This window comes from Arundinibacter roseus, assembly GCF_004348825.1.
GTDB lineage: Bacteria > Bacteroidota > Bacteroidia > Cytophagales > Spirosomataceae > Arundinibacter > Arundinibacter roseus.
On sequence record NZ_SMJU01000007.1, the window covers coordinates 1 to 230686 of the forward strand.

Consider the following 230686-nt stretch of genomic DNA (forward strand, 5'->3'; position numbering starts at 1 on the left):
ACCGGAAACGAAACGGCAGTAGAATCAACAATAGCCCCGAAAAAAAGTACTACGGATTTTAATTTTTAACTACTAGCTATGAAAAAAATGTTGTGGGGGCTACTGCTCCTGTTGGGCCCTGTGGCCGCTCAGTCCCAAACTACGCTGACTTTCCCAAGCGGCAAAATTGCCAGTCAGGACTGGGTGAAAACCTACGTTGATTCCATCCTGAATCGTCCGGGCTTACCGCCCACTATTCCCGTAACGCCTCCTGTGAATACGGATCCATCCTTACTGCCCTGTGACGCCGGTCCCGAAATCAGAAGTATTTTTGAAATCAGCCAAACCGGAGCACGGATCCAGTTTCACGGAAAGAATGTGTTCGGCCTGAACTTCCAGATTAGCAAGGCCGGCCAGCTCGTCCGCTCCGGACAGATCAGGCCCAGCTCGAGCGTGATTCAGGTCCAGTACTCCCGACTTGAACCGGGTATCTACACCCTTACCCTATCGGGCAGTACCTGCACTGGATCTGATCAGAAAGAATTTCTGATTCCGGGCAAAGAAACCGGCGTAGTGATTCCTGACAGAGTGGTTCCACCAGTCTCTGCGGAGCGTGGAACCTACGAATTATTCATGAACCTCACCGGCTTTGGCTACGAGCCTTATGCTCAAAATGGCCTTCATCACGACTGGCCCGAGCGCATCGAAGCCTTTCAGTACGAGTGGGGCTATGGTATTACCGGCATCAGGCTTAACATCCGGTGGAATGAGTGGGAACCAGCTCCGGGCAATTTCACCAGGCAGGGCTTGCAAAAAGTGATTGCCTACTGCCGCGCGCGCGGGCTGAAACTATCCGTCCTGTTTTGGCCGTGGCGAAAAGAAGGAGACAATTTTATTCCGGAAGGTCACTACGTCACCGGACATCGCGGGAAACAACACGAGATCGAGACAGATAAGCGCATGGGCTCGCTGGCTTCCGAGCTGATGAATGAAAAAATTTATACCGCCGTTCGGGAGCTATCAGCTGAACTAAATACCTACGAAGGAGCCTACTACCTGAGCATTGGCACGGCAAGTGCCGAAGAATTTACGAATCCGGTTGTTGGTGAAGGCTATGGCGGGGCCAAAGAAATCACTGGTTTTGAACCCGTATTTCAGGAAGGATTCCAAAAATTCAGGCAAGCAAAAAATTTGCCCTACGCCCGGCCCTACATTGTGGAATGGGAAAATGGTGCTGCCCTGGACATGGGAACCGACCTTGGAAAAGACTTTGCCAGGTTCATTTCCCTGACGCTCACCCGGTATTTTGAGAACTTCACAAAGGCCGTTAAAGATGGATCCTCAGGGAGAATCCTTTCGGTGTATTCGTATCCCGACGCCGGATCACCTCAGAACGCCTGGTACCTGCATGCCAATTTTGCCAGTCAGGCCGCAAGTGCTGATGGGATGTTTGGCACGGATGGAAATGACCGGTGGGATAACTCGCGCAAGCAGCTTGTAAACGCCATCAATTTGGGCATGGGGAAAATCAGCATGAATGAGTACGACCCATTCGATTTGAGTTCAAATGGCTACTGCACCGGTATCAATTTGGGACAACTTGAACGGGAGTTTGAGAAAAGCTACGCGGCCGGCGTTCAGGTCATTCACCTGAGCATGTCCTACTGCCCGGCGGAAATACGGGGGATGGAGCCGCACCTGCGCTATTTGTCTGAAAAGTATATCGGTAAACCCTACGTCCGTCCCGAACGGCCCGTTACGGAAGTTTCCATCACTCCCGCCTACTGGCAGGGAAAAGACATTTTTGCCCCCGCCTGGACGGGTAGTAATTACCTGCAGCCGGTGGATGATGAATTTTGGGGAGAAGCCCGTAAAGACTGAGCGTATGAACACAGCTCGAATTGCCGCCTTTCTGCTAACCGTCCTGACTATAGCTATGGGCATAGTCCTTTACAAGGCGTGCAGGAAAACCACCTCCAAAACCCTGCTTGAACAATCGGCCGATAGCCTGACCCATTATTCCAATAAAGCACGTATTGCACATGATTCCGTCAACTATTATGATCAGAAGTATGCGGCTGCCAGGATTTCTCATGATAGTCTGGCGCAGCTTATTTTTCGTGGCAGTCCTGCTTTGGCTTTCAAACGGGACAGCCTGCGGGCAGTTATCGAAGCCCGTATCCGGGCAGCAGATTCAGGACGCGCTTCTGGACAGCCTGATCCTGTACGAAAGTCTGAAACCCATGCATCGCATTCAAACACAGGCCAATGAGAACCTTAGAGAAGAAAACCGTAGCCTGCGAAACGAGCTGCGATTTACAAACCTGTTGCGACTGCTGGAAAAACGCTCCTTTGAAGGTGCCTTTGAAAATGAAAAAAAGAAACGAAAATGGATACTATGGCGGGGCAGAGCGGAAGGATTTGCGGCAGGCCTATTGGTCCCCTTTCCTTAACCGCAATTTTTTTATGAAAAACTACCTTGAAAGTATCGCCCTGGCGGGTAAGAATTACTGCATTTTTTTGATCGATAATCCCTGGACAACCTTTGCTGCGCTGTTTTTAGGCCTAGGAATTTGGCTGGTGGAATTTGTGGAGATCTACATCTTCGCCGATTTCCGGTATTTGACCTCCCTGTTTTTGATGATTGCCTACGATACCATGGCAGGAATTAAGCGGGTGAAGTATCTGCATAATCTGAATCCGGGAGTGAATCCCGCGCCAAATTCCAAAGTATTCAAGGATAAGACGTTCTCAAAAATCACGTACTACCTGATCATGCTTGGATCCCTACACGGCCTGGCTCACTTCCAGGTCAAAGATCAGGAGGTGACCGTCTTTCACGCATTTGAATATGCCGCGCTGGTGGCCATGATGGCGGCAGAATTCTGGTCGGTGCAGGAAAACTACGCGGCCATTGGCAAAAAGACCATCTTTCTTCTGGCCTGGCAGAAACTTGCAGAGTACCTGCCCAGCGGCACCAAAAAGCCGGAAGTGTAAGAATTTTTCCATGTATCGTATTTTATTTTCCAAAAGTGTATGGAAATTTTCCAAAAACGAATTATAAAAAAAGAGAACAGTACCCTTTCCAAATACTGGGTGGATGGTGTTTGGAAAGGGTATATTCTGGAAGACAAGGACCGGGGACTAAAGTCCACCATGACACTGGCTGAACTCCTGAAAATCAAGGTCCATAGTCAAACGGCCATTCCGACCGGACGGTTTGAAGTGAAGCTAAGAGTATCACCGGCCTTCAAAAGAAAACTGCCCTGGCTACAGAATGTGCCGGCCTTCGAGTACATCTATGCCCACAAGGGAAACTGGATTCGGGACACCCGGGGATGTTTGATTGTAGGTTTGTCCTACGGGCAGGAAGATGGGGAGTACTGCGTTCGGGAAAGCAAAAAAGCCTTTGACCCGCTATTTGCTGAAATAGTGGCGGCCCTGGATCGGAAAGAAAAAATATGGTGGGAAATCGTTGAAGCCTATGAAGATGAGAAAAATCCTGCCGAAATGCTGGTCTGATTGCAGCCGGAATCAGATTTTAAAAGCCTTGCCAATAGTGCTGACGATCAAAGCCAATGAAGATCCTGCGGCTACCTTGCCCCTGATGGATCATTTGGCAGAAATTCTAAGCGGCATTTCAAAAGTGAGCTCGCTCCCCCTATTGGCCCGGCAGGATTTGTATTCTAGTCTTGCCTGGTCTATTTCCGAGCCGCTCAAAGAAAAGCCTTTTGACTATCTAAGGGTCAGTCATCGCCGGTACTATTTGCCTGAGCCCACCTATGCCGACAGCTCGACGATTGAAGTGGCCATGGCCAATATTCAGTATCTGGCTTTCAGTAATCCGAAGGCTCCAAATCCACAAGCACTCTTTGAATTTTTGGGCACCATCCTTCGCCCAAGACGAATTGGTTGGCGGATCCGGCAATGGCTTCCCTCCTACAACGGCGAAAATCGGGAGGTCTTCAACTCTTTGCGAGCGCAGCAGCGCGCCAAACGGTTCAGGAAGCTAAATTTTCAGCAGATCATACCGGTACTGCTGTACTGGCAGGAAATGAACAATGCCTTTATCCGGCGCTATGAAAAGCTTTACGAATCGGATGAAAGCACCCGGCAGCTCTTTAAAAATGGCGAAGGCTGGCTTTCAACCATTGAAGATGTGGCCGAAAACCGCGTTCATGGCAATTTTGACGCCGTTTGTGAAACCAATATTCATACCATTTGGCTCTTTTTATCCCACAAGAAGGTAAAAATGGATGAAGCAAACCGCCTGATGCAGGCAGAATAGGTTTAACTTTTCTGTCCTACTCCAACTCCTTTCTACTCCCTACGTTTGTAGCCTACCAAATCCCATGGAGGTATGCTACGCAGTGCCGATTTTGAATCCTATATCAATTACTTCAAGCAGTTTGCCCAGCTCAGCCCGGATATAGAGTACTTTCTATATGGAGGTGTAGAGCTTGGTATACAGTACGCCACCGGAGCGGACGGCTTCAACTACCCGTTTATGTGGCTCGAACAACCCGAAATCATTTCGGATGACAACGACGCCAGTCAGCTGACCGAGATTTACTACGGCGGAGTAAGTATCATCTTTGCTCCACCGCTTGACCGGCCACAGGAGCAAATTCAGGCTGAAATTGATTCCATCCGGATCATTTACAAACTCCAAAAACAAATGCGGGCCGACAACCGGTCCAAAGGCTTTGTGCACTGCAACCTTGCCAAAATGCGCAAATCGGCCGTAGATCGTGCCTGGGCAAATAACCACCATGGGTGGAGACTTGAATTTGAACTTCACCTGAACGCAAATGGATTACTTAGCTAGTATTACTCCCAAAGATCTGGCGCTCTCGAAAAACCCGATCATTGTCAATGTGGATCCGGTCAACCCGGCAACCTTTCCCGTTCGCGCCGGCCTTCGCTATTTGCTGGATGTCTACACGCCGAAGTTTTTTCAGGCATCAGAATATGCCCTGCTCACCACGCTGGAAGCCTCGGAAGAACCGCCTAAAAGCTTTGCCGACGTGGTCACTTACGCAGGTGCCTACTTTGATCTGTCGGAGCTGCTTCACTCTCAGCTGATGAGCTGCCCTCCCGCATTTGGTCAGCAGGTGATTTCGGTCTGCGATACACTGACTTCCTCGTTTTATACAAAGGCCCGAAGGTTTGAGGGTGAAACGCTGATTGATGAGTCTCTTTTCCCAATCGGCACCGTTTTTAGGGCCGGTATCGGCCCTGCGGACTATGCCGATTTTCAGGCTACCTTTTTCACCCGCTACACCCAGGGGCGAAAATTCCTGACGTATAAACCTAATGGCCTGAGTATCCGTCCGGATCAACCCGAATTCCTGACCTTCCTGACCAATTTCAGCCCGACCCCGGCTGAACTGCACCTTCGGGTTCAGCTACAATTTGATGATTTTACCCGGCAGACCTTTACAGCCAAAACTTTGGCAGGCATTACAGCCATGACGGCCTACTGCATTCCCGTTGGTGTACAGGCACTGGGGCTCATGAGTCTGGCCAAACCCGTGCTGAGATATGAGGTTTGGCTTTCCAATGAAAATGAAGAACGGCTTTCAGAAACCCGGACTTATATAATGGATACCACCCAGCATCGACAGGTACGGTACCTGATCTTTGAAAATAGCTTAGGAGCATTTGACACGATCGCCTTTACCGGCAGCGGTAGTGAGAGTCTGCTTGTGGCACGACAACTGGCCGACCGCTTTACAGGCTTTGACTTTCTGCCCACATCGAGCGAGCAGGTGATCAACCGGGTTACGGGGGAACGGCAGCTGTCGGTGGCCTTTGGTTATCCGGCCCATCAGGCCAAGGCTCAACGGGAGTGGTGGCAGGAGCTTTATTTTTCCGAGCAGTTTTATCTGATCACCGATCGGGAAATGATTCCGCTACTGCCCATGACAGAATCCTATCTGCCGCTGGATGATGCCGAGACGCTGATCAACCGGTCCATGACCTTCCGCTACACCAATGCTGAGCGTTCGTACAGCAAATTGCCGATACTGCCTCCGGTCCCGGCTCGGCCAACCTCATGGCGTGGGGATGCCCCGGCTTGTGAAACGAACGCAGTTTCTGGCCTACGAACCAATTTGAAAAGGTATGGTTTGCTGGTAAAATACTACCTCGATACGGGCGAAGATGTAAAGCCCTATACCCAAAAGCCCAACAATCCCGGCACAGAAGGCTACATTGGATCCTGGATCAGTGCCGATTGTGCGCCAGGCTTAACTACTTTTCTAAGCGAGGAAATTACAGGGATGTCTTCCTTTATGAAGATTGGATGTCCAGACGGTTACGTAGGTACCCGCTGGATGATCACCATTCCGGCTGGTGTATACGGCTCGGAAAGTAGCCAAACAGACGCTAATGCCAGAGCTCAGGTAGCCTGGGCTGCATTGGACACGCAAAGCAGCGCCAATCAGAATGGAAGCTGTATATTGGCGAGCCCAATTCCGCTTGGACTCCGGAATAATTGCCCCGGCGATGGAATTGGCTTTACGGGTGCAGCCTATAATCCGATTGCGGCTGTCCGCAAAAATGAGGTGGAAGTCATTGCCAATACTGCGTATAGTGTTGATGTGCGTTATGCGGCCGCTGGTCTTGTAGCAGGTACCTACACGCTGGACATCAAGGCCTCTTTTGCTTCAGCTCCTACCCTGCCCTACAAGATCAGGATCCCGACTAAAAACCTTTCCAGTCCGGTCCTGAATGGAAATCAGACGTTTCGCTTTGCCAATGTACCGGTAGCCTGGGGCGATGATGAACTGATCCTAGTGATTGAACAAGCCTGAGCATGATTTCAGATGATTTAAATCAGGAGATCATTGACCTGGCCACGGAAATCACCCGTGATGCCGTAGGCTATTTTGAAAAAGCTATTGAGCGGAGTGGGCTATTGCTTACCTCCGAGCTCAGAAATAGCTTTGAGTATCAAATCAACCATCAGGCCGGGCAGCTGGCCGTCTCCGGAGACATTTACTTCAAAGGCTATGGCCGGATGAAGGATATGCGCTCACTTACGTACCTCAATATGCCTTCCATAGATGTACTAGAAGAGTATGTTGATAAGGTAGGGCTGGACAAATTTACCTTTGTGAACCGGTTTGGGCAACGAAAGATCCCGACCAAACAATCAGACGCCCGGCATATTGCCTGGGCCATTGCCATGCATAAGAAACGAGTTGGCACCGTCCGGAGAAAGCGCAGCTCAAACTGGTACAACCGTACGAAAGTAGATTTTCTGAATGTGATGCGGCGGCGGATGATGGAACGGACGCAGGTATTGATAACAAAGGCGTTGAAAGAGCAGACTGAAGGCAAGTAAAAGTGGGGAGTATCTTCCTTAGACTGATTCTAAATTTCTACAATAGTATTTGTATACGAGTGGGTTGTGCTATCTTGTCACCGTTATAAAATCAAATTAAACGTTTTTTACCTTAGGGGGTATTGGCGATAGAAAATGCAATGGTATAATGGAACAGAACCAAATGCTTACTCAAATACCATTATATTACAATTCGGGAGTATAACCATAATTAAGTTTTAAATATATAGATTTTGGGGATAATTGTGGGAGGACAGTATAGAGTCAAAAAGGGTAATTCGGAAAAACCAAACAAGCTAATTAAAAAATATGATTTTAGCATCTGTAAAACTTCAAGGATTTAGAAACTTCAAAAATAGTGAAATAAATCTTGCTAAAAAATCTTTAATCATTGGCGCTAACGATGTTGGGAAAACCAATTTACTTTGGGCAATTAGACTTTTATTAGACAGAAGTTTATCTGACTACGACATTGAACCCAAAGACTCGGATTTTTATGCTTTTGAAGAAACAAATACGTTTACGATTCAACTACATTTTGACGATGTAATTGAAGATTGTGTTGTTTCAAAACTAAAAGGGAAGATAGGAGACGACAATAAACTTATTTTAGTATATAAAGCATTTCGTGATAAAATCACTAAAGTCAAAACATTTCAATTTTTTGCTGGACCTAGTAATGACTTAATTGAAGAAATTGAAGATAGATACTATAGAAAAGTATTAAATGTGAAGTATATTAGTAGCAGAAGAGATCTACACAATTACATAAACAGAGAAAAAGCATATTTATTTCAAATTGCTAAAGAAAATAGGGAGGAAGACGAAGTTACTCAAGACGAAAAACTATATTCTGAAATTCAATTACAACTAAAAAATGTTGATGAAAATATTCCCAAACTAAATTTCATATCTTCCGCAACAAATACAATCAATGAAGAACTTTCCAAATTGTCACTACATCATACTAAGCAAAAAATTGTATTTGATGCAAGTTCATCTAATGTAGATAAATTTATAAATAGTGTTTCGATAGCTTCTAAAAGTAAGGATCAAAGTGTTTTAATTGGCGGTGATGGACGATTAAATCAAATTTATCTTGCGCTATGGTCTTCAAGAAATGAACTGACAAAAGATAGTCTAAAAGAAATTACAATCTTTTGTATTGAAGAACCCGAAGCACATTTACATCCACATCAGCAACGTAAACTTGCAGAATATTTAAACTCATCAATAAAAGGACAAGTATTATTGACATCTCATTCGCCTCAAATTGCATCAGAATTTAGTCCTAATTCAATAGTCCGATTATTCAATAAAAAAGGGGAAACTAAAGCTGCTTCAAATGGTTGTTCAGAAATAATTGGTAACACTTTTAAAGATTTTGGGTATAGGCTAAGTATAATTCCTGCTGAAGCATTTTTTTCTGATGTAGTTTTTCTTGTAGAAGGCGTTTCCGAAGAATTATTCTATAAAACACTATCAATTCAGCTAAGTATAGACTTGGATAGACTAAACATAAGTATTTTAATGGTTGACGGAATTGGATTTTCAACATTTATTAAAATCCTAAATAGTTTAGACATTGATTGGGTATTAAGAACTGATAATGACATTTTTAAAATCCCCAAGAAAGAAGAGTATCGTTTTGCTGGTATCCAGCGATGTATTAGTATTTGTAAAAATTATTTTCAGAAGGACGAAACAACAGAAAAATTACTAAAAGAAAATGAAAGCCATCTAAAAGGATTTAATAATCCTAATGCTTCTGAAATTAATATTAAATCAGCTTCAATAATTATTAAAGACCTTGAACGATATAAAATTTATTTATCTAATAGGGATTTAGAAAATGACTTATTCAACACTAAAATTAAAGAAGATTTAAAAAATTATTTTAGCGATATTGGTGAACATGAAATCATTAATGAAATGCAAAAAAGAAAAGCCTCGTTTATGTTTAAATTTTTACGAAACAATAAAGAAAGTCTAAAAAAATTATCCGAAGATCCAATTGCCAAGCCTTTGCTAAAATGTAAAGAGATTATTGAAGAAATGCAGAAAGAATGAAACCAACTGAACAACAAAAACTAATTCTTGATTACGATGGCAATTCGGTTATTATAGCTGCACCTGGTAGCGGTAAAACATTTGTCATTTCCGAAAAAATAAAATGCCATTTAAGAAGTCTGCCTGAACATCAAGGTGTAATAGCAATTTCATATACAAACAAAGCAAGTATAGAACTAAAAAATAGAAGTCTTTCCAATGGCGATAACCCAAAAAGTTCTTTTTTTGGAACTATTGACAAATTCAATCTTTCAGAAATAATTATCCCATTTGCAAAATATCTTTTTGGTGTTCCAAGTACTGATGTGAAAATAACTAAAATAACATCTTTATCTCATGACGAAATTGAAAATTTTAATTGGTTTAATAGAAAACTAACTTTAGAAAAAATTTCCGACTCAAATATTGATTTGTTAAAGTCATATTTTCTAAAAGGGCTAATATTCATTGAATCCATTGGTGTTTTAGCAAACTACGTATATACTAATTCTGTCGCCTGTCGAAATTACATAAGAGCAAGATATAAATTCATTTATATTGATGAGTACCAAGATTCAGGATTTGAGCAGCATCAAATTTTTCAAAAAATTAAACTTTTAAATATTAAAGCATTTGCAGTTGGCGACTTAAATCAATCTATCTATGCTTTTTCAGGGAAAGATGCAAAATACTTAGAAGAATTGACTAAGGATGAAACTTTTAAATATTTTAAATTGGACAAAAATCATCGCTGTCACCCTTCAATAATAAATTATTCAAACTATCTACTCAATCCAAAAACCGAATTAATTTCTACAGAAAATAATTTAATATTTTTTTCCAGAGTTAAGGGCAATGAGCAAGCGATTGCACAATGGTTAGACCAAAATATAAAAATTACCCAGGAAGCCTTCAAAATTGAAAAACGCAACCAAATTGCAATATTAACACGGACAACTAGAACAGGTGAAATTATAAACAACGAGCTTAAAGAACCTCATAAACTATCAGTCAGTAATGAATTAGACACGAACCTTAATGTGTGGTCATCAATATTCTCAAATTTACTAAGTTTTGGGTATGATAAAAACTATAAATTTAATGATGTTATTGAATTATTTACATCATATGACAATTTCAGCAATAGTGATTTACAAAAGCTTAAAAGTTCAAAAGAAAAAATTGTAAATTTTTTTTCATCAAATACATTAAATAAAGAAGAACTAATTATCGAGTTCATAAATGTTGCTAAAATTATTGCCCCTAATTCAAAAGGACAAGAATCAATAGATCTATTGAAATCTGTATTAGAAAATGCTATAGAACTAAAATCATACGAACCAGCAAATGAAAACGAAGTCAATATATTGACTTTACATAAATCAAAAGGACTAGAATATGATTTTGTTTTTCATTTAGACCTATATGAATGGGTGTTTCCAAATAAACAACCTGGAAATAATAACGATTTCAATAATCCTATTTATGGTGATTGGACACAAGATCTGAACTTGCATTATGTTGGAATTACAAGAGCCAGAAAAGGATGTTGGCTAGTTTCAAGTACGCAAAGGACAAATAGTGAAGGTATATCGAAGAAAGGAAATGATTCTGAATTTATTTGGAAAGATAAAATTGAAGATTTGAGATTCCCTATTACATAGCTCTTTAACTAACTGAAAAAACCTAAATTTGGAAGAGTCAAATGAGAAAATTATTGTATCTAAGTACTCTTTTCAATTTAAATTGACGACCTATATTGCCAATCATCAGGCTAAAGTCAGGTCAAAATGCTCTTTCAGGAAACTAAGCAACAAAGCCGATTTGAAAGATAAAGAATAAAGAAGCTAAAACAGAAAAAGGACGACTAAAAAAACAACTAACCGCAAATAGCGGTTTTGAAAAAGCTTAGGTTTTGTGCTTCAAAGTAGGTAAAGTGCTTTATTGAAATTCTATAATTCTAATAAAGTTTAATTCTGAAAACCAACGTCTTTGCAAAGCAAAAAAAATATTTGGATTGATAACCGACCCATTTGAACAGTAGTACTAACTCGAAAAATTTATCAAGATATAAATAGATCGTGGATATATCAGCAATAGATAAAAAAATTTCTGAACTAACTACCAAGTTGAATAGTAAAGTTCCGAAAATGAAAAAGGATAAAGTAAAAATGGGTTCAATACCTGTTCACCTGAAGAAATATTATGCCGAAGAAATTGCGAAACTTGAAAAACAAAAAACTTACTTACAAAGCCTAGAAGAAGTTCATACAACAATCGATTGGAGCAATGTCAAATTTGAAAACTTTCAGATAAGAGTAATAATTAACGGGCAGTATTCAGAACCGTTTCAACTTTTGGAATCTCGTAGTTCCTATGAGTTTTTAAAACCTTATTTTTTAAAATCTGACTTGAATCCATTATCAGTTTCAATGCTGGGAAATAAAATTTCTTCAATAAGTGATTTATCTGAACTGAATTGTGTATTAAACATACTTTCAATTCAAGACGAAATCAATAACTATTTCAACGACTTCGAATCTACTACCATTGAAAAAATCTTATTAAAGCTGAAAAACATTTTGAACCAACATCTTTTTTACTTTTTCAAAATAAAGGAACGAAGTTTATACCTTAATTTTTTATGCGAGATTCAAAGCAATGATTTCAAAATTATCCCAACGACAGAAATTTTATTGAGTAACGATAAAGTTATTTCGCACGAGGAAACTTTTCTTTTCACAGTAAAGAATCCAAAGTACGTTTATATCATTTGGGAAAGCACTCTTATAAACAGAGCAACTTACATTTTTCAAACAAGCGACAACTCCTACACAGAAGATGTGCAAAGATTATTTGACTTCATTGCATCAGGAGAAAATAGTAAGAGGAGAAAACTTAGATATTCAATTAAAACAACGGAAAATCCTTTTAAAAGTATTGGAATAATTCAACATTCAAACATTGACGGATGGAAAATGAAAATAAAAAGTTTGGTGCAGAAATGATACCATGCGATCCTTCATCAATCAACTAAAAGATCGTTGTGCTTACTTGTTTGGCTGCTTCGGAAAGACAGCAGCACATTCACAAAACAATACTGATGCAAAAGCGTGGGTTTTGTGTTAAAGCTCAGTTCTTCAATTGAACATTAGTACCAAAATCCCTCCAAAGCAAAATCCAGACTCTCAGCCGAAACAGCCAGTCTTCCCCCTCACCCATCATAAATTTCTCCTTGGAAGCTGAAAAATTGACCGTGGTAAACTATCTTGTGACCCCTACAAGATTTTTAACTAATTCCACGATATGCCTACCCTTCATTGGATCGGAAAAGATAAGGTGGTTAACCATCATCTGGATGTTCCCTACCGAGTACTGAATCACGAATATGGTTTTTCTGGCGATTCCGGTAAGACAAGAACGCCTACCCAGAGCGGTAACAAGATTATCCACGGCGACAATCTTGAAGCCCTCAAAGCCCTCTTGCCAGAGTACGAAGGCAAAGTCAATTGCATCTACATTGACCCACCATATAACACCGGAAACGAGGGATGGGTCTACAATGATAACGTCAATGACCCCAAAATAAAGAAATGGCTGGCCACTGTTGTCGGCAAGGAAGGCGAAGATTTGACAAGGCATGATAAGTGGCTTTGCATGATGTATCCTAGATTGATGCTTCTAAGTAAATTACTGTCTCAAGATGGTAGAATGGTCATTAGTATCGGATATCAAGAGGTTTTTAACCTAATCCAAATTTGTAATGAGATTTTTGCTAAAAAGCAAATAGTCTGCATAACAATTCAGACTTCTGGTGGAAAGCCTGCTGGTGGGTTTAATTTTCAACATGAGTATTTAATTTTCATTGTACCATATGACTTTAAACCAAATCCATTGCTATTTACAGGTGGCAAGTTAAGGACACCTTTTGAAGGATTGACATTAGCCACTTTTGATAAGACTCAAAGGCCTAATCAAACTTATCCTATATTTATCAATACTGATAACGGCACTCTTGCTGGAATCGGAGAATCTCTTCATGAAAGAATAAAAACAGGAGAGTATATCGACAAACCAGAAAATTTTCCATTTGATTACAATGAGGCGCCAGAAGGTACAGTCGCGATTTGGCCAACCACCTCAAAAGGGAAAGACTGTGTATGGCGTTTAAGCCCAGCAAGATTGCTTAAAGATTGGGAAAAAGGCTATATCAAAATAAGTAAAAATAGATCTAAGAAAAGTCAGAATAAATATAGTATTCAATATTTACCTGATGGGGTAATAAAAAAAATTGAATCTGGAAAACTTGAAGTAAATGGAAAAGAACCTGCAGCTCCCACTTTAACATTTGGTAGTAATCTTACTGTGGGAAGTGAAATACCAACTCTATGGCAGGAAAAAGATTTCTATACTGTAAAAGGGACTACACAGTTAAGTCAAATTTTCAGTAAGAAGCTATTTAATTATCCAAAGCCACTAGAACTAATAACTGAAATTTTGAGATCAATCAGTTCTCTGGATGATATTATCTTGGATTCCTTTGCTGGTTCTGGCACAACAGGTAATGCCACACTGAAATTAAATTTGGAAGATTCTGGTACGCGAAACTTTATACTAATTGAAATGGAAGAATATGCCGAAACTACAACTGCTGAGCGGGTCAAGCGGGTCATTAATGGCTATGGAGAAGGCGAAAAAGCCGTGGAAGGTACCGGAGGGATCTTTGACTACTACACGCTTGGGGAGCCGCTATTTGATGAATACGATAATCTAAATGAAAGTGTTGGCACGGAACGGATCCGGCAGTATGTGTGGTATTCTGAAACCCGTACAGCCTATGAATCTCAGGCAGCGGGCGAATACCTACTGGGAAAAAAGGATGAATGCGCCTACTATTTTTTCTATGAACCCGATGCTATGACTGAGCTGAATTTTGATTTTCTGGCTCTCGTCAAAGTCAAGGCAGATCAGTATGTAATTTATGCTGATAACTGCCTGCTTTCAGAGGAATTCATGTTAGCCAAAAATATAATTTTTAAGAAAATTCCACGCGATATAACCCGCTTCTAAACCATATGGAGTTAAAAAGCTACCAACAGGATGTCCTGAACGACCTTCGCACCTATTTTGATTACCTTACTACCATGCAGGATCCGGCGAAAGCCTTTGATACGTATTGGGAGGAGCGGTTGGGTCCATACAATCCGATTACCCGCAAAGGCATGCGGCCCTACTTGAAAACGATTCCAAAAGCCGTGCATTTGTGCGTGAAAGTTCCTACTGCTGGCGGGAAAACGTTTATTGCCTGCAATGCGCTAAAAGTGATTTTTGATCGAATGCCGAAGGAGGATCCAAAGGTTGTGGTATGGCTTGTACCCTGGAGCAACCTGCTGGATCAAACTGTTAATAGTCTAAGTGACCCTAACCATCCCTACCGGCAGAAGATCAATACACTATTCAACCATCGGGTAGACGTTTACGATAAGAATAAACTATTGCAAGGGGCAAGTTTTAACCCCGGGGTTGTTAGAGAACAGCTCAGTATCATTGTTATGAGCTTTGCCAGCCTGCGGGCTCGAAACAAAGATGATCGGAAAGTGTATCAGGAAAATGGTCAATTGGCTTCTTTTGTCGATCAATTGACTGATAAGGAGCACGTTTTAGAAAATACGGACGAGTCTGCCTTGATCAATATAATTCGCAGTTTTAATCCCGTAGTAGTAGTTGACGAAAGCCATAACGCCGAAAGTGATCTAAGCGTGGAAATGCTTAAAGCTCTGAATCCAAGCTATATTCTTGATCTTACAGCGACTCCCAAAGAAAATTCAAATATTGTAAGTATGGTGTCGGCCATGAAGCTCAAAAAAGAGCACATGGTCAAGTTGCCAATTATTGCCTACAACCATAGGGAGAAAACGGAAGTGATTGACAGTGCCCTGCACTTACGGCAGAGTCTGGAACAAATGGCAATTGCCGAACAGAAAGCAGGCGGTAAGTATATCAGGCCTATCGTTCTATTCCAGGCACAGCCCAAAACTGGTGAGGAAAATACGACTTTTGAGAAGTTAAAAGCACTATTGATTAAAGCAAAAATTCCGGAAGAACAGATCAAGATCAAAACTGCCACGATCAATGAACTGAAAGGCGTTGACCTGCTTTCCCCTGATTGCCAGGTTCGCTACATCATTACAGTGAATGCTTTGAAAGAAGGCTGGGATTGTCCCTTTGCCTATATTTTAGCTTCTTTGGCTGATCGATCATCGGCAGTAGATGTGGAACAAATTGTTGGCCGGGTTCTTCGCCAACCCTATGTTACTGCCCATAAGCAGACACTCCTCAATATGTCGTATGTATTGACTGCCTCCCTGAAATTTGAAAACACTTTACAAAATATCATTCAGGGTTTGCAGGCCGCAGGGTTTAGTGAGAAAGATTATAGGGCCGAGAACAAAGTGACGCCGGAGGATATAGCTCAGGCAAAGGAAAAAGAAATTCAAAAGGAGTTATTTGCAGAAAGTACAGAAACCACTGCTGATGATATTGACCCTGAAAAAATAACGTTTGATCCAGAGGAAATTAGTGAACAGCCCGCACCTGGGGTAAGTACTACAATAGAAGAAATAATTGGCCTTGCTCATGAGGAATCGGAAAAGACGGAGGAGCAAATGAAGAATTTACGCGCAAATCCAACCGATCCTATATTCACTGAAATGGCTGACAAAGTAGTATTTTACCCTATGCGAGCAGATGTTGAAGCTCACGCTAAAGCCGTAATTCTCCCCAAATTTTACCTGAAAATTCCTTCGGGCGGCTTGCTGGAGGGTATGAATGAGAACATAGAAGTGAATAAAAATGCGCTTCTGGAAGGATTCCGCTTGGTGAAGAAAGATACAGAGATCAATTTTGAAGCTTTGGCGACGGAAGTGTATAAAATTGATATTGAATCAGGAGCCACAACCGAAAGTTATCGACCTACTGCATCGAAAATCAAAAAAGGTGATGCGCGAAACTTGTTGATGGAGCATATCCTATCAAGGCCTAAAAGTAATCAGGTAAAAGACATTGCCCATATGCTCCGGAAGCACCTGGGAGATTTGAGCCCGGTATCAGAACAGGATGTGACCAAATATCTTACGAAAGTTTTGGAGGATATGTCAACCGAAGAGTTTACTGAAATTCTTAATCGTGAATTACTCTTTGGCCGGATACTTAAGCAGAAAATCCAGGGCTTTATGGATGAGTATGCAGAAAAGCAATTTGGTGATTATCTAGAAACAGGTAAAATTTTCATGAAACCAGTTTGGAAATTTCCAGAGCAAATTGTCCCAGGAATGGTAGGGCCCAGTATCGTGCGGTCGCTGTATGAGAAGGAAGGGAGCGTCAATAACTTCGAGCACAAAATCATACTTGAAGTGGCCAGCATGGATAATGTAGCTTTTTGGCACCGGAACCTCGGCCGTGGAAAAGGCTTCGCAATCAACGGATTTAAATCCAACCATTACCCTGACTTTATTATACTGACACAATCGGGAAACCTGATTGTACTGGAAACCAAAGGGGATGACCGCGACAACTCGGACAGTCAGGCCAAGGTACGGCTCGGGAACACCTGGGCTATTCGTGCCGGTCAAAAGTTCAAATACTACATGGTGTTTGAAAAAAACAGCATCGACGGAGCCTACACCTGGGATAGGTTTAAGGAGCTGATGGAGGGATTGTGAGAAAAGCAATAATGTAAATCCATTCACATATGAACAAAGTTACTTATTTAATCGGAGCGGGTGCCAGTGCCAATGCTTTGCCGGTGGTTAATGGCATTCCTGAAAAAATGGCAGAAATGCGAAATAAATTTGACGGAATTAGTTTTAGCAATAGAGAGTTTTTTTCATTCGATACTCTGAAAGAATGTAATAAACAAGAATGTAAAAATATATTTCTTGCTGATTTAGATAAAATTAGGCTTGCCATTGAAGATCATGCAAGTGCTGACACCTACGCAAAAAAGCTTTTTTTACAGAATGATACGGAAGGACTTGTGCGTTTAAAATTGATGCTATCCATTTTGTTTAGTATAGCTCAATCAAGACATGCTGGTGTTGATAAAAGGTATGATGCCTTTTTTGCTTCTATACTTAATCGCCTAGATGAATTTCCGACTAACTTACGAATACTTTCATGGAATTATGACCAACAGTTTGAAATGGGGTATGCACGTTTTAGCAAAAGAGGTTTAGAAGATGCACATCAAACTTTACGTGTTCAATTTAAACATCTTGGAAAAAGTCTTCATAATAACTATAATGCTGACAAGTTTTCAATTATTAAGCTAAATGGCTCAACCGGCCTTGTTGGTGATAATAGAAATTATCGGTCGCTACTAAGTGATTACAGAGTTTCCAAAGAACAGAATAATGAAATTGATCCTAATGAGGGGTTCAGATATAATAGTAACCAAGCTGAATACTTATTATGTAAATATCATGAAATGCTATATCCCTTCCGAAAGAATCAAAATCCTGATATGGAACCTCTAATGTCTTTTGCCTGGGAAGATGAATTTTTTGATTCAAACCATATAAAGACAAAGGCTGTAGAATCATGTATAAAAGCAAATACACTTGTGGTAATTGGCTATTCTTTCCCTTACTTCAATCGAGAAACTGATAAGATGTTGTTCGACAATATGAGGAGTTTGAAGAAGATCTATATTCAAGATAAATATCCACAAGATGTAAAAGATCGAATTTTGACACTTATGCCTACTGAGAAATCTCCGGAAAATCAAAAAATCTCTCCACTTCCAGAATTTGTTTTCATTACAAACTTAGATCAATTTGTGATTCCACACGAGTTGTGATAATAATCCTAACGGATGTTTTAAATCATCTTAATTTTCTGACTGTACCCTCAAAAAACCACTAAAATGAAAAAAATCCTAACTATCCTACTTGCATTCTTTATTTTCTCCTGCCAATCGAAAAAGGAAGAATCTCCTGAAATGGTTTTGCTGCGAGAACAAAACGAACTACTCAAAAAGCAACTTGAAGAAGCTGAAAAATCTAAAACTGAGATTAAACAGAAAGTTGTAGAACAAGCCAAAATCCAGAAAGTAAAAAAGGTCGTTATTGACGATGATAGAATAAAGCAAGACTTACTAGGGCGGAGATTCGAGTATTTACAACCTGGCTTAGTTAGGATTAGGAAAACCTGGGAATTTGCCTCCCTATCTGAATTCATTACGTTCAGTGTAGAGAATGAAATAACAAAGGAAGATTATATTGAAAAAACTATCTCCATGACTTTGGAAGATAACCGAAGTGGTCAAAAGCATTATTGCAAAATGCTTGTTAGCTATTCAAAATCAGGTAATGAATGGATTATGGTCAGAAATGATGTATTGAAGTTTAATAACATTGATTGATTTTACGGAATAGAAATTAATAATTTTATGCAAAAAAATAATGAATCTTCCGATAAGCTAGAATACTGGATAAAATTATTATTTTGGATGAGTTGTAATACCATACTTGGCTGGATGGCTAGCAAAGTTAGTTGGGTTTTAGGTTTCACTTGGTTAGATGAAGATGGATTTATTTTTGAATTCCTACATGGAACTATTATTCTAGGATTACTTTATCCGATTGTCTTAACAGTAGGACCCATAATGGATGCAGCCGTTAAACTCGAAAAAATTTACTTTACTGAGGATAAGAATTTATAATCCTTGGCCTTTGTCTCACAGGCCTATTTTGTATGGTCCAAAAACCCATACCTTTCTGAACCCTGCCCACCGGCAGGGTTCTTTGCTTTTGTGGCCTGCCAAAGTAGGGTTCAAAAAGTAGGTTCAGTTCAAAAACATGCGCTATCTTTATGGACCTAACTTTATGACCGCTTCTACAGACCTACTCTATGAATCAAATATTCGGATACGCTCGTGTGTCGACAGCTGACCAAATTACAGACACCCAAATTGATGCTTTACAGAAATTCGGCTGTGATCGCATTTTTAAAGAGAAAATTTCCGGACTTTCCGTTCAACGTCCAGCCCTGGACGAAATGCTATCTCTCCTGCGGGAAGGTGATACTGTCGTGGTTTCCCGCTTTAACCGATTAGGCCGAAGCCGGGATCACTTGATTAGTCTGATTGGTGAGTTCTCTAAACGCGGCATCATCTTCAAAGCCCTGGACCTGGGAATTGATTCTTCTACACCTTCGGGAAAACTGGTCATCGGCATCTTTGCCGCCTTAGCTGAATATGATCGGGAGATGATTCTTGAAAAGACCCGCGCCGGCCAAATACTGGCAAAGGCAAAAGGAAAGCACATTGGCCGGCCATCCGGAGCAAATCAGGAGAATTATACAAAAGTGAAGAAAGCTATAGATAAGGGTTTATCTGTGATCGAAATTGTACAACTGACCGGCATCAGCATTTCCAGCGTAAAGAGGTACCGAAAGGAAATTTCCAGATCGTAAGTTTTTGAATTTTACTTTACAAAGAAGCTGCCCAGAGCTGTACCGTACTTTGCACGCGCTTCTTCCTAATCTTATGGGTGAAAGAATAAGGTATGGGATTACCTAAAAAGCAAGGTAAAATCATACATTGTTTTAGATCCAACTCCAACTGGACAACATACCCCTCCTACCTTTATTCCGTTTTCGTAATAAATAAAATCTTTATACTTTGTAGGAAAGTCCAAGTTATGAGAAAATGAGATATCAACAGATACTGCATCATAGCCCTTTGGTACATCTACTACAAATTCATAATTACCTTCTTCATTAGTATATGTCTTTCCCAGTGGAATGCCCGACTTATTCAATCCAGCGGAATTCAAGTGGATCAACACGCTATCGACCGGCTGTTGCGCCTCGTCGATCACCCGACCCGTGACGGTGGTGACGCGCTTGCCGGGACCACCAAGTTGGCAATCAGTCAAGCATAATATAATCAGTAAAATATAGAAAGTAAGCAAAAAGCCCTGGGTCTGTTTCAATTTCATACTGGGTGGATTTTAGAAACTTTGTAAATGTAAAAAATTGGTAACTTATAAAGGGTAACCTTATCAAAAAATTTGGCGCCAGATTTTTCTGATTCCTGAGCTCAGTTTTTCTGTCCTTCCCTCCCCCGTTTCCTACATTGATATTCGTACACTACCTAGTGTACGATAGCCATGAATTTAGAGGAAGTAGCCCGCCTGAGGCTCGAAATCCTGGGTGACGAAGCCCAAAAGACCGTTCAGAACCTGGAATCAGGCCTTAGAGATGTTAACTCCGAGCTCCGTCTTATGGAGCTCAATGGGGAGAAGGGCTCCGATGCCTGGAAAGAGCTCAAAAAGGTTCAGGCAGATGTAAAGGATGAAATAAAAGACCTCACCAAAGCCCTTGACATCAATGATGCCTCCTGGCGGGAGCTTTCCAGCCTTAGTAAACAGCTTGGGCGAGATCTTGCCAACCTGAAAATCGGCTCGGAAGAATGGGTCGATAAGCTTAAAGAGATCGCTCAGGTTGAAGACCGCATGAAAGACGTGCGGTCTGAAATGCGGAAGATCAAGGACGAAGGAGAAGATCAAAAAGGCTTCTGGGATACTTTCAAGGGCACCTTTTTCGGAGCCTTTGCCGCAGACATGCTCATGCAGGCGGGTCAGGCTATCTGGGATTTTGGTAAAAAAGCCATTCAAACTGCCGCCGAATACTCCGACTCTTTTGCGGATATTCAAAAAACTACCGGTCAAACCAACGCCGAAGTACGAGAGCTCAACGAACAACTTCAAGGCATCAATACCCGAACCGCTCAGCTCGACCTTTTGAATATTGCTCAGGTAGGTGGTCAAATAGGCATTGCCAAAGAAGAAATGTTCGGCTTCGTCGATGCGATCGACAAAGCGGTGGTTGCCCTGGGCGATGAATTCAGCGGGGGCGCTGAGCAGGTAGCCAAAGAAATGGGTGTGCTGGCTAACCTGTTCAAAGAAACCAAAGATTTGGAAGCCGGTGAAGCCATTCTTCGGATCGGCTCCGCAGTCAACGAACTTGGCGCGGCTGGCCTGGCCACCGGTCCCTATCTATCAGATTTTACGGCTCGACTTGGGGCGTTGGGTGATTTGGCGCCCAAAGTTACCGAGTCGCTTGCCTTCGGATCCATCTTCGAGGAGCTGGGCTTAACCTCCGAAATCGCCGCGTCCGGATTAACCAAGGTGCTGACTGTCGGAGCTACCGAATCGGAGAAATTTGCCCGGGGTATGAACCTGGCCAAAAGTGAGGTGGAGAACCTGATCAATACCAATCCGAATGAATTTATCCTAAAACTTGCCGAAAGCTTTGAGGGGCTATCGACTACCGAGGTAGCCGCTAAGATGAAAGATCTTGGGCTGAACTCTCAGGAAGCTATCAAAGTGATGGGCGTTTTGGCTGAAAACACGGATCTGGTCCGGGAAAAGCAGGAGCTTTCAAGCAAAGCCTTTCAGGAAGCTACCTCGCTGACTAACGAATTCAACATCAAGAATGAAACATTTGCCGCGACCTTAGATAAGGCCGGGAAAGCGGTTGAAGAGCTTGAAGTTAGTCTGGGTCAGGTTCTCATCCCGATCGTCACGACACTAGTTACCAGTTTCGTTGCCCTGTTAAAAGGAATTGGTGCCATTCCAGAATTTGTCCGCGAAAATAAGGAAATGTTTATCGCCTTGGGTGTCGCATTAGTAGGCCTCAATACGGCAAATATTGCGGCAACCGCTTCATCTCTCGCCCATGCAGCCGCAGAAAAAGGCAGATTGATCTGGACAGAAGCAGCGACCGTTGCTCAATGGGCGATGAACATCGCATTAAATGCAAACCCAATAGGAGCGGTAGTTGCTGCAATTTCTGTTCTGGTCGGTGGTTTCATTACGCTATATCAGAATTCAGAGACGCTCCGGAACATTATTGACGGTGTATGGGCTGCGATGAAGGAAGGTGTCGAAATTATTCAGGATGTAGCTCAGGCCATTGGACGAGGGTTTGATCAAATGCTTGAAAAACTTCCTTTTTTGACAGAAGGTTTGGAGTGGATTGGCGATGTTTCTGATACCATATTAACCGCTTTGGGCGACTCTCTTTCCTGGGTAGGTAGCAAGATTGGCCAGGTTATTGACTTTTTCGGCGGGCTATACAGTAAAATCTTTGAGGTAGGAAACTCGATTGGTGGAGCCTTGAGTCCAGCTTTTGATTTCATTCTTAATGGGTTCGATTTTGTCAAAAAATCAATTACTGACTTCCTGAATTTCATACAAGGCGGAGTTGAAAAGGTATCGGGTTTTCTCAAATCAATCACACCGGAAGGATTTACAGAAGCCGGTAAGCTATTTTCTGATGCAGGAAAACGCATTTCTAAATCATTTAATGATGCATTTGCCTCTGAACAGGAAGAAGGTCACAAGCAACAAAGCGCCCTGAATAAAAAGCAGCTCGACAAAAAGGTTGAAGATGAAAAAAAAGCGTCGGGTATCATCACCGAGAATGACAAACAAACCCATCAAAAAGGACTTTCGGAAAAAGGAAATGCCAACAAAAAAGCCAATGACGAAAGGATAAAGGCCAATGAGGATGCCTTGAAAAGCATTGCCAAGCTGGAAGTAACGGCTATTGCTGATGATTTGAAAAGGAATATAGCCAATGAAAATGCAAAGTATGCCGAAGAGAAAAAGCGGATCGAGAAGTCAAAGGCGGACGCCGTTCTGAAAGCCAAATGGCTGGAAGCGCTCGAAAAAGAGCATACCGCCAAAATTGAGAAAATCAATGGCGATTTTCGGACAAAGAAAGAAAAGGCTGATCAGCAAACGGCTCAGAAAATTGACGCCATGGAAGCTAAATATCAGGCCGATGATCTGAAAAGAAAGATTGCCTCCATTGAAGCTTCGGCCAAAAAAGATCTGGAAGAAGCCCAAAAGCTGGTGAAGGATAAGGATCAGCTGGCCAAACTCGAAGTTGCCATCAATACAAAAAAGGAACAGGATATTGCCGCTACCCGCGACAAGTTCCGGAAGGAAACGGAAGTCAAAGAAAAAGCGGCCCGTGATCTTAAACTGAAAGAAGAAAAATCGCTTTTTGATTCGGAATTTAAAGCATTTCAGGCCAAGACCGAAGCACAGCTGGCCAATACCAGGGAAGGATCCAACGCGCAATTGCAGGTCAAAATCAACTCCCTGACGCAGGAGTACGAGTATCGAAAGCGGAAGCTGTTGATGGAAGCTGCGGACGAAAAGGCTCGACTGGCAGAAAGCATTAAAGATTCGGATGCTAGGGCGGCGGCCATCAAGAATATTGATGATCGGCTGACTTCGCAGCTAAAAACCAATGATGCCAATCTGCAGGCCGAAAAGACCAGGCTCCTGGCTGAACAGCACCAGAACCGACTAACCAATACCACGCAGTTCTTTAATGCTTTGGAAGGTTTGGCCAAAGGGGACTTTAATTCCTTCACAAATTTCCTGTTACAAAAAGTCTCGAACGAGCAGGCAGCCAATCAAACAAGGCTAAGAGACTTTGCCACTAAAGGAGCTGAAACGCTGGAAATAGCCGGCCAGGTGGTGCAGGGTATGCAGCAGCTGAACCAGGCATTTCTTGAATCGCAGCTGAGAAAGATCGAGCGTGAAAAAAACTCTCAATTGGCGAGCTGGGAGGAGCAGTACAAATCAGGCAAAATATCCAAAATTGAATACCAGGTAGGCGTTGACCGGATCAATGCTCAGGCAGCTGAAAAAGAACGGGCGGAGAAACTGAAAGCCTGGAAGCGCGATCAGGCCATGCAAATTGGGATGGCGATTATTAATGCGGCAGCAGCTGCACTCAAATCCCTGGCTACCATGGGCTGGCCATTGGGGCTTATCGGCGTGGCCGCTTCGGCCGTGACTGCGGGGATCCAGATTGCCATGATCAAAAAACAGCAGCCGCCCAGTTTTGCAGATGGTGGTACGCTCCCTGGAAAAAAATATGTTCGTAATGCCGGTGTTCCGGAAGGGCCGGGACATGGATCCAGTTACGGAAAATCGGGTATTGCTTTGGTCAGACGTGATACCCAACAGGAAGTAGGTGAAATGGAAGGGGATGAACCCATCATGATCCTTTCCCGAAATACCTATAAGAACAACCGAGGGACAATTGACAAATTATTGCACAGCTCGTTGCACCGAAATGGCGCTCCCATCTTTGCCCGGAATGGGGCGTGGCTGGGTGATGCACCAATTGAGCCGCTGGGCTATGGACAGAGTTACCTGTTTGGGAGCAAGAAAAAGAAGAAAGCCTACGATGCCCAGATGCAGGCCCAATATGATGCGGATCAGGCCGCCAAGAATGGTACAACTGCGGGAGGGTATGAAGATTATGCCTACGAGGACTATAATTATGACGATGGCGGCGCTGGTGGAGATTACGGGGATTATGGAGACTATGGTGGTAGCGCTGACTATGGAGATGCCAGTGCCACCAATGCGACCACGAGCGCCCAAATCAGGGAAAGTCAGCTGATGATGGAGAATATTGCCAAAAACACCGCTCAAACGGTTGGTGCAATCAAGGAGCTGGCCGGTAAAATTGATCAATCAAATTCCCTTTTGAACGACATACGAAACAAGCCGATCGGCCCGAGCCTGCATGAAATTCAGGGTGCCGTGGCGTCGGCCACCGCAAATTCTGCTAAATCTGACCTCTAATCGAATTTTATCAATGCTTCAAATACGAATAAATGGCCACCGGCTGGATCTGAATCCACAGCAAACCATTGTGCTGGAACGTTACAATCCGATTTTTGATTTTGATGTAGTGCGTGGATCCAAGGTTCTGGACTTCATGGTCCCTTTTAGTACGGTGAATGACAGGATCTTTGGCTACGCCCGGTTGCCTCAGGTACGATTTACAAATGAGGTTTTTTTCTGCGAAAAGTATGAAGGATCCGAGCTTCTGGAACGTGGCTACGTTTATCTTTTGGGAGTTTCCGAAACTGGATACTCCATTTCATACAGTCAGAATCTGGGTGAAATATTCGGAGATTACCAGCGAACACCACTCAATCAAATTGATTTGGGGGAAGAATCCATTCCGGAAGAATTCACAGCGGCTGCAAATCACCTTACTGATGCTTACTGTTTGCCAGTCATCTCTAATCCGGCATTTTATGGTACCACCCTCCCACCCGATTTTACGGGCACCATGAACACCTACGAATCCGGCTCGTACCTGGCCAATACTCCCAAAGTCCCAATGCTGTTTTTGCGGTGGGTCTTCAAGCAGATTGAGATTCTATGCAATTTCAAGATCAAGGGTCAGTTCGTGGATGACCCGATCATGCAACGCCTGATTCTGGTCAATACTTTCTCATTGGATTCTGCCACGGTCATCAATTACAGCAATCACCTTCCGGAGCTGACGATTCCTGACCTTTTGAAAGAGCTGCGGAAGCTCTTTAACCTGGCCTTGTTTTTCGATGTACGAAACAGGATCCTGACGATACAGTATGTTGACAATTTGATTCAGCAGGAGCCAATATTAGACTGGTCCCGAAAATTTGCACCGGTGGCCACGCGCGCACCAGAAAGCGCCCGGCGCTTGGAACTTGACTGGGAAGTCGATAGCAATGACGGACGAATGAAAGTGCGGCCAGAAGATTTTCAGCTGTACCAATCGCCTGGGGACTCAGCACTATTTGCCATTAAATCCAAATTCAGTACCCTCGACACCGACCCGATCAGCGGCCGGCCGACGATGGAACAGCCCGGGATCAGCACGATCAACAACCAAATGAACAACAAATTTGCGCCAAGGCTCCTATTCTGGAAGGGAGTAATTGAAAGTGAGCCATCTGCCGGAAATGCAGAAGGTGAGTATCGACTTGCCTGGCACGGATCTTCAAATTTGGCAACTAACTTTTGGTCGGAATATGAAAGTTTTCGAGCCCGGACAGACCGGCGACTGCTCTTCGGTGATCTGACGTCATCAGACGTGGCCAGGATCGATCTACATCGAACGGCCGGAGAACCCATGAAAGTCTATATTCAAGGCAGAAATTATCTCATCGGGGCGCAGCGGATTGGTCTGCCCCTGCGGGGGCTTTCGGAGGTGGAGCTTTGGGGGGTGTAAGTAATTGATTTTGAAACTTGGAAAGAGAGTCTAATGCTAATTTTTGTTGGCTTACAACTTGCTTTAATGAATCAATTCGAATTTCTACATTTTTTTGGGAGTTGCTATTTGCTGATGTCTGCCATAGGGCAATTATAGATACGAATACAGCTAAGGCACTAATGAGTGGATTTATCCACCAGAGTTTTTTTGATCTAAATTCAGCCTCAATTGCTTGGCTTTCCAATAACGATTTTGCCTTTTTCTCATTTTGTCGCCGCGTAATTTCACTTTTGATAGTTACCCAGCCGTCAACTTTTATTCTTTCACCCAAAGTTGTGTATCTGAAAGAGTTATCAAGGCGATGTTCCAAGATTTCATATTGAATTAGCCAGTCAATTACAGATCTTGCTTCCGCCTTGGTAATTGAAAAGTTATGAGCAAAGAGGTAATAAAACTGTTCTTCTGTAGTTTTACCTCCACCATTAAAATCTTCAAAAAAGGCAATATACTTTTGAAGTGATTCATCCTCAGCTGGTAAATCCATTTCAAATTTTTCGTTTTGCTTCTTCATTTTTTTCTTCCGTTCCATAAACTTTATCAGCAAATGCATCATTTTCCTCTCTTTTGGCCGCAGCAAAATAGTTTTCCGTAACTGAGATCGATGAGTGATCCAATGCTTCCGATACAGCATAAATGTCGCCGGTTTCTTTTCTGGCAATCTCAGCGAAGCTATGCCTGGCCACATGCATTGAAAAATGTTGTATGCCAGCCTGAGAAGCTATTTTTTTGAGATTTTTCCCAACGATTGAGTTGGTGGATGATATGATTTTAAACCATTCATCTTGCGTAAATCGGCCTTTCTCTTTCCCTTTAAGGAAAGGAAAGACATAATCATGGGGCTTGACGCCAGGTATAGAATAAAATTCAAGTATTTGAGAAGCCCGCTTGTGCAGTCGTATCGAACGTACTTTACCTGTCTTGTTGGCAACGTACTCATATCTGTTTTCTCGAATCTGTGACCAGGTAAGTTGTACCACGTCAGCGAAGCGGATCCCCTGCATGTAAAAGGAAAAGAGAAAGATATTTTTCGCATGAAAGGCATTGATATCTTTCCGGATGTCAAGATTGTAGATTTTCTCTATTTCTTCAATACTCAGCTTTACCCGGCTCGACTTCTGTTTTTTGAGCTTGATCATGTCAAAAGGATTTCCTCCCTCCGGAGTAAAATGACCAGACTCAACAGCTTCATTATAGATCCCTCGTAATTTCGAGAAGTTAGATTGAATGGTATTTGCGCTATTCCCTTTTCCCTTTAAGTGTTGTCGGTAGCGATTCAACAGCTTGTGATCTATTTCACCAAAGGGCAACTCCTGATTTTTAAGGTAATCTTCCAGTTTTTTAACAACGGACGTCTGGCCAGCTCTCGACGCTGGGCTATCCAATGCGGCTATATGTGCCTTCGCAAATGTAAAGAAATTGTCACCAAGCAGATTAAATTTGACGGCCTTGATCAAGGTTTGAACGGTGGTTACCCTACCCTTAACAGTATTCTTTAGATAGGCTTGTTCCAGTTCAATCCTTTTGGCCTTTAAGATGCTGTTCTTCTGCCGATATTGCGGATCGCTCTTTCGTATTTCTTCTTTTTCAGGATTCCAATCTTTGGAAAGTACAGAGAATCCTGCACCTACTCTTTTGAGTTTTTTGTTTTGAGTGATCCTAATTTGGACAGTTTGGGTACCATCCTTTTTAACGTAATTATCCAGTTCGATGTGAAATGTGATGTTGCTCATTGAAAGTAAAAAATTCTGAAACTTTTTCTGAAACTTTTCTGAGTACTGGGCACTTTCAGAAAACACCTAAAAAAGAAAAAACCGCTCAGAAATGAATTCTGAGCGGTTATCAGTCTTGTCACGTAGTGCCTGATGGCAATAAAGTGACCCATAGGGAGTTATAGCCAATCCAAGGTTATATACTGTATTTCAGGACATTAAAGAACTTTCAAAATAATTCCATGAAACTTCCATGAAATCAAAGCTATTTCACAATTCCAGAATGAACAGTCACTAACCATTGGGAATCTGTACATGGAAAACATCTTTCAAATAACTTGCGATTGAGGCGATATTTGCACCAAGTGAGATTAAATCTATCAAGGTTTTAGCATATATTTTGCCTGTTTTCTCTACCTCGCTCTTGGCTGTTCGAAGGGTTTCTACAGCTTCACTTTTTTGCGAAGGGTTGAGTTGAGAATCATTCTGTACTTCAATCAAAACCTTTTCCAGATTATTGACTATATGGGTTGTAATATTGATCTGGGATCCGGTGGATCCTGAGATAATATTGGGGGAGCTGGCATTGCCGAAAAAATTAACTTGGTTACTTTGGCTAGTCTTATTTTCCTTCATCTCTGTTAACCATTGTTGGAATCCTTTCTCATGAGCACGATGCCCTTCCATTGTTAATTTCCACTGGTACCTATTTACTTCTGTTATTAAACCAAGCGTCTTTAGGTTATTGTGGGCATCGCTGAGATCTGGTCGATTAGCATAAGTTAGAAGGTAAAAGCCTTCATCAATAATTTTTTGCATTAAGTGATTTTCTGAACCCATGATATTTTATAATCAAATTAACTTGTGACCAAAAAAAAGTAACTTCACCTCTCTACATTTTGAATCTCACTATCAGATGAGCACAGCTCCTTGCCCGCTTCGAGCAGGAAGCTGACATCTTTGCCTACGGTTTGTACATCGCCGATCGGGCGCCAGTCGAAGTTGTTGGAACGACCGTAGGAATTTGCCCAGCCGTTAAGAGCATAAACCTGGCCACCTTGATCTGCACGAAAAACGATTGCTTTTTCGACACAGTAAACCTCTCCGGACTCAATGCCGATCAAAGGCCAGGCGTGTCCAAAATCAGCGGCGAAAAATTTTCGTTTGGTTGGTTTTTGTTCTTTGACCTGGCTCTCTTTTTCAGTGGGTATTGCAGCAGCTTCACTGACCACAGGGTTATCAATTTGATCTTTTGGTTTGTCGCTAAATCTGCCAATCAGGTAAAGGATCACAAGTACCCCTAGTAGATAATAAGGCCATCGTCTTGATTTTTTCATCTTAAATAGGCAAATAGTTATATAGATAGGAAGGGTTACTAATTTTAAATAATACGGTTACATTGGCACCTTTTGTGTATATGTATCCGCGCTAGTTAGGCTTGAAAATTAATCCACTAAGAATTTTTGAGCTGTTCAATTTGCTTTTGCTGCGATTTTACTTTTTCCTCCAACATGTTTTTTGCTATGCGTTGAAGATCAAGTAGTTCATTGATCGGTATGGTCACATAACCAGCTTCTGGCTCAGCACTCACAGTTGGTTTTGGTAGCTCTACTCCCCGAAATAGCCAATCCATAGAAACGTTGTATTTCTCACAGATTTTCATTGCCAAATCTACCGATGGGGTTGAATTCCCTGTCTCGATCTTGGAGATCTGCTGTCCTGACACGCCCAATTCTGCCCCAAATTCTGTAAGGTTTTTTTCGCCTCTCAGTTGACGAATTCGCTTTGAAATAGACATCTGATTTTATTTAGATTTAGTCTTAATACAAATTAGTTGTGTTTTTAAAATATCAGTTGTAATATTCAACCACTATTTTATAAATTTGAATCGTGGTTGTATTTAACAACTATCATTCATATTTATGAATGCAAAATAACACAATAGGACAAGTGTCACAACACGTAGAATTACTTGATATGGCTGAACGGACAGATCCAATGCTAATCGGCATTGAGGGTAAACGAGCGAGACGTCAAAGGATTAAGGAGCTAATTTCCACGGTTAAAGGCAATCGTGGTTGGCGGAAAGGTTTCACCGATCGCTATCCGGCCTTTGACAGTTTGTCCGGGAGTAGCTTACTAACTCTTGCTCAGCAAGGACGGACAGATGATCCAGAACTTCTGAAAGCAATAGAAGAGTGGATACCCTTCGTGATTGAAACGCAACCTGACTGGTTCATCAAGCAAAATCACCTCAGAAACCCTCCAATCGTATGACCACTATTTCAATTTCCCTTCCGGAAGAGCAGCTCGAAAAGCAAGATATGCTTTTGGATGCGACGCAGGCACTTTTGGCCGAAATGCGTTCGCAGGTATGGTTGACCGAAGAAGAAGCAGCTGCACACTTCAAGGTAAGCAAAAGCACCTTTCGCCGGTGGCTTGTCGATGGGTGGATTCGGCACTACAAGTACGACGGTGTGTTGCGGTTCAACCGTCGTGAGTTGGATGAAGATTTCAGCCGGAAAGCACTTGTGCGGGCTGCCAATGAGCCACTCCTACGAAAAATGCCTTTGCCTAACGCTCGTAAACAAGCTGCCCAATGATATATATCGCTCTCTACATCGCTGCCTACCTGGGCGTGCTGGCCTTTGGCCGGTGGATCGTGCTTGACATGGCGAAAAACAACAATAAGTCAATCAATTAATTCACCTATACCTATCAATTAAGCACATGATAGAATTATTCACCCCTGTTACAATACCCCCGAGCGCCAGAGGAGTAGGCGCAGGTCTGCCAGCCTCGATCACGATCAGGACCACTGGTAAAATCAGTTTCAACCGCGACGCCATAAATACCTTTTTCCAGACAGGAGCTAAAACGGCGATCTTCGGAAAACTGGAAGAAGACATGCTCTTCATCCCGTCTTTGGAAAATGGCTACACGCTTCGGGCGAATAAGAGTGGTATTCTGGAATTCTCAAATATCACCCTGGCCGAAAAGCTGATCGCCGCTATTCCGAAACGGTTGCAAAATCAGGATGCCAACTGCTATCGCATCAGGATCGCTGCGCAGCCGATGGACATTGAGGAACCGTCGCTGCCGAAAGGCACCAAAATATTTTCGATTCTGACCAGCAGCGCCGTGGCTTTACTGCCTCCCGCCAAAAAAACGGCAAAGTCATGAGCAGAATCGCACAACGTCAAAAAAGCCTGTCCGAGAATATCGAAAGATTTCGGACGTCAGGCGGGAACGAAACAGCCGAGCGGGCTTCGCTTAGCTCCATTCTTAGGGATATGCACTTTCTCGCAATCCCGCCGAGCTCACTGATTACGGTGCAGGATCGTAAAGCTAACCTACTGAATTTGTTGGATGATGCGGGTAGTGGCCGCACGGTTGAGAGCATCGAGAGTGATAGGAAAGTTTCCTATCCCTGCGCCAGCTGCGGGAAACCGCACCCTACGCCTCAGGCCCGCGCCGCCCATGGACGTTTTTGCAAGAAAGGAGGGCGTGATGGACAATGAGAATCAGGGCATTGTACGTGGGCTGCATACTCAGTTGCTTTTGTTGGCCGGAGCGAAGGCGCTGTTTCCAGAGATCTGCGAGAAGCTCACCCCAAACGACGAGAATGGGAAGCCGTTTATCAATATCTATACGATGAAGGAGCTGATAGATGCAGCCTTTGAAGCGATGGAAAATCAGGTACACAATGCACCAAATTACTTAGAGCGATGGGAAAATCTGTAAGTAAATCTGTCGAAGTGTGGATTCCTTCGGAGAACATCCGGGAAACGGAATATCTGTATGAGGTGACAGAAACGATTAGTGCCGATGGTATGCCTCGCATGGAGCAGGTGCATTTGGGGACGGTGTATCAGGATCCGAATACGCAGCACTACATGGCCTATGTGGCGCGTCCTACTCCGGGTAAACATCTGGTAGCATTTTGGAACCTTGAAAGTGCCAAATGTGCATTGACATTCGAACTATGTAAGGGTCAAGACGATGGAAAATTACTATGAACGAAGAGCCAGGAACAACGCCCGGACGAGCCTGGGCAAACGAGCTCTGCGCAAGGCTCGAACAGCGCTCGAAGCAATTTTCGTTTTGGGAAGCAGCCTACGAGGACTCCTTGGGTCGAACGTGGTGGGTCGTGTGGGACCGATGGGGCTGCACCCGAAACGGGATCAAGAAGAAAATGCAAAGCGCACTTAATTATTATCTCGAAACGCCCATTCCTGGGCAAGAGGAAAGTCAATAGATAGAGGGTTTAGGATTTGGGGGGTGGGCTGCCTATCAGGCCACGGGGCATTCGGGAAAAGGCCCAGGTCCGGTTCGAGTCCGGGAATGCCACGAGTTTTTGATTATTGGTTAAAAGGAGGTTTGAAACGTGGGGGGTGGGCTGCCTAACAGGCCACGGTTGGGGGTGTCGGGACTATGGGCCCGCTGGCGATTCGCGATCGCCCATTCCGCAGGGTAGGACAGACCTACATGAGTGCCCAGGAACCCGAAGTGGAGTAACGTCCGCTTCGGGGAAAGGGGAAGTTTTTGTTGATTGTAATTACCGAAGCACCTAAATGAGTAGACTAATCCGCATTGAAACCTCGGATGCGTATTCGAGGTTTCTGAACGCCTTTCGCCAGTACAATGCTAATTGCCCAGTGGAGACCCACGAGCGCAAACGTACCACGAAAGATGGAGACGCTTTCACGCAGACGGTTCCGAGGAAAGTTGGGATATTAAAAGAAAGCCTGAAAGTCACCTTTTACAACGTCCTGACGGAGTACATCTATGCCTACAATACGTCGATGAAGAATATGCCGGAAGGCATGTACACGCAAGCCGACCCGCCGGGCGTGCTGACGAACTGCGTTCACCTGGCCTGGCTGTGCGATTGCAGCGACCGAACCGTTCGGAATCACCTGGATCGTTTGAGAGAATTGGGCTTCATAAGGACGAAATTTCGTGGCCGGAAACACGATTTTCAGCTGTGGATAAGTAGCGAAATCCTGTTTGGCGGAGAGGGCGAAAATTTTGAAAAAATGCCCCAAAACGGCCTTCCTGAGGGGGTTTCTAAAAATTTTCCGCCTAATAATACTCACAGAGAGTATATAGAAAAAGAAAAAGGGAATGCGGATTTGTTGATTAAACACGGAGAGAACATTTACGGAGAGAGGGGTCGGACTGACCAGGGGGACACAGCCCCATCAAACGCTTCGGAGAATGCCGAGCTGGAAGTACAGAGAGGGAGAGGTTCCGGCGGGGGGCGCGGCGAGATCGTGGCCGCAAACGCCGAAATGCGCCAAAGCCGGGCCAATGAAATGCTTTCGAAGCGAAATCCACGAACTCCACGCAATTTGCACCCGCGGCTCCGGGAAATGCTCGTCGAATTTTGGCTTTATGCCTGGAAAGTAGTCTACACTGGACGGGATTTCAGCCACGAACAACAGGAAAAGGCCATGCTTGCGATCATGGCCGGCGTTTACAACAACTTCTCCCCGGCCCGATCAGAGGCCGAATGGGTCGATTTTCAGACTTACCAACTGGGCAAGCTCGACAAGGCTGCCCGCTACTACGACCACCATCCGGATGCTTACAAACCTGATCCCTATGCGGTGCAGGTAGCTGGAAAGGGCTATTTCGATGCCGAAAACGTGAAAGGTTTTATCGGGATTGATGCCTGGGTGAAGAAAGATGCCCTGAAAGATCTGAATAACAAAGCTGCCTATGCCGAACGGAAAGAAGCGAAGATCCGCCGGTGCGAAGGTCTGCTCCGGACTGCCCGGCGTGATTTTGAAAAGCTGCATGCTGGTATTAAGCCCAGGAAAGAAGTGGCCGAGAAGACCGAAATCGGGCTGTTTCAGTACTGGAAGGTGATCATGGAAGCGCAGGGAGACGCCTGGCTTCGGAAGTTTGCGAGCCAGTACATCGAGCAGAAAGGAAAGAATTTTGAACCGCCTAAGTATCTCAAAAGCAAACGTCTGCGCTACAAAGCTGGCGAAATGAAGCAGGAAGTCGTGGTGTATGTCGAAGACTACATGAATGATGGAGAAGGCTACTATACCGAGTAATTACCAGTCAATTTATACAACTCAATTAAGCAAAAAAACAATGAAAGGACGTCAAAAATTCGGGAACAATCCTCGCCCGCCGCTGAGCGAAAACGACCGGGCAGAGCTGATCGACACAAGCATGGCCTGTATGGTAGTGCAGTTTCACAACAATGCCAGCCAGGTGAAGCGCTGGTCGAAATGTAAGCAGCGCAAGCACCGCCACATTGGTGATGCGGTGAATTACCTGATGTGGCTCGTGAATGAGTATGAACCGTGGTCGGGCTGCGTGGCCAGTGCAGCGATTTTCGACACGCAGCACACAAAAACCACCGGTGCAGGTAATAAGGTGTATCAGTACGAAAAAGGCAGTTGGAAACTAGTTAACCCGATCAGCTGGTAATGAAAAAACCCTTCCTACGCCACGGCTGTGATTTTTTGGTTGTTACCAACCCCGATCGAAGAATCCCTGCGGATGATGTTTTCCAGATCGTTGATCTGCCCATTGAAAAAGTAGAGCCGGACCTTCATTGGATACCGTCCGTAGCATTTATTGTTCTTTCACTCAATTAAGCAAATAGCATGGAACCAATTAAAATAAAAATTAACTCCTGGCATGTGCAGCATGTGCTGCACTTCTGTGAAAATGCAGCTGCTATGGCCAACAACCCCAATGCCGCTGACGACCTGATTGTGCTGGCCGAATACAGCCCGAAAATGAGGACAGTGTATTACAGCAAGGGCCTGAAAGGTAAAAAATTGAGCACGGTTTCAATACCGGTATCCATTGCCCGGATTATCCACCGGCGCTGGCAGCAAGGCAAGGTCACGCAGGAAATGCAGGAAATACTATCGGCGATTGATTACGAGCTCACGGCCCGGAACCTGAAACCCGATCCATCGAAATGTCGAATTGATTTTTAACTAACTAACCGATTAAGCAAGATGAAAGTACACATTAATGAAGCGCAGGCGGTGTGGGTGGTGTCGGAGGAAGAGTTGATTGAACGGGGCTTTGTGCTTGCCCCCGATGAATATAAGCGCTACCGGGACGAGCGCGTGTGGATCCACCCAGGGTGGAAGAGTCCGGAGGGATTTTTCCCAACACTCTCCCACGTAGGGAGCTACTACCACGCCACGATCGGCTGCCTGCAATGGAAGATCCGGACGCGGCAGGATCTGAAACGTTTTCTGTCTCGTAACGTGCATCCGTTTTGTAATTTGAGGTTGAAACAGGTTCGGGTATTGCAGGAAGGAGGTGTGGCATGCTGATTGAACTATGCTATCCGCAGATTTCATTCGGAATTAAGGCCTTAGAAGTCACCGAAGAAAAATGGGAAGAAATCCAGAACATGACCGAAGCCAAAAAGGCTGAGTACATCAACGAAAATCTTAATGAGAGTGAGCAGGATTGGTCATTTGGTGTACGGAATATCCGTGACGCTCTCAATGCCGAGTATGCATGGATTAAACCAAAAGTAGCCCCTGACCTAACACCCTAAAACCAAACATTCTTCGGTCGGTTTTCCGGGAATTCTGAAAAACCCCTCCGGAGCCTGGTCAGATTGGCCCAGATCAGCCCCCGCAGCACCAGGTGCAGCAGCTGGGCAACCAAATAATGTTCTGTTTTCCAAATAATCAATTTTTAGTTATGACTTACACAATTATTGCCGAAAGAGGTGACACCAAATTAGCTTTAATAGGTCCTAGCCCTGTAACAACATTAAACCGAATTCCCCTTTTCGAAATACAGATTGATGGTGACGAGTCTTTTATGAACCTCACAAAAGATGAAGCCAAAATGCTAGTAGATGTGCTATTGCCATGGATTGACGAAGGTAATTCAGGGAAATTGAGAGGTCCAATAAAAAGACACGCCCTAAAAACTGATAAAGGTTACTTTGATAGAGTTTGGGCAGGCCAAAAAAACTTTGAATTGCGAAAAAATGACCGAGCCTTTCAGGTTGGTGATACATTACTTTTAAGAGAATATGATCCGGAAAATAGTAGCTATTCCGGTAGGGAAATTCTTGCTGGGGTCGATTTTATTTTTTCATCGCTGCCAGGTCTACAAGATGGGTACTGTATAATGAAGATTTTTATCGAAAAACAATACAAAGTTACTCCGGTAGAGATAGAAGGTAGGTTAACCAATTGAGCACTATGGCGAATAAAACTACCCTATCCGAACAAATCGCTGAAATAAAGCGTGAGCTGGCGATGCGGAAGAAAGTCTACCCGGATTGGAAACGGACTGGCAGGATTCACCCTAAGGAGGCTGACCACCGGATACAGGTATTGGAAGATCTGCTCGAACGGTTGGAAGGGTTGCCTGGCAAACAGGGCGGATTGTTCTAAGTCCTTTGTCACCAGGTAGAGAGTAAGTAAATTAGAGACATAAGAAAGCCCCCTGTTGTGCGGCAGGGGGCATGTGTCTTTTCACCGGGCAAGGTGGGGCGACGGAAACAGGAAATTGTTAGCAATGCTAATGTACTAAATAGTAACTGATTTTTCCTGCATGAAATTGTTGATTCCCGTCGAAGAACATGTGTACGAATTTTTGACGAGTAGCGAGATGCATGGGCCGCCGCCGCTCGAACTTCGCCGCGATAGCCTGATCGGGCTGTTCGTGATTATGCTCGCCTCCAAAGGACCTACCGAGCTAAGCCATTTTTACCAGGGGCGGATATGCCCCACGGAAATCTCCTGTCCGAAATTGTTGGAGTGCCTGACGGAATTTCCGCTCCGGGCGGAGTTCCTGAAAGAAGATAACCTGATGTATGTCGGCAATGCGCTGTCGATGCTCTTTGAACACTCGGCACAGTTCTACACGCTCGGCTACATGCGTAGAAACGGGAGTGAGCGTGGTGGGTTGGCGGAGTTCTACCGGGAGTTTCGGATGCAGGACGACCCGATTAAGCAGGAAGCCCTTCGGGCGAAGTCGAAACGTTTCCGTGCAAGGAATCGCTTACGTGCAACTTAAAAATCGTCCCATTTCACTCAAAAATCGTCCCAAAGGGCAAAAATATTGTCCCAAAAACTCAAAAATCGTCCCAGGCCAAAATGATCGTACAAGAAGCAGTTTTAGGGGGCTATTCGGCCCCAAATGTCGGGTTTGTACAGTTGATTTTACTCGTACAACGGGAGTATGTTATGACGGTAGACCACCCCTACCGATACCGGCTCGATCGGCAAGAGATACAGCTTCCGACCGACACCGGCTGCATCAGCTTTTATTCAGATGCGGTTTCTTACAAAATGGTATTCCCGCCCAAAGCCTGTACGTTCGCAATACTGCCGCTTGGTGGTGGAGCGTATCAAACGACGATCAACTACGACCTGCCGGGTACGGATGTCGGTTTGGTTTCGTTTGTTGAAGCCTCCAAGAACAAACAGTGGGTGGTGATCATGCTCGACAACAATGGGCGCACCTATATAATAGGTACGGAGGAGCAGGGCATGCGGCTGGACTGCAAGCAGGGAATATCGGCTATCTCCATCACGAACCTAACCCTCCGAAGTAAGTTGAATCAGCCGGCCATGCAGGTGGCATCTATGTCAGGCTTCACCTTGCCCCTTTTGGAAATCGGCGGTTATCGTACCCCAAATATTGGCTGGGTACGCAAGCTGTACCTGCTGGATCACCGCGAGGTGGTGTCGGTGTTGGACCCGATCAGGCACCGCTACCCGAATGCACAGCCCGGTATGGTGCCGGTCGGTGGCCTGGCCACGTTGGTGGGTGCGAAGCTTACGCGGCTGATATTCCCACCAAGGGCTTGCACGGTGGCGGTGGAGTATCGAGGGCCATACAACTCCTACACGATTAACTGTCAGCTGCCGGGCACGAGCGCCGAGCTGGCGCATTTCTACGAAATGGCCCGGCAGAAGCAGCACGTATGCCTGCTGGAAGACAGCAATGGCAACGGCTTTATCCTGGGCAACGAGGAACGTGGCCTACGGCTCGAACTGTCACAAGCTGTAACGAATACTGCAATGACCGACCTGCGGCTAGGCGGAATACAGAACGTACCGCCCTTTGCGCTCCTAGGCGGTCTCGTCCTTGCAGATTTGTTCGAGTCTACCGACTTTTCGGTCGAATTCTCGCTAGATTTTAACGCTTAACAGTACGACAATGCCCTATTTTGAAAGCCTCGAACAGTTTATTGCCTCGGTGACTGCCAGGTTGAACAAGCCCCGGCGTGGCGTGTCCGGCTCGGAAGGCGTAACGGCTGCGGACTTTCGGGAAGCCATGATTGACACGGCTAAGCGTGCGGAAGATTTGATTCTGTTTGGACAGGAGAATATTGCACCGGCGATGGCCCTTATTACTCAACTGTATTCCTCATTCCCGAAAATTACGCTGGCAGCGCTCCGGGCCCTTGAATACGATCCGGACGCAAGCGATGCGCAACCGGCCTATCTGATTACGGATCTGGATGAGTTTTTCCGGTACGATGTAAGCGAAGCCGGAGCCGACAATGGCACCACGATTGTGGTGGATGCGGCAGATGGTCGATGGGTGCGTACCTCCCTTTTTCAGGCGGCATTTTCGGCCAAAAGCGTCTATGAACAATGGCTCGATGAAGGCAATATTGGTTCGTTTTCCGACATGATGGAGACACTTGTTGGGGAGCCTGGCTCGAATGGAGCAAGTGCTTATGCCTTATGGTTGGCGGATAATCCTGGCGGAACGCTCGAAGATTTTTTTCTGAGCTTAAAAGGAGATCCGGGCGAAGATGCTGATATAAGTTTCATTGATGGCGGTACCACCGGGCAGGTTTTGGCCAAGGCTTCGGCAGTGGATAAAGATGTGGAATGGATAGATCCACCTGTTCCAGATGCGAACCTTGGGCTAATTCAGGCAGTTCAGGGCGGAAGCTCGGTCACAATGACATCGGCAGATGTACAATATACAGGATGCAGTCTCACTTTAACACCTGGAACGTGGCTTGTTTCCGGAAGGATCGTATTTACCCGAAATTCCACCGGAATTTCGCAGTATCGAGCAGACATTAGCGGTGTTGGTGTTGCCGTTCCTACATGCTTTCAATCTTCTGTCAGCGTAAACCCTCACCAGGTTTCGATGCCGCTTATTGGAATAATTACAGTAGCAAGCAGCACATCAATTAGCATCAAAGGCATGTCTAGCACGACTGGATGTTTGATTGTGTATAGTAATATTCAAGCCGTTAAAATAGCCCCATGATTTTTTACCCCGCCCCGATCGCTGACCCCGTAAGCATTTTCGTTATGAAAATGGTACATGAAGCGCTTGTAATTGAACACGATCTGGAACTTTCACAGACCGTGCGCATCGAATATTGGACAGACGACAACGGCGCCTTTGGTGTGCCTATCGCTGAGTATTTCGATGCGAACGAAACGCTATCGACTGAGCAGAAAGCCCGCTCGAAAGCGCAGTATTCGCCTTTTACTCGCACCGCAAGCACCCGCGGCTACATGATCAACCCGGCCACCGGCGACATCGTGCAGCCTGACGAAGCGGGTAACTACCCCGAAGGATCGGTTCCTGAGCGCATGGCCTGGCTGAGCGTACTCGCCGAAAATGTACCGGGCGATGCCCTTTCCGATAAAGTAATTGCGCTGATCGTGCAGAGTATGGGCACGATGGCGGCTAACAAGCGCCTGTAATATGACTCACTACCCCGACATCCGTTTCCGAAAGGACATCGACAATAGCAAGCTCGACATGTTTGTGGTAGTAGAGCCGTGCCGGGTCGAGATCGTCGGTCCGCGGCTAAGTTTGGTGATTCCCTATGGGTATAAAACCGATTTTGCCAGTGTTCCGCAATGGCTATGGAGCATTGTACCGCCGCATGGCCGCATGACCAACGCGGCAGTGGTCCACGACTTTATGTACGACAACCGGGTTTTTGAAACCTACCTCGGTCCGGAGCTGGCACGAGCTTTTGCCGATCGCATTTTTCTGCGAAACATGCTGGCATCTGGCGTGAAGCCTGCACAGGCTCGCATGTTCTACTGGGCGGTGCGGATGTTTGGTGCCCGGTGGTGGCGCGAGTGAGATAGAAGAAAAATACATTTGGAACTACGGATTTACAGCCCGGTCGCTATGCGGTCGGGCTGTTTTGTGTCCTACCTTAATTTCTAAGGCCCCTGCATATTCGTAGACATAATTCAGTACTACGATGCTTCACCGTTTTTTTTCTGGCCCCTGGGCAATGGAACCCCGCCTGCACGACCGCCTGGCACCCTTGGTGCTGAGTGGCCGGGTGGATTTGAATGCCGCCAAACTTGCGCGCGATCGCCGCTCTCCCCGCTTTGAAATTGTTGCGCTCGATGCGCCAACGAAAAATGCGGTCGGGAGTGGATCTGCCTATCGGTACCTGCCTAAGTTGGGCACGAAAGAAGGGGTGGTTCCAATCATCCCGGTGATTGGTACCATGACCCGCTATGGCGATATGTGCAGCTACGGCACCGAGGATATTTCGGCGTGGATTCTGGAAGCAGAAAACGACCGCTCGGTGGTTGGAATGGTGCTCGAAATCGACTCGGGGGGTGGTGAAGTGAATGGCACCGAACTGCTGGCCGAAGTGGTGCGACAGAGTTCCAAACCCGTAGTGGCCTATGTCACAGGAATGGCGGCAAGCGCTGCCTATTGGGTGGCAAGTGCTACGCAGTGGATTGTGATGGAAAGTGCCACGGCTTCGGAAGTGGGCTCCATTGGCGTGCTGAGCATGCACGTGGACATGACCAAGGCTCTGGAAAAACAGGGAATGGCCGTGACGATCATCCGGGCGGAAGGCTCGGAAAACAAGGCCTTGTACAATTCTGTCGAGCCGATCGACGCTGCGATGATTGCCGCCGTGCGCGCAGAGATGAAGCCGATTCGGGAAGCCTTCGAGGATTCGGTGCGAGCTGGCCGGCCAAACATTTCGGACAAGGTATTTGAGAGCAAGGGCGGGATGTTTCCTGCCTCCAAGGCCGTTGGGCTGGGCATGGCCGACGAGATTGGATTTCTTGGAAATGCAGTGGCGAAGGTGCTCGAACTGGCTCAAAAAGGAGAATGAGTATTCACTTAATTAATTAATAACAATGGATTTAGGACGAAAAACACTTGGTCAGCTGATGGCGCAGACCTTTGGTTTTGGCGGTAAAACTGCTGACGTCAGTGCGGATGTGGACACCGGCGAAACGGACGAAACCTCCGACGATACCGACGAAGACGAATCGGAAAACGAGACCGATGAAACCACCGAAACTGAGACGAAGCCTGCTGCCAAAACTGGGAAGAAAAAAGCTGCACAGGCAGACTCGAAAAAGGAAACGGTAGCATCGACCGTGACCCTTAGCCTGGACGATTACAATGCTTTGAAGGCGGATGCTGATCAGGCCAAAAGCCTAAAAGCTGCTCAGGCCGATTTGAAAAAAAAGGCTGCGGCCTGGGATGCTCATCAAAAGGCCGTGGGTGGCACGAACGCTGCGGAAGACAGCACCAACGAAACGAAATCGACCGACGCGGCTGACGATGCAGAAGCTAAGGAGATCAAGCGGCTGGAAGCTCGGTACAAGGGTCTGATGTAAGGATCTGAGGTACGGGGCACGGATTATTTTTTCACTATTTTTTTTCTATTAGCTATGGCAGCAAGTAATGTAGTTGATGTTTCGGCGCTGTCGGAACAATTGACCAAAGACAAAAAGGATTACGGTAAGATTTTTGGCCTGAAAATGGCCTCCGGATGGGACGCAAAGCCTGACTTTGTGCGCCTGGGGATTAATGAAGAAGTGATTCTGGTTCGTGACGAACTGGATAACCTCACGCAGCCTGGCCGGACAGGAGCAACGAACTTTTCAACCACGTTCATCAAGCAGAAGGAGCGTATCGGAAAGTTGAAACCTGCAAAGGTTGACTTGAAATTGACCGAGGAAGAATTGTACAAGTTGCGCGTGTCGTACATCGGCAAGCGGGAGCCTGGCAACCCTCGTGATATTAACTCGCTGCCCGGTCGGAATTACATCATGGGCCGAGTAATGGCGGGTATTGGCAAGGAGATCAACAAGGCGATTTTTAAGGGAGTTGAAAACCGGGCGACCGGGGTTCAGGGTGGCCTGAACCTGTTTGACGGGTTGAGCTTCAAATTTACCGAGGGCTACACGGCTGTGGAAGACGACGGAGTTGAAGATATTCCGGAAGGGAACAAAGTGACCGGTGCAGCTCTCGCAGTAACGGAAGCGAATATCCTGGGCGAGTTGAAGAAGATCGTGAATTTGATCTACGGCTCAGAGACGCTGATTGAGTACAAGGACGAAGCGGCATCGCTGTTTATCCCGCCAATGTGGTATCAGTACATGGTGAATGCCCTGGACAGTGCATTGAGCAACGGCAGTCAGGTGGTGTCAAAACGTGGAAATGAGTATGTGTTCAACTTGTTGCCCAACACGGTGATCAAGCCACGTACCTACATGATCGGCGTGGATAACATGGTTTGGACGGTGGATGGCAATCTGTTTTGGTTGCATCAGGATGTGGAGACTGATATTCCTCGTATCAAATTCCAGGAGTCGGACCGCGACCTAAAAATCCTGATCGACTTTGAGGTGAACGTTGAATATGCAGATGGCCGCCTGGTTGTACTGTATAAGTAAGCGATCGATTTAAAATAATTATTCACAGGGGTTGGGGAAGCCCACCCCCTATTTTTTCTCTACATAAAAAATGGCAGGAGTATTCAAAAATCTGGGATACGTAGCCCGTGGGGCTAGTAATTTAGGAGGCATCAGCCGCATGGTTGGTTTTGCCGAGAGCGATTTTGAGGGAGGTACTGGTTGGCCGCTGCGCAAGGACATTGTGGCCGGCGAAACATCCGTAGTGCCCCCATTGAAAGATGGTGTGGTTGGTGCGGAGTTCACGTTCGACCATGGCAGCTGCCGGGCGAAGTCGGGAAAGAAAGGAAAACTCGGCTATCAGAACCACGACCACGAGGTAGAAGCAAAATTCGCCGGTGTGTCGAAAGGGCAAGCTGCGGCTGTGGATGCGTTTTTTAACGAAGGTGGCGTGATTGTATGCTACTACAAGGATGGCAGTCGCCGGGTGTATGGTGCAAGCTGGAACCCGCTGGTGATTGAGGAATCGGACGATTCGGGTGCGAAGGGTGGTGATGCGAACAGCATTACGTTTAAGGCTAAGGCCGAAGATTTAGATTTTCACGCGCCTTTCCTTGCTCCTGCGGTTGTGCTACCTACCGACGCTACGGCTGTGAAGGCGATGCCTTTCGAGGTGTAATTCCTTAGGCAATGGCTAAGAAGAAAATGAAAATATGGCAAGTCCGGCCCGGTGTGGGCCGGATTGCCTTAGAAAAACAGGGTTCACGCATTGTGCTCAGCAATGATCTGCCGCAGGAGCTGCTTGCCGAACTGGCAAAGGAGAAACTTGCCGCAGGATTTTTGGAGCAGGTGTCTGTACCCATAACCGAATCTACCGATGTCGAAAGCGAAAGTTAATGCGGCGCTTACCGCCCTGGACAAAGCCGCCAAAGGTGCCTATAAGGTGCTGAACGAAGTGGCTGATAATACCTACGAAGGCTCCCCCGCCGAAGCCGAACCTACGAAGCATGCGTATGAGATCAGTTTGCGGCTTCGCAAGCAGCTTGAAATCTACGAAGCCAATGCCCAATACGACGGCATGTCTCCGGAAGAAATCGAGCTAAAAAAAGCGACCGACCTGGCCGAAGCTCGCGCGAAACTGAAAGCCGAAGCAGCTGCAAAGCTGGCCGAATTGAAGCCGAAGGCGGTGAAAGAAGTGGTGATGGAGGAAGATCCTGACCATGATGCGATGCCAGTGCCGATTAGTGATCCGGAGCCGGTGCAAGATCCTGAACCGGTGCAAGAACCTGAACCGGTTGGTGATCCTGAACCGGTGCAAGATCCAGAACCTTCGGCCTAGTATGAAAAGCTATCTATGAAAAACAGCCTTACGAGCGTAGGGCTGTTTTTTTGTGTCCTGTTGTATAGGGAAGGCTAGTGTGTATATTTGTAACGCTAACGATTGATAATTTTCTGGGGTACAAGTGTGGACATGCAATGGAATCAGGGCATGGCCGGTAAGCGTGCGGTTGTAAGTACCGCACCACTTGTACTCCGTTATTGGATTATCGGTCGTTAGCAGCGACTTACCGGCTTATATTTCTCCCCGATGATTCCTGCTCCTGTTGGTTTTGAAAGCCTGAATGAATTTCTCCATCGAAAAAAAATTGATGCAGAATATATCCGCAGCTCTTTGGAATCGTACCTCGGTAGCTATGATCACCGGCAGTGTGACTCGGACGATCTCGAACTTGATCATCAGGTATGGGCCTATCGACAGATCATTCATGAATTTGTTTTGATTCTCTACAATGACAGCAGCACAGCAGATACAGAAGCAGAAGGCAGCGCTGAGCCTGATGGAAATGAAAGTAAAGGCAGGCCGAGCACGCCCGGAGCAGCTCGACGCCCTGCGCAGCCAACTGGCCACCCTGCAAAAAAACGCTGAGCAAAAACCCCCATCGCCCGATCGGGCAGCCCCCACTACCCCAACTCCCGAAAAAACCGCAGCTGAGCGCCCGAAGGGTGAAGCCTATGCCGAAAAGCAGGCCGAACTAAGCACGGAAGCCAACGAGCTACGAAAGGAACAGGCGAAACTTAGCAACTTGCTGCACAAGGTGTCGCCCCACGTGGATTGCTACGAGTTGACGTCGCGTATCTACGAGTTGCAGGTACAGATTGAAGGACTGTGGGATGAAAAAAAGTACATCGAGCGAAACGGCCTGGATACGGGTGGCACGTTTCGTGATAGGCCAGAAAAAGTAGTGCCTGCCAAATCGCTGGACGATGTGCAGCACAAGGCCGTGCTGACCGTTGAGCTGCAACGGCTCCGGGAAAAGCGCTCGAAAGTGACAAGAAAGTTGGAAAACCCGAAATCGGCAGAATCGAAACGGGCAGAATGGAGCATCGAGCTCGCGCAGACGAATGCACGCATCGAGGAGCTGACGGCTCAGCGGTATGTACTTTAAGGCTTGCCCCGCATTTTTCGCCACTCTTTCCATTCTCTATTGGTGGTGAAGGTCGGGAGCGGGAGCAGTAATTGAAACATTGCCCAAAAGTACCATTTGAGTATTCGCCAGGTGCGATTTTGTTTTTTTACATTTTTACTGTTAGCCATGATTAATGAATTGTTTGTAACACAGAGGGTTGCTATTTCGGAATTGGTGCCCCACGTTAAGAATCCGCGGAAGATCAAAGCTACTGAAAAACAGAAACTTTGGGAGCGGATCCAAAAATTTGGCATGATCGGTATTCCCGTCCGGGATGCTGATAATACACTGCTAAGCGGGAATCAGCGATGTGAAGTGCTCGCATCGCATGGCCTGGGTGATTATGTCATCGACGTGCGCACGGCAGTGCGTAAACTCACCGAGCAAGAATTGCGGGAGGTGATGATGATCGAGAACAGCCACGCCGGAGAGTTTGATATGGAGGTGCTGAAAGCGGAGTTTGACGAATACATCGACCTCGATAGCTTTGGCCTAAGCCTGGACGAGCTGGCAAAGGACCTGACCGAAGCGGGCTCGGAACTCGCACCAAGCGAACCGGAGCTGCCTATTGTTGCGAAATTCAGCGAAAAGTACGACTCCGTGGTGATCATCTGCCGAAACGAAATTGACTATAATCACCTGGCTGAAAAGCTGGGACTTGATCGCTCGCAGTGCTATAAGAGCAGCAAGGTAGGTACCACGCACGTGCTTGATGCGAAACAGGTGATTGAGGTTTTGACGAAATAATCTACTGAATACCTGGCGAGGCCTGCGAAGTACTCCCAAACAAAATTTTGGCAAATGAAAGAAGTTAAGATAATAATTCCCTCGCACAAACGGGCGACCCGCGTCCGGACTACGAGTGCGGTCTATGGTGCTGCACTATGCGTCGAAGAAAGTCAGGCGGATCTGTACCGAAAGTGCAATCCCGGGATTGAGATCATAACGCACCCTGACAACGTGATCGGGCTGACCCGGAAACGGGACTGGATGATCAGGAACATTGGTGATGTGTTTATGCTCGATGATGACATTGAGCACCTGAGCAGGATCTATACCGAACCGGGTGAAGAAACGGTGGTAGATCCGGAAGTGGCGCACGATATAATCCAGATGACTGCCCACGCTGCCTGGCAGGCGGGCGCTTATTTGTTTGGGTTCAGCTCGTCACCCACCCCAATTTCCTTTAACAGCCTGAACCCCGTACAGCTGAGCGGCTACGTGACCGGCTGCGCCCATGGCGTTCTGACTGGCTCGAAGCTTTGGTACAATGGTGATATTCACTGTAACGAAGATTATTGGATATCGCTTCTTAATGCGCACCATCACCGCCTGATCTGGAAGGACACACGGTTCTATTGGGCACAAAAGGACACTTTCGTGAACCGTGGTGGCCTGGCTGAATTTCGTAACGTGGAAAATGAGGAGAAAGATTTTCTGCTACTCCGAAAGGTGTTTGGTGACGTGGTTGAGTTGCGAAAGTCGAACGGAAAGTCTAAATTGGCACATGCGTTTCAGAAAAGTTTGAGACTGCCGTTTTAAAATCCATAGAACCAAAGTGCTGCCCCTGGACAATTGTTCAGGGGCTTTTTTTGTGTGGTCCTACATTTCCTGCTACTTTTTTCGCCCCTATTCCCTACCACGCAGCGCCATTCTCACGGGCGATTTTCAGCCCAAAAAACCTCAAAAAAACTTCATTTTTCAGGAAAAATAAATGGTTCGTGGTGTTGTTAATCCGTTCTGTCGGGAGATCTTTATATCAGTTAACAATCACATATTTAACCTTTTAACTCCAATTAAGCAATGGAAAACGTAAGCACAATTTCGCAAAATGAAGTAGTAGTAGCCACTCGCCGGAACAAAGATCGTTTCCTGGAAGCGACCGGAAAATCAGAACAAGAGTATTACGCCTGGGCTACCTTAGTCGGGCAGCGTATGCACATTAACAAACTAGATGGGCTATTGTGTGCGAAAATCGGAATCTATACGGTTGCCCACCTAATTCACAAGCAAACGCAACTGCCACAGGGCATTGAGCAAAGCGAGGTGCAGGCGTACCTGATCGAAAACAGCAACAACCCCTATGAGCTCGCGCAGATTTGGTTGAGCCTAAAATCCGACGTCGAGAATTGGGTAAGCAAAGAAAGCATCCTGAATGAGTGGTTGACCGGCATCCGGAAAGAAGATTTTGAGGCGCACGGTGATCCCAATCATGCTGCGGATGTAAGCCGGGCGTGGTGGAAAAAGGACGCTGACGGTTTGGATGGTATTTTGCAAGAAATAAACAGTATGGAATTTTTGAATACGGAAATCAGCCTGAGCGATGCCATCGAGTTCATTCGGGCCAACCGCCCAGGGCGGTGGATTTGCCCCGCACTTACCGCGCAGAAATTAGTCGAGAGCCGGTTCAAGACCTTGACCACGTTCAACATCAAGGACTACTACGTAGAGCACCTGTTGAAAATGTGCCGAATCGAAACGGAACTGATTGCAGACGAAGATCTGCCGTTTTAATCACCTACCAGGCCCCGAGCGATCGGGGCCTTTTTTGTTTCACCGAAAATCAAAATACTTATGAGCAATATGCAAGACGCCCCGCGGCAAGTGAGGCCGATGGTGGATGTACTGAAAGAGTTTGGGGAGTACCGTTTCGACCCGGCAGACGTTTTCCGGGATTTTATAGATTATGGCATTGGCTGCCTGCTGGTCCACGGTGATCTGGACATGGGCAAACGCCTGCTGGATAAGTATGGAGCCGATTATGCGAAGTTCGGCACGATGCTCCGGGCGTGGATTGGGATTCTGGATAAGGAAGTGGCAGGCGATGGACAATGGTTTGATGCTTTGGGCTCGCTGTATGAATATTTGGCCAGCCAAAACAAACGCAGTTGGTTGGGGCAGTTTTTCACCCCTGCCTCAGTCTGCGACCTGATGACCATGCTAACGATCCAAAACATAGAAGGGACTGGCAAGCGGGTGAATGATCCTGCCGTGGGAAGCGGCCGCACGCTGCTCTCCATCAATAGTCGGTGGCCAGGCAATTATATGTTTGGCGAAGACATCGACCCGATTTGTGCCAAGATGGCGGCGCTGAATTTGGCCTTTCATGGTGCCCAGGGACAGATTAGCTGTTTGGATTCGCTGCGCCTTAACAGCTGGAAATTTGGTTACGAGCTTAACCCCTACCACCGTCACGGAGCGCCGCCGATTCCGCACCTGCTGCCGATTACGGAAGAAGGCAGCGTGGTGATGCAACACTGGCGGCAGCGAGTGCCCGACGTGGTTCAACAGCCGGTTGAAAAAGTGGCCAAACCTGCCCCGATACCAGAACCCAAACCTGTGTTTACGAGCCAATTGAGCTTGTTTTAGGAGAAAAATGGCTATCGGATTGATAGCCATTTTTTTAAAAAATAAATGGACTGCGGAGTTGTATATCCGTTCTGTCGGGAGATATTTATATCAGTTAAGTATCACATAATTAATCAATTAACTCAATTAAGCAATGAGGAATTTTAGCGAAAAAATCAGGTCCAAGCTTCGGCTAATCATGCAGCGTGCCTGGGGGTTATTCAGAAAAGGCGTTGTCAGTTTTTCGATGAGTCTCCGGCTCTCCTGGTCCATCCAGAAAGGCAAAATGAATGAAGGTCAACTCGCAAAACTGCTGAAACGATGAAAAGAAAGGATTTCAAAAAGCTGACACCGGTGGAGCAGGCAGCGCTCCGGGAGCTGATCGCCAACCAACCAAACGCCCTGGGCGGCGTACATCGGGAAAAGAAAAAAGGATATACCGATCTCCCGTTGTTTTTCAAGGACGATCAGACTAAACTGTTCTGAAATAACAAAAGCCCGCCTTGGGAGCGGGCTTTCAGTCAATCAGTAATTAAACTAACTAACCTCAATTAAGCATGTCAAAGGTAGCGCAAAAAATCACAAAAAGGAAGGTCGGCTCGAAATACTGCCGCAGAATTAGAAACAGAGCGGTATGGGCCCCATCGCTAAATCTTGCCGGGATCTGGATGCGGGATGCAGGGTTCAAGATCGGTGAGCGAGTAGATGTAATAGTAGTTAAGGGCAAGATAATCATTCAGAACTAATGGGAAAGTACGACATAACGACACAAAACGAATACGATTTCTTTGAGGTCAGCTCGGCAATGCAAAAGTGCATCCGCAGGGGAATGGAGGAAGAAGCTCTCTATTGGGCGGTGGAGCTCTACAATTCTGGATACAGCGAATATGTATGGAAGCGGCTCCGGATCATGAGCAGTGAGGATGTTGGGTTGGCGCATCCATCCATTTCATCAGAGATTTGGGCGCTTTACTGCATGTTTAAGGAACAGGCAAAGAAGAAGGAGGATAAGAACGAGCCGCAGCGCCTGTTTCTCACGCATGCGGTTTTCATCCTTGCCCGATCGCGCAAGAGCCGGCTAATTGATTGGGCGCTGCTCTGGGCATGGATCACGCATAAGTTTCGTAGGCTCGAAATCCCTGATTTTGCCTACGACAAGCACAACGAACGTGGTCGGCAGCAAAAACGTGGATGGGGTCACTTCTTTCGGGAAGGCACTCAATTGGAAAACCCGGCAGACGTCTGGAAGGAAGATGAGTATCGACGTCGGGCGATGAAGGCGATTGAAGATCCGGAGGGGATGGGTTTGTTTTAACTAAAAGTGTCCTATTGTGAGTGAAAGTCACGGTGCATTTTGCATCGTGACTTTTTTGCTATTAGCTATGAATGAATTAGAAAAAATGCCTCCTGGGGACTTCCTGCCCGAAAAAGGCAAACACAAGCTCGACAAGTTCAAGGACCATCTTGTTGCTCAGGTGCCACTATCTGCCAGGGATCAGGAGTATTTTGAAAAAATGAAAAAAGCCTGGTCGTGGGCGACAAAGATGTTCTCGCCACAAAAAGTAGTCGAGATGCTGCACAACGAGTATGGCCACGAGAAAACCCACGCCTATCAGATTCTTCGGGATAGTTATGCGCTGTGGGGTGATGCCTATGACCTGGACAAAAAAGGAGCGGCAAAGGTACTCGTCGAGTCTGCGTATGTTGCCCTGCAAATTGCAGTACGTGACAAAAACGGTGAACTGATCCTAAAAGCGGTCAAGGAGCTGCGCGAGCTCCAACAAATTGATAAGCTCGAAACAGCGATTTCTCCTGAGCAGGCCATGCCGCCAGGTACGCGAGTGTATGTCTTTACTGCCCCCACGCAAAATGAGGGTACTGGTTCTGGAAAGGAGGTGGAAGATGGGGAATATAGTGTTGAATAGTCGAGAGATACAGATCAACGTCAATCCTGCGCAGGGTCGGTTTCTTCATGCTTTGATGGAGAATGAAGCCGATTTTGAGAAAAACGGCAAAATGTATCAGACTGGTTTTCGAGCAACTTTCAACGGTGGGCGTGGATCCGGAAAAACCAATGTGCTAATGAAATTGCTGGCGGAAGTGGCATTTGCCCTGCCTCGATCTAAGGTTGGGCTTGCCTCCATGACCTATCGACACGTGCAAGACGTTGTACTTTCACAGAGCCGAAAGGTTTTCGAGGACTATGGCTTGTACGAATATGACCCCAAGGTTCGCCCATGGGGTCACTACACACTCAACCGCCGACCGCCCGAAACTTGGTGGCATCCCTACGAAGGGATTAATACGTACGAAAACTGTATCTGCTTCAAGAACGGATGTACGATCGTATTTCTTTCCGCCGATCGCCCGGACACAGCACGTGGATTGAACCTCGATGTGCTGCTAATGGACGAGAGCTTTAAGTTGAAAGAGGACTTCTATAATACCGTATTGCGTAAAACGGTACGAGCTAACAAGTATTTGTATGCGGATCCACGTCCGCACAGGAAAGGTTTCAACCATCCACTTCATTGGCTCATTGCCGATTTCACGTCCGCAGCATGGACCCCTGAACAGCAGTGGATCTACCGCACCGAGGAGCTCATGAAGAAAGACCCGAAGCGCTACTATTTTCAGGAAGCGACTGCCTACGATAACCTCGATAATTTACCAGGGAACTTCATCGAAACAGAACGTGAATCCTGCGCAGACGAAATGACCTTTGAGGTCGAGATCCTGAACCGGCGCGTGATCAGGCTGAACAACGCCTATTATCCATCGCTAAGTACGAGCCGTCACACTTACAATGAAATGTACGACTATCAGTTCGATGACAAGTCTCGACTGTATGTTCACAAGCGTATCGACTATGATGAAAACAAGCCCCTCGAAATCAGCTGCGATTTTAACGCACGGTTTACCTGTATGGTTATTGCTCAGGAGTTTCCGAGCGAGCTGCGTTTCATAGATAATATCTTTGTCAAGCGTGCCAATACTACCCTGGTTGAAGAAATGGCTACTATATTCTGTACCAGGTACAAGGCCCACAAAAAGAGGGTGCTGTTTTTATACGGTGATAGTTCTGGAAAGAAGGGTGATCCTGGTAGAACTACTACCCACTATCAACAACTAATCCAAGTACTTAGAAATAATGGGTGGTCGATTAAGGACTGCGTACAACAATCCTACCCTCCTTACAAAATACGCTACCGTGTAGTGAATACTATCCTATCTGAATCTAAGCCCTCTATACCTCGTATACGTATCAACGAGATAGAGTGTAAGTCACTACTCATTAGCCTCCAGCATGCACCAATCATTAGTGACAACTTCGAGAAAGACAAACGTTCAGAGAACAATGAAAAGCTTGATCAGCAATATGCAACACACTTAAGCGATGCATTCGATTACATTGTATTCAAGAAGTTCTCACGTATTGTCCCAATCACAAGCTCAGGATCAAGGCGCATGAGAACATCCAATGCCGCTTAACAAACTAAAAGTTTCTCATCAAGGCGCATGAAGACATCCAACGCCTCTTGACTTCACATTTAGAAATCCGAAACGATCCATTGTTTCGGATTTCAATTTAAATCCGAAAATTTCAATTTTTTGAATTTTTTGAATTTTGATCGACACGACTATTGCCACAAACCACGAATCGAATAAGTCATTGACGATCAAGCCGAAAACGAGCCTGCATATATTCACAAAAACGATTTGGCAATTGCCTTTTCGATATAGGGCGGGCAACCCCTTTAAAGGGAAGCGGAATGTTAAAGCCGTTTTTCGGAGCTAACTGCCTGAAAGTCAAAATTGAGAGTCTTGGAAACAGCGGAATGGCGTTTCTGTGAAAAATCGTCCTACTGGATTAGGGTTGATTGAGCGAATTTTCAGCATGGGAACAATATACATACGTGACGTTCGGCGGCAGGTAGACCTGTTGACGAAGTTTGGAGACCAGACCTTTTCGATCACCTACCGGAAAAAGGACGGGAGCTACGGTGAGAAGAAAAATTGCAGAAACAGGTCCGCAGATGTGAAGCACCAAAAGTCGGATCTGCTTAGCATTCGGCAGGCGAGCCGTCGCGCTGGATACTTGCGTTTTGAGTTTCGCGACCAGGGCGGGCGGTGGCTGAAACGGGAGATCCTGTTTTGCCTACTGGTAAGTTTTAACGGCCACATAATTGACCACAATTTCTAATTCTATATGGCGATCGAAAAAATTAAAGTTGGTACGCGCAGAATCGCAATGACGAAGCATGCCGACGCTGGGCAACGTGACACGACCGGTGTGAAACCCGGCACGGAGCGCACCGTGAATGTTGACAAGAAAAGCTACATCTATTACCCGTGGGGTGACAATAATATATTGCCCAACGAACGGGTAAAGTTGCTCCGGAGCAATGGCGATGCGCAGAACCTGGTACAAGCTCGAATCGATTTTTTGTACGGTGGTGGTTTTGGTTTCTTCAAGCACGTGAAAAAGGATAACATCATTATCCGGGAGCCATTCACAAACGATGCAATTGAAGAATACATTGATGCCTACAATGTGCCTGATTTGAGTGAGGTAATTGATCGGGCGTTAACCTCCATTGTCGAAACGGGTAATGCATTTATCCGGAGAAATGTAGTTGAAGATTTGCCGATATATTCCGTGAAAGATTCTCTTATCATGCGGGCAACCCTTGCTGATCCGATCGTGAAAACGTATTTGCTCTGTCCGGATTGGACGGATCAGGATGCGATGGATAAGCATACCTCGGTTATGCCTGCCTACAATCCTGAAAGTACGGACGTTATGGACTCCATTGTTCACCTACGCCCATACCAAAGCGGCCAACCCTACTACGGGTATGCGCAGTATTGGGGTGATCAATCCGTTCACTGGATTGAGGTCATGAACTACATTGCCAGCTCGATGATTGGCACGGTGAAGCACAACAAGAACCTTGCCCACGTGGTCCGGGTAGCGAGCAGGTACTTCGATGAAATGGCGGCAAGTGCTTCGCTGGATGATACGACCTCCGACGAACCGGAAGATTTCGAGAAGCAGAAAGACAAGGCCCGCGACGAATTTTACAAGTCAATTGAAAATATCTTTTCTGAGAAAAACGACACCGGCCCCCGATTGATTTTCGACGAATGCGACCTCACGCCTGACGGCAAACTTTCCGGATTCATCCAATTTGAAGAAATTAAGCGATCGCTTAATGCGAAGGAGCTGAATGAAGCCTATCAGCTTGCGTTACTTGCGTTTTCAAACGCCTCCCGAATGCTGCCAAGTTTGGCCGGCGTCTCAGACGGCAAGATGCTCGGCGGCTCCGGATCAGAACTGAAAGTGGCTGCCAACTTCCAGCAACACTTCCGCACCGCACGGGAAAGAAAGCTGATCACCGGGTTATTCAACAGCGATGTGAAGAAAGCATTGAAGCTCCCGAAAGATGTGTATGCTGGTTTTCATGACATTCTCTTGGTCTCCGACGACAAAAACCCCGCTGGCGTTGAGCAGAAAAAAACATCTGGACTGAAACAGGAAACAGGCGACAAAGCCGAAGAAACCGACACAGAAAAATGATACTGAAAGGCGTACAAGATCTTACGAAATACTTAGGCCGGGCCGTGATGAATGCCACGACCGACGAATTCCTTGCCCCCTACATTCAGATGGCGCAGGATGGAGAACTGACGCGTGCGGTAGGAGCTGAGCTCGTGGCCGAAATTGATACGCAGTACAACGCAGAAAATCTTTCTGACGAAAATGAGGGACTGCTTATATACATGCAGAAGGTAGTTGCCTGGTATGCGTACCTGCACTATCTACCGTTTTCGATCGGTAATGACGGTGACAACGGTTTGCAGGAAATGAGCACCGAAAGCACGGCCCCCGTCCGAATTGGCGTGTTGGATAAGCGACTACGGGAAACGGAACGCAATGCCATTGAAGCATTGGAAAATCTGCTGGTTTACCTGGAAAGTTTTGATTCCGATACGTACAAAGATTCGCCGACCGCAAAGGCATCCCGTACCATGTTTGTTCCTTCGGCTACGGCTATGAGTGAATTTCTTCCGCAGATTGACCGGAACTACCGGCTGTACGTGAACATTCGCCCGTATATCGTTTTGGCCGAGTTGGATTATATCCTACCGCGTTTGGGACAGGAGCAATACGACCAACTGAAAGAAGCTTTGCTTGAATCAACAGCCACAGATCCTGAAAAAAAACTACTTCGGCTCATTGCCCGTGCCCTGGCTCATACCGCCTACTGGATGGCGCTGCCTAATCTGCAATTTGCGCTGTTATCGTCTGGTAGCATACGGGTGCTGTCTGATTTTGATGGCATCTATAACCGCAAAAATGCTCCGGAACAAACTGTTGCATACCTGATCGAACAGGCCGAAACCGACTCCAAGAAGCATCTGAACGCCCTGGTTAATTTTCTCCGGAAAAACCTAACCACCTACCCGCTTTATGCGGCAAGTAGTGCCGCTGGCAAGGAACAAACTAACCGGCTGCCAGACAATTCCAAGTACAACAAAGTTTTCCGGATGAAATGATATGGACTATCTAGCAACCATTACCCACCAAAAATTAGTACTTGCCCGAAACCCGGTCGTGATTGGCATGGAGCCGGTTGTATTGGCAGAAGGTCTCAGCCGGGTAGATCTGCTGTACATCTGTGAGCTATTCATGCAGGAAGGCTTTCAGGCTGCCGGGTTCGGCTCCACTTCGGTCCACGAAGCTAATGAAGAACCTCCTACGGACGATTCTCCTTTTTCTGCCGGTGCCTATTTCGAGATTCAAACCCGTCTCGACGACATGCTTTCGGCAGAGCCGCCGCCTTTCGATGCCAGCAAAATCCTTGTGTGTGCAGGCAATACCCGTCAGTTTTTTGTACGGAAAAGCCGGTTCAATGGCGACGATCTGCTAGACACCGAAGACGAAACCTCCGAGTGGGCGATCAAGGCCGGAATCTCCGAGCGTGATTATGATACCTACGGCGGTCTGTTTTTCACGCGCCACATTGCCGAAGGCCGGCGCTTCCTGACTTGGCAGCCGAACAATAAGCTTGTCCGGACGGATCAGCCGGAATGGCTTTACTTCCTCACGAACTTTTCACCCGCACCGGAGCAGCTGCATGTTCGGGTAGATTGCCTTTACGAGGACAGTACCCGTGAAACCTACACGGCCCTGACAATGGAGGATATTTCGTACATGACCGTCTACGGTATTCCGGTTTCTATGCAGGCACTTGGTTTGCTCGACCGGGAGAAAACCGTGGTACGCTATGACGTGTGGTTATCGAACGAAAACACGGAACGCATTTCCGAAATCCGCAGCTACCAGGTATGGACCGAATACTTCGAGACCGTCCGGTACTTGCTCTTTCAAAACGGCCTCGGTGGTTACGACACCCTGCCGTTTGTTGGTTTGTCGGTCGAGAGCATGAAAGTTTCCCGTCAGATCCTGTCACGTTTTGTGGGGCATGATTACCTGCCAACCGTGAGCGAAGAAATAATTAACGAGGTCACCGGCGATCGGCAGATCACGCTATCAACGGGCAACCGGCTACGAGCTGAGCACCGAACGTATTTTGAGGATATGTTGCTGTCGCAGGAATTCCGGATTGCCGACAACGGCGAGTGGATTCCGGTTGTGCCGGCTTTCGATACGCTCACCACCGAGAACATTGCCGAATGGCCGATCGACCGGACGCTAACGTTCCGATACACCAACCCTTTCAGCCGATTTAGCAAGCTTCCCAAAATCGCAAAAGACGATCGGCCTACGGGTTGGCGCGACTGGATCACCTCCTGTGAGCTGGGCGCGAATGGTCTGCGTACAGGCCGACGTATTGTGAATGCTCTCGTAAAATACTATTTGGATAGTGGCGAAAATGTACGCCCTCTCGTTACTTCGGTTAATGCTCCCGGAGCCGATGGATACATTCCGCCCTGGGAAACGGAAGATTGCGATTTGGAAACAACGCCTTTCTTTTCGGAGGAAGTGGTGTATGTATCGCAAAAGAAAAAGTCTGGTTGTTCGGTTGGATTCATCGGAGGTTCCTGGAATATAACCATTGCAGCCGAAAGTTACGGTTCTGAAATCAGTCAGGCAGATGCAAACGCTAAGGCGCTTGCTGCCGCATTGGCTATGGATACTCAGGCAAATGCAGATACGAACGCCGTTTGTATTTCTACTACACCTATTCCCCTTTCTTTGGTACAGGTCGTTTCCGGACCGGTTAGTTATATCTATTACCCTTCCATCCAGGTACTGGCAAATTCTGTTTCTAAAATACCTGCACGAGACCCCTTTACAGCAAAGGTTTTTGCTGCTAGTCCGATGGACGCCGGTGTTTATAATATCGACCTGAAACTAACCTACATCATATTTATTTCGCGCCGGCCGGTGATTATCACGATCCCTTCCAAGGGCCTGACTTCGCCGGTACTGAACAAACCCCAAACCTACCGATTTGCCAACGTAGCCATAAATTGGGAAGATCCTGAAATAGAAATTATCGTAACCGAAGCACCATGAACCTGATTCGATACAGAAACAAAACCTACAAAGCGCCTGAGCGCTGGGAAGAATGCTCCCTCGAACAGTGGGGCGCACTCGTTGCCTTTGGCCGGGTGCCCGCCGAAGACCGAACGCCCGACATGCAGGTACTTGCTGCGCAAATGTGGCTCCAAGTTCCTGCCGACGAATGGGAAAAGTGGCAGCTGGATCTGTTACAATGGGAAGCTTTGCAAAAAGCCTTTGATTGGATATGGACACCTCCTACGGCCCGGCCTTGTGAGCATTTCTTACACATGGACGAGAAATATTACGTTTTTGGCCCCAACTTCGAGGACACCAAGGCGCTGGAACTTAGCCTGGCGCTGATGGACTACGTTGCTTTCTCTGACCCCGACGAACCGGACCTGACCGCCTACGAGCGTATATTGGCCACGCTTTGCCGCCCGGAGCGGAAAGATTTGTTTCACTTTCGTGAGTCGGACGAGTGGGACGGTGACCTGCGGGAGCTGTACAACGAAGCCCGCACTGCCGACCGCGCAATCGCTCTCAGCTCGCTTAGCGAAATGTCGAAGCTCGCTCTGTTCGATTATTTCGAGCGATCGGCAAAAGCCTTCCTGACACAATACGAGCAGGTTTTTGGCGGCTCCGGCACACTCGAACCCCGCTACCCGGACGGGCGTGGCTGGATCATGCTACTGAAAAATATCGCGAAGGAAGGGCACTTCGGAAACTTCGATATGGTCTGCAAACAGCCCGCGCACCTGGTTTGGGCTAGTATGCTCGACGATGTGCTTCACAATCAGGAACTAATTAACGACTCTGAAAATGCCTAATCTACCCGCTCCCTTACATATTACCGACCTGCTCACGCTGAATGACTTTTACGACGCCGTGGCCACGAAGGTCGTTTTTTCTTCCTATCACCTGGTCTCGTCGGGTGAAGAAGGGGTGCAGGAGGTGCAGCACATTTTTGAAAAGTCTGTTCTTCCCGGCGATATGATCATGACCGCCCAAATTGCCGAAACGCCCCTGACCGACAACGATACCGGCCTTACCCGTGCCACCTTTGCCTGCACCCTAATGGTGCTCGAAAAAATGGGAGGTGGTGCCCGCACAGCCGCCGTAAAGCTCGCAGTCCGCAACCGCACCTGGCTGAAAATGCTGGCCGTGATTGGCTTCATCCGCAGCTGTGCCGAGTACGCCGCTGCCAATAGCACCGCAAGCGACGAGCTCGAAATCTCCCTCCATCAGGACCGCCTATTGCCCATTGGCAGCATTGCCAACGCAACCGTGCAAGGCTGGCTTATCGACATCGACGTCACGATTCCAATCAATCACTATTTGTTTCTTGAGTAATGGCCATTGAAGAAGAAATCCTGCGGAAGTTCGAAAACGAAGTCGTTGAAGTCTGCGACCACATTTTCACAGAGGGGGTGCGGCAGATGCGTACCTCGATGGAAAACGCTGGCCTGATCCTGACCGAGGAACTGAAACGCTCCATCTATTCCGAGCGAACCTTTGTGGCCGGACAACTGGAAGTACATTTCCGTATGGGCATGCGGGGTTATGGTCGATTTAAGGACATGCGAAAACTTTCCTTCGCCAACTTCCCGAAGGTCGATGCCCTGGTAGAGTTCGTGGAAGCGGTCGGTGTAGAGAAATTCATCAACAATGAGTCTGTCACGATTAGTGGCAAGGATGTGACACTATTCGTGCCAGGCTATTACATCAACACGAAACGGCGTGCTGTGCCTACCGCTGAGCGTGCCAAAACCCGCATTGCCTACGCGATCGGGCGCAGCATGCAGCAAATGAATACCCTGAAACGCTCGAAAAACCCTTTCTATAATCTGAATAAGGCCGATATCTACAATGATATTGCGAAATATCTGATGGAGAAACTGCCTCCTGAAATGATGCAGGCCTTGAAAGACTACTACGAAAAACCATTTTATGAGAAAGATGAATGGTGGGGCTGAGTAATTGAAAGATACGGTAGGCTTTAATTCACGATCATGACCTATATTGCAGTTCATCTGTAATAGTAGCATTAATCTTAAAATTTTCGAGTTCACCAGACCATGGCTAACATCAATTTAAGCAAAGCAAAAAATGCAAAAAACGACGAGTTCTACACACAATACCACGACATCGAAAAAGAAATCAACGCCTATCTTGATTTCGACCCCGATGTCTTTCGTGGCAAAACCATCCTACTGCCCTGCGACGATCCGGAATGGAGCAACTTCACCAAGTTCTTTGCCCAAAACTTCGAGCGCTTTGGCATAAAGAAACTCATCAGTACCAGCTACGCCGTTGAAAGCAGGCATTACAAAACAGGGTATCAAATCACGATGTTTGAGCAAAACGCCCCTCAATACGACAAAACCAAAGCCACAAAAAACGGAAAGATATTCACCCTTACCCGTGACCAATCAGGTGATAGTAAAGTGGATGTAAATGATCTGGTATGGCAATACCTGGATGGCGACGGCGATTTCAATAGTGAGGAGGTTAAGAAACTCCGCGATGAAGCCGATATCATCATTACCAATCCTCCCTTTTCTCTCTTTCGCGATTTTTTATCCTGGATTGTTAGGGCTGGAAAGCAGTTTGTGATTATCGGCAATATGAATGCCATTACCTACAAGGAAGTCTTTCCGCTGATTAAAAAGAATAAGATGTGGCTTGGTGCAACCGGTAATGGTAATGATATGGTTTTTGCAGTTCCAAAAGGGACAGAGGTTGATGAGAAGGATAAACAAAAGGCTGCTCGCTTGGGCTATGTAGGTGATTATACAAGACTTGGAAATTCCTGCTGGTTTACAACAATTGATCACGGCAGGCGTCACCAGCCGTTGCAACTAATGACCATGGCAGATAACCTGAGGTTTAACAAGAAGTTAAAGGGAAAAGAAAAGTATGATCAGTACGACAACTACGATGCTATTGATGTACCCTTTACAGACGCTATTCCAAATGACTTTGATGGAGTAATGGGTGTGCCGATAAGTTTCCTGGATAAATATTCCCCTGAGCAGTTTGAAATTGTAGGAATTACAGATAGAGAAGCTGACAATGCTTTTAGAACTAAGATTTATACTCGTAAGGATAGCTCAAAATTTAGTGATTTAAACAGACGGGCTACCATAAAAACTAACGATGAAATTGTACCTGTATACGCACGCCTTTTAATCAAGAGTAAAAAGTTAACAGAATAAAATGAAAACCACCCTCAAAACCGATATCACCATATTTAATTCACGATCATGCCTATATTGCAGTTCATCTGTAATAGTAGCATTAATCTTAAAATTTTCGAGTTCACCAGACCATGGCTAACATCAATTTAAGCAAAGCAAAAAATGCAAAAAACGACGAGTTCTACACACAATACCACGACATCGAAAAAGAAATCAACGCCTATCTTGATTTCGACCCTGATGTCTTCCGTGGCAAAACCATCCTACTGCCTTGCGACGACCCCGAATGGAGCAACTTCACCAAGTTCTTTGCCCAAAACTTCGAGAGTATTGGCTTAAAGAAACTCATCAGTACCAGCTACGCCGTTGAAAGCAAGCATTACAAAACAGGCTATCAGGTTACCATGTTCGAAGAAAGCGCTCCGCAATTTGACAAAAGCAAGACTACCAAAAATGGTAAGATTTTTTCTCTTACTCATGATCTATTGGGTGATGGAAAAATTGATGTGAATGATCTGGAATGGCAGTATTTGAAAGGCGACGGCGATTTCAATAGTAAGGAGGTCAAAAAACTGCGCGATGAAGCCGATTTTATCATTACCAATCCACCTTTCTCTCTATTTCGAGATTTTTTATCCTGGATTGTAGAAGGTGATAAACAATTCGTAATTATTGGGAATATGAATGCCATTAAGTACAAAGAGGTATTTCCGCTAATAATGGAGAATAAAATGTGGCTTGGAAACGGGTTTCAAGCGGGTAATGCTTTCTTTTCCACACCATTTGCAGAAGAATACGGTGAGGGCGTTTATAATCAAGAAACCGGATTAGTAAAATTCAGAAATGTTTGTTGGTTCACTAACCTTGATCATGGCAGGCGCCATCAGCCTATGCAGTTAATGACATTAGCGGATAACCTGAGATTTAATAAGAAGGTTAAAAATAGTAGCGATGTCTATGAGCGTTACGAGAATTATGATGCTATTGAAGTTCCATTTACTGACGCCATACCAAGTGATTACACTGGTTTAATGGGAGTTCCAATTAGTTTTCTGGATAAATATTCTCCTGAACAATTTGAAATAGTTTGGCAAGCAAGTGGTAACACCCGAGCGTCAGCTCCAAAAAAAGTTTTACAACAACTCGGGTATATTGTTCACCCGGATGATAGAGGGGGATGCTCCATCGTCAATGGTAGAAGGACTTATGACAGGATCTTCATTAGACATAAAATTGCAAATAAATGAAAACCACCCTCAAAACTGATATCACTGTTAAAGAAATCTGCGAAGGCTTTGTCTACAACGAATTGGAAGGCAAGGGCCTTTTTGGACTATCCGGCAAGCTCACCATCCAGCCCGAATACCAGCGCAACTACATCTATGCTGATGGCAAAAGGGATGTAGCCGTGATCCAATCCATTCTCAAAGGCTACCCTTTGGGGTTGATCTACTTCAACAAAATTGATGATGAAAATCTTGAAGTACTCGATGGGCAACAGCGTATTACCAGTATCGGCCGGTATGTTACCAATAAATTTGCGGTAAAGGATGAACACGGCATGGAGCAGTATTTTAGCAGTATCGCCGCCGAGAAGCGCCAGAAGATACTTGACGCCAAACTACTAATCTACGAGTGTGAAGGAGAAGAATTTGAGATAAAGGAATGGTTTCGCACCATCAACATTGCTGGCGTTCCGCTGAACGAACAGGAGCTGAACAACGCGGTTTTTTCTGGCCCCTTTGTGACACTTTGCAAAGAGGAGTTCAGTAATTCACAAAACGCCATGAACCAAAAACGTGCGGCCTACATCAAGGGCACTGTCAATCGGCAAGACTATCTGGAATGTGCTCTTAACTGGGTAAGCAAAGGCAATATTGTAGATTACATGAGTCGTCATCGCTTTGACAATGATATCAGGGAGTTGAAAAATTATTTCAACAGTGTAATTGATTGGGCTTCCACATTATTTATTGACGTAGAACGGGAAATGTGCGGGTTGGAGTGGGGCCGGTTATACGAAACCTACCACAAAAAAGCCTATGACCCCAAAAAGGTTTCTGCCGAAGTAAAAAAGCTTTATGGAGATCCATCGGTCAAAAGCCGTAAAGGAGTTTTTGAATATATCCTTGGTGGCTCGATTGATGCAAAATTACTTGACATTCGAATCTTTGAAGATTCGACAAAAAAAGCTGTCTACGCTCAGCAGAAAGCCAAAGCTGAAAAGAATGGCGTTTCCAACTGCCCCCTTTGCGCCATTGGCCATGATGCCAACAAGACCAAGATTTGGAGCTTGGGCGATATGGATGCCGACCACGTGACCGCATGGAGCAAAGGTGGTTCTACTGATGCAAAAAACTGTGAAATGCTGTGTAAAACTCATAACCGGGCAAAAGGCAACAGATAAGCCACCATTTTTCTCGTCCTACTCCATACAAAAGGTACGCTGCAACTTAGTAGCGTACCTTTTTCTGTATAAGATGCAACAAGTTGAAAACTCGGTCTGGAATCTCGACATAAACGGGAAACCCGCCCTGAACGCACTCGGTGAACTCGAAAAGAAGCTCTACGAAACCAAGGAAGCCCAAAAGGAGCTAACCCGTGGTACCAAAGAATGGGCTGAATCGAAACAAGACATTAAGGCTCTCGAAGAAGAAATCAAGCAGGTCCGGGAGACGATGGGTCAGGCAGGCATGACCGTCCGACAATTGGAAGGCTATGCCCGACAGCTGGGCAAGGAAATTAAGGACCTTACGCCAGGTACCGACGACTACATCAAAAAAACCGAGGAGCTCCAACAGGTCAATACCCGACTCGCATCGGTTAGAAGTGACGTCCGGGCCGTGGCCGAAGAAGGCGAGAAAACCCAGGGCACCTGGGGCCGGATTAAGGAGTGGATCATTGGGGCGTTCGTGGTAACTGCTATTTACGAAGCCGGCCAAATGATCATGCGGTTTGTGGGTGAAGCCGTCGAGAATTTCACGAAGTACGACGCTGCCGCCAAAGAACTTTCTGCCAATACGAATATAATCGGCTCGGAACTTGAACTCCTGAAAACCAAGGCCAAAGAGTTGGGCCCGGAGGTAGGCAAAACCGCCGACGAAATGTTGGCCGCGTACCAGATGATGGGCTCCGCAAAATCGGACCTGACCGAAAACGCCGAAGCGCTGGCAGCTGTCACTAAAGAAGCCATTATCCTGAGTCAGGCCGGTAAGATCGAGCTCGCGCCGGCTACGGAACTGATGGCCGGAGCACTCAACCAATTCAACGCGCCGGCCTCGGATGCCGGTCGATTCATCAATGCCATCGCCGCAGGTGCGCAGGTTGGTTCTGCCGAAATTGTCGATATGACCGGAGCGCTTAAAGCCTCCGGTACCGTAGCCAATGCGGCGAATGTCTCTTTCGAGGAAACAAACGGTGCCCTGCAATCGCTCTCGACCATAAACATTAAAGGAGAGCAGGCCGGTACCATGTTCCGGAACATGCTTATCAAATTGATGTCATCGACCGAGGACCTGAACCCCCAGGTGGTGGGTTTGGAAAAATCGCTGGATAACCTGGCTGCCCAAAACTTAACTACCGCCGAGCTGGCAAAGATGTTCGGCACCGAAAACGTGGTGGCCGCTCAACACCTGATGACGCACCGGGGGCAGGTCGTAGAATTTACCGAAGCGCTCACCGGTACTGACGCCGCCTACAAAATGGCCGCTGTCAACAACGAAACGCTTGAATTTAAGCAAAAGCAACTGGACGTAGCTTTCGGAAACAGCGCCTTGAAACTAGGCGAGATCCTTGCTCCTGCCCTGAATCTGTTTTACGATACCATGCTGGAAACAGGAATTCCGGCACTGGAAGCCGTGATTCAGGCCGTGGTGGCATTCGGGAAGGCGCTTATTGCCATTCCTGAATTCATTTCCGAAAACCGGGCTGCCTTCATTGCCCTGGGCGTTGCCCTGGTATCGCTCAATACCGCCAACATAGCAGCAGCCGCATCGACGATCGCCCTCGCAGCCGCCGAAAAAGGCCGGTTGATCTGGACCGAAGCGGGCACTGTGGCGCAATGGGCATTGAATACCGCCATGAGCGCCAACCCGATCGGCGCAGTGGTGGCCGCCGTAGCCTTACTGGTTGGTGGTTTTATTACCCTATACAATAACTCGGAAACCGTTCGTGGTGTAATTACCGGCGTATGGGAAGCGCTCAAAACCGGGATTCAGGTCATTGTGGATGTTGCTCAGGCAGTAGGCAAAGGATTCAGCGAATTGCTCGACAAGCTGCCGTTTGTGTCGGCAGGCTTTACGCTCGTTGGTGAAATTGGGAAACTCGTTTTCAATGGACTAATCGAATTGTTGGGATGGGTCGGTGAAAAAGTCGTAGCAGCAACCGAATTTTTCGGCGGATTGTACACACGAGTTTCCAGCGTAGGGCAATCCATTGGCCAGGCCATGCAACCGGCCTTCGATTTCATCACGGGCGGGTTTGGCATCGTGAAGCAATCCATCAATAACTTTTTCGACTGGATCCAGACGAACGTTTCCAAAGTTACGAGCTTTCTGAAATCCATCACGCCTGACGGCTTCATCGAAGCGGGCAAGGTTTTTAGCGATGCAGGAAAGAAAATTTCCAAGTCCTTTCAGGATGCGTTTGTGTCGGAGCAGGTCGAAGGACAGAAAAAGCAGACCACTCTCAACACGCAAAAACACGCCGAAGACGCCGCCAGGGTGAAGAAAGCTGCCGAAGATGAATCTAAAACGCAGACCGGCGAAAACCTGAAAGCGATCAACTCCAAGGCGGCAGACAATGCCAAAATGCGTGCGGAAGACATCGCCCGGGCCAAAGCCGCTGCCGAGAAAGCAGCTGCCGAAAAGACCGCTGCCAACGCTACCGCCAACAAGGCCATTGAGCAGATGCTTATTGCCGCCATTACCGACGAAACCGCGCGCAAAAAAGCCCAGTTGGCTTTCGAACTAAACGAAAAGCTGGCGGCCAATGCCAAATCCAAGGCCGACGACCTCACGAAAGTAAACTACGAAATTGCCCTGCGCGCAAAGTTCAAGGCCGATACAGAAAAGCTTGAAGAAGATGCCCGCACCAAAAAGGCACTCGAAGAGCAGAAGAAGCTGACCGAAATGGCGAAGCTCGAAGAGCAGCTGCGCACCGAGCGGCTCACGCGCGAATATGCCACTACGAAGGCCGTGCTGGAATATGCCCTGACCAACGAAAAATTAACAATACTTGATCGGCAGAAGCTAAAACTGGACCTGATCGAACTCGAAAGGCAGCATACGTTCGACCGCATTGATCAGACCGCCGCCAAGGAGCGGGCAAAGGCCATCGAAACGAGCACGCAGCTGATGAAGCTTGCGGGCGATGACGATGTAAAAAAACGGCAGATTGCCGCCGATCTCGATGCTACTACCCGCAGCATTGACGCCAAATTGTTGGCCGACAAAAACCTTGCGAACGAAAAGTACAACGCCGAGTCGATGGCTTCGACCGAGAAAGTCTTGAAGCACGCTCTTGAAAATGAAACGCTGACGACCGCCCAAAAGCAGAAGTTGAAACTTGATTTGATTGAACTCGTCCGGACGAACGAGATTAATCGAATTGAGCTAACGGCCAAAAATGAACGGGATACGGCCATTGCTACCAGCCTGCAACTGATGAAAATGGCGGGTGATGACGATGTAAAAAAACGGCAAATTGCTGCGGATCTGGATGCCACCACCCGGCAGATTGACGCCAAGCTTCTGGCCGACAAAAACGCCGCGAACGAAAAATACAACGCCGAGTCGAAAGCAGCTACCAAGGCCGTATTGGAACAGGCTTTGAAAGACGAAACCCTTACTACCAATCAGCGCCAGAAACTAAAATTGGACCTCATTGCCCTCGAACACCAAATGGAGATCGAGCGCATTGAGCGTACCGCCGAACTCGAACGCCAACGAGCCCGCGAAACGAGTGCCCAGCTGATGGCTCTCGCCGGTGACGACGATGCCAAAAAACGCGAGATCAAAAACAACCTTGATGCGACTATCCGGCAGATTGACGCCAAGCTGATCACCGACACCGAAGCCGCCAACAACGCCCACCTGGCCCGCACCACCGACGCCATGCGCAAGGCTACTGCCGAACGTCTAGAAAATCAGAACAGCTTTTTCGATGCGATCAAGAGCTTGTTGAAAGGTGATTTCGATCTTTTCAGCAACTACGTGACCCAGAAGCTGAAAAACGAAAAGGCGATGAATGACGAGCGCCTTCAAAACTGGACCGGCAAGGCGCAGGAAATCCTGAATATCGTGAAAGGCTCCCTAGAAATAATGATGGGGCTTAATGAAGCCTACCTTACTTCGCAGATCAACCGGAACAATAAGGAGCGGGACGATAAAATCAAAAAGCTCCAACAGCAGTATCAAAAGGGCTTGATTGATAAGGCCACCTACGAGTCGGGTGTGGAAGGCATCAACCAACAGGCCGATGCCAAGGAAAAAGATTTGAAGATGAAAGCGTGGAAGCGCGACCAGGCTGGGCAAATTGCGATGGCTATCGTGAACGCCGCCGCCGCTGCCCTAAAATCGTTGGCTACTATGGGCTGGCCACTCGGTCTTGTGGGCGTGGCCGGTGCAGCGGCAGCAGCTGCTATCCAAATCGGGATGATCAAGCGGCAACAACCGCCGAGCTTTGCCCAGGGTGGAAAAATCCAGAATGCCGGTGTGCCTGACGGTCCACGGCATGGCAGCTCCTATGGGCGGTCGGGTATTGCGCTCGTTGATCGGGAAACCGGTGAAGAAAAGGGAGAAATGGAAGGTGGTGAGCCGATCATGATCCTGAGCCGAAACACGTACAAGAACAACGGCAAGGTGATTGACAAGCTCTTGTACAGTTCCCTGCACCGCAATGGTGCCCCGGTCTTTGCCGAAAATGGCACGATGATGGGCGACTATCAGGACTTTATCGAACCTATTCAGGCCGGGCAGATGTACCTTTTTGGCTCCAAAAAACGAAAGGCATACGACAAAAAAATGCAGGAGCAGTACGACGCCGACCAGGCCGCCAAAGCTGAACTCGAATCCTACATGAACTACGATTACAGCGATATGGGGGGTAGCGATGGTGGTGATTATGGTGGTGACTATGGCGGTGAGTACGACACCAACCTTGATTTTGGCGAGGGTAGCTACGATGAAAGCGGCTACAATGGCAACGACTACCCGGACGGATCGGAGGGAGCAAGCATTGATGGTGTTACCAATGCCCAGATCCAGAAAAGTCAGTCGATGATGGACAGTATTGCCAAAAATACCCATCTGACCGTTCAGGCTATTACGGCTCTCAACAATACCACCAAAGACATGGCCGGGAAAATTGATCAGCTGATCAACGCTACCAACCGTGCAGCAAATGGTTCCGAGTCTGCCGCGCAGGCAGGTTGGCAAGCGGCAGCTGCGGGCAACCGGGCAGCAGACGCAGCGTCGATGGGTGGAAAAAATAACTTATAAGCAGAATGAAAAAACGAATTGAAATCAAGCTCGACGGCAGGTCACTGGATCTCTCGCCGGGCATGGCCTTTACGCTCGAACGCTACAATCCCATGTTCGAGTTTGGCAGCATTACGGGCTCGAAGGTGTACCGGTTCACGGTGCCTTTCTCGCCAACCAACAACCGCATTTTTCAATATGCTGCGGATCCGCAGGCACTCTGGGAACCGCGAAAATATTCGGCACAGCAATATGCCGATGGCGACATGATCGAGCAAGGCGTGGTATTTCTGGAAAGCGTAAAGGCTACCGGCTACGAAATCACCTTTGGCAGCAACCTGGGCGATTTCTTTGGCGATTTGCGTGATGTACCCCTTACTGACATCGACTTTGGTACCGAAGCTCTGCCAGCTGATCACAAGGATATTTCTCCGGAGAAAATCGTGGCCGGCCAAACGGTCTATACCTTGCCCACGATCCTGAACGCGCAGTTCTACGGCACCAACGTCGTGGCCGGTTTTTCTGGAAAAGTAAACGAATATCTGGCAGGTACCGGTTATGTGGCCGGTTCGCCGAAAGTACCCATGCTGAACCTCCATTGGGTACTTCGCAAGCTGGGTGAGCTATGCGGTTTCTCACTTCGTGGGCAATTCATGGACGATCCCGACGCGCAGCGCCTATTGATCTACAACACCTTTGCCCTGGAAGGAGCTACCGTCCTGGACTATCGCAACCACCTGCCCGCCGAGCTCACGCCGCGCACGCTCCTGCTATCGCTCACGCTGCCGCCGTTTGGGCTATCCGCTTTTTTCGATGTACACAAGCGCACCGTTACGCTCGACTATACCGAAAACAAGCTGGCCACTCCTACCAGGCTAAACCTAACAACGGCCACCCAACCGAGCATCTACCCCGGCAATCTGAATAACCGCCGACTGGAACTGGATTGGGAACTCGACACGGACGACGGTTTGATGAAAACCATACCGGCTGCCGTGGCCAAATACACCGCTCCCGGATACTCGACCGCTACCCTTTTCCCATTAAAGGGAAAGTTTTCTACACTCGTAATGGACGGCGCTACTGGCCTACCCAAAGCGGAGCAGCTGGGCATCACGCCGCTGACGGCCCAAATGGATAAGAAGTTTCGGCCACGCCTATTGTTTTGGGAAGGCATGATAGACAATGTGCCCAGGGCAAGTAGCAGCTACGGCAGCACAAGCCTGAGCTTTGCGGGCCCCAACAATCTGCGCGAAAAGTATTGGAAACGCTACGAGGAATTTCGCCTCCGGACATTCCCCGTCACGCTGCTGGTAGCGCTTACGGCCAACCAACTGGCCCGGCTCGACTTTCACCGCACCGCAGGGCAGGAAGTGGCCGTGCACGTACGCGGGCTCGACTACTTCATTTCGGCCATTAAGGCCAGGCTCCCGCTGTCGGGATACAGCACGCTTGATGTCTGGCGCCGTTAAAATATCGTCCTACTGAAAAGCCTGGCTACTAGCGATTTTTGAACCGAACAAATTCAAAAAAATCTAGTAGCCATGAAACAATTTCTTTTCCTGTTGATAGGGTTTCTCACCCTACTTTTTGAGCCGCCCGGACTGGCGCAAAGTACCATCACCTTTCCCCGATCGGGCAAGGTGGCGACGGAAGCCTATGTGGATTCGGTCGTTAAAGCCAACCGTACGAGTATCGGGAATATTCCCGTAACTACCCCGCCGATCGTCGTTACTCCTCCGGTAGTTGTTGACCAGGTACCGATCCTGAAACCCTGCGATGCGGGACCGGAAATACGTACTATAACCAATATCACGACTTCCAGCCTTAGCGCAGTCTTTCACGGCCAAAATGTGTTCGGCATTACGTTCCAGATCCTTAGTGGATCCACTGTGCAGCGGTCTGGTACCATCGAGCCAAAATCCAACACCCTACCCCTAACTTTCGACGCCTTACCGCCCGGCTCCTACACACTCAGGCTGTTTGGAAGTACGTGTCAGGGCATGTCGAGCAGGGAATTCACGATACCGATTAAAGAAACCGGGGCGGTGACGCCTGCCCCGGTTTTAACTCCCAACCAACAATCGAAGGGCAATTACGAGCTATTCATGAACCTGACCGGTTTCGGCTACGAACCCACCGCGCCTAATGGTCTGCATCACGACTGGCCCGAGCGAATTGAAGCTTTTCGATACGAATGGGGCTATGGCATTACCGGCATTCGGCTAAACATCCGCTGGAACGAGTGGGAACCAACGCCGGATAACTTCACCAGGCAAGGGCTGCAAAAAATAATTGTCTACTGCCGAGAGCGAGGATTGAAGCTCTCGGTGTTGTTTTGGCCGTGGCGCAAACAAGGCGACAATTTTATTCCGGAAGGTCACTACGTAACCGGGCACCGGGGCAAGCAGCATCAGTTCGATGGGAACACCCGAATGGGTTCGCTGGCATCGGATGTCGTGAACGCCAAAATCTATAACGCAGTCCAGGAGCTATCGCGAGAGTTGAACACCTACGAAGGAGCCTATTACCTAAGCATAGGCACGGCTACTGCCGAAGAATTTACAAACCCGGTGATCGGCGAGGGCTTGGGTGGACCAAAAGAAATTACGGGCTTTGAGCCTGTTTTTCAAGACGGTTTCCGGGCATTTCGGCAAGCCAAAAACCGACCCTACGAGCGTCCCATTATTTCAGAATGGGACGGTGGAGCTGGTCTGGAAATGGGCAATGAGGCGGGGAAGGATTTCGCCCGTTTCATTTCACTCACGCTCACCCGCTATTTCGATAATTTCACCAGGGCAGTTAAAGATGGTTCCGGAGGGAAAGTGCTGTCTGTGTATTCCTATCCAGACGCCGGATCACCCCAAAACGCCTGGTACCTGCACGCAAATTTTGCTAGTCAGGCCAGGACTGCCGATGGAATGTTTGGCACGGACGGGAACGACCGCTGGGACAATAGCCGAAAGCTGCTCGTGAATGCGGTGAATCTTGGCATGGGAAAGATAAGCATGAACGAGTATGACCCCTTCGATCTGTCGAGTGATGGGTATTGCACCGGTATAAATTTGGGACAGTTGGAGCGTGAGTTTGAGAAGAGCTACTCGAATGGCGTACAGGTGATTCACCTGAGTATGTCGTACTGTCCGGCAGAAATACGGGGCATGGAGCCGCACTTGCGCTACTTGTCTGAAAAGTACATCGGCAAGCCCTATGTTCGGCCCAATCGACCGGTGACGGAGGTCTCCATCACCCCCGCCTACTGGCAAGGACAGGAGATATTTGCCCCGCACTGGACAGGCAACAACTTTCTGAAACCTGTCGATGATGAGTTTTGGGGAGCATCGGGCCGGAACTGATATGAGTAAAACTTCAAGAAGTTTCGATTGGTCCGGGCTTTTTTTTGGGGCTTTTGCCTTAACGGCACTCCTAGGGGCGATACTCATTCACCTACTGAAACCAAGCCCCGCTACCCCTACTACCACCGCCGACAGCCTGTTGATTGAAGCAGAAAACGCACGTATTGCACATGAAAAAGCTACCTACTACTATGCAGAATATACGAAAGCGACGGCCCGGCGCGACAGCCTGGCTGAGCGCATTTGGGGGGCTGATCCTTCTGTGGCTCGTGAGCGGGACAGCCTGCGCGCAGCCGTACAGCAAGACGTTCTCGACAGCCTACGAAGCCGCGCTGCTCGACAGCCTCCTGTTGTACCAAAGCCTGAAACCGATTCACCGTAAGCTACAATTTGCCTATGAACACCTTAGCGAAGAAAATACGGCGCTCCGAAATAGTCTTCGACTCGAACGCCTACAACGATACGTCGAAGCGCAGCGGCATGATACTGCCCTTGCAGCCGAAAGAAAAAAACGAAAAAAAGCACGCTGGCTTGGCCGACTCGAAGGGTTCGTGCTTGGCTTCCTGGTACCGCTCTAACATTAATGCTGACATGAGAAATTACTTTGAAAACATTTTTCTGGCAGGAAAGCACTACTGCATTTTCCTCGTAGAAAATCCTTGGACCACCACCCTCGCGCTCCTGATCGGGCTGGGTGGCTGGATGATTGAGTTCGTCGAAATCTATATTTTCTCGGACTTCAAATACCTGATCTACCTGGTACTGATGATTGCCTACGACGGCTATTCGGGCATTAAGAAGGTGCGGTTTCTACATGAGCTGGACCCTGCTAAAAATCCGGCTCCGAGTGCTAAGGTCTTCAAGGATAAGACTTTCAGCAAGATTGGCTACTACATCACTACCCTTGGCGCCCTGCACGGGCTCGCGCATTTTCAGGTACAGAATGTAGAAGTGACCGTTTTTCACGCCTTCGAGTATGCGGCCCTAGTGGCCATGATGGCCGCTGAGTACTGGTCGGTGCAGGAGAATTATGCCGCAATCGGCAAGAAAACGATTCTGCTGCTGGGCTGGGACTACCTAAAAGCCTACCTACCGGCTGGCACCAAAAAGCCGGAAGCCTGAGCAAAATTCCAAAAAGCGTACTAAAATTTCCAAAAAGCGTATGAAAATTGTTCATAACCGTATCCGGAAGGGGCCAAACAGCACCCTTTCGGAATTTTTTTTAGATGGCATCAAACAAGGTTTCATTGTCGAAGACACCGACCGAGATTTGACGGCCGACATGCCTTTGGGCAATTTACTGGCGACAAAAGTCCACTCGCACACGGCAATCCCGACCGGTCTATATAAGGTGCAGCTGCGCTATTCGCCCAAATTTCGGCGCGTACTACCCTGGATCATGGACGTGCCCGGCTTTCAGTACATCATGCTGCACCCCGGCAACTGGATCCACGACACCGAAGGCTGTCCGATCCCTGGGCTCAGCTGGCGGAAGGACAGCAAGGGTGAATTTATGGTCGTCCGCAGTAAACTGTGTTTTGATCCGGTACTGGACGCGATCGTTAAAGCGATTAAAGCCGGGGAAGATGTTTGGTGGGAGGTAGTAGCTGCGTACTGAAAAATAGACTACATTTGTTTCAGGCAATCGTACCCTATGGAATTGAAATTACGCGATGCGTTTTAAGCGGCTTTAATCGTACCTTATAGGACTACACACACAAACTGAGGGACATGCGTGTCCCTCAGTTTTTTTTAGGCTATTTTTCTTCATCCGTACCGTATACAAGTTTTGCGAACGCATCATTTTCGGCTCGCTCAGCAGCTGCAAAATAATTTTCCGTAACGCTTACGCTCGAATGGTCGAGTGCTTCGCTCACGGCATAAACATCGCGCGATTCTTGCCGGGCGATTTCAGCAAAACTATGCCTGGCCACGTGCATGGAAAAAGGTTTTAAGCCTGCATTCGTTGCGATTTTTTTTAGGTTTTTCGTAACAATGGAATTCAGCCTCGATGTGATCTTAAACCATTCGTCCTGGGTGTACCGATCTGGCGTCTTTCCTTTCAATAAAGGGAAAACATAGTCGGTGGGTTTTTGTCCTGGAATCCGGTAATAATCCAAAATTTCAGCAGCTCGTTTGTGCAGAAGAATACTCCTACCCTTACCCGTTTTGCGCGCAACATAGAAGAAACGGTCATTGCTGATCTGCGCCCAGGTAATTTGTATTACGTCCGCGAAACGAACTCCCTGCATATAGAAGGAGAAAAGAAATATGTTTTTGGCGTGAAAGGCATTAATCCCTTCCCGTACCTCGTGTTTGTAGAGAATTTCAATCTCCTCTTTGCTGAGCTTAACCCGGCTGGACCGCTGCTTTTTGAGCCGGATCATGTCAAATGGATTACCTGATTCAGGCTGAAACTGTCCGGACTCAACCGCTTCATTATATATACCCCGCAGTTTGGAAAAATTGGATTGAATCGTATTGGCACCATTGCCAAGTTTCACAAGATGTTGGCGGTACCGGTTCAAGAAAACGTGGTCGATTTCGCCAAAACGTAGATCTTCCTGTTTTAGGTAATCTTTTAGCTTCTTGATAACTGAGGTTTGCCCTGCTCTGGACGCAGCGCTGTCAAGCTCGGCAATATGGGCGTACGCAAAGTTAAAGAAGCTGTCGCCCAGGATCTGTTTCTTAACCTTTTTGAGGAGTTCGTGTGGTGTCGAAATACGGCCTGCAATCGTTGTTTTCATATATGCCTGCTCAAACTCCAATTTCTTAGCTTTGAGCACTGAATTTTTCTGCGCAGCCTGTTTATCGGTTCGCCTGACTTCCTCTTTTTCCGGATTCCAGTCGCGTTCTAAAACGCTTATTCCCGTTGATTCGCGTTTGAGTTTTTTGTTTTGTGTGATCCGGAGCATGACATTTTTTGTGCCATCCTTCCGGACATAGCTGTTCAGCTCGAAGTGGAAGGTAATATTCATAGGCTGGGTTTAGAGTCAAAAAAACATGAAACTTTTCATGAAACTTTTTTGAATATACATGAATATAGATGAACATGCCAAAAACACAAAAACCACCTAGAAACGTGTTCCAGATGGCTTTTTGTGTTTTTCACTCGTGATGTCTAGTCACAAAGTGACCCATAGGGGAATCGAACCCCTGTTTCAACCGTGAAAGGGTCGTGTCCTAACCGCTAGACGAATGGGCCGACTGGTCCCTTTTTTTTCGTGTATTGAGAACACTTTTCTTTCTTTTCCGTTTCCATTCCCTGAAAACGTGGTGCAAATATGCAGGGTTGAATTTTAATTTGCAACACCTTCCTGAAAAAAAAATGTAAATATTTTCAAATCATCTCATTTTCAACAACTTGGTTTTCTACAATTTTTGTTTTTTATTTTTCCCTCTGTCAATTCCAACCAAAACATCTTATTTTGGTATTTTAAAACAGCTTCACCTCAACCACGAAAACCGCAGAAATGAAAAAAATCTTATTTTACTTTTTTTGTGCGTGCCTGTCAACACCTGGTTTTGCCCAAAACCCAACACCGGATTCCTTCCTGGGTTATCCGCTCGGCAGTCGCTTCACTTTTCATGCCACTATTCTCGATTATGTAAAAACGCTGGCTGAGAAAAATCCTTCGAAGGTTAAACTTATCCCCTATGGCTCTACCTATGAAGGACGTCCTTTGATGGTAGCCGTCGTGGCGTCCCCGGAAAATCTTGCCCGCCTGGAAACCATCCGCACGGATAATTTGAAGAGCATTGGGCTGCTGGAAGGCTCACCTTCGGACAAGGTGCCTGCTTTGGCCTGGCTCAGCTACAATGTGCACGGCAACGAGGCGGTTTCGTCAGAAGCAGTAATGCGGGTGATGTATGAATTACTGAATACGGAAAACACCACGACGCAGGAAATTCTGAAAAACACGGTGGTTATTCTTGATCCCTGCATCAATCCTGATGGCCGCGAGCGCTATACGCAATGGTACACACGCGTAATGGCTCAAAGCACCCCGAATGCCACGCCCTGGGCCTGGGAACACAACGAACCCTGGCCAGGTGGTCGGTTTAATCACTACCTGTTTGATCTGAACAGAGACTGGGCCTGGCAGTTGCAGAAAGAATCGCAGGAGCGCATCCAGCTCTATAATCAGTGGATGCCACACTTACACGCAGATTTTCACGAAATGGGCTCCGCAAGTTCCTATTATTTTCCGCCTGCGTCGAAGCCCTTTCATAAAGACATTACCCCCTGGCAACGTGAATTTAACGGTATTTTGGGTGAGTACAGCCGAAAGTACTTCGACAAAAACAGCTGGCTCTATTTTACCAGAAACAATTATGATTTGTTTTATCCAAGCTACGGCGATACCTGGCCTACCTACAATGGCGCCATCGGCATGACCTACGAGCAAGGCGGCGGCGGTCGAGCAGGAGCAGCAATTGCCCGCGAAAATGAAAACGATACACTGACGCTCTACGCACGAATTGACCATCACTTTGCGACAAGCATGTCTACGCTGGAATCCATTTCTTCTCGGGCAGACAAAACAGTTCAGGAGTTTGTAAAGTATCACGTAAAAGCCCAAAACGACCCAATTGGCGCCTTCAAATCTTATTTGGTGAAATCTTCCGGCAACGAAGGACGGGTGCATGCCCTAATTGATTTGCTTAAAAAACAAGGCATCCAATACGGTTTGGCTGGAAAGACTTTTTCATCAAAAGCCACTAATCTGGGAACGCTTTCTGAGGAAAATGTAAAGTTTGAGGAAAATGATCTTTTGATTTCGGCCTTCCAAACTAAATCTACGCTTTTAAAAATTCTCTTTGAAGCTCAGCCTGACCTTGAAGACTCAGTAACGTATGACATCACAAGCTGGGGATTGGCCTATGCGTATGGTTTAACGGCTTACGGACTAAAAGATAAAATGACTCCCGCTGCTTATCGTGAAACGGTTGTTGACAATCCGATTCCAGCTCAGGCACCTTACGCCTACGTTGCCAACTGGAATTCGCTGGCAGACCTTCGTTTTTTGACCGATTTATTCGCCAAAAATATCCGCTTGCGTACGTCCAATGTAGCATTTGAAATGAATGGAAAAACATTTGCAGCAGGCACTCTGGTAATCACCCGAAAAGGAAATGAGGCGTTGAACCAAAATTTTGATCGGATTGTGACCGAAGCAGCAACAAAATATCAAATCCAACTCACACCTGCTGTGACAGGATTCGTGACCAAAGGCTCCGATTTTGGTTCGGGTGATGTAGTTCCTCTTACAGCGCCGAAAGTTGCTGTGGTGGGCGGAAATGGCGTTTCTCCGTTGGCTTTGGGAGAAGTTTGGCACTTCTTTGAGCAACAGATCAACTATCCACTCACGGTGGTGGAAGGTGATATGCTGGGCTATTTGCCCTGGGATGAGCTCGATGTACTGATTCTGCCCACAGGAAATTACGGTCGGATTTTGTCCGAAGGCACTATGAATCAATTGAAAACGTGGATTCGCGGGGGTGGGAAATTAATTGCCATGGAACAGTCCCTGAATGCGTTTGCTGATAAACCTGAATTTGCACTCAAACGTAAAAAATCGGACGATAAGAAGGACAAGGAAGCTCCATTCGCTTTGTTTGGAAACCGTGAACGCGAGGCCGCAAGCGACGATACACCCGGTAGTATTTATGAATTAAAACTTGACTCTACCCATCCGTTGGCCTTTGGCTATAATGGCAAATATTTTGGATTGATTCGTAGTGCCTACAATTTCGACTATTTATCCGACGGATGGAATGTTGGTTATCTTGAAAAAGATGGGTATCGGGCAGGTTTTGTTGGCCAAAACGCTAAGGAAAAATTGAAAAATACGCTTATTTACGGCGTTCAGGAAATGGGGCGTGGGCAGGTCATTTTTATGGCCGACAATCCGCTATTCCGGGGATTTTGGTATAATGGAAAAGTGATTTTTGGCAATGCCGTTTTCCGGTAAAATCAGATTTTTTCTATCATTATAATACACAAAATAGGTTCGGCACATAATGCCGAACCTATTTTGTATACAGCAATTTTGTATTGAAATTTATATAAATCCTTCTCTCTTCATGGCAGAAGTTAAGGCATTTGACAACTCTTCCGAAGCTTTAATAAGAGGCAAACGAACTTCTGAACCACAAATTCCCTTGATTTCCAGGCATTTCTTGATTCCTACCGGATTAGATTCCTGATATAGGAGTGTATCGAATTCAATAAAGGAGAATTGTAAAGCTGCCGCTTCGGAAAAACGACCTTCCAGGGCATGCCAGGTGAGATCCTGAAACTCTTTGGGGAAAGCGTTCGCAATAACCGAAATAACCCCATGCCAGCCCAAACTAATCATTGGAACTACCAGATTATCATCTCCGGCCAACAGCAAAAAGTCTTTGGGTGCTTTCCAGGCAATTTCCATGTATTGCTCCATTGTAGAACAAGCATCTTTCAAACCAATGATATTGGGGTGTTTGGCTAGTTCAAAAACCGTTTCAGGTTTAAGATTAACTACCGTCCGACCGGGAACATTGTAAAGAAGCACCGGTACCGGACTTGCATCGGCAATAGCGGTAAAATGGGCTAAAATACCAGCCTGAGTGGGCTTATTGTAGTACGGACAAACGGACAAAAGAGCATCTACACCAGTAAAATCAGTGGTAGAAATAGTTTCAAGGACTTGCCGGGTATTGTTTCCACCCAAGCCATACACAATCGGCAACTTGCGGCTGTTGTGTTGTTTGGTAAAATCCAGGAGAGTTTTTTTCTCCTCAGCCGTGGTAGTGGCAGATTCTCCGGTAGTACCCTGTACTACGAGATAATCTACACCACCCTCAGAAACAAAATCAATCAGATTTTTCAATCCGTCATAATCAATATTTTGATGTTCGTCAAAGGGTGTAACCAAAGCTACGCCCACACCTTTGAAACGTTCGTCCAACGCCATTTTATTTTTAATAAAGGTAAAATTATGTAAGGTTTGGCCCCTAAGAAAGGCCGTATTTTGTAAAGAATGCGCAAAGTTAAAAGCCTATTTGAATATTGACGGTTAGTTTTCCAACATATTCAGGAATTCTTCTTCTGAAAGTATAACAACGCCTAACTTTCTGGCTTTTTCGAGCTTGGAGGGTCCCATATTATCACCGGCCAACAGGTAATTCAGCTTGCCCGATACGCCGCTAAGTACCTTGCCCCCATTCGATTCAATCTTTGTTTTCAATTCATCGCGTTCAAAATTTTGAAAAACACCTGAAATCACGAATGTTTTACCTGTCAGCGCTTCGCCCTCCTTTTCAATGGGCAAATCGTCCGTTTGGAAGGTCAGTCCTGCCTGCTGTAAGCGGGAAATCAGCTGCTGATTTTCGGGTTCCGTAAAATAATCACGAACACTTTGGGCAATACGCCCGCCAATTTCAGGCACAGCCGTTAATTCCTCATAAGAAGCCGCCATCAGCGCATCCATGGTTCGGAAATACTGCGCCAGTTTTTCACCTACGGTTGTTCCTACATAGCGAATCCCGAGGCCAAATAGCACGTTTTTAAATGGAGCAGATTTCGACTTCTCAATTCCTTTCAGGATATTTTCTACGGTTTTTTCACGAAAACTGATTTTTTTGGATTTACCCGTCTGTTCATTATAAATGTCTTTTTCAAGACCCAGCAAATCATTGTAGCTTAAATCATACAAATCGGCCACGGTATGAATGAGTCCTTTATCAAAAAGTAACTCTATTTTACCTTCTCCCAAACTATCAATGTTCAGTGCTTTCCGCTGAATAAAATGTTCAATTTTACCTTTTAACTGCGGTGGGCAACCCCGTTCGTTTGGACAATAGAAAGCTACTTCACCTTCTTTTCTAATAAGCTCTGTGGCACATTCCGGGCATTGAGTTGGAAATAGAATGGGTTGCGTATCAAACAATCCGCGTTGTGAAGTATCCACACCCGTGATTTTTGGAATAATCTCACCGCTTTTTTCCACAAAAACCGTATCGCCGATTCTTAAATCCAATCTCTCTAATTCATTGGCGTTGTGCAGCGTGGCGCGTTTTACCTGCGAGCCTGAAAGATGCACTCCTTTTACCTGCTCGTACGGTTTGTGACGCTCGTGAAGTCCTGACAAATTGGCCACGGGCGTAACTGCCCCGGTACGCCCCACCTGAAACGTCACGAATCGAAGTAAAGCAGGTTTGTTTTCGGCTTTGTATTTGAACGAAATAGCCCAACGGGGACTTTTGGCCGTACTTCCCAGCTCACGCTGCTGTTCGTATGAATTGATTTTTATGACAATACCGTCGGTAGCAAGTGGTAATTCAAATCTTTTCTCTTCCCAGGTATGAATGTAGTCCAGTACTTCCTCAATCGTCTGACACTTTTTCCAACCTGGCGACACCGGGAATCCCCACTTTTTGAGACCAACCAAACTTTCTTCATGAGAGTTAAAAACCGGAATATCGCTCAAAAAGGAATACACGTAACAATCGAGTCCCCGGCGAGCGGCTTCGGCTGAATCCTGCAATTTGAACGAACCCGATGCCGCATTCCTTGGGTTGGCATAGGGCGTATCGCCGGTAGCCTCCACTTCCGCATTTAGACGTTCAAAAGAAGAGTACGGCATGAAGCCTTCGCCCCGGATTTCCAGAATTTCCGGCAAATCTTCTTCCAGAATTCTTAATGGTAACGAGCGAATTGTTTTTACATTGGCCGTAATGTCGTCGCCCCGGCTGCCATCGCCACGTGTGACGCCCCGCTGCAAAACTCCGTTTTCGTAGGTAAAGCTCAGAGAAATACCATCGAATTTTAGTTCACAAATATATTCGTAGGTTTCATTGGGCAAGGCTTTTCGTACACGTTCATCAAAGTCCCTCAGTTCCTGTTCGTTGTAGGTGTTGTCCAGCGACAGCATCGGAAATCGATGGTAGACAGCGGCAAAATCTTTGGTAATTGTGCCACCAACCCGCTGTGTGGGCGAATCGTCTTTTTTGAGTTCAGGGAATTCACTTTCCAGCCCTATCAATTCTTTCATCAGGAAGTCAAACTCCTGATCAGGGATTTCGGAAATATTGTCCCGGTAGTAGCGATTGTTGTAGAAATTCAACTTTTCTGTCAGCCAGGAGATACGTTCGTTGGGATTCATCGACTAATTACTTTTTAATTCAAAGTTTAAGAAAACAGACAAATGTTTTACTTTACCTGCTTCTGCCATTTTCGTTTTATTATTGATTAATTTCGTTCAAAAATACACAGAAAAAAATTCGAATGACTTTCATTGCACCCTCAATCCTGGCAGCCGATTTTGCCAACCTCCAGCGCGACATCGAAATGATTAACCAAAGTGAAGCCGACTACATACACGTCGACATCATGGATGGTGTTTTTGTGCCCAATATTTCCTTTGGCATTCCGGTGTGTCAGGCGGCTCAGCGTCATGCGAAAAAACCGCTTGACGTACATTTGATGATCGTTGAACCGGATCGATACCTGGAAGATTTTCGTAAGGCAGGTGCCGAAATCCTGACCGTACATTATGAAGCCTGCCCGCACCTGCATCGAACGATACAACGAATTAAGGAGTTAGGCGCAAAACCGGGCGTTGCCATTAATCCTCATACTCCCGTAGAATTGCTATCAGAGGTTCTCGGAGACCTTTCATTGGTATTAATTATGTCGGTGAATCCGGGTTTTGGCGGACAAACCTTTATTGAAAACACCTACCGAAAAGTGGCTCGTCTATCCCAAATGCGCGCAGACTCCATGGTTGACTTTCAGATTGAAATCGACGGTGGAGTTCAGTTACACAATGCTTCACAGCTAGCCAAAGCAGGCGCAGATGTGTTAGTAGCAGGTAGCTTTGTTTTTAATTCTGAAAATCCATTGAAAACCATTGCTGATTTGAAAAGATCAACAGAAATTGCCTGAAAAATTTCCCTCAACCGTCTATCGCTATATATTCTTATGAAAAAAGTCTACCCTTTTCTCTGCTTATTTTTTACTTATCAAGCGGTATTTGCCCAAAATGATTACTACTTTCCAGGGCGAAAATTCAATCCATCAATTCTTTCACCCGATGCTTTTTTAGGTTATTCTATTGGCTCACATCATACGCGTTATGACCAAATGGTATCCTATTTTGAGTATTTAAGCCGGGAATCGGATCGGGTAAAATTTCAGACAATCGGGAAGACCTACGAATATCGTCCACAATTAATGGTCGTTTTCAGCAGCCCCCAAAACCTGACACGGCTGGAAAACATCCGGACAGAACACCTTCGCCTGACCGACCCAACAGTTGCTGCACCTGATATTCGTACCATGCCCGTCATAATGCAACTTGGCCATAATGTACACGGCAATGAAGCATCCGGAGGTGAATCTTCACTCCTGACGGCCTATTTTCTGGCAGCCTGTACAGATCCGGACGTCATTCATACGCTCAACCAATCCGTTATTTTTATCGAACCTGTCATCAATCCTGACGGGCGCGATCGCTTTGTCAATTGGGTAAACATGCACAAAGGCATGCCGCCGGTGGCTGACCCAAACGACCGCGAGCATAATGAAGTTTGGCCTAGCGGGCGGGTCAATCATTATTGGTTTGACCTCAATCGCGATTGGTACCTTGCAGTGCATCGGGAAAGCAAAAACCGTTTGAACTTCTATCATCAGTGGTATCCTAATGTCGTTACAGATCATCACGAAATGGGTACAAATTCAACTCACTTTTTTGAACCATCCAAAGTAAGCGCCGAAAACCCTCTCGTTCCGCCCTATGTCTATCGTACGCTCAACGATACCTACGCCAGGTATTTTGAGCAAGCCATGAATCAGATTGGTTCTTTATATTATACCAAAGAATCTTTTGACAATTTATATCCCGGTTATGGATCAAGCTACCCGGACATAGAGGGTGGTATTGGCTTTTTGTTTGAACAGGGAAGCTCACGCGGGCACGTGCAGGATAGCCAAAATGGACCTTTGACCTATGCATTTGCGGTTCGAAATCAACTGGTAAACGCACTTGCTACCATTCGAGCCTCCGTAGATCAGCGAGAAAACCTGCTGAAATTTCAGCGTGAATTTTTTGAAACAGCCATTTCATCTGCACAAAAAAGCAGTGTAAAAGGATACGTAGTTAGCACTCAAAACGATCAGAGCCGCGCACAAGCCTTCTTACAAACGTTACTCTATCACAAAATTCAAGTCTACGATCTACCTGAGGACCTCAAAATTGGGGAAGTCACTTACCAAAGTGGGAAAGCGTATTATGTACCTACGGCTCAGCCACAATATCGTATGGTTCAATCTGTTTTTGAAAAACCTACAACCTTTGCTGACAGTCTGTTTTATGATGCTTCGGCCTGGAATTTGCCGCTTGCTTACGGACTACCTTTTTCGGAAATCAAGTCTGCCTCAATTCGTCCCGGCAACGCCCTAACCACCGACGCATTAACAATCAAGCCAAAAACTTTTGCAAAAAGCTCTTACGCTTACTTGCTTCCACTCAACGACTTCAATGTCTACAAAGCCCTGCATCAGCTCACGCAAAATCGAATGCTTGTAAAAGCCGGACAGAAACCATTTAGTATTCAGACCGATCGGGGATTGCAGGTATTTGCTGCCGGTACTTTACTTATTCCGGTACAGCCACAAATGATTTCGGCAGATTCGCTGCATGGCTTACTTTCCCAAATTGCCAGTTATACGGGCGTACATTTTTATGCCGTCGAAACGGGGTACAGCCAAACAGGTGTTGACCTGGGCAGTAATACATTTGAAACAATCACTCTGCCACGGGTGGTGATGCCAATTGGAAAAGGAACGAGCCAATATGAAGCGGGTGAAGTATGGTTTATGACGGATCAATACCTGGGAATGCCCATTACAAAAGTAGATTTGAGTCAATGGAATTCCCTCAATCTCAACGCTTATAATGTACTTGTCATGGTCAACGGGCAATATCCGTCCGAAGGACGGTTTGTAGAAAAAATTAAAAATTGGGTAGCAGCTGGCGGGACGCTCATTACGTTCAAAAGTGCTTCACATTGGGCAATTAAAAACAATATTATTTCAGAAAAAATCCGAGAACTAACAGATAGCTTACCCAAAACTGGCCGAATGAACTATGAAAATGCCGAAGCCAACGAAGGATCCAAATATACTGGTGGAGCTATATTTTCTGCCGATCTGGATCTAACCCACCCGTTGGGATTTGGCTTTTCACAGCGCAGGATTTCACTGTACAGAAACAGCAACACCTTGTTGGAAATATCAGAGAATCCGTATCAGACCGTGGTACAATATGATAAAAAACCTTTGCTGAACGGATATGTACATCCAGCTACATTGAGTAAAATTTCCTCCTCAGCGGGTTTAATAGCAAGTACACACGGTGCAGGAAAAGTAATATTGTTTGCTGATAACCCGAATTTTCGAGGTACATGGTTGAGCACCTCCCGATTATTTTTCAATAGTATTTTTTTTAGTAAATTGATTCAGAATACCACGATCGAGGGACAGGAAGAATAATCCACCATTTGATGATCAACCGTTGAATCAATTATTAATTTAATTCAAGAAGAATGGTGATTTTTGGCCTGATTTTGGCTGTAAAAAGTGTTGATTTTATTGTACTTTCTGTATTATTATGTACATTTAGAATCGACCCTTCACAAAAAGCTCAACAAAAATCATTTCCACAATTTAAGCACGCTGTGGTTGCACGAGGAAGTGAGATTGATTCGTTAATTCGTTACACGATTCCTGAATTACAGGAGTGTCTATTGTCGAGATAATTACAAATGAAGGTACTATATCTATCTTTTTTCATATTTCTATTTTCTTATTCTACCAACGCCCAGGACGTTCAATGGGCTTCCAGAGTTTTGGGATATTCCTCTGAATATCGGCCCGGACCTTACGGTACCGAATATCGTGCCATTCAGATATTAGGCCGCCCTGACAAGCTTCCGGATGTAGGGAGTAGCCCGTGTGCCTGGTCGCCGGCTCAACCAAATACTATTGGCGAGGAATGGATCAAGGTCGGTTTTGAAAAAACAATCCCGCTTCGGCAAGTAGCAATCGCTGAGAACTTTAATGCCGGTGCAATTGCCCGGGTATTTGCGTATACGGCTGATGGACAGGAGATTTTATTAATTGAAAATTCGATTACACCTACAAAGGAAATTGGAAAAATGACTTATATTTTTCCATCGGATTCGAGCTTACAAACCAATGCAATCAAAATAGTTTTGCAGCCGTCGCGGGTAGTTGGTTACAATCAAATTGATGCCATTGGTATTTCATCATCAACTGTTCCCATAAAACCAACCATTTTTGTCTCTGCGGATGCTCCCAAGAATTTACAAAAAGAGAATTTAGGAAAAACAGTCAATTCCAAAGGTCAGGAGGTAGCTCCGGTAATCTCACCGGACGGCAAGCTTCTATTTTTTACCCGAAGCAAATTTGAAGGCAATATCGGCTCTCCCAATCGTCAGGATGTATGGGTTTCAAGCCTGGACAATTCCAATGTGTGGTCAGAAGCAATCAATTTGAAAGCACCAATTAATAACGATGGAGACAACGCCATTACCGGGATTTCTCCGGACGGGAAAACGATTTACCTCATAAACGTCTATAAGCCAGACGGAAGCATGATTAATGGCTTATCAAAGTCGGTGCGTACACGAAACGGATGGTCGTTTCCGAAGGAGTGTAAAATTAAAAATCACTACAACGATCACCCAAAAAACTTTACCGAATTTGCCATTTCTCCCAAAGGGAAAGTGCTCGTGTTATCCGTTCAACGCAAGGATACAGAAGGAAATAAAGATTTGTATGTATCTTTTCTACAACCTGATGACACATGGTCAGAACCTAAACACATGGGAAATGCCATTAACACACCCGATTATGAGGGCTCGCCGTTTATAGCTTCCGACGACAAATCGCTTTATTTCACATCCGCTGGGTTTAGTGGTTTTGGTAATGGCGATATTTTTGTTTCCCGGCGCCTGGACGACACCTGGACCAACTGGACAGAGCCCGAAAATTTGGGTCCGAGCATCAATACCGCTCAATGGGATGGCTATTTCAATATTCCGGCATCAGCAGATTATGCTTACCTGAGTTCCATGGAGAATTCAATGGGTGAGGAAGATATTTTTCGGGTTCGACTTTTTCCATCGATCAAACCAGATCCGGTTGCCATTATTTCTGGTAATGTGCTTGATGCAGAAACAAATCAGATGATTGACGCAGAAATCAGCGCTGATATTAAAAATACCAATGAAGAATTTGCAAAGGCTAATTTTGAACCCGAAACAGGCGAATTCAAGATGATCCTGCCTTTAAAGGAATTGTACCGGATAACGGCCAGTCATCCAGGTTATTTCCCCGTAACCGAAGAAGTAGACCTCAGTCGCGAAACGAATTTCCGGCTCATCCGTAAAAACATACTCATGCTGCCCATAAAAGAGGGGCAGAAAATACGGTTGAATCAAATTATGTTTGAGCAAAGCAGTGCAGAAGTTATTTCATCCTCACTGCCGGAAATGGGGCGAATTATTCAGATGATGAAAGAATATCCGGCCATGGAAATTTTGCTGGAAGGACATACAGACAATGTTGGAGACTGGCAAAAAAATCTTAAACTTTCCGAAGATCGGGTCGTGGAAGTGAGGCGCTATCTGGCTACGCAAGGCATCGAAAACAGCAGAATTCAAACCAAAGCGTGGGGGCCGGCCAAGCCAATTTCAAGCAATCTTACCGAACAAACCCGCAAATGGAACCGCCGGGTAGAATTTACGATTTTGAAATTGTAAAAAATTTCAGGCTTGTAAGTTACCTGCCGATTGTCTCTCAAATGGCTTCTTGTCAAGATAAAAAACGCACCTATCGACTTCTACCCGATGCAGCAAAAGTCCCTTAACTCACCTCGTCAGTTGGCGCCTGTTGTAGGCGCCAAAAAATAAGATTCGTATCTTGCCGCCGATTTAAGCAAAAAACAATCTTATTTTTGCTTCATTATTGCCCATAGAAAACAAGCTATGACTTTATCAACCGACCATATTCTTGCGCATGCTACCCACATCAGCGGCGAGTTAAGGCTAAAAACACTCTCGCTTTACAATCAGGCTCACGCCGGTCATATTGGCTGCTCTCTAAGCTGCATTGATCTGATGATCGGAGTTTTGTTGCTACATAAAGCCGAAAAAGATACGTTTATATTGTCCAAAGGACACGCTGCCGCAGCTTTATATGCCTCCCTAAATTGGTTGGGTGAAATAAGCGATGATGTATTGGCAACGTACTATTTGGACGGAACAACGCTCCCGGCGCATCCCGCTCCCGGGCAATTTAAAGGCATACCCTTTGCCACCGGTTCTTTGGGGCACGGCCTGCCAATCGCAACGGGCATAGCTCACGCCGCCCGCATCATGGACGAAGATAGCTACGCCTATGTGCTGCTGTCTGATGGTGAAACCAACGAGGGAACTACCTGGGAAGCCGCTCACTTTGCTATGCAGCATAAGCTTGACAATCTGATCATGATTATTGATAAAAATGGATTACAGGGTTTTGGGACAACCAACGAGGTACTTGGAGATACCGCCGATCCGGCGAAGTGGACTGCCATTGGTTTTGAAACTGTTGAGGTAAATGGACATGACATTGAGGAGATTTATTCTACTGTCAAAACCTTGAAAACACACAAAAATGGCCTTCCAAAAGCCATCATTGCTCATACGGTCAAAGGTAAAGGCGTCAGTTATATGGAAAATAAACTGGAATGGCATTACCTGCCGATGAATCCCGAACAGTACGAAGCAGCAACCCACGAAATCCAGGAACGATACTTTAATATTGCAGCGAATGCCTGAGTCAACACTTCCCTTTCACGATAAGATTTTAAAACTCAAGGGACCCATTTTTGTATTTGGCGCAAGTGGATTTATTGGGGTCAATCTCTTCAATGAAATTTTCAAGATACGTAAAGATTGCTACGCACTTACGCACGATGCGACCAAAGCGTGGCGTCTAAAACTGCTGAATGTACCCTACGAAAATGTCGTACACTGCGATATTCTTTCCTTGAACTCGGTGAAGGAGGTTTTTGAAAAATATGCTCCAAAAACCATCTTCAATTTGGCAGCTTACGGTGCTTACAGTAAACAGAGCAATATTAACCTTACGTACGAAACCAACGTAAATGGTACGCTTAACATCCTCGAAAACTGTTCAAAAGACACCGTTTATATTCACGCGGGGAGTAGCTCAGAATATGGTTTTAACTGTACAGCACCCAAAGAGGAAGATCGTGTAGAACCAAACAGCCACTATGCTGTTTCCAAAGTTTCTGCCGCTTACCTTTTGGAGTATTACGCCCGAATGCATCAGTTAAATACGCTCAACCTACGTTTGTACTCCATTTATGGGTATTGGGAAGAGCCCGATCGACTCATTCCTAGGCTTATTGAAAAGTCAAGATTCGGAGAATTGCCTTCGTTTGTATCTCCGGACATTAGCCGTGATTTTGTATTTATTGATGATTGTCTCGATGCATTCATTACCTGCGCGCTGGGTGTGAGTGAAACTACACGGGGGAAATCGTATAATATAGCTACCGGTCGAAAATCTACTATCGGTGATTTGGTGGAAATCAGCCGGAGTCAGTTCAACATTCAGGCAGAACCCCAATGGGGCAGTATGACGAATCGGAAATGGGATTTGGCCGATTGGTATGGCGATCCAACCGCAATTGAACGGGATTTTGGCTGGGCAGCATACACACCGCTGGAAGTTGGTCTTACCAAAACAAGAGAGTGGCAACGCGCCGTAGGGTACGAATCCAATGTGGTTCCGGCTTTTGAAAATCCAAAACTTAATCCGGTCATTACCGCAATTATTGCCTGCTATAAGGACGCTCAGGCAATTCCTTATATGTACGAGCGTTTGGTGAAGACGTTCAATGAAATGAAAGTACGGTACGAAATCATTTTCGTCAACGACAATTCACCCGACAATCAGGAAGAAGTAATTGATGCCCTTTGTGAAAAAGATCCCAACGTGGTCGGAATCAGTCATTCACGGAATTTTGGTTCGCAAGCTGCCTTTTTGAGCGGTATGGAAATAGCCACCGGCGACGCTATGGTACTTATGGATGGCGATTTACAGGATCCGCCGGAGGTTATTCCCGATTTTTTTGCCAAGTGGAGCGAAGGCTACGACGTAGTATATGGTGTACGGGTACAGCGTGAAATGAAGCCGCATATTCACTTTTTTTATAAGTCATTTTATAAAGTATTTCAAAACCTTAGCTATATCCCGATCCCAAGAGATGCGGGCGATTTCTCTATGATTGATCGAAAAGTAGTTAAGGAATTGGTAGAACTACCTGAAACTGAGCAATTTTTGCGCGGACTTAGAGCATGGGTTGGTTTCAAACAAACGGGCGTACCCTACATTCGACCCGAACGTATGTTTGGCGTATCGACAAACAATTGGCGGAAAAACATCTGGTGGGCCAAGAAAGCCATTTTCTCGTTTAGTTTTGCACCACTCGAACTGATGAGTTACGCAGGTTTCATTCTGACAGGCATTTCATTCATTGGAATTATGTGGCAGATCATCGCCAAAATTTTCTTTTTTCCAGAAACTCCACGAGGATTTTCAACCGTAATTGTTTTGGTAATTTTCTTTGGAGGCCTCACCATCCTGGGCATCTCTTTTCTTGGTGAATACATTGCCAAGATTTTCGAGGAGACCAAGAAAAGGCCTAAATTTATAAGAACCAGGATTCGCCGCGGCAGCAAAGCCTATACTTCTGCCGATGAAATCCGAACGCTGGTAAAACACTTAAACAAATGAGAGTAGAATTTTCACAATCCATAGAAAAACTGGCCACCGAAGACGATTCCATTGTGTTCATTACGGGGGATTTAGGCTATAATGCATTTGAAAATCTGAGAGAAAAACTCGGCAAGCGGTTCATCAATGCCGGAGTTGCCGAACAAAATATGGTAGGTGTAGCCGCCGGAATGGCCTACAAAGGATATAAAGTCTTTTGTTATAGCATTGCTCCATTTGTGGTATATCGTTGCCTCGAACAGTTTCGAAATGACGTTTGCTTTCATGAACTTCCGGTTTTTCTGGTCGCCAACGGCGGTGGCTATGGGTACGGAATCATGGGCAGCAGTCATCATACCCTTGAAGATTTGGCCTGTCTGAGCAGTATGCAGAACGTTACGACTTATGTTCCCGCTTTTTCTGACGAAATCGAATCTACCGTATATCAGATCGCTGAAACGGCCGGGCCTGCTTACCTTCGCCTGGGAGCCGGAAAAAAAACACCGGAAGATGCGTTTCAAACCGGCACATTTCAGGTAGTGCATCAGGCCGAGCAGTCTGATGTAACATTGGTCTGTCTGGGCCCGATCACTAATAATGCACTTGCCGCAATTTCGGGTCAGGATGAACTACAAAAGTCTGTTACGGTCGTATCAGCCAATCGTTTTCCGCTGGAAATACCTGCTGATTTGCACTCCATTCTTGGAAAATCAACGCATATACTGGTTGCCGAAGAGCACGTTTCAACGGGCGGTCTCGCACAGCAACTGTCGGTCCAATTACTGGAAAACCAAATTGCTCCTACTTCTTTTCAAAGCATCCGGGCTCAAGGATACCCCAACCGCCGATACGGTAGTCAGCAATATCACCAACAATTGGCCGGCCTTGACACAGAAAGTATCAGGAATTCCCTTCTTAATGTATTACAGCGCGTATGAATAAGCGGGCTCTACCCTTCTTTATTAGCCTGACCTTGCTGCTTCCCATCGGAATTTTTTTCTATGTGTGGAATTATTACGCCATCAACATCCCAAAATGGGACGATCACGCACTGAAAGCTTTTTTGGTTGAATATATTCAGGCTTCGACTTTTTCGGAAAAATTGCAGGCTTTGCTCAGGCAACATAACGAACACCGAATTTCGCTTACAAGGGTATTTACACTTCTGGATTATATTCTTTTTGACGGCTTGAGCTTCAAAAGACTGATGCTTTACGGCAACCTTCTATTGATTGGGATTCTGGGGTTGTGGGGGCTGCTTTTACATAAAAATGCCAAACCGTACTATACGCTTCTGCCTGTGCCGTTCATTTGGCTAACTCTCGCACACTATGAAAACATGTACTGGGGAATGGCTGCCATCCAGAATTTTGGAGTAGTTGTACTGGCCGCATGGACACTCTTTTGCTGTATTTCCCGATCAAGAAATTTATTCCTGCTATCTCTTGCTCTGGCTGTAATTACCTGCCTGACGAGTGGAAATGGCTTACTTGTCTTACCTATTGGTGCGGTCACCCTGTTTTTAGCTCCCCGCTGGCGACGACTTCTGGCATGGCTTGTCATGAGCGGCGTTCTACTTTTTGGCTATTTCAATTGGTACACTCGCTCACCTGCCAATCCTGAAGCTACGTTTGGAGTCGGAAAATACATAAAAGGTTTTCTTTATTTTCTTGGTTCATTCGCCGAGTCACTCCCGGTAAACGATCATTTTTTTGTTTGTCTTCTTTTTGGCGGCATACTTTTCCTGGTCGCCATGTCGATCATTTCTACTACCCTTTTTCGCATCATTCGCAACCGTTATGAGTATGACTTTGCAAAAATTACCGATTTATTTTGTCTAGGCGTCTTACTTTTTATTCTCGGCACCACGGCCCTTGTAGTGTATTCCCGGGTTGGGTTTGGGCTGGAAGGTTTGCTCACAAGTCGATATAAGATTTATTCATTTTTACTTTTGCTGGTTGCCTATTTGTACATAGTTATTCCCATTCGGGGAAGTTTTCTTTCTCCCTATGTTTCCGGAATCATATTTCTTAATGTACTCTATTCGCTGTTCAGCAATCACTATCATCTGGTAGATGCCAGCAATTTGCGTAAATTTCAAACCACGCAACGCTTCAACTGGACGTATACCGATCGAAGTTTGAAACCATTTAAGGACCAACGTCTGGCTGGAAAACTCGTCGAAGATTCTCCCGTTTTTTATCAATCCTGGCTCCCTCTTCTGCCGCAGGCAAGCCAATCGCAAACCGCCGGAGATACGGCCGGAATCAAAACGATGTTTGCAGCCACGGCTATCCGGCAAGGAACACAATCTATTGATATTCAAAATAATACGTATATAAGCAATCGATTACAGGACAGCGGTGTGTATATCCTTTTAAGCTCTGCGGAGCGCTATTACCTGTTTCCAACCAATCGCAGTCGCAATACCAACCGCAAACAATTGCTTTTGCATCAACAGTATTTTGCGCCTGGTTTTTCTTCTTCAATTCCCTTTGCCGAGATCAAACCCGGCACCTATGCATTGGGCATGGTGTGGCAACAGGGCGAAAAAACCGGAATAGTCATGGGGAAAGATTCCATCGATTCAAAACAAGTACTTACAAAAACGATTCGAACAAACTGGTAGACTATGCGCACGACGAATCATGGATATCTCATTCAGCTCGATGGACTGCGGTTTATTGCCGTGGCGCTTGTTCTGGTAGATCACTGGCTTGCCGAAATTAATGTCATTCCATTTGGACCGCTGGGCGTTACGCTGTTTTTTGTGTTGAGTGGCTTTCTGATAACCCGCATTTTGCTGGTAAGTAAAGAAAAAAACTTTGGACAGGAAGGCGGTTTGGGCCGTTATCTGAGAAAATTTTACTTCCGCCGAACCGTCCGGATTTTCCCGATTTATTACCTCACTATTGCCGTACTGTTCGTCATGAACGTACCACCCGTCCGGGAAACCCTGGCCTGGTGCCTGCTTTATGCCACTAATATCTACATCGCCATCAACCAACATTGGCTCGGAGTTATTGATCATTTCTGGTCTTTGGCGGTGGAAGAACAGTTTTATATCTTTTTCCCCTTTGTCATCTTTTTTATTCCTGGCAAATGGCTCGTTCAGTTTTTGGTAGGTATGAGTATTTTCAGCATTCTGTTGCGGGTATATTTTTTTACAGCAGGATATGAATGGATGGTCAATTACGTATCGATGCCCACCTGCCTCGACTCTTTCGGTCTTGGTGGACTCATGGCGTGGCTCCAACTGAACCGGCCCACTCTTTTTGTTAAAGTTTTTGAGAAAACCCGCTGGATTTGGCTTACGTTGCTTGGCTGGATTTTGGTTGTATATTGGTCCAAATCATTTGACGAAATCCACAACTTTGCCAACGATGTCGTGGATCGATTGATTAGTTCAGTCTTTTGTTTTTTCCTGATAGGAAAAGCTGTTTTGGGATATGGTGGCGTAATGAAATGGTTTTTGGAAAATTCAGTGAGCAACTATTTAGGAAAAATCAGTTATGGGATGTACGTCTACCATAACTTCGTATATAATCATTTTCATAGCTCACCGAGCCACCCAACTATCCGGCTTTTGAATAAAATTGAGAGCTGGTTTCCCGTTTTAAATGATTCACTGATTTTTCAACTGATGCTATTTTTTGCGCTAACAACCTTACTTGCTGCGCTTTCCTGGCACATTGTGGAAAAACCAATCAATTCTCTGAAAGATAAATACGCTCGCTAAATTGTTGAGGTTCATAAACCTAATTCCTTAATTTTGTATAATAATTCATTTAAACTCCATTTGCCTTGCTACTAAGTATTGTAATGCCTGCCTACAACGAAGAAGAATGCATTGAAAAAGTTGTAGAAAGTTGGACTGGCTATCTAAAAACGAAGTTTCCTGAAAACGAAACCACATTGATTGTAATTAATGATGGTTCAAAAGATAAAACGGGTGAAATACTCAATAAACTGAGCCTCAGCAACCCTCATTTGACCGTAGTAAATCAGGTCAATGGTGGGCACGGAAATGCCGTGGTAAATGGATACCGAAAAGCAGTTGCCCTGAAATCTGAATACGTGTTTCAAACCGACAGCGATGATCAGTTTATTGCTGATGATTTTGACAAATTGTGGAGCAAACGCAGCCAGTCAAAATTCATTTTGGGCTATCGTGAAATACGGCATGATGCATCCGTACGTTTATTTATTACCCGGGTTTTACGAGGAACTATCTCAGCCGTTTACGGAACATATATCCTGGACAGCAATATCCCGTTTCGTCTGATTGAAGGTAATTTTTTACGAAAGCTCTTAGAACAACTACCTGATCCCGAACCATTTGCACCAAACATTTTCCTGGCCGTCATGGCAAAAAAATCTGGTCAGGAGCTCTTTGATATTCCGATTACACACAAAGACCGAGAAACCGGCACGGTGTCAATCGTTAAATGGAATTTGTGGAAAGTGAGTATCCGTAGTTTTCAGGAGCTGCTTAAATTCCGCATTGAACTTAACAAAAAAGTAAAAGCTTTACGCACCAACACTTGACAATTGCGCTAAAAAAGTATGCGGTTCCACTATTGATCACCGCTGTACTTACCATTTCTGTTTTTTTGCTTTTTCAAGGCTGGGGCCGTTCTCAGGCAGCCTGGAAGTACATTCCGACCAATGCAAGTGCGGTCATTACAAGCGACCGCATGCAGGATTCTGTTTTTTCAATTTCTGAATCAGGAATTGACCTGAAACAATTTCCGTTGGTGGGGCAGGCTGCCCAAAGTTTGTCGTTGCTTTCCTGGATTACGCGCGATCAGCCCATTATTGACCGCACTTTACAAAAAAAGACGATCAGCTATTCCTTTCACAAGCGAACATCCAGAAATTTTGGGGTAATCCTTTATGTTCCTCTGGATGGAGATACGGAGGCTTCCTGGTGGAAAAAGCCAAATCGTCAGGATATTCGGGTTTTGCATCACACGTTTCAAAGTAGCGTAATCACTGATGTAAACGATGCGCAGTCCAAACCTGTTTGTTCCTACATAATTCTTGACAATTACCTCATTATCAGCAAATACGGCGATTTAATCGAAGACGTAGTTCGCTCGTTTGATCAAACGCTGGCAAAATCTCCGCTGCAAAGTCAGTTTGAAAACTCAAGCGATTCAAAGTATAATCTCAATATTTACCTCAAAAAAAGTGTTTGGGAAGCTTTACTCACACCGGGCACCCGAACCACCAATTCAATTGCGCAATTTCTGGCCCTTTTTCCGGCTACGCAGGATTACCACCTTTCCGAACCAGACAATCACCGGATTTCGTTTGAATCAATCGGCAGCGAAAAGGAGGAAAATTATGTGACAGATTGGCTAACAGGACAAAAGGGCAAAGAATTTACTCATCATTCCTTTATTTCTCAGCAAACAGCAGTACTTTTCCGAATTGCCAGCGCTGACAGTATTGCCTTCAAAAAACGCTTTCAAAACTGGCATTCATCCTACAAAACGACTGCATGGGATAAGCTCGGCTATCACATTGGCAATCAACGCAACGAATTGATTACCAACGTTGGATCAGAATTAATTCTGTGTCAACTCGAAGAAAGTAACAGCATTTCGGATGGTAAGTTGGCATTGATCGAATATTCCAATTACGAAAAACTTCGCCCGATTCTCACCAAACTTGCCCGCCTTGCGGCCAATGAAACGAACGTTTCTCTGGATAAATATCAGGGATATGATTTGTTTGCCATTGCCATTCCAGAATTGCCGGCAAGTTTGTACGGTCCGCTTTTCAGCAATTTTGCAAAATCTTATATTTCGTATGTAGGCCCTTATTTGGTTGTGACCAATAGTTCGCAGGCTTTGAGAAACTATATTTCAGATTATGAAAACCGGATTAGCTGGCAGCAATCACCTGAATTGGACAGTATTTTAATTTCTGACTCCGAGCCATCTCAACTTTCTATGGTAGCGAGCCCGCGTAAAGTTCTGCCCGGCACGGATGCTGAATTATTGCCATCCAAAATCGAAAGTATTGTTTTTGAATGTCAGTTTAATCTAAAAAAAGCCTATCCAAAAATCAGTATCATTTCGCGAAAAAGACGCACCTCCGGCAAAGTACTCAATCGTACGTTCCTGGCTGGTGAGATTGTCTGGACAGAAGGAAACACGGGATTAATTACGGTATCGGACAACCAAACGGATGGTTCGGCGCAATTGATTTTAACGGATCAAAAAAATACCCTGCTCCGTCCCGATGCCAGTTATCAAAAGTTTGCAACACTGACAACCCTCGACGGACCTTTGGTTGCGTCTCCTTTGAAGGTAGATTTTTTGAATATTGGACGCATGCAGTTGATCCTTGCTACTTCAAAAATGGTGTACGCAATCGACGAAGATGAACAGGGCATAACTACGGTTTTTTCAAAAACACTTCCCTCGGGAACGGCAATTCGTTCGCTGTTTCGCATTGAAGGCGGCAGCGAAGGCAGCAGTCGTTTTGTAGTTGTTGATGAGCAGGATAATCTTTTTTTGTGGGAAAACGCCATGGAAGAACTGATCAGAATAAATCGATTCAAAAACTTTGTCGAGGTTCAGGCGCCTGTTCAATCGCTCAATCAATTGGGTTCGCGCTCGCTGTTGATTACCCAAAAAAATGGCCTGATTTATTTGATCAAAGAAGAAGGTACTGTACGTTCCGGCTTTCCGGTCGATATGCTTACCCGCATCGAAAGTGCGTTTGCCTGGACTCAAAATGCAGAAACTGCGCAACCGGAACTCGTCGGTGTCAGCGCCCTCGGGGAATTGTTACGGGTTGATGTTTATGGTAAAATTAGAGAGCGTACCCAATTGTACCGTCCGTCGGCCTCGTCACGATTCAAAACGCTTTTTGATAAAAATTCGCTTGATTGGCTACTCGTTCGTTCCTCAGATACAAAAATGGCGATTTTGGATAAATCCGGAAAGGAGCTGTTTGAAATTGGCAACGTAGTCCCAAATGCTACTATTCAATATCATTATTTTGGGGTTGATAATCGGTTTATTTCCATAAATTCAGGAAAGTATACATCTCTATTTGACATGACCGGCCGGCGCCTGGGCGACAAGCCCATTCCGTCAGATCTTCCCGTTCGGGTGGCGTATCAATCGGCTTACTACAAGTTGGTTATTTTTGGTCGGTCAGCAGATAAATTTCAGACCTGGACTATCAAAATCCGTTGACGCATGAAGATTTTTAGAAGTTTAATTCTGCTCGTCTTTGGCCTGATTTGGATCGTCGGGTGCAGTACCTCACTCCTGAATGAACTGTATCGTGCCGAAGTTATTCCAGACGATTACCGTTTTGGCGATTTATACCGTTTGTCTAATCTTCCACAATTTAAAGATCCTAAACAAACCTGTCCTCCTTCTGTTGATCAGTCTACTTTTGATAAAAAAAACAAAGTAGCCTTTTACATTATCGGTGATAGTTTTGCCGAGGCACAGCGTATGGATTCGTCCGATTTTGTGTCGGCTCGCTACCAATACGCACATTGGGGAACTTTGCTTCATCTTAAATTGGATACTACTTACACAAATATTGTGTTGCTGGAATCGGTGGAGCGAACGTTTCGTGAGCATTTTACGGCACCAATTTCTAACGTAATTCCTGATACAGAAACCTATGTTGCCCTTCCGGCAGAGTCCAGGCTTGTGCATCGACTGGACCGTACATTTGCCGCGGAACCTACCGAAGACCGCTTGTCTTCCTTACTTTTTCAATTTGATAGTATGTTGAAAATAAAGGAATTAAAGAGCTGGATTACCTATAATTGGTTTGAGCGTACAGACCCAAAAGTTACAGTTTCGCCCGATGGCAGCTCAATTGCCTACTATGTAGACACCGATTCGTCACTTGCGGCATCATCGTTTATCACAATTTCTAATGGCGCTGTCGATACGCTCGTAAATTTTGTAAACACCGACAAAGAGTATTTATTAAGCCTTGGTTTTGATGACGTTTGGCTATCAGTAATTCCCAATAAAGCAACGATACTGATGCCCGACTACGGCACGTATAATCATCTAATTGAGCGTATTGAAAAACATCCTGCCCTTTCGGTTCCGGTCGTTTCGGTTATTCAGGAATTTTCTTATTTAAAAGATCAGGCGTATCTAAAAGGAGATTCGCATTGGTCGTGCGTGGGTCAGGAGCTTTGGCTCAAAAAAGTGAACGCAAAACTTTTGGAAGTAATCAGGACGGCAATTTGACGTCTGTTTGGTTAGGTTTTCCTTACTTCACAAAAAACGGCCTGTAAATCAGTGATTTACAGGCCGTTTTTTTTCATAATCTTTTGGTAGGACGTAGCGGGCTCGAACCGCTGACCTCCGCCCTGTCAAGGCGGCGCTCTGAACCAACTGAGCTAACATCCTGAATCGGGCCACAAATATACTAATTTCCCGAACCGTCCAATCGATATCGATATACTTTTTGTGAAGGAATACGTGACAAAAGCATTAATCCGGCAATAAAAATAAACATCAGGGCCAAAACGCTATTTCGCATACTACCTGTCATTTGCTCCACCAACCCATATACCAAAGTACCGATGACGACCGAAGATTTTTCAGTAACATCATAAAAACTAAAATACGAAGCGGTATCGCGTGTGTCATCCGGAATCAATTTGGAGTACGTTGCTCTTGATAGCGACTGCACCCCGCCCATGACCATCCCGACAACTCCCGCAAGTACATAAAACTCATTTTCCTGCGTAGTATAATACGCCCCGGCACATATTCCGATCCAAATGGCCACCCCAATCATAAGCGCATAGATATTTCCCAGCTTAGACGACAAATACGCAAAGGTATATGACCCCACAATTCCCACCAATTGAATCAATAAAACGGTGGTAATCAAGCTTTGGGAGGGCAATTTTAATTCATTCGCCCCAAATATAGTCGCCACGTACATGACCGTCTGAACGCCCATATTGAAGATAAAAAAAGCAGTCAGATATTTGTAAAGATTGGGTTGCAAACGCAACTGTCCGAACACTTTCTTCAACTCCCGAAATCCGTTGAAAAGCCAATTTCCAGAGGGTTTTTTACCAAAAGAATTATCAGGAAGGTAATGAAAAGGGATTTGAGCAAATAGCACCCACCACACGCCAACGGTCAGAAAAGAGATTCGGGCCGGAAGAGATTTATCAGTTATACCATATACATCGGGAAAAAGAACCATTGTCAGGTTAAACACCAAAAGTATTACGCTACCTACATAACCAAGTGAAAAACCACGCGCACTGTATCGGTCAAAATTTTCTTCGGTGGCGATTTCAGGTAAAAATGAATTATAAAAAACGATGCTTCCACTCCATCCGATCAAGCTAAATATGAAAGCAAAAACCGAAAGCGTGGTAGTTTCACGGGTAAAGAAAAATAGCAGGCCGCAACAGGTTGCGCCGGTGTAACAAAAGATTTTCATGAACAGTTTTTTCTTCCCCGTATAGTCTGCAATTGCTGTGCAAAAAGGAATGAGCGCCGCAACGACTAGAAAAGAAAAAGATACAGAATACGAAAAAAGTACCGTGTTTTTGACCGAAAAACCAAGGAATTGAATAACGTCTCCGCCTTGCTCGGTGAGGGCCGTAGCACTAAAATAAACCGGAAAAATACTGGAAACTATGACAAGCGCGTGCACGGAATTAGCCCAATCGTACATGCACCAGGCATTGATGATGCGTCGGTCGTTTTTTTTCATGGAGAGTCTTTTCAAATTCAGAATAATGCTTGATCGAAGTGAGCCGGTTGGTGGCTCAAAACTAAAATGACCCGCCAAACTTCTTTTGATAGATAATTTGGCGGGTCAAAAATATTTCCTACAACTCTCTAATCCAGACGTTGCGGAAGCTAATTGCTTCGCTTGGATCGCCATGATCCTGCAATTTAATCGGCGATTTTCCGTGTGCCTGCGAGTAGGAAGGCAAGCCGATGTACTGCGTGGGTCCACGCAATTCGGTATTGTTCTGTACAATTACGCCATTGTGTAGTACCGTCACGCGTGCAGGAGAAAAGAGTGAACCGTCCTCTTTGAAACGAGGCGCGGTGAAAATTACGTCATATACATTCCATTCGCCGGGCTTACGAGTGACGTTGCGTAGCGGTGGCGTTTGCTTATAAATGCTACCGGCCTGTCCGTTGGCGTAGGTGCGGTTGTTGTAAGAATCCAGAATCTGTAATTCGTAACCTGCATCACCTTTTCCGGTAGAAGCCAAAAACAAGCCGCTATTGCCACGCCCCTGCCCTTTTCCGGTAATCGTCGCCGGAACTTTCCATTCGATGTGTAGCTGATAATCCAAAAATGAATCTTTGGTCTGAATGTTACCGGTACCTTTTTTTACTGTAAAAACGCCATCGGCTACCGTCCATCCTGCGGGATTTTGGGGGTTATTGACAGACACCCATTGATCCAGATTTTTTCCATCAAATAGAACTTTGGCATCCGACGGGGCTACATTGCCCGCATCAGCAGTAATCGCTTTTACTTCGGGCTCCCAAAACTCGGTCATGTCGGGCGTCATTTTTGGGGGTGTGGGGACATTTTGTGCGCAAAGGGGGTTTGTTAATCCACCTACAACACAGGCAAAAAGGGAAAGTTTAGCTAAGGGTTTCATGTGATTGGATTTAAAGTATTTTTCAAAAATAAAGTGCAAATACCGTAATTCCGTCAATACTTACGCAGCATTGAACCATTTTTTCACAAAAAAAGCGACGAAGAAAATCCATCGCTTTCAAAAAATACTTTTGAAGTTTATCGAATTACAGGCTCAAATACCAGATTTGCAAGCTGATTGGTTCCGTTAACCGGAACGTTATTTGATAAAGTCATCTTTGAACGGCTCAATTCTTTAATACCGAATTTACCTTTAAACTGACTCACCTCAATATCAAGCGTTTGCTCATTTTCAATTAGATACCACGTGCCACCATTAACAACTTGCTTAGAAACACGATCAAGCGCTTTGGTAACGTTATTATCAAAAAATTGAATATCAAAAAGATAAATCGCAAGCGTTTCAAAGGAAAGTTGATTTTGCGGAATTGATTTCCCGGAAGCATCCGTAATATCCACAAGACGCCACGGGTTGGTGATCAGCATTTTATCTTTGGTGCTTACCGTATCAGGATCGGGTGTGTCTTTTTCAGTACAGGATAGTGTAAAGAGTACAACAAAAGCTAGCAGAAGAATGTTGGTAATTCGTTTCATGGAATCTATCAATTGGATTAGGGAATGCTGGATTTGGTACGGTTATTTGCAAAAGTAACGAAAATGTCCATAAAATTTATACTTGACTACATGGGTTTATTTATAAAAAATAGGCTGACAATACTTAGTATACTTCTGATTATCAGTCGTGTAAATACTTTTTCGCAACCATGCGAAACCAATTTTACTCTGCAACCTGTACAGGGAAACAATTCGATTGAATGGGACAAATTTCCACAATTTACTCTTCCGTTTACGATTATATATAATGGACCTCGATTTGGCGACCAAAATTCCCGTCCCTTGCAGCACGGGTTTAGTCACATAGCCTATTTCAGTGGACCGGAAAACAGTACTTTACCCGTCAAAAACCGGGCGTTACTCTGGAATAGCGTCGCAAGTGTTGAGGTGTTTCAACCGTGGTCGGTCGTAGGGCTGGAAAGTCCGTGGGGTAACGATACGGCGATTTACCGCCGGCATTGGGATCGATACATTACGGACATGGCAAATCTTTTTGACGATTCCAGACTGAGCGGAATTCCGAGGGCTGACATTATTTGCCTCGACGTTGAACGGATGCAGGAGCTGGATCGCGATATTCTTAACCTCAAACGCGACAACCGGATTCCGGAAGGATACCGTTCGCTAGCGGATAATACATTTATGACTACCTACAAAAAAGATATTCGTTGGTGGTATACTGCACCGGTCAATTACCTGAAAAACAAGGGATTGCCTGAAACTACAAAATTAAGCAGTTATAGCGATGTACCTGTCCGCGGTACGTGGCTCAATGTAACAACCAATAGCTGGGCCGACTGGACAAGTAATACACAGCGCACGCACTACCTGATGCAGGATGATGCCGGCAAAATCGGTGGTTCGTTTTATAATGCCATGGATATTTTGATGCCTTCGGCCTACTATTATTATCCTTATGAAAATCCCTTAGGCAAGGACTATTTGTCCTATCTGCTCTTTCAAATTGAGGTAAATAAGGCGTGGAGTTCCAAGGATATTATTCCGTTTGTGTGGCTGCGCTACCATGATAGTTTCGTACCGGGAGCCCCGCAAATTCCGAAATTCATGGCCGAGGCCACCGCCATTTTTCCATTTTTTTCAGGAGCAAAAGGTCTGTGGCTATGGGATAACAATATGTTTGAAAATACGCAACAACAAAATTACAGTACGTACGAGCACTTTATCTACGGCCTTTATCGACTTTCGCAGTTTTCGGACATGTTTCAGGGCAACTACGAGCTCGTAATTCCACAGTCGGCGCGTGATCACATGCAACAGCGCAATCCGATTTGGCGGGGAGTGGTCAAGGATGGCAAAATTGTTATCGCGGCTCAGAATACCTACGCTGCCGAAAATCAGAATACGGAATTGACCGTCACTTACAAGCAATGGACAAAGACGATTACCCTAACTGGACGGGATGTGTTTTTATGCAAGTTTGACCTTTCCGACGTAGTTTCTGCCCTTGATTCTTCCTTGCAGGTAGCCAATGTGTATCCAAATCCAACAGATCAGAAATCGGTTTTCGTCAATTTATCTAGCCGAAGTACCCATAGTAACCTGACTTTTGAGTTACTGGATTTGAAGGGCGTGGTTCTGCGAACCACCCAAATGCCAACCCAAATTGGCGACATTCGCTATCAGTTTGACCTCCCTATTGTCCCCGAAGGGCTTTACATGCTTCGGATTAGTTCAGAAAACTCATCTACCAGCCATTCTATTTTTATAAAGAATTAACTCCAAATTCCATGAATAAACTAGCCAAAGAAACCAGCCCTTATTTACTACAACACGCGCACAATCCGGTTGATTGGTTTCCGTGGGGCGAAGAAGCCCTTGAAATGGCCCGAACCGAAAACAAACCGATTTTAGTAAGTATTGGCTATTCAGCATGCCATTGGTGTCACGTCATGGAGCGGGAATGTTTTGAGAAAGAATCAGTTGCGGCAGTCATGAATGAACATTTGGTTTGCATTAAGGTAGATCGTGAAGAGCGTCCTGACATCGATGCTATTTATATGGATGCCGTGCATCTCATGGGTGTTCGCGGTGGTTGGCCGCTGAATGTTTTTTTGTTGCCCGATGCCAAACCTTTTTATGGCGTAACCTACCTGCCTCCTCAAAATTGGGTGCAACTTGTCAAAAGTATTCGCAATGCATTTGAAAACCATCATACCGAACTGGTAGAATCTGCCGAAGGATTTGCTGCAAGTTTGCAAACGGGCGAAGCCGAAAAATATGGCCTTTCGGTAACTTCTACGCACGTGTCGGTAAATGATCTGGATGCAATGTTTGAAAAGTTAAAGCGGAATTTTGATACCGAAAAAGGAGGAATGGATCGCGCGCCAAAATTTCCGATGCCGTCGATTTATAAATTTTTGCTCCGGTACTATGACCTTACCCAAAATCCCGAAGCGCTCGTTCAGGTAGAACTCACGCTGAACCGCATGGCAATGGGCGGGATTTATGATCACGTTGGTGGAGGCTGGGCTCGCTACTCAGTTGATGATGAATGGTTTATACCGCATTTTGAAAAAATGCTTTATGACAATGCGCAGTTGATAAGCTTGTATTCAGAAACATATTCTTTAACCCAAAACCCACTGTATGCGGCTCGTATTCGACATACCTACGACTGGTTAATGAGTGAAATGCGGAGTGCCGAGGGAGGTTTTTTCTCCGCTTTGGATGCCGACAGCGAAGGCGTTGAAGGGAAGTTTTATGTCTGGACCGCGGACGAACTTCGGGCGGTTTTGGGTGAAAATTATTCCTGGTTTGCTACCTTGTATGGTATAACTGATCATGGAAATTGGGAGCATGGCCTCAATCACCTGCACCTGACACAGGATGTACAGAGAGCAGCAATTAGTAAAGGAATCTTTGATGAAAGTTTCCTGGTCAACTACGAAACTGCCCTTCAAACATTAGCCCGTCATCGGACACCACGAGTTCGTCCCGGACTTGACGACAAGATCCTGGCATCGTGGAACGGCCTTCTGCTGAAAGGATTAACGGATGCTTACCGCGCTTTGGGTGATGAAGAAATTAGAACTACGGCCATCGAATTGGGACACTTTCTGAAAGAAAAAATGGTTGAGAATTCCCAACTCTGGCATAGTTATAAAGAAGGGAAAGCGAGCGTCAATGGGTTCTTGGAAGATTATGCTGCGGTCAGCGAGGGCTTGTTGGGCTTATACCAAATCACGTTTGATGAGTACTGGCTATCGCTTGTGCAGGAACTTCTGGATTATTCACTCGATCATTTTTATGATCCCGAAGACGGTTTCTTTTTCTTTACCCATAAAGAAGCAGAGAATTTGATTGCGCGTAAAAAAGAGCTTTTTGATAACGTTATCCCCGGTTCAAATTCAATTCTGGCGCACGCTCTTTTTCAGGCTGGCAGCCTGCTCGACCATCCCACGTACATCGAACTTGCGGACGGAATGCTCAATCGAATGGATAAAATACTGAAAGGTGAAATTCAGGTAGCAACAAATTGGGCGGCTTTTTATGCGCAACGCGTGCAGTCTACTGCCGAAATTGTGATCGTTGGGCCAGAATTTGATGAATTTAGAAAAGACCTGGACCGTTTCTTCATCCCAACAAAACTCATGGCTGGCGGCCCTGACACGTCTGATTTACCACTCCTTGCTGGTCGAACGGCAATTAACGGCCAAACAGCCATTTATGTCTGCTACGATAAAACCTGTCAGTTGCCCGTTTTGACTGTTGAAGAGGCATTGAAGTTGATCCAATAACTTATTTAAGGCGGTCGGGGTTTTCGCTTACAAAAGCACCCCATCCGCCTTTCTTGTCTTTTTTGGTTTTTCCTGTACCCAACGAAGCCGGAGAATTAGCATGGTATTGATGACAAATCGCAATGGCGATACCGTCCGTAGCATCCATAAACTCACGATTTAATGGCATTTTCAATATATTTTCCAACATATAGGCCACCTGCTCTTTGGACGCATTTCCGTTACCCGTCACCGATTGTTTGACCTTTTTGGGAGAATACTCCACAATTGGAATATTTCGTGACAAAGCGGCTGCCATAGCCACTCCCTGCGCCCGACCTAATTTGAGCATGGATTGGGCATTTTTGCCATAAAAAGGATCTTCTATCGCCATTTCATCCGGCAGATATTCATCAATCAGCTGGCACATGCGCTCGAAAATTTTCTTTAATTTGAGTTCATGGGTCGTATATTTGTTCAATTTAATCACCCCATACTGAATCAGGCTAATCTCCTGATTTCGGACTAAAATGACTCCGTAGCCCATCACCTGCGTACCGGGATCAACCCCCAAAATAATTTTTTCGGGTGCCACTAGTTCATTCATTTGTTTTACCATGCCGCAAGTTAGTCAAGTCCGGTCAAGTCAAAAAAGAAAAAGCACGTACGACCTGTGGTTTTGGCTAAAACTACTCGTTACCGGACTCGTAATCAGTTATTTATACCATGTATTTTCTACTTATAACAAAGATTTATCCTCCATTCTTACTACGTATACAACCTTAAAAGAACCTGAACAGAGGCTTTGGCTTTTTGTAGCGCTACTGTTGGTTCCGGCAAACTGGGCGCTGGAAAGTCGAAAATGGCAACTTTTGGCCAACAAAGCCCTTCAGTTGCGGTTCTCAGAAGCATTCAAAAGCACACTCATCGGGCTCGCCGTTGGCGTGGCGGTACCTGCTCAACTGGGCGATACCCTAGGGCGGGTGGGCTCACTTGCCTCTGACAATCGTATTCGGGCCGTCGGTGCGGCAGTGGTATCCAATGGTATACAATTTTACGTTTCACTGCTTGCTGCCTGCCTTGGATGGTGGTTTATGGCACCCGTACTTTTGATGCTAACCCCATTAAAATGGTCCGTTTTGGGCTTTGGAATTGCCTTGTTGAGTCTTGGTTTTATACTTGCGCTGCTTCGAAAAAGGCTTCATCCACAGCGAAAACCCCTCCGATATTTAGGGAAGTATGCCGAAAGTCTGGATGTAATCCGACTGTATCGGGGTCGCGAACTACTTACTGCACTTTGTCTTGGAATAGCGCGGTATGCATTATTCAGTTGTCAGTACGTGCTGGTTTTGTACCAATTTTCTCTTGGACTTTCACTCTCCGAACTGCTCGGTGGCGTTGTATTTGTATTATCCGTCAAAACATTTTTACCCGCCCTCACCGTTTTCAGCGATTTGGGAGTTCGTGAAGTAAGCGCCGTGTACTACTTTACGAAACTGGGAGCAACACCTGATAAAATTATGGCCGCCACGCTGTTAATCTGGTGCATCAATATTCTACTTCCACTTGTGGTGGGGGCCTGGTTTTTGTGGCAAAAAAAGTGGCGATTTAATTAAGTTTTTTTTGAAAAATGCTTTTTAACGGATGTCTTTTACTGGGAATGGCCTACGGGCTTTTTACGCTTTTTCTGTGGAGATCATGGAAAAAAATACCTGATTATAAACTATCTGGGAATCAAATATCTTCTGAATCCACCAAGGTTTCAATCCTGATTCCAGTTCGGAATGAGGCCGAAAATATTTTGGCATTATTGCAGGACTTAAACAACCAAAGTTACCCTTTTCATCTTTTTGAGGTTTGGGTAATCAATGATGCATCTACTGACCAAACGGCGCAGCTCGTTCAGGATTTTATCTCACAGGCCCGATTCAGTCTTCATCTTGAAAATTTGATTGAAGAACCTACCCTTTCTCCTAAAAAAAGAGCGATTACCCACACAATCCCAAAAACAATAGGAACCCTGATCCTCTGTACCGATGGCGATTGTCGCGTCGGCGCGGAGTGGGTAGCCACCATTGTATCCTTTTATGAACAAACAAACGCTCGGTTTATTAGCGCACCTGTTACTTTTTTAGCAGTTGAAACATTTAAAGATAACCTTTTCACAATTGAGTTTGGCAGTCTTGTAGGTGCAGGCGGAGCTACCCTTGCCCATAACCGGCCCACGATGTGTAACGGCGCCAATATTGCTTATCAAAAAACCGCCTTTGAAGCCGTTGGTGGCTATGCAGCTACGCCAAAAATCGCCTCCGGTGACGACGAATTTCTCATGCATAAAATCCATGAAAAGCTAGGAGGTGTTCACTTTTTGAAATCTCAGGCTGCAACCGTAGAAACAGCTGCTCCTGCCAGTTGGAAATTCTTCGTTCAGCAACGAAAACGCTGGGCGAGCAAATGGAAGCATTACAGCCAATGGCCTCCCAAACTAATCGCCATTTTTGTATTTTTAGCCAATGCAATGCTTTTGCTCAGTCTGCTTTTGTGGGGATTTGGCGTGTTTGACCGCTATCAGGTTCAGCTGCTGTGGTTACTCAAATGCCTGCCGGAATGGCTATATTTGGGAAATTTACTTCATTTTTTTAAACGGAAAAACCTTTACTGGTACATTCCTTTGCTGCAACTTGTCTATCCGTTTTACGTATGCTTTTTTGGCTTATTGGCTCAAAAACCTCAGTATCAATGGAAAAATCGTTCGTTAGAGTAACTCTAAAAATACTTATTCACTCCCGAGATGTCTTTCTTTCTGCACTATACGCCCCGTCTGCTCCATCAACTAGCACCCAGGTTTACCTGGCATATTCCTACAAATGAAAAAACTATTTTTCTGACCTTTGACGATGGCCCAATTCCAGAGGTAACCGAGTTTGTGCTGGATCAATTAAACCAATTTGACGCAAAAGCGACTTTTTTTTGTATTGGTGATAACGTCCGAAAATATACGAACATCTTTAATCGAATTTTGCAGGATGGGCATAGTGCCGGAAACCACACCTTTAACCACCTGAAAGGTTGGTCAACTCCTGATGAAGTATATTTGAAAAATTGGCAGGAATGTCAGTCGATATTGCCGGAGACACGCTTGTTTCGCCCCCCGTATGGGCGCATTACACTTTCTCAGGCAAGAAGTTTGCCAGCTGAAACACAAATCATTATGTGGGATGTACTTTCAGGTGATTTTTCAAAAGAAATAACTCCCGAAAATTGCCTTCACCAAAGTATTCGACATACGAAAGCGGGAAGTATTGTGGTTTTTCATGATAGCCATAAAGCTTCGGAAAATATGACCTACGCATTACCCCGTTATTTGGAGCATTTTAAAAGGCAAGGCTTTCGGTTTGAAGCCTTGCCTATGTAAGGTTGATTGATTTCAAAATACGTAAGATACCGACAAACTCAACAATCGCGGCAGAATCGGTCGAACCATGTAGGGTCTACCCTGCTGTTTCATGGCGTTCAAATCCGTCGGAGCAATAACCGAAAGGCTTGGAGATGCAGAGTTAATGGCCACTCCTTTGAGGTTCGGTCCAAAATTGGTGGGATTTTGACTTATCACCCCTCCCTCAGCCATATCTTCGATAGATCCGCCCGGTACCCCTACTCCATCAAAACTAACTAAACCACTACCATTCAGCAGGTTATTAGCCATCGCAGTGATCAGTACGCTACCAAATTTGGCACTGATGCCGGCATTTAACACACTATAAGAAGGTAAAGAAACGGTATTTCGACGATTGGCATAACGCTCGCCAACATAGGTCCAATTGAGATATGGCTTTAGCTTTCCGAGTTGGTACCCAATACTGAAATTTCCATGAAAATTGGGAATGTCATTCACTTTATTGTTATCAAAAGATTCATAAAAATCATCGGCAAGTGGATTTGCCAGAGGCAGTTGCGTCTCCGTTGGTGCCTGTGGGGTGGTAGTTCCGTTAGAATTGTAATAAGTAAACTTCGTAAAGCGGGCATTCTGTAAAGTAGAAGTAAATTTCAAATACAGTTTTTGAACCGGGATATACACCCACTCAAACTCCAAACCATACGTTCGGGATGAATTAAATGTGGGTGGTGTAAAAACTGTTGAGGTACCCGACGGAATAAATACCTGAAAAAGAATATTTTGCAGAGACGAATAGAAACCGGTCAACGAGTAAGTAAGGTTATTTTCGTCAAACCTGTACCCAAACTCCAATTGTTTAATTTGCTCAACAGTTCCTTTTTCGATGGGCTGATTCACAAAATTCTGAATATAATAATCCATTTCAGGAGCTTTGTTACCCAGCGTTGCCCGGCCATAGACAGCGGCGGTATTGTACCTAAACCGATAATTGAAACCTACGGAGGCATTCAGGTATTGATAGGAATGATCAAAATTGTATCGCACCGAATTATCCTTACGAAACCTGAAATCATAGGCGGTCAGTGGATTTCCATCCAATCCACCATTATTGGCCAGACCATTGCCCAACCCCAAGCCACCTGCAATAGCATCCGATTCATTGGGTACATCCCAACCTTTTTTGTGGCCGGAATGCTTTACAAATTCATACCGAAGCCCTGCATCGAGCGTAAAATAATCGTTTGTTTTCCACGAATCGTTGAGGTAAAATGAGGCCGTGCGGGCATTTCCTTTCATATTTACATAGCCCCCGTTGTTGTATCCCACATACCCTTGCGCATCCGAACCTGCATAGACAGTCAGCGGAGCGTAGGGACTGGCAAAGCGAACCTGAACCGGGCGGGGATTTGGTTCAAAACGGCTTACAATGAAATCGACATTCCAGAGCGCATCCAGGGAAGCTGCCGAAGTGAAAAGTCCGGCGGTAAACTGATGATTTGAAATGGTCTTACTCATGGAAAAATCATTCATGAGATCAGTAAGAGCATTATTCATAGCTAATCCACCAAAGCCATATAGATAATTGCCCAGGGCATTCGGTACACCGGGCACCGCATTAAATCCTTGAAAACGCCCCAAAATATCGCCTGTTTGTGGGTCATAATAAGTAGGAAAAGCAGGTGCAGGCGCAGCGGGCAGTTCGGGCAATGGTCCGGCAGAGGCAAACGGAAACAAGGCGACCGGATTAAAGATCGTCATGGCAAGTCCCGTAGGCATGATGAAGCTATTCTGAAATTGCTGATAATCCTGTTTGATTAATGAAATCTTCGCCATTTCATTAACTTTCCAACCCTTTGCAGTTGTCGTTTGCAGACTCAAACCGGCGACGTAATTTTTGGCACGAATCCCATTTTTTGAATCAAACGTTCGGGTCGCCGACGGGTTTTCCATCAGCTCTTTGGAATCAGGAATTGTATTTGAAAGCAGCGGAAAGGTAGAACTCGTCTGTAAATCAAATCCAGGATAGGCTTCTCCACTCGTAAGCGAAAGTACCGGAATGTGTTTGTAGAACGTAACGCGGTCATTCAGAATTTTACCATAAAGTTTAATCTGCCCGCCTTTGGACCATTCTTTACTAACATTAAATTTAAATTGGCCACCCTGATTGGCAATAAACGGCAACGTACGGGCACCCGCATCCTGACGATAAAAGCCCCCGGCATGGTACCTCCACCCGCGCGAATTCAATGCACCGCCTGTTTCAGCTTCCAGGCGAAAAAGTCCTGAATTATTGGCATTTAAACCAGCTGTAAACTTTACAGTACCATTCGATTCGGCAGAACCTGTACGGGAAATAAAATTAAAAATACCTCCCGGTGCATTGGCAGCGGTCACACTTGCAGCCCCGCCCCGAATAGCTTCGAGTCGTCCGGTTGTAACATCTACCCGGTGAAACATGTCTACCACACCAAAGCCAAGTTGAGTGCTCATGACCGGAAGCCCTTCCTCCTGCAAGGATACATAACGAAAACCCAGTTGATTGTTTTGACCGGTAGACAAGCCACGGGTAAATACCTGCGCCCCTACTTCGCCCGCTGAATTATCTACAAAACTACCCGGGATCGCAGTAAGTAAATCACCTGTACCACGAGCCGCCCGCTCTTCGATACTTGCATAGTTTAGGGTTGTAATTCCGGCGGTAGATTCGAGCTTGCTGGTAGGAAGGAAGTTTCCGGTAACAACCACCTCCTCCATTTCCAGCGCATTTTCGTTTAACAAAAAACTAAGCGTAATATCTTGCTGGATTTCGTCAATTATGGCCAGGCGTGTTACACTGCGTAGTCCCTGAAAAGAAGCAATGACTTTGTAGGTACCAAATGACAAACGCTGAAATTCATACTGACCCTGAGAATTTGTGATAATGCCGCGAGTTGTACCTAAAATTACGACATTTGCACCCGGTAAGGGTCGTTGCTGAGCATCCAGCACAACTCCTGTAATTGTTCCGAGTCGAGCAGGAGGAAGTTGTTGAGATAGAACAGAGAAAGAGAACAATAGGTGTAAAGCTACACTTAGGGAAGTGAGGTTGGAGGGTTTCATACGTTAGGTTAAGGTTTACCCCCAAATCTATTGTGTGAAAAACAAAATAAAAAGGATTTTGTACTTTTTGAATGAAAATAGTCCAAAAAATGTCAACAGACGCTAAAAATGACTATCCGAATATCACCATTTTGGTAGCAGCCCGAAACGAAGAAAAAAATATCCTGCGTTGTCTTCAATCACTTGACGAGTTGAATTACCCAACTCAGTACCTTGATATTCGTATTGGTGACGATCAATCCACAGATCAGACAGCGGCTGTAATCAAAGATTTCATAAAGAATAAACCACACTTTCATTACCAGTTCATTGCGCACAAGTATCCAAATCTTAAAGGGAAAGCCAACGTACTTGCCGTTTTGTCGCAGGAAGTAAACAGTGACTTTTTGTTCTATTGTGATGCCGATATTGCCGTTTCATCGGAATGGATTAACGCAATGCTCACACTTTTTTTACCCCAAGTTGGAGTCGTGGTAGGCGTCACGCGCATGACTTCCGGTTCCATATTTGCCAATTTCCAATCATTAGAATGGACCTTGGCCTTGGCTGCCATGCGTTTGTTTTCGATGGTACACATTCCTTTTACGGGCATGGGAAATAACATGGCGGTACGGACGCAAGCCTACAAAGCAGTGGGCGGTTATGAAACCATCGGTTTTTCTATTGTTGAAGATTTTGCGCTTTTTCAGGCCATAATTGAAGCCAATCATTCATTTGCGCAGGGATTTTCCCCAAAACTTCTGTCTGTTTCTCAACCTGCTCAAACGCTGGCAGAATTGCTTAGGCAACGAAAACGCTGGGTAAAAGGAGCTATGTCTGCCGTATGGCCTATAAAACTAAGCTTTTTTGTCTCTGCCTTGTGGTTACCTCTGCTAGTAATAGGGCTAATCCTTTGGCCTGCCGTATTTTTGGCTCTTGGTGTAATTCACTACCTATTGGTTACGATTTCATGCTTTATAGCTGTACGTCTGTTAAAACAACATGATTTGCTCGCCACAATCCCGCTATTCTGGGTGTATTTTAACCTTAACAATACCTGTATGCTGATCAATTACCTTTGGCCATCACCCACAGTCTGGAAAGGCAGAACATATAATTAAACAAAAAATGATTGAAACTCACGCACATATATACGATCAACAATTCGAGAATGATCGTCAGAGTATGCTGGAAAAAGCCTGGAAAAGTGGTATTCAACAAATTTGGATGCCCAATTGCGATCAGTACACAATTCCGGGCATGATGCAATTGGCTAAGGATTTTCCCGGCAAGTGCCTGCCAATGATCGGCTTACATCCATGCTATATAAAGGAAGATTTTGAAACTGAATTGCAAATTGTAGAGCAATGGCTCGCTCGCTACCCGTTTTTGGCAATTGGCGAAATCGGAATGGATCTGTTTTGGGATACTACCTTCCGCGCACAACAGGAAGAAGCCTTTTTGACCCAATGCCAATGGGCGATTCAATACGACCTTTGGATTGACATTCACAGCCGCAATGCCTTTTGGGAAACCGTATCACTACTAGAAAAAATAGCAAATCCCGCACTTACAGGAGTTTTCCACTGCTTCACCGGTACACTTAACGAAGCACGCCGGGCCGTTGACCTTGGATTTATGCTTGGCATCGGTGGGGTTGTGACCTTCAAAAATGGTGGATTGGATCAGGTGCTCCCGCACATTGCGCTCGAACATCTTTTGTTGGAAACGGACAGCCCCTACCTCGCCCCGGTACCATACCGTGGCAAACGCAATGAACCAGGCTACTTACTTTTGATTGCACAGCGGATTGCGGATATAAAACAGATTTCAGTAGAAGAGGTACTTACAATTACTACCCAAAATGCTTTAAAACTGAGTCAGAAAACGTTGAAAATTTAAAGTAGCTGTACCATTAAGATTCATCTTACTTAACTAATGACTTACAAAACAGTTCGAATTAATCCCGTTTCTCCCGCAGCCTCCCGAGGGTCAGTTCTTGTGATTTATACTGGCGGAACGCTGGGAATGGTATATGAGGCAACCGGAAATCAACTGATTCCATTTGAGTTTGAGCAAATTATTGAAAAGCTACCTGAAATCCAGCGACTGGACTTTGAAATAACCTTTGTCACCCTCTACGAACCCATAGATTCATCCAATATGTCGCCCGAACTTTGGATTGAAATTGCCGGGATTATTGCCAAAAAATACGAGCAGTACGACAGCTTTGTCATTTTACATGGAACTGATACTATGGCCTACACGGCCTCGGCGCTGAGTTTTTTGCTGGAAGGAATTCAAAAACCGGTGATCCTGACGGGTGCACAACTGCCAATCGGTATTGCGCGATCGGATGCTCGCGAAAATTTTCTTACCGCCCTGGAAATTGCCGCCGCTACAAATGATCTGGCGCAGCCGCTTGTGACGGAGGTATGCATTTTTTTCAACTCAGTGTTGCTCCGTGGAAATCGTGCCAAAAAGAAAGAGAGCTCCGATTTTAACGCTTTCCATTCCGAGAATTATCCAATTTTGGCCAAAGCCGGAGTTCATATAGAGTATAATCTCCCCTATTTGGCACCGCAATCAAAGCACAAAAAGCTCTTTGTCCATCAAAAAATGGATGCTCGGGTTACGTTTCTTAAAATTTTCCCCGGAATTTCGCGGGATGTTGTTCGTGCAATTTTAAATATTCCCGGACTGAAAGGAGTAGTTCTGGAAACCTTTGGGGCTGGCAATGCGCCCACTTCGTCCTGGTTTTTGAATGAAATTGAACTTGCCATTGGTAGAAATTTACTTCTTTTCAATGTTTCTCAATGCGATGGCGGACGAGTGACACAGGGGCATTATCAGACCAGTAAATTTTTGCAACAGGTTGGCGTTCTGAGTGGTTCGGACATAACAGCCGAGGCAGCTATCACCAAAATGATGTTTGTGTTGGGACAAACGGATGATTTGAATAAGCAGAAAAAATTGATGGAAACGCCGCTACGCGGTGAAATGAGTATTTAATTACGAAAATTCCAGAAAATTAGTACCTTTACACCCGCTCCAACATATAGAGAGGTGCCCGAGTGGTTGAAGGGGCACGCCTGGAAAGCGTGTATGCGGGTAACCGTATCGAGAGTTCGAATCTCTTCCTCTCTGCTATATTTCTCCAAAACCGCCTTCGGACTCTCCGGAGGCGGTTTTTCTTATTAATCCTGAAAATTAACAATTTGTACCTTAGTATTCAGGCTTAATTTTATTCAACACTTAAATTTGGCCCACAAATCAATAAGAAACCTACAATATAGCGTTGGATACAATTCTTGCCAAAAGTTGATATAGATAGATTACGACTCTAAGCAGTTTTATATCCCTTAATTGTTGGTAATAATAGAGCAACTATCTAATTAAATAAATCAGCAACCACATTTTCCATAGCCTTCGGGTTAACATAAATTAAAATCCCCCTTCAAGGCACGACAACCGCATGTTTTTTATATATTGTTAAAAAAACTACATTTTTACTTCATTCTAAATTCAACAATTGTATGACACGCAAATTACTCTATGCGCTCATGATTGGGCTTCTTCCTTTTCTGTATTCCTGCGAAGGCCCTCAGGGCGAGATTGGCCCGCAAGGACCCGCTGGTCCACAAGGCGTTGCGGGAGAAAAAGGGGAACCTGGCGAATCCAGCGGAAGTGGTGCCTTCCAGTTTTCAACGGGCGAAATCTCTACGGACGAAGAGGGCGACGTTTCCTTCTCACTTGAATTGAATGAGGATGTTGCGGCTAGTGTAGAAAAAGGTGTGGTACTGGTGTATGCCAAAAGCGGTAACCTGTGGTTTCCTTTGCCTGGAATTGTATTCTTTGGTGAAGAAATCGCCAACTTTACATTTGTCTATGGGTTAGATGGTGTAGATTTGACCTTTTTCCTTCTTCAAACTACTGGCGCTGATGCCCGTACGTTTCAGGATATTCGGATTGTGCTCGTACCTGCAATCAATGGTCGCTTAAATGCAGAAATTGATTATAAAGATTACAATGCCGTTAAGAAAGCTTTTAATCTTGCCGACTAATCGGCTAATGCCATAAAGAGCCGAAGCGCAATTGCTTCGGCTCTTTATTTTTTCAGGAAAGCCACTCAATTACATTTCGATGTAGAGAAATCCAGCATTTTTCTTGAAATTTCTCCCGGACGACTCAGACAGAAATCAGCAAAAGTTGCAGCTCTGTCTTGACTTATTCCCGGTTGGCAACGAATTCAAGGGGGCACGCATTATTTTTATACCTTTGCCTATCATTAACCAAACCTTTTTGTGGCACTTAATACAGAAAATGTCAAATTAGTTTTTGGCTTAAAGCTAAAACAACTACGTCTTGACCGTGGCCTGTCGCTCAATGAAGTTTCACAAAAGTCAGGACTATCAATTTCCTACATAAATGAAATTGAGAAAGGGAAAAAATATCCAAAATCGGATAAGATTATTGCACTGGCAACAGCATTGGAAGTAGAGTACGATTCGTTGGTTTCGCTTAAACTCAGCAAACGTCTGGAACCCATTTCTGAATTACTGAGCTCCAACATTCTGACCGAACTTCCGCTGGATTTGTTTGGAATTGATCCTTCTTCGCTCCTGGAAATGCTCTCCGATGCGCCTACCAAAGTGAGTGCATTTATCGGTACACTCATCGAAATTTCCCGGAATTACAACATGTCCGTTGAGCAGTTTTACTTTTCTGCTTTGCGAACCTACCAGGAAATGCACGACAATTATTTTGAAGAAATTGAACATTCGGCGGAGCAGTTTCTGGCAGAAAAAAACTGTGCTGACGAGTTTATCCCGGACGAAAATTACCTTTCTGAGTTATTGAAACATGATTTTTCGTACACAATCGAATCAATAAATCTTGATACGCATCCGGAGTTAAAGGCGGTTCGCTCTTTGCTCATTCCTCAGAATTCCGGCAATAAACTGCTTATTAACAAGAATTTAAGTAGTGTTCAAAAATCCTTTATTTATGGCCGGGAGTTGGGGTATCAATATCTAAAACTAAAAAACAGGTTATATACCACGGCACTTGTTGAAGCTGATTCCTTTGAACAATTGCTCAACAATTTCAAAGCTTCCTATTTTGCAAGTGCCATCATTATCCGGCGAAATTTGCTCGTTCCCCGCTTAAAGTCATTCTTTTCCCTGCCATCCTGGCAACCGGGGCAACTGCTGGAAATGATTGAGGAATTCAATACTACTCCCGAATCGTTTTGTTACCGATTGAGTAATATTTTACCAAAACACTTTGGGATTAATCAAATTTTCTTTTTAAGATTCCACAACTTCGCTGGGCAAAATCAGTTTGACCTAACCAAGGAAATGCACATTGCCCGAAAGCACATACCGCATACGGTCAAGGACGAGTATTATTGCCGGAGGTGGCTCGCTCTCACCATTTTGCAGGATTTGGAGGCACTTATGAAACCAAAACCTTTTTTGGGAACGCTGTGCAAAGGTCAAATTTCGACTTATGTAGATAGCAGCGAAAAGTACCTGATGATTAGTTTTGCTAAGTCGATGTCTACCTCGCAAAACCTAAATGTGAGCGTCACAATGGGGATTTTTCTAAATGAAGACACCCGAAAAATCATTCATTTTCTCGACGATTCCGCCCTTAAACACAAGGAAGTTAACGAGACCTGCGAACGCTGTATGCTCTTTGATTGCCGCGAACGCATGGCAGCTCCAATTGTCCTGCAAAAAAGACGCAACCATGATGAATTAAAGAAGACGATTGCCAAAATGATCGGGAATGCAGCAAAATAGTTGAGCCTGAATTGATTAATAAATAAGTACTTACAATTTATTTGAACGCCTGAATTCCGGTGATTTCAGCTCCCAAAATCAGCAAATGAATGTCGTGTGTTCCTTCATAGGTCACTACCGATTCGAGGTTCATCAGGTGTCTCATAATCGGAAATTCGCCCGTAATACCCATTCCGCCCAGGATTTGACGCGATTCGCGGGCTACTTGTAGGGCCATCGCCACATTATTTCTTTTGGCAAGTGAGATTTGTGCAGTTGTCGCACGTTTTTCATTCATGAGCACTCCCAGCCGCCAGGCAACTAATTGTGCTTTGGTAATTTCCGTCAACATTTCTGCCAGCTTTTTTTGAGTCAATTGAAACCCTGCGATTGGTTTGCCAAATTGAATGCGCTCAGATGCATATTGAACGGCAGTTTCGTAGCAGTCAATGGCAGCACCAATGGCGCCCCAGGCAATTCCGTAGCGCGCCTGATCCAGGCATTTTAATGGCGCCGACAAACCAAGGCCTTCCGGCAATAAATTTTCTTTGGGAATGCGGACGTCCGCAAAAATCAGTTCGCCCGTAGCACTTGCCCGCAGCGACCATTTCCCTTTTATTTCGGGTGTTGTAAAGCCTTCCATTCCCCTTTCGACGATCAGGCCCTGAATTCGTCCGTTCGGATTTCTCGCCCATACAACAGCGAGATCGGCAAGCGGGGCATTGGAAATCCAGGTTTTGGCTCCATTCAGGACATAATAATCTTCCTTTTCAATAAAATGTGTGGTCATGCCCGCAGGATTTGAGCCGTGGTCAGGCTCTGTCAGTCCAAAACAACCTAACAAATCGCCGGAGGCGAGACCGGGAAGGAATTTGTTCTTTTGTTCGGAGGTTCCGAAGTGTAGAATGGGCCACATTACTAGAGAATGCTGCACCGATAAGGTAGAGCGCATCCCAGAATCGCCGCGTTCGATTTCCTGACAAACCAGTCCGTAACTTATATAATCTGCCTGAGTACCACCATATTCGACAGGCATGGTTATTCCTAACAATCCCAAATCACCGAATCTACGAATCAGATGCTGGGGAAACTCTGCTTTTTGGGCAAAGGATTCTATAATTGGTTTTATTTCTTTGGCAGTAAATTCAGCCACCGTTTGACGAATCAGTCGGTTTTCTTCCGAAAGCAAGTCATCTATGGAATAAAAATCAGTCATTTTTTAGTACTATTTATTGAAAATCCTCACCTTACATGTCAAACATTCCTAACTAACGACACAACTATGGTTTACATTATGGCACTCCTCTACATTGCCGCGGGCAGCATGCACTTTATTCAACCAAAGTTTTTCCTGAAAATTGTTCCGCCAATACTCCCATTTCCAGAGGGTATAGTGATCATATCAGGAATTGCAGAAATCCTTCTCGGGCTACTATTGCTGGTTCCTTTTACTCGTGCACTCGCAGCATGGGGAGTTATTTTACTTTTGATTGCTGTTTTTCCTGCCAATTTGTATATGGCATACGCTCCTAAATTTCACCAAATTTCTCCCTGGATACGCTGGGGACGGCTGCCATTGCAATTTGTACTCATGTACTGGGCCTACCAATATACCCGCTGACATGATTTTTTCCTACATTTGTGGCTGTTAAAGGCTAAATCCCTTTCCTTATGCCCCTTACCAAACAGTTTATATTATCGCCGGAAGTGGCGCTGAACGAGATCGCTTTCCGTGAGTTTATCCTTTCCGAACTACGTCTGCCTGATTCGCCCGAGGTAGTGATCCGAAAAACCCGGCAATCCATTGATGCGCGTGGTCGTCAGATTCGGGTAAATGTTCAGGCAGATATTTTTGTTAAAGAAATTCCCACAAATTTTATTGATTACAAAATCCCTAAAAATGACGTCAGTCAGTGCCCGCAGGCGATCATTGTTGGCTGCGGTCCCGCTGGAATGTACGCAGCGCTTCGCCTTATTGAAGCAGGGATAAAACCCGTCATTTTGGAACGCGGAAAAGATGTACGTTCCCGCAGGCGTGATTTAGCCGCTATTAACAAACACCACATCGTCGATCCTGATTCCAATTACTGTTTTGGAGAAGGCGGCGCAGGTACCTATTCAGACGGGAAATTATATACCCGATCTACCAAACGAGGAAATATCCGGCGAATTCTGGAAATATTTGTGGCTCATGGTGCAAGTGAGGACATTCTCGTGGAAGCGCATCCGCATATTGGTACAAACAAGTTGCCGAAAATTGTGGCCGATATGCGCACGACAATTATGGATGCCGGGGGTGAAATTCATTTTGAAACAAAAGTTACTGATTTCATCATCACAGGCAACGAACTGCGGGGCGTTGTAACAGCCGATGGAAATGAACATGTGGGCATTGGTGTTATTTTGGCCACCGGACATTCGGCCCGGGACATTTTTGAACTATTGCAGAAACGGGATGTCGCTATTGAAGAGAAGCCTTTTGCTTTGGGCGTTCGGATTGAACATCCACAACTTACGATAGATAAGATTCAGTATAATTGTGCCGCAGATCGAGGCCCCTATTTACCCGCAGCTTCTTATAGCCTTGTTACCCAAACGTACCACAAAGGTATACAGCGAGGCGTATTTTCCTTTTGCATGTGTCCGGGAGGGTTTATAGTTCCGGCAGCAACTGCACCCGGCGAACTAGTCGTTAACGGCATGTCGCCTTCGCGTCGTGATTCGCGCTTTGCAAATTCGGGACTTGTAGTGTCGGTACAGGGTAGTGATACACAACGATACAAGTCATTTGGAGCACTATCCGGCCTTCACTTCCAAAAAGAAATTGAACAAAAAGCCTGTGCTATGGCTGGCGGCGGACAACATGCTCCGGCACAGCGGGTTCCTGATTTTCTCTCGCGCAGGGTTTCAGCAAACTTACGGGAAACCTCCTATCAGCCCGGGTTGATTTCGATGGATTTATTTGATGTTTTGCCAGAGTCAATTTCCTATCCGTTGCAGGAAGGTCTCAGGCATTTTGGCACAAAAATGAAAGGGTATACGGGTCAGGAAGCGCAATTGATAGGTATTGAAAGCCGGACATCCTCTCCGGTAAAAATTCCGAGAGATGCAGCCACCTGCGAGCACCCGCAGCTCAAACGGCTTTTTCCCTGTGGAGAAGGCGCCGGATATGCGGGCGGAATAATGTCGGCTGCGATGGATGGCGAACGATGCGCCGAACAACTCATCCTTCGGTATCAATAGTTACTTTGCAAGTTGACAGTATGGCTTTAATTTAGTAAAATTGAAGATTGTTGATTGCGTAAACGCTAAACCCTTAATGCCAAATCATTTTTTTGATACGTTCGTTGAAGAATTAGAAGTCAGGTTTCAGACGCCCCTGCCCGGTGAAAAAGCGCATGCCCGTATGCTTGCGCAATCAGACATACGGCGGATGATTAAGCCCAATGAACGAACCCGAAAAAGTGCAGTACTTATTTTATTCTATCCTCATCGGGAAGAAATATTCCTTCCTTTGATTTTACGGCCTGCCTATGACGGTGTGCATTCTGGACAAATGGCTTTTCCCGGTGGCCGTTTTGAACTTAGCGATGAAGATTTGATTCGCACCGCCAAGCGTGAAGCACAGGAAGAAATCGGACTACGGCTGACCGACGTTCGTATTGTAGGCCAACTAAGTGAGCTCTTTATTCCGCCCAGCAATTTCTTTGTGTTACCCGTGGTAGCCTATATTCCCTACCGGCCAGAATTTTATCCGGATCCGCGCGAAGTAGAGAAAGTTCTGGAAGTACCGCTCAATGAGGTTCGCGACAAAACGATTATCGGTACAAGCGAATTGGTTGTTCGGGGAATACCGATTCAGGCTCCACACTATCTTATTCAAAATCATAAAGTATGGGGAGCAACTGCCATGATGATCAGTGAATTGCTGACAATACTGGAAGACTAAATTTGCAGGTGCTTCTATTGAAATAATCCCATAAATGTTCCAAAATGGCCATTTAAGAAAGGAATTCTCTTAATAAATTTGTATTTTTACTGAACACTAAACCAACTTTTGCCTCCTCCCTCTATGGAAGAAAGCCAAGAATTAAATCCAATTGAAGACGGAGAACTCCACGAAAAAGTACCCATTTCTGGATTATATGAAAACTGGTTTCTGGAATACGCTTCTTACGTAATTCTGGAAAGAGCCGTTCCCGCTGTTGAAGATGGGCTAAAACCCGTGCAGCGACGCATCATGCACGCCCTTAACGAGATGGACGACGGGCGGTTCAACAAAGTAGCCAACGTGATCGGATCAACGATGCAGTACCACCCGCACGGTGATGCTTCCATCAATGACGCTATTGTGAATCTGGGTCAAAAAGAACTCCTGCTCGATACGCAGGGCAACTGGGGCGATGTACGCACAGGTGACAGCGCTGCGGCTCCGCGTTATATTGAAGTAAGGTTATCAAAATTTGCCCGTGAGGTCGTATTTAACGGCGATACCACGCTTTGGCAACTTTCTTACGATGGTCGCAAGCGGGAACCAATTACCCTACCGGTCAAGTTTCCGCTTTTGCTCGCTCAGGGCGTCGAGGGAATCGCCGTGGGGCTTTCAACAAAGATCCTGCCGCATAATTTTTGTGAATTAATCGAAGCATCCATCGATTATCTCAAAGGGAAAAGCTTTGAGCTCTACCCGGATTTCCAAAACGGAGGCTTTGTTGATGTTACCAATTATAACGACGGACACCGTGGCGGCAAAGTCAGGGTGCGTGCCCGCATTGAAGAAGAAGACAAAAAAATGCTGGTGATCAGGGATATTCCCTACGGTGCCACAACTTCGTCTATCATCGACTCTATAATAAAAGCGAATGATAGCGGGAAAATAAAGATTAAGAAAGTTGTCGACAACACGGCTGCGGAAGTCGAAATTCAGATTCATCTGGCACCGGGCGTTTCTCCTGACATTACGATGGACGCCCTGTATGCATTCACGGAATGTGAGGTCTCCTATTCGCCAAATGCCTGTATTATTATGGAGGAAAAGCCTCACTTTTTGGGCGTCTCTGAAATTTTACGATACAATACAGACAAAACCGTAGATCTGCTTCGTCAGGAATTAACGATTCAGAAGAATAATCTGCTCGAAAAAATCCTGTATGGTTCTCTTGAAAAGATATTTATTGAGAACCGTATCTACCGCAATATTGAGGAATGTGAAACATTTGATGCGGTAATTGACACGATAGATAAAGGGCTTGAACCATTCAAAGAACAGTTTTACCGAGAAATAACAAAAGACGATATTCTGGCTTTAACCGAAATCCGGATCAAACGTATATCAAAATACGACGGATTTAAGGCCGATGAATTGATGAAAAAATGGAATGAGGAACTGCTTGCCACCGAAGACAACCTTGCCAATATTATCCGTTATACCGTCGATTATTTCCGCGATTTGCTGAAAAAATATGGTAAAGGCCGGGAGCGGAAAACCATTATCAGAACATTCAATCAAATTTCGGCCACGATTGTAGCAGCCAATAATCAAAAACTCTACGTCAACCGGACGGATGGTTTCATCGGCTACGGTCTCAAAAAAGACGAGTATGTCATGGATTGCTCGGACATTGATGACATCATAGTCTTTAAACGGGATGGAACCTGCGTGGTTACCAAAATTCAGGAGAAAGTTTTTGTAGGAAAAGATATTATTTACTGCGCTGTTTTTCTGAAAAATGATGAGCGCAAAGTTTATAATATGGTGTATTTGGATGGCAAATCAGGAGCCTCTTTTGTGAAAAGGTTTCAGATTACAGCCGTTACCCGCGACCGCGAGTACGATCTTACGCAGGGTACTCCCCGCTCCAAAGTCACCTATTTTACCGCCAATGATAATGGTGAGGCGGAAGTCATTACGGTTAATCTGACGGCTCAATGTAAGGCTAAGGTTAAGCAGTTTGACTTCAATTTTGCCGATTTACTTATAAAGAACCGGAATGCGAATGGCAACATTCTGACCCGGTATCCGGTTCGGAAAATCAGCTTTAAACAAGCGGGTGGTTCTACCCTGGGAGGCGTTGATATTTGGTATGACCCGACAATTGGCCGATTAAACCGCGACGAACGCGGGAATTATCTTGGAAATTTTGATTCTCAGGATTCGATACTTGTCATTTATAAAGAAGGGTCTTATGAGCTGACAAACTTTGATTTGACCAATCATTTCGAGCCGAACGACATTTTACTGCTGCATAAATTTGAACCGCACAGGATAATTACCGCGGTTTATTTTGACAACGGTCAAAAAATCTATTACATCAAACGGTTTCAGATCGAAACCACCACGTTGGAGAAAAAATTTCTCTTTATCAGTGATATAAAAGGCAGCAAATTGCTCCTCGCTTCGCTCGATAAACACCCACGTCTGGAAATTTCTACCCAGAAAAATGCAAAATCTGACGTTGAAAAAACCGAATATCTGGCCGAGGAAGTAGTTGACGTTCGTGGCTGGAAGGCGATGGGAAATAAACTTTCAATGGATAAAATAAAAGAGTTTCATTGGTTGAGTCCGCTTCCTGAGGAAGAATCGGAGACAGACTCTGCTCAATCAATCACTGAACAAACCACTGACAAAACGGAAGAAGTCGTTGAGAATTTGCCCAACACAATAGAAGTACCTGCAAAAAAAGAAGAACAGGAATGGATTGCACCAGAAAAAAACCAACTGGGTTTATTTGAATAGTATGCGGCATTCGATAGAAACATTGCGTATTTTACGGGTAGAGTATGTAAAAACTCTACCCAAATGGATCGTACCTGTGAAACGAATGCTCAAACTTTTCATCTTCCTGACTTTTTTCAGTACTCTGTTTATCCTGCTTTGCAATGCCTGGATTGTGGTAACTACCCGGTCGAACACCTACTTTAAAGTACCGCTTTTGCCCGCAAATGAGACCGCACTTGTGTTAGGGACGAGTAAAAACACAATTGGTGGAAAAGAAAATCTGTACTTCAAATACCGTATGGAAGCAGCTGCTCGCCTCTACAAAGAAGGAAAGGTAAAGCAGCTGATTCTGAGCGGAAATAATGATTCCAAATATTACAATGAGCCGCTCGACATGCAGAATGCACTGCTAAAACTGGGTGTTCCACCATTTGCGATACAGCTTGATTATGCCGGTTATCGGACGTTTGACTCGGTGGTTCGGTGTAAGAAGGTATTTAATGAAAAAAATATTACCATCATTTCTCAGGATTTTCACACCGCCCGTGCTTTGTATATTGCCCGAAAAGAAGGTATAGATGCCATTGCTTTTGCAGCGCAGGATGTGCCGGTTGGATATTCCTTCCGCACGCTCATCCGGGAATATCTCGCCCGTCCCAAAGCCGTCATCGACGTCTTTGTCTACCGTCCTGCTACTAATCTTCAAAACAAATCCTTTGAATAGAATTTATTCTAAAATCTACGTATTTGTCTGACTATGAGGCCACGTATTAGAATTTTTGCAAATCCTCAAAAAACTATTTACACCTGATTTGAATTTCAAATAGGCTTTTAAACTTATAAACTTCCTGTATCTATTAAAAAATCGCAAAAGTCATTACCCCGTTGGAAGTTCCCTACTATGCTTGTCAGCGTATGTCAACAGTACCTCATCCCCTATCTTTTTTACCTTTCTGGCACTACTGAATATAATAAAACGCCCTATTGAATCTTGGCAGTGGTATTCGTAGTACGCTCCTTTGAACCGAATATTTCTGACCACGGCAACCACCTTACTTCGTTCGGCATTGCGGGTTAGTTTTACATAATTAGGGCGAATTATTTTCCGCTGATCCTGATTCACGGTTTCCAGATCATTTACCATACCCGTAAGCTCAGCTACATACACAGAATTTGGATTGCTATAAACCTCATGTGGCGTTCCTTTTTGAACCAATTCGCCCTCTTTCAGGATAAGTAGTTGATCTGCCAGTGCTAATGCTTCATTGGCGTCATGCGTAACAAAAATACACGTCAGATTTTCCGACTTTTTTAGCTCTTCAATTGCCTCGATCAAAACATTTTTATTTTTCTGATCCAAATGAGCAAAAGGTTCGTCCAAAAGCAACAATTCAGGCACTTCTGCCAATGCCTGCGCAAGCGCTGTGCGTTGTTTTTCGCCACCTGAAAGCAGCTTGGCTTTGCGATCTTTCACTTCGGTGAGGCGAGTAAGTTCCAGCAATTCTGCTACCCGCTGCGCCTGATAACCACGTTCGTAGAAGCGCAGGGCATAGGCAATATTTTCCTGAACGGTCTGATTTGGAAAGAGCTCATATTCCTGATGAACCAGCTTTATTTGCTCGTGTCCTTTTAGAAGCTGCGAAAGAACAGATGGCAATTCTGTTCCATTGAGATGTACCTCCCCTTTATCTGCATCGACAAAACGGCCAATGATTTTGAGCAAGGTACTTTTTCCCGAACCACTTTCCCCCACAACACCTACCCATTCGCCCCGACCGACCTGGAAATCAATGGACGAAAGAACAGTTTGTTCGTGATAGGTTTTTGAAATAGATTTTACAGAAAGAACGGTCATATGGAATTGTGCTCGTGGGACACCTGAACTGATATTTTCCAACAAAACTACCAGCCTATGCCATAGTCTTCGCCATGATTACTTGATCCGCCCCACATGCTTCCCCGTATCCAGTCAAAATAAATGGCATTAATGGGGCCGCTTGTGCGAGGTTGATACGAGAGTTTATAGCCCTTTTGCGCTAATTCTTTACGTGTCCAGGCGGGCATTGCCTCATTCAAAATAAGTCCTCCGGGTGCTTTGCTATGATCTCCGAAACTCCCATACATCTGAAGCGTTTTGAAACTAGGTGCTTCGGTTGCTTCCTGTACCGTCATCCCAAATTCTACCATATTCAGAAAAAATTGAACCAGCAATTGATCCTGTTCATCACCGGCCTGTTTGGCAAATGACAGAAAGGGCTTCCCATCTTTCAATGCCATTGAAGGAGTAAGTGTGACCCGAGGCCGCTTTCCGGGCTCAACAACGTTAAACGGATTTTCGCGCTCATCCAGTACAAAGGACTGCATCCGTTGACTCAGTCCCACACCAGTATTTCCGGCAATACAGGCAGGCACCCACCCGCCGCTTGGTGTAATGGAAACCACCCAACCTTCGGCGTCCGCAGCTTCAACTGAGGTAGTTCCGGCTGTAAAATCTTCCAGAAATTTCTCCTCCTTATCTTTCTCCCAATTCAATAGTGACGCCTGTGAATTACCCCAGTTTTGAAGTAAATTTTGGTACGGATTTATCTTATTTTCAAAAGGATACGGATCACCCGGACGAACGTCGGCGTCGTTCATTTCCGGGTTAATAAGTTTAATTCTTTCCTTGGCATATTCCTTTGAGAGTAACCCTTTCATCGGTTCCTCCGGCCCAAAAGCAGGATCTCCATAGTAAAAATCCCGATCAGCAAAGGCTAGATTCATGACCTGATAGAGCGTATGCACATATCGAGACGAATTATACCCCATACTTTTCAGGTCAAAATTTTCAAGCATATTCAAGGTTTGCAGCATCACGGGCCCCTGCGTCCATTGTTGCATTTTATACACCTCTATACCTTTATAGGTAGTCATGAGAGGCTCTTCTATTTTCACTTTCCAGATAGCCATATCCTGCTCGGTGATGAGCCCACCCTGTTCCTGGCAACCTCTCGCAATTTCTTTGGCAATATCGCCCTTATAAAAGCGATCATAGGCCGCATAAATCGCTTCTTTACGCGTTTTTCCTTTTTTTAGTGCATCAGTTTCAGCATCTACCATCTTTTGCAGAGTACCATGCAGATCTTTCTGAACAAAAATCTCACCTGCATCAGGAGCTTCCCTTTTTTGTCCTGAATGCGTCAAAAATACTTTCTTTGAATAGGGCCATTGCTTAATCATTGCCTTTCCATTTTCAATGGAATTAGCTGTCTGCGCTTCAATCGGGTAGCCCTCTGCCAGCTGCATAGCTGGTGCCAGAACTTCTTTCAGGCTCATGGTACCGTATTCGGCAAGCATTGTCAGTAACCCGCCGGGTGTTCCCGGAGTAGTGGCGGCCAAAGGACCATATTCTGGCGGGTATTTCATGCCTTTACTTTTAAAAAAATCCGCAGTTGCGCCTGTAGGTGCCACACCCATCGCATTAATTGCAATGACTTTCTTTGTTTTGGGGTTATAAATCAGCGCCTGCGTTTCTCCTCCCCAGCTCAGCACATCCCACATAGTGGATGTTGCGGCCAGCATCGCACAGGCAGCATCCACGGCATTTCCTCCTTTGGTAAACACCATTGCTCCTGCCGTTGCGGCAAGAGGTTTTCCGGTAATTGCCATCCAATGCTTGGCGTGAAGCGGTGGTTTTTGAGTTGTTACCGGAAAATTATTGAATGACTGGGCAAAAACCGACATGCGCAGCGACATACCAACGAAAGTAAGGAGCAGTAGTTTTGTTCTCATATATCAGGAAAGGTTTATAGGTGGTTCAATCAAGTGTCAAATACCGGAAGAAATGCGTTTCACCTAAAAGTAGGGAATTTTGGAACAGTTTTTCCACTCCGTAGCCGGGGTTTGATTTAACCAAAGGTGTTTTTTGAGTTTTTTCATAAAAAAAGCTCCCAGACTTACGTCAGGGAGCTTATGTACCCGGAGCCGGAGTCGAACCGGCACGAGTGTAACCTCATTGGTGTTTGAGACCAACGCGTCTACCAATTCCGCCATCCGGGCATCTTGTTTCTGCTTTGGGTCTGCAAAATTAGACAGATTACATTATTTCGCAAGTCTCTTTTGAAAAAATATTTATCTATTCATAGCGTAAAGCCTCAATAGGGTCTAAGCGTGAGGCTTTTATTGCCGGATAAATTCCTGAAATTACTCCAACAAAAACACATACAAGTATACCCATGAACATCCAAAGCCAGGGCACAATGAAACTACTGTCGCTGCTGATTGACTTCGATATAACATTTCCGATGGCAATACCAAGAACTAACCCAGCCAATCCGCCCAGGATACAGATGACAATTGCCTCAATCAAAAATTGCAGACGAATGACCCGGGGCGTAGCACCCAATGACTTTCGGATACCAATTTCACGTGTCCGTTCAGTAACCGAAACCATCATGATGTTCATTAGAGCAATGGAAGCACCTAGTAGTGTAATGATCCCAATGCCGAAACCTCCAATTCGCAAATAGCTTGATATTTCCTCAAAGTTTTTGGCAAGAGCATCGGCACGCTCAATTTCAAAAGAATCTTGTCGGCCCAACGCGTCATTTCGGATGCGACGCATGAGTCCGCGGGCTTCTTCCATGATGTAGTCGCTATCGTCGGCTTGTGGTGCGGAGGCCGTAATGTCAAACGTCAAAGCCCGATTCGCTGCCAAAGCCCTGCCGGTTTCCAGGGGAACGAAAATAATACGATCCGCTCCGGTTCCACCGCCCAAAGAGCCTTTCTTTTCGAGTACGCCAATAATTTTGAACTGCGAACCCATAAAGTTAATTACCTGATTGATTGGATCTTCCCGCGTGAACAGCGTTTTAATAACTTCCTGCCCAACAATGACAACATTCATTGAATTTTCCAGATCATTTTTGGAAAAATTTCGTCCAATATCAATTTTATATCCCTGAATTGCCAGATAGTCCTCGTCAATTCCAGTGACGCTCACGTTAGGATTGGTTTTTTTTGATAAACGTTTCACCTGAATTGCCCCACCGATTCCCGACGAAAGCGAAACATTGGCATTATAGTCATTCCGAAAATGTGTGGCAAAAAGTGTAGCTTCCCGGTAATTAATATCCTTAAACTGTTTCTGTTGCCTGCCCCCTGACCGCCGGTTGCCATTTTCATAGTTCCGGATACTGAACGTATTTGCCCCTAAATCTGCAAAACTACTATTGACCGAACTCTGAATGCCGTCTATCGCAGTTAAGATACCCACGAGCGATGTAATTCCGATAGCGATAATCAGGGCCGTTAGCACCGTCCGAAGCATATTGGATTGGATAGAACGCAGGCCTTCATTCACATTTTCTTTCAGATTCATAGGCTTAGGCGTGCTTTTTGCACAATATTTGTATAAATTTCGTTAAAGAAAAGTTAAGTTTTTTTAATCAGGTAAAGCTGCATAGGATGCGTGAAAGAATCAAACCAATGGTACGGCTGTTTATTCCGCTTATCATTTTTTTAGGAATAACGACTCATTCCATGGCCAATCGACTATTGGTTCCGATGGATAATTCTCAAAAAAACCATTTGAAAGCCTACGGCATTGCGTATTGGGTGCTCAAACTGTACGATAGCGAAATTGATTGGCTCCTCAACTATCGCGGTGGTAGTTTTTTGATTCCGTATAATCAGAAATTTGCTACCGAGATGACCATTCGAGGGGTTAGCTATGAAGTCATATCTGAGGGCGATGCAGCCTCAATTCTTTCGGATATTGGCTCCCAAAATGCAAATATGGATGCCGTAAAACTACAAAAACCTCCCCGAATTGCAGTCTATTCACCCAAATCAAAACAACCCTGGGACGATGCAGTGACGTTGGTATTGACCTATGCCGAGATTCCTTACGATGTAGTGTTCGATGAGGAGGTGCTAAATGGTAAATTGCCCGAATATGATTGGCTACACCTACACCACGAAGACTTTACGGGTCAATACGGCAAGTTTTTTCAGTTTAAAGATTATCCCTGGTATCGGGATCAAAAAAGGGAAGCAGAGCAAATTGCCGAAAAATTTAATTTCCCCAAAGTATCGCTCATGAAGCTTGCCGTCGCTAAAAGCATTCGGGAATTTGTGGCAGGCGGAGGATTCATGTTTGCAATGTGCAACGCCACGGATACCTATGAATTGGCATTAGCAGCCGAAGGTGTCGATATTGTAGAGTCGCCATACGACGGTGATCCGGCTGATCCAAATGTTAACGAAAAACTGGATTACGGCAAAACGCTGGCCTTCAAAGATTTCAAGGCTATTACAGATCCCTATCAGATTGAATTTTCGACGATTGACAACCAACCGCAGGAACGGGGACTGTTGGAGCCAAACGATTTTTTTACATTATTTGAGTTTTCTGCTAAGTGGGATCCGATTCCGACCATGCTTACCCAAAATCATAAGTCGTTGATAAAAGGATTTTTAGGTCAAACTACGGCTTTTAAGAAACAGTATATCAAGCCGGAGGTAGTTATTTTGGCGGAAACAAAATCGGTGGGTGAAGCCCGGTACATTCATAGCCCTTTTGGCAAAGGTTTCTTTACCTTTTATGGTGGACACGATCCGGAAGACTACCAACACCGCATTGGGGAAGAACCTACTGATTTGAATCTTCACCCAAATTCAGCAGGTTATCGGTTGATTCTCAACAACATTCTGTTTCCGGCAGCCAAGAAGAAGAAACTCAAAACCTGATTTTTACATTATTTTCATTTTAACCTAAACCACTCGCCGGGTTTACTTTTTGCTTCAATTTTTGATTCGATGGCATCAGGCAATCGAGGGAAAAAGTCAATTCCGGTAAGTTTTTCAATCTGATCAATAGACACAACGAAGGTGCTTAATTCTTGCTGTGAAGGTTCATTTTTCATCAGGAAAGCTATTCCTTTTACGTACGGAGGATTTACATAAAGTATGACTTTATAAAACTGCTCAGGCACCGCCACCTTATTAATTCTCCCGATGGTCGGCAGGCCATTTTTAAGAACCGGACCTGTCACCACGTAGACCTTTTTGTATTTAACAGCCCAAATTCGCACCATTTTTTCAAGTTCCAGCCAAATACCTCGATTGAATTGCGGATGTTGCGGGGAAATGTTACTCATGTAAAAAGTCTCTTTCATCACCTGATACGAATTCTTAAAATCAGCCGCAGGTGCCAAATGTCCCCGATCAAAGCCGCTTTTTGTGTAGTCTGTCGTAATTGCGGTACCTGATTTAACAACCGGATCAGGCATGAATTCATTTTCACGTTCTTCTCCACCCACGATTTGCTCGTCCTGCAACACATAGGCTACCCATGCGGCCTGTTCATATTTTTCGACATATTTTAGCGTGTATCCTACCCGTCGGACAAGCTGATCGTTTGAGCCGATTGCTGGCAGGAAAAAATCTCTTTGGTTAGCGATTCGGGTGAGTTCTTCTATGGAAACAGGTTCTTCTGTCTTTAACTGAGGCTTTTTCTGTTCTGTTGGAAGAGGAATTTGTTCCTTATTTGGAGCAGCTGCCGTTCCATCATCAACCGCAAGTGTGTCTTCAAATGGTTCAGGAACTTTGTATGGATTAGGAACCGTAGTATTTTCGCCCAGAATTGAATCTTTCAGATTTCCCCAAAATGTAAGTACGGGTTTTGTTTTGCCTCCATAATGCAAAAAAAGACCAACTGTAAAAAAAACAATCAGAAGTAAGAGGGTATTATTGGGCAATCTGAATCCACGGCGTTTGTAGTGAGTCATTCGGTTTTTTGTACGTTTGATTGATTGAGTAATTATATATAATAAAAGTCAAAGATAGTTGAAAATTAGCGAAGGCTTAACGCTGAAAGTTACTTCCTGAGCGATCATTTTTTTAGTGTATTGACCCTGAATACTATATGCAAATAGTAATAATCGGTGGAGGAGCTGCGGGCTTTATGGCCGCCCTCACTGCCGCTGAATTTGACCCAAAAGCTGAAATACTGGTTCTGGAAAAAAACCGAACGGTGTTAAATAAAGTCCGTATTTCGGGTGGCGGACGATGCAACGTAACACATGCGTGCTTCGATAATCGACTGATTGTCAAGAATTATCCTCGGGGAGAAAAATTATTGAGGAAACTTTTCAAACAATTTGATGCTCAAAGTACTATCCATTGGTTTGAGGCCCGTGGTGTGGTGCTCAAAACCGAAGAAGATGGGCGAATGTTTCCAGTTAGCAATTCCTCCGAGACAATCATTGAGTGCCTTCAACGCCAAGCTCAACAGGCCGGAATTCGGATTCGCACACAGGTAAATGTCTCTAACTTTACCTGGATTGAAGACACATTCGGTAATATTCGTTTCCGTTTGCAGTGCGGAGAAGAAGAATTTCTGGAAGCAGATCGAGTCATTGTTGCTACTGGCGGACACCCTAAGACTCAGGGCTATGAGTGGCTGACGCAGCACAATCATGAAATAGAGTTGCCTGTGCCTTCACTTTTTACCTTCAATGCCCCCAACAGTTACCTGTTACCCCTGATGGGAATTTCAGTTCCTGATGTACTGGTCAAAATTCCCGGTACTTCGCTGGAATGGCGTGGGCCGCTATTGCTTACGCATTGGGGGTTTAGCGGACCGGTTATTTTAAAATTGTCTGCCTGGGGTGCGCGAATTCTGGCCGAAAAAAATTACCACTTTACCTGCCGTATTCATTGGCTGCCCGCTCAAAGCGAATCTCAGGTCAGGGAGTTCCTACTAAGTCAGAAGGTAAACTCCCCCCGGCAATTGGTTGCAACACAAGCTCGATTTGGATTTTCTTCGCGACTTTGGCGGGCATTCTTGCAACAGGCAGAGATTTCGGAAACCATAAAATGGTCTGAACTACCTCAGAAAAATCTGAATCGTTTGGTGGATATTTTAACCAATAGTCTTTTTGAGATTAGAGGAAAAAGTACATTTAAGGAAGAATTCGTTACCGCTGGCGGAATCGACCTTTCAGAACTTAATCCTGAAACCATGGAAAGCAAGCGCGTGCAAGGTCTTTTTTTTGCCGGTGAAGTGATTGATGTCGATGGTATAACGGGAGGTTTTAACTTCCAAAATGCCTGGACAACCGGATTTGTGGCGGGTAAAAACTGTGTTGTTCCGTAACTTCCTTTTGCCTAACTATTTGTTTTTTATCCATAAGTAATCAATAATTCTGTCATTTATGACTTATCTGCAAATGGTGGAAGCCACCAATTTTCTTAACCAGCAAACGGCTACTTTTCAACCCGAAATTGGTATTATTCTTGGTACCGGACTGGGTTCGCTCGTGCATGATATTAACGTGGAATATACGATCTCATACACTGAAATTCCTCATTTTCCTATTTCTACGGTAGAGTTCCATTCGGGTAAATTATTCTTTGGCACCCTCGCTGGTAAACGAGTGATTTGTATGCAGGGACGTTTTCATTTTTATGAGGGGTACCACATGCAGCAGGTGACCTTTCCGGTACGGGTCATGAAACTTCTTGGTGTACATACTTTATTGGTTTCCAATGCGGCAGGTGGAATGAATCCCGACTTTGCAATTAGTGACTTGATGGTTATTCAGGACCATATCAGTTTTTTTCTACCGGGAAATCCGTTGATCGGTAAAAATTTCGATGAATTTGGTGATCGCTTCCCCGATATGTGCGATCCGTATGACTTGGAATTGGTGGAAAGCGCACGAAAAATTGCAGTTAAACATGGCATTAAACTACACACAGGTGTGTATGTGAGCGTTCCCGGACCGCAACTCGAAACCCGGGCTGAGTACCGCTTGCTGCGGATGATGGGTGGCGATGCGGTTGGAATGAGCACCGTACCGGAAGTTATTGCCGCCCGACAAATGAACATCCGCTGCTTTGGACTATCTGTTATTACAGACATGGGAATTCCTGAAACCCTCGAAAAAGCAGATATTGTCAAGATAATTGATGCCGCAATGAAAGCTGAACCCCACATGACACAACTGATTAAAGATCTCATTGAAAACATGGATTAGATTAGAAGCATGGCCTGTTTCCCTTTGTAAATGAATAGCGTTTTTCCAGATTTAATCCTGCAATATTCTATGAATCGACGAAACTTTATTCAGCAGTCCACGCTTGCGACAGCGGCATTTTCTTCACTTCCCCTTTTTTCTGCTTTAAAACGAGCAGCACCTTACCGTACTGCGCTGATCGGTAGCGGGTGGTGGGGCATGAATATCCTAAGATGTGCTGTTCAATCGGGAGAGTCAAAAGTTGTGGCCCTGTGTGATGTTGACCAAAATCAATTGGCCAAAGCGAAAACTGCCCTAAATGGACTGACGGCTGACCAACCCAAATTATACCATGATTACCGGGAACTACTTGCGAAGGAGAAACCCGAAATTGTAATTGTGGCCACACCGGATCATTGGCATGCGCTCTGCTGTATAGAAGCCATCAAATCTGGTGCGCACGTCTATGTTGAAAAGCCGATTTGTCACACCATAGGTGAAGGACGGGCTATGGTAAATGCAGCCAGAAAATACGGAAAAACCGTACAAGTTGGCACACACCGCCGGATTTCGCCACACAACATTTCCGGAATGGAGTTTTTAAAATCTGGAAAAGCCGGAAAAATCGGAATGGCGAGAGCGTTCGTAAATTACGGCGGAGGTGCTGGCACAAAAGTAGCGAACGAAGAACCGCCAAAGGGTCTCGACTGGGATTTCTGGTGCGGCCCCGCTCCGCTTGTACCTTACAACAAAACGATTCATCCACGCGGGTTCCGCCAATATCTTGACTTTGCGAATGGTCAATTGGGTGATTGGGGAATTCATTGGCTGGATCAGGTGCTGTGGTGGACGGAGGAAAAGTATCCCAAAAAGATTTATTCCACCGGTGGTCGGGCGATTCGACAAGACAACACCGATGCGCCTGATCATCAGATCGCAATTTATGATTTTGAAGGCTTTACGCTTGAATGGCAGCACCGATTATTTGCTGGAAATAATGCTGAAAAAACACATCCTAATCAGGCAGTTGGGGTGTATTTTTATGGTACAGAAGGCACCTTTCATATGGGTTGGCTCGATGGCTGGACGTTCTACCCTACTGATTCCAAAAAGCCAATCATTCATCAGGATGCTCAATTGAATGAACCTGACCAACAAAACATTCAGGAATTATGGGCAAATTTTCTTTCTTCTATCAAAACCAATCAGTTGCCGGTTTGTGATATAGAAATCGGGCAACGATCAACTAATCTGGCATTGCTGGGAATGCTTTCCTATAAATTGGGCCGTAGCATCGAATGGGATGGTGACAAGGAGATTATCCCAAACGACCCGGAAGCGTCCAAATTATTGCATAGAAATTATCGGGGAGAATGGGAATACCCAAAAGTATAAAAAACAAAAAAAGAGTTGCAATTTTTGTAAGAGGTCCTTACCAAGATTGCAACTCTTTTTTGTCGAAAAACGAACCCTGTTTAATCTGAAAGCACTTTTATACGTATTGTTTTTTCAGAACTTTTGGGGTTTATTTTAGCTGATTTTAATTACCTCAGCAGGAATGTTATGTTGGGTAATTACATCCCGGGTAAAGCGAACATGTCCGCGCGGGGCCATCAAATACAGCTTGCCGCCCTTCATGCTGGCTAATTCGCTCAAAAGTTTCCACTTGGAAATGTCTTTCATGAGCTTGTCAGTTTTCATGGAGACTTCCAAATAGTGCTTGTTAAACATGTTTACGCCCGTTACATCAGGTGTAAAAACCTGCTTATCCTGTGTCCGCTCGTAGGATTTAGGAGTTTCGTAGCCTTCTATGTTGGCGCAAATATCCTTAAAACCGTGAGACTGAGCCCATTTTACTACGCTGACAATGATTGGATCTTTTTCCATGAATGCAAATATATTTGTACTTTCTTTTGACGAAAGAAAGGAGGTTGATACGTTAGATTTAGCGGGATGGGTTGGTTAGAAAAATAAATTGAGGGATTTCCCAATAGATTTATTACCTCACAATGTTTTGCAAGGTACGAACTTTTCCGTAAACTTCCAATCAGACCTCACCAATCGGATTTGCTATCTATCTCTTCGGGGCGTGGGTTTATCTACTTCCGATTCTTGTTTGATGATCATTACAGCATGACCGGAAGGTACAATTACCTCTCCATCCGAATTGGCATATACCTTGGTAAACTCAGCGCCAAAATACAGTATTATAGAGGAATAGTAAACCCATGAAAGAAGAATAATAATGGAAGCAGACGCTCCGTAAGTTGCTCCAAGATCGGAGTTACCGATGTAAAAACTAATCAGAAACTTCCCAATTGCAAACAAAATTGCGGTGAAGCCCGCCCCAACAAAACATTCCTTCCACCGTAAATCACCATCCGGCAAAACTTTAAAAATTACCGCAAACAATGTCGTGATAATAGTAAGCACAAGAGCTACATTGAGTATGTAGAAGACAACTACCGAAACTTCGGAAAAATATACTTCAAGTTCTGCACTTAGTAAATCTACCAGGGTATTTACACCAAGTGTAACTATCAACAAGAAACCCAGGGCAATAATAAGAGAAAACGAAATGAGACGGGTTTTCAAATAGCGCAGCCAACCTTTTTCAGGTTTTGCTTTGATAGACCATATGTAGTTAATAGAACTTTGGATCTCGGCAAAAACCCCGGTAGCACCAATCAGCAAAGTGCCGATTCCGATGGCAGCAGCAACTCCTGATTTATTGGAATTCTCCGCATTTTGTAGAATTTCCTGCAATTGAGTAGCCGCCTGCGCACCAACAAGTCCCTGAATTTGGTCAAAAACCTGCGATTGAATGCCTTCACGACCAAAAAACACGCTTAACACGGTAATCATGACCAACAGCATCGGAGCCAATGCAAATATGGTGTAGTACGAAAGCGCAGCACTGAGCTTTAATCCCTCGTCATCAATAAAATCAGTGGCTGCATTTTTAAGTAACTCAAAATATAATTTTATTTTCATGACCCAGTTTTATTTGCTAGAATTTTATTCCTAAACATCATCCTCTAAGGCGCGCAGGGCTCGTTTCAGTTCTTCAAGCGTTTTACTATTTCGTTGCTTATCCGCCAGGTCAATACCCTTTTGGTACACATCCCGAGCGGTTTCAATTTCTTCGAGGTCATAAAAAAACTGTGCCGCATGATAGTATGTCGGGAGATATTCCGGAAAATCTTTCAGCAACAGTTCAAAATAGCTTTTTGCCTGTGTGGTACTATATTTTGAATATTCCAAAGCCAGCGCATAGGCATTGAATGGGTCTTGGGGATCTTCCTGATAAAAATTCAGAAGGTGGTCTAAGCGGCTTGTATTCATGAGATATTATTATGCTTGCATACTATTATTTTTATTATGTATATTCGCAACAACAAACAAAAAATTAGAAAAGTTAACGTTTATCATTAAATACAGTCTTATGAAAATCCTTGTTTGTATTAGCAATGTGCCGGATACAACGGCCAAAATATCGTTCACGGATAATGATACAAAGTTTAACAAAACTGGTGTTCAGTTCATTATAGGCCCATATGATGACTACGCCCTGGCCCGCGCAGTAGAATTGAAAGAACAGCATGGCGGCACCGTTACGGTGCTAAATGTAGGAGAAAGTGAAAGCGATCCTCAGCTACGCAAAGCGCTTGCCATTGGGGCTGATGACGCCATCCGGGTAAATACCGAACCCACTGACTCGTATTTTGTAGCCGCACAGATTGCTCATATTGCGAGTCAAAACAGCTACGATTTAATCCTTATGGGTCGAGAATCCATTGATTTCAATAGCGGTGTAGTACACGGACTCGTAGGTGAAATGCTGGGAATTGCGTCCTATTCTCCTGTGATGAAACTGGACATTACGGGTAATGAAGCAAAATTTGCCCGGGAAATTGACGGTGGGAAAGAGCATCTAAGTGCAGCGCTACCGCTTGTTTTGGGTTGTCAGGAACCGATAGCCGAATGGAAAATTCCGAACATGCGGGGGATTATGACCGCACGTACTAAAAGCCTGGCGGTGGTTGAACCGGTTTCGGTGGATGACAGCACCGTGCTTGAAAAGTATGCTCTGCCTGCACCCAAGGGTAGTTGCCGGATGATTCCGGCGGAAGAAGCTGAGCAGTTAATTGCACTCTTAAAAACGGAAGCAAAAGTGCTTTAAGCAGGTAGTTAAAAAGGATTTATATTAAAAACTCAAAAAACAACATACATTATGTCGGTACTGGTTTTTGTAGAAATAGACAACGGCTCCATCAAGAAAACCTCCCGGGAGGCGATTTATTTTGGCGCCCGGCTGGCTGAGCAGTTAAGTGGTGAGGCTGTCGTTTTGGCCATTGGAGAAGCCACAGAAGCAGAGCTCGAACAAGCTGGAAAATGGGGAGCGACCCGGGTTTTACACGTTTCTGAGGAAAAACTTGCGCACGAAAATAGCCTTGCCTATGCGGATGTGTTGGCGCAGGCAGTTGGTGCTACTGATTCAAAAATAATCGTTTTGGCCAAATCCGGTCTTGGCGATGCAGTGGCCGCACGAGCTGCTGCCAAACTAAAAGCAAGTGTAGTATCTGGTGTGACCGAGCTACCTGATACCCAAAATGGTTTTAAGGTAGTACGTAGCATCTATACTGGAAAAGCATTTGCCACGGTGGAAATAAAATCTGCAATTAAGATTTTAGGGATCAGAAAAAATGCATTAGAGGTGGTGGAAAGCGAAAAATCTGCTCCCGTCGAAGGCTTTACTCCTACCCTGCGTGAGTCAGACTTTGCGGCCAAAGTACTTGAAGTTGAAAAAGCTTCTACCGAACTTTCCCTAACCGACGCTGACATCATTGTTTCAGGTGGTCGAGGAATGAAAGGGCCGGACAATTGGCAGCCACTTCTTGACCTTGCCGGAGCGCTTGGAGCAGCAACAGGCTGCTCCAAGCCGGTTTCTGACCTTGATTGGCGGCCCCACCACGAACACATCGGCCAAACGGGAATTAAAGTTGCCCCCAATATTTATATCGCGTGCGGGATTTCCGGTGCTATTCAGCACCTTGCGGGTGTGAATGGTTCCAAATGTATTGTGGTAATAAATAAAGACCCAGAGGCACCGTTTTTTAAAGCGGCCGATTATGGCATCGTGGGTGATGTATTCGACATTTTACCCCGTTTGACCAGGGCAGTTGAAGAAGCTCGATAACAAAATGCTATTTATTAACCCGTCGCGTATTTTTTTATACACGGCGGGTTTTTTATTTTTGCATTTTTGTAATGATAAAAGTTCAGCTTAACATCGTCAGCTCGGCTTTAATTAACATAAGTACATCAGGTGAAAAAAATTATGTTAGAAATATTAGGATTGTCCCCAAGTCAGTCTCAAACGGGATCTTTCGCGCTTGTTCTGGGCGAAGAACTTGGCAATAGAAGACTTCCAATAATAATCGGAGTGTTTGAGGCTCAGGCAATTGCAGTACAGATAGAAAATATTGTACCGAATAGACCAATGACTCACGACTTATTTAAGTCATTTGCAGATGGTTTTAACTATACGTTGAAAGAAATTGTAATTTCAGATTTACGTGAGGGCATTTTTTACGCCAAAATAGTCTGTGGGGATAATTTGCGCGAAGTTGAAATTGACTCGCGGCCTTCGGATGCCATTGCCATTGGGTTGCGGTTTGATGTCCCGATTTACACCTATGAAACCATACTTTCAGAAGCAGGTATAGTTTCAAACTCACTTACTGACGATGAGGATGAATCGGACGAATCGTTGATTCATGAAACAATCCGCCCAAAGGGCTCCTTCACCGAGCAGTTGCGCGATATGCATAACGAGGAGCTTTTGAAGATGCTTGATGAAGCGCTGGCTCGTGAGGAATACGAAAAGGCAGCCCAAATTCGAGATGAGCTCGGAAAACGAAATTAATCATTTGAGAGCGTTCCTGACCGGACGCTTTTTTCGTTAAAAATCGTTAAGGAGGCTCCACGACATCCTTGCTTTGGGTTTAAATCACTATTTTTGCGACATCAAGTTTCCTGAATTGCAGCTATGGCCAAGAAAAAAAAGATAGGCAGCTATCCAAACACCATGATCATCATTAGCCTTACGGCCGCATTATTCCTGATCGGTTTTTGTGGAATGCTTGTCGTTCAGTCTAAAAAATTGGTGTCGATTATTCGTCAAAATATTGAAGTACGCATCTTTATCGACAAAGAAACGACCGAAGCTGGCAAAGATTCGATCCTGACTAATATTCAAAGTCGCCCTTACGTACAGCAGATTGGTGATACGGCTTCCATTCAATTTGTCTCCAAAGAGGAAGCTGCCATAGAATTTATGGAAGGCACGAAAGAAGATTTCACCGCATTTTTGGGAGAGAATCCTTTGCGTGACAGCTATCGTGTCAAGATTCAGGAAGATTACTTTGAGGAAAGTAAACTCAAAGAAATCAAAACCGACATTGAACAAATTGATAATATATATGAGGTAGTTTATCAGGAAAACCTGGCAGATGACATCAACAAAAACATCACCAAGGTATACATCATCCTCGCTACTTTTGCACTCATCATGCTGATTATCATTATCTTACTGATAAACAACACAATCAAACTAGCCATTTATTCGCAGCGTTTTTTAATTCGAAGCATGCAGCTTGTAGGTGCAACCAATGGCTTTATACAACGTCCATTTCTGGTTCGCGGAGCGACTCAGGGAATTATCAGCGCTGTATTTGCAAGCATTTTCCTGGTAATCCTGCAACAAGTTGCCATACGAAACGTAGAAGGCCTTGCACAGTTGCAGGAATACAATAAACTGGCTTTTATCTTGCTTGCCTTGTTGATCCTGGGAATTCTGATCGGAGTGGTCAGCACAACACAATCCATGATTCGGTATCTTCGAATGTCACTGGATGATCTATATTAAAAAATTCACCTTCTAACTTTTTTACACCATGAGTTCAACGAACAAAGAAATGCCCTTTTCCCGGGCTAATTACCGTCTAATGCTGATAGGCTTAGCCATTATTCTTCTGGGTTTTTTTATAATGAGTTTGGATACCGAAGAATTTGGATTCGGGCTGCTTGGCCTGACTATCGGACCTTTGGTTACGGTGACAGGTTTCATTATTGAATTTTGGGCTATTTTACGCAAACCTTCCAATTCATGACCATTTGGCAAGCAGTAATACTGGCAATTATTGAAGGCATTACCGAATTTCTACCCGTTTCTTCTACGGGCCACATGATTATCGCATCCTCCCTGATGGGAATCAGTCATTTGGAATTCACCAAGATGTTTACGGTTAACATACAGTTTGGAGCAATTCTCTCTGTGTTAGTGTTGTATTCTCGACGTTTTTTACAGACGAAAGACTTCTATTTTAAGCTCTTTGTAGCTTTTTTACCCGCCGCTTTTTTTGGATTACTACTAAATGACTACATCGACGCCCTGCTCGAAAATGTTGTCGTCGTTGCTATTTCGCTACTTGTTGGCGGGATCATTTTGGTCTTTATTGACAAAATCGCCAATGACTACCCAAAAGACCGGGAGGTAACGTATACGGAGGCATTGAAAATTGGATTCTACCAGTGCATCGCTATGGTTCCGGGAGTTTCACGTTCGGCGGCCACAATTATTGGCGGCATGTTTCAGGGCCTTACCCGCAAGCAGGCTGCTGAATTTTCTTTCTTTTTGGCGGTGCCTACTATGGCCGCAGCGGCAGGTTACAAATTCCTAAAAACCTACGAGAGCATTCAGGCAAGTGATATCAAAATACTTTTACTTGGAAACGTGGTAGCCTTCATTGTAGCAATGTTGGCAATTCGTTTTTTTATTAATTTTTTAACCCGTTATGGGTTCAAACTTTTCGGCTATTACCGAATCGCCCTGGGTATTATTCTGCTTACACTACTTGCCCTGGGCTATAAAATTGAAATTGTTTAGTTATGCGTCAATCTACTGACAATCAAGAAGCTGCTGACGAAGGAGAGCTACTATTGATTGACAAACCCTATACCTGGACCTCTTTTGATGTTGTCAAAAAGTTAAAATGGGGGTGCAAGTTTAAAAAAATTGGTCATGCAGGAACTCTTGACCCGCTTGCAACCGGTTTACTAATTTTATGTACAGGTAAAAGAACCAAACAAATCGACTCTTATCAGGCGCAGGAAAAAGAATATGAAGGGAGTTTAGTGTTAGGAAAAACGACTCCTTCCGTTGATTTGGAAACAGAATTCGATGCTGAATACCCAACTGACCACATAACCGATGAAGCATTACAGGCTGCTGCACAACAGCTTACCGGACCGCTTCAACAGCTTCCTCCTATTTATTCTGCTGTTCGCCTCAATGGCGAACGTCTGTACAAAAAGGCCCGTCGAGGTGAATCCGTAGAAATACAGCCGCGGGCAGTGACCGTAACGCTTTTTGAAATACAAACGCACGATTTCCCAACGATTCATTTCCGAATTATTTGCTCAAAAGGCACTTATATCCGAAGTCTCGTCCGGGATTTTGGCGTACAACTAGAATCAGGCGCTTACCTCTCAGCATTACGTCGAACGCGTATTGGTAAATATCATGTCACGGAGGCTAGTGAGCTTATGTCGTTTATACAAAAAAGACGCGAAGAATTGTCCCTTAATCAGGATATATGAAGGTATATCATTCTCTGGAAGCATTCCAAAAACTTCCGAATGCCGTGGTCACAAGCGGTACTTTTGATGGAGTACATAAAGGTCATCAACAAATACTGAGTCGCTTAATAGAAATCAGTCAAAAAAGACAAGGCCAAACCGTAGTTTTGACTTTTTGGCCTCATCCCCGCCTCATTGTTTCTGAAGACAGTCAGGGATTACAATTGCTCAGCACAATTGAAGAGAAAATTGAGCTATTTTCTTCACTCGGCATTGATCACCTGATTATTACACCATTTACGAGAGCGTTTTCTGAACTTTCCTCCATAGACTTTATTCAGCAAGTGCTTGTGGATCGGATTGGAACAAAAAAAATTGTCATTGGCTATGACCATCGATTCGGTCGAAACCGGGAAGGCAGCTTTGACTTTCTGCAAAGGAAAGCACCTTCTTTTGGCTTTGAAGTTGAAGAAATACCGCGGCAAGACATTGACGCCCTTGCCATCAGTTCCACTCGAATTCGTGCCGCTTTACTACATGGAGAAGTCGAAATTGCTCAGGAATTACTGGGTAGACCTTACTCGTTTTCCGGCGTTGTGGTAAAAGGAAAGCAGCTTGGCCGTACCTTAGGATTTCCGACAGCAAACATCGAAATCAGAGAAATGTATAAGCTGATTCCTGCCAATGGAGCCTATGTTATCGAAACAAGTCTGCGTGGAAAACGATATGGAGGTATGCTTAATATTGGCGTTCGGCCAACCGTAGATGGACTTTCACGCACGATTGAGGCGCATCTATTTGATTTTTCGGGAGATATTTATGGGGAGAAACTCTCGATTCGTTTATTGCATTACCTACGGCCCGAGCAAAAATTTGAAAATATTCAGGGATTGATTCAACAATTAGCGGAAGATAAACAATCCGCAATTGACTATTTATCTTCCGTTAACTAATCTTTTTTTGTGCGTTATGTGTGTATTTCCTTAGGAAATACGCACATAACTGCCAAGGACTTTCAGATTATTTCCATGTTTGTCCAAAATTTCCTTCACAGGTACATCTTCGTAATGCCCTTCAAATTCAACCAAAAACCAATATCGGAAGGAAGACCCCTGCCGCAGCGGACGGCTTTCAATTTTGGTAAGGTTGATACCCCGGTCGTAAAAATCTTTCAGGAAATCAAATAAAACTCCGGGGCGATGCGTATTTGGCAAATTGGCAATCAGAGTAGTTTTATCTGAATGACTTTTCTGATTTTGGAAGTTTTTTGAAATAATCAAAAATCGGGTTCGGTTCTGATCGCTGTCATTAATATTGTCAAACAAAACGGGCACTGCATACAGGCGCGCGGCAATATGCGAACAAATTGCCGCTGAATCAGGCTCTTGAAAAGCTAGTTTGGCAGCTTTTGAGGTAGATTCCACTGGGATAAGTTCAATATTCTGATCCTCAAAATATTCTCTCAAAAACTTGCTACACTGCCTGAAGGCAATATCCTTGGAATAAATCCGGCGGATTTGAGATAGCGAGTCCGACTGCGAAACAAACGCAAAGTGAATAGGAAGGAGCAATTCTGCCGCAATATGAAGTTCTTTTTCCCGAAGTAAATCCACGGTTTCGCCCACCACACCTTCCTGATTATTCTCAATTGGCACTACCCCAAATCGGGCTCTTTCGGTTTCTACACTTTCAAAAATCGAATGAATTGTAGGCAAAACGAGGTATTCACTCATTCCGCCAAACCGACTTTCGGCAGCCTGATGCGTAAAGCTACCTTCGGGTCCCAAATAGGCAATTCGCTCTGGTAATTCAAGGTTTCGGGCTACGGCAAAAATTTCCAGAAATATTGCATCGATCGCATTGCGGCTAAGCAACCCCTTGTTTTGCCTGTCCAAGCGGTCAAGAATCTGCTTTTCCCGTTCGGGGCGATAAATAATTGTTTGTTGAGAGCGTTTCAGTTCTCCAACCTGTTTGACATACGTCATGCGCTCGCTGAGCAATTCTAGCAGCTGATCGTCGATGCTATCAATTCGTTTTCTTAATTCTTGTAATTCCACGCTAAAAAAGGAAAGTAATGCCGGGCTTGTCCCGTTCAGGAAATAGCCACCAAATCTTCTATATTTTTTTCTATTTTCAAATTATCAATAATAAACTTCTGCCGATCAGGAGAATTTTTACCCATAAAATAGGTCAGCAACTTCTGAATAGACATTTCTTTTTGCAAAATGATCGGTTCTAGATGCATATTTTCACCGATGAAAGTTCCAAATTCCTCGGGGGAGATTTCACCTAACCCCTTGAAACGGGTAATTTCTGGCTTATTTCCCAGTTTCTGAACCGCCGCTTTTTTTTCTTCTTCGGAGTAACAATAAATGGTTTCTTTTTTGTTGCGAACCCGAAACAGGGGTGTTTCAAGGATGTAAAGATGGCCATTCCGAACCAAATCCGGGAAAAATTGCAGGAAAAATGTCATGATCAGTAATCGGATGTGCATGCCGTCTACGTCAGCATCCGTCGCAATAACAATTCGGTTGAAACGTAAATTTTCGATACCATTTTCAATATCTAGTGCATGTTGCAACAAATTAAATTCCTCGTTTTCATACACTACTTTCTTTGTTAATCCAAAGCAATTCAAGGGTTTACCTCGCAAACTAAAAACGGCCTGAGTCTGCACGTTTCTTGATTTCGTGATGGAACCACTTGCCGAATCGCCTTCGGTAATAAATAAGGTAGTTTCAAATCGGTCATCATTTTTTGCATCAGTTAAGTGCTGCCGACAGTCCCGTAGTTTTTTGTTATGGAGATTGGCTTTTTTTGCCCGTTCGTTGGCAAGTTTCTTAATTCCTGCCAATTCCTTACGTTCCCGTTCTGATTGTTCAATCCTTTTCTTGATGGCATCCCTTGATTCAGGATGCATGTGCAGGTAATTATCAAGATTAGCTTTTACAAAATCATTGATAAATGTCCGCACTGTCTGACTTGTCGGATCGGGAGAAATCGTGTTAGAGCCTAGTTTCGTCTTGGTTTGCGACTCAAAAATGGGTTCCTGTACCCGTATCGCAATCGCCGCCACAATGGAACTCCGCACATCTTCCGGCGCATAATCCTTCCCGAAGTGCTCCCGAATGACCCGAACCACGGATTCGCGAAAAGCTGCCAAATGAGTACCACCCTGCGTAGTATATTGTCCATTCACAAATGAATAATATTCTTCACCATATTGGTTACTATGAGTCATTGCCAACTCAATATCATCCCCTTTTAGATGAATAATCGGATAACGGATAGTGTCCACATCCGTTTTGTCTCGCAATAAATCGAGAAGTCCATTTTGTGAAAAATATTTTTGACCATTAAAATTGATCGTCAGACCCGCATTTAAATAGCAATAATTCCAGATCATGCTATCCAAATACTGCGGAATGTACTTGAAGTTTTTAAAGATCAGGTTGTCAGGTTCAAAGGCGATAAACGTACCGTTGCGGCCCGAAGCCGTTTCTTCGGACGATTCCTGCATTAACTCGCCTTGTGCAAATTCGGCCCATTTGGTTTTACCATCCCGGTAGGACTGTACTTTGAAATAGTTGGACAGAGCGTTTACTGCCTTTGTACCTACACCGTTAAGCCCGACTGATTTTTGAAAAGCCCCACTGTCGTATTTTCCTCCCGTGTTGATCTTGGAGACACAATCTATGACTTTTCCAAGTGGTATACCCCGTCCGTAATCTCTGACTTCAACCCGATGCTCCGAAATTTTTATTTCGATAGTTTTTCCATTGCCCATCATATGTTCATCAATGGAATTATCAACTATTTCTTTGACCAGTACATAAATCCCATCATCCACCGAAGCACCGTCGCCCAATTTTCCGATATACATTCCTGGTCTCAGACGTATATGTTCTTTCCAATCAAGTGACCGAATGCTATTTTCGTCGTACTGAATGTTGTTCAAATCTGCCATTAACTTATACTTAGAATATTAATAAATTGAGAATAGATATGATACCCCTTTTCCTATTCGTTTCCTATGAAGGGAGTATTATTTATTTTCCGAAAAATAGAAATTCTTTAAAAAAAGGAAAAATCTGATTTACTTTGCCCTTTCAAATCTGTCAGTAAAGATTTGTACTTTTAAAAGACAAACTCAAAAAACGGAAGGGTACGATACGATTTTTGGCGACTTATTCACATTGTACATTTCACAATTTTCATCCTATGAACTTGAATACCATTGCAAGGTATCAGAAAAATTTTCTGTTTATACCAATCCTTTTGTTCTTTTCAATATCCACCGTTTTCTCACAGGTAAATGCTCCTGCTCCCGCCGGAACCCCCAGTGCACCAGCTCCCACCAATACCGGAACAACCCAAGGAACTACAAACCAGGGAACTAACGCACCAGCAAATGCTCCCAGAAGTGCCGCCAATCCAACTGCCCCAACAGTTCAGGGTGCCTCAGGAAATGATGCGACTGACCTTATCAATAAATCAAAAACGGAAGAAGCCTTAAAAAGCGCCCAGCAAAATGCAGATGCCGCCCAGAATGAAGCAGTATCTGCCGCAGAACAGGCAAAAATTGCACTTAGAGAAAAAATCTTTGGGTATTCAATTTTTGCCAATAAGAGTTTTGACCTCATTCCCGATCAGATGATTGCTACTCCCCGCGACTACACGATTGGACCGGGAGATAATCTGAACCTTTATATATATGGATATGCTCAGATTCCAGACCTTGAATTATTAGTAAACAGGGATGGCTTTGTTTCCATTCCAAAAGTGGGGAACGTAAACTTAGGAGGAAAGTCAATTGAAGAAGCACAAAAAATTCTATTAGCTCGATTTTCAAGATTCATTCCCAGTCTGTTAGGTTCTGGTGGGCAGCCTGCTCCTACCAAATTAATGCTCAGCCTTGGTCAAATCCGATCCATAAAAGTTTTCGTAACAGGAGAAGTTATTAACCCCGGAGTATATGAACTAACGTCTCTATCTTCTGCCTTCAACGCGCTCTATCAGGCAGGGGGCCCAAACGAAATCGGTTCTTTCCGTGAAGTACGGGTAATCAGAAACAATAAGGTAGTGTCGAAATTTGACATCTATGATTATCTGATTGAAGGCACGCTTGATGGCGATATTCGGGTACAAGACAATGATAATATTAATGTAGGATACTACAAAAAGAGGATCGAAGTAACAGGGAACGTCAAGCGTCCTGGCATTTTTGAAGCAAAAGCCTCCGAAAAACTTAGTGATATCCTTAGATATGCGGGCGGATTTACGGATAATGCTTATCAAGGTTTGGTAAAAGTGTATCGTATAACCAATCGGGAACGTAAGATTTTGGATGTTTCAAGCGACAAATTTGACACATTTGAGCTTTCTACGGGCGATGAGGTGATTGTGGAAACTGTACTTGACCGTTTTGAGAATATTGTTACGATTGAAGGCGCAGTGATGCGCCCCGGTGAATATTCCGTTGATAATAACCCAACACTCAAAACACTTCTGAAAAATGCACAGGGATTGCGCGAAGATGCTTTCACTGGACGCGTAACAGTTACCCGCACCCGCGAAGACCAATCGGTTGTCAGTATTCCACTAAATTTGACTGACCTATTCAATAATACGGTACCTGATCTGGAACTGACCCGATTGGATCTGGTAACAGTTCCCTCAAAATTTGACATGGCAGAGCAATCTACCGTACATATTCAAGGGGAAGTAAACAACACCCAAATTGGTGATAATGGAGGAAACTTTCCCTACATGGCCAATATGACGCTGGAAGATCTGCTGGTGAAAGCTGGCGGATTCAAGGAATCAGCAGCTTCACAAGTAGAGGTTGTGCGCAGGGTTCGGGACTCTAATGCACAGGCTGCCGATGCAGCGATTTCCAAAATCTATCGCTTTGATGTTAGCCGTGATTTATCATTAAATGGACAGGCAAGTGGCTTCACACTTATGCCATTTGATGAGGTAATTGTACGGAAATCACCAAATTATCAGGAGCAACAATTCGTAGCACTGGAAGGTGAAATCCTGAATCCCGGACAGTATGGCATTATGAGTAAAAATGAAAAAATCACGGATCTTTTACAACGTGCAGGTGGACTTACAGACCTTGCCTATATAAAAGGCGCCACTTTAATTCGGACAACTCCCGTGTCAGAATTTGAATCCCAACAAACAGCAACTGCTATTGGACAGATCTCTAATGATGTCAAAAACGGAGCCTTCAATATTGGAGGTGGCGGCGAAGTTCGTCAGGAATTTATTGGAATTCAATTGGAGAAAATCCTTAAAAATCCGGAATCAAACGATAACCTAATTATTCAGGAAGGAGACATTATTCGTATTCCAAAACGGTTGGAAACGGTGCAGGTAAAAGGCGAACTTCTGTATCCAACCACTGTAAAATACAATGACAACATGGCGTTTTTGGATTACGTCTCACAATCAGGTGGTTTTACGAGGACCTCTTTGAGAAGAAGCGCCTATGTAAAATACCCCAATGGTTCGGTGGATCGTACCCGGAAATTCCTGTTTTTTAATGTGTATCCAAAAGTAGAACCCGGCTCAGAAATTTATGTACCGGTTAAAGCAGGCAGTGAATTAACTGCCCAACAGGTACTGCAACAAGGTGTAGCTGTTACTTCCACCCTTATGACCCTCATTCTTTCTGTTCTTGCCTTCCGCAATATCCGATAACATAAACCTATTATGCCACAAGTAGTAAATCAATCAATACCCGAAGATCAGATTTCACCGAAGCTGGTTCTTCTCAAAATAGTTTCAGTAAAGGACTCGCTCGTAAAAAATTGGAAACTGATTCTGCTTTTTTGTGTCATTGGATATGGAATTGGGTTTGCACTGGATTTGTATCTAAAAAAACGGGATCAATACCAGGCAACCGTACTTTTCAATCTGGGTTCAGGCGGTGGATCTACTGGCGGAATTGGCGATGTAGCCGGCCTTTTGGGATTGGGCTCTACGCCTGACGCCAATATATTTACCGGCGAAAACTTCTTCTATTTTGTTAAATCCCGACCAGTAGTGGAACGGGCACTTATGAAAGAAGTTGAGGTTGGTTCAAAGAAGATGTTACTTGCCAACTTTTACATCGATTCAAGTGCGATTTTGGAAAATGAATGGAAAGAAAATGAAAAACTTCAAAATTTTCATTTTACAAAAAACGACCCCAAAGAGTTCAACATGCAGGAACGCCTGGCTCTCAATGATGTTTTAGAGCGTATTCGGGTAGGTACTGATGTTTATCAACCTGATCGTAAATCTTCCTTTATAATGATTCAGGTGACCATCGAAAATCCACTTCTTTCAGAAACCTGGGCAAATATCTTACTTGAAACCGTGGAAGAGGTTTATACAGAAAATCAAACATCCAAAACCCGGCGGACGCTCAATTTGCTACAAAACCGTGCTGATTCGCTTTCCCGAATCCTTGGCGGAACCGAAAACAGATTGGCCCGTCAAATTGATTATAGTACCAATATCGTCGATCCCGTTGGTAAAGTTCAGGTAAATCGTCTGCAAAGAAGCTCGGAATTTGTGCAGCAGCTGTATATGGAAGCCATGCGGAATGTAGAAGCCATGAAGGTATCTTTGGTTCGCGAAGCTCCACTTTTCACGATTATTGAGCCGGTAAAGAATCCCGTGGATCGTAAATCGGACGAAGGTAAAAGAGCTCAGATTGGTTTACTGCTAGGTTTGCTTTTAGCCTTAGTTTTTATCTATTTTAAAAGTGTCTACGCTGCGATCATGAGTGATCCAAGGGCCTAAATTCTATGAGTTATCGTATTACTATAAAAGCGGGCGGGTCAGAAAAAGACTATTGGAAGGATCTATGGAGAAACCGTCAGTTGCTCTGGATTCTTGCCAAACGGGACATTTCGGTTCGGTATAAACAAACATTGCTTGGCATTGCATGGAGCGTCATTCGCCCCTTGATGACTATGCTCGTAATGGCCGTAGTGTTTAGTTTTATTGCCCGGCTACCCGGCGATCCCGGAATCCCCTATCCACTCATGATTTTGGGCGGATTGACCATTTGGACATTTTTTTCCAATGCGTTTGGACAGGTCAGCAATAGCGTACTCATTAATTCAAATCTGGTATCCAAAGTTTACTTTCCCCGGCTTTTCATGCCGCTAAGCGCTGTCTCGGTGAGTTTCATCGATTTCCTGATTTCGCTTGTACTCTTTATTTGCCTAAGTTTTTACTACAACTATCCGCCAAGTATAAATATAATTTTCCTGCCCTTTTTCATCGTTTTGACTTTCATTACGTCCATGGGCTTTGGACTATTCTTTGCGGTGATCAACGTTCGTTTTCGCGACATTGCTCAGTTGGTTCCCTTCATAATTCAGGTCGGCATGTACATTTGCCCAATCGCATACAGCAGCCGACTTGTTGAGGGGAAATGGTTCTATAAATTTTATATCATGAACCCGGTCGTTGGAATTGTGGATGGTTTTAAATGGTGCCTTTTGGGAGACAATGCCTACTTTGATCCCAATAGCCTCTATTCCACATTAATCATTTCAATACTAGCATTGTTGCTGTCCGTTATGTACTTTCGTAAGAAAGAAAACACCTTTGTCGACAATATCTGATAGAGTTTCTATTGCCTATGCACGTCATATCAGCTGAGAATATCAGCAAAAAATATATTATTGATCACCAACGTTCGCGTAAATCGTCGAGTTTAAAGGACGCGTTTTCAAATACGTTTGAACAACTATTTTCCAGGGAAAAGAAAGATTCGGACTTTAAGGAAAAGGAAGAATTCTGGGCGTTAAAAGATGTCAGCTTTACAATTGATCAGGGCGACCGCATCGGGATTGTAGGACATAATGGCGCCGGGAAATCGACACTGCTAAAAATCCTCAGCCGGATTACCGATCCAACAACCGGTCAGGTAACAATTGATGGACGAGTCGCAAGTCTTCTGGAAGTAGGTACAGGCTTTCATCCAGAACTTACCGGACGAGAAAATATTTTCCTTAACGGCGCAATCCTTGGAATGGACAAAAGTGAAATCAAAAGATCGTTTGATGCGATCGTTGATTTTGCCGGAGTAGAAAAATTTCTTGATACGCCCGTGAAACGCTATTCGTCCGGGATGTACGTGCGTTTGGGATTTGCCATTGCTGCTCATTTGGAACCTGAAATTATGATTATCGATGAGGTATTGGCCGTTGGTGATGCTGAATTTCAGAAAAAATGCCTGGGGAAAATGAGGGACGTCTCCGAAAGTGGCCGTACGCTACTTTTTGTGAGTCATAATCTCACGGCAATTCAGGCCTTATGTAACAAATCATTCTTTTTTGAAAAAGGGCAACTGATAGATCAGGGAGAAACTACGCACATTGTAACGACTTATCTGAGCAGGGTATCACAAAAAAGGCTCGAAAGAAGCTGGGAAGATGTGAACTCAGCTCCCGGAAATGATCAGGTTCGTGTAAAGAGTTTCCGGATTCTTCCTGAATACGTCGACAATCTCATACATATAGATGTTCGAACACCAATGCAGGTACAGTTTGAATTCTGGAATATGGTAGATCAGGCTCGCCTGAATTTAAGCCTGCATTTATATTCATACACCGGCGAATGTATCTTCAACGTTGGAACTTCTTCGCAACCTTTTGACAAAGGGCTCATCACGGGTGCTCTCGAAATTCCGGGACATTTTTTGAACGATGGTTCCTATGTGATTTCAATCATGGTAGTGAAAGATACAAGTTCCGTCATTTACAATATGGAAGAAGCCCTCACTTTTGACGTCGAAGATTATCGTGAAAACGTAAGTTGGTACGGAAAATGGCCGGGCTATATTCGCCCTCAATTAAATTTTTCACTGAGACAAACCGAAAACGTAGTGAATGATTAATGTCACTAAAACCTTCCTGCCTGACAAGGAAGAATATATAAAGTACATCAGCGAAATCTGGGACAGAGTACAGCTGACCAACAACGGCCCTCTTCTCCAAAAGCTCGAAGCCGAGCTAAAAAAGTATCTGGGGGTTGATGATCTCTACTTTTGCAGTAATGGTACAGTTGTTCTCCAAATCGCGCTCAAAGCATTAGGCGTAAAAAAAGAGGTCATTACCACACCATTTTCGTACTGCGCAACAACCAATTCCATTCTTTGGGAAAATTGTACTCCCGTTTTTGTCGATATTGATGCAAATACCTTCAATATTGATCCAACATTAATTGAGGCGGCTATTACTCCTGATACAGAGGCTATTATGGCTACTCACGTATACGGAAATCCCTGTGAGGTGGAAGCAATTGAAGAAATTGCCAAAAAACATTCGCTCAAAGTAATTTATGATAGTGCGCATGCATTTGGAGTTACTTACAAAGGCAAATCCTTACTTTCCTTTGGCGATATAAGTACATGCAGTTTTCATGCAACCAAGGTATTTCATACAATTGAAGGCGGTGCCATCATTTCCAACCATCCCGAATTACACGAAAAATTGCACTTGCTGCGGGCTTTTGGTCACAGAGGAGATGAGGATTATTTGTTTGCAGGCATTAATGGAAAAAATTCGGAGTTTCATGCCGCTATGGGTTTGTGTAATTTGCCGCATGTTGGCGAAATAATTGCCGCCCGAAAAGCTATTTTTGATATTTACGATGAAACGTTAATCTGGGATACACTGAAAAAACCAGTTCAATCGCCCGACATTTCGTACAACTATTCCTATTATCCGGTAGTCTTTTCTTCCGAATCTGTGATGCGAAGAGTTCAAAAGGCTTTGCTTGAAAATGAAATTGCCCCTCGTCGGTATTTTTATCCTTCCCTGAATACTCTTCCTTTCATGCCCAACTATTTTTCATGCCCTGTTTCGGAGGATATATCTTCCCGGGTTTTATGTTTGCCGCTATATGTTGGTTTGCTTCCCGAAGAAATTCAGAAAATAAGCGTGATTATCAATCAAAACTGTTGCATGTAATTCATGGAGTTTGTCTATTGGATATTCTTTTTTCTTTTTCTCGGATCGGTCGGGCTTGTGGCCAAACGTATCAGCCAACCCTCTCTAATTGAATGGATTCTGTGTAGCTTTCTCCTTTTTACAGGCTCAATTATTCCCACGGGCTTTGTGCTGTCTGCTCTTTATCTGACAGCACATACACCCAGCTGGATTATTGGAAATTTTATAGCCTTAGGTATACATTGGTTTTTTTGGACAAGATTGTCAGGCTCAAAAGTCAATTTTTCAATAAGAGAACTGATAGCCAATAGAATAAGTACATTCGGGCATTGGTTTCAGGAATTGGCCCCTTTCCTAAAATTGCTTTTGATACTGATGTTTGGCACATTGACTATCATTGGAATTACCAATTTGCTGCTTGTACTATTTACGGTTCCAAATGAATGGGACAGTATGACCGGTCACCTCAACCGGGTGGTCAGATATATACAGCATGGAACAATGGCGCACTTTGGGGGTACAAACTGGAATATGGACACTTATCCCAAGAGTGTATGTACCATTCAGATTTACAGCTATTTAATTTCCGGTAAAATTGAGAATGCTTTCAAACTCATTCATCATGCTTCCTATTGGATTACCCTCGTAGCTGTTTTTGGGATTGCGCAACGAATCGGTCGAAACCTTTCAGCCAGCTTTTTTTGTGCCCTTGCCTACGGATTGTTTTTGGATTTTTTGATGCAGGCCGTTACAACTGAAACCGATAGCGTGCTGACGGCCTACCTGAGTTGTCTGTTATATTTTTTATTTACTTATCAGGCTACTCGAAATACACATTACCTGTATCTCTCTGGTTTTGTATTCGGCATTGCCCTTGGGCATAAGGTAACCTTTGTGTTGCTGCTGCCCTCGGTATTTGTCCTGATGATCTATACTGTTTTTCTTTCACCTTCCTTGAAAGTCACTATTCAACGCGTCTTTTCATTAGGTATTGCCATCCTTTTGGCAGTTTTAATTTACACGCTTCCTTCGGGCTATATTCGTAATATTCAGGAATTTGGGCACCCAATTGGTCCACCCACTGCCTTGCAGCACCAATCCGTAGAACGTGCCGGAAGTTTACGAAATCTGTTGGAACAAGGGAGCCGTAATGTGGTTCGGTATAGCTATGATTTCTTTAATCTGGATGGAATTCGGAATGCTCAATGGGGCTACGATCTAAATACGCAGTTACGGAAACCGCTCGTAGTTCTGGAAGACAAGCTAGGCATGCGTCTCGACGAAGAAACAGATTTTTCCATCGTACCCTTTTCCTTTCAGCGCAGATTTGAATATTACAACGCCAATCCTTACTGGGGTATTTTGGGTTTTGCCTTGCTGCTGCCGTTGGTTTTACTGGTCTTTTTCCGTGTATTTCGTTCACGTCCGCATTGGTTTCTGGCAGCGGCCATCATTCTTCACTTTCTGGCTCTCTCCTACTCTGCCCCATACGACCCATTCAAAGGAAGGTATTTTATTGAAACCGGGCTATTTGCTGTTTTCTTTTTGTTGCTGCTCTTTTCAAACCACCGCTTATCCATTTTGAAACCCCGGCGCTGGGTGTGGAAAAGCTACGTAGCACTCATTATAGGTTTAGCCTGTATTTCGGCGGTTATGGCTGTTTATCTGAACATCCGGTGTCTGCCGATTTCGGCTTATGGATATGAATCAGCTTTCACAACGGAGCGAATAAAATTCCAGACTTTTGCCCGGCCCGACACCTATCTTGCCTACAAAAGGTTTGATTCTATCGTACCTCCGCAGGCTACTGTGGCCTTGGGGACAATCAATGATGACTTTGAATATCCCTTGTATGGAGAAGATTTGACCCGCAAATTAATTTCAATAAATCCTTTTGAACAGGGTGTTCAACCGATTCCCAAAGAGGCTGACTATTTATTTTTTGCGAAAAGCGTAATTTCTCCACAACCCGGAGACCTTCGTCTGAGCTCGGATGAACAGCTCGAAAACCTATTGGTAAAAGGTGAAGAGTACTACTTACGGAAATTAACCGAATTAGAATGACCATAGCCATCATGCAGCCCTATTTCCTGCCCTACATTGGGTATTTTCAATTGCTTTATGCAGTTGACAGGTTTGTGCTTTATGATGACGTCAATTATATTAATCGAGGTTGGGTCAATCGAAATAATATTTTACTTGCGGGAAAACCTCATTTGTTTACTGTTCCGCTGCAAAATGCCAGTCAGAACAAAAAAATCTATGAAGTTACTCTTTCTGAGGATCAGGCCTGGCGAAAAAAATTATTGAAGACCATTCAGCAGGCTTATCAGAAAGCACCACATTTTGAGATCGTTTTTCAGATGCTTGAATCTATCCTCAATACACATTCCGAATCAATCGCCGATCTTTGTTACGTATCCATTAGTACCATTGCGACTTACCTGGGCCTGGAAACAGAAATTATTTCTTCATCCCGAAAATATGAGAACGATTTACTGAAAGGGCAGGAACGTATTTTGTCAATTTGTAAATTAGAGGAAGCAAATCGTTATATCAATCCTATTGGTGGACAGGAACTTTACGATAAAGATACATTTGCTAAGCAGGATATTGACCTATATTTCATAAAAACCAAACCGGTATCGTACCCTCAGCTAAAAAACTCATTTGTCCCGTGGTTGTCCATTCTTGACGTCCTGATGTTCAACAACAAAGACGAGACACGGACACTTCTAAACGAATTTGAACTCATTTAACTATGGCAAAAGTAATCATTTTTGGTATTTTAGATACCGCTGAGCTAGCCCACTACTACCTGGAACATGACTCAGAACATGAAGTTGTTGCCTTTACGGTTAATCGTGAATATGTATCAGAACCTACCTTTCGGGGGCTGCCCGTGGTAGCTTTTGAAGATGTAGAAACGCTTTTCCCGCCACAGGAGTTTTCCTTTTTTGCCCCTATGACCGGTCGAAATATGAATCGTAACCGCGAAGCTATTTATAACTCCATCAAAGAAAAAGGGTATTCATTGATTTCCTATATCAGTAGCCACGCTACTATTTTTGATCGAAGCGTAATTGGTGATAACTGTTTTATACTTGAAGATAATACCATCCAACCTTTTACAACCGTCGGTAACAACGTGGTTTTGTGGAGTGGAAATCACATTGGTCATCACGGAAAAATTCAGGACCACGTATTTTTTACCTCTCACGTGGTTTTGTCCGGGCATTGCATTGTAGAGCCTTACTGCTTTTTTGGGGTCAATAGCACGATTCGCGACTATACTCACCTGGCTCAGGGCACGCTTGTCGGAATGGCAGCGGCCATAACCAAAGCCACTGACGAATGGGGTATTTACGTCGGAAATCCTGCAAAAAAAGTCCCCGGAAAGAAAAGTTTTGAAGCTTACTAATGCCCCTTCCTACCTGTGGGAAAAGGTTTATTATCCATTTTGAATGAATTCGCAAAAAGTTCTTTTTATATCTCATGATGCCAATCGGGCCGGAAGTCAGCTTTTGTTGCTTCAATTGATAAGCCTGCTGAAACAAAAAGGTCTGTCGACCCATTTGCTGTTAGGCTATGGCGGAGATTTGGAATCGGAATTTCGACAAGTCACTGATGTTACAGTTCTTGAAAAGTCATATCAGCCCGTTTCACGGTTTAGTCGGGGACTTTCGAGGTTATCTATTTTTTCCCGTCAAACCAGAAAGTCAACTCAAAAAGATTATTTACAGGTAAAAAAAGAGCTTATACAGGCCAATATCGGGCTTGTATTTGTAAACTCTGTGGCCAATGCCGAATTCTACGAAAAGCATCTGACCTATCTTCACGAGCTTCCGGTAGTCCTGTTTGCTCACGAATTAGAGATGTCAGTTGGCATGTATACCAACGAAATTAGCCTGAATTTTTTGCTTCAAAAATGTTGCCACCTGATCACCGTTTCCAAAGCTGTTTCCAGCTATTATATTGGCAAACATAATTTTCCAGAGCAACAAATCAGTACGTTTACGTTAATCAATACTCAGGAAATTTCGGAGAAATTAGCCGTTGTGGATCCTGACTATTTAAAAAAAGAACTAGGAATACCCCAACATGCTCTCGTCGTCGGCGGCTGTGGGAATGCTGAATGGCGAAAAGGAAATGATATTTTTAACCTCGTGGCGCATGAGGTTATTTTTCGTAAACCGGAACTTCCCGTTTACTTTGTTTGGATTGGTGCAGGGCCTTCTCAACCATTTTTTGAACAGATTAAGTTTGATATTGAGCGATTTGAACTGCAAAATCGAATTTTATTGATCCCGCCAACGCCCAAAGCGCTGGATTGCATGACACGATTTGACGTTTTTCTTCTCAGTTCCCGAGAAGATCCGTATCCCCTTGTTGTACTGGAAGCAGCTCTGCTTCAAAAACCCATCGTTTGCTTTGATAAAGCGGGCGGCGCACCCGAACTCGTTGAGCAGGATGCCGGTATGGTCGTTGACTATCTGGATATTCAGGCTACGGCCGATGCCGTTCTTTCTCTTTTGGAACAACCGGAAATTAGACGGTCCAAGGGACAAAGGGCCTATCAAAAGGTGTTACAAAGGCACAATACCGAACAAAGTATTCAAAATGTGTTAAATATCATCAGAGCTAATCTGCCGCAGGTGGCTTCCATAACCACTTCCACAGAATGACCATTGCATTTACCATTTGCTCTATCAATTACCTGGCGCAGGCCCGTACGCTTGGTACCTCACTAAAAAAGACTAATCCCGATGTTCGGTATTTTGTGGGGTTGGTGGATCGACTTGATGACGTTCAGTTTGAGCCTGGTTTTTTGCCCGATTTTTCTTTGATTGAAGTTCATACCATTGGCATTGGGCGATTTGAGGAAATGTGTGATCGGTATAATATTACCGAATTAAATACTGCGGTTAAACCTTTCTACTTTACTTACTTCTTTTCACAGTTCCCGGAGGCGCAGCAGGTTATTTATTTCGACCCTGATATAATTGTATATCAACCACTTACAGAACTAATCAATCAATTAAAAAAGCATGAGGCGGTAGTAACGCCCCATATTTGCACACCCATAGAAGACACCAAAACTCCAAACGAACTTCATCATCTCAATACGGGAGTGTATAATCTGGGTTTTTGCGCATTTCGCAGAAGTATCGAATCGTTGAATTTCATACGTTGGTGGGAAGAAAAACTTCGGTACGAATGCCTCATTTCGCTTTGCGACGGGTTATTTGTGGACCAAAACTGGATGAATTTTCTGCCCCTTTTCATTGAAAATACCTGTATTGAAAAAAATCCGGGCTATAACATGGCCTACTGGAATCTTCACGAACGGCAGGCGTCACAAATTGAAAATGAGTGGATTATAAATGACTTGTACCCATTACTATTTTTCCATTACAGCGGCTATGATCCCAAAAATCCTGATGATATTTCTAAATATCAGGATCGATTTACATTCCAAATGCGTCCTGACTTAAAACCGCTTTTTGAAATTTATCACAATCAATTACTGGAAAACGGCAATTCCTACTACCGCACATTTCCATGTAGATATATCAAACCAAACAAAATTTATAAATATGCCCGCGTAAGAAAAGCCTTAACTGATCCATTAAAAAAACTGGTGAAAGCCCTTGAATCCTACACATGAAAGAATTAGTAACTATACTTATTCCTCTTTCTGATAAAGATTTAACACCTTTCCAGAAAAAAAATCTGGCAAGCTGTCAAGCCCACTTAGGCGATTTTCAGATTACATTCATTAAGGCAGATTGTAATGAATGTGTGGCAGAAGTTCTTGAAATTTGTCCAAAAGCTGATTTTTTTTCGGTGGATGATCGATATTTCACTGCTTCACAAGGGTTGGCCAAATTTCTGCTAAGTGAGGAGTTATACGATATGTTTAGTTGGAGTCGTTTTTTACTTTGGTTTGATATGAATTCGTACGTGCATCGAAACGAACTTGCGTATTGGTGCCGGCAGGGTTATGACCTCATTCAGTTGTACCCAGCGTTTGATACAAACCTTACGCAAATGGATCAGTGGCGAAGAATAATTAATCCTGGGAAATCGATACTACTGGAAAAAGAAATATACCGGAGTTTTCAGCACAGCGCCGGATTTTCTTTACGTCGGGTAGATGTCTTTCAGAAGCTCGTTCGTAAGAAAAAATCCTTGATTTTCTCTTTTTTTCAAGAAATGTCCGGTATTGATTCTGCCAATGACTCCCTTTTTCTGGAATACTATCTAAACCGTTGGCGAACAGATCTGGCAATTCCGAACCAAATTTCCCGGAATCGTTTTGTTCACCTTGATCATTTACTTATGCAGGAAGAAATGCCTTTTGCCAGCATTTCACCCATAATTTGAATTGCATGAAAATTGTCTATACAGTTTGTAATCGTGATCAGCTGGCTCAGGCCCTTTGTCTGGGCAAATCTGTTCAGGAACACGCACCTGAGCATCAATTTGTTATTGGTTGGGCAGATTCGGCTGCACTTCCAAACTTGCCAACCTGGGCAATCGGAATAGACCTTTTGTCTTCTTCATTTGATCGCATTCGGGGGCAAGCTTCTACTTATCTTGATTTTGAGTTTGTTACAGCCACGCGCTCATTCTTTGCAAAGGAAATTTTACAGCGTTTTCCGGCATGTCAGGAACTTGTATTTCTTGCGCCAAGTGTCCTCCTTTTTCGATCATTTACTGAAATTTCCCTTTCAAATTACTTTTTGCAGCTAACTCCCCACCGGCTTTCTCCCATTCAAAAAACTGGGACGGTAGATGACAAACGCATATTAAATATGGGCATGTTTCATCACGGAAGCTGGATCTTACATCCCGATGGTCAGGAAGAAAAGTGGCTGAATTGGTGGAATGATCGACTGCTAAACCGAGCTCATTTAAACCTATGCGAGGGCATGTGCCTGGACCAATTATGGCTAAATTATGCGCCACTTTATCATGCTAATGTTACAACGGTTCGGAATGGCGGCTGGCATGTTGGAATACATTCGTTGATTGATTGCACTTTAACAAAAGATTCAACGGGTTACTTTCTGCAAAATTCTCCCATAATCAGCGTTGATTTTGCAGGATTAGAAAGTTTTCATCCGCTATGGTCAGATCATCACATCGAGAATTCGGCTGCTTTAATTGAGCTCCGCTCGATGTATAAGTCCGTACTACTGAGCAATAAATCAGATAACACTTTTGAAGTTCAACGCTTTGGCCTGGCAAGTCGAAATACCAACGCCCGACCGTTTCGGAAAAGAATTTCAGGATCTGTAAAAAATATTATTCACGCGATCGAGCATTTCGATTGGACACACAACTAAGTAAGTCGTTGATGAAATCCCTGGAACAATACACGTCGGATCTCCGCAAGAGCCTTCTAAAATCTCCGAAAAAAGCGATGATGGATCCTTCTTTTCCCCGACTGACGGTCATTACACCTTCCTATAATCAGGGTATTTACCTGGAAAGAACAATTTTGAGTGTCCTGAATCAAGGATATCCAAATCTTGAATACATAATCATAGATGGGGGCTCAACGGATAGTAGTGTTGAAGTTATAAAGAAGTACGAAAACTATTTGTCCTATTGGGTTAGCGAAAAAGACAATGGACAAGTGCATGCACTTAACAAGGGACTTAGTCGTGCCACTGGCGAATGGTTAAGTTTCCAAAACTCGGATGATGTTTATTTTCCAGAAACTTTTTCACGGTTTGGAGCGGTGATCAACAAATATCCGAACGTGTCCATTTTCTATGGAGATTTATTCATGATTACACCGGACGATACCGTAACTGAACTATTGAAAACATTGCCCTTCAATTTTAAAAGTCAATATTTTGAAGGAATGCAGATTCATAATCAATCCTTATTTTTTAAGAAGAAACTCGTAGAAAAATTTGGACTATTCGATGAAAGCTATCGATTTGCTTTTGACTATGAATTCATCACAAGATTTACCGCTCAGCCGGGCACGTACACGAAGCGCATAGAAGGCCTTGCCGGAGCCCTTCGTGTTCACGAGGATGCCAAGTCTTCTACTATTGCAGAGGTTGGCAAACAAGAGCATGCCCGTGTACAGGCCGATTTCAGGAAATACATTTCGGGCGGTTTACCTCATAAATTGCAGTATCTTTACTGCCGAATACGAAAAATAGCCTATTTAGTGGCTCAAATGGACTGGAAATATATTGCCCATCGAAAGAGTCTCCAACAAAAATGAATTTAAGTTCTCTATTTCATCTATTCAATAATCTCCGATACTCGGCGGGTATAGCCATGATGTTTAATGGCTTTCCAATCGTGTTTTTTATTCGGGACACTTTGCATATCGGACCAGCGAGTAATGTTTTTACGGCATTTTTCTTTGCTTTGGCACTTATATTGATGACGCCAACGCACCTCTTTATCCGATTATATAAGCCCAATGTAGTGCTGCTCAAATACGCAGTTCTGTTTCTTGCATTGGCACTTTACCATTTTTTTATCTTCAACAATACTGGGTTTGATTGGTTTGTAGAACTTGGAAACTTTGGCTTTACGTTTGCCTTCCTTTTCATGCTTATTCACGTTCCCAATCATGTCAAAGATACGCTCGTTCCTATCTTGTTCATTTTCGCTTTTTTCTCAAACCTAACCCTTATTTATTCTCTTTTAACTGATCCAAACTGGAAATTGGGAATGCGTGCGGCTGTAACTTTTGAGAATGCAGGCGCTCAGGAAGGTGGAAACCCTCACATTGCCGCCCGAAATGGTTTGGTGTGTCTCTTAACGGCTTTCGTGCTCATGTGGACCTATAAGAATGTTCTTATTCGTCTCTTTTTGATATGTTCAATCCTGATAAGTATTGGAGTTTTGGTGCTAGCTCAGGTAAAATCAAGCCTGCTCGCCTTGGGTTTGATTGCCGGTTTTTTCCTCGTTTTCAACGTAACGCTTGTCAAGACAATTCAGGCTGCAAAGGCCCTATTCAGTCTTCGGAACATTTTAGTTGTGGTAGTAATGGTAGTCCTTCTTAATTTCTTACTAAACAGATTCAGCGACTTTTATAGTGTTTTAGTAGGCTATTGGGCAGGATTTGAAAATAAGATCATGGACATAGTTTTCACTGCCTTTGGTTTAAAAATTTCTGAAACTGCCAGTGTTGATGCCTCTGCTATGGGCCGGGTAACTAGTTTTATTTATTTCCAAAAAGCATTTTTATCACCCGAAATTCTATTTGTTGGTCGTGGATACAAGGATTATTTTATGGATGTCCCGCTCGTAGAGGCCATTATTAATCATGGTATTTTTGGCTTTATCTTTTTTGGCGGTTTTAATTTATATCTGCTGATTTACACCATTCGTGAGATACGAAATCCGACCAATCCGCTTACTTTATTTCTGGCGTACTTTTTCGTTTATTTCACAATTCTGCTTATTTCCAATGGTCGTCCTTACGATGTTTCCTTTTGGTTTCCATACGCAGTTATGATTCGTTTCCTTGGCATTCATTATTTGGATGCTAGTAATAAGCCACTTGAAAATCAAGAACTTGTTACTTCTAGTTCGTAGAAATTGGAATTTCTGCTTTGTAACAATAATAAGGCGCGTGTAAATCGTTGGTAAAAACCTGAATTGGCTCTCGATCGTCCAGGCGAATATCCGTTATAAAATAGTCGTACTTTCCTTGCTTAAAGTCTTCGATTGCGGGTATCGTAGGCACACTGTGACTCGCAAGTTCAGTGTTATCAAGGTATACATCAATATCAAATGCTTTTTTCAGTTTTGGCTCGTCGTAATATTTCAGTAAAATCTGATACTGAATTTCGTACAAACGTTCATCTTCAAAAGCAAACGAACGGGTAACATATGGTAATTGATCCGCTGCAATTTTAGAATTGCCCTTATTCCCCAGCAAATAATTTAGTTTATCAGCCATCTTTAAAGAATCGCGATTTTGCAAAAATTCCCTTTGCAAACACTCTTTTGTTTTGGGGACAAAAAGTTCAAGGTCAGGATGAATCAACAATCGGGATTGATCGGGTAAACTCAAAATATAGGTATAAGCCGCCTCAACGGTAGAGGGCGTATGACTCCTCTGCTGGAATTTTACATATTCAGTAAGATTGGAGCCAATAATTATTGTGGTTAGTACAAGAGCAAGGTATTTTCCGTAAACACCAATACTATTTGCAACAAATCCAATTCCGAGGGCAATCACAATGATTGTTAGCACACCGGCAGGCAGTACGTGTGTATCGTATATTTTGGCTGAACGAAGTACCAAGAATAGGAATACCAGCCAATTGCCGAGTAAAATCAGATAAAAGAATTTACGTCTTTTAAACAGAACCCAAGCCCCGGGCAGACACAGAAAAATGACGAGATAGTTTACAGGGTTCATAAAGTAAATCCTGATAAACTCCATGTTGAAAAGAGTTGCCATTGGCTTATCCTGCATTTTGGCTAGAATTCCGCCAATAAAGGACTTTAAAACCACCAAAGGATCTGTAATTAGAAATGGACATAATAAAATAAAAATGCCAATTACCAGCAAAAAAGCCTGAAACGTTGTTTTCCAGCGCGCTTGTGGTAAAGCGAAAAAGATTCCTGCCAAAAGAATTGGCGCCACAAAAACAAATAGTAGCCTTTCTGCTAAGATCACGGCGAACATTGCTGCAAAGCCAAAAGCCTGTTGGCGCGTAATGCGCTCAGTAAATACCAGTTGTGCCAGCAAATACATAAATAAACTTCCTGATATTGCCTCAGGTCGCAACACGGGTGCATTAAACCAAATTACGTAGGAAGTTATGGATATGAATACGAGCACATGACGGGTAGTTCCTTCCAATAAATCATGACGGCTTTGGTAAATGAATCGGATAAATAAAATCAGGATTATACCGACGACCACCAATTGTATCGTTCTTCCTGCAAGCAAGAATTCTTTTCTGGATAGAAAGTAGTGATAGGCTTGCCAGTCAAATTGTTCAAATATTCCCATCATGCCGTTTACCTCGCCTATGTTAGTGCCGATTTGATACACGACACTTACGCCAAACAGTACAAAGAAGGTGAGTAAGCTTGGGGTCGCCGGCCAATCCAGGCACCGTGGCGTATTGCCATACCACAAAAACACTCCTGAATCGGCTATGTAGTTTTCATCAACGGTAAAATATCCAAAAAAAGGAGAAGCCAGAACGCTTTGATAAAAGGTATATAACCAAATCAAAGCTAAGGTTACACAAGCAAAAAGGAATGGTAAATTGAACCTTTTAGGATAAGTCATTTCGTAAGAAGTGAGGTCTTAATGGAAAGTAGTTCTAAATTTGCAATGCAATTTTTCACAAATTTAGGAAAGCTTAATGCTGAAATTCACCGTACGGATCATTATTTTTCTGATCCTGCTTCTGATCTCAGGGGAATTGGTCCTCCGCTATGTCTATGGTTTTTGCAGTGCACCACTCTATATTTCAGATCCTGATTTTGAATACATATATGCTCCAAATCAGGATGTTGTGCGGTTTGGAAATCGGATAAAGACCAATGAATTTTCGATGCGCAATGAGCCCATTCAGGAATCAGATACTACCGTTATTTTATTGGTAGGTGACTCGGTCGTGCTTGGCGGAAGCCTTACAGACAACGATAGCCTGGCTTCTACAATGCTCGAAAAACGGCTTTCTCAAACATTGGACCGACGAGTACGTGTTCTAAATATTGCAGCCGGCTCGTGGGGACCTGATAATGTCGCTGCCTATTTAAAGAAATATGGCTTGTTTAATGCCGACCTGATTTGCCTCGTAGCGAGTAGTCATGATGCACATGACAACATGGATCATGCCTATCAATTGGTAGGTGTAGATCCAAACTTGCCTGACAAACAGTTTGATTGGGCATGGCATGAGCTTTGGGTTCGTTATTTGTATCCAAGATATATAAAAGAATACACCGAAGGTGATATCTACTTTGCCCCCAAAGCAGCCCCTGCGCAGGAGCCGGGTATTCATAAAAATGGAATTGGTTTTAATCCCGGTTTTGGACAATTGGCGCAGATGGCCCGCGAGGCAGGAATCCCGTTTTTTATTTTCCTGCACCCCGAAATTTCAGAAATTGAGTTTGGAAATTACAATGGGGAAGGAAGAGAAATTATCCAATTTGCCGAACGCGACAGTATCCGACTCATCAAAGAGCTTGATTTGGGTACTTCCGTGAACTTCTATCGGGAAAATGATGTGGTTCACTATAATAAGGATGGGCAGTTGTTTTTGGCTAATAAACTATATCCACTTTTTCTCGAATACCTTAAACCTCAGCCTTGATGCGAATTTTGGTCATTCATAACCAACTTTGGGCGCACTATAAATCTGTTCTGTTTGAAGAGATTCATCAGGAAATTCGAAGCGAACACCCCATAAGTGAATTTTTAGTTGCACAAATTGCCCTTTATGAAAGTAGCCGGGCGGGTATGGGCAACGCTACCGAACAAATACCTTATAAGTACCCTTACGTAGTTTTATTTAACAAAAGCTTAGATTCGGTAACATTTTTTGAGCGAACCCGCAGCATTTTTAAGGCTTTCAATTCCTTCAAACCTGATGTATTGAACATTACCGGCTACTTTGATTGGGCACAGGTTCTTTTGCTTTTTTATGCCCGACTGTGTGGAGTTAAGGTTGTTTTATCCTCGGAATCATCGCAGGTTGACAAAACGAGATCTTTTCTTAAAGAAACCATCAAAAAAATAATTGTACACCGGGCAAATGCATTTTTTTGCTTTGGCAACACATCTGTCAGCTATTTGAAATCATTAGGAATTTCAGACCAGAAAATTGCGGTGCGAAAAGCTGCCGTGGTTGATAATGAACGGATCAAGAAGCGGTATTTAAGCGTTAAGGCACAAGAAAAGTCAGACTGTGAAACCCATTATTTTGTTTTTGTTGGCCGACTCGCTCCTGAAAAAAACCTGTTAATTTTACTAAAAGCCTATCAAACTTTTTTGAATCAAATCGGAAATACGGTTCCCTGGGGCTTACTTTTCGTTGGTGATGGCCCGGATCGAAAGCCGATGGAAGATTTTGCCAAAGCCAATTCATTATCCAAAGTAAAATTTACTGGTGCTGTTGGCTGGCAGGAAGTCCCCGAATGGCTCGCCAAAGCGGATGTACTCATTCTCCCTAGTCATTCAGAGCCTTGGGGCCTTGTGGTCAATGAAGCAATGATTTGCGGCATGCCGGTCCTGGTTTCCAAAAATTGCGGGTGCGCCGAAGACCTTGTCCAACATGGCCAAAATGGATTTTTGTTTGACCCGGCTGATCAACAAGCGTTGGTACAGGCCATGCTTTTTTATCAAAAATATCCTGAAAAAATAGAAAGTCATGGCCTACAATCCATGGACATAATTGCTGGCTTTTCTCCTGAAAAAGTAGCAAAAGAAATGGTGGCATGTTACCACTCCCTAAGTTAATTCCCTGATTATGAAAATTTTAAATATCTGTGCATATACCTGGGCGATTGGAGGACCGGCACGAATTATATATGACCACACCGCCGAAGCACTAAAAAATGGACATGAGGTGACAATCCTAAGCCCGATGTCGCCCGGTGATAAAATGTATGAAGCACCCGAAGGAGCAAAGTTGGTTCCCTGCCGAAGAACTACCCCGATAAGTTCAATATATCGGGAATTTTCGCTTGATCTTTATAAATATCTCAAAAATCACATGCACGAATATGACTTGATCCATATTCATGGCATCTGGCATTTTGGAAGTCTAGCTCCTTTTCTCATCAGGCACAATCTACCGATTGTCATCACAATTCACGGATTGTTGGATCAATGGGCAGTCAGGCATAGCAAATGGAAAAAAGATTTGGTTACTTTTTTATACCAAAAAAAGATCTTGGCAAAAGCGGATGTTATCCATGTTAATAATACGGACGAAGTAAATGACGTGGTTCGGTACCTCGGATTTAAGCCCAAAAACCTGGTCATTATTCCAAACGGAATGAAGTTTGATGAATTTTGGCAAATGCCTGAACAGGGAACTTTTCGTGCCCGTTTCTCGCTGCCAACTCAGCAGAAAATGATTCTGTTTATGGGGAGGCTAAACATAAAAAAAGGGTTGGATTTACTACTACCGGCTTTTGCTGCCTATCATAAGGCACACCCGGATTCCTTCTTGGTATTGGCCGGACCGGACGACGGTTATCTTGCGGAGACCCAAAAGTTCATTGTCGAGAATGCTCTCGAACAATCAATTCATCTGGTAGGAATGCTCACAGGCTCGCTAAAAAAAGCGGCTCTTGGCGATGCAGACTTGTTTGTGTTACCGTCTTACTCCGAAGGTTTCTCAATTGCCGTCATGGAAGCGATGGCTGCCCGTGTACCAGCTCTCGTCTCGGATCGCGTTGGATTCGGAGAATATATTCAAAAGTACGATGCTGCTTATCTCACGCCCCTCACCGTTCAGGGAGTAACCGAAGGATTATTCACGGTTTTGCAAAATGAAGCCTTGCGCCTGTCTTATCCTCCGAAGGCCTATGCCATGCTGAAAGAAAACTTTGAAATATCAGTTGTCGCAAAAACAATGCTGACGGCCTACGAATCTGCTATGACCGGCAAGTCTTAGCCTTGTTTCAAGCCCGATTCATTACTTTTGCAACAGTCACAACTAGAACTCATGGTAGATATTTCGATAATTATTCTAACCCATAACGAATCAAAGCATATTGGACGGTGCATCGGAAGTCTGAAAACCCTGACCAACAAAATATTTATTGTTGATTCGTTTTCTACCGACAATACCGTTGAGATCGCTACCGGGCTAGGAGCAGTGGTTGTGCAAAATCCCTGGGTTTCCTATGCCTTTCAGTTTAACTTCGGGATTGAGCATTGCCCTTTTAAAACTACCTGGCTTATGCGAATGGATGCCGACGAATACCTGACTCCCGAACTCGTGGCAGAACTTACCGATAAGTTGCCGCAGACCGGCTCAGATATTGCCGGTTTCTATATTAAGCGGCGTGTCATGTTTATGAATAAATGGATCAAAAATGGAGGCTACTACCCAATTTGGCTACTCCGCATTTGGCGACAGGGACTCGGAACCTGTGAAGAGTTGTGGATGGACGAACACATAAAGCTCCCCAAAGAGGCCCAAACCATCCAACTCAGTCATGATTTGGTAGATCACAATTTGAATAATCTTACCTGGTGGACGCAAAAACACAACCTCTATGCTACTCGGGAAGTAATTGATTTACTGAATATTAAGTATAATTTTGAAGAGAAAATAACGGTTACTCCTTCGCTTTGGGGGACTCAGGAACAACGAAAAAGATTCCTGAAAGTCAAATATGCAGGTCTTCCTTTATTTACAAGACCCTTTCTTTACTTTCTCTTTCGTTACTTTATAAAACTGGGATTTCTGGATGGAACCAAAGGGCTCATCTGGCATTTTTTACAGGGATTTTGGTACCGCTTTTTGGTCGATGCCAAAATTTATGAAGTGTATCACACAGCCGGAAAAAACAAACAAAAAATTATTGATCATTTTTTGACTGACTATGGAAAAGACCTCCGCAACCCGAACCGATCTGTCAAAATATGACAATAGCTGGTACAAACCCGGAGGCTTGGTCAAACGCCTTGCCTGGTATTTGGTGGGTAGGCTGACTGTCAATACCTACCTGCCGTTTCCTGTATCTGTGAAAGTATTAGTTCTTCGAGTGTTTGGGGCAAAAATCGGTAAGTCGGTCATGATAAAGCCGAAGGTAAACATCAAATATCCCTGGTTCTTGACGATTGGCGAAAACGCCTGGATTGGTGAAAATGTGTGGATAGATAACCTCACGTATGTGACGATTGGGGCAAATTCCTGTCTATCTCAGGGAGCACTTTTATTAACCGGTAATCATAACTATAAAACCTCCACATTTGATTTAAGAGTTGATCCAATTGTTCTGGAAGATGGCGTATGGATTGGGGCAAAAGCGGTAGTGTGTCCGGGCGTGCATTGTGGGTCGCACGCCATGTTAACCGTGAACTCGGTGGCAACCAAAAATCTATCCGCCTACGGAATATACAGTGGGAATCCGGCTCAATTTAGCAGAAAAAGAAAGACAGGCCGTGAAAATTAGCATCATTACCGTCGTGTACAACGGCGAAAAAACTATTAGAGATACCATTAACTCTGTTCTGTCACAGGACTATTCTGATCTGGAATATATTGTGGTGGATGGCAAATCGGACGATAGTACCGTAGCAATTATCCAATCATTTGGCAATCAGATTACTAAATTCATTTCTGAAAAAGATCAGGGGATATATGATGCCATGAACAAAGGTATTTCCCTGGCTACCGGTGATGTTATCGGACTTTTAAATGCGGACGATTTTTATGCTTCCAACTCAATTCTTTCTGAGGTGGCACAGAAATTTAGAGAGAGTGATGCTGATGCCGTTTACGGTGATCTGGACTACATTAATGTAGAAAATCCTATGCAAATTACCCGAAGCTGGAAAGCTGGACCTTACAAACACAATTACTTTATGTGGGGATGGATGCCCCCTCACCCAACCTTTTTTATTAAAAAAGAATGGTATACCCGCTTTGGTGGATTTCGGCTGGATTTGAACACCGCAGCCGATTATGAGTTAATGCTCCGAATGATCCATAAGCTACATGCAAAACCTGTTTATATCCAAAAAGTACTGGTAAAAATGAGGGCAGGCGGTGCAAGTAATAATTCGTTACATAACAGGCTCTTAGCTAATCAAAGCGATGCAATGGCATGGAAAGTGAATGATATAAAACCTTATTTCTTCACAATTTGGTTAAAGCCGATTCGTAAAATATTACAATTTTTTGTCTAAATTGCGGCAAAGAATGACATATTCCAACCATTTACTAAGTTTTTGAGTCTAATTACATAATCAGTTAGCACACTAACAACAAAATTTATCATCTTTGAATCGTTGTTAATTACTTACCTGCTAATGACTTATGAAGATTTATCTTGAAGGCTAAAAATTAAACAAAACATTTTTGCCATGGAACAAGCTGTACTGAACGATATATTCGCAGGAGGGTATTTTAAAGATCTCGCCGATCAGGATGTTTACCAATGCGCTCTTTCTTTCTTAATCGCCTGTTTTCTGTCGATTATCTCCATTCCGATTATAATCAATTTATCCAATCTGCTTAACCTGACCGCAAAACCCGGGTTTAGAAGTTCACACGATACGGATACTCCCACACTTGGCGGAATAGCTCTTTTTGCTTCAACACTTATTGCTTTTTTCCTTTGGCCTCATTCCGAAGAAATCATTGATTCCAACCTAACTAATTTATCGATGGTTGGACTAACAATCCTGTTTTTTCTGGGCTTGAAAGATGATATTCTGGCTCTTGATTCAGCAAAAAAATTATTGGTTCAAATCATCGCTTCCCTCACACTTGTAGTTATGGGAGGATTTAAAGTTGATTACCTTTACGGGATCTTTGGGTGGTATTTTATTCCAGATTTTGTCAGTATTCCCCTCACTATATTCATTTTTATTTCCTTAATCAACGCCATTAATTTGATTGATGGAATTGACGGCCTTGCCGGTGGAATCAGCCTCATTGCCGGGCTTTGGTTTGGTGTTTGGTTCCTTCTGAATCAACACTTTACGTTTGCCTGTTTAGCCTTTTCACTATCCGGTTCTTTGCTAGGTTTTCTTCGATTCAATTTTTCAAATACCAGCAAAATATTCATGGGTGACACCGGTTCGCTTATTGTAGGATTCTTACTGTCTTTTTTTACCATTGAATTTCTTCGCCTGAATGTAAGCTATCGCAACGATCCCAATGCATTTTTCAACGCTCCAATCGTGGTAATGGTCGTTTTGATTGTACCCATTTTTGATACTTTACGCGTTTTCATTGTGCGCCTGCTCAATGGTGGCTCACCCTTTGTGGCAGACAGAAACCACATGCACCATATTTTGATTGATAATGGTCTAAATCATTTGGGTGCGTCTGTCTCGTTATGGTCACTCACCATTATTAACACAACGCTGTTTTTTACTTTCCACGGCAATATCTCCAACACTGAATCTTTATGGGTGTATATCGGGATGTTTATGCTTTATATGGTGGTTGCCTACTTTTTAAAGAAAAGAGCAAATTTTGTAAAAGCCCGAAAAGGCCTAACACAAAGTCCGGCATTTTCGGAAGAGCCCCAATCTTTAACCAGAAAAATACTAAAAAACCTATAAATAGTATTCCTTTCCTTAGATTTTATCTCAGTAAAAAAACGTCTTTCCTTATTTTACCTCGGTGGTTTGTTCGTACATTCGTGGTGTATTACCATCATTAATGCCTTATGAATCAGAAAATCCGAAAAGAAGACGCATTATACTACCATTCCAAAGGTCGTCCCGGAAAAATTCAGGTGATTCCGACCAAAGAATTTAATACTCAACGTGATCTCTCCCTCGCCTATTCGCCAGGCGTAGCTGACCCTTGTCTGGAAATTGCGGAAAACGTTGAAAACGTGTATACGTACACTGCCAAAGGAAACCTCGTGGCAGTTATCAGCAATGGAACAGCGGTATTGGGTTTAGGTGATATTGGACCCGAAGCCTCCAAGCCCGTTATGGAAGGAAAAGGTTTGTTATTCAAGATATATGCTGATATTGATGTTTTTGATATTGAATTGAATACCAAAGATGTCGATGAATTTGTCAGAACAGTCAAAATCCTGGAACCAACCTTTGGAGGGATAAACCTGGAAGACATCAAATCTCCTGAATGTTTTGAAATTGAGGCACGCCTCAAAAAGGAACTTAATATTCCGGTCATGCATGACGATCAGCACGGAACCGCCATCATTAGTGGTGCTGCCCTGCTGAATGCTCTGGAACTTGTAGGTAAGAAGATCGAGAACGTACGAATAGTCGTTTCCGGTGCAGGTGCTTCGGCCATTTCCTGCACTAAATTATACCTCGCCCTCGGGGCTTCTGCTTCCAATATTGCGATGTTTGACCGTAAGGGCCATATTCACACGGCACGGACTGACCTGGACGAGCTGAAAATTCAGTTTGCTACGGACAATAAATACGACTCCCTCGAATCTGCACTTGAAGGTGCTGATGTGTTTTTGGGATTATCCGTTGCCAATGTTGTTTCGCAGGACATGGTACGTTCCATGGCCAAAGACCCAATCGTGTTGGCGATGGCAAACCCAGATCCGGAAATCACGTATCCCGACGCTATTGCCGCCCGTCAGGATATCATTATGGCTACCGGACGCTCCGATTATCCCAATCAAGTCAACAACGTACTGGGTTTTCCTTATATATTTCGGGGAGCACTTGATGTACGTGCTACCGAAATCAACGAAGCCATGAAACTTGCGGCGGTACGTGCTCTGGCAGATTTGGCAAAAAAGCCTGTGCCCGACATCGTAAATTTGGCCTATAATGAATCAAATCTTTCCTTTGGCCGAAATTACATTATCCCTAAACCAGTTGATCCGCGTTTATTAACCACCGTTGCCCCGGCAGTAGCCAAGGCCGCCATGGAAACAGGGGTGGCTCGCTTTCCAATTACCGATTGGGATACGTACGAACAACAGCTTTCCAGCCGTTTAGGTCGTTACGAACGATTGTCGAGGGTAATATTAAATAAGGCCAAAACGGATTCCAGACGGGTAGTATTTGCAGATGCCGAAAACATACAAGTACTAAAAGCTGCGCAGGAAGTACGTGACGAAGGTATTGCCACGCCAATACTTTTGGGCGATCTCCAAACGATTCAGCATCTGATTGAGGAACACAAACTGGATCTAAAAGAAGTCCGGATTGTTGATCCACGGGCAGTAGAAAATGAAGAGGCCATCGAACGATATTCCCAAATGCTGTATACCAAACGGCAACGGAAAGGAATGACACCTGCGGAAGCCAAAAGGACAATTTACTACCGCAACTACTACGGGGCAATGATGGTAGAAAATGGTGAAGCCGATGCCTTTATTTCTGGTTTGACGCGTAATTATCCAGATACTATTCGTCCGGCACTCCATGTAATTGGTAAGAAAGAAGGTGTAAACCGGGTGGCAGGTATGCACATTCTATTAACACCGAGAGGTCCTTTGTTCTTTTCAGATACAACCGTAAACCTTGAACCAACGGTTGATGAACTCGTTGAAATTACAGAGTTGACAGCGCAGGCGATTGAGCATTTTAATATCAAGCCTCGCATCGCAATGGTTACGTATTCGAACTTTGGTAGTGCCAAAGGCAAGGATGCTGAAAAAATGAGCAGTGCGGCTGCAATCTTAAAGAAAAAACATCCCGACATGATTGTAGATGGAGAAGTTCAGGCACACCTTGCATTCGATACAGAACTTTTGAAAAATAATCATCCATTTAGTAATCTTATTGAAGGAGGAGCCAATACGCTGATTTTCCCAAACCTTTCTGCAAGTAATATTGCCTACAACCTACTGAAAGAAGTAGCTCAACTCGAAACCATTGGGCCAATTTTGGTTGGTTTGAAAAAACCGGTTCACGTGTTGCAGTTAGGTAGCTCGGTTCGTGAAATTGTAAATATGGTGGCTATTGCAGTTGTAGAAGCACAAATGAAAAAATAAGGTCATTAATTTTCAGTATTTTACCATAAAGAGGCTGTTTCGCGTTGCGAATCAGCCTCTTTTATTTTCCAGATGCCAGATCTAGTGTAATCATCCTTGATTTAGCACTATTGGTCCGCAGTAGCATTTCTTTGATCATTTCCTGATGGGAAAAAGTAAGCATATGCCCAGCCTTTTGAATTGTAATATACTGAGAATGAGAACTTGGTATATTTTTCTTGGCAAACTCTATATTGACCGGATCGCCGATCCAGTCTTGCCCACCCTGAATAACGGTCACTGGCATTGTCAGCTTTTTCCATATGGGAAGCATTTTCCGAAGTTCCTCGGCATGCATATATTTTTCTTCCGTGGCAGTATTAAATTCTTTGGGTAAAAACAGTTGAACAAGTCGATTTCTGCCGTATCTGGAAAACCAGTAAAACTTTTCTTTATCTGGATCAATCACCGGTGAGACCATAATCAGCTGCTTCACTTTTTCAGGTGCCAAAGTAGCCAATTTGGCAGCGATTGGGGCACCATACGACCGGCCCAAAATGATGGCAGGTTCTTTGGAGTGATTTAATGAAAATACATTTAACAAACTCTGAGCCTGCATTTCGATGGAACCTACGGCACGTTTTTTGAGCAACTTTGACTTACCATATCCGGGTCGGTCGACAGAAATAATATGGAATTTTTTTTGCAAAACCGTATCATCCAGCATATTCATATACCCCCACCATGCACCCGGTGCCCCATGAATGAGTAGTAGTAATGGAAGCGTGTCGGCCCCTGTACTTGCCACCTGAATACACAGGGTATCGTTTTTGATACATTCCACTTTCGGCATCGTTTTGTGAGCATAATGCCGTTTAACCTCCCGATAGGTGGTTCGGTATTTTGCAAAACAAGACGAAAGCATGAATAGAATCAGAAGAAATACAATGGATTTAGGAAACATAAGAGACAATTTGGAATTCTGAACAACTAAATTTACTAAGAATCAACTAAAAGATATATACTTATTCCAGTTAAAATAGTCGTTCCACAAAAAAGAAAATCAAAAATGTGAGGTACAACAATCTTTTTAAAGATTTTACTGTTTAGCATTCATACATATCTTTATAAAGCCCAATAGCCAATTTAACAATCAATGAATCAGGAAAATAAAGAGAATTTCTTTAGGAGAATTACCGAACAAAATCAGTCGTACCGATATAGAATTCCGTCCAAAGCTCAAACCGGACGTTTTCTACATGATTTAATAGATTTTCTGTTTCCGATAAGTCAGGATTGTACACAATATGATAATGCGGATAAAATTTTCCACTCATACGAAGGTTTAAACAATCAATTAGGTTGTTTACTTAAACCACTGGAAGCGAGTTTGCCCAAAGAAAGTGTTCAAATTACTGAGGATTTTTTTGCTCAACTTCCGGCAATTTTTGAGCTTTTATTACAAGATGCCCAAGCTATTACTGAAAATGATCCCGCCTCAGTGGGGGTTGAGGAAGTTATTGCGGTTTATCCGGGCTTTTTGGCAATTGCAACCTATCGTATTGCTCACCTGTTAGGCAATCTTGGCGTACCGCTCATACCGAGAATGCTAACTGAGTACGCACATGGCTTGACAGGAATTGACATTCACCCCAACGCCCAAATCGGACATTCCTTTTTTATTGACCACGGAACAGGCGTTGTCATTGGCGAAACCACAATTATTGGAAACCATGTAATGATTTATCAGGGTGTTACTCTTGGCGCAACGCATGTCGCCAAGTCGTTGGCAGCCCAAAAACGGCATCCTACTATTGAAGACGGGGTCGTAATTTATGCAAATGCTACTATTTTAGGTGGTAAAACCGTCATCGGTCATGATTCGATTATTGGAGGGAATGCGTGGCTAACCAAGAGTATCCCCCCTTATTCCCAGGTTTTTCATCAAAGTAGTATTGAAGTAAAACCACAGATTGCATAATGAAAAAAGGGGCCATTAAGCCCCTTTTTTGTGTTGATTACATGGCACTTCGTATAAACCGCCGAACGCCTTCCATATAAATTGACTCTGCCTGCACAAAGGCGTGACGAGGCTGAGTAGTCATTGTAATGGATATAAACCCGTAGGTTAGGCACCAATACTCATAGTAGGTTTTTGTTACCATTTCGCCGGCTTTGGGCCGAAGCATGGCAATCATTTCCCAAACAGGATTTCCTTTAATGTTCATTTCCTGCATGTAGACTTGCTTGGAATTACAGAAAGCACCTTCAAGGTTAAACATGACATGAAAAACTTCGGGTTGCTGAACCGAAAAGTTCCAGATACTTTGGGCAACTTCCACCAAAAGTTTTTCCGGGTTCCGGTACAAATTTTTGATTCTGTCAAAATCGTCACGCAGGGTTGCGAAACCGTCCATTCGAATAGTTTCGAGTAGTTTGTCTTTACTATCAAAATATTCATAGAGTATAGGAGGACTGTATTCGATGATGTCGGCAATCTTTCGGATCGACACCGCTTGCCAGCCATCTTCCTTGGCAATTTCCCGAGCGGTTTTAATAATATCCTGACGAACCTGCTTTTTCAGTCGTTCACGCCTTTCTACAATTCCCATGCAGCCGTTATTTAAAGAGTATAATGGATTAGATTCCTTCCGACCAAATTTAAAAAAATAATTACGGATCCCAAATGCCGTTAAATTATTTAATGATGGTTTATTGTATCTAAATCCAGTCTTTAATATCTTAAATACAATTGGAGTTACTCCAATACTTGTCGCTACAAAGCCGTCAAAGTTTCTTTAATTTTTCCGAAGTTGGGAAGCTCTCCTGCATTGTCCAAAACCTCTGCATACTGAACAACTCCTTCTTTATCAACGACAAAAGCTGCCCGTTTTGAAACTCCTTTGAGTCCAAAGACAAATTCTTCATAGATTGCCCCATACGATTCTGAGGTAGATTTATTGAAATCAGACAATAAATCAAAGGAATAGTTTTCCTGTTCCTTAAATTTTGCCAGTGCAAAGGGTGAATCCACGGAAATTGCCACAACCTCAGCGTTCATATTTTTGTAACTCTCAATATCGTCACGAAGTGTACACAATTGCGTCGTGCAGACACCTGTGAAGGCCATTGGAAAGAAATGAATGATGAGATTTTTTCCAGCAAAATCAGTAAGATTTACTAGCTTCTTTTCAGAATTAAACAGGCTGAATTCAGGGGCCTTTTCTCCAATTTTACAACTCATAGTCGTATAGAATTTTTTTAGTTATGTTTGAAAGTGTAAGTTTATGTAATCAAATATCCTGTTGCAAGCTGATTTTTTGATTGGAGCTTTTTTTTTATAACTAAACTAGACAATTGCACATGCAGACTTTTTGGGGTATTGACCTCGGCGGAACCAAGATTGAAGGGGTAATCCTTTCCAAGCCCTCTCCCGATGCTGTTGAATTTAGAAAAAGGATAGATACCGAAGCCTCGAAAGGCTATGAACATATTGTAGATCGAATCGTTGAAATTGTGCAAATCATGCAAAGCGAAACCGGGTATTCACCTGAGGCTATTGGCTTGGGTACACCCGGAACGCTCGATCCTGTTACAAATACCATGAAAGGCTGCAACACAACTTGCCTGAACGGCAAGCCTTTGCGGGACGATTTATCCAATCGTTTGGGTATTCCGGTGTCGATTGCCAATGATGCCAATTGCTTTGCACTTGCCGAAGCACAACTAGGGGTTGTTCAGGACTATGCCCCAAATTATCGGACTGTTTTCGGGGTTATTATGGGAACAGGCGTCGGTGGAGGCATTGTCATGCGCGGAAACGACGGTCAGGCTTTTGTGCTGAATGGCATGCAGGGAATAGGCGGCGAGTGGGGACATAATGTATTGGAAGAAAATGGCTTCCCCTGTTATTGTGGCAAGCAAGGTTGTGTGGAGCAGGTTCTTTCGGGCCCGGCCTTACAGCGTTATTATCTTGAAAAAAGTGGACGCTCCCTGAAATTACCCCAAATTCTGAAAAACTATGAGGAGGGAAATGACGCCGCTGCAACCGCAACGATTGAACGTCTGCTAGAAAAATTTGGTCAGGCCATCACAACCCTGGTCAATGTACTTGATCCTGACGCAATTGTGATCGGTGGTGGTGTGGGAAACATTGATTTGTTGTATTCAGAAGGGGTAAAACGAGCTGAAAAGTATGTCTTCAATCCCACATTCTCTACTCCAATTTTACGTCCTAAACTAGGCGACTCGGCGGGAGTTTTTGGTGCGGCAATGCTCACCTTCCGTTAGGACCCAAAAATCGAAAGTTGACCGGAAAGCTCTGGATACGTATAAGGTTCATGTACGGAGGAGCTTTCCCCTTTTGATGTTTTACCTCCGATGGGCCGAATCGTATGTGCCTTTAAACCAGCACTATCAAACGGTCGCAGAAGCCTGGCAGCATCTCGCACGGGCAAAGTAGTATCAAGCCAAAGTTGTGCCTGCTTATCTGGCAAAATTGCCGGCATTCGTTTTTTTGTGTTATGAATTTGAGCCATCAAAGGATTGGCCTCCACCGTCAAAATTGAAAACGTGTGATGAACGACATTCTTTTCATCCGTCCACTCTTCCCAAAGTCCGGCCATTGAAAAAATTGGCTGATTTTCTATGTAAATAAAATACGGATACTTTTTCTTCCCGACTGTTTGCCATTCAAAAAATCCGGTAGAAGGAATCAGGCAGCGTTGAGCAAGATTTGAGGCAGCTTTGAAAGCAGGCTTTTCGTGAATAGTTTCAGAACGTGCATTTAGGGTCGAGATGCGTAGCTTCATTGCCTGTTCATCAGTTTTGATCCAGGCAGGAATCAGGCCCCAGGTTGCTTTGATAAAACGGTCGGGCTGTTGGGCCGTCAGTATTGGCCAAATCGGAATCTCAAACCCACTTGCAATAACTATTGGTGCAAACTCCGGTACTTTTTCTTCCAAAAGAGCATACTTTTGAGCTAGTTCTTTCTTCTTAATCGTAAGAGAGTTATAGTAGCACATGGATCAGTTGATTGGTTCTGGAATAGGTTTATCTCCTGAGGTTACGAGTGAAAAGAGCGTTGGCGTTCGGTGTTCAATGCGCTCCGTAAGCCGGTAGTTCACCTCCTGAGCCCTGATTTTTACGCCAGATTCTGTTTCACTACACAGCAAATTATTTTGGTAAGTATCAAGTTTTACCGCTTTTTGGTTATCATTCAGATAATTATCCAATACCTGCTTAATTTGCGATTTCAGATATTCATCCAGAATCGGATACAAAACATCAATTCGACGATGAAAATTCCGATAGGTCCAATCGCCCGAGGATTGATATACATCTTCTTTTCCCCGATTATAAAAATAGAAAATTCGGGTATTTTCTAAGTAACGATCCACCAATCGGGTAACGCGTATATTATCGCTGATCGTTGGGAGATCCGGGATCAGACAACAGCTATCATTGATCATTACGTTGACTTTTACCCCTGCCCGACCGGCCTGATAAAGCTTACTGATGAGGGTTTGATCCTGCAACTGATTGATTTTTATAGAAATTATCGCCTTTAATCCTGACTTACTATTGGCAATCTCCCGGTCAATCAGTTCAATAATTTTCTTAACCATCGAAAACTGTGAAACATGCAGGTAATTGAAAGGCAGATATTTATATTTTTTTGGTTCTTCTCTTGTTCCCAAATAGCCAAATAACAATTCAAGATCATTGGTCAGCTCACGGTTACTTGTAAGCAAAGCATGATCCACAAACTCACGCGATGTTAGGCGGTAAAATCCACCTGTGCCGAGGTAGGCATATCGATCCCAGCCCTTTTTTACTTTCCTTTTGATTAAGGCGATTTTTGCGTGAACTTTCAGGCCGGGAAGACTAAAAATAATTTTCACCCCGGCATCTTTCATTTTACGCGCCCACTGCAAATTCTCCTGAATGTCAAGTTTAGCATTTAATTCTACAAAAGTCACCACGCGTTTTCCGTTCCTGGCAGCACTTATTAGCGAATTGATCAAAAATGAATCAGCACTAATTTTATAGAGTGACACGTAAATCTCGCGAACGTATGGATCAATGGCAGCTTCATTGAAAAAGCGAACTACCGGATCAATGGAGTGATACGGCAAATGCAACAGTTGATCTCCTTTATTGAGGGTTTCAAAGAGCGATTCGCCCTCTTTCAATTCTACATGTGGCACAGCTTTTTGAGGTGCATACTCCATCTTTTTACTCGTAACCGGAAACTCCGCCAATTGCTGATAAAAAAGATAACGTCCTCGTTCATAGAACTCTGTGGGCAAAATTCCCAGGCGTTCCGAAAGCGCTTCTTTCATTTCATTGGGCATTCCCATCTCACAAAAATACTGATGAGGCTGAATGAAATTCTTTTTTTCCAGTTGACGATTTATTTTCTGAACAAGCGACAAAGGGTATTCATCATCAATGGCAAGTTCAGTTTGGCGCTCGGCACGAATGGCAAAGCAATCAAGAATTTCGTACCCCGGAAAAACCATCGGTAGATTCAGTTTGACCACATCGTCCAGAAACGTAAGGTATTTGACTCCTTCAAGCGTGGGCAGCTCCACAAACCTTTTGATTTGTTTGGCAGGAATATTTACGTACGCATACCATATTTCGCCTGGCTCAGACCGACGAATCAGCCGTAGAATAAAGTACAGATGATTTGGTTCAAAAAAAGTGATTTTTGAACCGCGACGACCATTGAGAAAAATTGGCTGTATATACCGGAAAACTTTGTCAACAAAGAAACGTTTAACAAATTCTGCATGCTCAGGCAGGTATTGCTCCTTAAAATAGAAATGGGTTCCTTGTGATTTTAAAGCCGGAACTAGTTGGGTTGAAAGTAAATCATCAAATTTACCAAGCTGATTATCAACTGTTTCCAGGATATGTTCAAGAAGTGGTTCAGGATAAATATTTAATTTTTCAAGTATGTCACTACTGACTTCCTTCATTGCCAGCAACATAGGAAACCGAACCCTGAAAAACTCATCCATTTGATTGGAGTATTGCGCCAAAAAACGAAGCCGCTCCTTCAGGGGAACGGACTCGTCTTTGGCTTCCATCAGCAGCCGATAGTTATAGGAAAGCCAGCTTAAATTTGTATCAAAATACGGATGTGAAACATCAATCATGCCCGAATGTGAATTGGATAATTAGTAAATATTCATCCAAGTTAGCCACAAAATAGGGATCTGACAATATGATTTCTCTACATGACAGGTCTAGTCAGGAGACTAAATCCCCCATTTCTCGGGTGCAAGCCGCCACGTAGTTAACGTTTCGACTTGATCAGAACTAATATATCCTTCGGAAAGCGCTGCTTCAAGTAAAAAGGAATAGTCGCTCAGCACCATACTTCTGACATTTTTTTCTGCAAAATTTTGGTCCGCAATATCAAATCCGTATGTAAATATAGAGGCCATTCCGGCAACTTCTACCCCAGCCTGCCGAAGCGCATCTACTGCTTTTAAAGAACTGCCGCCGGTAGAAATCAGATCTTCTATAACTACCACCTGCTGCCCTTTTTCAAGGCGCCCTTCGATTTGGTTGCCCATTCCGTGCTTTTTGGGCTCGGGCCGAACGTAAGCAAACGGCAAATTCAGCAAATCAGCCAATAGCGCTCCCTGCGCAATTCCGGCCGTTGCAACACCAGCAATTGCCTCAGCCTCAGGAAAATTTTGTGTAACTAAATCAGCCAATTGCTGTTTTATAAAAGTACGTGTGTCAGGCACTGAAAGTGCAATCCTGTTGTCACAATAAATGGGTGAGTTCCATCCTGAGCTCCATTTAAATGGGGTATCAGTACTTAATTTTATAGCTTTTGCCTGCAGCAACAGGGTAGCAACCTGACGCGCTACCGCTTCATTATAGACGTTCATCAGTCGTTTGTATCGATTAATTCATTTTTAACTACCAAAATCTTGTCGATTCGGCTTTTATCCATATCAATGATCTCAAAATCAAAGTGTTTCCAGCGAAACTTCTCCCCTGTTTCGGGAATATCTTCCAAAACGTGGAGAGCAAAACCTCCCAATGTATTGAAACCAACCAATTCTTTACGCTCTGCATCCGGAACGTTTACTTCAAAGAATTGCACAAAATCATCAAAAGGAAGTTGAGCATCGATCAGGAAGCTGCCATCTTCACGTTCAAAAATTTCTTTTTCGTATTCATCTTCTTCTGAAATATCCCCCACAAGTGCATCCATGATGTCATGCATGGTTACGACACCCATCAATCCACCATATTCGTCCACGATAATTCCAAAAAATACGCGATGTTCCTTAAATTTTTCCAATGCCTGATAGGCACGGTTGCTTTCCGGAAGGTATACAGGCTCCCGTTTGAGTACATTGAGCATTCCAAGACGATGATCAATGTCTTCTCCAATGAGATCTTTAATATAAATCAAGCCTAACACATTGTCCACGGCACCCCGGCAAAGCGGATAAACCGCATGCTTGGTTTCAAAAATTTTAGCCTTGATTTCCGCCATACTGTCTTCAATGTCCAGCCACACGATTTCCTGTCGGTTGGTCATGAGGGATGTAACGCGCCGATCGCCCAGTTGAAAAACATTATGAACAATTTCCTGTTCAATTTCCTCAAAGACACCACCCGTTGTTCCTTCCTGAATCAGACTTTTTATTTCTTCTTCGGTAACTGAACTTTCGGTTTGTTTGATACCCAAAATCTTGATTATCAAGTCACTGGATACGCTTAACAATACAATAAACGGTGAAGTCAAGATAGACAGCACATTCATGGGTTTGGCGACAAACTTTGCGATTCCTTCCGGATTAGCCATACCAATCCGTTTTGGTACAAGTTCACCCAGGATGAGCGACAGAAAAGTAATGAACAAAACCACCAAACCGACCGCTACGGGATGTTTGTAGGGTTCCAATAAAGTTATAGTAGCCAAAAAAGCTTCAAGATCACTAGTGATTTTATCACCACTGTAAACCCCCGTAAGGATGCCGATGAGGGTAATACCGATTTGAACAGTTGAGAGGAAGCGGTTTGGGGAGTTGGCAAGATCCAGAGCGGCTTTGGCCTTTTTGTCCCCGTTTCGGGCAAAAGCTTCAAGTCTGGATTTTCTGGATGAAACCAGTGCTATTTCTGACATCGAAAAGACACCATTCAACAACACCAGAAACAAAATGATGAGAAGTTCCAATGAATATTTTATATTGATGATTCTGCAAATTTATAAATAATACCTGCCGTCTAAAATAAACTCTTTACTTAATTTTGTAGCACGTAACAAATCCAGTCACATGATTATTTTTTTGAATGACCGTCCGATCAAAATCATACGGGAAAAAGATTTTGAGCGAACGGAATCAACCCATTTTGATCAGATTTTGGATTTAAGGCTTTCCAAACTCAAAACCCTCGAATTTTTGGGGCACGTACTGCTCCTGAATGTGACCGCTTCCAACGTGGCACAAATTTTTGACTATCTTGAAAATCACCGGGACGACCTGCTTTCGGTAACTTTGGTTACTACAAACAAAAAGGAAGTTTCCGCCCGAATTAAAAGTCTGTATAAAGTATTGAAAGCAGCAGGCGGGGTGGTGATCAAAAAAGATCAATGGTTGCTTATGTACCGCCGCAAAAAATGGGATTTACCAAAAGGCAAACTTGATCGGGGCGAAAGCTCGCGGAAGGCTGCTGTTCGTGAAATTGAAGAGGAAACCGGAGTCAAAGCGGTTATCCGTCAAAAGTTATGTACTACCTGGCATACTTATACGTTCCAAAACAGCCGGATTCTGAAACGCACCAAATGGTATTTACTTGACTGTCAGGACGATGAAGGCATGTGTCCGCAGGCTGATGAAGATATTGAACTTTTGGAATGGCTTTCCTTTCCGGATGTGCAGAAAAAGTTGGTCAACTCGTTCAGTTCTATTCGGTATGTGGCGGAAGTTTTGAATAGCATGCAGAAAGAAGCGCGGACTATGTGACAATTATTACTGTGCGAGTTTCCAAAAAGTGGCATTTTTGTGTGTACTCAGGAAATATTAGTTCCACTAACCTTTTAAGTTCTCATGGCAAATTTCAAAGAAATAATAAACTCAGACGAGCCGGTGCTTGTTGATTTTTTTGCAGAATGGTGTGGTCCCTGCAAAATGATGAAACCCGTACTCGAAGATGTAGCCCGCAAATGGCAGGGTAAAGCGCGAGTCGTCAAGATTGACGTTGACAAAAACCAAAAAGCTGCTGCTCAATATCAAATTCAGGGAGTTCCCACGCTGATGATATTTCAGAAAGGCAAGATCAAGTGGCGACAGTCGGGATATGTCAGCGCTCAGCAATTAAGCAATGTCATGGAGAAATTCATGTAAACTAACTAAGGAAATTACTCACCCAAAAAAAAACTAATGCTCAAAGGTTCAAAGGTTTACAGCATTTTGACCAATACTTGCCCCAAATGCAATGAAGGCTCTTATTTTGTCACCAACAATCCCTATAATCTGAAAAAGTTTGACAAGCTTAACGAATCATGTGAGTTTTGTCAGGAATCTTTTAAAAGGGAACCCGGCTTTTACATTGGAGCAATGTACGTAAGTTATGCACTTTCGGTCGCATTAACGGTAGCATCATTCGTTGTGTTCGTAGTTACACTGGACATGGACATCAACTATGTCCTCGCAGCGCTATTGCCAACCATAATTATTTTGCTACCTATCCTGTTCAGAACAGCCCGGATTATTTGGATAAACATTTTTGTAAGTTATAGCTCAACCAAAGGTGAAGCAGCACGGCAGATGAAAGCAGAGCGTAAAAACTCCTAACCTTCTGTAAGTGAGTAAGGTAAAAACTCATTCACATCTTGTCCATACCGGTGAAGATCGCGGATAATGCTCGAACTGATTGGAGCCAAATGTGGGGAAGTAATTAAAAAAACCGTTTCGATTTCTTCATAGACGAAACGGTTTACTTGTGAAATACCGTTTTCATATTCAAAATCGGTGGTGTTGCGAAGTCCGCGCAACAGGAAACGCGCGCCGACTTCACGGGCAATGCGAGCCGTCAGGTCGTCATACGAAATAACCCGCACATTGGTTTGTTCCCGAAAGCTCGATTCAATGTGCTTTTTCATCAGTTCCAGCGGGAAGTATCGCTTTTTATTTGCATTATTTCCTATGCCAATCACGACTTCATCAAACAAATTCAGCGCGCGCAAAACAATGTCCTGATGTCCTTTGGTGAATGGATCGAAGGAGCCGGGAAATAGTGCAATTCTCTTCATGAGTTAGGGTTAGAAAGTAAGAATTAAAAGAGAAACGTATTCAATAATCCAAAATACCGATGCTCCGGTATATCCTCAAAATCAGCGAGATAGTTTAAACCTTCCGGATTTTTACCAAAATGAAGCTCGGGGATAAATCGGGCAAGTTCAATGTAAAGGTCGGCATAGGGTGTTATTTCACCATATAATATCATCTGGATCGTTTCAGGAACTACGTGAAGCTGATTCAGACAAAAAAGTATGAGATATGTTAGTTCCGCCGGACTTTGGTACGGAAATCGATTACAAAATTTAAGAGATTGATTTTCAACCAAAATCATAGTAAAATAATCTGCTTCCAAATGCAAAGTAACGACCTGGCTCTCTCCCGGCTGCGCCTGATTTGTCAGTGTTCCTGTGATTAGCGGACTAGTCAGGTGAAAAAAGTCTACCTGTTGAAAAGGATATTGATTTTGCAACCAATCGGACCAATGGGCAGGAAGCGAAAAGATAGAAAATGCGTCGATTCCGGGCATAAATTTATAAAGTACCCGCTCATTCGGAAACAAGCTTCTACCCGTGGCAAATTGCAGATAATCACTTGCGTACTCTTTCCGAAACAAGGTTCCGGGAATGAGCGTAAAGGAGTGTGTGTTCACAGCAACCCGGATATTTTTCCATTGATCGGTTGCTAAGAACCGATGATTTGAGACTAGATTTTTGACGGTGGTTAAAAAATCCTCTTCGTTCAAAAAAGTATCAAACGCATAATCTTCAAGCCACAAACATTGCGAACTAGTTTCCTTAATTACACAAAAACGAAAGCGTGATTCGTCAATTTCAAAGCATAGAGTACATTCCCCGCAATCATTCGCGTCAAAATTTTCCTGAGCGATAATGACGGTCGGGAGCAATAACCCGGTAGTTGTGACAGTCCCTGACAAATCCATTATAAATTTTTAGCTAGGCAAATAGCCGTTTAAAGTAAAAATATCGCTCATGGAAGTGCAGAATTGAAACATTCGATGAACTTCATCGGGCGGGAATGCCTTGATTTGATCAAACGTCATGAGTTCGACTTCCGTAATAATTTGATTGTGTTCAGACATTTCCGGATCCTGACCCAAAAGAATAGTGCCACCTAAAATTTTGGTATCAAAAAATAATTCCATGGCATGCAGCGGAGGTTGCAGGAATTCGTTGACAAACAGCATTTTTTGCGGTTCTATGACGAGGCCTGTTTCTTCCAGAAATTCCCTTCTTAAGGCATCAGGCGCCATTTCAGCAAACTGAATCCCCCCCCCCGGTGGGCACCAAAACGTGTCGGTGATACCAATGCCCCGATGCCGAACCATGAGTAGGCGGTCGTCGATGATGCAAATGCCGCACACGCGGGTGCGGAGTCGGTTTCCGTAGAGGCGAAGAACCTCTTCTCTAGCTTTATCCAAGATTCCTTTTGATTTTTGGACTGCAAATATAGCTAACCTTTCCTCATAGGAAGACTACCTACTTAGCGATTCTCAGAAAGGATTTCCAGAAATATAGCTTTCCAGAGATTTGATATGGACTTTTTGTTCACGAATGATGGCCGTCACAATGTCATTGATAGAGATAATGCCGACTAGTTTACCTTGATTCGTAACCGGAAGGTGGCGTATATGTTTTTCAGACATAATTTCCATACATTCCTCAATTTTCTGGTCGGTATCGACAGTAATTACCTTACTCGTCATGACATCCTGTATTAGCGTTTCGCGAGACGCGCGGCCCAGCAAAATACCTTTTCGGGCATAGTCCCTTTCCGAAAAAATCCCGGCCATTTCTCCATTTTCGAGGACAATTACCGCACCGATATTCTTTGATCCCATAAGTTCCAGAGCATCGTAGACGGTGTTGGTGGGCGTTACAGACCAAATGCAGTCGATATTCTTTCCGGCCAGGATTTGACTAACTTTCATAGTTTTTTCAGGATTTAGGTTTAGAAAAAGATTTTTTTGTTTCTAATGTAAGTCTAAGAAACTGTTTTTTTAAATTTTTTACTGGAAATAATTACCGGAAAAGACTCTACGGACTGGTTTGCTTGTCGAATTAGCATCCAAATTCACTCTCATTCGGATTTATACCTTTACTTTACACCTCAAAAATATACGACGTCAACAGCTTTTAACCTATGTCACAATCCGATTCTCAGCTTCCCTCCGAATGGCTCATCAAGCGCTTCCCTTTTAAACCTACGGAAAGTCAAACACGCTTTTTTACCAAAATGAATGATTTTCTGGTAGAACAGGAAGGACTTGAACGTTACCGGGATGGCTTTGTTTTGAAAGGATATGCCGGAACAGGAAAAACGACGCTTGTGAGTACGTTGATAAAAGTACTGCCAAAGTTTGGCTACAAGTCCGTTTTATTGGCCCCAACGGGCCGGGCAGCTAAGGTAATGGCTAGTTACTCCAAGAAAAATGCCCTTACTATTCACAAAAAAATATACAAACAAACTTCCGATGCCTACTCCGGCGCGTTTGTTTTTGAACGACAAAAAAATTATCACGAAGACACACTCTTTATAGTCGATGAAGCGTCGATGATCAGTGATGATGCTGATTTTGGCAACGCAAGCCTGTTGGCGGATTTAGTCGAGTATGTGTACGAAAACCCCGGAAATAAACTCCTGTTGGTTGGAGATTTGGCGCAGCTGCCACCTGTTGGCAAAGAAGTGAGCCCGGCTCTTGACAAAGAGTATCTTGAAAAGAACTTCTTTCTGTCCATTTTTGACGAGGAGCTAACAGAAGTTATGCGGCAGGACGAGCATTCGGGTATTCTTTTTAATGCTACCGAACTACGCAAACAGCTACACGCTGAAAAACCTGAGATCCACATCAAGACAAAATCTTTTCGGGATATTTACAGAATGACCGGAGAAAAACTGGAAGATGGTATTCGCTATGCGTACGACAAATATGGAGTTGAAAACTGTATCATAATCACGCGTTCCAATAAAACTGCGGTTCAGTATAATGAGTACATTAGGCGCAGTATAAATTTTTCGGAAGACGAACTTGACGCCGGCGATCGGCTGATGGTGGTGCGGAACAATTATTCAATTCTGGACGAAAACTCCCCCGTGGGTTTTATTGCCAATGGTGATTTTGTGGAATTATTGAAATTAAAACGAACCGAAGAAATACACGGATTTCGGTTTGCAGATGCAGTCCTGCGGCTAACAGATTATGACGATCAACCGGAGTTTGAAGCAAAGATATTCCTGGACACGCTTCATTCCCCTGCGCCCTCGCTGACTCAGGAAGAGAATAAACGCCTGTATGAGAGCGTCATGCAGGATTATTTTTTTATTAAATCAAAAAAAGAACGGGTAGAGGCTCTGCGCAAAGATCCATACCTGAATGCCCTGCAGGTAAAATTTGCCTATGCGCTAACCTGCCACAAGTCGCAGGGTGGACAGTGGAGCACCATATTTATTGATCAGGGGTATTTGCCCGAAGAACAGGTAAATACTGAATTTATCCGATGGCTATACACGGCCATTACCCGTTCAACAGATGAAGTATTTTTAATGAATTTTCATCTCAATTTTTTCAATTGATGATATACTATTTTCAGTTTTTTCCTCAAAAAGTCGGGCATACTGTGGACTTTCAGTCTTCATCCATTTGTCCCAAAAGGTAAAATATAACCCAAAATTGGTTCGGAACTGCGAATGATGCAGACTGTGATGCGTGGCGCCGATCCACCAATGTCCAAACCAATGCGTATGAAAATCCTGAGGATAGAGCTCAGTATTCAGGTGATTGATTACACTTGTGGTGGTCATAATCAGGAGCACGAGTCCAATCGTATACAGGTGCAGAGGCAATATAAACAGCAGGCCGGGTATAAAAATTGCCTGTAAAATACTTTCCAGAGGATGAAAGGAAAAAGAGGTCCAGGCCGAAGTCGTAATGCTATCGTGGTGTACTTTATGCACATATTTATAAATCGATGGGCGGTGCATCCATCGATGAAGCCAATAATAGTAGGTTTCGTGCAAAAACAACACAATGATCAGGCTAACCGGAAGCCACCACAGCGGGTATTCGTTTACTTCCAGGTAAACCTTTGTAAAGCCCTTTTGCCAGACTAACACCATGGCAGCTCCTGCCAGGGCAAATAAAATAGACGTAAAAAAAGACCATCCGATTTCAACCTGTGTCTGACGATCCCGTCGTGGACGTTTCTGAACCTGCCTCGGCGAAAATTTGTCCTTGTAAACACCTTGAACCAACACACTGAAAAGCAGTGCAATGGCCACATAACGACCAAATATTCCAAGAAACATAAAAGCAGCTGTAAGCAAAAAAGTGCCTGGCTCGCTAAAATCTACGGTTTTCATAAAAGTTGTAAAATCTGATTTTTGCTGATTACCGAACAGAAGCACGCAAAAGCCGATCATTGATAGCTCTCCCTAAGTCATGATTAGGTAGTTTTTCTGCCCAAATTTTGGAAATTGGCAGGGTATCAAGTTTTCGCATAAAGGCAAATAAATTTTGGGCTGCTTCCCGGAAATCTCCCGTTGAGGATAAGATCAATTGGTTTTTATTTTCAGTATCGGAAATAGCTTCCTGGAAAAACAAATAGCCAACTTCTTTTTCAGGCACCTTGTTCCTCATTTCATCCTTTGTCATTAAAAAAAGTGGCTTACGCGGCGCATAATGACTTTTGAGCATACCCGGAGCCAGCGGATTTGAACTTGAATGCAGCGTGGTTTTGATTTTGCCAATCACCGCTTCAATATCTTCCAGCCGCAGCCCTCCTACACGCACAACCACGGGTTCATCAGATTGAAAACTAACAATTGTAGATTCAATCCCAACTTCGCAGGCGCCACCATCAAGGACCATTGCTATTTTTGTTCCCAATTGGTCATCCACGTGCACAGCCCTAGTTGGACTCACATATCCAAAGGGATTTGCACTTGGCGCAGCCAATGGGAAATCAAGCCTGTTCAATAAATGCAACGTAAGCGGGTGGTTGGGTACACGTATTGCCACAGTTTCAAGGCCTGAGGTTACCAAATCCGGAATTATGGATTTTTTGGGTAAAAGCAGCGTCAATGGTCCGGGCCAGAATGCGTTAGCAAGTAGCTGTGCTTTTTCAGGAAAATCCTCGACGTACTTCAATGCAGATGCCATCGAATCAGTATGAATAATCAAAGGGTCAAACGCAGGACGATTTTTGACTTCAAAAATGGACAAAACTGCGTCCGAATTCAGGGCATTGGCCGCAAGGCCATACACCGTTTCGGTCGGTATTCCCACGAGTTTGCCTTCGCGTAGCGACTTCTCAGCCAAAGCGAGATCCGTACTAATCATTACAATCTTTTTTTTGCAAAGGTACGCTGAAAATGATAGTTTAGAGAACAGAATCAAAATCAGACTGTAGCATTTAAAACAGCTAATTAGTTATTAATTTTTTTTAGTAAACCAATACAAAAGGAGTAAGAAGTGTAGTACATATACTTATACAAATTATTCGGTAATCAAACACTGTTCAAATCTATTCCCTTATATGAGTTTTCAGATCAAAGAACAACCCACTGTATTTGATGTTTGCATTGTTGGATCCGGTGCAGGCGGCGGCATGGCGGCCTATCAACTGGCCAAAGCCGGTGCAAAAGTAGCCCTGCTCGAAGCAGGCGGCTATTACGATCCGGCAGATCCCAAATACATCACGCAGCTAAAATGGCCCTGGGAGTCGCCAAGGCGCGGTGCAAGCACTCCTTTCCGATCCTTTGGTGATTTTGACGCCGCGTGGGGAGGCTGGGATTTGGATGGTGAACCTTATACCCATAAAGGTGGCACTGAGTTTGACTGGTTCCGGTCGCGGATGCTGGGCGGGCGTACCAATCACTGGGGACGGATCTCGCTACGCTTTGGGCCCAATGACTTCAAGAGAAAAAGTGTGGATGGCCTGGGCGACGACTGGCCGATCAGCTATGACGACGTGAAACCTTACTACGATCAGGTTGATAAATTAATTGGCGTTTTTGGTGAGGCAGCCAATCTGCCCAACGACCCCGACAGTATTTTTCTACCGCCGCCCAAGCCACGCTTGCACGAGCTGATGATAAAGAAAGCCGGAAAAAGCGTTAATATTCCGGTTATTCCTGCCCGTTTGTCTATTTTAACAAAACCAATCAACGAAGATCGCGGATCGTGTTTTTATTGCCATCAATGCAACCGCGGATGTCAGGCATATGCAGATTTTTCCTCATCGTCAGTATTGGTGAAACCTTCCCTGAAAACAGGCAATGTTACACTGCTTACCAACGCGATGGTTCGTGAAGTATTGACAGACCAAACCACCGGACTGGCTACGGGCGTATCGTATGTTGATAAAGAAAAGCTTACCGAACATACCATCAAGGCAAAAATCGTGGTGCTGGCAGCGAGTGCCTGCGAGTCTTCACGACTATTGCTCAACTCCAAATCGCCCCGGTTCCCGAATGGCCTTGCGAATTCCAGTGGAATTGTTGGAAAATACTTGCACGATTCTACCGGTGCCTCGCGAAGTGCATTTATGCCGATGCTCATGGACAGGAAGCGTTACAATGAAGATGGCGTTGGTGGTATGCACGTGTATACACCCTGGTGGTTGGATAACAAGAAACTAGATTTCCCGCGTGGATACCATATTGAGTACGGCGGCGGTATGGGAATGCCGGGCTACGGATTTGGCTGGGGCATGGAAAACACCAATGGAAAATACGCCGGACCCGATGGAAAAATGAAAACAGGCGGAGGCTACGGAGCGTCCCTTAAAAATGATTATCGCCGTTTTTACGGAGCAAGTATTGGTATGTCGGGCCGTGGAGAAGCCGTTGCCCGCGAAGACAACTACTGCGAAATTGATCCGAATGTGGTAGATAAATTTGGAATTCCTGTCCTTCGTTTTCACTATAAATGGTCAGATTATGAAGTAAAACAGGCTAAACACATGCAGGATACTTTTGAAGAAATCATTCATGCACTGGGTGGTATTCCAAATGGCTCAAAACCTGGTCCTGAAAATGACTACGGTCTTGCTGCACCCGGCCGGATCATTCATGAAGTAGGTACTGTTCGGATGGGAAATGATCCGAAATCGTCAGCATTGAACAAATATTCACAAGCTCACGATGTCAAGAATGTGTTTGTAGTGGATGGTGGCTCGTTTGTTTCACAGGCAGACAAAAACCCAACCTGGACAATCCTTGCATTGTCATGGAGAGCATCTGATTATATTATTGATCAGGTGAAGCAAAAGAATTTGTAAGCGCACGCAACATATGCGTCTGAATTTTCATTAAAAACATTAATTTATTCCTACTATGAAACGCCGGGAATCACTTAAAGCTTTAACCCTAAGTTCCTTTGGAATTGCTGCCGTTAATCCGCAGGAATTGCTCTCTGAACAAAGAGACCTCCAAAAGGCAATGGCTGCCGAGGAGGTGGAAATACCGGGCGGGAGAACCAAAGAAGAAGCCGTTTATGATGCAAAACTCATGAGCGAGACTTTTTTTACACCTGCCGAATTAACAACGCTAACGGTATTGTCGGATATAATTATTCCGGCTGACGAAAAATCAGGGAGTGCATCGCAGTCGGGCGTTCCTCAGTTCATTGAATTTATGGTGAAAGATCAGCCTCGATGGCAAACGCCCTTTCGGGGTGGCCTGCGTTGGCTCGACCTTGAATCGCAGAAACGATTTGGAAAGATTTTTACTAAATGTACAAGTAAGGAACAGCTTCAAATTGTGGACGACATCGCCTATCCTTCCACAGCTAAGCCCGAAATGAGTCAGGGTGTTGCCTTTTTTAATACCATGCGAAATTTCACCGCCACAGGTTTTTTCAGTAGCGAAATTGGCATAAAGGATATAGGCTACATGGGCAACACGCCCAATCAATGGGACGGTGTACCTGCGGATGTACTGAAACAATACGGACTTAGCTACGATTAATGGTCCTGATAATCTTTTAATTATGAAGCGGGGAATATTTTTCCTCGCTTTTTTTATTTTATTTTTACAGAAAATATGTGAACCTGATTGAGCAGAAGGATGCGCTGTACTGATTGTATTAATAGAATTACACAACTTATTATTTGTTTTATCGGGCTAACTTTTCAGGTTGGTTTGGCCCAATGCCCTGTTTCTATACCTAACCTCCGAGACTACGGTACAGGTTCCTATACTCTCAAACGGATTGGTACAACCTGCCTGCCTGCCACTGTTTCACTTGAACCGTCAAAATCTGGTTTTGACTTTACTAATGTGATCTATAATTATACGGGCGGGGCCATTCATCCCGATAGTCTAACTACCGACACAACGCATACATATAGGCGGCCCGGAGTTTATACACTTGTAGTTTTTTCTGAGACTGATGGGCGAAAACTCATCGCTTGTCCACGCGTAGTAGTGCCAGATACGGTACCTCCTACGGTGCGATTGCTGCCTTGCGGTTCTAGTTCAGTGAAGATACTTTTTGATAGCAACCAACCTTTTCCGTATGATACGTATTGGGTCAGTTGGGGCGATGGAAATATAGAAGAAGTAAATCCTTTTTTTAAGGCGGTAGGGCATACGTACGCTCAAAGTATTCCGCGTAGAATTGCCGTTTGGGGGGTACAACGTCCGGGAACCTGTAAGAGTAATGAAACGATTCTACGGTTTGAGCCTGGAAATCAGATTCAAAAACCAGTACTTTCAGAGCTGAAAATGCAGGATGCACTGAGTGGTGAACTTAGTATTTCGAATCCGTTACAAACCGAACTGTTGTTGCTTAGAAAAAGGGAAAGCGGCGCCTGGGAAAGTACCGGAAGAACGCTTAACAAAAAAAATGAAGCATTAAGGGTTGTAGTGGATTCCTTGAATAGTGTATGTTTCAAAGTACAACCTACCGATACCTGCATGCTTGAATCTTACATTTCTGAGCCTATTTGTTCGGCTGTTTTTACATTGGAAGCAAAAGAAAAGGCCAATGAATTAGCATGGTATTATTCCAATGAGGTTTCTTCTCCCGCGGTAATATTGATGAAAGACAATGTTTCCGTACCGATTCCACAGCAATCGGCTGGTCGATTTTCTGATTCTGAACTTAGTTGTAGAAAATCTCATTGCTATCAGCTAATTATTCAGACAGGAAACGCGCGATTTTTAAGCAATCCTGTTTGTCGGCAAACTCCATTTTCTGCGTGTAGCCAAGCCTTTTCTTTATTCGTCCCGGATGCATTTTCTCCCAATGGCGATGGCATTAATGATACTTTTGAAGTAAAAGGTGAAGGGTTGGATAACTTTACGATCCAAATTTTTAATGGTTGGGGAAATGTGCTGTTTCAAAGTAATAGCCTATCAAATTCATGGAATGGAACTGTGCAGGATCTGCCAGTCAGCAGCGGATACTTTACTTACAAAATTCAATTTACAGATAAGTCATCCGGCGAAAGGTTTACCAAAACAGGTGCGGTAATTCTCCTCAAATAAGAAGAGTTGGCTTCTTATAGAAACCAACTCTACTCATGTATTAAAGACTATCTAATGATAAAGCATAATTAATAGATACCCTGACGCTGTGACTTAATGTAATCATCCTGTATAAATTCATCGTAAGTCATCAGTTTATCCAATGTACCTTTGGGACCGATTTCAATGATTCGGTTTGCAATTGTATGAATAAATTGATGATCGTGTGAATAAAACAGTAGATTTCCCTGAAAATCAATAAGACCATTATTTAAAGCAGTGATCGATTCCAGATCCAGGTGGTTGGTAGGGTCGTCCATTACGAGCGCATTCGAGCCGGAAAGCATCATTTTGGAAAGCATGCACCGCACCTTTTCACCTCCCGATAGTACACTTGCTTTCTTCAAAGATTCTTCCCCACTAAACAACATTCGACCTAAAAATCCGCGAATAAAGCTCTCATCTTTTTCAACGGAATATTGTCTTAACCAATCCACGAGGTTGAGGTCTACGTCAAAAAACTCGGCGGGCTCTTTGGGAAAATAAGTGTTGGTTATAGTTACTCCCCAGGTAAAGCTTCCTGAATCAGGCTTCTGTTTTTCCATCAAAATATCAAACAGCGTGCTGATTGCCTGCATGTTACGACCAACAAAGGCAATTTTTTCCTTTCGTGCTACTGTAAACGACAAATTCTTGAAAAGCACCGTTCCATCTTCGGCTGTTTTGGAAAGGTTCTCTACGCGCAAAATCTGATCACCGGGTTCGCGCTCAGGCTTGAAAGCGATGTACGGATATTTCCTTGACGAAGGCTTGATGTCATCAATCGTAATTTTTTCCAGCAACTTCTGTCGCGACGTCGCCTGCTTGGATTTTGATGCATTGGCGCTAAACCGACGAATAAAATCTTCCAGTTCTTTACGTTTATCTTCGGCCTTCTTGTTGGCATCCTGACGCTGTTTTTGAGCCAATTGACTCGATTCATACCAGAACCCGTAATTTCCGGTATAAAGCTGTACTTTACTGTAATCAATATCGACAATATGCGTTGTTACCTGATCAAGAAAGTGACGGTCGTGAGATACAACGATGACCGTATTCCGAAAATCTGCGAGGAAGTTTTCCAGCCACATCACCGTATCCACATCCAGGTTGTTGGTTGGCTCGTCGAGCAGCAGTACATCTGGATTTCCAAATAGCGCCTGGGCCAGCAATACCCGTACTTTGTCACTACCATTAAGATCCGACATCATAGTATAGTGCAGTTCTTCGGAAATAGAAAGGCCGCTTAGCAATTGAGCCGCCTCGGTTTCTGCCTCCCAACCGTTCAAATCGGCGAATTCGGCTTCAAGTTCAGCTGCTTTTTCACCATCAGCATCCGTAAAATCCTCTTTTTCATAAATCGCCTCGCGCTCTTTCATGATTTTGTACAAACGCGGGTGCCCCAGAATTACGGTATCCAGTACACTAAACTGATCAAACTCGTATTGATCCTGCTTCAAAACCGCCAATCGTTCGCCGGGATTCATTGAGACCGTTCCGGTTTGGGGCTCAATTTCGCCTGACAATATTTTTAAAAAAGTTGATTTACCCGCACCATTTGCTCCAATAACCCCGTAGCAGTGGCCCGGAACAAACTTTATATTTACTTCATCGAATAAAACCCGTTTTCCATACCGAAGCGATACGTTTTGAACAGTAATCATTATAAATTAATATTTTTTTGTGATTGAAGCCGCAAAATTACAAAATTATGAGGGGATTCATAAGACTTTTTGAATACTTCTCCGTCCCAATTGATTAGTTAATTATCTGTAAATAAAGAAAAGGAGACCCGCTGAGAGTCTCCTTTTCTTTAAATTCTAGAACTTCTTTGGGATCAATAAACAACCCGAAGCGTGTGACATCCGCCTTCCACGCTGATTTTACTTTCCTGACGTTTCAGAGTTGGGGCATCACCTTTGGCAACACTCCAAAACTCAATACCGCCGGTACGCAGTCCGAAATTCAGATATTCATAAACCGCCACGGCGATATTGGAACCATCCTTATCGAATGCAACACTTTGGGGTAGTATACCGCTAAAAGGATAGTCTTCCACTTTGGTCAAAACTCCATCGGCCGCCAATTTAAAGAGGCTCAAAGTACTGCCGGTTCCTGCGCCATCCTGTCCCCAGGGATTAGCACTTTTTCCGGCGTTTACTGTTACCATCATTTTTCCATCGGGGCTAATTGCAAATGCACCTGGATTCAGACCAACCGGAGTTGTACTGTTTACTTTATGCTCCGCAGCGCCTTCCAGTGAAAACTCTACTACATGTATATCGCCATTGGCCGTTGCTTTACCCAGTGAGCCTTTGGTATCAACTACAAAATAATACTTTCCGTCTTCTGAGAATGAACCAGAGGTAGGTGACTCTCCTACTTTGAATGGCTTGCCAACCATCTCGATATTTTTAAGCTTTCCGCCATCTCTGATGATTTTAAACAGCGCCAATTCCTTAGTTGCTTCCAGCGTTACGGCCAGATAATTGCCGGTTGGGTGCCAGGTCAAATCGATAATCCGGTTTGTACTGTCCAATGTTGACGGCAAATACAAGGCACGCGTTGGTTTACCCGAATCGTCCACTTCATAAAAAACCAATTCTTTACCAGGTACGCTAGTCGCAATCATCAGCTCATTTTTGTACACGTCAATTGCCGTTGGATTCTTTCCAACAGGAAACTGAAACTTTACTTTTGGATTTGCAAAGTTCACAATATCAATTACATACAAACGCTGTCCGTCAGGAAACTCTTTCATAACATCCGAAAATTCCTTAACGGTTTCAGCGGGAGAACTGCGGGTATCAAGCACGTAGGCCAACCCTCCCGTTTTGGGCACAGCCATGCTCTTGGAATTCGTTAAGGTCGAATTTGGTACTACGATTTCTCCAATACTCGCTCCACGCGCAATCGGAAATTTCACCGAAGTAAGCTTGTCTTTTACGCTGTTGTCACGTAGAAGTTTCCCGTCAACCAGGGCAGATGCCGCCATATCAGCGTCCGAAATGGCTACTAAGCCGCGGGCATTGAAGGTGACCTGACTGTGTGCAACTTCGGGTAAAACTCCCATTACCGCTAAGCCGGCAAACATTACTAGTTTTTTCATTCTTGTGAAAAAGGTTTTAGTGATTAATGGTACTTACAATAAAAAGTGCTTTTAGTATTCTACTCAAAAGAAACCTTGTGACCGTTGAGATGGTCACAAGGCTACGAGTACAATTTGCAATCTACTAAAAAATAATGTCACTGCCAAGTTTATATACGCATATAAGCGATATTACAGCTTTATTTATCCCTAAAATTTACACGTTCAAAACTCCATCTTTGTATCTTTCTTTAAAGGAAAAAATCTATGCGTGTAGTATTTCTTTTCTTTACTTCTTGTGTTTCAGGCGTTAAAATCAAAAATACCCTGACGGTTTTCACCATCAGGGTATCAAATACTTTCGGACTACAATAAAAAATTAAGCTACTGCAAGTTTGTTCACAAACTTAGCCAACTTAGATTTTTGGTTAGCCGCTTTATTTTTATGGATTACATTTTTCTTGGCCAAACGATCCAACATAGAGGAAACCGTTTTGTAAACTTCCAAAGCCACACCGTGTTCGGTAGTAGCACGCAATTTCTTTACGTACGAACGAGTCGTTTTGTGTTGGTAGCGATTTCTCAAACGCTTCGTTTCGTTGGCACGAATTCTTTTTAGAGCTGATTTATGATTTGCCATTTCTTAATGATGATGTTTTCTGTTCCTGAAAAGGTCTGCAAAGGTAGTAAATTTAACCAATACAGACAAACTTATCGTTTATAATTTTGGCAATAAGCCATTTCCAACCCATTTAATTGGAGTTCTTTACACTTTCTGTTTATTGGAATTGAGATATTCAGAAAGTCTGAGTTCCAGTTCCGATGCCGGAATATTACTAAACAACTCGCCTTCAATAGCAAGTGAAATTCTCCCTGTTTGCTCAGAAATCACGATTACTGCCGCATCTGTTGTTTCACTCATGCCAATCGCAGCCCGATGTCTGAAACCAATTGTGGATGGAACATCGGCTCCGTCGGCCACTGGTAAAATGCAACGGGAAGCGGCGATTCGTCCTTCTGAAATAATGACTGCCCCATCGTGCAAAGCACTGTATTGATTAAACAGCGAAACCAGCAATGGTTTGGATATAACAGCGTCAAGTGCTTCTCCGGTCTGTGTGTATTTTTCCAGATCATCCGTTTTTTTGATGACAAGTAAAGCACCATTGAAATCCGAAGCAATGGATCGGGCAGCATCCACGATGATTTTTAAGTTGGAATAATCAAATTTTGGAGCGGTGGTACCTAAAAAAGAATTCAGAAATCGACTATTTGTAAATGCAGTTGACTTTCCTATTATTAGTAGAAATCGCCTGATTTCCTGTTGAAATATCACAATGAGCGCAATAGCACCTACACCCATAAAATATTGCAGGATAGCCGTGAGCAGTTCGAGTCCTAACCCCTTCACTATCAGATAAAAAACATACACAAAGAGGTAACCCAGGAAAACCCGGATTGCAATGCTGCCTTTGACCAGATAGTACACCTGATAAAGCAAAACCGCCACCAGGATAATGTCAAGAAAGTCGGTCCAGTCAAAGGTCAAAAATCCTAGTCGCATAGTAAATCATTAATTTGGGCACGAATTTACCATTTTTCTAATTTACCTGTTGCGTCAACTCCCAAAGTTTAACAGTTTGGCATGCTTCCTTTACATCGTGTACTCGAAGGATAGTAGCACCATTTTCCAGCGCAATGGTATTCAGCACAGTGGTGCCATTCAAGGCCTCGTCGGCGGTAATTTGAAGACTTTTCCAAATCATTGACTTGCGCGAAACACCTGCCAAAATCGGGACATTAAATTGCTTGAACTGATTCAAATTGCCCAGCAATTCAAAATTTTGTTCTACGGTTTTTGCGAATCCAAATCCGGGATCAATCAGTATGTCAGCTACTCCCTTGGCACGAAGTTGGACTAGTTTTTTGGCCAATTCTGCCATGATTTCCTGAATCAAATAGTCATAAGTAGCCAGTTGATTCATCGTTTTGGGAGTTCCGCGCATGTGCATCAGTACATATGGCACACCCAGGTCGGCTACGGTGTCAAACATTTCTTCATCCAAATTTCCACCCGAAACATCATTAATAATTCCTGCACCGGCACTAATCGCCAATCGCGCAACTTTCGCCCGAAAGGTATCTATTGAAAGAATTACTCCGGGAAAGGCATTTTTCAATTTTTCGACTACCGCCAGGACACGATCTGTTTCTTCCTGAACTGATACGAAGTCGGCATTTGGGCGTGTAGAGTACCCGCCAATGTCAAGTATCGTCGCTCCTTCTTCCAGCATTTGGCCTGCTTTTTGAACATAACTTCCAGAATCCGCTTCAAAACGGCTTCCTGTAAAAAAGGAGTCAGGCGTTAGGTTCAATATTCCCATGACTTTTGGCCGCTGCACGTCAAGCAAACGACCACCCACATTGAGCGTTTTTTTAGTATCTTGCGACCTTTTCATTTTCTTTGGTATAGTACAAAAAACCGAAATTAGTAGTGAAATCAACCGAGACGGAATATCAGGAAATAATTCAACATTGTCAGGAACTTTTTTCCAGAAAAAACCGGGATTACGGCACTTCCTGGCGCATTTTGAGGCTTCCCTCACTGACTGATCAAATCTTCATTAAGGCTCAGCGAATCCGTACAATTCAGGATAAAGGTACTCAAAAAGTACAGGATGGCATGACCGACGAATTTGTCGGAATTATCAATTATTCGGTCATGGCACTTATCCAAATTGCTCTAGAAAATACAAATCAAAGTATTGAAAATGACCAATTGACACAACTATACGAAGATCAGATTGCAGAGGTAAAAACGCTGCTTTTCAATAAAAATCATGACTACGGTGAAGCGTGGCGGGATATGCGTGTAAGCTCAATGACCGACATTATTCTGATGAAGCTACTGAGAATTAAGCAGATAGAAGATAACGAAGGTTTTACACTCGTTTCGGAAGGTGTAAAGGCCGGTTACCAGGACATTATTAACTATGCAGTTTTCTGCCTCATAAAATCCAATGGTTTGCAAACCAATTAATCCAATTTTTCCCTATCCATGAAACTAGCAGCCCAAATTGCAAAAGTCGTCGTTGGCGTTATTTTTATTTTTTCAGGTCTAATTAAGCTCAACGATCCGGTTGGAACCGAAATCAAACTAGAAGAATATTTTGAGGTATTTGCGCAGGATTTGCCAGCCCTACATGATTTATTCATGGCCCTTATTCCGCTCTCGCTGTACCTTTCGGTAATTCTGTGTACAGCAGAGGTTGTACTTGGTATTGCGTTGCTTTTGGGGTACAAACCCAAAACTACCTCGTGGCTGTTGCTTGGAATTATTCTGTTTTTTACATTCCTAACGTTCTATTCAGCTTACTTTAATAAAGTTACCGATTGTGGATGTTTTGGAGATGCCATCAAGTTAAAACCCTGGACATCATTTGGGAAAGATATATTTCTTCTTATCCTGATTTTGCTGATTCTCTACAAACGAAAGGAATTCACAGCCCAAACCACCGGTATGCTAGTGGCGCTTGCAACGGTTGTTTCGCTGGGAATAGCTTTTTATGCCATTCGTCATTTACCAATTCTTGATCTTTTACCTTACCGGGAAGGAGCAAGTATCCCGGATCAAATGCAGCCTTCGGAGCCGATTCGTTATTCCTATATTTTTGAAAAAGAGGGAAAAGAGGTTCAGTTCGAGAGCTTCCCAACAGATACTACCTTGAAATTCAAGGAAATGATTATTCTTAATGAAGAAGCAAAACCTAAAATTACGGATTATCGCACCTGGAATGATGAAGGCGATTTTACACAGGAATCATTTAAAGGGAGTAAGCTTTTCGTTATTGTAAAGAATTTGAAAGACATCAATACGGCGGCTCTGCCGGAAATTCGACAACTCCTTACGGATCTGAAAGGTAGTGCGGTTGAAACATTGATTCTTACCTCTGCAAGCGGAGAAGAAATTGAAAAATTCAGGACAGAACAGCAGCTAAAAATCCCCTTCTATTACGCAGATGCAACCGTTCTGAAAACTATTTCAAGATCAAATCCCGGTATTTGGCTTCTCAAAGAAGGCGTAGTTAAAGGCAAATGGCATTTTAATGATACTCCTAAGGCAAAGGAAGTGCTTGAAAAGCTGTCACGTTAAACTCCAAGTAGCGTTTATTCAGGTATGAAGAATATTTTTTTGGTAGGAATGCCTTCCTCCGGTAAATCTACGCTTGGTAAAAAACTAGCACGTAGGTTGGGCTATCGTTTCGTGGATTTAGATAAACTCATCGAAAAAGATCAGGAAAAAACGATTCCGGAAATATTCAGGGAACACGGAGAACCCTATTTTAGAGACGTTGAAAAGAAGATACTTTATGATACAAAGCCTAATCATTGGCTTGTAGTGGCTACGGGCGGTGGTGCTCCCTGTTTTTTTGACAATATGGAGTTTATTAAAGCCAATGGAGTGAGTGTATTTTTAAACATTCCTCCTGCCGAACTCGTCGAACGTATCGGAAAGCATGGAAAAGACGACCGGCCCTTATTGTCAGGAGTAGCGGAACTTGAAAAAGAGCTTACCGCACGTCTTCATGTTCGTCTACCTTATTATTCTCAGGCTGAATTTACAATTTCGGGCCGAACTACCGTTCAACAATTGGTAGATTTGGTAAGCCCCTGCTTATAAAAATAGCGAAGATGCATCTGCTCATCTTCGCCATTTTTTGTTATTAACCTTCGCGCTTTCTCAGAAAAATGCACCGATAGTAATCAATACATTTACTGACTGATTATCAATTGTTGCAGAGGCGTAATCCTGGGAATTGTTCAGAATATATGGTGTATAGGCTGATTTAAAAGTGCTATAAACTGCGGTTAAGTCTGCAAAAAAACGGTCGGATCGAATTCCGGCTCCGCCCGAGAAAAACAATTTACTCCGATCTATATTGTCTACGTTAATCCTATATGGATCAGTCATATAAGCCCCGCCGGCCCGCAACCTGAACATCCCGGCACGATATTCGCCACCCAAACGTACATTAATTCCACTTGTATACGTGTCCTGAATCTCCCGTCTGTTATCGTTTCTAAATGCTGAATTTTCGGTGGCGTTCAGTGTATTGGTACTTACCCGCATTCCGCCATAACCAACGTATTCAAGTGTGCCGGTAAGGAAACCCTTTTGACCAAAGAAATAAGTTACCCCACCCGATGCCCGTAAAGGACTGGTGATAGAGTATTCAAAATCATACGGTAATAAACCAATTTGTCTGACATCCGGCACAAATGTACCACCGCCTTGTTGAGGAATACCAATAATATTAGCGCTGATGATTTCATTGAAGGTTTCGGTCATTCCCATAAATGTGGGTGAAGTGAACGACGCCCCAATCTGTATTTCCGGCGTGGCTTTATAAATAACTCCAATTGTAGCGTTGACACCGTTGCCCGTCACGTTTAAATCTTCCGTGTGTGTAGAACCTTGGAAAACTTGTCCGTTAACAAATACATCGTCCAAACTGCTTGTATAGTTATAGCGAATACGATTAAAACCAATGGATGCCCCCAGGTAAAGCCGATCGTCGTAGTTGCCCGCATAAGCAAAATTCCATTGCGTATGTGCACCGGTTGATTCAAAACTACCAAACTGATCGGTTGGACTATCGCGGTCGTACCGAACGTAGGGTGGTCCCACAGCCGCACTCGGGTTGATCATATACAATTGATAGTAAGCTCCGTCCACAGTATAGGCCTGTTGCGTATTAATGTCATAATCTTTGTCGAGTGCTTCGGCAGAGATATTACGATTATTGGCCATATCCACAGCAGCATCTACGTACGCACTTCGGTTATTTCGTCCGCCATAGGTAAATAAATTCTGAAAACTCTGTTGACGCGAAAAGGATATCCCGATCGACGTTCTTTTCCATTTACTGTTGTAGCCCTGTTGACTTCCCGCAATAACCAAAGACGCCTGTGCCAAATTTGGGGCAAGCTTCCCGTCAGTTGTTACCCGGTTCAAATAGGTACTTGATGTTGAAAGATTATTGAATGATGGCGTAAGACTAAGTTCAGAACGGTTATAAAACCCTAATCCTGCGGGATTACCACCAATTGTACTTGCATCTCCGCCCAATGCGGCATGATTACCCCCAACTCCTTGAAAACGGGCAGTCCCGGTTTGGTTGATTTCCGAAAACCGAAAGGCATCTGTCACATATTGGCCAAACGAAGGCAGGGCAAACAGTAAGGCCGCGCCAGTCATACAACTAAATCGACTATTTCTATTTTTCATGGATTAAAGCTGAATATAAAGGATTGTGTCTACTAAACGAAAAGCCCTACAAAATTGGTTTTTGTAGGGCTTTTTTATTCAAAATATCTTAAAATTTTATTGATTAACGTGGACCTCTCGAACGACTTCCGCCTGAGCTGCTTCCAGATGAAGGACTGCTACTTGGTGTACTTACACTTCCCCGGCTTTGCGAGCCGCTGTTGTATGACGGCGTTGAAGTTCTTGAAGAATTGTTGTTGTTATAAGTCCTTGTACCCGATTCATACGATGGAGTACTGTAACTTCTCGAATTGGTAGTACCAGAATTATATGTTCTTGACGAACGACTTGTACCGGTGCTATACGAGGGCGTTGTACCAGATGACCGTGGACTTGAATAATACTCGTTAGAACTAGTCGCGGTAGTACCTGACCTTCCACGATAAGTACCCACTTCTACGCCGGTTCTGCCAGAATTTGCATTACCATTATAATACGTTCCGCTGCTGTTGGCACGAGGACGAGCGTAATAACTATCCGTCGTAGTAGTTCCACGGTTCGTTGCGGGGTTACTAGTGTATGCCTCGCGTCCACCGTTGTTGCGTGAAGAACGAACCGTATTGGAAAAATCAGAATTATATGTTTCGCTGCTTCTTACAGAGTTTGAGCGAGGACCGTATCCACGATTTACACGGTTTCCGCTGTCGAAGTTGTTAACAACCAAAACCCGGTTTCCAAATCCACCGTAGTAAGGATTGAAAGTATTCCAGCCGCCAAAACCTCCGAAGCCCATACCCATGCCCCAGGGACTACCCCAGGAATTGTACATTCCATACCCAAATGGGCTAAAACCACCGAAGGCCATACTATTTCCCCAGAATGGGTCAAACCCGAAAGCATCCCAGCCTGAATAACCCCAGGTATTATATCGCCATGGATTCATATATCCCATACCCATACCCATACCCATACCCATTCCCATTCCGCCCATTCGCATGAAAGGGCTAAAGCGCATGGAGTTCATAATTCCCATTTGGAATCCTGAATTAAAGGCTGTATTAACTGATGGCCAATAGGAACCAAATCGCAGGGAGTTCATCATAAATGGATCGAAGGCAGCATTTCGGCCAGCCATATATCCATCCTGAAAGCCTCCATTATAGCCGGGATCGTCGGAAATCCGACGCTGAATATTCCGGGATGTTAAATAATTTTCATCGTAATAATCAGCGTTGCTGCCCTCAGTTTGAGCAACATCACCTTGATACTCAGGATTTGCGTAGCGGCTGTCCTGTGTGGAGGCGTTGGTCCTTGATGCAACCTGAACCTCAGAAGACGAGCCGTACAAATCATCGTACGATGCCCCGGAGCGGGATGCAAATTGGCTGGAGGAACACCCCCAGAGTCCAAGTAGGCCAACAACCGAAAAATAGGTTATTTTTTTTATGGTTGTCATGGCAAAATTGGGTTAAAAGTGATTGTAGTTATTATTGTACTAATCTCGTTCCATTTAGTAATAAAACGACAAAAGAACTTTAATAATTACAAATATAGCATAAAAAACTATCTTTGCAACCCCTATAATTAGTTATTACATGACAAAAAGTCATACCTTACTTTCAAACTATTTGAACCATGAGTAAAGCATTACCCACTCGCAGTGAAAATTACTCCGAATGGTATAACGAACTTGTAAAACGAGCCGATTTGGCTGAGAATTCGGCTGTCCGGGGATGTATGGTCATTAAGCCTTATGGTTTTTCTATTTGGGAAAAAATGCAGCGGGCACTTGACGATATGTTCAAGGAAACGGGTCATTCCAATGCATATTTCCCGCTATTTATTCCAAAGTCATTTCTTTCCAAGGAAGCCGATCACGTGGAAGGGTTTGCCAAGGAGTGCGCAGTAGTGACGCACTACCGTCTAATGAACGACCCAAACGGTGGCGGTGTGGTGGTTGATCCATCGGCAAAGCTGGAAGAAGAGCTAATTGTCAGACCAACCTCCGAGACGGTCATTTGGAGCACCTATAAAAACTGGATTCAGTCGTATCGCGACCTGCCTTTGCTTATAAATCAATGGGCCAACGTAGTTCGCTGGGAAATGCGAACCCGGATATTTCTGCGAACTACCGAATTTTTGTGGCAGGAAGGTCACACTGCCCACGCAACGGAAGCCGAAGCAATCGCCGAAACCGAGCAAATGCTGGAAGTATATGCCACCTTTGCCGAAGAATGGATGGCATTACCGGTGTTGCGAGGTATAAAAACCCCTAACGAACGGTTTGCTGGTGCCGTAGAAACGTATTGTATTGAAGCCCTGATGCAGGACACAAAAGCCTTGCAGGCAGGGACTTCTCACTTTTTGGGTCAGAATTTTGCCAAAGCTTTTGACGTAAAATTCCAGGATAAAGAAGGGAAACTTGAATACGTTTGGGGCACTTCGTGGGGGTCAAGTACCCGAATGATGGGTGCTCTCATCATGGCCCATTCGGATGATGCAGGCCTCGTGTTGCCTCCAAAACTCGCTCCTATTCAGGTAGTAATCATTCCTATTTATAGAGATCAAAATCAATTTGACCAAATTTCGGCCAAAGTCCAGGAATTGATGAAGGATCTTAAAAAACGCGGAATCAGTGTTAAATTCGATTCTAGTGATGCTTATAAACCTGGTTATAAGTTTGCTGAATATGAACTTCGGGGTGTACCTGTACGGCTTGCAATGGGGGCACGCGACCTCGAAAATGGAACCGTTGAAGTAGCGCGCAGAGATACGAAAACCAAAGAAACTGTTGCGCTCGAAGGGATTGTCGATCATATTGAGGAACTTTTGGAAAATATTCAGCAATCCATTTACAACAAGGCGCTTGCATTCCAAAAAGACAACTCTCATAAAGCTGATACGTACGAAGAATTCAAAGAGATTCTTGATACCAAAGGCGGTTTTATTTATGCACATTGGGACGGTACTCCCGAAACAGAAAACCGGATAAAGGAAGAAACAAAGGCTACCATACGTTGTATTCCATTGAACGCCGAGGCAGAAGAGGGAGTTTGTATTGTTACCGGGAAACCTTCCGGTCGACGGGTTGTTTTCGCTCGTGCCTATTAAAAATGAACGTTTTTTGTAAATATTGATGTTTACGAACTTTACAAAACTTTCAAAATATTTTTTGGTATGAAAAAAGCACAATCCGGAGATACCGTTTTGGTACATTATACGGGAACTCTTGCTGATGGCCAACTTTTCGATTCGTCCGCGGGACGAGATCCGCTGTCGTTTCAATTAGGTAGCGGACAGGTGATCAAAGGCTTTGATGACGGCGTAACCGGGATGGAAGTCGGAGACAAAAAGACGATTGAAATTCCTTGCCTTGAAGCATATGGCCCTGTAAACGATGAACTTTTGATAAATTTTGACCGTTCGCAATTCCCCGATGATATTCCTCTGGAAACGGGCATCACCCTCAATATGCATCAGGAAGGCACAGGACAGGTCGTACCTGTGGTTATTAAAGAAGTAGCCGAAAGTTTTGTAATCCTTGATGCCAATCATCCTTTGGCCGGACAGGACCTTACTTTTGAACTTGAATTGGTAGGAATAAATTAAGGCAATGCATTGTTAGCATTCGGGAGCTTACCTTTTTTAGGTAAGCTCCCTTTTTAATTTACAAGTTTGAGGCTATAAAGCGCTGTTTTTCCACTTCCTCTACGAAGCACTACTCCTTTGCTTTCCAGCTCATGCAATAAACGCATGGCCCGTTTTTCGGATACATTAATCATATTTGATAGTTCTTTATCCGTAAGTGCATCGTTTCGTTTTAGGTATTGCAGAAGTATTTTTACAGGTTTTGAAAGTAGTAATTTTTCGGTAACGGCATCGCCCTCCCCCGGCAGCATGAGTCTGTTGGTAGGGACGGATTTATCCTTAATACGTACATAAATGATCCGGTCTCCTTTCTCATTTATTGCATAATGTGGCTTATCCTGACTTTCATCAACTTCTATTCGCAGGATTTTCTTTGAGCCAAAAGAAACGGATTTACACCGAATCCGGAGCTCCATTTCAATCAAACTTTCACAGGCTTGCTCCAACTTTTGAAGTTCACGCAGCTCCGAAACTATGCCAACCGTTTCGCGGGAATCGTTCACGCCTACAAGTAAAATGCCTCCTGAGGTATTGGCAAATGAGGCCAGAGTTTTTGCAATTTTGAAGGGACTGTCAATCGTTCGTTTGAATTCTACGGTGAGCCCCTCACCCATTTGAATTATTTCTAAGGTTGTTTTTGAAAAATCAATCATACGTTAAATTAAAGCATATTTTTTACCAGGCATAGATCGAATCATCCCCTGAAATTCCAAATTCAACAGCAGAGTGGCCAATTTCCCAAGGTGTATTCCGCTCTGCCAGCTCATATCATCAATCTGCATTTCTCCACCTTTTTTGAGTAAAGCCAAAATTTGCCCCTCATCCTGTGTAAACCCCTCAAACAGCAGTAAGGGTTCAAAATCCAGTGTATGCGCACGGGCAGTATTCGACTTCACCTCTTCCTTAGTCTTCCATTGAAGATCAGTTGCCATCTCTTCCACAGTACTAAAAAGACACGCTTTGTTATTCTTTATTAACTGATTACAACCTTCCGACAGTGGATTCCCCAAATTACCTGGCACGGCGTACACATCCCTATGATAATTTTGCGCATATTCTACCGTAATCAGGCTCCCTCCTTTTTTTGCTGATTCAACTACGATTACTACATCACTAAGCCCGGCAATTATACGATTGCGTGCCGGAAAACGCATAAAATCGGGCTTTGTACCCAATGGATTTTCCGTAGCTATTGCTCCATTTCGCTGCATATCAATGGATGTTTTCTGATGTGCTAACGGATAAATTACGTCCAGTCCACTCGCCATAACACCAACCGTAGGAAGCCCAAGTTTTAAGCAGGCTCGATGTGCCGTAATATCAACCCCATAGGCCAATCCACTGACTACCAATGTATTGTATGGCACTAATTCGTGGATAATTGTTTCCGTTACATTTTTCCCATATTCAGTTACCTGCCTTGTACCTACAATCCCGACTGTTTTTTGAGCATTATAATCTACTTCGCCCTTAGAGTATATCACGATTGGAGAGTCATACAAAGATTTAAGTCGTCGAGGATACTTTGCATCGGTATAGAACAAGAGCTCCACGCCATCTTTCTGGCAAACATTCCATTCTTTTTCTGCATCTTTCCAGGCCGTTTTTTGGAGTAAACCGCGAGCCATTTTATCACCTACACCCGGAATTTTTATTAATTTTTTATAATCCGAATCAAAAACCTGAGCCGCACCACCACAATAACTTATAAGCTGACGAATAGTAACAGAACCTATTCCGGGTGTACGAATTAAGGCTAAAAGCGCAATCGTTTCTATTGACATATACTAATCACAGAGTAGAGGATTTATTTTATTGAGGGAATTAAAAATACGAATTCCTGCAAAAATTGAAAATTTTTGTGGCTACTATTAAAAAATGTCAAGCCTTGTAAGTTGCCGAAACGACCTGACCCAAACTTCACAGAATGTTCACAATCAGATGACAATTCCTTCACTATCAAACAAATAGAGGTTTGTATTTTTGCTGATTAATTTTTTCAATTCCATCGTGAACCCTAAAAGAATCTAAGGTATATGATCAAATTAAAATGGAAATTCTTTTCAGTGAACGAAAAAAAATCTACGTTAGTCCTGGATCGGGACACCCTGAACTTTCGTTTGAATCACCTGATTATTAGTCTATTAACAGCTTTTCTATTGGTACTTCCGTTTTTAAATCAATCCTTTTTCACATTGTTTAAAAACACAGAAATCACAACTACAAAACCATTAACGAAGCAATACCTTGATGATCTTCAACATACTGAGGCGTTGCTTGAACAGTATCAGCAATCGCTCCTGCTTTCAAAACCGAGTGGTGTCATTGAGTTTAAAGTTCAACAACTTCAACAAGCTTACATTGATCTGCTGTGGCCTTTGGGTTCATTGAACAAAGATCTTCAAGGTGCCGATGCTTTAAATTTAGCCTCCGCAGAACTACTGCTGCAATATCATTACCATTTTTTTCTAAAATCTGAAATTGAGTCCCAGGGTAAAGAAACAATAAAAACTGCTCCTGATGTAATTAAAGAACTTTCTGCGTTTCGAAATCAACTTCGGGTTTTGGATCGGAAGTTGCAGGAAATTAATCTGGAAAATGCTCTAAAAATTTCATTGGAAAATCAACTTAGCCAATCAAATACGCAGATTTCCAATTCACTTTCAAAAACCAGTACTGAAAAGGAAATCATCTTAAAATCGATGATGAGATATATTGAAATCCGGAAATCAACATCCCCTGTTTCCACAGAAATGTTGAAGAGAATTGAAACCTATTCTCAACAAATGGAGGCTAAAATCTTCTGAACCACAATGCTTTGCCGTAAAAAAAAAGCCACTTTGTCCTTTCGGAAAAGTGGCTCTTCTCATATTTCAATTAATTTTTTCTTATTCAATTACTCTGAACAAACGATTCCAGCGGATTTTTCCTGCTACACTTGTTGGGTTAGGATCAATGGACATCCACACAAAAACAGCTTTACCAACGATGTGATCCATTGGCACAAAGCCCCAATAACGTGAATCGGCGGAGTTGTGACGGTTGTCGCCCATCATAAAATAGTAATCCTGTTTAAATGTATACGAACTAATTGCTTTACCATCCACAGATACTTTGCCGTCAGCAATTTCCACTTTCTCATTCCCCTCGTAATACTTGATTACATCTCCATAAAATGCCGTGTTTTCAGGAGTTAGCTGAATGGTCGCACCTTCTTTTGGTACTGTTATCGGGCCGTAATTGTCGCGGTTCCACTTAATCAAAGACGAGGAAGGATAGAGTGAAGGCTCACTTATGTCCTTTGGGGCCTTCACTACGCGTACGTCACGTACAAAATCGTACGTTTTCAGGGTTTCAACAATCGAAGCAGTTGTGTAAACTAAATACCCTGACTCATCGTTCGAGGGAATTGTATCACCATATGTTTCGGTATACGTACTATATTCTGAAATACCATTTTCCTTAAATACCTTCTCCTCATTCACGGCGGTCGTGGTAGAAACAAAGTATTCGTTCTCCATTCGGGAAGGATTTTCCATGGCAGTTCCGTTCACAAACACCTGTAAATCCCGAACTTCCACCACGTCGCCAGGCGTACCAATGCAGCGTTTGATGTAGTTCGTTTTCAAGTCAACGGGATGTTGCAATTCGGGAGGATAATTGAAAACGACCACATCGCCCCGCTGAACGTCGGAAAAGCCCGGCAACCGATACTGCGGCAACTGAATCCAATCCAGGTAAGAAGGGACGTCAGTTCCCCAAATAGTCTGATGCGTCAGAGGAACCTGCAAGGGCGTTTTGGGTGTGCGGGTACCGTAATGAAGCTTACTTACAAACAGAAAATCACCCACCAAAAGGCTATTTTCCATAGAAGGAGTTGGGATTGTGAATGCTTCCATAAACAACCACCGGATCAGGGTTGCAGCCACAACTGCAAATACAATGGAATCAAGCCATTCCCGAAAAGCAGATTTTTTCTTCACGGGAGTTGAGGCAGGAGAGGTACTAATTTCTTTTTCGAGAGCCATAATGAGAGTTCAAAAAATTCAGTGCTATTTTAGTTATTCACCTTTCAAAACAAATTTCAAATTTTAGAGGGATTCTGCCAACAGGTCATTCATGCCAAAAACACCTTTTTTTCCATGAAGCCACTCGGCAGAAACCACGGCTCCCAGAGCAAATCCCTTTCGACTGTGAGCCGTGTGAGAAATTTCGAGTGTATCTACCTCAGAATCGTAGCGAATCACGTGCGTTCCCGGAACTTCTCCGGTCCGTTCTGATACTATTGGCAAATGCCTCTCTTTTTGTTCCGGGGCTAAACTCCACCCGTTCAGATGTGGCCACTCTTCGGCTATCCCTTCGGCAAGGGTAATGGCAGTTCCACTGGGGGCGTCCAGCTTATGAATATGATGAATTTCTTTCATAGAAACCTCATAATCATGTGGTTGAATAAGTTTGGCAAGCATTTTATTTAACCTGAAAAATAAATTTACGCCAATGCTATAATTGGAAGCATAAAAAAAAGCTCCGCCTTTTTCCTGCGCCAACTTTTCAATTTCAGCTTTATGTTCCAACCAGCCGGTCGTTCCACTTACCACGGGCCAACCTTTTTCAAGGCATTTTTTAATATTTGGATAAGCAGCCTCCGGGGCACTGAACTCAATCGCAACATCCACCGAATCTACCGATAGGTTTTCCAATTCGAGCTGATTATTTACATCAATTTTACCCGCAATCGTGTGCCCGCGTTCAAGGGCGATCTGTTCAATGGTTTGACCCATTTTACCGTATCCTACCAGAAGGATATTCATAACCAAAAGACTGTAAGTAAACTACTATATTAACTAAAAAACCTGCAATTATTTAAAAGCAAAAACAAGCTTAACTCCCGCTGTTGGACGGGCCAAAAATGTTTTCTCGGTGGACGGTTCCAGTCTGAAAGTCAGATCTTCTGACATATCAAACGTTTTTAGATGAGCCGCTACATTGGCCTCAATGGCCGTCAGTGCATATACAGCGGCCAGAATCACGTAGCCATATTCCCGGTATCGTCGATAAAACGTTTTCCCACGCTTAACCTGATCCAGTGTTAACGTACGAATTTCATCATCACCCCGAATGTATACTTCATACTCAGTCTTACCACTTGGCAATCCCGTGTCAGGATTTACTGACGTGAGATAGGGTTGCAGAAAATCATTGTATCGAAGTGCGTTCCAGCGAATCGTGTAAACAGCGGCTCCCAAACCTCCGTACACAAGGGGAAGTTTCCAAAAATCACGATTGTAAATCTGACCGGCACCGGGCAGAATAAGTGAATAAATGGTTGCTTTTTTGGGGATAAGCTTTGGTCTGACAGCTTTGGAATTACGTAAAAGAGTATCTATTTTGATCTCTTGATCCTGCCCGGGTCGCAGGGAGTCGTTTATGGCGAGCGGCACAATCGCCTTCCGCACGCTATCGGTTCTAATTTCCTGAGCAGATGCTCCTACCGACCACACCAATAAACCAAGCCAAATCCACGCTTTCAAGCTTTATTTTCAAATTTTAATGTCCCCAGAATCCGATCCAGTTCTTCCTGCGAAGTAAAGGGGATTTTAATTTCTCCCTTATGATTTTCATCGCTTCGTATGGACACTTTTGAGCCAAAGAAAGAAGATAATTTGAATTGTAACGATCTGACTTCCTGTTTGATTGTTTGAACCCGACGGCTTGTTTCTCCCGGATCAATCACATGCGACAATTTGCGTACTTCGTCTTCTACTTTCCGAACCGACCAGCCTTCGTCAATAATTTTTCCAAAAATTTTCATTTGACTTTCCAGATCATCAATCGTGATCAGCGCCCGGGCATGTCCCATGCTGATCTGATTATCGCGCAGCGATGCCTGAATAGCCGGCGGAAGTTTGAGTAAACGAATGTAATTATTTACGGTTGTGCGGTTTTTGCCAACACGGTCACCCAGTTCTTCCTGTTTCAGATTACACTCGTGTATTAACCGCTGATAGCTGAGCGCAATTTCGATGGCATTCAGGTTTTCGCGCTGAATGTTCTCAATCAGGGCCATTTCCAGCATTTGCTGATCGTCCGCTGTGCGGATGTAGGCCGGAATGTTCTTTAATCCAATTGATTTGGACGCCTGCAATCGACGCTCACCCGAAATCAGCTGATACTTATCTTTACTGAGCTGCCGAACGGTAATTGGTTGAATAATTCCCTGAACACGAATGGATTCTGCAAGTTCCATCAGCGCTTCTTTGTCAAAATGCGAGCGGGGCTGAAAGGGATTTGCCTCAATGAAATTGACATCAATTTCATTCATTGAACTAATCGCCTCAAAAGGGGAAGATCGGCCAGCAGTTGGTTTATTGGAATTTACTGAATCTGAATCCTGCAACAATGCGCCCAATCCCCTGCCTAAACCCACCATCTTTTTACTTTTATTGGTATTTTCCATAGTGCAAAACTTTGTTTTTCTCGATTAGCCTCTTCCTAATTTTAACTTAAAGCCGGTTGATCCTGAGACAAATAACCATTTTTGGCCAGGATTTCTCTGGCTAAATTCAGGTAGCTAATCGCCCCTTTGCTATCGGCGTCCTGTGCGAGTACCGGTACGCCATAGCTCGGCGACTCACTCAGACGAACGTTGCGGGGAATGATGGTATCAAAAACCAACGATTGAAAATGAGTAGTAACTTCATTTACCACCTGATTTGAAAGACGCAACCGCAAATCATACATTGTCAGCAAAATCCCCTCAATCGCCAGATTAGTATTCAGCCTTGACTGAATAATTGTAATCGTATTGAGCAATTTACCCAAACCTTCCAGGGCAAAATATTCGCATTGCACCGGGATAATCACCGAATCGGCGGCTGTTAAACTGTTGATTGTTATCAGGCCAAGAGAAGGCGAGCAGTCTACGATCACAAAATCGTAATCATCCCGAATAAACTGCATGACTTCCTTCATTCGATCTTCCCTATTTTTGATATTAATCATCTCGATTTCAGCACCAACCAAATCAATATGAGAAGGTAGTAAGTCGAGATTTGGAAAATCGGTCTGAATGATAATATCACGGGCCTTTATGCCTTCTACCATGCATTCGTAAATGCTGTACTCAATTTCTTTGGGATTAAAACCGAGGCCGGAAGTTGAGTTGGCCTGCGGATCTGCATCTACGATTAGGGTTTTAAATTCCAGGGCGGCCAAACTTGCGGCCAGGTTTATGGCCGTCGTAGTTTTTCCAACTCCCCCTTTTTGATTAGCAATTGCAATTACTTTCCCCATTGTTAGTTTAGTTACCGGACCCAAATTTCATCTATTCAGCTGAATTACCCAAAAAATGTTCCACGGAGTTTTATTAAAGAATTGTTAAGTCTTGCTAATTAAGGACTTATCAGCGAATATTTTTTCCACTTATAGAAAGAATCAGGACATTTTTTGAATGTTTCACGCCCATACCTTGGTGCCTTCGGTACAATTCTTGCACATTTCGATTTCTGATCGGGAGCGTATGAGCGTCTGTCTAAATTCTTTGTACAGGGCACCGCTCCACAACTCTTTAAAAGTTTGTTTTTTCATATCGCCCAACCGATGATGTGCATCTTTGTCAAAACAGCACGGAACCACAAGGCCGTCCCAGGTGATGACGCAGGAGTGCCACATTTTCCAGCAGTGATTCACAAACTCGTTTTTAATAGCATATCCCTCGCCATCTTTTTTATAGCGGGAATAGCGGTCAATCGTTGGGATTAGCTCTGACCCATTTTCATAATCGTAAATTTGCGCCGTTTTTAAACCTACCTCATCTACGCCCAACTCTTTCGCCAAACGTTGTACTTCTTCAATCTGATGTTCGTTGGGCTTTACTACCAGAAATTGAAAAATCGTATGCGGAGTTTTGGAACCCAGTTCTTTTTTCCATTTCAGAATATTTCGTGTTCCTTCCAGCACTTTTTCCAAATTCCCGCCAATCCGATACTGCTGATATACATCCTGTGTGGTACCATCAATAGAAATGATGAGTCGATCCAGGCCGGATTCCACCGTTTTGCGAGCTTTTTCGTCGGTCAGATAGTGGGCGTTGGTAGAAGTCGCCGTATAAATTCCCTTTTTGTGGGCGTAGTTTACCAGTTCAAAAAAATCGGGATGCAGGTAGGGCTCACCCTGAAAGTAGAAAATCAGGTATAATAATCGGTCGGCTAATTCGTCAATTGTTCGTTTGTACAAACCCGATTCCATCATCCCTGTTGGTCGGGTAAACGAACGCAGGCCGCTCGGACACTCCGGACAGCGCAAGTTACAGGAAGTGGTCGGTTCGAAAGAAATGGCAATTGGCATACCCGCGTGATGCGCCTTCCCCGTAAGTTTTGAAATAAAATAGCTCCCCAATACCTGCAACGCATTCAGGGCGCGAAGAGGAGTAACTTTTGACAGTAGATTCAGCCCATCATTCCAATTTCGATTCATGTCAGTTTAGTTATACCACAGGATTTATTGTGGAATTTGTGGCAGTAGTTCTATTTTATAACTATTTCATTTTCAATTATTTGTAAAAAAAACAATTCCTTTTCATTTTATTCCTGGCATTTATAAATCCTGCATTCTTCTTTCTGCAACGGGACAAGACTAAAAAAAAGGCCATTACCTTTCACAACAGGGGTTTCGGACTCAGTTGAGGTTGAAAGCACCATTTCGAGTGACGAACTGTTGGCCAAATGCGGGAGAGTCACGTGTCGTGTTTCAGCGGAACCATTCAGATTAACAACAAAAATATAGCTTCCCAATTGCCAGGCGATATAATGAGTACTTTGGGTAGGATCCGGATACGTGAGCCACCGTATTGTTGCTTGCTCTATGGCCGTTGCATTCGTTTCATACCATTTGCGGAGGATATTCAGGATTTCAAACTGAGCCGAATTGTCCCCCCAAATGTAAGGGCCGCGAGTCACTTTATCGGGCTCTTTATCGTCCTGAATTTGAAACACATACAATTTGGAATATTCCTCGTTCGCTGCTCGTTCCAGATGTAAACCCCGGGTTTCGAAGCCTGCACCCACATAGGATGGCAAGTCTTTCATAAACAAAGCAGTAAAATAGCGTGCAATGTTCCCCTGCTGAAAAAAACAGTCAAACCGAGGATCGTCCTTATCTGCTGTCAAAACGGTAAAACAAGGTTTAAAATTTCGAGTTGCCCCAACATCCAGATACTGCCTGAAACGGGTCATGAATAGAGCCGAACCAACGGTTGTAGATTGCAAATCGCCCAGGGTCACTTCGGCTCCAAGCGCTTCCAAATGCGCAATTTCATCGCCGTATCCCATAAAATCTGGAGCACCCACAAACGACTCAGCAAAAAAGGCAAAATGATTGACTCCTTGACTAACAATATATTTTTTGACAGAACCTAAAATATCGTAATAGTCAGGTAAAATGGCAGGCACGCCCTCAGGCCGCATTTGAACGTGTGTCATATCGCCCCGCATAAAATCAAACTGATAGGCTTGTTGACATTCGGCATAGTGTTGACATACATATGACCAAACGTCTGTTAGTGGTTTTTCAAAATCCAGTCCCCACTCCTGATTGTCGTTTTTGCTTTCAAATAACCGGTAGCGAGTCAGCGGGCCAAAAACCCTTGACATCGTTTGAGGCTCGTCAAATTCGTACTGATACCAGGCGTACCCAGCCTCATCGAGTGTAAAAACATCTTTATTGATATGCAAAGAACGATACGGCGGTGCCATCGTCATAGGCAAGGTTTCGTAGCCTTCGGCAATCACAAACCGCATAAGGGCCACCCGCCTCGCCTGCCGGCCCCCATAATCATCAGGTCTGCCAAAAACCAAACGCATTCGTGCAGCTTCATCGATTGCCTGCAAAGTATTTCCGAAAAGCTGCTCTTTTGCCAGCAAATCAGAACCATCAGCTGTACCATGCAATTCCAGAAATTGATAAATTCTTGCTTCAACCTCCTGCCAAATTCCCTCCCGATGATCCAGCAACACCCCATCCTTTTGGCGTACCCATTCAAAGTAGCGAGGATGTGCAAGCACCATTTCGGAAAATCGATCAGTATGGGGAATAACATCCATTCCGACCGAAAAACCCATCAGGTGCAATAAATTTATGGTTGCTTTCAGCTGTTTTTCAATGGTTGAAAGATGAGGAAAAAGTTCGTATAATTCCTGGCTAAAAAATTCAGGATTTATATTCCAGCTCGCCATTCCGTACAGACTACCCACCACGCCCGGCTCCCAAATTGGCAGCAGGTGAATGCTGTCGTGAAAGGAAGGAAGTGTAAGAGAATATTTTACTACATTGAAAAAATTCCCAACGGTCCGAACATTAATCCCCACCATTCGGGTAGATTTGAGCCAATTGCCGGTTGGTTCTGAGGATTTTGGGCCTGGTACGGAAATTTCTGCCATCAATGCTGCCTGTACCTGAGCAAAGCCAAAACGGGCTGAAAGCGCATCAAGAACTGTGTAAATAGGCAGTTGAACGGCCTGCTCGGGCGTAAGACCCTCCCAAAAGGTTTGCTGCTTTTGTTTATAATTTTGAAGAGATACGTGAAGGTATTCTTTCGTTTTTTCATTTGGCGCAGGTATAAGTGAGGGCGTATGCATGCGAAGAAGAGGCTGAACAATTTGGTTAAAAAAGGCTTTAAATAATCTTGCGAAACTAACAAAAACCTTTCAGAATGACGTACCCTTTGGTAATTATCGGTGGCGGATTGGCCGGGTTGATCGCTGCGCTGGAAATGGCCCGGGCCGGAATCCGGGTTTTGGTTATAGAACGAAAGTCGTATCCGCATCATAAAGTCTGCGGTGAGTATATTTCCAATGAAGTACGCCCTTACCTGCATTCGCTTGGTTTTATGCCGGAGGAATTTTCTTCTGCCGAACTGACTCAGTTTCGGTTTACTTCCCCCAAAGGCTCGGTTTTGGATCATCCGCTAGATTTGGGAGGATTTGGACTTAGTCGGTATACAATGGACGAAGCATTGTATAAACTTGCGCTTAGGGCCGGAGTTGAGTTTTTGGTGAATACATCAGTGACGGAAGTCGAGTTTCGTGATACTTTCTTCGAAATAAAAACATCCGATAATCAAGCCTTTCGGGCCCAAATAGTCCATGGCGCGTTTGGGAAACGTACCCGTCTGGACAAGCAACTCAACCGCAAATTTATGGCCAAAGAATCGCCGTACGTTGGTGTTAAATACCACATTCGGGGTAATTTTGACCGGCAACGGATTTCCCTGCATAATTTTGAAAACGGCTACTGTGGCATGTCTGCAATTGAGGACGATAAGTTTTGCCTATGTTACCTCACGGAGCGCAACATGGTACGAAAGTACGGCAGCATTTCGGCTCTTGAAACGAACATTTTATCGCAAAATCCACACCTGAAAAACATTTTTGAAGAAGCTGAATTTTTGTATCAGAAACCGGAAGTAATCAATGAAATTTCATTTGAACCTAAATCCTGTGTCGAAAATCATATCCTGATGGCAGGCGACAGCGCCGGGCTCATTACACCGCTTTGTGGCAACGGGATGGCGATGGCGATTCGGGCTGCTTTTTTACTTTCTCAGGAGCTGGTGCGCTATTTTAAGGTACATCATTCGCGTGCTTTACTTGAAAAATCCTACGAAACTGCCTGGCAAAAAGAGTTTTCCAGGCGCCTTACGATCGGAAGAACCGTACAGAAGCTTTTTGGCAGAAAAGTACTCTCAGAACTCGCCCTTCACTTTTTTACGCTAACTCCCCCCCTGTTGCATCAGGTCATCAAAAGTACGCACGGGAGGGTCATGTCCGTACCCACTATTTACACAGGAAGTTGAGTAGTACTTTTAATTTCGGACATCACAAAAAAACTGCTGATGTGCTGCACGCTCTGCAAAACGGATAGATTTTGCTGATAGAAATTGTTGTAGTCTTCCATGTCTTCGGCAACTACTTTTAGTAAGTAATCAAAATTCCCTGATACAACGCAGCATTCCATCACTTCGGGCATGCGTTTTACAGCCTCGTTAAACTCTTCAAAGCTTTCCCGCCGTTGTTTATCCAACGTCACATTACAGTACACAAGCAGCGCTTTTCCCATTTTTTTACGGTTAAGTAAGGCTACGTACCGATCGATGTGCCCACTTTTTTCCAGCTTCCGGATCCGTTCATGAATGGGTGTAATAGACAAATTTACCTGCTCAGACAGCTCCTTCATCGTAAGCTGAGAGTTGGTCTGTAACAAACGTAAAATATCCCGGTCGGCAGTGTCAAGTTTCATAGCAGTATATTTTTTTATGTTGGGGTAATAAATCCCACTGACAAAGTTTTTTTTTCTTCAATATACCAAATTTTCAGTTTTATTTTTTATTAATTAAAACGATAAAAGGTAATATTCCTGTTCTATATAACTTTGTAGAATAGTTCAGCATGACAAAACTGAATACATTCACCTACCTAAATCAATCGCAATCGTATGATCATTGGCGTTCCAAAAGAAATCAAAAATAACGAAAACCGTGTCGCACTTACCCCCGCCGGCGTTACCGCTTTCAGTCGAAAAGGGCATCCGGTTTATGTTCAAAAAACTGCCGGGCATGGGAGCGGTTTTTCGGATGAAGCCTACGCAGAGGCAGGTGCCGTGATGCTGAATACGATTGAGGAGGTGTATGCAATTGCAGAAATGATCATCAAAGTAAAGGAACCAATTGCTTCTGAATATCCCCTCATCCGGGAAAACCAATTGCTGTTTACTTATTTCCACTTTGCTTCCTCTGAGGAACTTACCCACGCAATGATCGCTCAAAAGGCAATTTGCCTGGCCTACGAAACGGTTGAAAAAGACGATCGCAGTCTGCCGCTTTTGGTTCCGATGAGCGAAGTAGCTGGTCGTATGTCGATTCAGGAAGGCGCAAAATACCTAGAAAAACCTATGGGTGGCCGGGGTGTATTGCTCGGCGGCGTTGCGGGTGTAAAACCCGGAGAGGTACTCGTATTGGGTGGTGGTATAGTAGGTACGCAAGCCGCAAAGATGGCTGCCGGACTAGGCGCCTACGTAACAATTATGGACATCAGCCTGCCTCGTTTACGCTATCTCGACGACGTAATGCCTGCCAATGTGGACACGCTTATGTCCAATGAATATAACATTCGTCAACAAATTCAGACAGCGGACCTGATCATAGGCGGAGTACTGATTCCGGGAGCCAAAGCCCCTTCGCTTATTACAAGAGATATGCTAAAATTGATGCGCCCGGGTACTGTTATGGTTGATGTGGCGATTGATCAGGGTGGTTGTTTTGAAACATCCAAAGCGACAACGCATCAGGAGCCAACGTATGTTGTAGATGAGATAGTACATTATTGTGTAGCAAACATGCCCGGCGCAGTACCTTATACTTCTACATTGGCACTCACAAATGCCACGCTTCCTTACGCCCTGCAACTGGCAGATTTGGGCTGGCAGGCGGCATGTATCAAAAATGAGGAATTACGTAAAGGTTTAAATATCGTTCAGGGAACTATTGTTTACAAAGGCGTTTCGGAGGCTTTTGGTTTGCCCTTTCAGGAAGTAACTACTGTTCTGGAAACGGCAGAAGTGTAAGAACTATTCTTTTAAAAAGTCAAACGGGGCCGTACTCAAAATAGAAGTATGACCCCATTTTTTTATCCAAAAATCCCGAAAACTTCTGATTTGTCTATCTTTTGATTGATTTATGGTTTTCCATTCAAAATTTCGGCACGAATCATTTCTAAAAATATTACAATTTATTTCAGTCATTACGTGCACTATTCAAAAGTTATTCTTACTTTTGCAAAATATTTGAACGAACATCCGTTCAATTCTCTGCTTCAGTCCGGTAAAGGCACACAAGTTGCCAACAGCTTTTTTTAATACGCTGGAAACTCCGAAAAAGTCTTGCAGAGCCACACGGATGTCTTGTGGTGGGCTTTGCGCAAAATCCCTTTGTGAATAATGTAGTACAGGTTTCCTCTCCGGGTTTCCGGAAAGGCACGTTTCTTCGTTTGCGTCTTTTGGAATAGATTTTTCTAGTCCATAGAGCAACTAAGTTATCCTGATTATAAGGCACTTGCAAAAATATATCGCGCATAATACTAGCAGTTATTTAAAATATTTCTGTCGAAAAAGGCAGAATCAATGATCAAAACACAATGACAACAGAAACAACAACGGCGATTACATTTGCCGACCTAAATCTCTCGGAAGATGTCATGAGAGCCGTAACCGAAATGGGCTTTACTGCCCCGTCACCTATTCAGGCACAAGGCATTCCTCCCGTTATGGAGGGCTACGACGTAATCGGTCAGGCGCAGACAGGTACTGGAAAAACGGCCGCCTTCGGAATTCCGGCACTCGAACGCATCGATCTTACGAGTAATGCCGTGCAGGTACTTGTCCTTTGCCCAACCCGCGAGTTGGCCGTACAGGTATCCGAAGAAATTGGCCGTCTTGCCAAATATAAGCGTGGATTACGCATCGAAGCCATCTATGGCGGCGATTCTATTGAGCGTCAGATTCGTTCACTCAAACGGGGTGTACATATTGTTGTAGGTACACCCGGCCGCGTGATGGACCACATGCAGCGTCGCACCCTGGATTTTGGCAGCGTAAGCATGATGGTGCTTGACGAAGCCGACGAAATGCTCGATATGGGCTTTCGTGAAGATATTGAAAGTATTCTTGCCGAAATGCCCGAAGAGCGTCAGACCATTCTATTTTCGGCAACAATGTCCAAACCGATTATGTCAATCACGAAACGTTTCCTAAACGATCCGGTATTGATAAAAGTCGTTCGTAATGAGTTGACTAACACCAATATTGAGCAGGTATGCTACGAAGTAAAGCCACAGGCTAAGCTTGAAGTAATGACTCGCCTGATTGATATGTACAACCTGAAATCTCTCCTTGTTTTTTGTAACACCAAACGCAAGGTAGACGAAATCGTGGAGCAGTTGCAGGTACGGGGATACGCTTCCGAAGGTATTCACGGAGATTTGCGCCAACAGCAGCGGACCAACGTTATGAGTAAGTTTAAGGCAGGAACGACCACTATTTTGGTTGCCACTGATGTAGCTGCCCGTGGAATTGACGTTAGCGGACTTGATGCCGTAATCAATTATGACATTCCGTTGGATGAAGAATATTACGTACACCGGATTGGTCGTACGGGTCGGGCAGGTATGTCAGGCAAAGCGTTTTCGCTCGTTGCACGGGATGAAAAATTCCGTCTGCGTCAGATTGAAGGCTATACCAAAGTAAAGATTGAAAAAGGAGTTATTCCTTCCTATGAAGATATTGTAGGCGTTCGCAAGGCACGTTTTGTAGAAAGCCTGGAAGCAACGATCAAAGAATCTGCGGATGATACATTATATGACGACGTTCTAGAATTGCTGCACCACAGTGGCTTTACTACCGAGCAGGTTGTAGCAGCTATGGCTAAGCAATTGTTGGGTGTTCAGAAAAACGAATACTCTGATTCTAATCTTGCCTGGGAAGAAAAACGTGGAGACCGTGAGCGGCCCGGTGACCGTCGGGGCGAGCGCAGCGGTGACCGCTACGAGCGGGGCAACCGTTTCGGGGATCGTGCACCACGCGAAGATCGTGGAGACCGTGGACCTCGTTTTGAGCGGGGCGATCGAGGCGATCGTCCAGAACGCCGGGGCGATGCCAAAACTCCCGGTCCGGTAGAAGCAGGCATGACTCGTCTGTTTTTGAACATTGGACGTAAGGACAATATCATGCCAAGAGACATTGTAGGAGCTATCGCCGGAGAGTCTAACATTCCCGGAAAGGCCATTGGTGTAATCGATATTTACGATAAATTTACTTTTGTAGAAGTACCTGAGCGCGATGCCCGTACGGTTATGCGTGCCATGGACGGCAATACCATCAAAGGAAAGCCTGTTCAGGTTGATATTGCAAAATAAAAGTAGATTTTCACGCATGAATCACAAAAAAGCTGCCCGGACAAAATCCAGGCAGCTTTTTTGTGATTCATGCGTTATGAAATTTAGTCCTCATAATAGTAACCAAAGATAATTCCCATTTCATCCTCACTCGTCAGCCCAAACCGAACGGTGCGTGTGGTCGTATTGTTGTAGGTAATTTCAGAAGTAAGACCTTCGCCGGCATTCAATTTCAAAGGCGTAGGCAAGTTCTTTATCAGCGGATGTTCCCAATCGGTACTTTCGTACAAAATTTCACCATTTCGACTTCCACCATTAATTTTTACTACGAACTTCTCTCCTAGTTTGTGCGTATGCGAAGTAAGCATAAGCACGGTTCGGGGTTTATTAAATGTGAATTTTTTGGTAACCGTAATCCGCTGTCCGGCAGGCAAAGAAAACTCCTGATTTGCCAGATCAAGTGACTGAACCACATGCTGTACTTCTTCTTTCGGAATTGTGTAAAGATTTACGTGAACTTCTCCTGTGGTGGTTTGTCCTGTTTTATTTACATAATGTGAATTCAGATCGTAAGAACTACCCGCCGGCATCAGTAAAGCCATACCCGGTGGCAATGTATAATCGTGTTCGGGAGTTTGGGTACCTGCCCAAAATACATGGTTTTGCATGGAAGCAAACGTGGCAATATTTAGTGAGCCATTGGCGTTTCGCAAATCCCGAATAACATCCGCCGCTGGTAACTTGGATTTGTCTTTGAAATCATACAAAATAAAATGATGGCTGCCTTGCCGCATTTTGATCTGCACCCGGTTAACATATTGGTCCACACTAGTTCCCATAGTCTTACGAATAAACAGTTCCCGTTCGAATTGCGGATTTACCGAAAAAGGCTCAATCCGAACCTGAATGCCAGACCCGGCAGCGGGAGGTTCCAATCCAGTAAACGCAGCTACAACGCCCGGGGTTTTGTCAGATAGCAAAGTCGTATCCACCATATTCCCTGTTTCCGGCGCACCGGCTTCTATCCATCGACGTACAAATTCCGTCTGCCCTACACTTACAGGTATGCCGCCCAAAGGCATTGGACTACCGTACACTTTTCCTCCGTGATGACTTGCGTCCCAATTCAATTTATGGTAAAGCAGGCTTTCAAAGGCACTAAATGGCTTTACACGCCTCATGCCCTCCTCTTTTGCATCGGGTTGCCAGGAAACTACATTGATTAGATTTTCATACGACTTACCGTTGGTGAGCAGCAACCCGTGCTGTCTGAACGATCCATCCTGCTCGCTTGCATGGCACCCGGCCGTGGCACAGGAAGGCGTAAGAATGCGGTCCTGAATCAGGGAAAATGAAGAAAGCTCCGTTTCTACCAACGGCTCTTTGGGTTCTTTACAACCGGCCAAAAGCCCAACAAATGCGCTTCCGATCATCCACAATCTTCCTTTTTTCATTATCCATTCTTATTTAGAAATCCCCTATCTTCCTCATCAGCAGTAAGCTAAATTAATAACTCAGAATCGCAGGACGAAGTTTTCTTTCACCTGCTCCTTCCTGAAAAAAACCAGGCCAATCCAGAATAAGTCGATGGTAACTGTCACATCCGGTTGCGCTTTGATGTATTCCCAGGCTTGCTTCATCTCATCTGACCAATAAATATCATCAAAAATAAATACTGCCTGTGACGATGCTTTTTTCATTACTTCATTAAAATACCTGATTGTTGGCTCGTACCGATGATTGGCGTCAAAAAACGCCATATCTACCAACTGTTCCTGTTCAGCGACCCATTTAGGTAGGGTTTGATCAATGTTTCCAACGACGCACTGTATATCGGGAAAATTCAGCGTTTTGAAGTTTTCCAGCGCCAGGCGTGCTGTTTCCGGGCATCCTTCCATCGTAACCAGCCGACTTTTTGGAGCAGCCGCCGCAAAATAACCCGTAGTCAATCCTAGCGAAGTACCCAGTTCCAGAATCGTTTGGGGTTGAAAATGACGGGTGAGGCGATAGAAAAGTTCTCCAAAATGAGCTGGTTTTTCAGCATTTTTAACAATTGTACTAATTTTTCTACGGTTCGACGAATGTCGCCGCGACCCGGCGCCTAAATCCAGAATCTCAATTTCGTCGTTTACTTTCAGCAGTTTACGACGCAACGCTTCAATTTCCTTGAACTCAGTGCTGATTTTTTTGGGGGGACGAATGACCTGAGTATATAAGTCAAAAACAAACGGAGAATGAATCGAGTGCTCGTTTCCGGCTCGAAAAAAATGGGTTAAATACGAGGAAATCAAGGAATTATTGGTTGAACGTAGAAAGAAAAACCCAACGATTAATTTAAACGATAAGGAACAATAAGCGTAAACTCAGGAATAATTACCTTAAACTGACGGCCATCCAATACCCGTTCCATCAAATAGCTACCGGCCATTTTTCCCAAATTGGTACGCAAATTACAGCCTGACACATACTCATGTATTTCGCCAGGTTCGAGAACGGGCTGCAGGCCAACAACTCCCTCGCCTTCTACCTCCCGCACTACGCCGTTGGAATCATGAATATTCCAATGCCTCCGGAGAAGTTTGATGGTATTTTCGCTATGATTTTCGATTATAACCTTGTAGGTAAATACAAAGTGAGCCTGTTTCGGATTGGAATAATCCGGCTGATATTCAGTAACAACCGATACTTTTACTCCTTCTGTCACTTCTGAAACCATACTATAAGGGTGGGTTTTAATTAGTAAACGAAATTAGTACCCCGATGTTTATAAATACAAATGCTGATTATATTTAATTCAAAAAATCAATCTTATGGATGTAAAAATGGAAGAATCCTGGAAAATTCTCCTCCAAGACGAATTTAAGAAACCGTACTTTGAGAATTTAATCCAGTTTGTGAAACAAGAATACAAAAATCATACGGTATATCCGCCTGGTAAGCTGATTTTCAATGCTTTTGATACTTGCCCGGTGGATGCCTGCAAGATAGTAATTTTGGGGCAAGACCCCTATCATGGTCCCGGTCAGGCCAACGGTCTGAGTTTTTCTGTCAATGATGGCGTCAGCAAACCACCTTCGTTGCTCAATATTTTTAAAGAGTTACAGGCGGACGTCGGTACGCCGATACCGACGTCGGGAAACCTTGAACGGTGGGCAGTACAGGGTGTCCTGTTGCTAAATGCAACCCTGACGGTGCGGGCCACTGAGGCGGGCTCGCACCAACGCAAAGGTTGGGAAACTTTCACTGATGCAGTTATTCAGTCAATAAATGATCAAAAAGAAGGGGTGGTCTTTATGCTTTGGGGGAAATATGCTCAGGAAAAAGGTACAATCATTGATTCCAAAAAGCACTTTGTCCTAAAAGCAACACATCCCTCGCCTATGGCGTCCAAATGGGGTGGTTGGTTTGGTTCAAAACATTTTAGTCAGGCAAACGACTATTTGCGTTCGCGCGGACTGGATGAAATTAATTGGTAAAAAAATGGTCATCCTATTCTTAGGATGACCATTTTTTGATTTCGTTTTGTAAGCACTTATTTCTCAATGTCCGAGCTAAGTTCCAGCACCTTATCCCAATTAGCTTCGTTGTTTTTTACAAACTCATTATACTTGGGATGACTGTTATACGTTTCGATTCCTTCTTCATTTCTGAATGTCAGATAATGGATCGCATCAAAATCCTGATTAGTGTTTTGCTGTTCCAGAACTTTTCCGCCGGTATACCCAACGATTGCCGGAATTTGTCTGCGCAAGTTGGCAAATTCCGCCATGTGCTTTTCAATTTCAGCAGCTGGCGTGCCTGCCTTGAATTTCACACAAACGATGCGTTGAATTTCCGCTTTTTGGTGAGGCGTATACGCTCCGTAAATGACTAACATAAATACCCCGAGAATGAACACGGGTAACATATAGCCGAGAGTTTTATTTTTAGGTTTCATGGTCAATGGCAATTGAAAATTTCAAATTTGGAATACTGATAAAAGAACAGTACAAAGGTATAATTTGTTTCAATATTTTGCATTATTTCAATATTAAATTGAAGTAATTTTGCATTTTTACAAATTATCAAAATATTAGCAACGAGTTTATTTTGAATTTGAAATTTTCTATGGCAACCCATGCCTGGTAAAGTTATTGGTAGTACTATTAGAGGTTTAATTTTTTTTAGAAATGAATACTTTTTCGGGGAAATTCCCGGTAGTACGTTTAGATTTTGGAGAATTCTCCTTCAAAAATGTAATTTTCCTGAATTCGGTTAGTAATTTGATCCATTTTGGTTTTTCCAAAGATAATTTGGCAGCACTCACCATACATTTACCCTCCTGTACCTCCTATTTTTATGATTATTAAGAAATTATCTATTTTTATCAGCCTGCTTTTCAGCTTTTTTCTCTTTTTTTCTGCAAATCCTCATTGGGGTTTTTGGGGACATCGACGCATCAATCGCCTCGCTGTATATCGCTTGCCGCCCGAAATGCAGCTTTTTTTCAAAAAAAATATTGACTACATCACCGAAAATGCCGTCAATCCCGACCGTCGACGTTACGCCGTAGTTGGTGAGGCTGAGCGTCATTTTATTGATTTGGATGTGTATGGAGACAGCGCCTTCCAAATTCTGCCGCTGTACTGGAATCTTGCCTGTGAAAAATTTGGAGAAGATAGTTTGCGGAAGCACGGCATTGTTCCGTGGTACATTCAAACCGCCACCTTTCAACTGACTGAGGCAATGCGGTCTAAAAACAAGAAGGCTATTCTGCGGATTGCAGCCGATTTGGGGCATTATGTGGCCGATGCCAACGTGCCGCTGCATACGACAAAGAATTATAACGGTCAGCTGACGGGTCAACTTGGCATTCATGCGTTTTGGGAATCGCGCTTGCCCGAACTATTTGCGGACGACTATGACCTTTGGATCGGCCGGGCGCAGTATCAGGAACAACCCGCCAAAACGATCTGGAAAGCTGTTGCCCATGCACACGCAGCCCTGGACTCGGTTTTACTTTTTGAAAAACAACTCACCGAAAAATTTTCACCCGAACAAAAATATAGCTACACACAACGAAACAATATTTTGGTCAGAAGCTACAGTACCGAGTTTTCTACGGCCTATCATCAGGCATTGGCAGGACAGGTAGAGCGACAAATGCGGGCCGCAGTGCGGCTGACGGGCGATTTGTGGTATACGAGTTGGGTCAATGCCGGACAGCCTGACCTTTCGCTTTTGTTGAGTCAGGAAGAATCCGAAGAAGATAAAAAACAGGCAGCCGCCGAAGCGCAAGGCTGGTTTCGGCGGCTGCTAAAAGTAAGAACTGAGGCAGATGATGAAACGACTGATTAACTTAGTATCAGACCAGGACAAGATTTTTCATATATTCTGCATCATGCGCCAAACTTTTCAGAACCGATTCAGGATAGTCTTCCTGCTCGACAATAAAATGCTTCATGCCGTTTTCAGAGGCTACTTTCAGAATTCGCGCGTAATCAATGATGCCTTTTCCCAAATCGGTAGAATGCGGCTTTGGCTCACGAACCAGATCTTTCACATGACAAAGTTCGTAACGAGCCCCGTATTTGGTCAAATGCTCCGGAATATCCCGTTCGGCGGCAGCAATCCAGCACATATCAAGCTCGTACATCACGAGTGCCGGATCCGTGTTGTCCAGCAAAACGTGCTGAGGGATTTGACCATCCTGCTCTTTAAATGAATAATCATGGTTATGGTACCCAAATTTCACTCCGGCTTTTTTACAGATTTCTCCCCGTTTATTAAATTCTTCGGCTCTTTTTTTCCAGTCATCCAACGAATCCTGCGGACCAATCCAGGGTTGCAGCACATAGGTCAATCCACCTTCGGCTGCTTCGGCTGCAAGTTTTTCGAGATCTTTGGTAGTATCGGCATGCGTACTGACCATTGTCAGACCGAGCTCGCCCATATAGGCCTTGCACTCCGTGGGAGACATGCCCCAAAAAACGCCCTGATCGCCCTGATAGCTTTCAATTTTGGTATAGCCCATGTCTGCTACCTGCTTCAATAGAGCCTTTGGATCTGCGCCAATGATGTCCCTGGCACTGTACAATTGAAGACCAAACTCCTTAATTTTGGCAGGCTCAGCAGTTGTGGTCCCGTTCCCGGTTTCTTCTGATTTTTCTGAATTTGAACACGATGCCAACGGAAAAGCTAGTGTACCCAGGGCGGCAAAACCTGCTGCTTTCAAAAATAAACGACGATTGTTGTCCATGTCTCTTTAAACTTTGGGTTAAAAATTCCGTAAAATTGTACCAATAATACAACATATGCGCTCAATTCGTAGCATCTAATTTTAAAAATCAGCATCTTGGAAACCAGTAAAGTTCAACTTCTTCCCAAATTATTTCTACAAAAAGGTCGTGAAGAAGCTATAAAAAGATTGCATCCGTGGGTTTTTTCCGGAGCAATAGCCCGGCAGGAAGGTACCCTGGAAGATGGCGATTTGGTAGAAGTCGTATCGAATCGTGGAGAATTTCTGGCCCGCGGGCATTATCACGATGGCAGCATCAAAATCCGAATTCTGACTTTTGAACCCGAAGAAATTGACATCAATTTCTGGATCAACCGTCTTAAAAATGCCTATCAGGCACGCCTTGATTTGGGCCTAACTGACACTACCTGTTTCAGACTTGTGCACGGCGAAGGCGACGGCCTTCCCGGTCTCATCATTGACATGTATGGTTCGGTGGCTGTTGTGCAGGCACATACCGTAGGCATGCACCGCAGTCTGACACCTATTTCGGAGGCTTTGCAACAATTACTTGGCTCGGAACTTACTGCTGTTTACAGCAAAAGCAGAGATACGCTTCCCGGACAATATGCTGCTACAACTACCAATAACTACTTGTTTGGAGAAAGTACCGGTACTCATGAGGTCACAGAAAATGGCCGCACGTTTGCCATTGATTGGGAACATGGACAAAAGACAGGTTTTTTTCTTGATCAGCGTGAAAACAGAGCACTGTTGGCTCGTTATTCAGCGGGTAAGACAGTCTTAAATGCCTTTTGCTATTCGGGCGGTTTTTCTGTGTATGCACTGAGTGCAGGTGCACAAGAGGTTGTTTCAATTGATGTTTCTGGAAAAGCAACCTTGCTTTGTGATACAAATGTGGCGCTGAATGGTTTCTCAGAAAATCATACCTCCCTAACCGAAGACGTGATGAAATGGCTGAAAACCAGCCCGGATACTTACGACATTGTAGTGCTTGACCCACCTGCTTTTGCAAAAAGTCTTTCGGCCAGGCATCGGGCAGTGCAGGGCTATAAACGCCTGAATGCGGAGGGCATTGCAAAGGTAAAACCGGGAGGCCTGCTCTTCACTTTTTCATGTTCTCAGGTTGTAGATAGAGAACTGTTTTACAACACCGTTGTAGCTGCCTGTATGGAAGTTGGACGTAAAGCCCGAGTGTTACATCAACTGACGCAGGGGCCGGATCACCCCGTCAACGTTTTTCATCCCGAGGGAAGCTACCTGAAAGGGTTGGTCTTACGAATTGATTAATCTACTTGAAAATGAGTGATTTCGAAGAATATCTTTTTTCAAAAAAGATTGATGCAGAAAAATTTAAAGCCTCAGAAAGCGAC

General features: G+C 44.1%; 218 protein-coding genes and 4 tRNA genes (1 of these 222 cut by a window edge). 158 read left to right on the forward strand and 64 right to left on the reverse strand.

Annotation, left to right across the window (positions count from 1 at the left end; genetic code table 11):
• Positions 1–78: 78 nt before the first annotated feature.
• The 18 genes from EZE20_RS11740 to EZE20_RS11825 all read left to right on the forward strand — a co-directional run bounded on the left by EZE20_RS11740 (position 79) and on the right by EZE20_RS11825 (position 19852).
• A complete protein-coding gene (locus EZE20_RS11740) occupies positions 79–1860 on the forward strand; it encodes a hypothetical protein (RefSeq protein WP_132117816.1) in 1782 nt (593 codons plus the stop codon).
• Positions 1861–1864: 4 nt separating this feature from the next.
• Positions 1865–2251, forward strand: coding sequence for a hypothetical protein (locus tag EZE20_RS11745; protein ID WP_132117818.1), 387 nt, complete (start codon positions 1865–1867; stop codon positions 2249–2251).
• Positions 2223–2432 carry a hypothetical protein gene (locus EZE20_RS11750; protein ID WP_132117820.1) on the forward strand — a complete coding sequence of 70 codons (210 nt, stop codon included), beginning with the start codon at positions 2223–2225 and terminating at the stop codon, positions 2430–2432. Before EZE20_RS11745 ends, EZE20_RS11750 begins: the two co-directional genes overlap by 29 nt.
• 13 nt (positions 2433–2445) lie before the next feature.
• Positions 2446–2976: a hypothetical protein gene (locus tag EZE20_RS11755; protein WP_132117822.1), complete on the forward strand. Its 531-nt coding sequence runs from the start codon at positions 2446–2448 to the stop codon at positions 2974–2976.
• A 39-nt stretch (positions 2977–3015) separates the two neighbouring features.
• Entirely contained in the window at positions 3016–3501 is a 486-nt protein-coding gene (locus EZE20_RS11760) for a DUF5675 family protein (protein ID WP_132117824.1), read from the forward strand.
• On the forward strand, positions 3464–4267 hold the full coding sequence (locus EZE20_RS11765) for a hypothetical protein (RefSeq protein ID WP_132117826.1): 804 nt from the start codon (positions 3464–3466) through the stop codon (positions 4265–4267). The genes EZE20_RS11760 and EZE20_RS11765 overlap by 38 nt, the downstream gene beginning before the upstream one ends.
• A gap of 72 nt (positions 4268–4339) precedes the next feature.
• Positions 4340–4807 carry a hypothetical protein gene (locus EZE20_RS11770; protein ID WP_132117829.1) on the forward strand — a complete coding sequence of 156 codons (468 nt, stop codon included), beginning with the start codon at positions 4340–4342 and terminating at the stop codon, positions 4805–4807.
• Positions 4791–6797, forward strand: coding sequence for a DUF5977 domain-containing protein (locus EZE20_RS11775; RefSeq protein WP_132117831.1), 2007 nt, complete (start codon positions 4791–4793; stop codon positions 6795–6797). Before EZE20_RS11770 ends, EZE20_RS11775 begins: the two co-directional genes overlap by 17 nt.
• Positions 6798–6799: 2 nt before the next feature.
• Positions 6800–7330: a hypothetical protein gene (locus EZE20_RS11780; RefSeq protein WP_132117833.1), complete on the forward strand. Its 531-nt coding sequence runs from the start codon at positions 6800–6802 to the stop codon at positions 7328–7330.
• 309 nt (positions 7331–7639) lie between these two features.
• Positions 7640–9400 carry an ATP-dependent nuclease gene (locus EZE20_RS11785; RefSeq protein ID WP_132117835.1) on the forward strand — a complete coding sequence of 587 codons (1761 nt, stop codon included), beginning with the start codon at positions 7640–7642 and terminating at the stop codon, positions 9398–9400.
• Entirely contained in the window at positions 9397–11043 is a 1647-nt protein-coding gene (locus tag EZE20_RS11790) for a UvrD-helicase domain-containing protein (RefSeq protein ID WP_132117837.1), read from the forward strand. Before EZE20_RS11785 ends, EZE20_RS11790 begins: the two co-directional genes overlap by 4 nt.
• 417 nt (positions 11044–11460) lie before the next feature.
• On the forward strand, positions 11461–12387 hold the full coding sequence (locus EZE20_RS11795) for a hypothetical protein (protein WP_132117839.1): 927 nt from the start codon (positions 11461–11463) through the stop codon (positions 12385–12387).
• A gap of 298 nt (positions 12388–12685) precedes the next feature.
• Positions 12686–14449 (forward strand): site-specific DNA-methyltransferase, encoded by a 1764-nt coding sequence (locus EZE20_RS11800; protein WP_132117841.1) that lies wholly within the window; start codon positions 12686–12688, stop codon positions 14447–14449.
• Positions 14450–14454: 5 nt separating this feature from the next.
• Complete coding sequence (locus tag EZE20_RS11805; protein ID WP_132117843.1) at positions 14455–17100, forward strand: DEAD/DEAH box helicase; 2646 nt, start codon at positions 14455–14457, stop codon at positions 17098–17100.
• Positions 17101–17129: 29 nt separating this feature from the next.
• A complete protein-coding gene (locus tag EZE20_RS11810) occupies positions 17130–18236 on the forward strand; it encodes a hypothetical protein (protein ID WP_132117845.1) in 1107 nt (368 codons plus the stop codon).
• Positions 18237–18302: 66 nt separating this feature from the next.
• Entirely contained in the window at positions 18303–18800 is a 498-nt protein-coding gene (locus EZE20_RS11815; RefSeq protein ID WP_132117847.1) for a hypothetical protein, read from the forward strand.
• 27 nt (positions 18801–18827) lie between these two features.
• Positions 18828–19100, forward strand: a complete 273-nt coding sequence (locus tag EZE20_RS11820) for a hypothetical protein (protein WP_132117849.1) — start codon at positions 18828–18830, stop codon at positions 19098–19100.
• Between the two features lie 188 nt (positions 19101–19288).
• Positions 19289–19852 carry a recombinase family protein gene (locus EZE20_RS11825; RefSeq protein WP_132117851.1) on the forward strand — a complete coding sequence of 188 codons (564 nt, stop codon included), beginning with the start codon at positions 19289–19291 and terminating at the stop codon, positions 19850–19852.
• A gap of 98 nt (positions 19853–19950) precedes the next feature.
• Here the strand turns inward: EZE20_RS11825 and EZE20_RS11830 are convergent, their stop codons facing one another.
• The gene (locus tag EZE20_RS11830) at positions 19951–20379 is read right to left on the reverse strand and encodes a hypothetical protein (protein WP_132117853.1); all 429 of its coding nucleotides are present in this window, start codon (positions 20377–20379) and stop codon (positions 19951–19953) included.
• A 171-nt stretch (positions 20380–20550) separates the two neighbouring features.
• Between EZE20_RS11830 and EZE20_RS11835 the strand changes: the two genes are divergently transcribed.
• Both EZE20_RS11835 and EZE20_RS11840 read left to right on the forward strand, forming a co-directional pair.
• A complete protein-coding gene (locus EZE20_RS11835) occupies positions 20551–25059 on the forward strand; it encodes a phage tail tape measure protein (RefSeq protein WP_132117855.1) in 4509 nt (1502 codons plus the stop codon).
• A 13-nt stretch (positions 25060–25072) separates the two neighbouring features.
• A complete protein-coding gene (locus EZE20_RS11840) occupies positions 25073–26482 on the forward strand; it encodes a hypothetical protein (RefSeq protein WP_132117857.1) in 1410 nt (469 codons plus the stop codon).
• On the opposite strand, the gene EZE20_RS11845 is transcribed toward EZE20_RS11840, so the two are convergent.
• From EZE20_RS11845 to EZE20_RS11865, 5 genes are all read right to left on the reverse strand, one after another.
• Positions 26415–27035, reverse strand: a complete 621-nt coding sequence (locus tag EZE20_RS11845) for a hypothetical protein (RefSeq protein WP_132117859.1) — start codon at positions 27033–27035, stop codon at positions 26415–26417. The genes EZE20_RS11840 and EZE20_RS11845 overlap by 68 nt on opposite strands.
• Positions 27010–28254, reverse strand: coding sequence for a site-specific integrase (locus EZE20_RS11850; protein WP_132117861.1), 1245 nt, complete (start codon positions 28252–28254; stop codon positions 27010–27012). Before EZE20_RS11850 ends, EZE20_RS11845 begins: the two co-directional genes overlap by 26 nt.
• A gap of 273 nt (positions 28255–28527) precedes the next feature.
• Entirely contained in the window at positions 28528–29073 is a 546-nt protein-coding gene (locus tag EZE20_RS11855; RefSeq protein WP_132117863.1) for a hypothetical protein, read from the reverse strand.
• Positions 29074–29117: 44 nt separating this feature from the next.
• The gene (locus EZE20_RS11860) at positions 29118–29570 is read right to left on the reverse strand and encodes a hypothetical protein (protein ID WP_132117865.1); all 453 of its coding nucleotides are present in this window, start codon (positions 29568–29570) and stop codon (positions 29118–29120) included.
• A gap of 116 nt (positions 29571–29686) precedes the next feature.
• On the reverse strand, positions 29687–30031 hold the full coding sequence (locus EZE20_RS11865; protein WP_132117867.1) for a helix-turn-helix domain-containing protein: 345 nt from the start codon (positions 30029–30031) through the stop codon (positions 29687–29689).
• A gap of 128 nt (positions 30032–30159) precedes the next feature.
• Here EZE20_RS11865 and EZE20_RS11870 point away from each other — a divergent pair, with 128 nt between their 5' ends.
• From EZE20_RS11870 to EZE20_RS12000, 28 genes are all read left to right on the forward strand, one after another.
• Positions 30160–30510 (forward strand): hypothetical protein, encoded by a 351-nt coding sequence (locus EZE20_RS11870; protein WP_132117869.1) that lies wholly within the window; start codon positions 30160–30162, stop codon positions 30508–30510.
• On the forward strand, positions 30507–30836 hold the full coding sequence (locus tag EZE20_RS11875) for a helix-turn-helix domain-containing protein (RefSeq protein WP_132117871.1): 330 nt from the start codon (positions 30507–30509) through the stop codon (positions 30834–30836). Before EZE20_RS11870 ends, EZE20_RS11875 begins: the two co-directional genes overlap by 4 nt.
• Before the next feature lie 127 nt (positions 30837–30963).
• Entirely contained in the window at positions 30964–31416 is a 453-nt protein-coding gene (locus EZE20_RS11880; protein WP_132117873.1) for a hypothetical protein, read from the forward strand.
• A complete protein-coding gene (locus EZE20_RS11885) occupies positions 31413–31754 on the forward strand; it encodes a hypothetical protein (protein WP_132117875.1) in 342 nt (113 codons plus the stop codon). Before EZE20_RS11880 ends, EZE20_RS11885 begins: the two co-directional genes overlap by 4 nt.
• A complete protein-coding gene (locus tag EZE20_RS11890) occupies positions 31744–31977 on the forward strand; it encodes a hypothetical protein (protein ID WP_132117877.1) in 234 nt (77 codons plus the stop codon). Before EZE20_RS11885 ends, EZE20_RS11890 begins: the two co-directional genes overlap by 11 nt.
• Positions 31962–32252, forward strand: coding sequence for a hypothetical protein (locus EZE20_RS11895; RefSeq protein WP_132117879.1), 291 nt, complete (start codon positions 31962–31964; stop codon positions 32250–32252). The genes EZE20_RS11890 and EZE20_RS11895 overlap by 16 nt, the downstream gene beginning before the upstream one ends.
• Positions 32249–32491: a hypothetical protein gene (locus EZE20_RS11900; RefSeq protein ID WP_132117881.1), complete on the forward strand. Its 243-nt coding sequence runs from the start codon at positions 32249–32251 to the stop codon at positions 32489–32491. The genes EZE20_RS11895 and EZE20_RS11900 overlap by 4 nt, the downstream gene beginning before the upstream one ends.
• Before the next feature lie 316 nt (positions 32492–32807).
• Positions 32808–34301, forward strand: a complete 1494-nt coding sequence (locus EZE20_RS11905; RefSeq protein WP_132117883.1) for a helix-turn-helix transcriptional regulator — start codon at positions 32808–32810, stop codon at positions 34299–34301.
• Positions 34302–34341: 40 nt separating this feature from the next.
• Positions 34342–34683, forward strand: a complete 342-nt coding sequence (locus EZE20_RS11910) for a hypothetical protein (RefSeq protein ID WP_132117885.1) — start codon at positions 34342–34344, stop codon at positions 34681–34683.
• Positions 34683–34853: a hypothetical protein gene (locus tag EZE20_RS24015; RefSeq protein ID WP_165933459.1), complete on the forward strand. Its 171-nt coding sequence runs from the start codon at positions 34683–34685 to the stop codon at positions 34851–34853. The genes EZE20_RS11910 and EZE20_RS24015 overlap by 1 nt, the downstream gene beginning before the upstream one ends.
• A gap of 9 nt (positions 34854–34862) precedes the next feature.
• Positions 34863–35204 (forward strand): hypothetical protein, encoded by a 342-nt coding sequence (locus EZE20_RS11915; RefSeq protein ID WP_132117887.1) that lies wholly within the window; start codon positions 34863–34865, stop codon positions 35202–35204.
• 21 nt (positions 35205–35225) lie between these two features.
• Positions 35226–35552 carry a hypothetical protein gene (locus EZE20_RS11920; protein WP_132117889.1) on the forward strand — a complete coding sequence of 109 codons (327 nt, stop codon included), beginning with the start codon at positions 35226–35228 and terminating at the stop codon, positions 35550–35552.
• The gene (locus EZE20_RS11925) at positions 35546–35782 is read left to right on the forward strand and encodes a hypothetical protein (RefSeq protein WP_132117891.1); all 237 of its coding nucleotides are present in this window, start codon (positions 35546–35548) and stop codon (positions 35780–35782) included. The genes EZE20_RS11920 and EZE20_RS11925 overlap by 7 nt, the downstream gene beginning before the upstream one ends.
• Positions 35783–35931: 149 nt before the next feature.
• Positions 35932–36438 (forward strand): ASCH/PUA domain-containing protein, encoded by a 507-nt coding sequence (locus EZE20_RS11930; RefSeq protein WP_199879897.1) that lies wholly within the window; start codon positions 35932–35934, stop codon positions 36436–36438.
• A 5-nt stretch (positions 36439–36443) separates the two neighbouring features.
• The gene (locus EZE20_RS11935; protein WP_132117893.1) at positions 36444–36638 is read left to right on the forward strand and encodes a hypothetical protein; all 195 of its coding nucleotides are present in this window, start codon (positions 36444–36446) and stop codon (positions 36636–36638) included.
• 271 nt (positions 36639–36909) lie between these two features.
• A complete protein-coding gene (locus EZE20_RS11940; RefSeq protein WP_132117895.1) occupies positions 36910–37263 on the forward strand; it encodes a hypothetical protein in 354 nt (117 codons plus the stop codon).
• 80 nt (positions 37264–37343) lie between these two features.
• Entirely contained in the window at positions 37344–38402 is a 1059-nt protein-coding gene (locus tag EZE20_RS11945) for a hypothetical protein (protein WP_132117897.1), read from the forward strand.
• A 10-nt stretch (positions 38403–38412) separates the two neighbouring features.
• Positions 38413–39486 carry a hypothetical protein gene (locus EZE20_RS11950; RefSeq protein WP_132117899.1) on the forward strand — a complete coding sequence of 358 codons (1074 nt, stop codon included), beginning with the start codon at positions 38413–38415 and terminating at the stop codon, positions 39484–39486.
• Positions 39487–39530: 44 nt separating this feature from the next.
• Positions 39531–39932: a hypothetical protein gene (locus EZE20_RS11955; protein WP_132117900.1), complete on the forward strand. Its 402-nt coding sequence runs from the start codon at positions 39531–39533 to the stop codon at positions 39930–39932.
• A gap of 1 nt (position 39933) precedes the next feature.
• Complete coding sequence (locus EZE20_RS11960; protein ID WP_132117902.1) at positions 39934–40323, forward strand: DUF1353 domain-containing protein; 390 nt, start codon at positions 39934–39936, stop codon at positions 40321–40323.
• Positions 40324–40447: 124 nt separating this feature from the next.
• Positions 40448–41329 carry a S49 family peptidase gene (locus EZE20_RS11965; protein WP_132117904.1) on the forward strand — a complete coding sequence of 294 codons (882 nt, stop codon included), beginning with the start codon at positions 40448–40450 and terminating at the stop codon, positions 41327–41329.
• A 25-nt stretch (positions 41330–41354) separates the two neighbouring features.
• Positions 41355–41843: a hypothetical protein gene (locus EZE20_RS11970; RefSeq protein ID WP_132117906.1), complete on the forward strand. Its 489-nt coding sequence runs from the start codon at positions 41355–41357 to the stop codon at positions 41841–41843.
• A 54-nt stretch (positions 41844–41897) separates the two neighbouring features.
• Entirely contained in the window at positions 41898–42905 is a 1008-nt protein-coding gene (locus tag EZE20_RS11975) for a hypothetical protein (RefSeq protein WP_132117908.1), read from the forward strand.
• Between the two features lie 70 nt (positions 42906–42975).
• Complete coding sequence (locus EZE20_RS11980; protein ID WP_132117910.1) at positions 42976–43542, forward strand: hypothetical protein; 567 nt, start codon at positions 42976–42978, stop codon at positions 43540–43542.
• A 26-nt stretch (positions 43543–43568) separates the two neighbouring features.
• Positions 43569–43760 (forward strand): hypothetical protein, encoded by a 192-nt coding sequence (locus tag EZE20_RS11985; RefSeq protein WP_132117912.1) that lies wholly within the window; start codon positions 43569–43571, stop codon positions 43758–43760.
• Positions 43741–44202 carry a hypothetical protein gene (locus EZE20_RS11990; protein ID WP_132117914.1) on the forward strand — a complete coding sequence of 154 codons (462 nt, stop codon included), beginning with the start codon at positions 43741–43743 and terminating at the stop codon, positions 44200–44202. Before EZE20_RS11985 ends, EZE20_RS11990 begins: the two co-directional genes overlap by 20 nt.
• Before the next feature lie 249 nt (positions 44203–44451).
• The gene (locus EZE20_RS11995) at positions 44452–44790 is read left to right on the forward strand and encodes a hypothetical protein (RefSeq protein WP_132117916.1); all 339 of its coding nucleotides are present in this window, start codon (positions 44452–44454) and stop codon (positions 44788–44790) included.
• Positions 44708–45310 carry a hypothetical protein gene (locus EZE20_RS12000; RefSeq protein ID WP_132117918.1) on the forward strand — a complete coding sequence of 201 codons (603 nt, stop codon included), beginning with the start codon at positions 44708–44710 and terminating at the stop codon, positions 45308–45310. The genes EZE20_RS11995 and EZE20_RS12000 overlap by 83 nt, the downstream gene beginning before the upstream one ends.
• On the opposite strand, the gene EZE20_RS24020 is transcribed toward EZE20_RS12000, so the two are convergent.
• The gene (locus tag EZE20_RS24020) at positions 45307–45459 is read right to left on the reverse strand and encodes a hypothetical protein (protein ID WP_165933461.1); all 153 of its coding nucleotides are present in this window, start codon (positions 45457–45459) and stop codon (positions 45307–45309) included. The two genes, EZE20_RS12000 and EZE20_RS24020, sit on opposite strands and share 4 nt — an antisense overlap.
• Between EZE20_RS24020 and EZE20_RS12005 the strand changes: the two genes are divergently transcribed.
• The 26 genes from EZE20_RS12005 (at position 45458) to EZE20_RS12120 (ending at position 72864) form a co-directional block, all read left to right on the forward strand.
• Positions 45458–46078, forward strand: a complete 621-nt coding sequence (locus tag EZE20_RS12005; protein ID WP_132117920.1) for a ParB N-terminal domain-containing protein — start codon at positions 45458–45460, stop codon at positions 46076–46078. The two genes, EZE20_RS24020 and EZE20_RS12005, sit on opposite strands and share 2 nt — an antisense overlap.
• Before the next feature lie 54 nt (positions 46079–46132).
• Positions 46133–46873: a GREB1-related protein gene (locus EZE20_RS12010; RefSeq protein ID WP_132117922.1), complete on the forward strand. Its 741-nt coding sequence runs from the start codon at positions 46133–46135 to the stop codon at positions 46871–46873.
• 261 nt (positions 46874–47134) lie between these two features.
• Positions 47135–47845, forward strand: a complete 711-nt coding sequence (locus EZE20_RS12015) for a hypothetical protein (protein ID WP_132117924.1) — start codon at positions 47135–47137, stop codon at positions 47843–47845.
• Positions 47846–47905: 60 nt separating this feature from the next.
• Positions 47906–48700 (forward strand): N-6 DNA methylase, encoded by a 795-nt coding sequence (locus EZE20_RS12020; protein WP_132117926.1) that lies wholly within the window; start codon positions 47906–47908, stop codon positions 48698–48700.
• Between the two features lie 133 nt (positions 48701–48833).
• The gene (locus EZE20_RS24025) at positions 48834–49004 is read left to right on the forward strand and encodes a hypothetical protein (protein ID WP_165933462.1); all 171 of its coding nucleotides are present in this window, start codon (positions 48834–48836) and stop codon (positions 49002–49004) included.
• On the forward strand, positions 49001–49165 hold the full coding sequence (locus EZE20_RS24030; RefSeq protein ID WP_165933463.1) for a hypothetical protein: 165 nt from the start codon (positions 49001–49003) through the stop codon (positions 49163–49165). Before EZE20_RS24025 ends, EZE20_RS24030 begins: the two co-directional genes overlap by 4 nt.
• Positions 49166–49236: 71 nt before the next feature.
• Complete coding sequence (locus EZE20_RS24630) at positions 49237–49425, forward strand: SymE family type I addiction module toxin (protein ID WP_132117928.1); 189 nt, start codon at positions 49237–49239, stop codon at positions 49423–49425.
• Positions 49426–49484: 59 nt separating this feature from the next.
• Positions 49485–49994 (forward strand): AAA family ATPase, encoded by a 510-nt coding sequence (locus EZE20_RS12030; protein WP_228713705.1) that lies wholly within the window; start codon positions 49485–49487, stop codon positions 49992–49994.
• Between the two features lie 16 nt (positions 49995–50010).
• On the forward strand, positions 50011–50604 hold the full coding sequence (locus EZE20_RS12035; RefSeq protein WP_132117932.1) for a hypothetical protein: 594 nt from the start codon (positions 50011–50013) through the stop codon (positions 50602–50604).
• Positions 50549–52171, forward strand: coding sequence for a terminase large subunit domain-containing protein (locus EZE20_RS12040; RefSeq protein ID WP_228713707.1), 1623 nt, complete (start codon positions 50549–50551; stop codon positions 52169–52171). Before EZE20_RS12035 ends, EZE20_RS12040 begins: the two co-directional genes overlap by 56 nt.
• Before the next feature lie 406 nt (positions 52172–52577).
• Complete coding sequence (locus EZE20_RS12045) at positions 52578–52883, forward strand: hypothetical protein (RefSeq protein WP_132117937.1); 306 nt, start codon at positions 52578–52580, stop codon at positions 52881–52883.
• 6 nt (positions 52884–52889) lie between these two features.
• Positions 52890–54260: a hypothetical protein gene (locus tag EZE20_RS12050; RefSeq protein WP_132117939.1), complete on the forward strand. Its 1371-nt coding sequence runs from the start codon at positions 52890–52892 to the stop codon at positions 54258–54260.
• Entirely contained in the window at positions 54257–55240 is a 984-nt protein-coding gene (locus tag EZE20_RS12055; RefSeq protein WP_132117941.1) for a DUF6712 family protein, read from the forward strand. The genes EZE20_RS12050 and EZE20_RS12055 overlap by 4 nt, the downstream gene beginning before the upstream one ends.
• 1 nt (position 55241) lies before the next feature.
• Positions 55242–57227: a DUF5977 domain-containing protein gene (locus EZE20_RS12060; protein WP_132117943.1), complete on the forward strand. Its 1986-nt coding sequence runs from the start codon at positions 55242–55244 to the stop codon at positions 57225–57227.
• Positions 57224–58042: a hypothetical protein gene (locus EZE20_RS12065; protein WP_132117945.1), complete on the forward strand. Its 819-nt coding sequence runs from the start codon at positions 57224–57226 to the stop codon at positions 58040–58042. The genes EZE20_RS12060 and EZE20_RS12065 overlap by 4 nt, the downstream gene beginning before the upstream one ends.
• Positions 58035–58565, forward strand: coding sequence for a hypothetical protein (locus EZE20_RS12070; protein ID WP_132117947.1), 531 nt, complete (start codon positions 58035–58037; stop codon positions 58563–58565). The genes EZE20_RS12065 and EZE20_RS12070 overlap by 8 nt, the downstream gene beginning before the upstream one ends.
• Before the next feature lie 98 nt (positions 58566–58663).
• Positions 58664–59188, forward strand: coding sequence for a hypothetical protein (locus EZE20_RS12075; protein ID WP_207104703.1), 525 nt, complete (start codon positions 58664–58666; stop codon positions 59186–59188).
• Positions 59189–59290: 102 nt separating this feature from the next.
• Positions 59291–60430 carry an adenine-specific methyltransferase EcoRI family protein gene (locus tag EZE20_RS12080; protein WP_132117951.1) on the forward strand — a complete coding sequence of 380 codons (1140 nt, stop codon included), beginning with the start codon at positions 59291–59293 and terminating at the stop codon, positions 60428–60430.
• Between the two features lie 113 nt (positions 60431–60543).
• Positions 60544–61659 carry an adenine-specific methyltransferase EcoRI family protein gene (locus EZE20_RS12085; RefSeq protein WP_132117953.1) on the forward strand — a complete coding sequence of 372 codons (1116 nt, stop codon included), beginning with the start codon at positions 60544–60546 and terminating at the stop codon, positions 61657–61659.
• A complete protein-coding gene (locus EZE20_RS12090; protein WP_132117955.1) occupies positions 61656–62819 on the forward strand; it encodes an HNH endonuclease family protein in 1164 nt (387 codons plus the stop codon). Before EZE20_RS12085 ends, EZE20_RS12090 begins: the two co-directional genes overlap by 4 nt.
• A gap of 73 nt (positions 62820–62892) precedes the next feature.
• Positions 62893–67911, forward strand: a complete 5019-nt coding sequence (locus EZE20_RS12095; protein WP_165933464.1) for a phage tail tape measure protein — start codon at positions 62893–62895, stop codon at positions 67909–67911.
• Positions 67912–67916: 5 nt separating this feature from the next.
• A complete protein-coding gene (locus EZE20_RS12100; RefSeq protein ID WP_132117959.1) occupies positions 67917–69362 on the forward strand; it encodes a hypothetical protein in 1446 nt (481 codons plus the stop codon).
• A 72-nt stretch (positions 69363–69434) separates the two neighbouring features.
• Positions 69435–71246: a hypothetical protein gene (locus EZE20_RS12105; RefSeq protein ID WP_132117961.1), complete on the forward strand. Its 1812-nt coding sequence runs from the start codon at positions 69435–69437 to the stop codon at positions 71244–71246.
• Positions 71212–71628 (forward strand): hypothetical protein, encoded by a 417-nt coding sequence (locus EZE20_RS12110; RefSeq protein ID WP_132117963.1) that lies wholly within the window; start codon positions 71212–71214, stop codon positions 71626–71628. Before EZE20_RS12105 ends, EZE20_RS12110 begins: the two co-directional genes overlap by 35 nt.
• A 14-nt stretch (positions 71629–71642) precedes the next feature.
• Positions 71643–72368: a hypothetical protein gene (locus EZE20_RS12115; protein WP_132117965.1), complete on the forward strand. Its 726-nt coding sequence runs from the start codon at positions 71643–71645 to the stop codon at positions 72366–72368.
• A gap of 40 nt (positions 72369–72408) precedes the next feature.
• Entirely contained in the window at positions 72409–72864 is a 456-nt protein-coding gene (locus EZE20_RS12120) for a DUF5675 family protein (RefSeq protein ID WP_132117967.1), read from the forward strand.
• A 139-nt stretch (positions 72865–73003) separates the two neighbouring features.
• Here the strand turns inward: EZE20_RS12120 and EZE20_RS12125 are convergent, their stop codons facing one another.
• Together EZE20_RS12125 and EZE20_RS12130 are read right to left on the reverse strand one after the other, a co-directional pair.
• Positions 73004–74224: a site-specific integrase gene (locus EZE20_RS12125; protein ID WP_132117969.1), complete on the reverse strand. Its 1221-nt coding sequence runs from the start codon at positions 74222–74224 to the stop codon at positions 73004–73006.
• Positions 74225–74379: 155 nt separating this feature from the next.
• Positions 74380–74451, reverse strand: a tRNA-Glu gene (locus EZE20_RS12130).
• 268 nt (positions 74452–74719) lie between these two features.
• Between EZE20_RS12130 and EZE20_RS12135 the strand changes: the two genes are divergently transcribed.
• Positions 74720–77221, forward strand: a complete 2502-nt coding sequence (locus EZE20_RS12135) for a M14 family zinc carboxypeptidase (protein ID WP_132117971.1) — start codon at positions 74720–74722, stop codon at positions 77219–77221.
• Positions 77222–77311: 90 nt separating this feature from the next.
• Here the strand turns inward: EZE20_RS12135 and dapA are convergent, their stop codons facing one another.
• The gene (gene dapA / locus EZE20_RS12140) at positions 77312–78202 is read right to left on the reverse strand and encodes a 4-hydroxy-tetrahydrodipicolinate synthase (protein WP_132117973.1); all 891 of its coding nucleotides are present in this window, start codon (positions 78200–78202) and stop codon (positions 77312–77314) included.
• Between the two features lie 102 nt (positions 78203–78304).
• Positions 78305–80392, reverse strand: coding sequence for an NAD-dependent DNA ligase LigA (gene ligA / locus EZE20_RS12145; RefSeq protein WP_132117975.1), 2088 nt, complete (start codon positions 80390–80392; stop codon positions 78305–78307).
• 122 nt (positions 80393–80514) lie between these two features.
• Between ligA and rpe the strand changes: the two genes are divergently transcribed.
• From rpe to EZE20_RS12200, 11 genes are all read left to right on the forward strand, one after another.
• Positions 80515–81174: a ribulose-phosphate 3-epimerase gene (gene rpe, locus EZE20_RS12150; RefSeq protein ID WP_132117977.1), complete on the forward strand. Its 660-nt coding sequence runs from the start codon at positions 80515–80517 to the stop codon at positions 81172–81174.
• Positions 81175–81210: 36 nt separating this feature from the next.
• Positions 81211–83781 (forward strand): M14 family zinc carboxypeptidase, encoded by a 2571-nt coding sequence (locus EZE20_RS12155; RefSeq protein WP_132117979.1) that lies wholly within the window; start codon positions 81211–81213, stop codon positions 83779–83781.
• Positions 83782–84053: 272 nt separating this feature from the next.
• The gene (locus EZE20_RS12160; RefSeq protein ID WP_132117981.1) at positions 84054–86075 is read left to right on the forward strand and encodes an OmpA family protein; all 2022 of its coding nucleotides are present in this window, start codon (positions 84054–84056) and stop codon (positions 86073–86075) included.
• Positions 86076–86300: 225 nt separating this feature from the next.
• The gene (locus EZE20_RS12165; RefSeq protein WP_132117983.1) at positions 86301–87134 is read left to right on the forward strand and encodes a transketolase; all 834 of its coding nucleotides are present in this window, start codon (positions 86301–86303) and stop codon (positions 87132–87134) included.
• Positions 87127–89121, forward strand: a complete 1995-nt coding sequence (locus tag EZE20_RS12170; RefSeq protein WP_132117985.1) for an NAD-dependent epimerase/dehydratase family protein — start codon at positions 87127–87129, stop codon at positions 89119–89121. The genes EZE20_RS12165 and EZE20_RS12170 overlap by 8 nt, the downstream gene beginning before the upstream one ends.
• The gene (locus EZE20_RS12175) at positions 89118–90038 is read left to right on the forward strand and encodes a transketolase family protein (protein ID WP_132117987.1); all 921 of its coding nucleotides are present in this window, start codon (positions 89118–89120) and stop codon (positions 90036–90038) included. Before EZE20_RS12170 ends, EZE20_RS12175 begins: the two co-directional genes overlap by 4 nt.
• Entirely contained in the window at positions 90035–91729 is a 1695-nt protein-coding gene (locus EZE20_RS12180) for a hypothetical protein (RefSeq protein WP_132117989.1), read from the forward strand. The genes EZE20_RS12175 and EZE20_RS12180 overlap by 4 nt, the downstream gene beginning before the upstream one ends.
• Positions 91730–91732: 3 nt before the next feature.
• A complete protein-coding gene (locus EZE20_RS12185; RefSeq protein WP_132117991.1) occupies positions 91733–92839 on the forward strand; it encodes an acyltransferase family protein in 1107 nt (368 codons plus the stop codon).
• An 83-nt stretch (positions 92840–92922) separates the two neighbouring features.
• Positions 92923–93648 carry a glycosyltransferase family 2 protein gene (locus tag EZE20_RS12190; protein WP_132118441.1) on the forward strand — a complete coding sequence of 242 codons (726 nt, stop codon included), beginning with the start codon at positions 92923–92925 and terminating at the stop codon, positions 93646–93648.
• Positions 93645–96317, forward strand: a complete 2673-nt coding sequence (locus tag EZE20_RS12195) for a hypothetical protein (protein WP_132117993.1) — start codon at positions 93645–93647, stop codon at positions 96315–96317. Before EZE20_RS12190 ends, EZE20_RS12195 begins: the two co-directional genes overlap by 4 nt.
• 3 nt (positions 96318–96320) lie before the next feature.
• The gene (locus tag EZE20_RS12200; protein ID WP_132117995.1) at positions 96321–97346 is read left to right on the forward strand and encodes a hypothetical protein; all 1026 of its coding nucleotides are present in this window, start codon (positions 96321–96323) and stop codon (positions 97344–97346) included.
• An 84-nt stretch (positions 97347–97430) separates the two neighbouring features.
• On the opposite strand, the gene EZE20_RS12205 is transcribed toward EZE20_RS12200, so the two are convergent.
• The 4 genes from EZE20_RS12205 to EZE20_RS12220 form a co-directional block, all read right to left on the reverse strand.
• Positions 97431–97508, reverse strand: a tRNA-Val gene (locus EZE20_RS12205).
• A 19-nt stretch (positions 97509–97527) separates the two neighbouring features.
• Positions 97528–98841: an MFS transporter gene (locus tag EZE20_RS12210; protein WP_132117997.1), complete on the reverse strand. Its 1314-nt coding sequence runs from the start codon at positions 98839–98841 to the stop codon at positions 97528–97530.
• A 118-nt stretch (positions 98842–98959) separates the two neighbouring features.
• The gene (locus tag EZE20_RS12215) at positions 98960–99754 is read right to left on the reverse strand and encodes a 3-keto-disaccharide hydrolase (protein ID WP_132117999.1); all 795 of its coding nucleotides are present in this window, start codon (positions 99752–99754) and stop codon (positions 98960–98962) included.
• A 137-nt stretch (positions 99755–99891) separates the two neighbouring features.
• The gene (locus EZE20_RS12220) at positions 99892–100347 is read right to left on the reverse strand and encodes a hypothetical protein (protein ID WP_132118001.1); all 456 of its coding nucleotides are present in this window, start codon (positions 100345–100347) and stop codon (positions 99892–99894) included.
• A 63-nt stretch (positions 100348–100410) separates the two neighbouring features.
• On the opposite strand from EZE20_RS12220, the gene EZE20_RS12225 reads away from it, so the two are divergent.
• Positions 100411–102105, forward strand: a complete 1695-nt coding sequence (locus tag EZE20_RS12225; protein ID WP_228713709.1) for a T9SS type A sorting domain-containing protein — start codon at positions 100411–100413, stop codon at positions 102103–102105.
• Between the two features lie 11 nt (positions 102106–102116).
• Positions 102117–104126, forward strand: coding sequence for a thioredoxin domain-containing protein (locus tag EZE20_RS12230; RefSeq protein ID WP_132118003.1), 2010 nt, complete (start codon positions 102117–102119; stop codon positions 104124–104126).
• Position 104127: 1 nt separating this feature from the next.
• Here EZE20_RS12230 and ruvC read toward each other — a convergent pair whose 3' ends face one another.
• Positions 104128–104724, reverse strand: a complete 597-nt coding sequence (gene ruvC / locus EZE20_RS12235; RefSeq protein ID WP_228713711.1) for a crossover junction endodeoxyribonuclease RuvC — start codon at positions 104722–104724, stop codon at positions 104128–104130.
• On the opposite strand from ruvC, the gene EZE20_RS12240 reads away from it, so the two are divergent.
• Genes EZE20_RS12240 through EZE20_RS12250 form a run of 3 tightly spaced genes read left to right on the forward strand, consistent with a single transcriptional unit; the run spans position 104723 to position 107520 of the window.
• Positions 104723–105721: a lysylphosphatidylglycerol synthase domain-containing protein gene (locus EZE20_RS12240; RefSeq protein ID WP_132118007.1), complete on the forward strand. Its 999-nt coding sequence runs from the start codon at positions 104723–104725 to the stop codon at positions 105719–105721. The two genes, ruvC and EZE20_RS12240, sit on opposite strands and share 2 nt — an antisense overlap.
• 14 nt (positions 105722–105735) lie before the next feature.
• The gene (locus EZE20_RS12245; RefSeq protein WP_132118009.1) at positions 105736–106869 is read left to right on the forward strand and encodes a glycosyltransferase; all 1134 of its coding nucleotides are present in this window, start codon (positions 105736–105738) and stop codon (positions 106867–106869) included.
• A gap of 27 nt (positions 106870–106896) precedes the next feature.
• Positions 106897–107520 carry a polysaccharide deacetylase family protein gene (locus tag EZE20_RS12250; RefSeq protein WP_132118011.1) on the forward strand — a complete coding sequence of 208 codons (624 nt, stop codon included), beginning with the start codon at positions 106897–106899 and terminating at the stop codon, positions 107518–107520.
• A 12-nt stretch (positions 107521–107532) separates the two neighbouring features.
• Here the strand turns inward: EZE20_RS12250 and EZE20_RS12255 are convergent, their stop codons facing one another.
• A complete protein-coding gene (locus EZE20_RS12255) occupies positions 107533–110601 on the reverse strand; it encodes a TonB-dependent receptor (protein ID WP_132118013.1) in 3069 nt (1022 codons plus the stop codon).
• 89 nt (positions 110602–110690) lie between these two features.
• Between EZE20_RS12255 and EZE20_RS12260 the strand changes: the two genes are divergently transcribed.
• From EZE20_RS12260 to EZE20_RS12285, 6 genes are all read left to right on the forward strand, one after another.
• Positions 110691–111701 carry a glycosyltransferase gene (locus EZE20_RS12260; protein ID WP_165933465.1) on the forward strand — a complete coding sequence of 337 codons (1011 nt, stop codon included), beginning with the start codon at positions 110691–110693 and terminating at the stop codon, positions 111699–111701.
• Between the two features lie 7 nt (positions 111702–111708).
• On the forward strand, positions 111709–112482 hold the full coding sequence (locus EZE20_RS12265) for a TatD family hydrolase (protein ID WP_132118017.1): 774 nt from the start codon (positions 111709–111711) through the stop codon (positions 112480–112482).
• A gap of 36 nt (positions 112483–112518) precedes the next feature.
• A complete protein-coding gene (locus EZE20_RS12270) occupies positions 112519–113592 on the forward strand; it encodes an asparaginase (RefSeq protein ID WP_132118018.1) in 1074 nt (357 codons plus the stop codon).
• A 48-nt stretch (positions 113593–113640) separates the two neighbouring features.
• Positions 113641–113727: transfer RNA gene (locus tag EZE20_RS12275), tRNA-Ser, on the forward strand.
• Positions 113728–114116: 389 nt separating this feature from the next.
• A complete protein-coding gene (locus tag EZE20_RS24280) occupies positions 114117–114644 on the forward strand; it encodes a collagen-like protein (protein WP_132118019.1) in 528 nt (175 codons plus the stop codon).
• 240 nt (positions 114645–114884) lie between these two features.
• Positions 114885–116387, forward strand: coding sequence for a helix-turn-helix domain-containing protein (locus EZE20_RS12285; RefSeq protein WP_132118020.1), 1503 nt, complete (start codon positions 114885–114887; stop codon positions 116385–116387).
• Between the two features lie 37 nt (positions 116388–116424).
• Here EZE20_RS12285 and EZE20_RS12290 read toward each other — a convergent pair whose 3' ends face one another.
• Positions 116425–117582: an acyl-CoA dehydrogenase family protein gene (locus EZE20_RS12290; RefSeq protein ID WP_132118021.1), complete on the reverse strand. Its 1158-nt coding sequence runs from the start codon at positions 117580–117582 to the stop codon at positions 116425–116427.
• Between the two features lie 66 nt (positions 117583–117648).
• On the opposite strand from EZE20_RS12290, the gene EZE20_RS12295 reads away from it, so the two are divergent.
• The 5 genes from EZE20_RS12295 (at position 117649) to EZE20_RS12315 (ending at position 123808) form a co-directional block, all read left to right on the forward strand.
• Complete coding sequence (locus EZE20_RS12295; protein WP_132118022.1) at positions 117649–117987, forward strand: DoxX family protein; 339 nt, start codon at positions 117649–117651, stop codon at positions 117985–117987.
• A gap of 50 nt (positions 117988–118037) precedes the next feature.
• Positions 118038–119609 carry an NAD(P)/FAD-dependent oxidoreductase gene (locus EZE20_RS12300; protein ID WP_132118023.1) on the forward strand — a complete coding sequence of 524 codons (1572 nt, stop codon included), beginning with the start codon at positions 118038–118040 and terminating at the stop codon, positions 119607–119609.
• A 76-nt stretch (positions 119610–119685) separates the two neighbouring features.
• Positions 119686–120315 carry an NUDIX hydrolase gene (locus EZE20_RS12305; protein WP_132118024.1) on the forward strand — a complete coding sequence of 210 codons (630 nt, stop codon included), beginning with the start codon at positions 119686–119688 and terminating at the stop codon, positions 120313–120315.
• Positions 120316–120438: 123 nt separating this feature from the next.
• Positions 120439–123102: a DNA gyrase/topoisomerase IV subunit A gene (locus tag EZE20_RS12310; RefSeq protein WP_132118025.1), complete on the forward strand. Its 2664-nt coding sequence runs from the start codon at positions 120439–120441 to the stop codon at positions 123100–123102.
• Positions 123103–123187: 85 nt separating this feature from the next.
• On the forward strand, positions 123188–123808 hold the full coding sequence (locus tag EZE20_RS12315) for a SanA/YdcF family protein (protein WP_132118445.1): 621 nt from the start codon (positions 123188–123190) through the stop codon (positions 123806–123808).
• Positions 123809–123961: 153 nt separating this feature from the next.
• Here EZE20_RS12315 and EZE20_RS12320 read toward each other — a convergent pair whose 3' ends face one another.
• The 4 genes from EZE20_RS12320 to EZE20_RS12335 form a co-directional block, all read right to left on the reverse strand.
• On the reverse strand, positions 123962–124939 hold the full coding sequence (locus EZE20_RS12320; RefSeq protein WP_132118026.1) for an ABC transporter ATP-binding protein: 978 nt from the start codon (positions 124937–124939) through the stop codon (positions 123962–123964).
• 47 nt (positions 124940–124986) lie between these two features.
• A complete protein-coding gene (locus EZE20_RS12325; protein ID WP_132118027.1) occupies positions 124987–126855 on the reverse strand; it encodes a gamma-glutamyltransferase family protein in 1869 nt (622 codons plus the stop codon).
• 183 nt (positions 126856–127038) lie between these two features.
• Positions 127039–127122, reverse strand: a tRNA-Leu gene (locus tag EZE20_RS12330).
• 76 nt (positions 127123–127198) lie between these two features.
• A complete protein-coding gene (locus tag EZE20_RS12335; RefSeq protein ID WP_132118029.1) occupies positions 127199–128443 on the reverse strand; it encodes an ABC transporter permease in 1245 nt (414 codons plus the stop codon).
• Positions 128444–128550: 107 nt separating this feature from the next.
• Between EZE20_RS12335 and EZE20_RS12340 the strand changes: the two genes are divergently transcribed.
• A complete protein-coding gene (locus EZE20_RS12340; RefSeq protein ID WP_132118447.1) occupies positions 128551–129813 on the forward strand; it encodes an asparagine synthetase B in 1263 nt (420 codons plus the stop codon).
• A 14-nt stretch (positions 129814–129827) separates the two neighbouring features.
• Here EZE20_RS12340 and EZE20_RS12345 read toward each other — a convergent pair whose 3' ends face one another.
• Positions 129828–130853, reverse strand: a complete 1026-nt coding sequence (locus tag EZE20_RS12345) for a DNA/RNA non-specific endonuclease (RefSeq protein WP_132118031.1) — start codon at positions 130851–130853, stop codon at positions 129828–129830.
• 137 nt (positions 130854–130990) lie between these two features.
• Here EZE20_RS12345 and EZE20_RS12350 point away from each other — a divergent pair, with 137 nt between their 5' ends.
• From EZE20_RS12350 to EZE20_RS12360, 3 genes are all read left to right on the forward strand, one after another.
• Positions 130991–132223: a BaiN/RdsA family NAD(P)/FAD-dependent oxidoreductase gene (locus tag EZE20_RS12350; protein ID WP_132118033.1), complete on the forward strand. Its 1233-nt coding sequence runs from the start codon at positions 130991–130993 to the stop codon at positions 132221–132223.
• A 58-nt stretch (positions 132224–132281) separates the two neighbouring features.
• The gene (locus EZE20_RS12355; protein ID WP_132118035.1) at positions 132282–133106 is read left to right on the forward strand and encodes a purine-nucleoside phosphorylase; all 825 of its coding nucleotides are present in this window, start codon (positions 132282–132284) and stop codon (positions 133104–133106) included.
• 69 nt (positions 133107–133175) lie between these two features.
• Positions 133176–134480 carry a Gfo/Idh/MocA family protein gene (locus EZE20_RS12360; protein WP_132118037.1) on the forward strand — a complete coding sequence of 435 codons (1305 nt, stop codon included), beginning with the start codon at positions 133176–133178 and terminating at the stop codon, positions 134478–134480.
• A 135-nt stretch (positions 134481–134615) separates the two neighbouring features.
• Here the strand turns inward: EZE20_RS12360 and EZE20_RS12365 are convergent, their stop codons facing one another.
• The 3 genes from EZE20_RS12365 to EZE20_RS12375 form a co-directional block, all read right to left on the reverse strand.
• Positions 134616–134972 (reverse strand): hypothetical protein, encoded by a 357-nt coding sequence (locus tag EZE20_RS12365; protein WP_132118039.1) that lies wholly within the window; start codon positions 134970–134972, stop codon positions 134616–134618.
• Between the two features lie 183 nt (positions 134973–135155).
• On the reverse strand, positions 135156–136079 hold the full coding sequence (locus EZE20_RS12370; RefSeq protein ID WP_132118041.1) for a YihY/virulence factor BrkB family protein: 924 nt from the start codon (positions 136077–136079) through the stop codon (positions 135156–135158).
• A 30-nt stretch (positions 136080–136109) separates the two neighbouring features.
• Positions 136110–136430, reverse strand: coding sequence for a tetratricopeptide repeat protein (locus EZE20_RS12375; RefSeq protein ID WP_132118043.1), 321 nt, complete (start codon positions 136428–136430; stop codon positions 136110–136112).
• Positions 136431–136530: 100 nt separating this feature from the next.
• Between EZE20_RS12375 and EZE20_RS12380 the strand changes: the two genes are divergently transcribed.
• From EZE20_RS12380 to EZE20_RS12415, 8 genes are all read left to right on the forward strand, one after another.
• On the forward strand, positions 136531–137268 hold the full coding sequence (locus EZE20_RS12380) for an electron transfer flavoprotein subunit beta/FixA family protein (protein WP_132118045.1): 738 nt from the start codon (positions 136531–136533) through the stop codon (positions 137266–137268).
• Positions 137269–137319: 51 nt separating this feature from the next.
• Positions 137320–138285 carry an electron transfer flavoprotein subunit alpha/FixB family protein gene (locus EZE20_RS12385; RefSeq protein ID WP_132118047.1) on the forward strand — a complete coding sequence of 322 codons (966 nt, stop codon included), beginning with the start codon at positions 137320–137322 and terminating at the stop codon, positions 138283–138285.
• A gap of 129 nt (positions 138286–138414) precedes the next feature.
• Positions 138415–139014 (forward strand): bifunctional nuclease family protein, encoded by a 600-nt coding sequence (locus EZE20_RS12390; protein ID WP_132118049.1) that lies wholly within the window; start codon positions 138415–138417, stop codon positions 139012–139014.
• Between the two features lie 123 nt (positions 139015–139137).
• Positions 139138–140016, forward strand: a complete 879-nt coding sequence (locus tag EZE20_RS12395) for a cell division protein FtsX (protein ID WP_132118051.1) — start codon at positions 139138–139140, stop codon at positions 140014–140016.
• Between the two features lie 28 nt (positions 140017–140044).
• Positions 140045–140260: a DUF3098 domain-containing protein gene (locus tag EZE20_RS12400; protein ID WP_132118053.1), complete on the forward strand. Its 216-nt coding sequence runs from the start codon at positions 140045–140047 to the stop codon at positions 140258–140260.
• Entirely contained in the window at positions 140257–141036 is a 780-nt protein-coding gene (locus EZE20_RS12405; RefSeq protein ID WP_132118055.1) for an undecaprenyl-diphosphate phosphatase, read from the forward strand. Before EZE20_RS12400 ends, EZE20_RS12405 begins: the two co-directional genes overlap by 4 nt.
• A 2-nt stretch (positions 141037–141038) precedes the next feature.
• Complete coding sequence (gene truB / locus EZE20_RS12410) at positions 141039–141749, forward strand: tRNA pseudouridine(55) synthase TruB (RefSeq protein ID WP_132118057.1); 711 nt, start codon at positions 141039–141041, stop codon at positions 141747–141749.
• Positions 141746–142681 (forward strand): bifunctional riboflavin kinase/FAD synthetase, encoded by a 936-nt coding sequence (locus EZE20_RS12415; RefSeq protein WP_132118059.1) that lies wholly within the window; start codon positions 141746–141748, stop codon positions 142679–142681. Before truB ends, EZE20_RS12415 begins: the two co-directional genes overlap by 4 nt.
• Positions 142682–142711: 30 nt before the next feature.
• Here EZE20_RS12415 and pheA read toward each other — a convergent pair whose 3' ends face one another.
• Positions 142712–143785 carry a prephenate dehydratase gene (gene pheA, locus EZE20_RS12420; RefSeq protein WP_132118061.1) on the reverse strand — a complete coding sequence of 358 codons (1074 nt, stop codon included), beginning with the start codon at positions 143783–143785 and terminating at the stop codon, positions 142712–142714.
• A 35-nt stretch (positions 143786–143820) separates the two neighbouring features.
• Positions 143821–145695, reverse strand: coding sequence for a DNA topoisomerase IV subunit B (locus EZE20_RS12425; RefSeq protein WP_132118063.1), 1875 nt, complete (start codon positions 145693–145695; stop codon positions 143821–143823).
• A gap of 254 nt (positions 145696–145949) precedes the next feature.
• Between EZE20_RS12425 and EZE20_RS12430 the strand changes: the two genes are divergently transcribed.
• The 14 genes from EZE20_RS12430 to EZE20_RS12495 are packed head-to-tail and all read left to right on the forward strand — an operon-like array spanning position 145950 to position 162271.
• Positions 145950–148439, forward strand: coding sequence for an SLBB domain-containing protein (locus EZE20_RS12430; RefSeq protein WP_132118065.1), 2490 nt, complete (start codon positions 145950–145952; stop codon positions 148437–148439).
• Positions 148440–148451: 12 nt separating this feature from the next.
• Positions 148452–149528 carry a hypothetical protein gene (locus tag EZE20_RS12435; protein ID WP_132118067.1) on the forward strand — a complete coding sequence of 359 codons (1077 nt, stop codon included), beginning with the start codon at positions 148452–148454 and terminating at the stop codon, positions 149526–149528.
• A gap of 5 nt (positions 149529–149533) precedes the next feature.
• Positions 149534–150361 (forward strand): ABC transporter permease, encoded by an 828-nt coding sequence (locus EZE20_RS12440; protein WP_132118069.1) that lies wholly within the window; start codon positions 149534–149536, stop codon positions 150359–150361.
• A gap of 17 nt (positions 150362–150378) precedes the next feature.
• Positions 150379–151638 (forward strand): ABC transporter ATP-binding protein, encoded by a 1260-nt coding sequence (locus EZE20_RS12445; RefSeq protein ID WP_132118071.1) that lies wholly within the window; start codon positions 150379–150381, stop codon positions 151636–151638.
• Positions 151631–152713, forward strand: a complete 1083-nt coding sequence (locus EZE20_RS12450; RefSeq protein ID WP_132118073.1) for a DegT/DnrJ/EryC1/StrS family aminotransferase — start codon at positions 151631–151633, stop codon at positions 152711–152713. Before EZE20_RS12445 ends, EZE20_RS12450 begins: the two co-directional genes overlap by 8 nt.
• A 3-nt stretch (positions 152714–152716) precedes the next feature.
• A complete protein-coding gene (locus tag EZE20_RS12455; protein WP_132118075.1) occupies positions 152717–154756 on the forward strand; it encodes an ArnT family glycosyltransferase in 2040 nt (679 codons plus the stop codon).
• Entirely contained in the window at positions 154753–155451 is a 699-nt protein-coding gene (locus EZE20_RS12460) for a WbqC family protein (RefSeq protein ID WP_132118077.1), read from the forward strand. The genes EZE20_RS12455 and EZE20_RS12460 overlap by 4 nt, the downstream gene beginning before the upstream one ends.
• Before the next feature lie 2 nt (positions 155452–155453).
• Positions 155454–156113 carry an acetyltransferase gene (locus EZE20_RS12465; protein ID WP_132118079.1) on the forward strand — a complete coding sequence of 220 codons (660 nt, stop codon included), beginning with the start codon at positions 155454–155456 and terminating at the stop codon, positions 156111–156113.
• Between the two features lie 43 nt (positions 156114–156156).
• The gene (locus tag EZE20_RS12470; RefSeq protein WP_132118081.1) at positions 156157–157377 is read left to right on the forward strand and encodes a glycosyltransferase family 4 protein; all 1221 of its coding nucleotides are present in this window, start codon (positions 156157–156159) and stop codon (positions 157375–157377) included.
• Complete coding sequence (locus tag EZE20_RS12475; RefSeq protein WP_132118083.1) at positions 157374–158360, forward strand: glycosyltransferase family protein; 987 nt, start codon at positions 157374–157376, stop codon at positions 158358–158360. The genes EZE20_RS12470 and EZE20_RS12475 overlap by 4 nt, the downstream gene beginning before the upstream one ends.
• Entirely contained in the window at positions 158357–159079 is a 723-nt protein-coding gene (locus EZE20_RS12480; RefSeq protein WP_132118085.1) for a DUF5672 family protein, read from the forward strand. Before EZE20_RS12475 ends, EZE20_RS12480 begins: the two co-directional genes overlap by 4 nt.
• Positions 159080–159084: 5 nt before the next feature.
• On the forward strand, positions 159085–160044 hold the full coding sequence (locus EZE20_RS12485) for a hypothetical protein (RefSeq protein ID WP_132118087.1): 960 nt from the start codon (positions 159085–159087) through the stop codon (positions 160042–160044).
• 11 nt (positions 160045–160055) lie between these two features.
• Entirely contained in the window at positions 160056–160943 is an 888-nt protein-coding gene (locus tag EZE20_RS12490) for a glycosyltransferase family 2 protein (RefSeq protein ID WP_132118449.1), read from the forward strand.
• Entirely contained in the window at positions 160940–162271 is a 1332-nt protein-coding gene (locus tag EZE20_RS12495; RefSeq protein WP_132118089.1) for a hypothetical protein, read from the forward strand. The genes EZE20_RS12490 and EZE20_RS12495 overlap by 4 nt, the downstream gene beginning before the upstream one ends.
• Here the strand turns inward: EZE20_RS12495 and EZE20_RS12500 are convergent.
• Positions 162261–163931 (reverse strand): hypothetical protein, encoded by a 1671-nt coding sequence (locus EZE20_RS12500; protein WP_132118091.1) that lies wholly within the window; start codon positions 163929–163931, stop codon positions 162261–162263. The two genes, EZE20_RS12495 and EZE20_RS12500, sit on opposite strands and share 11 nt — an antisense overlap.
• A 133-nt stretch (positions 163932–164064) precedes the next feature.
• On the opposite strand from EZE20_RS12500, the gene EZE20_RS12505 reads away from it, so the two are divergent.
• From EZE20_RS12505 to EZE20_RS12540, 8 genes are all read left to right on the forward strand, one after another.
• Positions 164065–165021, forward strand: a complete 957-nt coding sequence (locus EZE20_RS12505; RefSeq protein WP_132118093.1) for a hypothetical protein — start codon at positions 164065–164067, stop codon at positions 165019–165021.
• Positions 165021–166166, forward strand: coding sequence for a glycosyltransferase family 4 protein (locus EZE20_RS12510; RefSeq protein ID WP_132118451.1), 1146 nt, complete (start codon positions 165021–165023; stop codon positions 166164–166166). The genes EZE20_RS12505 and EZE20_RS12510 overlap by 1 nt, the downstream gene beginning before the upstream one ends.
• Positions 166167–166176: 10 nt before the next feature.
• Positions 166177–167331, forward strand: coding sequence for a glycosyltransferase (locus tag EZE20_RS12515; protein WP_132118095.1), 1155 nt, complete (start codon positions 166177–166179; stop codon positions 167329–167331).
• A gap of 51 nt (positions 167332–167382) precedes the next feature.
• Positions 167383–168312 carry a glycosyltransferase family 2 protein gene (locus EZE20_RS12520; protein ID WP_132118097.1) on the forward strand — a complete coding sequence of 310 codons (930 nt, stop codon included), beginning with the start codon at positions 167383–167385 and terminating at the stop codon, positions 168310–168312.
• A complete protein-coding gene (locus EZE20_RS12525; protein WP_132118099.1) occupies positions 168269–168841 on the forward strand; it encodes a WcaF family extracellular polysaccharide biosynthesis acetyltransferase in 573 nt (190 codons plus the stop codon). The genes EZE20_RS12520 and EZE20_RS12525 overlap by 44 nt, the downstream gene beginning before the upstream one ends.
• Positions 168831–169577 carry a glycosyltransferase family 2 protein gene (locus tag EZE20_RS12530; protein WP_132118101.1) on the forward strand — a complete coding sequence of 249 codons (747 nt, stop codon included), beginning with the start codon at positions 168831–168833 and terminating at the stop codon, positions 169575–169577. The genes EZE20_RS12525 and EZE20_RS12530 overlap by 11 nt, the downstream gene beginning before the upstream one ends.
• A 177-nt stretch (positions 169578–169754) precedes the next feature.
• On the forward strand, positions 169755–170963 hold the full coding sequence (locus EZE20_RS12535) for an MraY family glycosyltransferase (RefSeq protein WP_132118103.1): 1209 nt from the start codon (positions 169755–169757) through the stop codon (positions 170961–170963).
• A gap of 107 nt (positions 170964–171070) precedes the next feature.
• Positions 171071–173341: an NADP-dependent malic enzyme gene (locus EZE20_RS12540; RefSeq protein ID WP_132118105.1), complete on the forward strand. Its 2271-nt coding sequence runs from the start codon at positions 171071–171073 to the stop codon at positions 173339–173341.
• A 61-nt stretch (positions 173342–173402) separates the two neighbouring features.
• Here EZE20_RS12540 and EZE20_RS12545 read toward each other — a convergent pair whose 3' ends face one another.
• The gene (locus tag EZE20_RS12545) at positions 173403–174245 is read right to left on the reverse strand and encodes an alpha/beta fold hydrolase (RefSeq protein WP_228713713.1); all 843 of its coding nucleotides are present in this window, start codon (positions 174243–174245) and stop codon (positions 173403–173405) included.
• A gap of 231 nt (positions 174246–174476) precedes the next feature.
• On the opposite strand from EZE20_RS12545, the gene epsC reads away from it, so the two are divergent.
• The gene (epsC, locus tag EZE20_RS12550; RefSeq protein ID WP_132118109.1) at positions 174477–175301 is read left to right on the forward strand and encodes a serine O-acetyltransferase EpsC; all 825 of its coding nucleotides are present in this window, start codon (positions 174477–174479) and stop codon (positions 175299–175301) included.
• Between the two features lie 37 nt (positions 175302–175338).
• Here epsC and EZE20_RS12555 read toward each other — a convergent pair whose 3' ends face one another.
• Together EZE20_RS12555 and EZE20_RS12560 are read right to left on the reverse strand one after the other, a co-directional pair.
• On the reverse strand, positions 175339–175932 hold the full coding sequence (locus EZE20_RS12555; RefSeq protein WP_132118111.1) for a TetR/AcrR family transcriptional regulator: 594 nt from the start codon (positions 175930–175932) through the stop codon (positions 175339–175341).
• Positions 175933–176096: 164 nt separating this feature from the next.
• On the reverse strand, positions 176097–176564 hold the full coding sequence (locus EZE20_RS12560) for a redoxin domain-containing protein (protein WP_132118112.1): 468 nt from the start codon (positions 176562–176564) through the stop codon (positions 176097–176099).
• A 119-nt stretch (positions 176565–176683) separates the two neighbouring features.
• Between EZE20_RS12560 and EZE20_RS12565 the strand changes: the two genes are divergently transcribed.
• Positions 176684–177610: an ROK family protein gene (locus EZE20_RS12565; RefSeq protein WP_132118114.1), complete on the forward strand. Its 927-nt coding sequence runs from the start codon at positions 176684–176686 to the stop codon at positions 177608–177610.
• On the opposite strand, the gene EZE20_RS12570 is transcribed toward EZE20_RS12565, so the two are convergent.
• The 4 genes from EZE20_RS12570 to EZE20_RS12585 form a co-directional block, all read right to left on the reverse strand.
• Positions 177607–178344: an SOS response-associated peptidase gene (locus EZE20_RS12570; protein WP_132118116.1), complete on the reverse strand. Its 738-nt coding sequence runs from the start codon at positions 178342–178344 to the stop codon at positions 177607–177609. The genes EZE20_RS12565 and EZE20_RS12570 overlap by 4 nt on opposite strands.
• 3 nt (positions 178345–178347) lie before the next feature.
• The gene (ppk1, locus tag EZE20_RS12575; protein ID WP_132118118.1) at positions 178348–180486 is read right to left on the reverse strand and encodes a polyphosphate kinase 1; all 2139 of its coding nucleotides are present in this window, start codon (positions 180484–180486) and stop codon (positions 178348–178350) included.
• 102 nt (positions 180487–180588) lie between these two features.
• A complete protein-coding gene (gene pyrE, locus EZE20_RS12580) occupies positions 180589–181233 on the reverse strand; it encodes an orotate phosphoribosyltransferase (RefSeq protein WP_132118120.1) in 645 nt (214 codons plus the stop codon).
• Positions 181233–182534 (reverse strand): hemolysin family protein, encoded by a 1302-nt coding sequence (locus tag EZE20_RS12585; protein WP_132118122.1) that lies wholly within the window; start codon positions 182532–182534, stop codon positions 181233–181235. Before EZE20_RS12585 ends, pyrE begins: the two co-directional genes overlap by 1 nt.
• 100 nt (positions 182535–182634) lie before the next feature.
• Between EZE20_RS12585 and EZE20_RS12590 the strand changes: the two genes are divergently transcribed.
• The 3 genes from EZE20_RS12590 to EZE20_RS12600 all read left to right on the forward strand — a co-directional run bounded on the left by EZE20_RS12590 (position 182635) and on the right by EZE20_RS12600 (position 184155).
• The gene (locus EZE20_RS12590; protein WP_132118124.1) at positions 182635–183324 is read left to right on the forward strand and encodes an NUDIX hydrolase; all 690 of its coding nucleotides are present in this window, start codon (positions 182635–182637) and stop codon (positions 183322–183324) included.
• 84 nt (positions 183325–183408) lie between these two features.
• Complete coding sequence (gene trxA / locus EZE20_RS12595; protein ID WP_132118126.1) at positions 183409–183705, forward strand: thioredoxin; 297 nt, start codon at positions 183409–183411, stop codon at positions 183703–183705.
• 36 nt (positions 183706–183741) lie between these two features.
• Positions 183742–184155, forward strand: a complete 414-nt coding sequence (locus EZE20_RS12600; protein ID WP_132118128.1) for a DUF983 domain-containing protein — start codon at positions 183742–183744, stop codon at positions 184153–184155.
• Here the strand turns inward: EZE20_RS12600 and coaD are convergent.
• The 4 genes from coaD to EZE20_RS12620 all read right to left on the reverse strand — a co-directional run bounded on the left by coaD (position 184152) and on the right by EZE20_RS12620 (position 186550).
• Complete coding sequence (gene coaD, locus EZE20_RS12605; protein WP_132118130.1) at positions 184152–184613, reverse strand: pantetheine-phosphate adenylyltransferase; 462 nt, start codon at positions 184611–184613, stop codon at positions 184152–184154. The genes EZE20_RS12600 and coaD overlap by 4 nt on opposite strands.
• 23 nt (positions 184614–184636) lie before the next feature.
• Complete coding sequence (locus EZE20_RS12610; RefSeq protein WP_132118132.1) at positions 184637–185542, reverse strand: DUF3822 family protein; 906 nt, start codon at positions 185540–185542, stop codon at positions 184637–184639.
• 9 nt (positions 185543–185551) lie between these two features.
• Positions 185552–186040, reverse strand: a complete 489-nt coding sequence (locus EZE20_RS12615; RefSeq protein WP_132118134.1) for an NUDIX domain-containing protein — start codon at positions 186038–186040, stop codon at positions 185552–185554.
• Positions 186041–186112: 72 nt separating this feature from the next.
• A complete protein-coding gene (locus EZE20_RS12620) occupies positions 186113–186550 on the reverse strand; it encodes a CBS domain-containing protein (protein WP_165933466.1) in 438 nt (145 codons plus the stop codon).
• A 212-nt stretch (positions 186551–186762) separates the two neighbouring features.
• Between EZE20_RS12620 and EZE20_RS12625 the strand changes: the two genes are divergently transcribed.
• Complete coding sequence (locus EZE20_RS12625; RefSeq protein ID WP_132118136.1) at positions 186763–188193, forward strand: ATP-dependent DNA helicase; 1431 nt, start codon at positions 186763–186765, stop codon at positions 188191–188193.
• Here EZE20_RS12625 and EZE20_RS12630 read toward each other — a convergent pair.
• Entirely contained in the window at positions 188161–188979 is an 819-nt protein-coding gene (locus EZE20_RS12630) for a sterol desaturase family protein (RefSeq protein ID WP_132118138.1), read from the reverse strand. The two genes, EZE20_RS12625 and EZE20_RS12630, sit on opposite strands and share 33 nt — an antisense overlap.
• 28 nt (positions 188980–189007) lie before the next feature.
• Complete coding sequence (locus EZE20_RS12635; protein WP_132118140.1) at positions 189008–189958, reverse strand: L-threonylcarbamoyladenylate synthase; 951 nt, start codon at positions 189956–189958, stop codon at positions 189008–189010.
• A 196-nt stretch (positions 189959–190154) separates the two neighbouring features.
• Here EZE20_RS12635 and EZE20_RS12640 point away from each other — a divergent pair, with 196 nt between their 5' ends.
• The 3 genes from EZE20_RS12640 to EZE20_RS12650 all read left to right on the forward strand — a co-directional run bounded on the left by EZE20_RS12640 (position 190155) and on the right by EZE20_RS12650 (position 194112).
• Entirely contained in the window at positions 190155–191900 is a 1746-nt protein-coding gene (locus EZE20_RS12640; RefSeq protein WP_132118142.1) for a GMC family oxidoreductase, read from the forward strand.
• Positions 191901–191955: 55 nt separating this feature from the next.
• Positions 191956–192588 (forward strand): gluconate 2-dehydrogenase subunit 3 family protein, encoded by a 633-nt coding sequence (locus EZE20_RS12645; protein WP_132118144.1) that lies wholly within the window; start codon positions 191956–191958, stop codon positions 192586–192588.
• 174 nt (positions 192589–192762) lie between these two features.
• Positions 192763–194112 carry a gliding motility-associated C-terminal domain-containing protein gene (locus tag EZE20_RS12650; RefSeq protein WP_165933467.1) on the forward strand — a complete coding sequence of 450 codons (1350 nt, stop codon included), beginning with the start codon at positions 192763–192765 and terminating at the stop codon, positions 194110–194112.
• Between the two features lie 68 nt (positions 194113–194180).
• On the opposite strand, the gene EZE20_RS12655 is transcribed toward EZE20_RS12650, so the two are convergent.
• The 5 genes from EZE20_RS12655 to folP form a co-directional block, all read right to left on the reverse strand.
• Positions 194181–195794: an ABC-F family ATP-binding cassette domain-containing protein gene (locus tag EZE20_RS12655; protein WP_132118150.1), complete on the reverse strand. Its 1614-nt coding sequence runs from the start codon at positions 195792–195794 to the stop codon at positions 194181–194183.
• Between the two features lie 173 nt (positions 195795–195967).
• Positions 195968–197239, reverse strand: coding sequence for a beta-propeller fold lactonase family protein (locus EZE20_RS12660; protein ID WP_132118152.1), 1272 nt, complete (start codon positions 197237–197239; stop codon positions 195968–195970).
• Positions 197240–197597: 358 nt separating this feature from the next.
• Positions 197598–197858: a 30S ribosomal protein S20 gene (gene rpsT, locus EZE20_RS12665; RefSeq protein ID WP_132118155.1), complete on the reverse strand. Its 261-nt coding sequence runs from the start codon at positions 197856–197858 to the stop codon at positions 197598–197600.
• Between the two features lie 126 nt (positions 197859–197984).
• On the reverse strand, positions 197985–198782 hold the full coding sequence (gene cdaA, locus EZE20_RS12670) for a diadenylate cyclase CdaA (RefSeq protein WP_132118157.1): 798 nt from the start codon (positions 198780–198782) through the stop codon (positions 197985–197987).
• Positions 198783–198819: 37 nt separating this feature from the next.
• Positions 198820–199677 carry a dihydropteroate synthase gene (gene folP / locus EZE20_RS12675; protein ID WP_132118159.1) on the reverse strand — a complete coding sequence of 286 codons (858 nt, stop codon included), beginning with the start codon at positions 199675–199677 and terminating at the stop codon, positions 198820–198822.
• A gap of 35 nt (positions 199678–199712) precedes the next feature.
• On the opposite strand from folP, the gene EZE20_RS12680 reads away from it, so the two are divergent.
• Genes EZE20_RS12680 through EZE20_RS12690 form a run of 3 tightly spaced genes read left to right on the forward strand, consistent with a single transcriptional unit; the run spans position 199713 to position 201899 of the window.
• Positions 199713–200258: a DUF1599 domain-containing protein gene (locus EZE20_RS12680; protein WP_132118161.1), complete on the forward strand. Its 546-nt coding sequence runs from the start codon at positions 199713–199715 to the stop codon at positions 200256–200258.
• An 18-nt stretch (positions 200259–200276) separates the two neighbouring features.
• Positions 200277–201371 carry a BT_3928 family protein gene (locus EZE20_RS12685; protein WP_132118163.1) on the forward strand — a complete coding sequence of 365 codons (1095 nt, stop codon included), beginning with the start codon at positions 200277–200279 and terminating at the stop codon, positions 201369–201371.
• 24 nt (positions 201372–201395) lie between these two features.
• Entirely contained in the window at positions 201396–201899 is a 504-nt protein-coding gene (locus tag EZE20_RS12690; protein ID WP_132118165.1) for a shikimate kinase, read from the forward strand.
• A 60-nt stretch (positions 201900–201959) separates the two neighbouring features.
• Here EZE20_RS12690 and EZE20_RS12695 read toward each other — a convergent pair whose 3' ends face one another.
• Together EZE20_RS12695 and EZE20_RS12700 are read right to left on the reverse strand one after the other, a co-directional pair.
• Positions 201960–203507, reverse strand: a complete 1548-nt coding sequence (locus EZE20_RS12695; protein WP_228713715.1) for an OmpP1/FadL family transporter — start codon at positions 203505–203507, stop codon at positions 201960–201962.
• Between the two features lie 103 nt (positions 203508–203610).
• Positions 203611–204942: a hypothetical protein gene (locus EZE20_RS12700; protein WP_132118167.1), complete on the reverse strand. Its 1332-nt coding sequence runs from the start codon at positions 204940–204942 to the stop codon at positions 203611–203613.
• 179 nt (positions 204943–205121) lie between these two features.
• Here EZE20_RS12700 and proS point away from each other — a divergent pair, with 179 nt between their 5' ends.
• Both proS and EZE20_RS12710 read left to right on the forward strand, forming a co-directional pair.
• Positions 205122–206597, forward strand: a complete 1476-nt coding sequence (proS, locus tag EZE20_RS12705) for a proline--tRNA ligase (RefSeq protein WP_132118169.1) — start codon at positions 205122–205124, stop codon at positions 206595–206597.
• A 66-nt stretch (positions 206598–206663) separates the two neighbouring features.
• Positions 206664–207095 (forward strand): FKBP-type peptidyl-prolyl cis-trans isomerase, encoded by a 432-nt coding sequence (locus tag EZE20_RS12710; RefSeq protein ID WP_132118171.1) that lies wholly within the window; start codon positions 206664–206666, stop codon positions 207093–207095.
• Between the two features lie 53 nt (positions 207096–207148).
• Here the strand turns inward: EZE20_RS12710 and EZE20_RS12715 are convergent, their stop codons facing one another.
• Both EZE20_RS12715 and dprA read right to left on the reverse strand, forming a co-directional pair.
• Positions 207149–207787 (reverse strand): ATP-binding protein, encoded by a 639-nt coding sequence (locus EZE20_RS12715; RefSeq protein WP_132118173.1) that lies wholly within the window; start codon positions 207785–207787, stop codon positions 207149–207151.
• 3 nt (positions 207788–207790) lie between these two features.
• Positions 207791–208918: a DNA-processing protein DprA gene (dprA, locus tag EZE20_RS12720; RefSeq protein ID WP_132118175.1), complete on the reverse strand. Its 1128-nt coding sequence runs from the start codon at positions 208916–208918 to the stop codon at positions 207791–207793.
• Between the two features lie 252 nt (positions 208919–209170).
• Here dprA and EZE20_RS12725 point away from each other — a divergent pair, with 252 nt between their 5' ends.
• On the forward strand, positions 209171–209941 hold the full coding sequence (locus EZE20_RS12725) for a hypothetical protein (RefSeq protein ID WP_165933468.1): 771 nt from the start codon (positions 209171–209173) through the stop codon (positions 209939–209941).
• 81 nt (positions 209942–210022) lie between these two features.
• On the opposite strand, the gene lepB is transcribed toward EZE20_RS12725, so the two are convergent.
• From lepB to EZE20_RS12760, 7 genes are all read right to left on the reverse strand, one after another.
• Positions 210023–211162, reverse strand: coding sequence for a signal peptidase I (lepB, locus tag EZE20_RS12730; protein ID WP_132118179.1), 1140 nt, complete (start codon positions 211160–211162; stop codon positions 210023–210025).
• Positions 211163–211225: 63 nt separating this feature from the next.
• On the reverse strand, positions 211226–211945 hold the full coding sequence (gene dapB, locus EZE20_RS12735; protein ID WP_132118181.1) for a 4-hydroxy-tetrahydrodipicolinate reductase: 720 nt from the start codon (positions 211943–211945) through the stop codon (positions 211226–211228).
• Between the two features lie 48 nt (positions 211946–211993).
• Positions 211994–212665, reverse strand: a complete 672-nt coding sequence (locus EZE20_RS12740; RefSeq protein ID WP_132118183.1) for a DUF5683 domain-containing protein — start codon at positions 212663–212665, stop codon at positions 211994–211996.
• Positions 212662–213591, reverse strand: a complete 930-nt coding sequence (locus tag EZE20_RS12745; RefSeq protein ID WP_132118185.1) for a ParB/RepB/Spo0J family partition protein — start codon at positions 213589–213591, stop codon at positions 212662–212664. Before EZE20_RS12745 ends, EZE20_RS12740 begins: the two co-directional genes overlap by 4 nt.
• Before the next feature lie 41 nt (positions 213592–213632).
• Complete coding sequence (locus tag EZE20_RS12750) at positions 213633–214427, reverse strand: ParA family protein (protein WP_132118187.1); 795 nt, start codon at positions 214425–214427, stop codon at positions 213633–213635.
• Between the two features lie 162 nt (positions 214428–214589).
• Positions 214590–215609, reverse strand: a complete 1020-nt coding sequence (locus tag EZE20_RS12755; protein ID WP_132118189.1) for a radical SAM protein — start codon at positions 215607–215609, stop codon at positions 214590–214592.
• A gap of 107 nt (positions 215610–215716) precedes the next feature.
• The gene (locus EZE20_RS12760) at positions 215717–217768 is read right to left on the reverse strand and encodes an alpha-amylase family protein (RefSeq protein ID WP_132118191.1); all 2052 of its coding nucleotides are present in this window, start codon (positions 217766–217768) and stop codon (positions 215717–215719) included.
• A gap of 74 nt (positions 217769–217842) precedes the next feature.
• Here EZE20_RS12760 and EZE20_RS12765 point away from each other — a divergent pair, with 74 nt between their 5' ends.
• Positions 217843–218985, forward strand: coding sequence for an NAD(P)/FAD-dependent oxidoreductase (locus EZE20_RS12765; protein ID WP_132118193.1), 1143 nt, complete (start codon positions 217843–217845; stop codon positions 218983–218985).
• On the opposite strand, the gene EZE20_RS12770 is transcribed toward EZE20_RS12765, so the two are convergent.
• Positions 218970–219428: an Lrp/AsnC family transcriptional regulator gene (locus EZE20_RS12770; RefSeq protein ID WP_132118195.1), complete on the reverse strand. Its 459-nt coding sequence runs from the start codon at positions 219426–219428 to the stop codon at positions 218970–218972. The genes EZE20_RS12765 and EZE20_RS12770 overlap by 16 nt on opposite strands.
• Before the next feature lie 195 nt (positions 219429–219623).
• Here EZE20_RS12770 and ald point away from each other — a divergent pair, with 195 nt between their 5' ends.
• Together ald and EZE20_RS12780 are read left to right on the forward strand one after the other, a co-directional pair.
• Positions 219624–220751, forward strand: a complete 1128-nt coding sequence (gene ald / locus EZE20_RS12775) for an alanine dehydrogenase (protein WP_132118197.1) — start codon at positions 219624–219626, stop codon at positions 220749–220751.
• Between the two features lie 569 nt (positions 220752–221320).
• Entirely contained in the window at positions 221321–223096 is a 1776-nt protein-coding gene (locus EZE20_RS12780; RefSeq protein ID WP_132118199.1) for a DEAD/DEAH box helicase, read from the forward strand.
• Positions 223097–223179: 83 nt separating this feature from the next.
• Here the strand turns inward: EZE20_RS12780 and EZE20_RS12785 are convergent, their stop codons facing one another.
• From EZE20_RS12785 to apaG, 3 genes are read right to left on the reverse strand one after another with little or no spacing between them, the layout of a single operon-like run.
• A complete protein-coding gene (locus EZE20_RS12785; protein ID WP_228713717.1) occupies positions 223180–224529 on the reverse strand; it encodes a monooxygenase in 1350 nt (449 codons plus the stop codon).
• Positions 224530–224589: 60 nt separating this feature from the next.
• Positions 224590–225366: an O-methyltransferase gene (locus tag EZE20_RS12790; protein ID WP_132118201.1), complete on the reverse strand. Its 777-nt coding sequence runs from the start codon at positions 225364–225366 to the stop codon at positions 224590–224592.
• A 38-nt stretch (positions 225367–225404) separates the two neighbouring features.
• Entirely contained in the window at positions 225405–225791 is a 387-nt protein-coding gene (gene apaG, locus EZE20_RS12795) for a Co2+/Mg2+ efflux protein ApaG (RefSeq protein ID WP_132118203.1), read from the reverse strand.
• Positions 225792–225885: 94 nt separating this feature from the next.
• Between apaG and ung the strand changes: the two genes are divergently transcribed.
• Entirely contained in the window at positions 225886–226551 is a 666-nt protein-coding gene (gene ung, locus EZE20_RS12800; protein WP_132118205.1) for a uracil-DNA glycosylase, read from the forward strand.
• 56 nt (positions 226552–226607) lie between these two features.
• Here the strand turns inward: ung and EZE20_RS12805 are convergent, their stop codons facing one another.
• Positions 226608–227012 carry a Dabb family protein gene (locus tag EZE20_RS12805; protein WP_132118207.1) on the reverse strand — a complete coding sequence of 135 codons (405 nt, stop codon included), beginning with the start codon at positions 227010–227012 and terminating at the stop codon, positions 226608–226610.
• A 401-nt stretch (positions 227013–227413) separates the two neighbouring features.
• On the opposite strand from EZE20_RS12805, the gene EZE20_RS12810 reads away from it, so the two are divergent.
• Positions 227414–228412, forward strand: a complete 999-nt coding sequence (locus tag EZE20_RS12810) for a zinc dependent phospholipase C family protein (protein ID WP_132118209.1) — start codon at positions 227414–227416, stop codon at positions 228410–228412.
• A 7-nt stretch (positions 228413–228419) separates the two neighbouring features.
• Here the strand turns inward: EZE20_RS12810 and EZE20_RS12815 are convergent, their stop codons facing one another.
• Positions 228420–229313 carry a sugar phosphate isomerase/epimerase family protein gene (locus tag EZE20_RS12815; protein WP_132118211.1) on the reverse strand — a complete coding sequence of 298 codons (894 nt, stop codon included), beginning with the start codon at positions 229311–229313 and terminating at the stop codon, positions 228420–228422.
• A gap of 96 nt (positions 229314–229409) precedes the next feature.
• Here EZE20_RS12815 and EZE20_RS12820 point away from each other — a divergent pair, with 96 nt between their 5' ends.
• Complete coding sequence (locus EZE20_RS12820; RefSeq protein WP_132118213.1) at positions 229410–230603, forward strand: class I SAM-dependent rRNA methyltransferase; 1194 nt, start codon at positions 229410–229412, stop codon at positions 230601–230603.
• 11 nt (positions 230604–230614) lie between these two features.
• Positions 230615–230686, forward strand: partial view of a hypothetical protein gene (locus tag EZE20_RS12825; RefSeq protein WP_132118215.1) — the 5' portion only. 117 nt of this gene lie beyond the right edge of the window; only the first 72 of its 189 coding nucleotides appear in the window; it begins with the start codon at positions 230615–230617; its stop codon lies off the right edge, out of view.

What these genes read in the sequence shown, in the direction of transcription:
- EZE20_RS11740 (WP_132117816.1), top strand. Translation starts at nt 79, where the DNA reads ATGAAAAAAATGTTGTGGGGGCTACTGCTCCTGTTGGGCCCTGTGGCC.
- EZE20_RS11745 (WP_132117818.1), top strand. Translation starts at nt 1,865, where the DNA reads ATGAACACAGCTCGAATTGCCGCCTTTCTGCTAACCGTCCTGACTATA.
- EZE20_RS11750 (WP_132117820.1), top strand. Translation starts at nt 2,223, where the DNA reads ATGCATCGCATTCAAACACAGGCCAATGAGAACCTTAGAGAAGAAAAC.
- EZE20_RS11755 (WP_132117822.1), top strand. Translation starts at nt 2,446, where the DNA reads ATGAAAAACTACCTTGAAAGTATCGCCCTGGCGGGTAAGAATTACTGC.
- EZE20_RS11760 (WP_132117824.1), top strand. Translation starts at nt 3,016, where the DNA reads ATGGAAATTTTCCAAAAACGAATTATAAAAAAAGAGAACAGTACCCTT.
- EZE20_RS11765 (WP_132117826.1), top strand. Translation starts at nt 3,464, where the DNA reads ATGAAGATGAGAAAAATCCTGCCGAAATGCTGGTCTGATTGCAGCCGG.
- EZE20_RS11770 (WP_132117829.1), top strand. Translation starts at nt 4,340, where the DNA reads ATGCTACGCAGTGCCGATTTTGAATCCTATATCAATTACTTCAAGCAG.
- EZE20_RS11775 (WP_132117831.1), top strand. Translation starts at nt 4,791, where the DNA reads ATGGATTACTTAGCTAGTATTACTCCCAAAGATCTGGCGCTCTCGAAA.
- EZE20_RS11780 (WP_132117833.1), top strand. Translation starts at nt 6,800, where the DNA reads ATGATTTCAGATGATTTAAATCAGGAGATCATTGACCTGGCCACGGAA.
- EZE20_RS11785 (WP_132117835.1), top strand. Translation starts at nt 7,640, where the DNA reads ATGATTTTAGCATCTGTAAAACTTCAAGGATTTAGAAACTTCAAAAAT.
- EZE20_RS11790 (WP_132117837.1), top strand. Translation starts at nt 9,397, where the DNA reads ATGAAACCAACTGAACAACAAAAACTAATTCTTGATTACGATGGCAAT.
- EZE20_RS11800 (WP_132117841.1), top strand. Translation starts at nt 12,686, where the DNA reads ATGCCTACCCTTCATTGGATCGGAAAAGATAAGGTGGTTAACCATCAT.
- EZE20_RS11805 (WP_132117843.1), top strand. Translation starts at nt 14,455, where the DNA reads ATGGAGTTAAAAAGCTACCAACAGGATGTCCTGAACGACCTTCGCACC.
- EZE20_RS11810 (WP_132117845.1), top strand. Translation starts at nt 17,130, where the DNA reads ATGAACAAAGTTACTTATTTAATCGGAGCGGGTGCCAGTGCCAATGCT.
- EZE20_RS11815 (WP_132117847.1), top strand. Translation starts at nt 18,303, where the DNA reads ATGAAAAAAATCCTAACTATCCTACTTGCATTCTTTATTTTCTCCTGC.
- EZE20_RS11820 (WP_132117849.1), top strand. Translation starts at nt 18,828, where the DNA reads ATGCAAAAAAATAATGAATCTTCCGATAAGCTAGAATACTGGATAAAA.
- EZE20_RS11825 (WP_132117851.1), top strand. Translation starts at nt 19,289, where the DNA reads ATGAATCAAATATTCGGATACGCTCGTGTGTCGACAGCTGACCAAATT.
- EZE20_RS11830 (WP_132117853.1), bottom strand. Translation starts at nt 20,379, where the DNA reads ATGAAATTGAAACAGACCCAGGGCTTTTTGCTTACTTTCTATATTTTA.
- EZE20_RS11835 (WP_132117855.1), top strand. Translation starts at nt 20,551, where the DNA reads ATGAATTTAGAGGAAGTAGCCCGCCTGAGGCTCGAAATCCTGGGTGAC.
- EZE20_RS11840 (WP_132117857.1), top strand. Translation starts at nt 25,073, where the DNA reads ATGCTTCAAATACGAATAAATGGCCACCGGCTGGATCTGAATCCACAG.
- EZE20_RS11845 (WP_132117859.1), bottom strand. Translation starts at nt 27,035, where the DNA reads ATGAAGAAGCAAAACGAAAAATTTGAAATGGATTTACCAGCTGAGGAT.
- EZE20_RS11850 (WP_132117861.1), bottom strand. Translation starts at nt 28,254, where the DNA reads ATGAGCAACATCACATTTCACATCGAACTGGATAATTACGTTAAAAAG.
- EZE20_RS11855 (WP_132117863.1), bottom strand. Translation starts at nt 29,073, where the DNA reads ATGGGTTCAGAAAATCACTTAATGCAAAAAATTATTGATGAAGGCTTT.
- EZE20_RS11860 (WP_132117865.1), bottom strand. Translation starts at nt 29,570, where the DNA reads ATGAAAAAATCAAGACGATGGCCTTATTATCTACTAGGGGTACTTGTG.
- EZE20_RS11865 (WP_132117867.1), bottom strand. Translation starts at nt 30,031, where the DNA reads ATGTCTATTTCAAAGCGAATTCGTCAACTGAGAGGCGAAAAAAACCTT.
- EZE20_RS11870 (WP_132117869.1), top strand. Translation starts at nt 30,160, where the DNA reads ATGCAAAATAACACAATAGGACAAGTGTCACAACACGTAGAATTACTT.
- EZE20_RS11875 (WP_132117871.1), top strand. Translation starts at nt 30,507, where the DNA reads ATGACCACTATTTCAATTTCCCTTCCGGAAGAGCAGCTCGAAAAGCAA.
- EZE20_RS11880 (WP_132117873.1), top strand. Translation starts at nt 30,964, where the DNA reads ATGATAGAATTATTCACCCCTGTTACAATACCCCCGAGCGCCAGAGGA.
- EZE20_RS11885 (WP_132117875.1), top strand. Translation starts at nt 31,413, where the DNA reads ATGAGCAGAATCGCACAACGTCAAAAAAGCCTGTCCGAGAATATCGAA.
- EZE20_RS11890 (WP_132117877.1), top strand. Translation starts at nt 31,744, where the DNA reads ATGGACAATGAGAATCAGGGCATTGTACGTGGGCTGCATACTCAGTTG.
- EZE20_RS11895 (WP_132117879.1), top strand. Translation starts at nt 31,962, where the DNA reads ATGGGAAAATCTGTAAGTAAATCTGTCGAAGTGTGGATTCCTTCGGAG.
- EZE20_RS11900 (WP_132117881.1), top strand. Translation starts at nt 32,249, where the DNA reads ATGAACGAAGAGCCAGGAACAACGCCCGGACGAGCCTGGGCAAACGAG.
- EZE20_RS11905 (WP_132117883.1), top strand. Translation starts at nt 32,808, where the DNA reads ATGAGTAGACTAATCCGCATTGAAACCTCGGATGCGTATTCGAGGTTT.
- EZE20_RS11910 (WP_132117885.1), top strand. Translation starts at nt 34,342, where the DNA reads ATGAAAGGACGTCAAAAATTCGGGAACAATCCTCGCCCGCCGCTGAGC.
- EZE20_RS24015 (WP_165933459.1), top strand. Translation starts at nt 34,683, where the DNA reads ATGAAAAAACCCTTCCTACGCCACGGCTGTGATTTTTTGGTTGTTACC.
- EZE20_RS11915 (WP_132117887.1), top strand. Translation starts at nt 34,863, where the DNA reads ATGGAACCAATTAAAATAAAAATTAACTCCTGGCATGTGCAGCATGTG.
- EZE20_RS11920 (WP_132117889.1), top strand. Translation starts at nt 35,226, where the DNA reads ATGAAAGTACACATTAATGAAGCGCAGGCGGTGTGGGTGGTGTCGGAG.
- EZE20_RS11925 (WP_132117891.1), top strand. Translation starts at nt 35,546, where the DNA reads ATGCTGATTGAACTATGCTATCCGCAGATTTCATTCGGAATTAAGGCC.
- EZE20_RS11930 (WP_199879897.1), top strand. Translation starts at nt 35,932, where the DNA reads ATGACTTACACAATTATTGCCGAAAGAGGTGACACCAAATTAGCTTTA.
- EZE20_RS11935 (WP_132117893.1), top strand. Translation starts at nt 36,444, where the DNA reads ATGGCGAATAAAACTACCCTATCCGAACAAATCGCTGAAATAAAGCGT.
- EZE20_RS11945 (WP_132117897.1), top strand. Translation starts at nt 37,344, where the DNA reads ATGATCGTACAAGAAGCAGTTTTAGGGGGCTATTCGGCCCCAAATGTC.
- EZE20_RS11950 (WP_132117899.1), top strand. Translation starts at nt 38,413, where the DNA reads ATGCCCTATTTTGAAAGCCTCGAACAGTTTATTGCCTCGGTGACTGCC.
- EZE20_RS11955 (WP_132117900.1), top strand. Translation starts at nt 39,531, where the DNA reads ATGAAAATGGTACATGAAGCGCTTGTAATTGAACACGATCTGGAACTT.
- EZE20_RS11960 (WP_132117902.1), top strand. Translation starts at nt 39,934, where the DNA reads ATGACTCACTACCCCGACATCCGTTTCCGAAAGGACATCGACAATAGC.
- EZE20_RS11965 (WP_132117904.1), top strand. Translation starts at nt 40,448, where the DNA reads ATGCTTCACCGTTTTTTTTCTGGCCCCTGGGCAATGGAACCCCGCCTG.
- EZE20_RS11970 (WP_132117906.1), top strand. Translation starts at nt 41,355, where the DNA reads ATGGATTTAGGACGAAAAACACTTGGTCAGCTGATGGCGCAGACCTTT.
- EZE20_RS11975 (WP_132117908.1), top strand. Translation starts at nt 41,898, where the DNA reads ATGGCAGCAAGTAATGTAGTTGATGTTTCGGCGCTGTCGGAACAATTG.
- EZE20_RS11980 (WP_132117910.1), top strand. Translation starts at nt 42,976, where the DNA reads ATGGCAGGAGTATTCAAAAATCTGGGATACGTAGCCCGTGGGGCTAGT.
- EZE20_RS11985 (WP_132117912.1), top strand. Translation starts at nt 43,569, where the DNA reads ATGAAAATATGGCAAGTCCGGCCCGGTGTGGGCCGGATTGCCTTAGAA.
- EZE20_RS11990 (WP_132117914.1), top strand. Translation starts at nt 43,741, where the DNA reads ATGTCGAAAGCGAAAGTTAATGCGGCGCTTACCGCCCTGGACAAAGCC.
- EZE20_RS11995 (WP_132117916.1), top strand. Translation starts at nt 44,452, where the DNA reads ATGATTCCTGCTCCTGTTGGTTTTGAAAGCCTGAATGAATTTCTCCAT.
- EZE20_RS12000 (WP_132117918.1), top strand. Translation starts at nt 44,708, where the DNA reads ATGAAAGTAAAGGCAGGCCGAGCACGCCCGGAGCAGCTCGACGCCCTG.
- EZE20_RS12005 (WP_132117920.1), top strand. Translation starts at nt 45,458, where the DNA reads ATGATTAATGAATTGTTTGTAACACAGAGGGTTGCTATTTCGGAATTG.
- EZE20_RS24020 (WP_165933461.1), bottom strand. Translation starts at nt 45,459, where the DNA reads ATGGCTAACAGTAAAAATGTAAAAAAACAAAATCGCACCTGGCGAATA.
- EZE20_RS12010 (WP_132117922.1), top strand. Translation starts at nt 46,133, where the DNA reads ATGAAAGAAGTTAAGATAATAATTCCCTCGCACAAACGGGCGACCCGC.
- EZE20_RS12015 (WP_132117924.1), top strand. Translation starts at nt 47,135, where the DNA reads ATGGAAAACGTAAGCACAATTTCGCAAAATGAAGTAGTAGTAGCCACT.
- EZE20_RS12020 (WP_132117926.1), top strand. Translation starts at nt 47,906, where the DNA reads ATGAGCAATATGCAAGACGCCCCGCGGCAAGTGAGGCCGATGGTGGAT.
- EZE20_RS24025 (WP_165933462.1), top strand. Translation starts at nt 48,834, where the DNA reads ATGAGGAATTTTAGCGAAAAAATCAGGTCCAAGCTTCGGCTAATCATG.
- EZE20_RS24030 (WP_165933463.1), top strand. Translation starts at nt 49,001, where the DNA reads ATGAAAAGAAAGGATTTCAAAAAGCTGACACCGGTGGAGCAGGCAGCG.
- EZE20_RS24630 (WP_132117928.1), top strand. Translation starts at nt 49,237, where the DNA reads ATGTCAAAGGTAGCGCAAAAAATCACAAAAAGGAAGGTCGGCTCGAAA.
- EZE20_RS12030 (WP_228713705.1), top strand. Translation starts at nt 49,485, where the DNA reads ATGCAAAAGTGCATCCGCAGGGGAATGGAGGAAGAAGCTCTCTATTGG.
- EZE20_RS12040 (WP_228713707.1), top strand. Translation starts at nt 50,549, where the DNA reads ATGAGGGTACTGGTTCTGGAAAGGAGGTGGAAGATGGGGAATATAGTG.
- EZE20_RS12045 (WP_132117937.1), top strand. Translation starts at nt 52,578, where the DNA reads ATGGGAACAATATACATACGTGACGTTCGGCGGCAGGTAGACCTGTTG.
- EZE20_RS12050 (WP_132117939.1), top strand. Translation starts at nt 52,890, where the DNA reads ATGGCGATCGAAAAAATTAAAGTTGGTACGCGCAGAATCGCAATGACG.
- EZE20_RS12055 (WP_132117941.1), top strand. Translation starts at nt 54,257, where the DNA reads ATGATACTGAAAGGCGTACAAGATCTTACGAAATACTTAGGCCGGGCC.
- EZE20_RS12060 (WP_132117943.1), top strand. Translation starts at nt 55,242, where the DNA reads ATGGACTATCTAGCAACCATTACCCACCAAAAATTAGTACTTGCCCGA.
- EZE20_RS12065 (WP_132117945.1), top strand. Translation starts at nt 57,224, where the DNA reads ATGAACCTGATTCGATACAGAAACAAAACCTACAAAGCGCCTGAGCGC.
- EZE20_RS12070 (WP_132117947.1), top strand. Translation starts at nt 58,035, where the DNA reads ATGCCTAATCTACCCGCTCCCTTACATATTACCGACCTGCTCACGCTG.
- EZE20_RS12075 (WP_207104703.1), top strand. Translation starts at nt 58,664, where the DNA reads ATGGAAAACGCTGGCCTGATCCTGACCGAGGAACTGAAACGCTCCATC.
- EZE20_RS12080 (WP_132117951.1), top strand. Translation starts at nt 59,291, where the DNA reads ATGGCTAACATCAATTTAAGCAAAGCAAAAAATGCAAAAAACGACGAG.
- EZE20_RS12085 (WP_132117953.1), top strand. Translation starts at nt 60,544, where the DNA reads ATGGCTAACATCAATTTAAGCAAAGCAAAAAATGCAAAAAACGACGAG.
- EZE20_RS12090 (WP_132117955.1), top strand. Translation starts at nt 61,656, where the DNA reads ATGAAAACCACCCTCAAAACTGATATCACTGTTAAAGAAATCTGCGAA.
- EZE20_RS12095 (WP_165933464.1), top strand. Translation starts at nt 62,893, where the DNA reads ATGCAACAAGTTGAAAACTCGGTCTGGAATCTCGACATAAACGGGAAA.
- EZE20_RS12100 (WP_132117959.1), top strand. Translation starts at nt 67,917, where the DNA reads ATGAAAAAACGAATTGAAATCAAGCTCGACGGCAGGTCACTGGATCTC.
- EZE20_RS12105 (WP_132117961.1), top strand. Translation starts at nt 69,435, where the DNA reads ATGAAACAATTTCTTTTCCTGTTGATAGGGTTTCTCACCCTACTTTTT.
- EZE20_RS12110 (WP_132117963.1), top strand. Translation starts at nt 71,212, where the DNA reads ATGATGAGTTTTGGGGAGCATCGGGCCGGAACTGATATGAGTAAAACT.
- EZE20_RS12115 (WP_132117965.1), top strand. Translation starts at nt 71,643, where the DNA reads ATGAACACCTTAGCGAAGAAAATACGGCGCTCCGAAATAGTCTTCGAC.
- EZE20_RS12120 (WP_132117967.1), top strand. Translation starts at nt 72,409, where the DNA reads ATGAAAATTGTTCATAACCGTATCCGGAAGGGGCCAAACAGCACCCTT.
- EZE20_RS12125 (WP_132117969.1), bottom strand. Translation starts at nt 74,224, where the DNA reads ATGAATATTACCTTCCACTTCGAGCTGAACAGCTATGTCCGGAAGGAT.
- EZE20_RS12135 (WP_132117971.1), top strand. Translation starts at nt 74,720, where the DNA reads ATGAAAAAAATCTTATTTTACTTTTTTTGTGCGTGCCTGTCAACACCT.
- dapA (WP_132117973.1), bottom strand. Translation starts at nt 78,202, where the DNA reads ATGGCGTTGGACGAACGTTTCAAAGGTGTGGGCGTAGCTTTGGTTACA.
- ligA (WP_132117975.1), bottom strand. Translation starts at nt 80,392, where the DNA reads ATGAATCCCAACGAACGTATCTCCTGGCTGACAGAAAAGTTGAATTTC.
- rpe (WP_132117977.1), top strand. Translation starts at nt 80,515, where the DNA reads ATGACTTTCATTGCACCCTCAATCCTGGCAGCCGATTTTGCCAACCTC.
- EZE20_RS12155 (WP_132117979.1), top strand. Translation starts at nt 81,211, where the DNA reads ATGAAAAAAGTCTACCCTTTTCTCTGCTTATTTTTTACTTATCAAGCG.
- EZE20_RS12160 (WP_132117981.1), top strand. Translation starts at nt 84,054, where the DNA reads ATGAAGGTACTATATCTATCTTTTTTCATATTTCTATTTTCTTATTCT.
- EZE20_RS12165 (WP_132117983.1), top strand. Translation starts at nt 86,301, where the DNA reads ATGACTTTATCAACCGACCATATTCTTGCGCATGCTACCCACATCAGC.
- EZE20_RS12170 (WP_132117985.1), top strand. Translation starts at nt 87,127, where the DNA reads ATGCCTGAGTCAACACTTCCCTTTCACGATAAGATTTTAAAACTCAAG.
- EZE20_RS12175 (WP_132117987.1), top strand. Translation starts at nt 89,118, where the DNA reads ATGAGAGTAGAATTTTCACAATCCATAGAAAAACTGGCCACCGAAGAC.
- EZE20_RS12180 (WP_132117989.1), top strand. Translation starts at nt 90,035, where the DNA reads ATGAATAAGCGGGCTCTACCCTTCTTTATTAGCCTGACCTTGCTGCTT.
- EZE20_RS12185 (WP_132117991.1), top strand. Translation starts at nt 91,733, where the DNA reads ATGCGCACGACGAATCATGGATATCTCATTCAGCTCGATGGACTGCGG.
- EZE20_RS12190 (WP_132118441.1), top strand. Translation starts at nt 92,923, where the DNA reads ATGCCTGCCTACAACGAAGAAGAATGCATTGAAAAAGTTGTAGAAAGT.
- EZE20_RS12200 (WP_132117995.1), top strand. Translation starts at nt 96,321, where the DNA reads ATGAAGATTTTTAGAAGTTTAATTCTGCTCGTCTTTGGCCTGATTTGG.
- EZE20_RS12210 (WP_132117997.1), bottom strand. Translation starts at nt 98,841, where the DNA reads ATGAAAAAAAACGACCGACGCATCATCAATGCCTGGTGCATGTACGAT.
- EZE20_RS12215 (WP_132117999.1), bottom strand. Translation starts at nt 99,754, where the DNA reads ATGAAACCCTTAGCTAAACTTTCCCTTTTTGCCTGTGTTGTAGGTGGA.
- EZE20_RS12220 (WP_132118001.1), bottom strand. Translation starts at nt 100,347, where the DNA reads ATGAAACGAATTACCAACATTCTTCTGCTAGCTTTTGTTGTACTCTTT.
- EZE20_RS12225 (WP_228713709.1), top strand. Translation starts at nt 100,411, where the DNA reads ATGTCCATAAAATTTATACTTGACTACATGGGTTTATTTATAAAAAAT.
- EZE20_RS12230 (WP_132118003.1), top strand. Translation starts at nt 102,117, where the DNA reads ATGAATAAACTAGCCAAAGAAACCAGCCCTTATTTACTACAACACGCG.
- EZE20_RS12240 (WP_132118007.1), top strand. Translation starts at nt 104,723, where the DNA reads ATGCCGCAAGTTAGTCAAGTCCGGTCAAGTCAAAAAAGAAAAAGCACG.
- ruvC (WP_228713711.1), bottom strand. Translation starts at nt 104,724, where the DNA reads ATGGTAAAACAAATGAATGAACTAGTGGCACCCGAAAAAATTATTTTG.
- EZE20_RS12245 (WP_132118009.1), top strand. Translation starts at nt 105,736, where the DNA reads ATGCTTTTTAACGGATGTCTTTTACTGGGAATGGCCTACGGGCTTTTT.
- EZE20_RS12250 (WP_132118011.1), top strand. Translation starts at nt 106,897, where the DNA reads ATGTCTTTCTTTCTGCACTATACGCCCCGTCTGCTCCATCAACTAGCA.
- EZE20_RS12255 (WP_132118013.1), bottom strand. Translation starts at nt 110,601, where the DNA reads ATGAAACCCTCCAACCTCACTTCCCTAAGTGTAGCTTTACACCTATTG.
- EZE20_RS12260 (WP_165933465.1), top strand. Translation starts at nt 110,691, where the DNA reads ATGTCAACAGACGCTAAAAATGACTATCCGAATATCACCATTTTGGTA.
- EZE20_RS12265 (WP_132118017.1), top strand. Translation starts at nt 111,709, where the DNA reads ATGATTGAAACTCACGCACATATATACGATCAACAATTCGAGAATGAT.
- EZE20_RS12270 (WP_132118018.1), top strand. Translation starts at nt 112,519, where the DNA reads ATGACTTACAAAACAGTTCGAATTAATCCCGTTTCTCCCGCAGCCTCC.
- EZE20_RS24280 (WP_132118019.1), top strand. Translation starts at nt 114,117, where the DNA reads ATGACACGCAAATTACTCTATGCGCTCATGATTGGGCTTCTTCCTTTT.
- EZE20_RS12290 (WP_132118021.1), bottom strand. Translation starts at nt 117,582, where the DNA reads ATGACTGATTTTTATTCCATAGATGACTTGCTTTCGGAAGAAAACCGA.
- EZE20_RS12295 (WP_132118022.1), top strand. Translation starts at nt 117,649, where the DNA reads ATGGTTTACATTATGGCACTCCTCTACATTGCCGCGGGCAGCATGCAC.
- EZE20_RS12300 (WP_132118023.1), top strand. Translation starts at nt 118,038, where the DNA reads ATGCCCCTTACCAAACAGTTTATATTATCGCCGGAAGTGGCGCTGAAC.
- EZE20_RS12305 (WP_132118024.1), top strand. Translation starts at nt 119,686, where the DNA reads ATGCCAAATCATTTTTTTGATACGTTCGTTGAAGAATTAGAAGTCAGG.
- EZE20_RS12310 (WP_132118025.1), top strand. Translation starts at nt 120,439, where the DNA reads ATGGAAGAAAGCCAAGAATTAAATCCAATTGAAGACGGAGAACTCCAC.
- EZE20_RS12315 (WP_132118445.1), top strand. Translation starts at nt 123,188, where the DNA reads ATGCTCAAACTTTTCATCTTCCTGACTTTTTTCAGTACTCTGTTTATC.
- EZE20_RS12320 (WP_132118026.1), bottom strand. Translation starts at nt 124,939, where the DNA reads ATGACCGTTCTTTCTGTAAAATCTATTTCAAAAACCTATCACGAACAA.
- EZE20_RS12325 (WP_132118027.1), bottom strand. Translation starts at nt 126,855, where the DNA reads ATGAGAACAAAACTACTGCTCCTTACTTTCGTTGGTATGTCGCTGCGC.
- EZE20_RS12335 (WP_132118029.1), bottom strand. Translation starts at nt 128,443, where the DNA reads ATGAATCTGAAAGAAAATGTGAATGAAGGCCTGCGTTCTATCCAATCC.
- EZE20_RS12340 (WP_132118447.1), top strand. Translation starts at nt 128,551, where the DNA reads ATGGTACGGCTGTTTATTCCGCTTATCATTTTTTTAGGAATAACGACT.
- EZE20_RS12345 (WP_132118031.1), bottom strand. Translation starts at nt 130,853, where the DNA reads ATGACTCACTACAAACGCCGTGGATTCAGATTGCCCAATAATACCCTC.
- EZE20_RS12350 (WP_132118033.1), top strand. Translation starts at nt 130,991, where the DNA reads ATGCAAATAGTAATAATCGGTGGAGGAGCTGCGGGCTTTATGGCCGCC.
- EZE20_RS12355 (WP_132118035.1), top strand. Translation starts at nt 132,282, where the DNA reads ATGACTTATCTGCAAATGGTGGAAGCCACCAATTTTCTTAACCAGCAA.
- EZE20_RS12360 (WP_132118037.1), top strand. Translation starts at nt 133,176, where the DNA reads ATGAATCGACGAAACTTTATTCAGCAGTCCACGCTTGCGACAGCGGCA.
- EZE20_RS12365 (WP_132118039.1), bottom strand. Translation starts at nt 134,972, where the DNA reads ATGGAAAAAGATCCAATCATTGTCAGCGTAGTAAAATGGGCTCAGTCT.
- EZE20_RS12370 (WP_132118041.1), bottom strand. Translation starts at nt 136,079, where the DNA reads ATGAAAATAAAATTATATTTTGAGTTACTTAAAAATGCAGCCACTGAT.
- EZE20_RS12375 (WP_132118043.1), bottom strand. Translation starts at nt 136,430, where the DNA reads ATGAATACAAGCCGCTTAGACCACCTTCTGAATTTTTATCAGGAAGAT.
- EZE20_RS12380 (WP_132118045.1), top strand. Translation starts at nt 136,531, where the DNA reads ATGAAAATCCTTGTTTGTATTAGCAATGTGCCGGATACAACGGCCAAA.
- EZE20_RS12385 (WP_132118047.1), top strand. Translation starts at nt 137,320, where the DNA reads ATGTCGGTACTGGTTTTTGTAGAAATAGACAACGGCTCCATCAAGAAA.
- EZE20_RS12395 (WP_132118051.1), top strand. Translation starts at nt 139,138, where the DNA reads ATGGCCAAGAAAAAAAAGATAGGCAGCTATCCAAACACCATGATCATC.
- EZE20_RS12400 (WP_132118053.1), top strand. Translation starts at nt 140,045, where the DNA reads ATGAGTTCAACGAACAAAGAAATGCCCTTTTCCCGGGCTAATTACCGT.
- EZE20_RS12405 (WP_132118055.1), top strand. Translation starts at nt 140,257, where the DNA reads ATGACCATTTGGCAAGCAGTAATACTGGCAATTATTGAAGGCATTACC.
- truB (WP_132118057.1), top strand. Translation starts at nt 141,039, where the DNA reads ATGCGTCAATCTACTGACAATCAAGAAGCTGCTGACGAAGGAGAGCTA.
- EZE20_RS12415 (WP_132118059.1), top strand. Translation starts at nt 141,746, where the DNA reads ATGAAGGTATATCATTCTCTGGAAGCATTCCAAAAACTTCCGAATGCC.
- EZE20_RS12425 (WP_132118063.1), bottom strand. Translation starts at nt 145,695, where the DNA reads ATGGCAGATTTGAACAACATTCAGTACGACGAAAATAGCATTCGGTCA.
- EZE20_RS12430 (WP_132118065.1), top strand. Translation starts at nt 145,950, where the DNA reads ATGAACTTGAATACCATTGCAAGGTATCAGAAAAATTTTCTGTTTATA.
- EZE20_RS12435 (WP_132118067.1), top strand. Translation starts at nt 148,452, where the DNA reads ATGCCACAAGTAGTAAATCAATCAATACCCGAAGATCAGATTTCACCG.
- EZE20_RS12440 (WP_132118069.1), top strand. Translation starts at nt 149,534, where the DNA reads ATGAGTTATCGTATTACTATAAAAGCGGGCGGGTCAGAAAAAGACTAT.
- EZE20_RS12445 (WP_132118071.1), top strand. Translation starts at nt 150,379, where the DNA reads ATGCACGTCATATCAGCTGAGAATATCAGCAAAAAATATATTATTGAT.
- EZE20_RS12450 (WP_132118073.1), top strand. Translation starts at nt 151,631, where the DNA reads ATGATTAATGTCACTAAAACCTTCCTGCCTGACAAGGAAGAATATATA.
- EZE20_RS12455 (WP_132118075.1), top strand. Translation starts at nt 152,717, where the DNA reads ATGGAGTTTGTCTATTGGATATTCTTTTTTCTTTTTCTCGGATCGGTC.
- EZE20_RS12460 (WP_132118077.1), top strand. Translation starts at nt 154,753, where the DNA reads ATGACCATAGCCATCATGCAGCCCTATTTCCTGCCCTACATTGGGTAT.
- EZE20_RS12465 (WP_132118079.1), top strand. Translation starts at nt 155,454, where the DNA reads ATGGCAAAAGTAATCATTTTTGGTATTTTAGATACCGCTGAGCTAGCC.
- EZE20_RS12470 (WP_132118081.1), top strand. Translation starts at nt 156,157, where the DNA reads ATGAATTCGCAAAAAGTTCTTTTTATATCTCATGATGCCAATCGGGCC.
- EZE20_RS12475 (WP_132118083.1), top strand. Translation starts at nt 157,374, where the DNA reads ATGACCATTGCATTTACCATTTGCTCTATCAATTACCTGGCGCAGGCC.
- EZE20_RS12480 (WP_132118085.1), top strand. Translation starts at nt 158,357, where the DNA reads ATGAAAGAATTAGTAACTATACTTATTCCTCTTTCTGATAAAGATTTA.
- EZE20_RS12485 (WP_132118087.1), top strand. Translation starts at nt 159,085, where the DNA reads ATGAAAATTGTCTATACAGTTTGTAATCGTGATCAGCTGGCTCAGGCC.
- EZE20_RS12490 (WP_132118449.1), top strand. Translation starts at nt 160,056, where the DNA reads ATGAAATCCCTGGAACAATACACGTCGGATCTCCGCAAGAGCCTTCTA.
- EZE20_RS12495 (WP_132118089.1), top strand. Translation starts at nt 160,940, where the DNA reads ATGAATTTAAGTTCTCTATTTCATCTATTCAATAATCTCCGATACTCG.
- EZE20_RS12505 (WP_132118093.1), top strand. Translation starts at nt 164,065, where the DNA reads ATGCTGAAATTCACCGTACGGATCATTATTTTTCTGATCCTGCTTCTG.
- EZE20_RS12510 (WP_132118451.1), top strand. Translation starts at nt 165,021, where the DNA reads ATGCGAATTTTGGTCATTCATAACCAACTTTGGGCGCACTATAAATCT.
- EZE20_RS12515 (WP_132118095.1), top strand. Translation starts at nt 166,177, where the DNA reads ATGAAAATTTTAAATATCTGTGCATATACCTGGGCGATTGGAGGACCG.
- EZE20_RS12520 (WP_132118097.1), top strand. Translation starts at nt 167,383, where the DNA reads ATGGTAGATATTTCGATAATTATTCTAACCCATAACGAATCAAAGCAT.
- EZE20_RS12525 (WP_132118099.1), top strand. Translation starts at nt 168,269, where the DNA reads ATGGAAAAGACCTCCGCAACCCGAACCGATCTGTCAAAATATGACAAT.
- EZE20_RS12535 (WP_132118103.1), top strand. Translation starts at nt 169,755, where the DNA reads ATGGAACAAGCTGTACTGAACGATATATTCGCAGGAGGGTATTTTAAA.
- EZE20_RS12540 (WP_132118105.1), top strand. Translation starts at nt 171,071, where the DNA reads ATGAATCAGAAAATCCGAAAAGAAGACGCATTATACTACCATTCCAAA.
- EZE20_RS12545 (WP_228713713.1), bottom strand. Translation starts at nt 174,245, where the DNA reads ATGCTTTCGTCTTGTTTTGCAAAATACCGAACCACCTATCGGGAGGTT.
- epsC (WP_132118109.1), top strand. Translation starts at nt 174,477, where the DNA reads ATGAATCAGGAAAATAAAGAGAATTTCTTTAGGAGAATTACCGAACAA.
- EZE20_RS12555 (WP_132118111.1), bottom strand. Translation starts at nt 175,932, where the DNA reads ATGGGAATTGTAGAAAGGCGTGAACGACTGAAAAAGCAGGTTCGTCAG.
- EZE20_RS12560 (WP_132118112.1), bottom strand. Translation starts at nt 176,564, where the DNA reads ATGAGTTGTAAAATTGGAGAAAAGGCCCCTGAATTCAGCCTGTTTAAT.
- EZE20_RS12565 (WP_132118114.1), top strand. Translation starts at nt 176,684, where the DNA reads ATGCAGACTTTTTGGGGTATTGACCTCGGCGGAACCAAGATTGAAGGG.
- EZE20_RS12570 (WP_132118116.1), bottom strand. Translation starts at nt 178,344, where the DNA reads ATGTGCTACTATAACTCTCTTACGATTAAGAAGAAAGAACTAGCTCAA.
- ppk1 (WP_132118118.1), bottom strand. Translation starts at nt 180,486, where the DNA reads ATGATTGATGTTTCACATCCGTATTTTGATACAAATTTAAGCTGGCTT.
- pyrE (WP_132118120.1), bottom strand. Translation starts at nt 181,233, where the DNA reads ATGAACGTCTATAATGAAGCGGTAGCGCGTCAGGTTGCTACCCTGTTG.
- EZE20_RS12590 (WP_132118124.1), top strand. Translation starts at nt 182,635, where the DNA reads ATGATTATTTTTTTGAATGACCGTCCGATCAAAATCATACGGGAAAAA.
- trxA (WP_132118126.1), top strand. Translation starts at nt 183,409, where the DNA reads ATGGCAAATTTCAAAGAAATAATAAACTCAGACGAGCCGGTGCTTGTT.
- EZE20_RS12600 (WP_132118128.1), top strand. Translation starts at nt 183,742, where the DNA reads ATGCTCAAAGGTTCAAAGGTTTACAGCATTTTGACCAATACTTGCCCC.
- coaD (WP_132118130.1), bottom strand. Translation starts at nt 184,613, where the DNA reads ATGAAGAGAATTGCACTATTTCCCGGCTCCTTCGATCCATTCACCAAA.
- EZE20_RS12610 (WP_132118132.1), bottom strand. Translation starts at nt 185,542, where the DNA reads ATGGATTTGTCAGGGACTGTCACAACTACCGGGTTATTGCTCCCGACC.
- EZE20_RS12620 (WP_165933466.1), bottom strand. Translation starts at nt 186,550, where the DNA reads ATGAAAGTTAGTCAAATCCTGGCCGGAAAGAATATCGACTGCATTTGG.
- EZE20_RS12625 (WP_132118136.1), top strand. Translation starts at nt 186,763, where the DNA reads ATGTCACAATCCGATTCTCAGCTTCCCTCCGAATGGCTCATCAAGCGC.
- EZE20_RS12630 (WP_132118138.1), bottom strand. Translation starts at nt 188,979, where the DNA reads ATGAAAACCGTAGATTTTAGCGAGCCAGGCACTTTTTTGCTTACAGCT.
- EZE20_RS12635 (WP_132118140.1), bottom strand. Translation starts at nt 189,958, where the DNA reads ATGATTAGTACGGATCTCGCTTTGGCTGAGAAGTCGCTACGCGAAGGC.
- EZE20_RS12640 (WP_132118142.1), top strand. Translation starts at nt 190,155, where the DNA reads ATGAGTTTTCAGATCAAAGAACAACCCACTGTATTTGATGTTTGCATT.
- EZE20_RS12645 (WP_132118144.1), top strand. Translation starts at nt 191,956, where the DNA reads ATGAAACGCCGGGAATCACTTAAAGCTTTAACCCTAAGTTCCTTTGGA.
- EZE20_RS12655 (WP_132118150.1), bottom strand. Translation starts at nt 195,794, where the DNA reads ATGATTACTGTTCAAAACGTATCGCTTCGGTATGGAAAACGGGTTTTA.
- EZE20_RS12660 (WP_132118152.1), bottom strand. Translation starts at nt 197,239, where the DNA reads ATGAAAAAACTAGTAATGTTTGCCGGCTTAGCGGTAATGGGAGTTTTA.
- rpsT (WP_132118155.1), bottom strand. Translation starts at nt 197,858, where the DNA reads ATGGCAAATCATAAATCAGCTCTAAAAAGAATTCGTGCCAACGAAACG.
- cdaA (WP_132118157.1), bottom strand. Translation starts at nt 198,782, where the DNA reads ATGCGACTAGGATTTTTGACCTTTGACTGGACCGACTTTCTTGACATT.
- folP (WP_132118159.1), bottom strand. Translation starts at nt 199,677, where the DNA reads ATGAAAAGGTCGCAAGATACTAAAAAAACGCTCAATGTGGGTGGTCGT.
- EZE20_RS12685 (WP_132118163.1), top strand. Translation starts at nt 200,277, where the DNA reads ATGAAACTAGCAGCCCAAATTGCAAAAGTCGTCGTTGGCGTTATTTTT.
- EZE20_RS12690 (WP_132118165.1), top strand. Translation starts at nt 201,396, where the DNA reads ATGAAGAATATTTTTTTGGTAGGAATGCCTTCCTCCGGTAAATCTACG.
- EZE20_RS12695 (WP_228713715.1), bottom strand. Translation starts at nt 203,507, where the DNA reads ATGAAAAATAGAAATAGTCGATTTAGTTGTATGACTGGCGCGGCCTTA.
- EZE20_RS12700 (WP_132118167.1), bottom strand. Translation starts at nt 204,942, where the DNA reads ATGACAACCATAAAAAAAATAACCTATTTTTCGGTTGTTGGCCTACTT.
- proS (WP_132118169.1), top strand. Translation starts at nt 205,122, where the DNA reads ATGAGTAAAGCATTACCCACTCGCAGTGAAAATTACTCCGAATGGTAT.
- EZE20_RS12710 (WP_132118171.1), top strand. Translation starts at nt 206,664, where the DNA reads ATGAAAAAAGCACAATCCGGAGATACCGTTTTGGTACATTATACGGGA.
- EZE20_RS12715 (WP_132118173.1), bottom strand. Translation starts at nt 207,787, where the DNA reads ATGATTGATTTTTCAAAAACAACCTTAGAAATAATTCAAATGGGTGAG.
- dprA (WP_132118175.1), bottom strand. Translation starts at nt 208,918, where the DNA reads ATGTCAATAGAAACGATTGCGCTTTTAGCCTTAATTCGTACACCCGGA.
- EZE20_RS12725 (WP_165933468.1), top strand. Translation starts at nt 209,171, where the DNA reads ATGATCAAATTAAAATGGAAATTCTTTTCAGTGAACGAAAAAAAATCT.
- lepB (WP_132118179.1), bottom strand. Translation starts at nt 211,162, where the DNA reads ATGGCTCTCGAAAAAGAAATTAGTACCTCTCCTGCCTCAACTCCCGTG.
- dapB (WP_132118181.1), bottom strand. Translation starts at nt 211,945, where the DNA reads ATGAATATCCTTCTGGTAGGATACGGTAAAATGGGTCAAACCATTGAA.
- EZE20_RS12745 (WP_132118185.1), bottom strand. Translation starts at nt 213,591, where the DNA reads ATGGAAAATACCAATAAAAGTAAAAAGATGGTGGGTTTAGGCAGGGGA.
- EZE20_RS12750 (WP_132118187.1), bottom strand. Translation starts at nt 214,427, where the DNA reads ATGGGGAAAGTAATTGCAATTGCTAATCAAAAAGGGGGAGTTGGAAAA.
- EZE20_RS12755 (WP_132118189.1), bottom strand. Translation starts at nt 215,609, where the DNA reads ATGAATCGAAATTGGAATGATGGGCTGAATCTACTGTCAAAAGTTACT.
- EZE20_RS12760 (WP_132118191.1), bottom strand. Translation starts at nt 217,768, where the DNA reads ATGCATACGCCCTCACTTATACCTGCGCCAAATGAAAAAACGAAAGAA.
- EZE20_RS12765 (WP_132118193.1), top strand. Translation starts at nt 217,843, where the DNA reads ATGACGTACCCTTTGGTAATTATCGGTGGCGGATTGGCCGGGTTGATC.
- EZE20_RS12770 (WP_132118195.1), bottom strand. Translation starts at nt 219,428, where the DNA reads ATGAAACTTGACACTGCCGACCGGGATATTTTACGTTTGTTACAGACC.
- ald (WP_132118197.1), top strand. Translation starts at nt 219,624, where the DNA reads ATGATCATTGGCGTTCCAAAAGAAATCAAAAATAACGAAAACCGTGTC.
- EZE20_RS12780 (WP_132118199.1), top strand. Translation starts at nt 221,321, where the DNA reads ATGACAACAGAAACAACAACGGCGATTACATTTGCCGACCTAAATCTC.
- EZE20_RS12785 (WP_228713717.1), bottom strand. Translation starts at nt 224,529, where the DNA reads ATGAAAAAAGGAAGATTGTGGATGATCGGAAGCGCATTTGTTGGGCTT.
- apaG (WP_132118203.1), bottom strand. Translation starts at nt 225,791, where the DNA reads ATGGTTTCAGAAGTGACAGAAGGAGTAAAAGTATCGGTTGTTACTGAA.
- ung (WP_132118205.1), top strand. Translation starts at nt 225,886, where the DNA reads ATGGATGTAAAAATGGAAGAATCCTGGAAAATTCTCCTCCAAGACGAA.
- EZE20_RS12805 (WP_132118207.1), bottom strand. Translation starts at nt 227,012, where the DNA reads ATGAAACCTAAAAATAAAACTCTCGGCTATATGTTACCCGTGTTCATT.
- EZE20_RS12810 (WP_132118209.1), top strand. Translation starts at nt 227,414, where the DNA reads ATGATTATTAAGAAATTATCTATTTTTATCAGCCTGCTTTTCAGCTTT.
- EZE20_RS12815 (WP_132118211.1), bottom strand. Translation starts at nt 229,313, where the DNA reads ATGGACAACAATCGTCGTTTATTTTTGAAAGCAGCAGGTTTTGCCGCC.